The sequence below is a fragment of the Actinacidiphila polyblastidii genome, from assembly GCF_036353415.1.
Lineage (GTDB): Bacteria > Actinomycetota > Actinomycetes > Streptomycetales > Streptomycetaceae > Actinacidiphila > Actinacidiphila polyblastidii.
Genome location: NZ_JAZEWV010000003.1, coordinates 1 through 230686, shown reverse-complemented (window position 1 = coordinate 230686; position 230686 = coordinate 1). Strand labels below are relative to the sequence as shown.

The 230686-nt window shown below is 73.1% G+C and carries 192 protein-coding genes, 1 tRNA gene and 1 riboswitch (1 of these 194 cut by a window edge); of the genes, 117 read left to right on the top strand and 76 right to left on the bottom strand.

Annotation, left to right across the window (positions count from 1 at the left end; genetic code table 11):
• Positions 1 to 1974, top strand: partial view of a golvesin C-terminal-like domain-containing protein gene (locus V2S66_RS06125; protein ID WP_330793446.1) — the end only. The gene continues 2043 nt to the left of window position 1, outside the view; 1974 of the gene's 4017 nt are visible here — the last part of the coding sequence; its start codon lies beyond the left edge, outside the window; it ends in the stop codon at positions 1972 to 1974.
• 8 nt (positions 1975 to 1982) lie between these two features.
• Positions 1983 to 2453: a hypothetical protein gene (locus V2S66_RS06120; protein ID WP_330793445.1), complete on the top strand. Its 471-nt coding sequence runs from the start codon at positions 1983 to 1985 to the stop codon at positions 2451 to 2453.
• 24 nt (positions 2454 to 2477) lie between these two features.
• Here the strand turns inward: V2S66_RS06120 and V2S66_RS06115 are convergent, their stop codons facing one another.
• Both V2S66_RS06115 and V2S66_RS06110 read right to left on the bottom strand, forming a co-directional pair.
• Positions 2478 to 3110 (bottom strand): TIGR03085 family metal-binding protein, encoded by a 633-nt coding sequence (locus V2S66_RS06115; RefSeq protein ID WP_330793444.1) that lies wholly within the window; start codon positions 3108 to 3110, stop codon positions 2478 to 2480.
• Between the two features lie 57 nt (positions 3111 to 3167).
• Positions 3168 to 4112, bottom strand: coding sequence for a hypothetical protein (locus V2S66_RS06110; protein ID WP_330793443.1), 945 nt, complete (start codon positions 4110 to 4112; stop codon positions 3168 to 3170).
• A gap of 128 nt (positions 4113 to 4240) precedes the next feature.
• Between V2S66_RS06110 and hisI the strand changes: the two genes are divergently transcribed.
• Both hisI and V2S66_RS06100 read left to right on the top strand, forming a co-directional pair.
• A complete protein-coding gene (gene hisI, locus V2S66_RS06105) occupies positions 4241 to 4609 on the top strand; it encodes a phosphoribosyl-AMP cyclohydrolase (RefSeq protein ID WP_413966309.1) in 369 nt (122 codons plus the stop codon).
• 11 nt (positions 4610 to 4620) lie between these two features.
• Complete coding sequence (locus tag V2S66_RS06100) at positions 4621 to 6150, top strand: anthranilate synthase component I (protein ID WP_330793441.1); 1530 nt, start codon at positions 4621 to 4623, stop codon at positions 6148 to 6150.
• A gap of 76 nt (positions 6151 to 6226) precedes the next feature.
• On the opposite strand, the gene V2S66_RS06095 is transcribed toward V2S66_RS06100, so the two are convergent.
• A complete protein-coding gene (locus tag V2S66_RS06095; RefSeq protein ID WP_330793440.1) occupies positions 6227 to 7480 on the bottom strand; it encodes a S53 family peptidase in 1254 nt (417 codons plus the stop codon).
• Positions 7481 to 7793: 313 nt separating this feature from the next.
• On the opposite strand from V2S66_RS06095, the gene V2S66_RS06090 reads away from it, so the two are divergent.
• The 12 genes from V2S66_RS06090 (at position 7794) to V2S66_RS06040 (ending at position 22385) form a co-directional block, all read left to right on the top strand.
• Complete coding sequence (locus tag V2S66_RS06090; protein WP_413966308.1) at positions 7794 to 8510, top strand: TIGR02234 family membrane protein; 717 nt, start codon at positions 7794 to 7796, stop codon at positions 8508 to 8510.
• Positions 8511 to 8728: 218 nt separating this feature from the next.
• Positions 8729 to 8989 carry an HGxxPAAW family protein gene (locus V2S66_RS06085; RefSeq protein WP_330793439.1) on the top strand — a complete coding sequence of 87 codons (261 nt, stop codon included), beginning with the start codon at positions 8729 to 8731 and terminating at the stop codon, positions 8987 to 8989.
• Positions 8990 to 9079: 90 nt separating this feature from the next.
• Complete coding sequence (locus V2S66_RS06080) at positions 9080 to 9604, top strand: DUF2752 domain-containing protein (RefSeq protein WP_413966319.1); 525 nt, start codon at positions 9080 to 9082, stop codon at positions 9602 to 9604.
• Positions 9605 to 9764: 160 nt separating this feature from the next.
• Positions 9765 to 10574 (top strand): indole-3-glycerol phosphate synthase TrpC, encoded by an 810-nt coding sequence (gene trpC / locus V2S66_RS06075; RefSeq protein ID WP_330793438.1) that lies wholly within the window; start codon positions 9765 to 9767, stop codon positions 10572 to 10574.
• 52 nt (positions 10575 to 10626) lie between these two features.
• The gene (gene trpM, locus V2S66_RS34495; protein ID WP_413966307.1) at positions 10627 to 10770 is read left to right on the top strand and encodes a tryptophan biosynthesis modulator TrpM; all 144 of its coding nucleotides are present in this window, start codon (positions 10627 to 10629) and stop codon (positions 10768 to 10770) included.
• A gap of 156 nt (positions 10771 to 10926) precedes the next feature.
• Positions 10927 to 12213, top strand: a complete 1287-nt coding sequence (trpB, locus tag V2S66_RS06070) for a tryptophan synthase subunit beta (RefSeq protein WP_330793437.1) — start codon at positions 10927 to 10929, stop codon at positions 12211 to 12213.
• The gene (gene trpA, locus V2S66_RS06065; protein ID WP_330793436.1) at positions 12210 to 13028 is read left to right on the top strand and encodes a tryptophan synthase subunit alpha; all 819 of its coding nucleotides are present in this window, start codon (positions 12210 to 12212) and stop codon (positions 13026 to 13028) included. The genes trpB and trpA overlap by 4 nt, the downstream gene beginning before the upstream one ends.
• Before the next feature lie 93 nt (positions 13029 to 13121).
• Positions 13122 to 13940, top strand: coding sequence for a DsbA family protein (locus V2S66_RS06060; RefSeq protein ID WP_330793435.1), 819 nt, complete (start codon positions 13122 to 13124; stop codon positions 13938 to 13940).
• 99 nt (positions 13941 to 14039) lie between these two features.
• The gene (lgt, locus tag V2S66_RS06055; protein ID WP_330793434.1) at positions 14040 to 15077 is read left to right on the top strand and encodes a prolipoprotein diacylglyceryl transferase; all 1038 of its coding nucleotides are present in this window, start codon (positions 14040 to 14042) and stop codon (positions 15075 to 15077) included.
• A gap of 181 nt (positions 15078 to 15258) precedes the next feature.
• The gene (locus tag V2S66_RS06050; RefSeq protein WP_330793432.1) at positions 15259 to 15993 is read left to right on the top strand and encodes a VIT1/CCC1 transporter family protein; all 735 of its coding nucleotides are present in this window, start codon (positions 15259 to 15261) and stop codon (positions 15991 to 15993) included.
• Positions 15994 to 16339: 346 nt separating this feature from the next.
• A complete protein-coding gene (gene gltB / locus V2S66_RS06045; RefSeq protein WP_330793430.1) occupies positions 16340 to 20929 on the top strand; it encodes a glutamate synthase large subunit in 4590 nt (1529 codons plus the stop codon).
• Positions 20922 to 22385, top strand: a complete 1464-nt coding sequence (locus V2S66_RS06040; RefSeq protein ID WP_330793428.1) for a glutamate synthase subunit beta — start codon at positions 20922 to 20924, stop codon at positions 22383 to 22385. Before gltB ends, V2S66_RS06040 begins: the two co-directional genes overlap by 8 nt.
• Before the next feature lie 455 nt (positions 22386 to 22840).
• On the opposite strand, the gene V2S66_RS06035 is transcribed toward V2S66_RS06040, so the two are convergent.
• Both V2S66_RS06035 and V2S66_RS06030 read right to left on the bottom strand, forming a co-directional pair.
• Complete coding sequence (locus V2S66_RS06035; RefSeq protein ID WP_330793426.1) at positions 22841 to 23764, bottom strand: hypothetical protein; 924 nt, start codon at positions 23762 to 23764, stop codon at positions 22841 to 22843.
• Positions 23765 to 23825: 61 nt separating this feature from the next.
• A complete protein-coding gene (locus tag V2S66_RS06030; RefSeq protein WP_330793425.1) occupies positions 23826 to 24923 on the bottom strand; it encodes a serpin family protein in 1098 nt (365 codons plus the stop codon).
• 106 nt (positions 24924 to 25029) lie between these two features.
• Between V2S66_RS06030 and pepN the strand changes: the two genes are divergently transcribed.
• The 3 genes from pepN (at position 25030) to V2S66_RS06015 (ending at position 31121) form a co-directional block, all read left to right on the top strand.
• Positions 25030 to 27528: an aminopeptidase N gene (pepN, locus tag V2S66_RS06025; protein ID WP_330793423.1), complete on the top strand. Its 2499-nt coding sequence runs from the start codon at positions 25030 to 25032 to the stop codon at positions 27526 to 27528.
• 675 nt (positions 27529 to 28203) lie between these two features.
• Complete coding sequence (locus V2S66_RS06020) at positions 28204 to 29598, top strand: pyridoxal phosphate-dependent decarboxylase family protein (RefSeq protein ID WP_330793422.1); 1395 nt, start codon at positions 28204 to 28206, stop codon at positions 29596 to 29598.
• Positions 29595 to 31121: a lysine N(6)-hydroxylase/L-ornithine N(5)-oxygenase family protein gene (locus V2S66_RS06015; RefSeq protein ID WP_330793420.1), complete on the top strand. Its 1527-nt coding sequence runs from the start codon at positions 29595 to 29597 to the stop codon at positions 31119 to 31121. The genes V2S66_RS06020 and V2S66_RS06015 overlap by 4 nt, the downstream gene beginning before the upstream one ends.
• Here V2S66_RS06015 and V2S66_RS06010 read toward each other — a convergent pair.
• Positions 31090 to 32922, bottom strand: coding sequence for a bifunctional metallophosphatase/5'-nucleotidase (locus tag V2S66_RS06010; RefSeq protein ID WP_330793419.1), 1833 nt, complete (start codon positions 32920 to 32922; stop codon positions 31090 to 31092). The two genes, V2S66_RS06015 and V2S66_RS06010, sit on opposite strands and share 32 nt — an antisense overlap.
• A gap of 275 nt (positions 32923 to 33197) precedes the next feature.
• Between V2S66_RS06010 and pyk the strand changes: the two genes are divergently transcribed.
• The 6 genes from pyk to V2S66_RS05980 all read left to right on the top strand — a co-directional run bounded on the left by pyk (position 33198) and on the right by V2S66_RS05980 (position 40940).
• On the top strand, positions 33198 to 34634 hold the full coding sequence (gene pyk, locus V2S66_RS06005) for a pyruvate kinase (RefSeq protein ID WP_330793418.1): 1437 nt from the start codon (positions 33198 to 33200) through the stop codon (positions 34632 to 34634).
• Between the two features lie 536 nt (positions 34635 to 35170).
• A complete protein-coding gene (locus V2S66_RS06000) occupies positions 35171 to 36415 on the top strand; it encodes a branched-chain amino acid ABC transporter substrate-binding protein (protein WP_330793417.1) in 1245 nt (414 codons plus the stop codon).
• Positions 36416 to 36546: 131 nt separating this feature from the next.
• Entirely contained in the window at positions 36547 to 37476 is a 930-nt protein-coding gene (locus tag V2S66_RS05995; RefSeq protein WP_330793415.1) for a branched-chain amino acid ABC transporter permease, read from the top strand.
• A 7-nt stretch (positions 37477 to 37483) separates the two neighbouring features.
• Entirely contained in the window at positions 37484 to 39367 is a 1884-nt protein-coding gene (locus V2S66_RS05990; protein ID WP_413966306.1) for a branched-chain amino acid ABC transporter permease, read from the top strand.
• Between the two features lie 8 nt (positions 39368 to 39375).
• Complete coding sequence (locus V2S66_RS05985) at positions 39376 to 40227, top strand: ABC transporter ATP-binding protein (protein ID WP_330793414.1); 852 nt, start codon at positions 39376 to 39378, stop codon at positions 40225 to 40227.
• The gene (locus V2S66_RS05980) at positions 40224 to 40940 is read left to right on the top strand and encodes an ABC transporter ATP-binding protein (RefSeq protein WP_330793413.1); all 717 of its coding nucleotides are present in this window, start codon (positions 40224 to 40226) and stop codon (positions 40938 to 40940) included. The genes V2S66_RS05985 and V2S66_RS05980 overlap by 4 nt, the downstream gene beginning before the upstream one ends.
• 75 nt (positions 40941 to 41015) lie before the next feature.
• Here V2S66_RS05980 and V2S66_RS05975 read toward each other — a convergent pair whose 3' ends face one another.
• Positions 41016 to 41663 carry an ANTAR domain-containing response regulator gene (locus V2S66_RS05975; RefSeq protein WP_413966305.1) on the bottom strand — a complete coding sequence of 216 codons (648 nt, stop codon included), beginning with the start codon at positions 41661 to 41663 and terminating at the stop codon, positions 41016 to 41018.
• Positions 41664 to 41760: 97 nt separating this feature from the next.
• On the opposite strand from V2S66_RS05975, the gene V2S66_RS05970 reads away from it, so the two are divergent.
• Positions 41761 to 41835 (top strand) — tRNA-Leu (locus V2S66_RS05970).
• A gap of 69 nt (positions 41836 to 41904) precedes the next feature.
• Here V2S66_RS05970 and V2S66_RS05965 read toward each other — a convergent pair.
• Together V2S66_RS05965 and V2S66_RS05960 are read right to left on the bottom strand one after the other, a co-directional pair.
• Positions 41905 to 42393: a PaaI family thioesterase gene (locus V2S66_RS05965; protein ID WP_330793576.1), complete on the bottom strand. Its 489-nt coding sequence runs from the start codon at positions 42391 to 42393 to the stop codon at positions 41905 to 41907.
• 29 nt (positions 42394 to 42422) lie between these two features.
• Complete coding sequence (locus V2S66_RS05960) at positions 42423 to 44699, bottom strand: FdhF/YdeP family oxidoreductase (protein ID WP_330793412.1); 2277 nt, start codon at positions 44697 to 44699, stop codon at positions 42423 to 42425.
• Between the two features lie 154 nt (positions 44700 to 44853).
• Here V2S66_RS05960 and polA point away from each other — a divergent pair, with 154 nt between their 5' ends.
• Both polA and V2S66_RS05950 read left to right on the top strand, forming a co-directional pair.
• Positions 44854 to 47520 (top strand): DNA polymerase I, encoded by a 2667-nt coding sequence (gene polA, locus V2S66_RS05955; RefSeq protein WP_330793575.1) that lies wholly within the window; start codon positions 44854 to 44856, stop codon positions 47518 to 47520.
• Between the two features lie 260 nt (positions 47521 to 47780).
• The gene (locus V2S66_RS05950) at positions 47781 to 49091 is read left to right on the top strand and encodes a lytic transglycosylase domain-containing protein (RefSeq protein WP_330793411.1); all 1311 of its coding nucleotides are present in this window, start codon (positions 47781 to 47783) and stop codon (positions 49089 to 49091) included.
• An 85-nt stretch (positions 49092 to 49176) separates the two neighbouring features.
• Here V2S66_RS05950 and hrpB read toward each other — a convergent pair whose 3' ends face one another.
• A complete protein-coding gene (gene hrpB / locus V2S66_RS05945; RefSeq protein WP_413966318.1) occupies positions 49177 to 51669 on the bottom strand; it encodes an ATP-dependent helicase HrpB in 2493 nt (830 codons plus the stop codon).
• Between the two features lie 235 nt (positions 51670 to 51904).
• Positions 51905 to 52738, bottom strand: a complete 834-nt coding sequence (locus tag V2S66_RS05940) for a class I SAM-dependent methyltransferase (protein WP_330793410.1) — start codon at positions 52736 to 52738, stop codon at positions 51905 to 51907.
• 310 nt (positions 52739 to 53048) lie between these two features.
• Here V2S66_RS05940 and rpsA point away from each other — a divergent pair, with 310 nt between their 5' ends.
• Complete coding sequence (gene rpsA / locus V2S66_RS05935; RefSeq protein ID WP_330793409.1) at positions 53049 to 54551, top strand: 30S ribosomal protein S1; 1503 nt, start codon at positions 53049 to 53051, stop codon at positions 54549 to 54551.
• Between the two features lie 238 nt (positions 54552 to 54789).
• A complete protein-coding gene (locus V2S66_RS05930) occupies positions 54790 to 55725 on the top strand; it encodes a proteasome assembly chaperone family protein (protein ID WP_330793408.1) in 936 nt (311 codons plus the stop codon).
• Positions 55726 to 55809: 84 nt separating this feature from the next.
• Here the strand turns inward: V2S66_RS05930 and coaE are convergent, their stop codons facing one another.
• A complete protein-coding gene (gene coaE, locus V2S66_RS05925; RefSeq protein ID WP_330793406.1) occupies positions 55810 to 56415 on the bottom strand; it encodes a dephospho-CoA kinase in 606 nt (201 codons plus the stop codon).
• Between the two features lie 154 nt (positions 56416 to 56569).
• Between coaE and V2S66_RS05920 the strand changes: the two genes are divergently transcribed.
• Positions 56570 to 56935, top strand: a complete 366-nt coding sequence (locus tag V2S66_RS05920) for a tetratricopeptide repeat protein (protein ID WP_330793405.1) — start codon at positions 56570 to 56572, stop codon at positions 56933 to 56935.
• A gap of 78 nt (positions 56936 to 57013) precedes the next feature.
• Complete coding sequence (locus tag V2S66_RS05915; RefSeq protein WP_330793404.1) at positions 57014 to 57967, top strand: slipin family protein; 954 nt, start codon at positions 57014 to 57016, stop codon at positions 57965 to 57967.
• Between the two features lie 69 nt (positions 57968 to 58036).
• Here V2S66_RS05915 and V2S66_RS05910 read toward each other — a convergent pair whose 3' ends face one another.
• Positions 58037 to 58564 carry a methylated-DNA--[protein]-cysteine S-methyltransferase gene (locus V2S66_RS05910; RefSeq protein WP_330793402.1) on the bottom strand — a complete coding sequence of 176 codons (528 nt, stop codon included), beginning with the start codon at positions 58562 to 58564 and terminating at the stop codon, positions 58037 to 58039.
• A gap of 154 nt (positions 58565 to 58718) precedes the next feature.
• Between V2S66_RS05910 and uvrB the strand changes: the two genes are divergently transcribed.
• The 6 genes from uvrB (at position 58719) to V2S66_RS05880 (ending at position 66255) form a co-directional block, all read left to right on the top strand.
• Positions 58719 to 60815 carry an excinuclease ABC subunit UvrB gene (gene uvrB, locus V2S66_RS05905; RefSeq protein WP_330793401.1) on the top strand — a complete coding sequence of 699 codons (2097 nt, stop codon included), beginning with the start codon at positions 58719 to 58721 and terminating at the stop codon, positions 60813 to 60815.
• A 168-nt stretch (positions 60816 to 60983) separates the two neighbouring features.
• Positions 60984 to 61562: a TerD family protein gene (locus V2S66_RS05900; protein WP_330793399.1), complete on the top strand. Its 579-nt coding sequence runs from the start codon at positions 60984 to 60986 to the stop codon at positions 61560 to 61562.
• A gap of 66 nt (positions 61563 to 61628) precedes the next feature.
• Positions 61629 to 63503 carry a TerD family protein gene (locus V2S66_RS05895; RefSeq protein WP_330793398.1) on the top strand — a complete coding sequence of 625 codons (1875 nt, stop codon included), beginning with the start codon at positions 61629 to 61631 and terminating at the stop codon, positions 63501 to 63503.
• Positions 63504 to 63592: 89 nt separating this feature from the next.
• Complete coding sequence (locus tag V2S66_RS05890; RefSeq protein ID WP_330793397.1) at positions 63593 to 64603, top strand: TerC family protein; 1011 nt, start codon at positions 63593 to 63595, stop codon at positions 64601 to 64603.
• A gap of 115 nt (positions 64604 to 64718) precedes the next feature.
• The gene (locus V2S66_RS05885) at positions 64719 to 65759 is read left to right on the top strand and encodes a cytochrome c oxidase assembly protein (RefSeq protein WP_330793395.1); all 1041 of its coding nucleotides are present in this window, start codon (positions 64719 to 64721) and stop codon (positions 65757 to 65759) included.
• Positions 65760 to 65892: 133 nt separating this feature from the next.
• Complete coding sequence (locus tag V2S66_RS05880; protein WP_330793394.1) at positions 65893 to 66255, top strand: hypothetical protein; 363 nt, start codon at positions 65893 to 65895, stop codon at positions 66253 to 66255.
• Positions 66256 to 66286: 31 nt separating this feature from the next.
• Here V2S66_RS05880 and V2S66_RS05875 read toward each other — a convergent pair whose 3' ends face one another.
• Together V2S66_RS05875 and V2S66_RS05870 are read right to left on the bottom strand one after the other, a co-directional pair.
• Positions 66287 to 66943: an MBL fold metallo-hydrolase gene (locus V2S66_RS05875; protein WP_330793393.1), complete on the bottom strand. Its 657-nt coding sequence runs from the start codon at positions 66941 to 66943 to the stop codon at positions 66287 to 66289.
• Positions 66944 to 66947: 4 nt separating this feature from the next.
• Positions 66948 to 67679 (bottom strand): maleylpyruvate isomerase family mycothiol-dependent enzyme, encoded by a 732-nt coding sequence (locus V2S66_RS05870; protein ID WP_330793392.1) that lies wholly within the window; start codon positions 67677 to 67679, stop codon positions 66948 to 66950.
• A 300-nt stretch (positions 67680 to 67979) separates the two neighbouring features.
• On the opposite strand from V2S66_RS05870, the gene uvrA reads away from it, so the two are divergent.
• The 11 genes from uvrA to V2S66_RS05815 all read left to right on the top strand — a co-directional run bounded on the left by uvrA (position 67980) and on the right by V2S66_RS05815 (position 81013).
• Positions 67980 to 71015 (top strand): excinuclease ABC subunit UvrA, encoded by a 3036-nt coding sequence (gene uvrA, locus V2S66_RS05865; protein ID WP_330793391.1) that lies wholly within the window; start codon positions 67980 to 67982, stop codon positions 71013 to 71015.
• Positions 71016 to 71180: 165 nt separating this feature from the next.
• Entirely contained in the window at positions 71181 to 71603 is a 423-nt protein-coding gene (locus V2S66_RS05860) for a Rieske (2Fe-2S) protein (protein ID WP_330793390.1), read from the top strand.
• 93 nt (positions 71604 to 71696) lie between these two features.
• Positions 71697 to 73817, top strand: coding sequence for an excinuclease ABC subunit UvrC (gene uvrC / locus V2S66_RS05855; protein ID WP_330793389.1), 2121 nt, complete (start codon positions 71697 to 71699; stop codon positions 73815 to 73817).
• Positions 73814 to 74740, top strand: coding sequence for an RNase adapter RapZ (gene rapZ / locus V2S66_RS05850; RefSeq protein WP_413966304.1), 927 nt, complete (start codon positions 73814 to 73816; stop codon positions 74738 to 74740). The genes uvrC and rapZ overlap by 4 nt, the downstream gene beginning before the upstream one ends.
• Positions 74741 to 74742: 2 nt before the next feature.
• Positions 74743 to 75759 carry a gluconeogenesis factor YvcK family protein gene (locus tag V2S66_RS05845; protein WP_330793572.1) on the top strand — a complete coding sequence of 339 codons (1017 nt, stop codon included), beginning with the start codon at positions 74743 to 74745 and terminating at the stop codon, positions 75757 to 75759.
• The gene (whiA, locus tag V2S66_RS05840; RefSeq protein ID WP_330793387.1) at positions 75750 to 76727 is read left to right on the top strand and encodes a DNA-binding protein WhiA; all 978 of its coding nucleotides are present in this window, start codon (positions 75750 to 75752) and stop codon (positions 76725 to 76727) included. Before V2S66_RS05845 ends, whiA begins: the two co-directional genes overlap by 10 nt.
• Positions 76728 to 76968: 241 nt before the next feature.
• Positions 76969 to 77973, top strand: coding sequence for a type I glyceraldehyde-3-phosphate dehydrogenase (gene gap / locus V2S66_RS05835; RefSeq protein WP_330793386.1), 1005 nt, complete (start codon positions 76969 to 76971; stop codon positions 77971 to 77973).
• Positions 77974 to 78114: 141 nt separating this feature from the next.
• Positions 78115 to 79329 (top strand): phosphoglycerate kinase, encoded by a 1215-nt coding sequence (locus V2S66_RS05830; RefSeq protein ID WP_330793385.1) that lies wholly within the window; start codon positions 78115 to 78117, stop codon positions 79327 to 79329.
• Positions 79330 to 79337: 8 nt separating this feature from the next.
• A complete protein-coding gene (gene tpiA / locus V2S66_RS05825; RefSeq protein ID WP_330793383.1) occupies positions 79338 to 80120 on the top strand; it encodes a triose-phosphate isomerase in 783 nt (260 codons plus the stop codon).
• 113 nt (positions 80121 to 80233) lie between these two features.
• Positions 80234 to 80470, top strand: a complete 237-nt coding sequence (secG, locus tag V2S66_RS05820; protein ID WP_330793381.1) for a preprotein translocase subunit SecG — start codon at positions 80234 to 80236, stop codon at positions 80468 to 80470.
• 207 nt (positions 80471 to 80677) lie between these two features.
• The gene (locus tag V2S66_RS05815) at positions 80678 to 81013 is read left to right on the top strand and encodes an RNA polymerase-binding protein RbpA (RefSeq protein WP_073497103.1); all 336 of its coding nucleotides are present in this window, start codon (positions 80678 to 80680) and stop codon (positions 81011 to 81013) included.
• Between the two features lie 114 nt (positions 81014 to 81127).
• On the opposite strand, the gene V2S66_RS05810 is transcribed toward V2S66_RS05815, so the two are convergent.
• Positions 81128 to 81997: a MurR/RpiR family transcriptional regulator gene (locus V2S66_RS05810; RefSeq protein ID WP_330793376.1), complete on the bottom strand. Its 870-nt coding sequence runs from the start codon at positions 81995 to 81997 to the stop codon at positions 81128 to 81130.
• A gap of 71 nt (positions 81998 to 82068) precedes the next feature.
• Here V2S66_RS05810 and V2S66_RS05805 point away from each other — a divergent pair, with 71 nt between their 5' ends.
• The 3 genes from V2S66_RS05805 to pgi all read left to right on the top strand — a co-directional run bounded on the left by V2S66_RS05805 (position 82069) and on the right by pgi (position 85677).
• Positions 82069 to 83052 carry an N-acetylglucosamine kinase gene (locus V2S66_RS05805; RefSeq protein WP_330793375.1) on the top strand — a complete coding sequence of 328 codons (984 nt, stop codon included), beginning with the start codon at positions 82069 to 82071 and terminating at the stop codon, positions 83050 to 83052.
• A gap of 128 nt (positions 83053 to 83180) precedes the next feature.
• Positions 83181 to 83945, top strand: a complete 765-nt coding sequence (locus V2S66_RS05800; protein WP_330793374.1) for an SIS domain-containing protein — start codon at positions 83181 to 83183, stop codon at positions 83943 to 83945.
• Between the two features lie 73 nt (positions 83946 to 84018).
• Positions 84019 to 85677, top strand: coding sequence for a glucose-6-phosphate isomerase (gene pgi, locus V2S66_RS05795; protein WP_330793373.1), 1659 nt, complete (start codon positions 84019 to 84021; stop codon positions 85675 to 85677).
• 84 nt (positions 85678 to 85761) lie between these two features.
• On the opposite strand, the gene pgl is transcribed toward pgi, so the two are convergent.
• The 5 genes from pgl to tkt are packed head-to-tail and all read right to left on the bottom strand — an operon-like array spanning position 85762 to position 92350.
• Positions 85762 to 86502 (bottom strand): 6-phosphogluconolactonase, encoded by a 741-nt coding sequence (gene pgl / locus V2S66_RS05790; protein WP_413966317.1) that lies wholly within the window; start codon positions 86500 to 86502, stop codon positions 85762 to 85764.
• A 38-nt stretch (positions 86503 to 86540) separates the two neighbouring features.
• Positions 86541 to 87569, bottom strand: coding sequence for a glucose-6-phosphate dehydrogenase assembly protein OpcA (opcA, locus tag V2S66_RS05785; RefSeq protein ID WP_330793371.1), 1029 nt, complete (start codon positions 87567 to 87569; stop codon positions 86541 to 86543).
• A complete protein-coding gene (zwf, locus tag V2S66_RS05780; protein WP_330793369.1) occupies positions 87566 to 89107 on the bottom strand; it encodes a glucose-6-phosphate dehydrogenase in 1542 nt (513 codons plus the stop codon). Before zwf ends, opcA begins: the two co-directional genes overlap by 4 nt.
• Position 89108: 1 nt before the next feature.
• Positions 89109 to 90227, bottom strand: coding sequence for a transaldolase (gene tal / locus V2S66_RS05775; protein WP_330793368.1), 1119 nt, complete (start codon positions 90225 to 90227; stop codon positions 89109 to 89111).
• A gap of 35 nt (positions 90228 to 90262) precedes the next feature.
• Positions 90263 to 92350, bottom strand: a complete 2088-nt coding sequence (gene tkt / locus V2S66_RS05770; RefSeq protein WP_330793367.1) for a transketolase — start codon at positions 92348 to 92350, stop codon at positions 90263 to 90265.
• Positions 92351 to 92670: 320 nt separating this feature from the next.
• Between tkt and V2S66_RS05765 the strand changes: the two genes are divergently transcribed.
• The 3 genes from V2S66_RS05765 (at position 92671) to V2S66_RS05755 (ending at position 95426) form a co-directional block, all read left to right on the top strand.
• On the top strand, positions 92671 to 93615 hold the full coding sequence (locus V2S66_RS05765; protein ID WP_330793366.1) for a heme o synthase: 945 nt from the start codon (positions 92671 to 92673) through the stop codon (positions 93613 to 93615).
• A gap of 175 nt (positions 93616 to 93790) precedes the next feature.
• Positions 93791 to 94141, top strand: coding sequence for a hypothetical protein (locus V2S66_RS05760; RefSeq protein ID WP_330793365.1), 351 nt, complete (start codon positions 93791 to 93793; stop codon positions 94139 to 94141).
• A 61-nt stretch (positions 94142 to 94202) separates the two neighbouring features.
• Positions 94203 to 95426 carry an amidohydrolase gene (locus V2S66_RS05755; protein ID WP_330793364.1) on the top strand — a complete coding sequence of 408 codons (1224 nt, stop codon included), beginning with the start codon at positions 94203 to 94205 and terminating at the stop codon, positions 95424 to 95426.
• Between the two features lie 59 nt (positions 95427 to 95485).
• Here V2S66_RS05755 and V2S66_RS05750 read toward each other — a convergent pair whose 3' ends face one another.
• The 3 genes from V2S66_RS05750 to V2S66_RS05740 form a co-directional block, all read right to left on the bottom strand.
• A complete protein-coding gene (locus V2S66_RS05750) occupies positions 95486 to 96514 on the bottom strand; it encodes a COX15/CtaA family protein (protein ID WP_330793362.1) in 1029 nt (342 codons plus the stop codon).
• Between the two features lie 85 nt (positions 96515 to 96599).
• Entirely contained in the window at positions 96600 to 97409 is an 810-nt protein-coding gene (locus tag V2S66_RS05745) for an ABC transporter permease (protein ID WP_330793361.1), read from the bottom strand.
• Entirely contained in the window at positions 97406 to 98332 is a 927-nt protein-coding gene (locus V2S66_RS05740; protein ID WP_330793360.1) for an ABC transporter ATP-binding protein, read from the bottom strand. The genes V2S66_RS05745 and V2S66_RS05740 overlap by 4 nt, the downstream gene beginning before the upstream one ends.
• Before the next feature lie 137 nt (positions 98333 to 98469).
• Here V2S66_RS05740 and V2S66_RS05735 point away from each other — a divergent pair, with 137 nt between their 5' ends.
• Genes V2S66_RS05735 through V2S66_RS05700 form a run of 8 tightly spaced genes read left to right on the top strand, consistent with a single transcriptional unit; the run spans position 98470 to position 105153 of the window.
• Positions 98470 to 99288 (top strand): helix-turn-helix transcriptional regulator, encoded by an 819-nt coding sequence (locus V2S66_RS05735; RefSeq protein WP_330793359.1) that lies wholly within the window; start codon positions 98470 to 98472, stop codon positions 99286 to 99288.
• On the top strand, positions 99285 to 100706 hold the full coding sequence (gene sufB, locus V2S66_RS05730) for a Fe-S cluster assembly protein SufB (protein ID WP_330793357.1): 1422 nt from the start codon (positions 99285 to 99287) through the stop codon (positions 100704 to 100706). Before V2S66_RS05735 ends, sufB begins: the two co-directional genes overlap by 4 nt.
• 59 nt (positions 100707 to 100765) lie before the next feature.
• Positions 100766 to 101935 (top strand): Fe-S cluster assembly protein SufD, encoded by a 1170-nt coding sequence (gene sufD, locus V2S66_RS05725; RefSeq protein WP_330793356.1) that lies wholly within the window; start codon positions 100766 to 100768, stop codon positions 101933 to 101935.
• The gene (locus V2S66_RS05720) at positions 101932 to 102285 is read left to right on the top strand and encodes a non-heme iron oxygenase ferredoxin subunit (protein ID WP_330793355.1); all 354 of its coding nucleotides are present in this window, start codon (positions 101932 to 101934) and stop codon (positions 102283 to 102285) included. The genes sufD and V2S66_RS05720 overlap by 4 nt, the downstream gene beginning before the upstream one ends.
• Positions 102286 to 102292: 7 nt before the next feature.
• Positions 102293 to 103057, top strand: coding sequence for a Fe-S cluster assembly ATPase SufC (sufC, locus tag V2S66_RS05715; RefSeq protein ID WP_330793354.1), 765 nt, complete (start codon positions 102293 to 102295; stop codon positions 103055 to 103057).
• A gap of 26 nt (positions 103058 to 103083) precedes the next feature.
• The gene (locus V2S66_RS05710; protein WP_330793571.1) at positions 103084 to 104331 is read left to right on the top strand and encodes a cysteine desulfurase; all 1248 of its coding nucleotides are present in this window, start codon (positions 103084 to 103086) and stop codon (positions 104329 to 104331) included.
• 13 nt (positions 104332 to 104344) lie between these two features.
• Entirely contained in the window at positions 104345 to 104818 is a 474-nt protein-coding gene (gene sufU, locus V2S66_RS05705; protein ID WP_330793352.1) for a Fe-S cluster assembly sulfur transfer protein SufU, read from the top strand.
• A complete protein-coding gene (locus V2S66_RS05700; RefSeq protein ID WP_330793351.1) occupies positions 104815 to 105153 on the top strand; it encodes a metal-sulfur cluster assembly factor in 339 nt (112 codons plus the stop codon). The genes sufU and V2S66_RS05700 overlap by 4 nt, the downstream gene beginning before the upstream one ends.
• Before the next feature lie 76 nt (positions 105154 to 105229).
• Here the strand turns inward: V2S66_RS05700 and V2S66_RS05695 are convergent, their stop codons facing one another.
• Genes V2S66_RS05695 through V2S66_RS05685 form a run of 3 tightly spaced genes read right to left on the bottom strand, consistent with a single transcriptional unit; the run spans position 105230 to position 107951 of the window.
• Positions 105230 to 106270 carry a hypothetical protein gene (locus V2S66_RS05695; protein WP_330793349.1) on the bottom strand — a complete coding sequence of 347 codons (1041 nt, stop codon included), beginning with the start codon at positions 106268 to 106270 and terminating at the stop codon, positions 105230 to 105232.
• Positions 106260 to 107231, bottom strand: coding sequence for an SRPBCC family protein (locus V2S66_RS05690; protein ID WP_330793348.1), 972 nt, complete (start codon positions 107229 to 107231; stop codon positions 106260 to 106262). Before V2S66_RS05690 ends, V2S66_RS05695 begins: the two co-directional genes overlap by 11 nt.
• Positions 107232 to 107237: 6 nt before the next feature.
• Positions 107238 to 107951, bottom strand: coding sequence for a hypothetical protein (locus tag V2S66_RS05685; protein ID WP_330793347.1), 714 nt, complete (start codon positions 107949 to 107951; stop codon positions 107238 to 107240).
• A gap of 401 nt (positions 107952 to 108352) precedes the next feature.
• On the opposite strand from V2S66_RS05685, the gene V2S66_RS05680 reads away from it, so the two are divergent.
• Positions 108353 to 110185 (top strand): DUF2264 domain-containing protein, encoded by a 1833-nt coding sequence (locus V2S66_RS05680; protein WP_330793346.1) that lies wholly within the window; start codon positions 108353 to 108355, stop codon positions 110183 to 110185.
• Between the two features lie 76 nt (positions 110186 to 110261).
• Complete coding sequence (gene dapD, locus V2S66_RS05675; RefSeq protein ID WP_330793345.1) at positions 110262 to 111242, top strand: 2,3,4,5-tetrahydropyridine-2,6-dicarboxylate N-succinyltransferase; 981 nt, start codon at positions 110262 to 110264, stop codon at positions 111240 to 111242.
• A 385-nt stretch (positions 111243 to 111627) separates the two neighbouring features.
• Here the strand turns inward: dapD and V2S66_RS05670 are convergent, their stop codons facing one another.
• Positions 111628 to 112914 (bottom strand): hypothetical protein, encoded by a 1287-nt coding sequence (locus V2S66_RS05670; protein ID WP_330793343.1) that lies wholly within the window; start codon positions 112912 to 112914, stop codon positions 111628 to 111630.
• Positions 112915 to 113218: 304 nt separating this feature from the next.
• Between V2S66_RS05670 and V2S66_RS05665 the strand changes: the two genes are divergently transcribed.
• Together V2S66_RS05665 and V2S66_RS05660 are read left to right on the top strand one after the other, a co-directional pair.
• Positions 113219 to 114724: a hypothetical protein gene (locus V2S66_RS05665; protein WP_330793342.1), complete on the top strand. Its 1506-nt coding sequence runs from the start codon at positions 113219 to 113221 to the stop codon at positions 114722 to 114724.
• A gap of 137 nt (positions 114725 to 114861) precedes the next feature.
• On the top strand, positions 114862 to 116268 hold the full coding sequence (locus V2S66_RS05660; protein ID WP_413966302.1) for an alkaline phosphatase PhoX: 1407 nt from the start codon (positions 114862 to 114864) through the stop codon (positions 116266 to 116268).
• A gap of 62 nt (positions 116269 to 116330) precedes the next feature.
• On the opposite strand, the gene V2S66_RS05655 is transcribed toward V2S66_RS05660, so the two are convergent.
• The 4 genes from V2S66_RS05655 to V2S66_RS05640 all read right to left on the bottom strand — a co-directional run bounded on the left by V2S66_RS05655 (position 116331) and on the right by V2S66_RS05640 (position 120054).
• A complete protein-coding gene (locus tag V2S66_RS05655) occupies positions 116331 to 116975 on the bottom strand; it encodes an HNH endonuclease family protein (protein WP_330793341.1) in 645 nt (214 codons plus the stop codon).
• A gap of 226 nt (positions 116976 to 117201) precedes the next feature.
• The gene (locus V2S66_RS05650; RefSeq protein WP_330793339.1) at positions 117202 to 118425 is read right to left on the bottom strand and encodes a TerD family protein; all 1224 of its coding nucleotides are present in this window, start codon (positions 118423 to 118425) and stop codon (positions 117202 to 117204) included.
• Between the two features lie 44 nt (positions 118426 to 118469).
• Entirely contained in the window at positions 118470 to 119174 is a 705-nt protein-coding gene (locus V2S66_RS05645; RefSeq protein ID WP_330793338.1) for an alpha/beta fold hydrolase, read from the bottom strand.
• Between the two features lie 61 nt (positions 119175 to 119235).
• Entirely contained in the window at positions 119236 to 120054 is an 819-nt protein-coding gene (locus tag V2S66_RS05640; protein WP_330793337.1) for an NAD-dependent epimerase/dehydratase family protein, read from the bottom strand.
• A 201-nt stretch (positions 120055 to 120255) separates the two neighbouring features.
• Between V2S66_RS05640 and V2S66_RS05635 the strand changes: the two genes are divergently transcribed.
• Complete coding sequence (locus tag V2S66_RS05635; RefSeq protein WP_330793336.1) at positions 120256 to 121188, top strand: 5-dehydro-4-deoxyglucarate dehydratase; 933 nt, start codon at positions 120256 to 120258, stop codon at positions 121186 to 121188.
• A 17-nt stretch (positions 121189 to 121205) separates the two neighbouring features.
• Positions 121206 to 122408 (top strand): hypothetical protein, encoded by a 1203-nt coding sequence (locus V2S66_RS05630; protein ID WP_330793334.1) that lies wholly within the window; start codon positions 121206 to 121208, stop codon positions 122406 to 122408.
• 288 nt (positions 122409 to 122696) lie between these two features.
• Here V2S66_RS05630 and V2S66_RS05625 read toward each other — a convergent pair whose 3' ends face one another.
• The 4 genes from V2S66_RS05625 to V2S66_RS05610 form a co-directional block, all read right to left on the bottom strand.
• Positions 122697 to 123584 (bottom strand): hypothetical protein, encoded by an 888-nt coding sequence (locus V2S66_RS05625; RefSeq protein WP_330793333.1) that lies wholly within the window; start codon positions 123582 to 123584, stop codon positions 122697 to 122699.
• Positions 123584 to 124201: a SigE family RNA polymerase sigma factor gene (locus V2S66_RS05620; RefSeq protein ID WP_330793331.1), complete on the bottom strand. Its 618-nt coding sequence runs from the start codon at positions 124199 to 124201 to the stop codon at positions 123584 to 123586. The genes V2S66_RS05625 and V2S66_RS05620 overlap by 1 nt, the downstream gene beginning before the upstream one ends.
• Before the next feature lie 201 nt (positions 124202 to 124402).
• Positions 124403 to 125305, bottom strand: coding sequence for a class I SAM-dependent methyltransferase (locus tag V2S66_RS05615; protein WP_330793330.1), 903 nt, complete (start codon positions 125303 to 125305; stop codon positions 124403 to 124405).
• 30 nt (positions 125306 to 125335) lie between these two features.
• On the bottom strand, positions 125336 to 126106 hold the full coding sequence (locus tag V2S66_RS05610; protein ID WP_330793329.1) for an IclR family transcriptional regulator: 771 nt from the start codon (positions 126104 to 126106) through the stop codon (positions 125336 to 125338).
• 147 nt (positions 126107 to 126253) lie between these two features.
• On the opposite strand from V2S66_RS05610, the gene V2S66_RS05605 reads away from it, so the two are divergent.
• Positions 126254 to 127804 carry an aldehyde dehydrogenase (NADP(+)) gene (locus V2S66_RS05605; protein ID WP_330793328.1) on the top strand — a complete coding sequence of 517 codons (1551 nt, stop codon included), beginning with the start codon at positions 126254 to 126256 and terminating at the stop codon, positions 127802 to 127804.
• Between the two features lie 29 nt (positions 127805 to 127833).
• Here V2S66_RS05605 and V2S66_RS05600 read toward each other — a convergent pair whose 3' ends face one another.
• Both V2S66_RS05600 and V2S66_RS05595 read right to left on the bottom strand, forming a co-directional pair.
• Positions 127834 to 128184, bottom strand: coding sequence for a DUF488 domain-containing protein (locus tag V2S66_RS05600; RefSeq protein ID WP_330793327.1), 351 nt, complete (start codon positions 128182 to 128184; stop codon positions 127834 to 127836).
• 119 nt (positions 128185 to 128303) lie between these two features.
• Entirely contained in the window at positions 128304 to 129398 is a 1095-nt protein-coding gene (locus V2S66_RS05595) for an amidohydrolase family protein (RefSeq protein WP_330793569.1), read from the bottom strand.
• A 143-nt stretch (positions 129399 to 129541) separates the two neighbouring features.
• Between V2S66_RS05595 and V2S66_RS05590 the strand changes: the two genes are divergently transcribed.
• The 4 genes from V2S66_RS05590 to V2S66_RS05575 all read left to right on the top strand — a co-directional run bounded on the left by V2S66_RS05590 (position 129542) and on the right by V2S66_RS05575 (position 135328).
• Complete coding sequence (locus V2S66_RS05590; RefSeq protein ID WP_330793568.1) at positions 129542 to 130624, top strand: pyridoxal-phosphate-dependent aminotransferase family protein; 1083 nt, start codon at positions 129542 to 129544, stop codon at positions 130622 to 130624.
• 268 nt (positions 130625 to 130892) lie between these two features.
• Entirely contained in the window at positions 130893 to 132080 is a 1188-nt protein-coding gene (locus tag V2S66_RS05585; protein ID WP_330793325.1) for an SCO1860 family LAETG-anchored protein, read from the top strand.
• 135 nt (positions 132081 to 132215) lie between these two features.
• Positions 132216 to 134342: a protein kinase domain-containing protein gene (locus V2S66_RS05580; RefSeq protein WP_330793324.1), complete on the top strand. Its 2127-nt coding sequence runs from the start codon at positions 132216 to 132218 to the stop codon at positions 134340 to 134342.
• Positions 134291 to 135328 (top strand): ABC transporter substrate-binding protein, encoded by a 1038-nt coding sequence (locus V2S66_RS05575; protein WP_330793323.1) that lies wholly within the window; start codon positions 134291 to 134293, stop codon positions 135326 to 135328. Before V2S66_RS05580 ends, V2S66_RS05575 begins: the two co-directional genes overlap by 52 nt.
• On the opposite strand, the gene cobC is transcribed toward V2S66_RS05575, so the two are convergent.
• From cobC to V2S66_RS05500, 15 genes are all read right to left on the bottom strand, one after another.
• On the bottom strand, positions 135318 to 136373 hold the full coding sequence (cobC, locus tag V2S66_RS05570; protein WP_330793567.1) for an Rv2231c family pyridoxal phosphate-dependent protein CobC: 1056 nt from the start codon (positions 136371 to 136373) through the stop codon (positions 135318 to 135320). The two genes, V2S66_RS05575 and cobC, sit on opposite strands and share 11 nt — an antisense overlap.
• 82 nt (positions 136374 to 136455) lie before the next feature.
• Positions 136456 to 137364: a sirohydrochlorin chelatase gene (locus V2S66_RS05565; RefSeq protein ID WP_330793322.1), complete on the bottom strand. Its 909-nt coding sequence runs from the start codon at positions 137362 to 137364 to the stop codon at positions 136456 to 136458.
• Positions 137361 to 137966: a precorrin-8X methylmutase gene (locus V2S66_RS05560; RefSeq protein ID WP_413966301.1), complete on the bottom strand. Its 606-nt coding sequence runs from the start codon at positions 137964 to 137966 to the stop codon at positions 137361 to 137363. The genes V2S66_RS05565 and V2S66_RS05560 overlap by 4 nt, the downstream gene beginning before the upstream one ends.
• 14 nt (positions 137967 to 137980) lie before the next feature.
• Positions 137981 to 139765 carry a precorrin-3B C(17)-methyltransferase gene (gene cobJ, locus V2S66_RS05555; RefSeq protein WP_330793320.1) on the bottom strand — a complete coding sequence of 595 codons (1785 nt, stop codon included), beginning with the start codon at positions 139763 to 139765 and terminating at the stop codon, positions 137981 to 137983.
• Complete coding sequence (gene cbiE / locus V2S66_RS05550) at positions 139762 to 141093, bottom strand: precorrin-6y C5,15-methyltransferase (decarboxylating) subunit CbiE (RefSeq protein ID WP_330793319.1); 1332 nt, start codon at positions 141091 to 141093, stop codon at positions 139762 to 139764. The genes cobJ and cbiE overlap by 4 nt, the downstream gene beginning before the upstream one ends.
• Before the next feature lie 5 nt (positions 141094 to 141098).
• Complete coding sequence (gene cobM / locus V2S66_RS05545) at positions 141099 to 141980, bottom strand: precorrin-4 C(11)-methyltransferase (protein ID WP_330793318.1); 882 nt, start codon at positions 141978 to 141980, stop codon at positions 141099 to 141101.
• Positions 141977 to 142783 carry a precorrin-2 C(20)-methyltransferase gene (cobI, locus tag V2S66_RS05540; protein ID WP_330793317.1) on the bottom strand — a complete coding sequence of 269 codons (807 nt, stop codon included), beginning with the start codon at positions 142781 to 142783 and terminating at the stop codon, positions 141977 to 141979. The genes cobM and cobI overlap by 4 nt, the downstream gene beginning before the upstream one ends.
• Positions 142780 to 144129, bottom strand: coding sequence for a cobyrinate a,c-diamide synthase (locus V2S66_RS05535; protein ID WP_330793316.1), 1350 nt, complete (start codon positions 144127 to 144129; stop codon positions 142780 to 142782). Before V2S66_RS05535 ends, cobI begins: the two co-directional genes overlap by 4 nt.
• A gap of 305 nt (positions 144130 to 144434) precedes the next feature.
• A complete protein-coding gene (gene cobO / locus V2S66_RS05530; protein WP_330793315.1) occupies positions 144435 to 145031 on the bottom strand; it encodes a cob(I)yrinic acid a,c-diamide adenosyltransferase in 597 nt (198 codons plus the stop codon).
• Positions 145031 to 147151 carry a putative cobaltochelatase gene (locus tag V2S66_RS05525; RefSeq protein WP_330793314.1) on the bottom strand — a complete coding sequence of 707 codons (2121 nt, stop codon included), beginning with the start codon at positions 147149 to 147151 and terminating at the stop codon, positions 145031 to 145033. Before V2S66_RS05525 ends, cobO begins: the two co-directional genes overlap by 1 nt.
• Complete coding sequence (cobN, locus tag V2S66_RS05520; RefSeq protein ID WP_330793313.1) at positions 147148 to 150840, bottom strand: cobaltochelatase subunit CobN; 3693 nt, start codon at positions 150838 to 150840, stop codon at positions 147148 to 147150. The genes V2S66_RS05525 and cobN overlap by 4 nt, the downstream gene beginning before the upstream one ends.
• Positions 150837 to 152357: a cobyric acid synthase gene (locus V2S66_RS05515; RefSeq protein WP_330793566.1), complete on the bottom strand. Its 1521-nt coding sequence runs from the start codon at positions 152355 to 152357 to the stop codon at positions 150837 to 150839. The genes cobN and V2S66_RS05515 overlap by 4 nt, the downstream gene beginning before the upstream one ends.
• 8 nt (positions 152358 to 152365) lie before the next feature.
• A complete protein-coding gene (locus V2S66_RS05510; protein ID WP_330793312.1) occupies positions 152366 to 153355 on the bottom strand; it encodes a cobalamin biosynthesis protein in 990 nt (329 codons plus the stop codon).
• 143 nt (positions 153356 to 153498) lie between these two features.
• A riboswitch (cobalamin riboswitch) is annotated at positions 153499 to 153625 on the bottom strand.
• Between the two features lie 637 nt (positions 153626 to 154262).
• The gene (locus tag V2S66_RS05505) at positions 154263 to 154481 is read right to left on the bottom strand and encodes a hypothetical protein (RefSeq protein ID WP_330793311.1); all 219 of its coding nucleotides are present in this window, start codon (positions 154479 to 154481) and stop codon (positions 154263 to 154265) included.
• A gap of 14 nt (positions 154482 to 154495) precedes the next feature.
• The gene (locus V2S66_RS05500) at positions 154496 to 155731 is read right to left on the bottom strand and encodes an inorganic phosphate transporter (protein ID WP_330793310.1); all 1236 of its coding nucleotides are present in this window, start codon (positions 155729 to 155731) and stop codon (positions 154496 to 154498) included.
• A gap of 117 nt (positions 155732 to 155848) precedes the next feature.
• On the opposite strand from V2S66_RS05500, the gene V2S66_RS05495 reads away from it, so the two are divergent.
• The 6 genes from V2S66_RS05495 to V2S66_RS05470 all read left to right on the top strand — a co-directional run bounded on the left by V2S66_RS05495 (position 155849) and on the right by V2S66_RS05470 (position 162666).
• Positions 155849 to 156526 carry a class II aldolase/adducin family protein gene (locus V2S66_RS05495; RefSeq protein WP_330793309.1) on the top strand — a complete coding sequence of 226 codons (678 nt, stop codon included), beginning with the start codon at positions 155849 to 155851 and terminating at the stop codon, positions 156524 to 156526.
• Between the two features lie 218 nt (positions 156527 to 156744).
• Positions 156745 to 157866, top strand: a complete 1122-nt coding sequence (locus tag V2S66_RS05490) for an alpha/beta hydrolase family protein (RefSeq protein WP_330793308.1) — start codon at positions 156745 to 156747, stop codon at positions 157864 to 157866.
• 65 nt (positions 157867 to 157931) lie between these two features.
• Entirely contained in the window at positions 157932 to 159314 is a 1383-nt protein-coding gene (locus V2S66_RS05485; protein ID WP_330793306.1) for a hypothetical protein, read from the top strand.
• A 200-nt stretch (positions 159315 to 159514) separates the two neighbouring features.
• On the top strand, positions 159515 to 161113 hold the full coding sequence (locus V2S66_RS05480) for an ABC-F family ATP-binding cassette domain-containing protein (protein WP_330793305.1): 1599 nt from the start codon (positions 159515 to 159517) through the stop codon (positions 161111 to 161113).
• Positions 161114 to 161572: 459 nt separating this feature from the next.
• A complete protein-coding gene (locus tag V2S66_RS05475; protein WP_326448456.1) occupies positions 161573 to 161794 on the top strand; it encodes a helix-turn-helix domain-containing protein in 222 nt (73 codons plus the stop codon).
• Between the two features lie 80 nt (positions 161795 to 161874).
• The gene (locus tag V2S66_RS05470; protein ID WP_330793304.1) at positions 161875 to 162666 is read left to right on the top strand and encodes an enoyl-CoA hydratase/isomerase family protein; all 792 of its coding nucleotides are present in this window, start codon (positions 161875 to 161877) and stop codon (positions 162664 to 162666) included.
• Positions 162667 to 162733: 67 nt separating this feature from the next.
• Here the strand turns inward: V2S66_RS05470 and V2S66_RS05465 are convergent, their stop codons facing one another.
• On the bottom strand, positions 162734 to 163462 hold the full coding sequence (locus V2S66_RS05465; protein WP_330793303.1) for a hypothetical protein: 729 nt from the start codon (positions 163460 to 163462) through the stop codon (positions 162734 to 162736).
• 146 nt (positions 163463 to 163608) lie between these two features.
• Here V2S66_RS05465 and V2S66_RS05460 point away from each other — a divergent pair, with 146 nt between their 5' ends.
• From V2S66_RS05460 to amaP, 5 genes are all read left to right on the top strand, one after another.
• A complete protein-coding gene (locus V2S66_RS05460; protein WP_330793302.1) occupies positions 163609 to 164115 on the top strand; it encodes an Asp23/Gls24 family envelope stress response protein in 507 nt (168 codons plus the stop codon).
• A gap of 90 nt (positions 164116 to 164205) precedes the next feature.
• Complete coding sequence (locus V2S66_RS05455) at positions 164206 to 164394, top strand: hypothetical protein (protein WP_330793301.1); 189 nt, start codon at positions 164206 to 164208, stop codon at positions 164392 to 164394.
• A complete protein-coding gene (locus V2S66_RS05450; RefSeq protein ID WP_330793300.1) occupies positions 164394 to 164762 on the top strand; it encodes an Asp23/Gls24 family envelope stress response protein in 369 nt (122 codons plus the stop codon). Before V2S66_RS05455 ends, V2S66_RS05450 begins: the two co-directional genes overlap by 1 nt.
• Positions 164763 to 164839: 77 nt before the next feature.
• Complete coding sequence (locus V2S66_RS05445; RefSeq protein ID WP_413966316.1) at positions 164840 to 165541, top strand: DUF6286 domain-containing protein; 702 nt, start codon at positions 164840 to 164842, stop codon at positions 165539 to 165541.
• A 59-nt stretch (positions 165542 to 165600) separates the two neighbouring features.
• The gene (gene amaP / locus V2S66_RS05440; RefSeq protein ID WP_330793298.1) at positions 165601 to 166197 is read left to right on the top strand and encodes an alkaline shock response membrane anchor protein AmaP; all 597 of its coding nucleotides are present in this window, start codon (positions 165601 to 165603) and stop codon (positions 166195 to 166197) included.
• Between the two features lie 24 nt (positions 166198 to 166221).
• On the opposite strand, the gene V2S66_RS05435 is transcribed toward amaP, so the two are convergent.
• The 5 genes from V2S66_RS05435 to V2S66_RS05415 form a co-directional block, all read right to left on the bottom strand.
• A complete protein-coding gene (locus V2S66_RS05435; protein WP_330793297.1) occupies positions 166222 to 166983 on the bottom strand; it encodes an SDR family oxidoreductase in 762 nt (253 codons plus the stop codon).
• 6 nt (positions 166984 to 166989) lie between these two features.
• Positions 166990 to 168777 (bottom strand): glycoside hydrolase family 15 protein, encoded by a 1788-nt coding sequence (locus V2S66_RS05430; RefSeq protein WP_330793296.1) that lies wholly within the window; start codon positions 168775 to 168777, stop codon positions 166990 to 166992.
• A gap of 97 nt (positions 168778 to 168874) precedes the next feature.
• Entirely contained in the window at positions 168875 to 169822 is a 948-nt protein-coding gene (locus V2S66_RS05425; RefSeq protein WP_330793295.1) for an SURF1 family cytochrome oxidase biogenesis protein, read from the bottom strand.
• A gap of 100 nt (positions 169823 to 169922) precedes the next feature.
• The gene (locus tag V2S66_RS05420) at positions 169923 to 170174 is read right to left on the bottom strand and encodes a hypothetical protein (protein WP_330793294.1); all 252 of its coding nucleotides are present in this window, start codon (positions 170172 to 170174) and stop codon (positions 169923 to 169925) included.
• 136 nt (positions 170175 to 170310) lie between these two features.
• Entirely contained in the window at positions 170311 to 171312 is a 1002-nt protein-coding gene (locus V2S66_RS05415) for a DEDDh family exonuclease (RefSeq protein WP_330793293.1), read from the bottom strand.
• A gap of 110 nt (positions 171313 to 171422) precedes the next feature.
• On the opposite strand from V2S66_RS05415, the gene V2S66_RS05410 reads away from it, so the two are divergent.
• The 4 genes from V2S66_RS05410 to moaA all read left to right on the top strand — a co-directional run bounded on the left by V2S66_RS05410 (position 171423) and on the right by moaA (position 175878).
• Complete coding sequence (locus tag V2S66_RS05410) at positions 171423 to 172307, top strand: sterol desaturase family protein (RefSeq protein ID WP_330793292.1); 885 nt, start codon at positions 171423 to 171425, stop codon at positions 172305 to 172307.
• 245 nt (positions 172308 to 172552) lie between these two features.
• Positions 172553 to 173218: a lysoplasmalogenase gene (locus tag V2S66_RS05405; RefSeq protein WP_330793291.1), complete on the top strand. Its 666-nt coding sequence runs from the start codon at positions 172553 to 172555 to the stop codon at positions 173216 to 173218.
• A 60-nt stretch (positions 173219 to 173278) separates the two neighbouring features.
• Positions 173279 to 174334, top strand: coding sequence for a zinc-dependent alcohol dehydrogenase family protein (locus V2S66_RS05400; protein WP_330793290.1), 1056 nt, complete (start codon positions 173279 to 173281; stop codon positions 174332 to 174334).
• A 545-nt stretch (positions 174335 to 174879) separates the two neighbouring features.
• A complete protein-coding gene (gene moaA / locus V2S66_RS05395; RefSeq protein ID WP_330793289.1) occupies positions 174880 to 175878 on the top strand; it encodes a GTP 3',8-cyclase MoaA in 999 nt (332 codons plus the stop codon).
• Here moaA and V2S66_RS05390 read toward each other — a convergent pair.
• Both V2S66_RS05390 and V2S66_RS05385 read right to left on the bottom strand, forming a co-directional pair.
• Positions 175861 to 176139 carry a hypothetical protein gene (locus V2S66_RS05390; RefSeq protein WP_330793288.1) on the bottom strand — a complete coding sequence of 93 codons (279 nt, stop codon included), beginning with the start codon at positions 176137 to 176139 and terminating at the stop codon, positions 175861 to 175863. The two genes, moaA and V2S66_RS05390, sit on opposite strands and share 18 nt — an antisense overlap.
• Before the next feature lie 235 nt (positions 176140 to 176374).
• The gene (locus V2S66_RS05385; RefSeq protein ID WP_330793287.1) at positions 176375 to 176899 is read right to left on the bottom strand and encodes a DUF3099 domain-containing protein; all 525 of its coding nucleotides are present in this window, start codon (positions 176897 to 176899) and stop codon (positions 176375 to 176377) included.
• Positions 176900 to 177142: 243 nt separating this feature from the next.
• Here V2S66_RS05385 and V2S66_RS05380 point away from each other — a divergent pair, with 243 nt between their 5' ends.
• Positions 177143 to 177448 (top strand): GlsB/YeaQ/YmgE family stress response membrane protein, encoded by a 306-nt coding sequence (locus tag V2S66_RS05380; RefSeq protein WP_330793286.1) that lies wholly within the window; start codon positions 177143 to 177145, stop codon positions 177446 to 177448.
• 69 nt (positions 177449 to 177517) lie between these two features.
• Here V2S66_RS05380 and V2S66_RS05375 read toward each other — a convergent pair whose 3' ends face one another.
• From V2S66_RS05375 to V2S66_RS05365, 3 genes are all read right to left on the bottom strand, one after another.
• Entirely contained in the window at positions 177518 to 178072 is a 555-nt protein-coding gene (locus tag V2S66_RS05375; RefSeq protein WP_330793285.1) for an RNA 2'-phosphotransferase, read from the bottom strand.
• A gap of 40 nt (positions 178073 to 178112) precedes the next feature.
• Positions 178113 to 179504 (bottom strand): metallopeptidase TldD-related protein, encoded by a 1392-nt coding sequence (locus tag V2S66_RS05370; RefSeq protein WP_330793284.1) that lies wholly within the window; start codon positions 179502 to 179504, stop codon positions 178113 to 178115.
• 192 nt (positions 179505 to 179696) lie between these two features.
• Positions 179697 to 180245 (bottom strand): GNAT family N-acetyltransferase, encoded by a 549-nt coding sequence (locus V2S66_RS05365; RefSeq protein WP_330793283.1) that lies wholly within the window; start codon positions 180243 to 180245, stop codon positions 179697 to 179699.
• A 450-nt stretch (positions 180246 to 180695) separates the two neighbouring features.
• Between V2S66_RS05365 and V2S66_RS05360 the strand changes: the two genes are divergently transcribed.
• Complete coding sequence (locus V2S66_RS05360; protein WP_413966300.1) at positions 180696 to 181157, top strand: phosphotransferase family protein; 462 nt, start codon at positions 180696 to 180698, stop codon at positions 181155 to 181157.
• Positions 181158 to 181187: 30 nt separating this feature from the next.
• Here V2S66_RS05360 and V2S66_RS05355 read toward each other — a convergent pair whose 3' ends face one another.
• Positions 181188 to 182003, bottom strand: coding sequence for a hypothetical protein (locus V2S66_RS05355; RefSeq protein WP_330793282.1), 816 nt, complete (start codon positions 182001 to 182003; stop codon positions 181188 to 181190).
• A gap of 382 nt (positions 182004 to 182385) precedes the next feature.
• Between V2S66_RS05355 and V2S66_RS05350 the strand changes: the two genes are divergently transcribed.
• From V2S66_RS05350 to V2S66_RS05345, 3 genes are all read left to right on the top strand, one after another.
• Positions 182386 to 182589, top strand: coding sequence for a hypothetical protein (locus V2S66_RS05350; RefSeq protein ID WP_330793281.1), 204 nt, complete (start codon positions 182386 to 182388; stop codon positions 182587 to 182589).
• Positions 182579 to 182734, top strand: coding sequence for a DUF6959 family protein (locus V2S66_RS34490; RefSeq protein WP_413966299.1), 156 nt, complete (start codon positions 182579 to 182581; stop codon positions 182732 to 182734). Before V2S66_RS05350 ends, V2S66_RS34490 begins: the two co-directional genes overlap by 11 nt.
• A gap of 577 nt (positions 182735 to 183311) precedes the next feature.
• Entirely contained in the window at positions 183312 to 185042 is a 1731-nt protein-coding gene (locus V2S66_RS05345) for an AIPR family protein (protein ID WP_330793280.1), read from the top strand.
• Between the two features lie 315 nt (positions 185043 to 185357).
• On the opposite strand, the gene V2S66_RS05340 is transcribed toward V2S66_RS05345, so the two are convergent.
• Complete coding sequence (locus V2S66_RS05340) at positions 185358 to 185654, bottom strand: hypothetical protein (RefSeq protein WP_330793279.1); 297 nt, start codon at positions 185652 to 185654, stop codon at positions 185358 to 185360.
• A gap of 162 nt (positions 185655 to 185816) precedes the next feature.
• Positions 185817 to 187361: a TldD/PmbA family protein gene (locus V2S66_RS05335; protein WP_330793278.1), complete on the bottom strand. Its 1545-nt coding sequence runs from the start codon at positions 187359 to 187361 to the stop codon at positions 185817 to 185819.
• 171 nt (positions 187362 to 187532) lie between these two features.
• Between V2S66_RS05335 and V2S66_RS05330 the strand changes: the two genes are divergently transcribed.
• The 10 genes from V2S66_RS05330 (at position 187533) to fabI (ending at position 209078) form a co-directional block, all read left to right on the top strand.
• Entirely contained in the window at positions 187533 to 192812 is a 5280-nt protein-coding gene (locus tag V2S66_RS05330; protein ID WP_330793277.1) for a DEAD/DEAH box helicase, read from the top strand.
• Positions 192809 to 195868 (top strand): helicase-related protein, encoded by a 3060-nt coding sequence (locus V2S66_RS05325; RefSeq protein ID WP_330793276.1) that lies wholly within the window; start codon positions 192809 to 192811, stop codon positions 195866 to 195868. Before V2S66_RS05330 ends, V2S66_RS05325 begins: the two co-directional genes overlap by 4 nt.
• The gene (locus V2S66_RS05320) at positions 195865 to 200202 is read left to right on the top strand and encodes an Eco57I restriction-modification methylase domain-containing protein (protein ID WP_330793275.1); all 4338 of its coding nucleotides are present in this window, start codon (positions 195865 to 195867) and stop codon (positions 200200 to 200202) included. The genes V2S66_RS05325 and V2S66_RS05320 overlap by 4 nt, the downstream gene beginning before the upstream one ends.
• 257 nt (positions 200203 to 200459) lie before the next feature.
• Complete coding sequence (locus tag V2S66_RS05315) at positions 200460 to 201323, top strand: inositol monophosphatase family protein (RefSeq protein WP_330793274.1); 864 nt, start codon at positions 200460 to 200462, stop codon at positions 201321 to 201323.
• Positions 201320 to 202591, top strand: a complete 1272-nt coding sequence (locus V2S66_RS05310; protein WP_330793273.1) for a hypothetical protein — start codon at positions 201320 to 201322, stop codon at positions 202589 to 202591. The genes V2S66_RS05315 and V2S66_RS05310 overlap by 4 nt, the downstream gene beginning before the upstream one ends.
• Before the next feature lie 318 nt (positions 202592 to 202909).
• The gene (locus V2S66_RS05305) at positions 202910 to 205135 is read left to right on the top strand and encodes an McrB family protein (RefSeq protein WP_330793272.1); all 2226 of its coding nucleotides are present in this window, start codon (positions 202910 to 202912) and stop codon (positions 205133 to 205135) included.
• A complete protein-coding gene (locus tag V2S66_RS05300) occupies positions 205132 to 206349 on the top strand; it encodes an McrC family protein (protein WP_330793271.1) in 1218 nt (405 codons plus the stop codon). The genes V2S66_RS05305 and V2S66_RS05300 overlap by 4 nt, the downstream gene beginning before the upstream one ends.
• A gap of 174 nt (positions 206350 to 206523) precedes the next feature.
• Positions 206524 to 207417: a lytic polysaccharide monooxygenase auxiliary activity family 9 protein gene (locus V2S66_RS05295; RefSeq protein WP_330793270.1), complete on the top strand. Its 894-nt coding sequence runs from the start codon at positions 206524 to 206526 to the stop codon at positions 207415 to 207417.
• Between the two features lie 168 nt (positions 207418 to 207585).
• Positions 207586 to 208305 carry a 3-oxoacyl-[acyl-carrier-protein] reductase gene (gene fabG, locus V2S66_RS05290; protein ID WP_330793269.1) on the top strand — a complete coding sequence of 240 codons (720 nt, stop codon included), beginning with the start codon at positions 207586 to 207588 and terminating at the stop codon, positions 208303 to 208305.
• A gap of 5 nt (positions 208306 to 208310) precedes the next feature.
• Positions 208311 to 209078: an enoyl-ACP reductase FabI gene (gene fabI / locus V2S66_RS05285; RefSeq protein ID WP_330793268.1), complete on the top strand. Its 768-nt coding sequence runs from the start codon at positions 208311 to 208313 to the stop codon at positions 209076 to 209078.
• A 50-nt stretch (positions 209079 to 209128) separates the two neighbouring features.
• On the opposite strand, the gene V2S66_RS05280 is transcribed toward fabI, so the two are convergent.
• Entirely contained in the window at positions 209129 to 209815 is a 687-nt protein-coding gene (locus tag V2S66_RS05280) for a FadR/GntR family transcriptional regulator (RefSeq protein WP_330793267.1), read from the bottom strand.
• A 22-nt stretch (positions 209816 to 209837) separates the two neighbouring features.
• On the opposite strand from V2S66_RS05280, the gene V2S66_RS05275 reads away from it, so the two are divergent.
• The 4 genes from V2S66_RS05275 (at position 209838) to V2S66_RS05260 (ending at position 212521) form a co-directional block, all read left to right on the top strand.
• Complete coding sequence (locus tag V2S66_RS05275; protein WP_330793266.1) at positions 209838 to 211247, top strand: CynX/NimT family MFS transporter; 1410 nt, start codon at positions 209838 to 209840, stop codon at positions 211245 to 211247.
• A gap of 42 nt (positions 211248 to 211289) precedes the next feature.
• The gene (locus V2S66_RS05270) at positions 211290 to 211412 is read left to right on the top strand and encodes an SGM_5486 family transporter-associated protein (RefSeq protein WP_330793265.1); all 123 of its coding nucleotides are present in this window, start codon (positions 211290 to 211292) and stop codon (positions 211410 to 211412) included.
• A 198-nt stretch (positions 211413 to 211610) separates the two neighbouring features.
• Positions 211611 to 211862 carry a hypothetical protein gene (locus V2S66_RS05265; protein WP_330793591.1) on the top strand — a complete coding sequence of 84 codons (252 nt, stop codon included), beginning with the start codon at positions 211611 to 211613 and terminating at the stop codon, positions 211860 to 211862.
• Positions 211863 to 211999: 137 nt separating this feature from the next.
• A complete protein-coding gene (locus V2S66_RS05260; RefSeq protein ID WP_330793264.1) occupies positions 212000 to 212521 on the top strand; it encodes a SixA phosphatase family protein in 522 nt (173 codons plus the stop codon).
• 80 nt (positions 212522 to 212601) lie between these two features.
• On the opposite strand, the gene serB is transcribed toward V2S66_RS05260, so the two are convergent.
• Positions 212602 to 213825 (bottom strand): phosphoserine phosphatase SerB, encoded by a 1224-nt coding sequence (gene serB, locus V2S66_RS05255; RefSeq protein WP_330793263.1) that lies wholly within the window; start codon positions 213823 to 213825, stop codon positions 212602 to 212604.
• Between the two features lie 228 nt (positions 213826 to 214053).
• On the opposite strand from serB, the gene V2S66_RS05250 reads away from it, so the two are divergent.
• Positions 214054 to 216621: an FHA domain-containing protein gene (locus V2S66_RS05250; RefSeq protein WP_330793262.1), complete on the top strand. Its 2568-nt coding sequence runs from the start codon at positions 214054 to 214056 to the stop codon at positions 216619 to 216621.
• A gap of 135 nt (positions 216622 to 216756) precedes the next feature.
• On the opposite strand, the gene V2S66_RS05245 is transcribed toward V2S66_RS05250, so the two are convergent.
• From V2S66_RS05245 to V2S66_RS05235, 3 genes are all read right to left on the bottom strand, one after another.
• Positions 216757 to 217584: a transglycosylase SLT domain-containing protein gene (locus V2S66_RS05245; protein WP_330793261.1), complete on the bottom strand. Its 828-nt coding sequence runs from the start codon at positions 217582 to 217584 to the stop codon at positions 216757 to 216759.
• Between the two features lie 290 nt (positions 217585 to 217874).
• Entirely contained in the window at positions 217875 to 218966 is a 1092-nt protein-coding gene (locus V2S66_RS05240; RefSeq protein WP_413966298.1) for an S-adenosylmethionine:tRNA ribosyltransferase-isomerase, read from the bottom strand.
• Entirely contained in the window at positions 218963 to 219727 is a 765-nt protein-coding gene (locus tag V2S66_RS05235) for an SDR family oxidoreductase (protein ID WP_330793260.1), read from the bottom strand. Before V2S66_RS05235 ends, V2S66_RS05240 begins: the two co-directional genes overlap by 4 nt.
• Positions 219728 to 219930: 203 nt before the next feature.
• Here V2S66_RS05235 and V2S66_RS05230 point away from each other — a divergent pair, with 203 nt between their 5' ends.
• Together V2S66_RS05230 and V2S66_RS05225 are read left to right on the top strand one after the other, a co-directional pair.
• Entirely contained in the window at positions 219931 to 221082 is a 1152-nt protein-coding gene (locus V2S66_RS05230; RefSeq protein ID WP_330793259.1) for a GAF domain-containing sensor histidine kinase, read from the top strand.
• On the top strand, positions 221075 to 221719 hold the full coding sequence (locus V2S66_RS05225) for a response regulator transcription factor (protein ID WP_330793258.1): 645 nt from the start codon (positions 221075 to 221077) through the stop codon (positions 221717 to 221719). Before V2S66_RS05230 ends, V2S66_RS05225 begins: the two co-directional genes overlap by 8 nt.
• A 92-nt stretch (positions 221720 to 221811) precedes the next feature.
• On the opposite strand, the gene V2S66_RS05220 is transcribed toward V2S66_RS05225, so the two are convergent.
• Positions 221812 to 222600 carry a hypothetical protein gene (locus tag V2S66_RS05220; protein ID WP_330793257.1) on the bottom strand — a complete coding sequence of 263 codons (789 nt, stop codon included), beginning with the start codon at positions 222598 to 222600 and terminating at the stop codon, positions 221812 to 221814.
• A gap of 123 nt (positions 222601 to 222723) precedes the next feature.
• Here V2S66_RS05220 and V2S66_RS05215 point away from each other — a divergent pair, with 123 nt between their 5' ends.
• The 4 genes from V2S66_RS05215 (at position 222724) to V2S66_RS05200 (ending at position 226119) form a co-directional block, all read left to right on the top strand.
• Positions 222724 to 223515, top strand: a complete 792-nt coding sequence (locus V2S66_RS05215; protein WP_330793256.1) for an ABC transporter ATP-binding protein — start codon at positions 222724 to 222726, stop codon at positions 223513 to 223515.
• 216 nt (positions 223516 to 223731) lie between these two features.
• Positions 223732 to 224163, top strand: a complete 432-nt coding sequence (locus V2S66_RS05210) for an NfeD family protein (protein ID WP_330793563.1) — start codon at positions 223732 to 223734, stop codon at positions 224161 to 224163.
• 125 nt (positions 224164 to 224288) lie between these two features.
• Positions 224289 to 225254: an SPFH domain-containing protein gene (locus V2S66_RS05205; protein WP_330793255.1), complete on the top strand. Its 966-nt coding sequence runs from the start codon at positions 224289 to 224291 to the stop codon at positions 225252 to 225254.
• Positions 225255 to 225351: 97 nt separating this feature from the next.
• Complete coding sequence (locus V2S66_RS05200) at positions 225352 to 226119, top strand: sulfite exporter TauE/SafE family protein (protein ID WP_330793254.1); 768 nt, start codon at positions 225352 to 225354, stop codon at positions 226117 to 226119.
• Positions 226120 to 226232: 113 nt separating this feature from the next.
• Here V2S66_RS05200 and V2S66_RS05195 read toward each other — a convergent pair whose 3' ends face one another.
• From V2S66_RS05195 to V2S66_RS05185, 3 genes are all read right to left on the bottom strand, one after another.
• Positions 226233 to 226736 (bottom strand): HNH endonuclease, encoded by a 504-nt coding sequence (locus V2S66_RS05195; RefSeq protein ID WP_330793253.1) that lies wholly within the window; start codon positions 226734 to 226736, stop codon positions 226233 to 226235.
• A 182-nt stretch (positions 226737 to 226918) separates the two neighbouring features.
• A complete protein-coding gene (locus V2S66_RS05190) occupies positions 226919 to 227458 on the bottom strand; it encodes a YbhB/YbcL family Raf kinase inhibitor-like protein (RefSeq protein ID WP_330793252.1) in 540 nt (179 codons plus the stop codon).
• A gap of 57 nt (positions 227459 to 227515) precedes the next feature.
• Positions 227516 to 228313: a sporulation protein gene (locus tag V2S66_RS05185; protein WP_330793251.1), complete on the bottom strand. Its 798-nt coding sequence runs from the start codon at positions 228311 to 228313 to the stop codon at positions 227516 to 227518.
• 146 nt (positions 228314 to 228459) lie between these two features.
• Between V2S66_RS05185 and V2S66_RS05180 the strand changes: the two genes are divergently transcribed.
• Together V2S66_RS05180 and tyrS are read left to right on the top strand one after the other, a co-directional pair.
• Positions 228460 to 229095 carry a DNA-3-methyladenine glycosylase gene (locus V2S66_RS05180; protein WP_330793250.1) on the top strand — a complete coding sequence of 212 codons (636 nt, stop codon included), beginning with the start codon at positions 228460 to 228462 and terminating at the stop codon, positions 229093 to 229095.
• A gap of 83 nt (positions 229096 to 229178) precedes the next feature.
• Complete coding sequence (tyrS, locus tag V2S66_RS05175) at positions 229179 to 230453, top strand: tyrosine--tRNA ligase (RefSeq protein WP_330793249.1); 1275 nt, start codon at positions 229179 to 229181, stop codon at positions 230451 to 230453.
• The last annotated feature ends 233 nt before the right edge of the window (positions 230454 to 230686 follow it).

Below are 230686 nucleotides of genomic sequence, written 5' to 3'. Positions count from 1 at the left end.
CCCAAGTACCCCAAGGACCGCTTCGCCTTCCTCGACACCGGCTACGCGGACGCCGCGCACCCGCAGAACTGGCCGTACGAGGAGAAGGTGATGGGCTGGGCCGCGTACCCGATCGACACCGGCCGCTCCTACAGCGACAGCGGGGTGCAGGACAGCGGCAACACGCACGGCTACCAGGCGGCCTGGTGGTCCGACGCGAGCGCGCGCACCCGGGTCAAGCCGGCCCTGAGCACCTTCTGCAACAGCAACAACGGCTGCGACTCGGGCAATCCCCCGGACTGCGGCACCGCGGCCTGCTACACCCCGTACTGGTACCACTCGGACGCCTCCTGGAAGACCTGCTCCCTGGAGTGCGGCCACGAGACGCTCACGTACAAGACGCTGCGCGTCGAACCCGGCCGGGGCAACAGCGAGACGCCCGACTGCACCACCAGCGGCCTGCCGTCGAACGCGCTGGTGATCGACGACGTTGCCACCTCCGTCCCGACGATGCGCACCGACTGCGGCAAGTCCTGGACCGACTCCGGCTCCCTGACCTGGCAGTTCGAGCCCACCGCGGGAACGCCCACCACCTATGAGGGCAAGGAGGACTTCCACCAGGTCGGCGGCGGCTTCGGCGGGCACTTCTGGTTCAGCCACACCCGCAACCCGAGCGGGCAGTTCATGCCGCAGATGAAGGTCACCGGCACCTGGACGCTGAGCCAGACCGTCAACGGGTGGGCCCGCGTCATGGTCCACCTGCCGTCCACCGGCGCGGAGACCCAGCAGGCGCACTACCGGATCTACGGCATCAGCGGCGGCCCGGCCGGCGGCTTCGACCGGTACGTCAACCAGAGCAGGAACAGCAACGCCTGGGTCTCGCTCGGCGTCTACCACTTCGCCGGCACGCCGAAGGTCAGCCTCAGCAACGAGACGTACGACGGCAGCGCCGACGACGACGTCGCCTGGGACGCGCTGGCGGTGCAGCCGCTGCCCGGCAAGCCGCAGCACATCGTCGCCTCGCTCGGCGACTCCTACTCCTCGGGAGAGGGCGCAGGGAACTACTTCCCGGAGAGCGACCAGGACCACGGCACCAGCACCTGGAACGCGTGCTCGCGCAGCAAGGACGCCTGGCCCCGCAAGCTCGTGCTGCCCGGTGAGACGGCGTCGCTCGGCTCGCTCAGCGACTCCTGGAGCACCGGCGCGGAACTCGGCTTCGTCGCCTGCTCCGGGGCCAAGACCTGGAACGTCGAGCAGTTCTCGGACAGCAACGGCGAGGGCAGCCACCCCATCGACTGGGACGACAGGACCGCGAACAGCCCGGCCGACGGGCAGTTCCACGAGATGAACCAGATCGACTCGGGCGTCCTGGACGGCGACACCACGCTGGTGACGCTGTCCATCGGCGGCAACGACGACAACGCCTTCACCGACGCGGTGATGGCCTGCGCGATCCCGCCCACCGACTGCGGCGGCGACGACTTCCTGGCCACCTACGAGGGGAAGATCGACGCCGACCAGGTCAACATCAAGAAGACCATGCAGCAGATCAGGGCGAAGGCGCCGCACGCCCGGATCATGCTGGTGGTGTACCCGCGGCCGCTGAGCCTCTCCCTGACCTGCGACGCCGCCGTGGGCGCGATCGGCTCCGACCCGGACACGCTCGCCCAACTCGCCGACTACATGGACGGCCAGGACCAGGACACCGTCAACACCCTGGCCATCGACACCAACGACTCCAAGATGCAGGAGGTCAGCCCGATCAGCTTCTTCGCGGACCACGGGGTGTGCGACAGTGACGCCTGGATCAAGGGGCTGAGCATCGGCCCGAACAGCCAGGGCGACTTCCACGCGGGCGACCCCAACGCGTCGTGCGTGTGGAAGTTCGACACCTGCGTGAGCCGGGAGTCCTTCCACCCCAACGGCTCCGGCACCAGCGGCTACGCCGTCGTGGTGGAGGAGGCCCTCAACCAGGACGGCTACACAGGAGGATGACCCGCACCATGTCCGACGCCCCCACGCCCGGCCGCTCACCGCGGCCGGTCGTGTGGGGCGTCGCCCTGCTCGCCGCGCTGATCGCGGTGATCGGGGTGTGGCTCTGGACCAGCCTCCTGCACGGCGTCTCGCCCCACGACGGCGCGCCGGACGACCCCGCCGCCCGGCCGGCCGTGCGGGCGGCGGAGCACACCGCGGACGCCCTGTCCGACGCCTACGGCGACGGGCGGCTGACCGAGCGGGAGGTCAGGTCCGCCGTCGCGGGCGGCGGCGTGCTGACCGGGCTGCAGCAGTCCGGCGACTGGACCAGCCTCACGGTGGCCTTTCCCTACCGGGTCACGCCCGCCGGGCAGGCCACCGCCCGCCTCACGTACCTGGTGGTGGACTACTTCGCCCGCCCGCGCACCTCGGCCGAGCCGCGCTACCGCGCCTCACGCCCCGGCAGCCCGGTCCCGTGGACCAGCAGGCCGCCCGGGTAGCGGACGCCGTCCCCGGCGGCCGCCTCAGATGCCGAGCTTGGCGGCGTACGCCTTCGCCACCGCGTCCTCGTCGCCCTGGGTCTCGACCTTCGCGGCCTGCTGGCGGCCGAAGGCGAAGAGCGTCAGCTCGCCGGGCTCGCCGGTGACGGTGACGACGGGGGAGCCCTTGTGGGCGACCACGGTCTGGCCGTCGGGGCGCCGCAGCACCAGGCCGACGGGGGAGCGGCGGCCGAGCACGCGGGCGGCGCGCTCCAGCCGGCTCCACAGGGCGTCGGCGAAGACCGGGTCGAGCGCGCGCGGCGTCCAGTCGCCCGCGGCGCGCCGGACGTCCTCGCCGTGGACGTAGAACTCCACGGTGTTGGACGCCTCGTCCAGCTGCTTGAGGGCGAACGGCGACAGGCGCGGCGGACCGGTCCTGATCAACTGCACGAGTTCCTCGTACGGCTTGGCCGCGTACTCCTTGCTGACGCGGGCGAGCCGGTCGGCGAGCCGCGGGATGAGCTGCCCGGCGGCCGCGTCGCCGCGGCGCTCGCGCACCACGACGTGGGCGGCCAGGTCGCGGGTGGTCCAGCCGGCGCACAGGGTCGGCGCGTCAGGACCGGAACTCTCCAGCAGGTCCGCGAGGAGCAGACGTTCACGCTGCGCATGGGTCGTCATACCGTCAGCCTAGGCCGTTTCCCGCCGTTCATGCCTGCTCCCGGCCGCCCACCGCGGTCAGCCGAGCCTGCTGTAGAGCTTCTTGCCGCTGGTGCCGTTGTTCTTCGTCAGCGAGCAGGTGACCGTCTTGCGGCCCTGCAGCTGGTAGGTGACCAGCTTCGGGAAGAGCGCATACGGGTAGTACAGCTCGCCGTCGGCCGGCAGGTGCTTCTTGGCGTCCGTCGTGCACAGGTCGAGCGCCTTCTGCTGGATCTGCGCGTCGGAGGAGAACGAGCCGGAGAGCGTCTCGTTCGCCACCACCTGCGCGTCGTGCGCGGAGCTGCACGAGCGGGTCGTCACCTTGTCCACCGAGGGCGTCAGCGTGGGCGCGTCGAAGCACTTGCCGGGCGAGAGCACCACGTACGGCACCAGCTTCTCGGTCGGCGTCGGGTCCACGGTGAAGCTGGGCATGTCGGTCGGCAGGGTCAGCGACGGCTCGTCCGAGGGCAGCGCGTCGCCGGTTGTCGGCAGGTCGGTCGGCAGGCCGGTCGGCAGGTCCGTGGGGAGGCCGGTCGGCAGGCCGGAGGGCAGCCCGCTGACGGTGTTCTGCGGCTTGGCGTCGTCGTCCTTCTTGTCGCCGCCGGCCACCACCACACCGGCGATGACGGCGCCGGCGACCACGATCACGCCGACCGCTATCCAGGCGTTCCGCTTGTTCTTGTTGCCGGGCGGCGGGGGCGGCGGGTAGCCGCCGGGGGCGCCGCCGTAGCCGTACGGATGCGGCGGCACCGGAGGTCCGGGGGGTCCCGGCGGGCCGTAGCCGCCCTGCCCCTGCGGATATCCGTACGCGTCACCGCCGCCGGCCTGCGGGTACCCGTAGCCGCCGGGCGGCGGGGGCGAACCGTAGCCGCCGCCGGGCGGCGGAGGCGGCGGGGGCGGGCCGAAACCCTGCGGGGGGCCGAAGCCACCGCCCTGGTCAGGGGGCGGCGTCGGTCCGTTCGGCGGCGGTGGAGGAAAACCCATGGAGGCAGGATGCCCCATACGGGTGACATCGGCGAGCGAACACCGGATGACGGACGCCGACCGGCAACTGCCCTGTCCTGTTCGCCGGTTATCGATGCCTTTCCGGTCGCCGGGCGCGGCGCGGCAGAATGGGGGCCATGTCCGCGACCTCGCTCGACCCCGCCATCGCCGCCCGCCTCAAGCGCAACGCCGACGGCCTGCTGCCCGCCATCGCCCAGCAGTACGACACCGGGGAGGTGCTGATGCTCGGCTGGATGGACGCCGAGGCGCTGCACCGCACCCTGACCACCGGGCGCTGCACGTACTGGAGCCGCAGCCGCGGCGAGTACTGGGTCAAGGGCGACACCTCAGGTCACGTCCAGCACGTCAAGTCGGTCGCTCTGGACTGCGACGGGGACACCGTGCTGGTGCGGGTCGACCAGCTCGGCGCGGCCTGCCACACCGGCGACCGCACCTGCTTCGACGCGGACGTCCTGCTGCCGGCGGCCGGCCAGTAAGGTCTGCGCCCATGGACCTCGATACCTTCCGCAAACTCGCGGTCGACCGGCGCGTCATCCCGGTCAGCCGCCGTCTCCTCGCGGACGGCGACACCCCTGTCGGCCTCTACCGCAAGCTGGCGGGCGAGCGGCCGGGCACCTTCCTGCTGGAGAGCGCGGAGAACTCCAAGTCCTGGTCCCGGTACTCCTTCGTCGGTGTCCGCTCCGCCGCGACGCTCACCGTCCGCGACGGGCAGGCGCACTGGCTGGGCGTGCCGCCGGTGGGCGTGCCGGTGGACGGCGACCCGCTCGCCGCGCTGCGGGCCACCGTCGAGACCCTGCACACCCCGCGCGACCTGACCGCGGGCATGCCGCCCTTCACCGGCGGCATGGTCGGCTACCTCGGCTACGACATCGTCCGCCGGCTGGAGCGCATCGGGGACAGCACCCGGGACGCCCTGCGGCTGCCGGAGCTGACGATGCTGCTCACCTCCGACCTCGCGGTGCTCGACCACTGGGACGGCAGCGTCCTGCTGATCGCCAACGCGATCAACCACAACGACCGCGACAGCGGCGTCGACGAGGCGTACGCGGACGCGGTGGCCCGGCTCGACGCGATGCAGGCCGACCTGGCCAGGCCCGCGCCGACGGTGCCGGCCGCGCTGCCCGAGTCGGTGGACTTCGGCTTCAGCACGGCCTGGGGCGGCGAGCAGTTCATGGCCGCGGTGGAGGACGTCAAGGAGCGGATCAGGGCGGGCGAGGCGTTCCAGGTGGTGCCGTCCCAGCGTTTCGAGGCGCCCTGCACGGCGAGCGCGCTGGACGTCTACCGGGTCCTGCGGGCCACCAACCCCAGCCCGTACATGTACCTGCTGCGCTTCCCCGGCGAGGACGGCGACGCGCAGGGCGGCTTCGACATCGTCGGGTCGAGCCCGGAGGCGCTGGTCAAGGTCGAGGACGGGCACGCGATGCTGCACCCGATCGCCGGCACCCGGCCGCGCGGCGCCACCCCGCAGGCCGACGCGGCGCTCGCCGAGGAGCTGATGGCCGACCCCAAGGAGCGCGCCGAGCACCTGATGCTCGTCGACCTCGGCCGCAACGACCTGGGCCGGGTCTGCGAGCCGGGCAGCGTCGAGGTGGTCGACTTCATGTCGGTCGAGCGCTACTCGCACGTGATGCACATCGTGTCGACGGTCACCGGCCGGGTGGCGGCCGGCCGGACCGCCTTCGACGTGCTCACCGCCTGCTTCCCGGCCGGCACCCTGTCCGGGGCGCCCAAGCCGCGCGCGATGCAGATCATCGAGGAGCTGGAGCCGACCCGGCGCGGCCTGTACGGCGGCTGCGTCGGCTATCTGGACTTCGCCGGCGACGCCGACACCGCGATCGCCATCCGCACCGCGCTGCTGCGCGACGGCACCGCCTACGTGCAGGCCGGCGCGGGCATCGTCGCGGACTCCGACCCGCAGGCCGAGGACACCGAGTGCCGCAACAAGGCGGCCGCCGTGCTGCGCGCCGTCGCCGCGGCGAACGAGCTGCGCCCCGCCCGCGCGGACGACGGGGCCTGACCCGACGCCAGGGCCCGACACGACGGCAGGGCCGCCCGGGAGGACGGCCCTGCCGCGTGCGGTGCGGTGTCGCGCGTCAGCCCTTGAAGGCCGCCGTGCCGTTGGGGGTGCCGAGGCCGGTCGGCCCGTCGTAGCCCGTCTTGGCGGTGCACAGGTAGGAGCCCGAGCACGAGCCGTTGGAGCCGCTCACCACGTCGTTGAGCGAACCGGTGTGGGCGTACGGGAAGGACGCCGGGGTCGATCCTGCCGACGGGGTGCCGGCCAGCGCGTAGACCGAGGCGATGATCGGCGAGGAGGCGCTGGTGCCGCCGAACACCTCCCAGCCGTTGTCCGAGCTGTAGGTGTCGTAGACCGCCACGCCGGTGGCCGGGTCGGCGACCGCGGAGACGTCCGCGATCGTGCGGCGCGAGCAGCCGGTGTCCTTCTGCCAGCTGGGCTTGGCGTCGTAGGCGGAGCAGCCGGAGCCGGTGCCGCTCCACACCGTGTCGGTCCAGCCGCGGGTGGTGGAGGTCTTCTTCAGCGAGGTGCCGCCCACCGCGGTGACGTAGCGGGAGGCGGCCGGGTACTCCGCACCGTAGCCGCTGTCGCCGGCGCTGACGGTGATCGCCACGCCCGGGTGGTTGAAGTACGAGCTGTCGTAGGAGGTGTCCGCGGAGGACTCACCGCCGCCGTAGCTGTTGGAGACGTACTTCGCGCCGAGCGAGACCGCGGTGTTCACGGACTTGCCCAGGTTCGCCATCGAGGCGGAGGAGGCCTCGACGAGCAGGATGTGGCACTGCGGGCAGGTGGCGCTGACCATGTCCAGGTCGAGGGAGATCTCCTCGGCCCAGCCGGCGTTGGCGCTCGGCAGCGACGAGGTGCCGCTCTGGCCGACCTTCTTGAAGCAGCCGTTCGCGGTGGTGCACGCCGCCAGGCCGTACGTCGAGCGGTACGTCGCCAGGTCCGCCTCGGCGGTCGGGTCGTCGTAGGCGTCCACGATGGCGACCGTGGCGCCGGAACCGCCGGTCGACGGCAGGGCGTAGGCGCTGTGCAGGTCGGCCGGGCCGTAGCCCGACGGGGTTGCCGCCGGGTTCACCGAACGGGCGGACGCGGCCAGCGAGTTGGCGCCGCTGGTCACCTTCAGGGCCTTACACGCCATGACGCCGGGGCGCGTGCTCACGGCGCAGGAGCGGGCGGTGGTCAGGGAGTGCGCGGCGCCTGCCGCGGTGGACCGCGCGACGGTGGCCGCACCGGCGCTGGGGGACAGCGCGAAGCCGGCCGCGGCCACTGCCGCCGCTGCCGTGAGGGCGAGTCCGGCGCGTATCGCGCCCGGGGAGAGGGTCGATCGCAAGCTGATGCCTCCTGTGTGGGGTAACGGCAAGGGCGTGCGGGCTTGGTGATGTCCCTGCTGCGTAGGGTGAACAGAGGGATGCGGGCGAAGGTATTGTGACGGGGTCACGTCAACAAGTCGGAGGCGGTAATCTATACCTCCGCTTTACCTGGAGGTGGGGCGAGCCGGGCATTTCCCACCCATGGGTCGACGCAGGAAGACGCGTGTAGATGAGGGCTGCATCCGATCGGCCGCGGACCCGGTGACGGATTCCGCACCGCGCGCCGGGCACCCCGGGGGCGGGGACGCGGTGACGGCAGGCGATAGTGGTGGGGTGAGTGCAGTCCCCCCGCCGCGCACAGACCCGGCAACAGTCCCGTCGGCCGCCGAGCCGCCGGCGGACGGAACGCCAGAGCAGGACCCCGGCGCCGCCGCGCCGCGCCCGCGGCCGCGCGCCGCGATGCGGGCGCTCGCCGCCGCGCTGCTGCTCGGCGTGCTCGGGTCGAGCCTGGTGCTGCTCGCGGCCGGCAAGACCTGGAGCCGCGGCACCGCCGCCTTCGGCCAGGCCGGGCTGCCGGTGCACGCCGACGGCGGCCAGACCACCGCGCTGCCCGGCGCGCTCGCCCTCGTCGGCCTCGCCTCCCTGGTCGCGGTGTTCGCGGTGCGCAGGATCGGCCGGGTGCTGGTCTCGGCGCTGCTCGCGCTCAGCGGCCTCGGCGTCGCGGTCGTCGTGCCGGCCCGCAGCGGCGGCCACGGCGCCCTCGACGCCGCCGCGGCCAGGGCCACCGGCCTCACCACGGTGGGCGCCAGCGGCGTGAGCACCACCTCATGGCCCGCGGTCGCCGTCGCGGGCGGCGTCCTGCTGCTACTCGCCGGGCTGCTGGCACTGCGGTACGGCCGCCACTGGCCGGCCATGTCCGGCACCGGCAGGTACGACAGGACCGGTGGCCGGACCGCCGGGCCGCGCCGCGCCGCGCCCGCGCCGGTCGACCCGGACCGGGCCGAGGACCTCTGGAAGGCGCTCGACCGCGGCGAGGACCCCACCCGCTGAGCGGCCCGCGCCGCGCCGCCCCCGAAGCGCCGCCCGCGGGCCGCCGTACAGGCACCCGCCCAGCCACCGGCCCAGGCGTCCGCACGCGCATCCGCACAGCCCCCCGTACAGGCACCCCCCGTGCGCGCGCCGCGCGCCCCGCGCGCAACAATGGGGGAGGAAGCGGACGGCACACGCCGCGACCGCGGAACTCCGACCGAGAACCTCAGGGAGCACTCATGGCGGCCCACCACGACCACGGACACACGCCTGCCGCCTGGACCGGCGTGATCATCGCCTTCATCGGATTCCTCGTGAGCGGCGCCTTCATGGTCGCCGCATCGCCGGTGGGCTTCTGGGTGGGCATCGGCGTCATCCTGCTCGGCGCGGTCGTGGGCGGCGTGATGCACCTGCTGGGCATGGGCAAGAAGCCGGAGCCGCTGGTGCGCACCTCCGACCTGGCCGCGAAGGACGAGGCGCGGGTGCACGCCGGCGCCTGACCGCCACCCGTACAGCGGGCGCAGCCGCAGGACCCTCCCGTCCGCGCGCTGCGCCTTCGCACGTCCGGGGCCAGAATCGGTTCCGTGAGCATCCCCCACGACGCCCGCGAGACCCTTGACACCTCCGGCGCTCCCGGCGTCCGCGACCCGGCCGGTCCCCGCGGCCCGGCCGGTCCCCTCCGCCCGGCCGGTTCCCGTGGCGCCGGTGCGCCCGGCGGCTCGGCCCTGCGCCGCGTCGCGGTGCCGCTGGGCGTGCTCGGCGGGGTGGTGGGCGCGTTCGGCTGGGTCGCCGCGGTCGACCCCAACACACCCGGCCACTACCCGGTCTGCCCCCTGCTGCACTACACCGGCCTCTACTGCCCCGGCTGCGGCGGCCTGCGCAGCGCGTACGCGGTCGCGCACGGCCACCTGCGCACCGCGCTCGGCTGCAACGCGCTCGCGGTCGCGGCCTACGTGCTCTTCGCCGTGGTGTGGGCCGTGTGGTGCGGCCGGTCGCTGCGCGGCCGGCCCTTCGCGCCGCAGCTCGGGCGGAGCCACCGCTGGGCCCTGTGGGCGGCGCTGATCGGCTTCGGGGTTGTCCGGAATCTGCCCTTCGGCGCGGCGCTCGCACCGTGAACCCGCGCGATCACCCGCCGGCGTTCGTCCAGGTGGTGAGAGCGCGGTCGGCCGGATTCGGGGACTGGGAGCCGCGCCCGATACCATCGGGAGTGTCGGCGCCCAGCGCCGGTGGCTTGATCATTTCGCTCTGCCCGACCCGGACAAGGGGAGTTCTCGCGTGAGTGTGCTCGACGAGATCATCGACGGAGTCCGAGCTGACCTCGCCGAGCGACAGGCACGCGTCTCCCTCGACGCGCTCAAGGAGCGCGCGGCAAGGGCGCGCGACGCCAAGGACGGCGTGTCCGCGCTGCGCGGCGAGGGCGTCACGGTGATCTGCGAGGTCAAGCGGTCCAGCCCGTCCAAGGGCGCGCTCGCCGCGATCGCCGACCCGGCCGGCCTCGCCGCCGACTACGAGGCGGGCGGCGCGGCCGTGATCAGCGTGCTCACCGAGCAGCGCCGCTTCGGCGGCTCGCTCGCCGACCTGGAGGCGGTCCGCGCCAAGGTCGACATCCCGGTGCTGCGCAAGGACTTCATCGTCACCGCCTACCAGCTGTGGGAGGCCAGGGCCTACGGCGCCGACCTCGCGCTGCTGATCGTCGCGGCGCTCGACCAGCCCGCCCTGGTGTCGCTGATCGAGCGGGCCGAGTCCATCGGGCTCACCCCGCTCGTCGAGGTGCACGACGAGGAGGAGGCCGAGCGCGCGGTCGACGCGGGCGCCCGGGTGATCGGCGTCAACGCGCGGAACCTCAAGACCCTCGAAGTGGACCGCGGCACCTTCGCCCGGGTCGCGCCGGAGATCCCCGGCCACATCGTCAAGGTCGCCGAGTCCGGGGTGCGCGGGCCGCACGACCTGATCGCGTACGCCCACGACGGCGCGGACGCGGTGCTGGTCGGCGAGTCGCTGGTGACCGGCAAGGACCCGCGCACCGCCGTCGCCGACCTCGTCGCCGCTGGCACCCACCCGGCGCTGCGCAACGGCCGGGACTGAGAGCCGCCGGCGGCGGCGCGAGGCGGGCGCGCGGTTGGATACACTCGGCCGCATGCCCGTTGCCTCGCGCCTCGCCCCCGGCTGCCGCCCCCGCGGCTGCCGCGCGCCCGCGCGCCGCATCCTGGGCCGCCGCGTGCGCTACGTGATCGGATGCGAGCCCGGACAGGTGAACGGCAGGCGATGGCGCCGCGGCTGACCCCGCGCCCACCCTCCGCGTACCGGCCCACCGCCCACCGGCCCACCTCGGGCCGGCCGTCCGCACGGCGGCCCGCCGACGGCACCGCCCGTCGACGTCCGCCCGGCCGGCGCGGTGGACCCGTCGTTCGACCCACCCACCTGCCAGGGGACACCCATGTCGGAGAAACCCGAGTTCTTCCTTCCTGATCCGGAAGGCGCCATCCCCAGCCCCGAGGGCTACTTCGGCGCGTTCGGCGGCAAGTTCATCCCGGAGGCGCTGGTCGCCGCCGTGGACGAGGTCGCCGCCGAGTACGAGAAGGCGAAGGCCGACCCGGCCTTCGCCGCCGAGCTGAACGACCTGATGGCCAACTACACCGGCCGGCCCAGCGCGCTGACCGAGGTGCCGAGGTTCGCCGCGGAAGCGGGCGGCGCCCGCATCTTCCTCAAGCGCGAGGACCTCAACCACACCGGCTCGCACAAGATCAACAACGTGCTGGGCCAGGCGCTGCTGACCCGCCGGATGGGCAAGACCCGCGTCATCGCCGAGACCGGCGCCGGCCAGCACGGCGTGGCCACCGCCACCGCCTGCGCGCTGTTCGGCCTGGAGTGCACCATCTACATGGGGGAGGTCGACACCCGGCGGCAGGCCCTCAACGTGGCCAGGATGCGCATGCTCGGCGCCGAGGTGGTGGCCGTCACCTCCGGCAGCCGCACCCTGAAGGACGCCATCAACGAGGCGTTCCGCGACTGGGTCGCCAACGTCGACCGCACCCACTACCTCTTCGGCACCGTCGCGGGACCGCACCCCTTCCCCGCGCTGGTCCGCGACTTCCACCGGGTGATCGGCGTCGAGGCGCGCCGGCAGATCCTGGAGCGCGCCGGACGGCTGCCGGACGCCGCGGTGGCCTGCGTCGGCGGCGGCTCCAACGCGATGGGCCTCTTCCACGCCCTGCTGCCCGACACCGGCGTCCGGCTGGTCGGCTGCGAGCCGGCCGGCCGCGGCGTGGCGACCGGCGAGCACGCCGCGACCCTGACCGCGGGCGAGCCCGGCATCCTGCACGGCTCGCGCTCGTACGTGCTGCAGGACGACGAGGGCCAGATCACCGAGCCGTACTCGATCTCGGCCGGTCTCGACTACCCGGGCGTCGGCCCCGAGCACTCCTACCTCAAGGACAGCGGCCGCGCCGAGTACCGGGCGGTCACCGACGACGACGCGATGCAGGCGCTGCTCCTGCTCTCCCGCACCGAGGGCATCATTCCCGCCATCGAGAGCGCGCACGCGCTGGCCGGCGCGCTTCAGATCGGCCGCGAGCTCGGCCCCGAGGGCCTGCTGCTGGTCAACCTCTCCGGGCGCGGTGACAAGGACATGGACACGGCGGCCCGCTACTTCGGGCTGTACGACGCGACGGCCACCGTGGACGAGAGCCACGAGCCGGCGATCGAGGCGGGAGCGGCGCAGTGAGCGGGAACATCAGCCTTCTGAACCAGGTCCTCGCGGCCGCCAGGGCCGAGCACAGGGCCGCGCTCATCGCCTACCTGCCGGCCGGCTTCCCGACCGTGGACGGCGGCATCGAGGCGGTCAAGGCGGTGCTCGACGGCGGCGCCGACATCGTCGAGATCGGCCTGCCGCACAGCGACCCGGTGCTGGACGGCCCGGTCATCCAGACCGCCGACGACATCGCGCTGAAGAACGGCGTGCGGATCGCCGACGTGCTGCGCACGGTCCGCGAGGCGCACGCCGCGACCGGCAAGCCGGTGCTCGTCATGACGTACTGGAACCCGGTCGACCGGTACGGCGCCGAGCGGTTCGCGGCCGAGCTGGCCGCGGCGGGCGGGGCCGGCTGCATCCTGCCCGACCTGCCGGTGGAGGAGTCCGAGGGGTGGCGCAAGGCCGCCGACCAGCAGGGCCTGGCCACCGTCTTCGTGGTGGCGCCCTCCAGCCGCGACGAGCGGCTCGCCCGGATCACCGCGGCCGGCAGCGGGTTCGTCTACGCGGCCTCGCTGATGGGGGTCACCGGCACCCGCGTCAGCGTCGGCGACCAGGCCGCCGACCTGGTGCGCAGGACCAGGGCCGGCACCGAGCTGCCGGTCTGCGTCGGGCTCGGAGTGTCCAACGCGGCGCAGGCCGCCGAGGTGGCCTCCTTCGCCGACGGCGTCATCGTCGGCTCGGCCTTCGTCAAGCTGCTGCTGGACCACGGCGGCGACCCGGCGGCGGGCCTCGCCGCGGTGCGCGCGCTCGCCGCCGAACTGGCCGAGGGCGTCCGCAAGCGCGGCTGATCCGTCACCCGGGGGACGGATTCTTGTCACCCCGGAGGGCGAAAAACGGTGCGGGGCGGCGCTGAGCGCCGCCCCGCACCGTTGTCCCCGGGCGTGAGCGAGAAGAACCGTGACGGTAAGCACAGCGCCCGCGAGGCGCTCAGGGAACAGCGTGCGAAGGAGGAGGCCCGCCATCGGCGGCGGCGGACCGCGATCGTGGCCGGCGGCGTGGTCGCCGTGCTGGCGGTCGCGGCGGTGATCAGCGTGGTGGTGGCCGACCACGACAGCGGCGGCGGCAGCAGCGACTCGTCGGCCCCGGTGGCCGCACCCAAGGGCGCCGTCGGCAAGGACAACCTGGTCATCCCGGTGGGCGCCGCCGACGCGCCGTCCACGCTGACCGTCTGGGAGGACTTCCGCTGCCCGGCGTGCGACGCCTTCGAGAAGGCATTCACCCCGACCATCCACCAGCTGGAGGACAGCGGCCAGGTGCGCTCGGAGTACCGGCTGGTGCTGCTGATCGACGGCAACCTCGGCGGCACCGGCTCGCTGAACGCCGCCAACGCCGCGGCCTGCGCCCAGGACGCGGGCAGGTTCCGCGCCTACCACGACGTGCTGTACGACAACCAGCCCGAGGAGCAGGACGACAAGTTCGCCGACAAGAGCACCCTGCTCACGCTCGCGGACAAGGTGCCCGGCCTGAAGACCGCGGCGTTCACCGCCTGTGTGAACGACGGCACCCACGACAACTGGGTGAAGAAGTCCAACGACGCCTTCGGCGCCTCCGGCTTCAACTCCACCCCGACCATCCTGCTCAACGGCAAGAGCGTCTACGGGGCGAACAGCAACCTGACGCCCGCCTCGCTCACCCAGATGGTCAAGGACGCGAACAAGGGCAAGCCCGCCGGGAAGGTCACCGCGACCCCGGCCTCCTGACCCCGGCGGGGGAGGGGCCGGGCGGGCGCGCGACGTTATTCATACGTAGCCGGGCGGGTTACCCCATCCCCCGCCCGGCAGGGTAGCGTCGGTGATGCCATGGACATCGCATACATCCCCAGCCCCTCGCACGGTGTCGTCCACCTCGGACCGATCCCGCTGCGCGGCTACGCCTTCTGCATCATCATCGGTGTCTTCGTAGCCGTCTGGCTCGGAAACAAGCGCTGGATCGCCCGTGGCGGCAGGTCCGGCACGGTCGCGGACATCGCGGTGTGGGCGGTGCCCTTCGGCCTGGTCGGCGGTCGCCTGTACCACGTGATCACCGACTACGAGCTGTACTTCACCAACGGCAAGGACTGGGTCGACGCCTTCAAGGTGTGGCAGGGCGGCCTCGGCATCTGGGGCGCCATCGCCATGGGCGCCCTCGGCGCGTGGATCGGCTGCCGGCGCCGCGGCATCGCGCTTCCCGCGTACGCCGACGCCATCGCGCCCGGCATCGCCTTCGCCCAGGCCATCGGCCGCTGGGGCAACTGGTTCAACCAGGAGCTGTACGGCAACCCGACGAAGCTCCCGTGGGGCCTGAAGATCACCAGCGACGGGGGCGACCGGGTCCCGGGGATCTACCAGCCGACGTTCCTCTACGAGTCCCTGTGGTGCGTCGGTGTCGCGCTGCTGGTGATCTGGGCGGACCGCCGCTTCCGGCTGGGCCACGGCCGCGCCTTCGCCCTGTACGTGGCCGCGTACTGCGTCGGCCGCGGCTGGATCGAGCACATGCGGTCGGACTTCGCGCACCACATCCTGGGCCTGCGGCTCAACGACTGGACGGCGATCATCGTCTTCCTGGCCGCCGTCGCCTACTTCGTGCTCAGCTCCCGCCTGCGGCCCGGCCGCGAGGAGACCGTCGAGCCGGCCGCCGAGCCGACCGCCGGCCAGGACGCCGCCGAGCCCGGCGCGAGCGCGGACCCGGAAGGCGCCAGGAGCGCTGACGCCCAGGCCGGCGAGGCCCAGCCCGGCGACGTCCAGGACGGCGAGGCGCAGGCCGACGAGGCCCGCACCGTCCGGGCCGACGGGGCCGCGGGCTCCGGGAACGACGGCGCGGAGCCGCAGCAGTCCCCGACCGCCGCCAAGCCCGGCTGACCCACCCCGCTTCCGCCGCTGCCCTCGGGCAGCCGCCCCCTGGCCGCCGTCCCAGGGACGTATCCCCAGCTCAGGGCAGCCTTTCCTTGCTGGCGGCCGGCCGGAATCCCGGTTACCTTCGGAGCGTTCCACGGGAAGGGCGGGCCGCCGCACGGGCGGGCGCCGGGGAGGGGTGCGCATCATGTCGACCGTCGTCGAGGACACCGCGCCGGCGAAGCCGTACCACGTCCCGCACCACACGCACCGCGACGTCAGCGGCGGGTGGCTGCGGCCGGCCGTCTTCGGCGCGATGGACGGCCTGGTCTCCAACCTGGCGCTGATGACCGGTGTGGCCGGCGGCGACGCCGGCTCCCGCACCCTGGTGGTCACCGGTCTCGCGGGCCTCGCCGCGGGCGCCTTCTCGATGGCGGCGGGCGAGTACACCTCCGTGGCCTCCCAGCGGGAGCTGGTCGAGGCCGAGCTGGCCGTCGAGCGCATCGAGCTGGACCGGCATCCCGAGGAGGAGCTGCGCGAGCTGGCCGCGCTGTACGTGGCCCGCGGCGTGCAGCCGGGGCTGGCGTACGAGGTGGCCAGGCAGCTGTCCGTCGACCCCGAGCAGGCGCTGGAGATCCACGCCCGCGAGGAGCTGGGCGTCGACCCGGGCGACCTGCCGTCACCGGTGGTCGCCGCGGCCTCGTCGTTCGTCGCCTTCGCGCTGGGCGCGCTGCTGCCGGTGCTGCCGTATCTGCTGGGCGGCACCTCGCTGTGGCCGGCGCTGCTGCTGGCCCTCGCCGGGCTGTTCGGCTGCGGCGCGGCTGTGGCGCGGGTCACCGCCCGCTCGTGGTGGTTCAGCGGGCTGCGGCAGCTGCTGCTGGGCGGCGCCGCCGCGGCGGTGACCTTCGGTATCGGCGCTCTGATCGGTACCGCCGTAAACTGAACGCGGAGGTTCCGTGCAGGGACCGGAAACATGTGTTTCCCGCTCGTTTCAGCCCCGCCCGCACGGGGCATCACTCGGTAACCGCGTCGGCAGAGCCGCCTGATCGCGACCCTCCGTGCACCGACTCGCACAGATCCCGAGACCGCCTGCGAGACCCAGCTCGATGCTGGCCTGAACCGATCGCTCCACCCCTCCCGAGTGTCCAGATGGTGGAATCACATATCCACCTCTTGAGCATTCGGCCATGATGTAACCTGCACGAAATCGCAGAGGGCCAACGTCGTCCCACTCGCGCATGCCTATGACAGGCGATGCATATCAGCCAAAAGACGACGACGGGAGAGCCATGCGTTCGCGTTCCGCGTTCATGGACGGGCGCCCCGCCCGGCAGGGGATGTACGACCCCCGCAATGAGCACGACGCCTGCGGTGTCGGCTTTGTCGCCACCCTCACCGGCGAGGCGAGCCACGGCCTGGTGCAGCAGGCGCTCACCGTCCTGCGCAACCTGGAGCACCGCGGCGCCACCGGCGCCGAGCCCGACTCGGGCGACGGCGCAGGCATCCTGCTTCAGGTCCCGGACGCCTTCCTGCGCGCGAACACGGCCTTCGACCTCCCCGAGGCCGGCCACTACGCGGTCGGCGTCGCCTTCCTGCCGGTCGACCAGGAGGACCGCACCAAGGCCGTCGACGCCATCGAGCGGATCGCCGTCGAGGAGGGCCTGACCGTCCTCGGCTGGCGCGAGGTCCCGGTCGGCCCCGACCTGCTGGGCGCCACCTCCCGCTCGACCATGCCGTACTTCTCCCAGCTGTTCGTCGCCGACCACGCCGGCCAGGCGTCCGGCATCGCGCTGGACCGGCCCGCCTTCGTGCTGCGCAAGCGCGCCGAGCGCGAGGCCGACGTGTACTTCCCTTCGCTGTCCGCGCGGACCATCGTCTACAAGGGCATGCTCACCACCGGCCAGCTGGAGCCGTTCTTCCCCGACCTGTCCGACGAGCGCTTCGCCACCGCCATCGCGCTGGTCCACTCCCGCTTCTCGACCAACACCTTCCCGAGCTGGCCGCTCGCACACCCGTACCGCTTCGTCGCCCACAACGGTGAGATCAACACCGTCAAGGGCAACCGCAACTGGATGCGCGCCCGCGAGTCCCAGCTGGCCAGCGGCCTGTTCGGGCCGGCCGGCGGCGCGGGAGCCGAGGCCGCGCAGGGCGCCGGCGGCGAGCTGGAGCGGATCTTCCCGATCTGCACGCCCGACGCCTCGGACACCGCGTCCTTCGACGAGGTCCTCGAACTGCTGCACCTCGGCGGCCGCTCGCTGCCGCACAGCGTGCTGATGATGATCCCCGAGGCGTGGGAGAACCACGCCTCCATGGACCCGGCCCGGCGCGCCTTCTACCAGTACCACTCCACGCTGATGGAGCCCTGGGACGGCCCGGCCTGCGTGACCTTCACCGACGGCTCGGTGGTCGGCGCGGTGCTGGACCGCAACGGTCTGCGCCCCGGCCGCTACTGGGTCACCGACGACGGCCTGGTGGTGCTCGCCTCGGAGTCGGGCGTGCTGCACGACATCGCCCCGGAGCGGATCGTCCGCAAGGGGCGGCTGCAGCCCGGCCGGATGTTCCTGGTCGACACCGTCTCGCACCGGATCGTCGAGGACGACGAGATCAAGGCCGAGATCGCGGCGCAGAACCCGTACGCCGACTGGCTGGAGGCCGGCCTGATCGACCTGGCCGACCTGCCGGAGCGCGAGCACATCGTGCACACCCACGCCTCGGTCACCCGCCGCCAGCAGACCTTCGGGTACACCGAGGAGGAGCTGCGGGTCATCCTCGCGCCGATGGCGCGCACCGGCGGCGAGCCGCTCGGCTCGATGGGCACCGACTCGCCGATCGCGGCGCTGTCCGAGCGGCCCCGGCTGCTCTTCGACTACTTCACCCAGCTGTTCGCGCAGGTCACCAACCCGCCGCTGGACGCCATCCGCGAGGAGCTCGTCACCTCGCTGATCTCCACCATCGGCCCCTCCGGCAACCTGCTGGAGCCCAGCCCGGCGTCCTGTCGCAACATCACCCTGCCGTTCCCGGTCATCGACAACGACGAGCTGGCCAAGCTCATCCACGTCAACGCCGACGGCGACATGCCGGGCCTGAAGGCCGCCACGCTCTCCGGGCTGTACCGGGTCACCGGCGGCGGCGACGCGCTCGCCGCCCGGATCGCCGAGATCTGCGCCGAGGCCGACGCCGCCATAGAGGACGGCGCCCGCCTCATCGTGCTCTCCGACCGGCACTCCGACGCCGAGCACGCGCCCATCCCGTCGCTGCTGCTGACCTCCGCCGTGCACCACCACCTGATCCGCACCAAGCAGCGCACCCAGGTCGGCCTGCTCGTCGAGGCCGGCGACGTGCGCGAGGTGCACCACGTGGCGCTGCTCATCGGCTACGGCGCCGCCGCGGTCAACCCGTACCTGGCGATGGAGTCCGTCGAGGACCTGGTCCGCGAGGGCACCTTCCTGCCGGGCCTGGACGCCGAGCACGCGATCGGGAACCTGATCAAGGCGCTCGGCAAGGGCGTGCTGAAGGTGATGTCCAAGATGGGCATCTCCACCGTCGCGTCGTACCGCGGCGCGCAGGTCTTCGAGGCCATCGGCCTGGACACCGACTTCGTCGACACCTACTTCCACCTCACCGACACCAAGATCGGCGGGGCGGGCATCGACGTCATCGCCCAGGAGGTCGCCGCCCGGCACGCCAAGGCGTACCCGGCCTCCGGCATCCCGGCCGCGCACCGCCGGCTGGAGATCGGCGGCGAGTACCAGTGGCGCCGTGAGGGCGAGCCGCACCTGTTCGACCCGGACACGGTCTTCCGGCTGCAGCACGCCACCCGCACCCGCCGCTACGACATCTTCAAGCAGTACACGCACCGGGTGAACGAGCAGTCCGAGCGGCTGATGACGCTGCGCGGCCTGTTCGCGCTGGCCTCCGAGCGCCCCGCTGTGCCGCTGGACGAGGTCGAGCCGGTCAGCGAGATCGTCAAGCGGTTCTCCACCGGCGCCATGTCGTACGGCTCGATCTCCCGCGAGGCGCACGAGACGCTGGCCATCGCGATGAACCAGCTCGGCGGCAAGTCCAACACCGGCGAGGGCGGCGAGGACCCCGACCGGCTCTACGACCCGGCCCGGCGCAGCGCCATCAAGCAGGTCGCCTCCGGCCGCTTCGGCGTCACCAGCGAGTACCTCGTCAACGCCGACGACATCCAGATCAAGATGGCCCAGGGCGCCAAGCCCGGCGAGGGCGGCCAGCTGCCCGGCCACAAGGTCTACCCGTGGGTCGCCGGCACCCGGCACTCCACCCCCGGCGTCGGCCTGATCTCGCCGCCGCCGCACCACGACATCTACTCCATCGAGGACCTCGCCCAGCTGATCCACGACCTGAAGAACGCCAACCCCAAGGCGCGGGTCCACGTCAAGCTGGTCTCCGAGGTCGGCGTCGGCACCGTCGCCGCGGGCGTCTCCAAGGCGCACGCCGACGTGGTGCTGATCTCCGGCCACGACGGCGGCACCGGCGCCTCGCCGCTGACCTCCCTCAAGCACGCCGGCGGCCCCTGGGAGCTCGGTCTGGCCGAGACCCAGCAGACGCTGCTGCTCAACGGCCTGCGCGACCGGATCGTCGTGCAGACCGACGGCCAGCTGAAGACCGGCCGCGACGTGGTCATCGCCGCGCTCCTCGGCGCCGAGGAGTTCGGCTTCGCCACCGCGCCGCTGGTCGTCTCCGGCTGCGTGATGATGCGCGTCTGCCACCTGGACACCTGCCCGGTCGGCGTCGCCACCCAGAACCCGGTGCTGCGCGACCGCTTCACCGGCAAGCCCGAGTTCGTGGTGAACTTCTTCGAGTTCATCGCGGAGGAGGTCCGCGAACTCCTCGCCGACCTGGGCTTCCGCACCATCGAGGAGGCCGTCGGCCACGCCGAGCTGATCGACGCCGGCCGCGCCGTCGACCACTGGAAGGCGCAGGGCCTCGACCTGGCCCCGCTGCTGTACGTGCCGGAGCTGCCCGAGGGCGCCTCGCTGCACCGCACCACCGACCAGGACCACGGCCTGGACAAGGCGCTCGACAACGAGCTGATCCGGCTGGCCGCCGAGGCGCTGGACTCCGGCGCGCCGGTCCGCGTCCAGCTGCCGGTCCGCAACGTCAACCGCACCGTCGGCACCATGCTCGGCCACGAGGTGACCAAGAAGTACGGCGGCGCCGGCCTGCCCGCGGACACCGTCGACATCACCCTCACCGGCTCGGCCGGCCAGTCCTTCGGCGCGTTCCTGCCCCGCGGCATCACGCTGCGGCTGGAGGGCGACGCCAACGACTACGTCGGCAAGGGCCTGTCCGGTGGCCGGATCGTGGTGCGCCCCGACCGCGCCGCGGACCACCTCGACGAGAACTCCACCATCGCGGGCAACACCATCGCCTACGGCGCCACCGGCGGCGAGCTGTTCCTGCGCGGCCGCACCGGCGAGCGCTTCTGCGTCCGCAACTCCGGTGCCACGGTGGTCTCCGAAGGCGTCGGCGACCACGGCTGCGAGTACATGACCGGTGGCCGCGCCGTGGTGCTCGGCAGCACCGGGCGCAACTTCGCGGCCGGCATGTCCGGCGGCATCGCGTACGTCCTCGACCTCGTCGCGGACAACGTCAACACCGGCATGGTCGGGGTCGAGGCGCTCGACGCCGACGACATCACGTGGCTGCACGACGTCGTGCGCCGCCACAGCGAGGAGACCGGCTCCACCGTCGCGGCCCGGCTGCTCGCCGACTGGGGCAACGCCCTCACCCGCTTCGGCAAGGTCATGCCGAGGGACTACAAGGCAGTGCTCGCCGCCAAGAACGCCGCCGAGCAGGCCGGACTCTCCGAGTCCGAGACCACCGCGAAGATGATGGAGGCGGCAAATGGCTGACCCCAAGGGCTTCCTCACCACCGGCCGCGAGACCGCCCCGACCCGCCCGGTCGAGGAGCGCAGGCAGGACTGGAACGAGGTCTACGTCCCCGGCGGCCTGCTGCCGCTGATCAGCAAGCAGGCCGGCCGCTGCATGGACTGCGGCATCCCCTTCTGCCACAACGGCTGTCCGCTCGGGAACCTCATCCCCGAGTGGAACGACTACGCCTACCGCGAGGACTGGCAGGCCGCCTCCGAGCGGCTGCACGCCACCAACAACTTCCCGGAGTTCACCGGGCGGCTGTGCCCGGCGCCCTGCGAGTCCGCGTGCGTGCTCGGCATCAACCAGCCCGCCGTGACCATCAAGAACGTCGAAGTCACCATCATCGACAAGGCGTGGGACAGCGGCGACGTCACCCCGCAGCCGCCGGAGCGGCTGTCCGGCAAGACCGTCGCGGTGATCGGCTCGGGCCCGGCCGGACTGGCCGCCGCCCAGCAGCTCACCCGGGCCGGCCACACCGTCGCCGTCTACGAGCGGGCCGACCGCATCGGCGGGCTGCTGCGGTACGGCATCCCCGAGTTCAAGATGGAGAAGCGGCACATCAACCGCCGCATCGAGCAGATGCGCGCGGAGGGCACCAAGTTCCGCACCGGCGTGCAGATCGGCACCGACCTGGACGGTGCGAAGCTCGCCAAGCGCTACGACGCGGTGGTCATCGCGGCAGGCGCCACCCAGTGGCGCGACCTGCCGGTCGAGGGCCGCGAACTCAAGGGCGTCCACCAGGCGATGGAGTACCTGCCGCTCGCCAACAAGGTGCAGGAGGGCGACTTCGTGGCGCCCCCGATCACCGCCGAGGGCAAGCACGTCGTCGTCATCGGCGGCGGCGACACCGGCGCGGACTGCGTCGGCACCGCCCACCGGCAGGGCGCGCTGTCCGTCACCCAGCTGGAGATCATGCCGCGGCCCTCCGAGTCGCGGCCGCTGCACCAGCCGTGGCCGACCATGCCGATGGTGTACAAGGTCACCTCCGCGCACGAGGAGGGCGGCGAGCGGGTCTACGCCGTCAACACCGTGCGGTTCACCGGTGACGAGAACGGCCATGTCCGCGAACTCCACCTGGTCGAGGTGGTGTTCGAGAACGGGACGTTCGTGCCGCAGGAGGGCACCGAGCGGATCGTGCCGGCCGACCTGGTGACCCTGGCGATGGGCTTCACCGGCACCGACCAGGAGAACGGCATGGTCGAGCAGCTCGGCCTGGAGCTGGACGCGCGCGGCAACATCGTCCGCGACGCTTCGTACGCGACCAACGTCGACGGCGTCTTCGTCGCCGGCGACGCGGGCCGCGGCCAGTCGCTCATCGTCTGGGCGATCGCCGAGGGCCGCTCCGCGGCGAAGTCCGTCGACGCGTACCTCACCGGGGTGCCGTCGGCGCTGCACGCCCCGATCCGTCCGACAGACCGTCCGCTGACCGTCTGACGGGACCACGTTCCGCACACCGGCGTGCGGAACGCGCAACACCCGCGGCGCCCGCCACTCCCCGACCAAGGAGGCGGGCGCTTCGGCGTCCCCCTCCCCGCGCCGGGCGTTGCGCCCGAACCGCCGGGCTGGCGCCCGGATTGCGGTGGGCGTTGTGCCCGAACCGCCGGCCTGGCGCCCGGATTGCGCTGGGCGTTGCGCCAACCCAGGGGCGCGGGGAACTGCGCGAGCAACCGGCCACCGGCCGGTGGCCCGGTCTGCGACCGCAACAGCCCCTTGGGGCCGGTGACGACGTGCAGCCCTCGTCGTGGCTGTTCGCGCAGTTCCCCGCGCCCCTGACAAAACGGCTGAGCGCCCAGCGCACGGCTCGCGCAGCGGAAGACGGGCCGGCGTCCGGCGAAACGGCTGGGCGCCGAGCGCCGGGCTCGCGTGGACAAAGGGGGGGCGGACGCCCGCTACGTGTCGCAGTCGAGAAGGGTGTGGCAGAGGGTGCAGCGGGCGCGGACGCGCCCCCGGCAGGGGAGACGTATCCGCTGGTGGCACGTGGGGCACGGGAACGACACGCGCAGTGCGGACGGCGGACCGTCGAAGGCGTAGTCGGGGCCGGAGGCCACCGCGCGACGGTCCTTGGCGTAGCGGCGGCGCGCCGCCCAGCCCGCCGCGGCCAGCGGCGGCCGCCGCAGGTCGAGCTGCGCCCGGGCTAGCCCCGCCCGGTACGCGTCCCGCGCCTGCGCACTGCGAAACCACGGCTCGATGTCGTCGCCGAACGCGAGCGCCCGCTTGGCGATCACGTACCCGAACTCCTCCGGGGTGAGATACCCCAGCTTGTACGCCGACATCATCAGCCGCTCGCCGCGGATCGCGGCCTCCTCCCGGTACGCGTCCAGCAGCAGCCACCCCGCCCCCAGATACGTCGCGGCGGTGTCCGTGAGGATCTCGTTGTCGCGGGTGCCGGGGAACTCCAGGCCCAGCCGGTGCAGCCACACGTGCATGACCTCGTGCGCGAGCGCCGCGCCCACGTCCCGGCGGTCGGTCCTGAACCGGGCGTGCAGCTCGATGAAGTACTCGGGCCCGGCGGCCAGTTCGACGTTCCCCGCGTGCACCATGTCGCGGAAGCCGACGACCATCCGCGCCTCCGGCAGCCGGAAGTGCTGCACCATCACCCGGGCCACCCGCTGCGCGCCGAGGTAGAGGTCCTCGTCGTCGGGGAAGTCCACCAGCTCGGGGTGCACGCTCGCGGCGAACCGCTCCACGCCGTCCGCCGACAGCCGCCGGTAGAGCGCGGTCAGCGCGGCCCGTACGGTCTCCAGGTGCGGGAACCCGTGCACGATCGGCCCGCCGTCGGCGGCGGCGACCCCGGGTTCGACAGGCTCGGCCATGAACACCTCCCCGTGGAGGCCGAGCCTACGCGTCGCAGCCGGCCGTTGTCGCCGTCCCCGGTCAGGCGGGCGGCTGCGGCCCGGCGGGCGCGGCAGCCTGCCAGGCGGTGAGCAGCGGCGCCTCGCCGGCGCCGGACAGCAGCACGATGCCGAAGGGGCGGTCGAAGGCGATCCGCAGGGGCTGCCGGGTCACCGCCGTCGCCCGCATCGTCACCGCGGTGACCGCGGCGGCCTCCACGCCCAGCTCGGCGACGTTCAGCAGGCACTCCTGCACCGCCGCGTCGACGTACAGCGGCCGGTCGGCCAGCGCGGAGAAGTCCGCACCGGGGGACAGCGCCGCGGTCAGGCCGAGCGCGCGCAGCGGCCCGGTCAGGTCCGTCCTGGCGCGCAGGCTCAGCCGCGGCACCGCGACGCCGACCCGGTCCGCCTCGACCGGCCGCCGCCGGTCCGACCAGGCCGCGGGCAGCACCGCCGCGGGCGGCGCGCCCGGCTCGCCCAGCACCAGGCGCACCCGGGCGCCGGGTGTGCCGTCCGCCGCGGCCGCGCACCCCAGCTCCACGACGGTGACGCCGCCGGGCACCGTCCACACCTCGGAGCGGGACAGCCGCCGGTGCATCGTCGGCACCCGGTGCACGACGCCCGCCGCGTCGGTGAAGTCCCGCGCCGCGGTCTCCGCCGCGGCGAACGGCACCGCCCAACGTGCCTTCAGTGCAGGGGCGTTGACCAACACCAGCCGGGTCGCGGCGGTGACCCGCAGCGGCAGCTCGCGGATCAGGCCGCCGGTCGCGTCGCGTACCCACGCGTCGATCTCCGCCTGCTCGCGCAGCGGGCCGAACCCCACGTCGGGCAGCGCCGCGCGGAAGGTGTCGCGCAGCGGCTCCGTGCTCCACACGCCGGTCGCCACCGCGAGGCTGTCGGTCGCCGCCAGTGCGCGGGCCGCGCTGGTCACCGCCCGCGCCGCGCCCGGCCCCGACACGCCGAGCAGCTGCCCGAACCGCGCCGCGGTCGGGCCGGCCGCCCCGGCCGCGAGCGCCCCGAACGCCAGCCACACCCCGGCCGGCGACACCACGAAGTCCTCCGCCGGCCGCCGCCCCGCGCCGGGCGCGGCGACCTCCAGCCAGCGCGAGGCCAGCGTGCGCACCGCCTCCTCGTACTCCACCGTCCGCCCCTCTCCAGGCCGCACAGGACGCCGGACAGCCTACGCGCCGGCGGCGCGCGGATGATCTCCCTACCGTCGCGCGGGCGCGTGCGGCAGCATGTGTCGCATGTCTGTTCTGACCCGCACCGAAGCCGAGACCCGCGCTCGCGACCTGTCCGTACAGCAGTACGCCATCGACCTCGACCTCACGAGGGGAGAGGACGTCTTCGGGTCGACCACCGTGATCCGCTTCACCGCGACCCGCGCCTGCGACACCTTCGTCGAGCTGAAGCCCGCGGCGCTGCACCGGGCGGTGCTCGACGGCGTCGCGCTCGACCCCGCCCTGCTGGACGGCAACCGGCTGCCGCTCAGCAACCTGGCCGAGGGCGCGCACGAGCTGCGGGTCGAGGCGGACATGCGCTACTCGCGGACCGGCGAGGGCATGCACCGCTTCACCGACCCCGCGGACGGTGAGACGTATGTCTACACCCAGCTGTTCATGGACGACGTGCAGCGTGTCGCCGCGGCCTTCGACCAGCCGGACCTCAAGGCCGTCTTCGACGTCGAGGTGACCGCGCCGCAGGACTGGACGGTGCTCGGCAACGCGATCGCCACCCGCACCGCGCCCGGCCGCTGGCGGATGGCCCGCACCGCGCCGCTGGCCACCTACTTCCTCGCGGTGGCCGCGGGGCCCTACCACTCGGTGCGCACCGAGCACGCGGGACTGCCCTTCGGCCTGCACTGCCGCCGCTCGCTCGCCCCCTACCTGGAGCGCGACGCGGCCGACCTCTTCGACCTGACCAGGCGCTGCTTCGACCGCTACCACGAACTCTTCGAGGAGCCCTACCCGTTCGACTCCTACGACCAGGTGTTCGTGCCGGAGTTCAACGCCGGCGCGATGGAGAACCCCGGACTGGTCGTGCTGCGCGACGAGTACGTGTTCCGGTCCGCGGTCACGCCCACCGAGGCGCAGTTCCGCGCCGTCGTCATGGCCCACGAGATGGCCCACATGTGGTTCGGCGACCTGGTGACGCTGCGCTGGTGGGACGACATCTGGCTGAACGAGTCCTTCGCCGAGTACATGGGCTACCAGGTGATCGGCGAGGTCACGCGCTACACCGGCGCCTGGAACGACTTCGCGGTGGCCCGCAAGGCCTGGGGGAGCGACGCCGACCAGCGGCCCTCCACCCACCCGGTCGCGCCGGACCCGGACGCCGTGCCCGACACCGCCTCGGCGCTGAACAACTTCGACGGCATCTCCTACGCCAAGGGGGCGTCCGCGCTGCGGCAGCTCGTCGCCTGGCTCGGCCACCACGACTTCCTGGCCGGGGTCAACGAGCACTTCGCCCGGCACCGCTTCGGCAACGCCGCCCTCGCCGACTTCATCGACTCGCTGGCCGGCGCCACCGCGCGCGACGTGCCCGCCTGGGCCGAGGCGTGGCTGCGCACCAGCGGCCTCGACACCCTGGTGCCGGCCGCCTCGCCCGCCCCCAGCGGCTGGCAGCTGGCCGTCACCCACACCGGCAGCCGCCCGCACCGCATCTCCGTCGGGCTCTACGACCGTGCGGTCGCCGCGCCGGACCGGCTGGTGCCGCGCGACCGGATCACCGTGGACATCACCGCCACCTCCGTGGTCGACCGGCGTGAGCTGCCCGGCCCGCGGCCCGACCTGATCCTGCTCAACGACGGCGACCAGACCTTCGCCAAGGTCCGCTTCGACGAGCACTCGTGGGAGACCCTCGCCGACACGCTGAGCAGCCTGCCGGACGCGCTCAGCCGCGCGGTGGCCTGGAACGCCGCGCGCGACCTGGTGCGCGACGGGCGGATCGCGCCCGCCGCCTACCTCGACCTGGCCGGCCGCCATCTGCCCGCCGAGACCGACCCGTTCCTGGTCGAAGGGGTGCTCGGCTTCGCCCGCGGGGCCGTCGCCGACCGGCTGCTCGACCCGGCGCTGCGGCCCGCCGCGCTCGCCGGCCTCGCCGAGGTCGGCCGTGCGCTGCTCGCCGACGGCCCGGAGGAGACCCGGCTGAGCGCGGTGCGCACGGTCATCGGCTGCGCGGCCACCGAGCAGGACGCGGCGACGCTGCGCGGCTGGTACGAGCGGGGGGCGATCCCCGGCGCGCCCGCGCTCGACCCGGAGCTGCGCTGGCGGTTGCTGCTGCGGCTCACCGTGCTCGGTGCGGCCGGGCCCGCGGACATCGACGCGGAGCTGGCCGGCGACACCAGTGCGAAGGGCCGCGAAGGGGCGGCCCGTTGCCGCGCCGCGCTGCCCGACCAGGCCGCCAAGGAAGCGGCCTGGCAGGCCGTCTTCCACGACGACTCGCTCTCCAACTACCTGTTCATCGCCACCGCCCAGGGCTTCTGGCACCCTGAGCAGCTCGCGCTGGTCGGCGGGTTCGTGCCGCGCTTCTACGGGGACGCGCCGCCGCTCGCCGAGCGCCGCGGCGCGGCCATCGCGGAGGCGCTCTGCCGCCACGGGTTCCCGGCGGTCGCCGTCGACGCGGAGCACCTGGCGGTGGGCCGGAAGGCGCTCACCGACCCCGCCCTCATCCCCGCCCTCCACCGCGGCCTCACCGACCAACTCGACGACCTCGCCCGCGCACTCCGCGTCCGCCCCCACCCCTAGCCCACGACCTGCAGTCGGCCACCGGCCCGCTGGGGCGGTTGCTGTCGTCCCCGGCCCACCGGCCGGTGGTGGGTTGCTCGCACCGTTCCCCGCGCCCCCTGGTGGGGCGCACCGGCGGGCGCGGCCCGGAAGTGCGTGGCCTGCGGTCGGCCACCGGCCCGGAGGGGCGGTTGCTGTCGTCTCCGGTCCACCGGCCGGTGGTGGGTTGCTCGCGCCGTTCCCCGCGCCCTTGGTGGGGCGCACCGGCGGGCGCGGCCCGGAAGTGCGTGGCCTGCGGTCGGCCACCGGCCCGGAGGGGCGGTTGCTGTCGTCCCCGGTCCACCGGCCGGTGGTGGGTTGCTCGCGCCGTTCCCCGCGCCCCCTGGTGGGGAGCACCGGCGGGCGCGGCCCGGAAGTGCGTGGCCTGCGGTCGGCCACCGGCCTGCTGGGGCGGTTGCTGTCGTCCCCGGTCCACCGGCCGGTGGTGGGTTGCTCGCGCCGTTCCCCGCGCCCCCTGGTGGGGCGCACCGGCGGGCGCGGCCCGTTGTCCCGGGGGCGGGACGCGCGGCGCGAGGCGGGACACGGGGAAGCGGGCCGCAGGCCGCCTCGTACCCATTCGGCCGACGCTTCGTTGAGCAGGGCGAGCCGCCCGCCGGCTTGACCGAGCCGCTCGAACGCCCAGCGAAGGACCCGCAGATGACCGTGCCAGGACTCGCCGGCGGACGTCATGGCGTACAGGAGCTGCAGCCGCTGCTGGAGACGGTGTGCGCGGCGCTCGCGGACGGCGCGCGGGCGCGGGCGGGGGCGGTCGCGGCGGGCGGGCCCGAGGCCGTGGCGGCCGCCGTCGCCGCGGCGGTGGGCGAGGCGATGCCGAGGTCCGGCACCGGGGAGCGCGAAGCGCTCTACGCGCTGGTGCGCGCGCTGGCCGCGGGCGCTGCCGACCCCGCGGAGCCGTACTGCGCCGCGCACCTGCACTGCCCGCCGCTGGCGGTGTCCGCGGCGGCGGACCTCGCGGCCTCCGCCCTGAACCCCTCGCTGGACTCCTGGGACCAGGCCCCGGCCGCCAGCGAGCTGGAGGCGCGGGTGACGGCGGCGCTCGCCGAGCTGGTCTACCCCGACCTGCCCGCGCCGGACGCCCTGGTCACCACCGGCGGCACCGAGTCGAACCAGCTCGCGCTGCTGCTCGCCAGGGAGCGGGCGGCGGGTGGCCCGCGGGTGCAGATCGTCTGCGGGGCGAACGCCCACCACAGCGTGCTGCGCGGCGCGTGGCTGCTGGGCCTGCCCCGGCCGGTGGTGCTGGACACGCCCGCCGGGCTGCTCGACCCGGCCGCGGTGGACGCCGCGCTGGACGAACTCCCCGGCCGCCCAGTGGTGGTGGCGACCGCCGGCACCACCGACACCGGCGCGATCGATCCGCTGCCGGGGATCGGCAGGGCCGTCGCGCGGCACGGCGCCGAGCTGCACGTCGACGCGGCCTACGGCGGCCCGCTGCTGTTCAGCAGCCGGGAGGCGGTCAAGCTCGACGGCCTGCAGTCGGCGGTGTCGGTCTCGCTCGACCTGCACAAGCTCGGCTGGCAGCCGGTCGCCGCGGGCCTGCTCGCGGTGTCCGACCGTGCCGCGCTGCGCCCGCTGGCGCACCGCGCCGACTACCTCAACGCCGAGGACGACAGTGAGGCGGGCCTGCCGGACCTGCTCGGCCGTTCGCTGCGCACCAGCCGCCGCCCGGACGTGCTGAAGATCGCGGTCACACTGCGGGCGCTGGGCCGCGAGGGCATGGCCGCGCTGGTGGACGCGGTCTGCGACCACGCCGCGGACCTGGCGGCCAGGATCGGCCGGCACCCCGGTCTGACCCTGTACGCGCCGCCGGTGATCAGCACGGTGCTGTTCCGCCCCTCCGACGCCAGCGACGAGCAGGTCGCCGAGCTGCGCCGGCGGCTGATGCACGAGGGGCGCGCGGTCCTCGGCCGGGCCCGGGCGGGCGGCCGGCTCTGGCTGAAGGCGACGCTGCTGAACCCGTACGTCCGCCCCGAGGAGCTGGACGCGCTCCTGCAGTTCACCGCACCAGACACGGAAGGCACCACCGCGCCATGACCGCCGCCCAGGAACCCGCCGCAGCCGACCCCGTACCGCCCGCGGCCGCGCCGCCGCCCGTACCGCCGGAACCGCCCGTACCGCCTGAGCCGCCGGAACCGCTCGCGCCGCCCGCCGCGGAGGCGCCCGCACCGGCCGGCGGCGAGCCGCTGGACCTGCTCGGCATCGGCATCGGCCCGTTCAACCTGTCGCTGGCCGCGCTCGCCGACGGCGTCCCCGGGCTGCGCGCCGCCTTCTACGACCAGCGGCCCGACTTCCAGTGGCACCCGGGCCTGCTGATCGAGGGCGCGACCCTCCAGGTGCCGTTCCTGGCCGACCTGGTGACCCTGGCCGACCCGGCCAGCCGCTGGTCGTTCCTGAACCACCTCAAGGTCCGCGAGCGGCTCTTCCCGTTCTACTTCGCCGAGCGCTTCCACGTGCACCGCGCGGAGTACGACGCCTACTGCCGGTGGGTCGCCGAGTCGCTGCCGAGCACGTACTTCGGCCAGCAGGTCGACACCGTGCGCTGGGACCCGGTGCGGGCCCGGTTCGAGGTCGACCACACGCAGCTCGACGCGCACGGCGAGGCCGAGGCGCTCGCCCGCACCCACGCCCGGCACCTGGTGCTGGGCGTCGGCACCGAGCCGTACGTGCCGGAGCCGCTGCGGCCGCTCGCGCAGGCGCCGACGGTGCCGGTGGTGCACTCCGCGCGCTACCTCGACGAGCGGGCCAGGCTGCTGGCCGCCGACCACATCACGGTGATCGGCTCGGGCCAGTCGGGCGCGGAGGTCTTCCTCGACCTGCTGCGCCACCGCCCGGCGGGCCGGGAGCGGCTCACCTGGCTGGCCCGCACCCCGGCCTTCGCGCCGATGGAGTACAGCAAGCTCGGCCTGGAGCACTTCACCCCCGACTACACGCGCTACTTCCACGGCCTCGCCGAGCCGGTGCGCGACCGGCTGGTGCCGCGGCAGTGGCAACTGCACAAGGGCATCGACGCGGACACCATCACCGCGATCCACGACGAGCTGTACCGGCGGACCCTGGACGGCGGCTGGCCGGACGCGGTGCTCACCCCGGGCGTCGCGGTGCGCACCGCGGGCCGGCTCGGCACCCGCGACATCGAACTGCACCTGGAGCACGCCGAGCAGGGCACCCGCACCCGGCTGATCACCAGCGCGGTGGTGCTCGCCACCGGCTACCGGGAGCGCCCGCTGGACCGGCTGCTGGAGCCACTGGAGCCGTACCTGCACACGGACGCCGCCGGGCGGCCGCGGGTCGACGCGCTGCACCGGCTCGAACTGGACCGCTCGGTCGGCGGGCGGGTCTACGTGCAGAACGCCGAACGCCACACGCACGGCGTCGGCGCCCCGGACCTCGGGCTCGCGGCCTGGCGGTCCGCGGTCATCCTCAACGACCTGACCGGGCTGCTGACCGGCGAGGAGCACTACCCCCTGCCGGCCAGGACCGCCTTCACCACCTTCGGTCTCGACGGCGCCGCCGCCTGCGACGTCCCTACGAGAACAGCGGCACTCCGGCGCGGGTGAGGCGCCACTCGTCGCCGCCGAAGGTCGACGGGTCGATCGTGCCGTGGGCCTTCACCCAGGCGATGATCGTGTTGCGGATCTCGTCGGAGTTCGACCACACCGACTGCGCGGCGGCCACGTGCGGGTAGTTGCTGCCGCCGCCGGAGCGGTAGTTGTTCACCGCGAGCACGAACCGCGCGGCCGGGTCGACCGGCTGCCCGCCGTGCGTGAGGTTGACGATCCGCGACCCGGTCGGCTGCGCGATGTCGATGTCGTACGACACGCCGCTGAGCACGTCGTAGCTGTAGTCGGGGGTGTTGTTGGCGTTGGTGATCTTCGTGACGTCGAGCGGCGCGTCCGGCGCGGTCTGCACGAAGTAGCGGGCGGACCACTCCAGGTAGTCCTTGACCTGGGCGCCGGTGAGGATCTTGGCGTCCAGGGTGTTCTCGTAGACGTACAGCCCCGCCACGTCGCGCAGCGACACCTGGCCGGCCGGGATGGCCGCGGTGCGGGAGAAGGGCGACGCCTCGGAGAGCACCGGCAGGTCCGCGTACGCGGTGCCGGCCAGCGCCGCCTTCACCGTGTCCGACTGCACCAGGTTGAGGAAGTCGATGATGGGGGTGTCCCGGTACGTGGACTGCGCCGCCGACATCGCCTCGGTGCAGGTGCCAACGATCTGGTTGACGTAGGTGACGACCTTCTGGTGCTCGTCGCGCACCAGCTTCGCCATCGCCGGGTCCTCCGCGACGGTGTTGGCGTTGCGCACCTCGGCGGTCACCGAGGAGACGTGCCAGCGGCCGCGGTCGAAGGTCAGGTCGATGTCGAAGACGCTCAGCCGCATGCCCCACATGAGCGGCTCGGAGAGCACCACGGTCCTGCCGGTCTGCTCGTTCACCACCAGCGTCTGGGGCCGCTCGACGTGGGTGTGGCCGACCAGGATCGCGTCGATGCCGGGCACCTGCGCGGCGACCAGCGAGGACGCGTTCTCCGGGTAGGGGACCGCGTCGCCGTAGGAGGTGCTGCCGTCCAGGCCGGAGTGGTCGGTGCAGATCACCACGTCGCAGCCGAGCGCGCGCAGCTTCGGCACGTACACCTTCGCCTGCTCGACCAGGCCGGGGAAGGCCATTCTGCCCTGCACGTTGGCCTTGTCCCAGACCGCGATGCCCGGGTTGGTCAGGCCGAGGATGCCGACCTTGACCGGCGGGCCGCCGTGCACCTTGATCTCCTTGACCAGGTACGGCGGGAAGGCGGGCCGCAGCGTGGTGGCGTCCACCGCGTTGGCGGCGAGCAGCGGGAAGTCGCACTGGTCCTGGAAGGCGCGCAGCAGCGGGATGCCGTAGTTGAACTCGTGGTTGCCGAGCGCGGCGGCGTCGTAGCGCAGGTGGTTCATGGCCAGCGCCATCGGGTGGCGGGGGCCGGAGCGGCGGCCGGTGATCGGCTCGACGCGGGCGTAGTAGTACGACAGCTGGGTGCCCTGGATGATGTCGCCCGCGTCGATCAGCAGGGTGCGGTCGTGGCCCTTCTCGGTGCGCGCGGCCTCGACGAGGGTGGCGATCTTGGCCAGGCCGACGTCGTTGTGGGTGGCGTCGTCGTACTCGGCGTTGGTGAAGTAGTCCCAGTTCAGCGCGTGGCCGTGCAGGTCGGTGGTGCCGAGCACACGCAGCGAGAAGGTCTTCGAGCAGTCCTTGCCGTGCCCGTCGCCGTGCCGGTCCTCGGCCGCCTGGGCGCCGGGCGCCGCCACCGCGCCGGCCGCGCCGGCCAGCGCCACACCCGCGCCGGTGGCCGCCGAGCGGTTGATGAAGTCCCTGCGATTGAGCGGCATCTGGTGTCTCCCTGGGTCCCGTGGCGCCTGAACGACGCGCGTAGATTCTGGACCACGAGGCCGGTGCGGCGACACCCCCCACGCGTAACCGGCAGATGTCCTGGGGGTGTCGGGCCGCCACGGCACGCCACGGGTGGCCACCGAGCGTGACCGGTATGCTCATCCGAGCGGACCCCTGCACAGTTCGATACTTGTCAACAACCTTTAATCCAGACGTCGTTGGACAGTCGCCGTCGACGCGTTACCTACCAACGAGTAGGTCATACGCTCGACACATGCGCCGAGCCAAGATTGTCTGCACCCTGGGCCCCGCCACCGACTCCTACGACCAGATCAAGGCACTGGTCGAGGCCGGCATGGACGTGGCACGCCTGAACCTGAGCCACGGCACGTACGCCGAGCACGAGGACCGCTACCGAAGGGTCCGCAAGGCGTCCGACGAGACCGGCCGCAGCGTCGGCATCCTGGCCGACCTTCAGGGCCCGAAGATCAGGCTCGGACGCTTCGCCGAGGGCCCGGTACTCCTTGAACGCGGCGACGAGTTCACCATCACCGCCGACGACATCGAGGGTGACCAGCAGATCTGCGGCACCACGTACAAGGGGCTGCCCGCCGACGTGGCGCGCGGCGAGCGGATCCTGGTCGACGACGGCCGGGTCACCCTGGAGGTCACCGACGTCGAGGGGCCGCGCGTGCACACCATGTGCATCGAGGGCGGCATGATCTCCGACCACAAGGGCCTCAACCTGCCGGGCGTCGCGGTCTCGGTCCCCGCGCTGTCCGAGAAGGACATGCGCGACCTGCGCTGGGCGCTGCGCATCGGCGCGGACGTGGTCGCGCTGTCCTTCGTCCGCTCCGGGCGCGACGTCGAGGACGTGCTGCGGATCATGGCCGAGGAGGGCCGGCGGGTCCCGGTCATCGCCAAGATCGAGAAGCCGCAGGCGGTGGAGAACCTCGAGGACATCGTCGACGCCTTCGACGGGATCATGGTGGCCCGCGGCGACCTGGGCGTCGAGATGCCGCTGGAGGCCGTGCCGCTGGTCCAGAAGCGCGCGGTGAAACTCGCCAAGCGCAACGCCAAGCCGGTCATCGTGGCCACCCAGATGCTGGACTCGATGATCGACAACTCCCGGCCCACCCGCGCCGAGGCCAGCGACGTGGCCAACGCGGTGATCGACGGCACCGACGCGGTGATGCTCTCCGGCGAGACCAGCGTCGGCAAGTACCCGATCGAGACCGTCAAGGTGATGTCCCGGATCGTGGTCGCCGCCGAGGCCGACATCCTCGCCGCCGGACTGCCGCCGCTCACCGAGCGCAACAAGCCGCGCACCCAGGGCGGCGCGGTGGCCCGCGCGGCCGCCGAGATGGGCGACTTCCTCGGCGCCCGCTTCCTGGTCGCCTTCACCCAGTCCGGCGACACCGTGCGGCGGCTCTCCCGCTACCGCTCGCCGATCCCGGTGCTGGCCTTCACCCCCGAGCCGTCCACCCGCTCGCAGCTCGCCCTCACCTGGGGCGTGGAGACCTTCCTCGGCCCCACCGTGCAGACCACCGACGAGATGGTGCAGCAGGTCGACGAGGAGCTGCTGCGGATCGGCCGCTGCAAGAAGGGCGACGTCGTGGTCATCACCGCGGGCTCGCCGCCCGGGATGCCCGGCACGACCAACATGGTCCGGGTCCACCACATCGGCGAGGACGACGCCCCCAAGGCGTGACCGGCGGCCGCGCGCCGCATCGGGGGAAAAGTCATCAGCATGGCGAATGACACTCCTGACAACGCACCTCCGGCGGAACGCACCCCCGCCCGGCGACCGCCGGGCGGGGGTGTTGTTTCGGTAAAGGTCCCTTCCCCAATTAACCCTGTGTAACGCACGCGCAATAATTCATAGGCCGACGGCCCGGAGAGCGCCCGCGGCCGCCCACCGGGGTATTCACGGCGCTCGGCGGCCTCCTGACGGCTCGTGGCGGCCGCCCACGCCACGAGGCCCGAACGCCTTACCGGAAGTGCGCGTTCTCATCATGCGGACGCGGGAGCAAAACACCCAAACACCGCAGCCAACCTCAGCGGAAGCTCAAGAGTTTCCGATTGGCATAACAAGACAGTCACACTCTTCCCCACACCTCTGCCTGACTCCCCGAACCCCGCCTAGAGTCACGGCCAGTCACCGCGCCACCGGATTTCTCAGTTCGGCACCAAGCGCGCGACTCGGCCTCTCATCAGAGACGGCCGCGCCAGGGGAAAGGACTGATCGTGCGACACCGTTCCTTGCTGATGCTGACCTCCGTGCTTGCCACCGGAGCCCTCACCCTCACTGCTTGCGGCTCGCGTAGCGACGACAGCAAGAAAAACGACGGGGGCAGCACCAGCGGCTCCAAGACGACGGTGGTCATCGGCGTCGACGCCCCCCTCACCGGCCCCAACTCGGCCACCGGCCTGGGCATCCAGTACGGCGTGAAGATCGCCGTCGACGACGCCAACGCCAAGAACCTCGTCCCCGGAGTGACGTTCAAGATCAAGGCGCTGGACGACAAGGCGCAGCCCGCCACCGGCCAGCAGAACGCCACCGCGCTGGTCCAGGAGAGCGACGTCATCGCCACCGTCGGCCCGCTGAACTCGGGCGTCGCCCAGTCGATGCAGCAGGTCTTCCAGACCGCCAGCATGGTCGAGATCTCGCCGTCCAACACCAACCCGGCCCTGACCCAGGGCAAGGACTGGGCGACCGGCACCAAGACCCGCGCGTTCTCGACCTACTTCCGCACCGCCACCACGGACGCCAACCAGGGCAACTTCGCCGCGGACTACGCGGTCAACACCCTGAAGAAGAAGGCCGCCTACGTCGTCGACGACAAGCAGACCTACGGCGCCGGCCTCGCGGGCATCTTCCAGGGCAAGTTCAAGGGCCTCGGCGGCAAGATCGCCGGCACCGACCACGTCAACACCGGTGACACCGACTACTCCGCCCTCGTCACCAAGATCAAGAACGCGCACGCCGACCTGCTCTACTACGGCGGCCAGTACGACGAGGCGGAGCTGATCACCAAGCAGCTCAAGGCGGCCGGCGTCACCATCCCGCTCATGGGCGGCGACGGCATGTACTCCGACACCTACATCAAGACCGCCGGCAAGGCCGCCGAGGGCGACCTGGCCACCTCCGTCGGCGTCCCGGTCAGCACGCTGCCCGCGGCCACCGCGTTCATCAACACCTACAAGTCCAAGGGCTACCCCGGCGACTACGGCACCTACGGCGGCTACTCCTACGACGCGGCCACCGCGATCATCAAGGGCGTCAAGACCGTGATGGACGCCAACGGCGGCAAGCTGCCGTCCGACGCCCGCGCCAAGCTCGTCGAGGCCGTCCAGAAGACCGACTTCGACGGCATCGCCGGCCACGTCGCCTTCGACCAGTACGGCGACACCACCAACAAGCAGCTCACCGTGTACCAGGTCAAGAACGGCACCTGGACCGCCGTGAAGACCGGCGTCTACAACGGCTGACCCCACCCAGCAGGACCGAGGGCCGCGCGGCTGGTCACCACCGACCGCGCGGCCCTCCGGCTAAGCCCCACCCCGACACCCCGCTCACGTCCCCCGCTCCCCACTGCTCCCAGCGACATGGAGGCCATGCGGTGCACACCCTGCCGCAACAGCTGGCCAACGGGCTGTTCCTCGGCTCGATGTACGGGCTCATCGCCATCGGCTACACGATGGTGTACGGCATCGTCCAGCTCATCAACTTCGCCCACGGCGAGATCTACATGACCGGCGCCTTCGGTGCGCTCGCGGTCTACACGAACCTCCCGAGCGGCATGTCCATCTGGCTCGCCCTGCCCCTCATGCTCCTCGGCGGCGTCCTGGTGTCCGTGCTGATCGCCGTCGGCGCCGAACGGCTCGCCTACCGGCCACTGCGCAACGCACCACGGCTGGCGCCCCTCATCACCGCCATCGGCCTCTCCCTCGCTCTGCAGCAGGCGGTCTTCAACTGGTACCCCGACGCGAAGAGCGGAAAGCCGTTCCCGCAGCTCCCGGGCGGCCCCTTCCACCTCGGGTCGATCGACATCCAGAGCGGTGACATCTTCCTGCTCGCCGCGGCCATCGTGTGCATGGTCGCGCTCGCCGCCTTCGTCCGCACCAGCCGCACCGGCCGCGCCATGCAGGCCACCGCGCAGGACCCGGACACCGCGCAGCTCATGGGCGTCGACACCAACCGGATCATCATCATCGCCTTCGCGATCGGCGGACTCTTCGCCGCCGTCGCCGGCCTCGCCTCCGGCCTGAAGTACGGCCAGATCCAGTACAACATGGGCTTCCAGGCCGGCCTCAAGGCGTTCACCGCCGCCGTCCTCGGCGGCATCGGCAACATATACGGCGCCATGCTCGGCGGCCTCGTCCTCGGCATCGCCGAAGCCTGCGCCTCCGCGTACATCGCCAACATCCCGGGTATGCAGCAACTCGGCGGCGGCGGCTGGGCCAACGTGTGGGCCTTCGTGCTCCTCATCGTCGTCCTGCTCGTCCGGCCCCAGGGCCTGCTCGGCGAGCGTGTCGCGGACAGGGCGTGATGACGAGATGACCGACCTTCCCATCGCCGCAGCGGAAGAAGCCGCCACCAGGACCGACACCGGCCGGCGCACCGCCCCCTTCGTCCCGATGCCGCCCGCCGCCGCGCGGGCCGCCACGCTCGCCGGCGCCGTGATCACCGTCGCGTCCACCTTCATGTCGTGGACCTACACCACCGACTTCCCCGGCGACCTCACCGTCAGCGGCTACCCCGGCGGCCTCCAGGTCCTCACCCTGATCAGCGCCCTCCTCACCGGCGTCATCGCCCTCGGCGCCTTCCAGGTCCGGGGCCTGAGCTGGCTCAACCCCAGCCGCTCGAACAACTCCGTGCTGCTGCTCGCCCTGGCGACCCTCGGCACCACCTGGTACACGGTCATCGACATCACCGCCAAGCTGGGCGGCCTCGCCAACCTCGACCCCGGCGCCTTCGTCGCCTTCGTCGGCGCGCTGGTGCTGTTCACCGGAGCGCTCGCGCTGCCGATCGACCGGCACCCCGAGGAAGCCCCCGACGCCGAGCACTACGAGCTCGGCTGGGCCGAGCGGTTCCCGGTGGCCGTCCGCAGCTACGTCTGGCTGCGCGAGGCGCGACTGCACCACAGCGAGCTGCGCGTCTCCGACGCCCGCAAGCTCAACCCCTGGCTGCAGCGCCTGGCCATCGTCGTCGTCTACGCGCTCGGCCTGAAGATCCTGACCTACGGCCTCGCGACCGACTACAGCGACATCTTCATCGGCTACCTCATCGTGGTGGCCGTCGGCTTCTGGGGACTCGGCGCCGGCGGGCTGCTCCAGCAGTTCCAGCAGCTCACCCGGCGCAACAAGCGGTTCTCCGCCACCGTCGGCGTCATCGCCGCGGTCGCCTACCCCTTCGCGCAGAACAACGAGCACTGGGCCAACCTCGGCGTCAGCGTCCTCATCGTCGGCACCGTCGCCCTCGGCCTCAACATCGTCGTCGGCCTCACCGGCCTGCTCGACCTCGGCTACGTCGCCTTCCTCGGCGTCGGCGCCTACACCGCGGCACTGATCTCGGGCTCCCAGTTCTCCATCTGGTCGGGCGTCCAGTTCCCGTTCTGGGCCGCCGCCCTCACCGGCATGGCCGCGGCCTGCGTGTTCGGCGTCCTCATCGGCGCCCCCACGCTGCGGCTGCGCGGCGACTACCTGGCCATCGTCACGCTCGGTTTCGGAGAGATCTTCCGCATCGTCGTCAGGAACCTCGACGGCGTCAGCGGCCCCAAGATCACCAACGGCCCGAACGGCATCGCCCAGATCCCCGACCTGTCGGTGTTCGGCTACAACCTCGGCGCCAACCACTCCGTCGGGTCGTTCACCCTCGGCCGGTTCGCCAACTACTACCTGCTGATGCTCGTCATCACCGTCATCGTGGTGCTGGTCTTCACCCGCGCCAGCGACTCCCGCATCGGCCGCTCCTGGATCGCCATCCGCGAGGACGAGACGGCCGCCACCGCCATGGGCATCAACGGCTTCCGGGTCAAGCTCGTCGCCTTCGCGCTCGGCGCCTCCCTGGCCGGCCTCGCCGGCACCGTCTTCGCCCACGTCACCAACAGCGTCGTGCCCGACCCGTACGTCTTCTCCGGGCCGGTCCCGCCCAACTCCGCGTTCCTGCTCGCCGCGGTCGTCCTCGGCGGCATGGGCACGGTCAGCGGCCCCATCCTCGGCGCGGCACTGCTCTACGTGATCCCGGAGAAGCTGGACTTCCTGTCCAAGTACGAGCTCTTCGCGTTCGGCATCGCGCTCATCCTCATCATGCGCTTCCGGCCCGAAGGCATCATCCCCAACCGGCGCCGCCAGTTGGAGTTCCACGAGGACGAGGCGCAGGCACCCGGCAACCGTCCGATGGGCGACGACACCGTCCCCGCCGCCACGGCAGGGGCGTGAGGCACACCATGACCACCACCATCCCCCAGCAGCCCGGCCCCGCGGCCGCGCAGCCCCCGCAGGCACTGCTCGAGGCCAGCGGCGTCATCATGCGGTTCGGCGGACTCACCGCCGTCCGCGACGTCTCCCTGACCGTCAACAGCGGTGAGATCGTCGGACTCATCGGCCCCAACGGCGCCGGCAAGACCACCTTCTTCAACTGCCTCACCGGGCTGTACGTGCCCACCGAGGGCACCGTCCGCTACCGCGGCGCCGTCCTGCCGCCCAAGCCGCACCTGGTCACCCAGGCCGGCATCGCCCGCACCTTCCAGAACATCCGGCTCTTCGCCAACATGACCGTGCTGGAGAACGTGCTGGTCGGGCGGCACACCCGGACCAAGGAGGGCCTCTTCTCGGCCATCATCCGCGGCCCCGGCTTCCACAAGGCGGAGCGCGCTTCCCGCGAACGCGCCATGGAGCTGCTGGAGTTCACCGGACTCGCCGAGAAGGCCGAGCACCTGGCCCGCAACCTCCCCTACGGCGAGCAGCGCAAGCTGGAGATCGCCCGCGCGCTGGCCAGCGAGCCGGGACTGCTGCTCCTCGACGAGCCCACCGCGGGCATGAACCCCCAGGAGACCCGGGCCACCGAGGAACTCGTCTTCGCCATCCGCGACCAGGGCATCGCCGTCCTCGTCATCGAGCACGACATGCGGTTCATCTTCAACCTCTGCGACCGCGTCGCCGTCCTGGTCCAGGGCGAGATGCTCGTCGAGGGCACCTCCGAGGTCGTCCAGAGCGACGAACGGGTCATCGCGGCCTACCTGGGCGAACCCTTCGAGGGCGCGACCCAGGCCGAGCACGAGCAGGAGAACGACGCATGACCGCACTGCTCGAAGTCGAGGACCTCCGGGTCGCCTACGGCAAGATCGAGGCCGTCAAGGGCATCTCCTTCTCCGTCGAGGCCGGCCAGGTCGTCACCCTCATCGGCACCAACGGCGCCGGCAAGACGACCACCCTGCGCACCCTGTCCGGGCTCCTCAAGCCCATCGGCGGCCGCGTCCGCTTCGACGGCAAGGTGCTCAGCCGGGTCCCCGCCCACAAGATCGTGTCGCTGGGCCTCGCCCACTCGCCGGAGGGCCGGCACATCTTCCCCCGGCTCACCATCGAGCAGAACCTCCAGCTCGGTGCGTACCTGCGCAAGGACTCCGCCGGCATCGCCAAGGACATCCAGCGCGCCTACGACCTGTTCCCGATCCTCGGCGAACGGCGCAGGCAGGCCGCGGGCACCCTGTCCGGCGGTGAGCAGCAGATGCTCGCCATGGGCCGCGCCCTGATGTCCCAGCCCAAACTGCTCATGCTCGACGAACCCTCCATGGGGCTCTCGCCGATCATGATGCAGAAGATCATGTCCACCATCGTGGAGCTGAAGGCCCAGGGCACCACCATCCTGCTCGTCGAGCAGAACGCGCAGGCCGCGCTCTCGCTCGCCGACCAGGCCCACGTGATGGAGATCGGCACGATCAAGCTCTCCGGCACCGGCCAGGACCTGCTCCACGACGAGGGCGTCCGCAAGACGTACCTCGGCGAGGACTGAGCCCGGCGCGACCGCACACCAAGGGGGCCGGACCGCTGCGCGCGGTCCGGCCCCCTGGTGTACGCGGTGCGGAGGCTACTCCGCGACCTCGTCGATGACCGCCTGCGCCACCGCCTGCATCGACATCCGCCGGTCCATCGACGTCTTCTGGATCCAGCGGAACGCCGCCGGCTCGCTGAGCCCGTACTTCGTCTGCAGCACGCTCTTCGCCCGGTCCACCAGCTTGCGCGTCTCCAGCCGCAGCGACAGGTCCGCGATCTCCGCCTCCAGCGCGCGCAGCTCCTGGAAGCGGCTCACCGCCATCTCGATCGCCGGCACCAGGTCGGTCTTGCTGAACGGCTTCACCAGGTACGCCATCGCACCCGCGTCCCTGGCCCGCTCCACCAGCTCGCGCTGCGAGAACGCGGTCAGCATCAGCACCGGGGCCAGCTTCTGCCCGGCGATCCGCTCCGCCGCCGAGATGCCGTCGAGCACCGGCATCTTCACGTCCAGGATCACCAGGTCGGGACGCGACTCCTCGGCGAGCTTCACCGCCGTCTCGCCGTCCCCGGCCTCCCCGACGACGGAGTAGCCCTCCTCCTCCAGCATCTCCTTCAGGTCCAGCCGGATCAGCGCCTCGTCCTCCGCGATGACGACCCGGGTCGTCATCGGCGGCACATGCGGCTGCTCGTCCTGGCCGGCCTGCTCGCTGTGCGAACCGGTGGGCTCTTCGGGGGCGCTCACGGTGCTCCTCGTGCTGGGGCGGGGTAGTGCCCCCCGAGCCTACCCAGCTCCGGTAGAGTTTGAGTACCGGAACGGTAGGCTATCCTCTGTTTCGAAGGCCCCGGTAGCCCAACTGGCAGCAGGCAATGGATTCAAAACCCATACAGTGTCGGTTCGAATCCGACCCGGGGCACTTTGCCTTCTTATCGAAGGTAGGGGTTCTTTCCCCCACTCCTGTGCGGGACGCCCGGCCGGGCCGGCGTCAGCCGGCCGTGGCGGTGGCGGTCGTCGCGGTGGCCGGACGGAGCATGCACGTCAGCCGGGCGGTGCAGACCCGCTTGCCGGTGGCGTCGTCGGTGATCGCGATCTCGTAGGTGGCCGAGGAACGGCCGCGGTGCACCGGGACGGCGGTGCCCGTGACGGTGCCGTTGCGGACGCCGCGGTGGTGCGTGGCGTTGAGGTCCACGCCGACCGCGATCTTGCCGGGACCGCCGTGCAGCATCGCGCCGACCGAGCCGAGCGTCTCCGCCAGCACCGCGGAGGCGCCGCCGTGCAGCAGGCCGTACGGCTGGGTGTTGCCCTCGACGGGCATGGTGCCGACCACCTTCTCCGGCGCCGCCTCCACGATGTGGATGCCCATCCGCTCGCCCAGATGGCCTGCGGAGAACAGGGCGCGCAGGTCGACGCCGAGCCCGGCGTACTGCTCGAGGATCTCCGGCGGGAAGCGGGTGGCGGTCTGCTGCTCGCCCATGCGGGTCTGCTCCGTTTCGTTCAGGTGCGTCATGCGGTGCTCGGCTCCAGGCGGATCACCACGGACTTGGCGGCGGGGGTGTTGCTGGTGTCCGCGGTGTGGTCCAGCGGTATCAGCACGTTGGTCTCGGGGTAGTAGGCGGCGGCGCAGCCGCGCGGCGTGGGGTAGTGGACGACCCGGAAGCCGTCGGCGCGCCGCTGCGAGCCGTCGGTCCACTCGCTGACCAGGTCCGCGCGGTCGCCGTCGCGCAGGCCGGCCGCCTCGGCGTCCTCGGGGTGCACCAGCACCACACGGCGGCCGCCCTTGATGCCGCGGTAGCGGTCGTCGAGGCCGTAGACGGTGGTGTTGTACTGGTCGTGCGAGCGCAGCGTCTGGAGCAGCAGCCGTCCTTCGGGCACCCGGGGGTACTCGACCGGCGCGGCGGTGAAGTTGGCCTTGCCGGTGGCGGTGGGGAAGGTCCGGCTGTCGCGGGGGCCGTGCGGCAGGGTGAAGCCGCCGGGGCGCCGCACCCGGGCGTTGAAGTCGCCGAAGCCGGGGACGACGCGGGCTATGCGGTCGCGTATCCGGTCGTAGTCGTGCTCGAACTCCGCCCAGGGGACCCGGCTGCGGTCGCCGAGCACCGCGCGGGCCAGCCGGCTGACGATGGCCGGCTCGGAGAGCAGCTGCGGGGAGGCGGGGGCCAGCCCGCCGCGGGAGGCGTGCACCATGCCCATCGAGTCCTCGACGGTCACGAACTGCTCGCCGCCGGCCTGCCGGTCCCGCTCGGTGCGGCCGAGGGTGGGCAGGATGAGGGCGCGCGCGCCGGTGACGACGTGGGAGCGGTTGAGCTTGGTGGAGACGTGCACGGTCAGCCGGGCGCGCCGCACCGCGGCCTCGGTGACGTCGGTGTCGGGTGTGGCGGCGACGAAGTTGCCGCCCATGGCGAAGAAGACCTTGGCGTCGCCGTCGCGCAGCGCGCGGACGGCGCGGACCACGTCGAGGCCGTGCTCGCGCGGCGGCTCGAAGCCGAACTCGTCGCGCAGCGCGTCGAGGAAGGCGGCCGGGGGGCGCTCGAAGATGCCCATCGTCCGGTCGCCCTGGACGTTGGAGTGGCCGCGGACCGGGCAGACGCCCGCGCCGGGCCGGCCGACGTTGCCCTGCAGCAGCAGGAGGTTGACCACCTCGCGGATCGTGGCGACGGCGTGCTTGTGCTGGGTGAGGCCCATCGCCCAGCAGACGACGGTGCTCCCGGCGCCCCGCACGTGGCCGGCGAGCCGCTCGATCTCGTCGCGGGTGAGCCCGGTGGCGCGCAGCGTCTCGTCCCAGTCCGCGGCGAGCGCGGCGTCGCGGAACTCCTGGTAGCCGTGGGTGTGCTCGGCGATGAAGTCGTGGTCCAGGGCGTCGGCCTCGATCAGCAGCCGGCCGAGGGCGCGGAAGAGCGCCTGGTCGCCGCCGAGCCTGATGGGCAGGTGCAGGTCGGCGAGGCGGGTGCCGGGGCCGGCCAGGCCCGCGGCGGTCTGCGGGTTCCGGAAGCGCTCCAGGCCCGCCTCGGGCAGCGGGTTGACGCTCACGATGGTGGCGCCGCCGCGCTTGGCCTTCTCCAGCGCGGAGAGCATCCGCGGGTGGTTGGTGCCGGGGTTCTGGCCGGCGACGATGATCAGGTCGGCCTGGTACAGGTCCTCGAGCAGCACGCTGCCCTTGCCGACGCCGAGGGTCTCGGTGAGCGCGGAGCCGGAGGACTCGTGGCACATGTTCGAGCAGTCCGGCAGGTTGTTGGTGCCGAACTCGCGGGCGAACAGCTGGAAGAGGAAGGCCGCCTCGTTGCTGGTGCGGCCCGAGGTGTAGAAGACCGCCTCGTCCGGGGAGGCGAGGGCGCCCAGCTCGTCGGCGATGAGCGCGAAGGCCCGCTCCCACGGCACCGCCCGGTAGTGGTCGGCGCCGTCGGCGAGGTACATCGGCTGGGTGATGCGGCCCTGCTGGCCGAGCCAGTAGCCGCTGCGGCCGGCCAGGTCCGCGACCGGATGGGCGGCGAAGAAGTCGGGCGTCACCCGGCGCAGCGTCGCCTCCTCCGCGACGGCCTTGGCGCCGTTCTCGCAGAACTCGAAGGTGTGCCGGCGGTCGCCCTCGGGCCATGCGCAGCCGGGGCAGTCGAAGCCGTTCTTCTGGTTGACCCGGAGCAGGGTCAGCGCGGTGCGCCGCGCTCCCATCTGGGCGGTGGCCGCCCTCATGGTGTGCCCGACCGCGGGCAGGCCCGCGGCGGCGTGCCGCGGGGCGCCGACGTCCGGTGCGTCCTGTACGGGGTCATCCGAAGGGGGCTTCTTCGCCATACACCGATCCTGCCACTCTTTCGCCGTCCGCCTCCCTCCGGGTTCCATCCGACCGCGGGTGAGCGTGGCCGCGTTGTCGTAGGCGCGTGGGAGGATCGGGGACGTGGCAGAGAAAGCATCCGCATCGAAGACGACGACCGACCGACCGCGGCTGATGCTGCTGGACGGGCACTCGCTGGCGTACCGGGCGTTCTACGCGCTGCCCGTGGAGAACTTCAACACCGTCACGGGCCAGCCGACGAACGCCGTGTACGGCTTCACCTCCATGCTGTCGAACACGCTGCGTGACGAGGCGCCGACGCATCTGGCGGTGGCGTTCGACGTCTCGCGCAAGACGTGGCGGTTCGACGAGTACCCCGAGTACAAGGCGACCCGGTCCAAGACCCCGGACGAGTTCCGCAGCCAGGTCGAGCTGATCGGCGAGATGCTGGACGCGATGGCGGTGCGCCGGTTCGCCGTGGACGGCTTCGAGGCGGACGACGTGATCGCCACGCTGGCCACCCAGGCCGAGGCGCTGGGGTACGAGGTGCTGATCGTCACCGGCGACCGGGACGCCTTCCAGCTGGTGTCGGACCACGTCACGGTGCTCTATCCGACGAAGGGCGTCTCGGAGCTGACCCGCTTCACCCCGGACAAGGTCGTCGAGAAGTACGGCCTGTCGCCGCGGCAGTATCCGGACTTCGCGGCGCTGCGCGGCGACCCGTCGGACAACCTGCCGGGGATCCCCGGCGTCGGCGAGAAGACCGCCGCCAAGTGGATCCTGCAGTTCGGGTCGTTCGCGGAGCTGTGCGAGCGGGCCGACGAGGTGAAGGGCAAGGCCGGCGAGAACCTGCGCGCCCATCTGGACGCGGTGAAGCTGAACCGGCGGCTGACCGAGATGGTCAAGGACGTGACGCTGGACGCGGGTCCCGAGCAGCTGGCGCGCGGCCCGTACGACCGTGACGCGCTGTCGACGGTGCTGGACACGCTGGAGTTCCGCAATCCGAACTTCCGGGAGCGGCTGTTCGCCGCGGACCCGGGCGCCGAGCAGGAGGAGGCGGCGGTCGCCGAGGGCGTCGCGGTGGACGGCACCGTGCTGGCCCCGGGCGAACTGCCGGGCTGGCTGGCCGAGCACGCCGCCGGGCCGCTGGGCCTGGCCAGCGTCGACACCTGGACGCTGGGCAGCGGCAGCGTCACACAGGTCGCGCTGGCCGCGGCGGAGGACGCCGTCTGGTTCGACCCGGCGGCCCTGGACGCGGCCGACGAGAAGGCGTTCGCCGACTGGCTGGCCGACGCGGCCCGCCCGAAGGTGCTGCACAACGCGAAGAATGTGGAGCGGGTCTTCGCCGAGCACGGCTGGCGGATCGCCGGCATCAGCATGTGCACGGCGCTGGCCGCCTATCTGATCAAGCCGGGCCGCCGGTCCTTCGCGCTCGACGTGCTGTCGGTGGAGTACCTGGCCCGTGAGCTGGCCCCGGCCGAGGGCGGCAACGGGCAGCTGGCCTTCGGCGAGGAGGACGACGGCGAGGCGGCCGCGGCCGAGGCGCTGATGGTGCAGGCGCGCACCGTGCTCGACCTGGGCGAGGTGTTCGCCGAGCGGCTGCCCGAGGTGGGCGCCGCCGGCCTGCTGCACGACGTGGAGCTGCCGATCTCCGCGCTGCTCGCCCGGATGGAGCGGGCCGGCATCGCCGCGGACCGGCCGCATCTGGAGGGCCTGGAGCAGCAGTTCGCGGCCGCCGTGCAGCACGCCGTCGGGGAGGCGCACGCCTCGGTGGGCCACGAGTTCAACCTGGGCTCGCCCAAGCAGCTCCAGGAGGTCCTCTTCGGCGAGCTGGGCCTGCCCAAGACGAAGAAGACCAAGACCGGTTACACCACGGACGCCGACGCCCTGGCCTCGCTGGCCGCGCAGACCGACCACGAGCTGCCGGTGATCATGCTCCGCCACCGCGAGCAGGCCAAGCTGCGGGTCACCGTGGAGGGCCTGGTCAAGACGGTCGCCCCGGACGGGCGGATCCACACCACCTTCAGCCAGACCGTCGCGGCGACCGGACGGCTGTCGTCCACCGACCCCAATCTGCAGAACGTGCCGGTCCGCACCGACGAGGGCCGGGCGATCCGCCGCGGCTTCGTCGTCGGCGCGGGGTACGACTCGCTGCTCACCGCGGACTACAGCCAGATCGAACTGCGGGTGATGGCGCACCTGTCCGAGGACGAGGGCCTGATCGCGGCCTTCGCCTCCGGCGAGGACCTGCACACCACCGTCGGCTCGCACGTCTTCTCGGTGTCCCGCGAGAACGTCGACGCGGAGATGCGCCGCAAGATCAAGGCGATGTCGTACGGCCTGGCGTACGGGCTGTCCGCGTTCGGCCTCTCCCAGCAGCTGGGGATCGAGGCGGCCGAGGCGCGCGGCCTGATGGAGACGTACTTCGAGCGCTTCGGCGGGGTCCGCGACTACCTGCACCGGGCGGTGGAGGAGGCCCGCGTCACCGGGTACACCGAGACGCTGCTGGGCCGCCGCCGCTACCTGCCCGACCTGACCAGCGACAACCGGCAGCGCCGCGAGATGGCCGAGCGGATGGCGCTCAACGCGCCGATCCAGGGCTCGGCCGCGGACATCGTGAAGATCGCGATGCTGCGGGTCGACGAGGCGCTGACACGCGACGGGCTGCGCACCCGGATGCTGCTCCAGGTGCACGACGAGATCGTGCTCGAAGTGGCCCCGGGCGAGCGGGAGAAGGTCGAGGAGCTGGTGCGCCGGGAGATGGCCGGCGCGTACCCGCTGCGGGCGCCGCTGGACGTGTCGGTCGGCGACGGAGCGGACTGGGAGTCCGCCGCGCACTGACCCGCGCCGCGCAGCGGCGGCCCCGCGGCGTCTCACCCGCCCGGCGCGGAAGGTTGTACGGCGGCGGGTGAAAGGTCTGCGACGGCTTCGCGTCCCCTCGGTGAAAGCCTGCCGAGGGGAGCGAACCGCCGGTGGAATAGGGCGATTCGCACCCTGTGTATCGCCCGGTACCTGTGGTCCCGGGACTGAAGTTGCCGTAGGGTCAACCGGGTTGCGGCGCTGGGACGGCGCGCATCTCGCACGTGGGAGGGGACCGCGATATGGCAGCGCGGCGGTACGGCCGGAGGCTTCGCAGGACAGCGGCGGGTACGGCGGTGGCCGCCGCGGCGATGGCGGCGCTCAGCGCCTCCCAGGCGTCCGGTTTCCTGCCCATCGCGCACGCCGCCGCACAGGAGGCCCCGCGGACCGCGGCCCCGTCGGCCGGCGAGCCCATCGACGGCGGCTCCCCGTACATCACCGACCTGCCGCCGCTGAACACCCCGACCGCGCCGCTCGCCCCGACCACCGGGCCCGGCTCCGACCCGGTGGTGACCGTGCCGACCGGCGGCGCGACCCTGCCCACCACCGTGCTGGACGCCTACCAGCGCGCCCAGGCCGCCCTCGCGCAGAGCGAGCCCGGCTGCCATCTGCCGTGGCAACTCCTCGCCGCGATAGGCCAGGTGGAGTCCGGGCAGGCGCGCGGCGGCGAGGTCGACGCGAACGGCACCACCATCCGGCCGATCCTCGGGCCGGTGCTCAACGGCAACGGCTTCGCGAACATCAGCGACACCGACGGCGGCGCCTACGACGGCGACGCGATCCACGACCGTGCCGTCGGGCCGATGCAGTTCATCCCGTCCACATGGCGCACCTGGGGCGCGGACGGCAACGGCGACGGGGTGAAGAACCCCAACAACGTGTACGACGCCGCGCTCGCCGCCGCCGGCTACCTGTGCGCCGACGGCCGCGACCTCGCCGTGCCGCACGACATGGACCGGGCGATCCTCGGCTACAACCACTCGCAGGCGTACCTCGACCTCGTCACGTCGTGGTACCGGCACTTCCGCCAGGGCGGCCCGGTGAGCGTGCCCGACCGCGGCGGCGCCCCCGGCCCCGGGATCGTCCCGCCGCCCGCGCCGGCCGGCACCCCGACGCCGGGCTCGTCCCCTTCGGCGACGCCCACGCCGACCCCGACGGGCAGCGGCACCGTGTCGCCGCCGCCGGGCGGGACGCCGAGCCCGACCACCAGTCCGACCGGCTCGCCGACCACCGGCCCCACCGGCGGCCCGACCACGGTCCCGAGCCGGCCGCCCACCAGCGGCGCCCCCTCGACCGGGCCCACCACCCCGCCGACGACCCCGCCGACGACCCCGCCGACGACCCCGCCGACCACGCCCGGCTGCACGGACACCCCGACGCCGACGCCCACCGGCAGCGGCACGGTCAGCCCCTCGCCGACCGACACCCCGACCCCCGACCCGACGGCGACGCCCGACCCGTGCGCCACCGACCCCGGCTCGGGCTCCGACGGCGGGACGGCCACGCCGTCGCCGAGCGACACGGCGGGCGCGGCCACCGGCGCGGCGCTCTGAACCCGGCTGCCGGCTGAGCGCACCGAATCCGCCGAACGCGGCGGACGCGACGACCGACGGGCGTGATCACCTCTCCGCGAGGGGGTCACGCCCGTCGCGTGTTGGTACGGCGGGTGGCCGTGGCCGTCGAGGGGTCCTCGGGCCACGGGTGGCGCGGATAGCGGCCGCGCAACTCCGCCCGGACCGCGCGGTAGCCCTCCCGCCAGAAGGACGCCAGGTCGGCGGTGACCGCCGCGGGACGCCCCGCGGGCGACAGCAGATGGATGAGCACCGGCACGCCCGCCACCCGCGGCGTCTCGGTCAGTCCGAACAACTCCTGGAGCTTCACCGCGAGCACCGGCTGCTCGCCGCCGTAGTCGAGCCGGACGCGTGAGCCGGTGGGCACCTCCAGGCGCTCCGGGGCCAGCTCGGCGAAGCGCGCCGCCTCGCCGGTCGCCCAGGGCAGCAGCCGCGGCAGCGCGCCGCCCGCCTCGACGCGTCCGAGGTCGGCTCTCCTGCGGGCGCGCGACAGCTCCGGGCCGAGCCACTCCTCGGCCCGCGCCAGCAGCGCCTGCTCCGAGACGTCAGGCCAGGGCTCGCCCCGCACCCGGTGCAGGAACGCGAGGCGCTGCCGGGTCTCGCGCGCCTCACGCGACCAGCGCAGCAGCCCGGTGCCCTCGGCCCGCAGGCCGTCGAGCAGTGCGGCGCGCACCGCCTGCGGATCGGGCGAGCGCAGTGGCGCGGCGCTCAGCTCGACCGCGCCCAGCCGCTCCACCCGCCGCGCGACCACGTCGCCCCGCGCCCAGCGCACCTCCTCGTACGCGGTGAGCAGGCCGCCCGCGGCGAGCCGCGCGGTGTCCTCGTCCACCACCGCGGCCAGCCGGACGCGCGCCTCGGTGGCCGTCGCGGCGCGGTCGGCGACCGCCACCGCGATCCACTCGGCCCCGCCGAACCCCTCGCCGGCCTGCGCCGCCGTCCCGCCGGCCATCAGGTACTCACCGTCCGCGGAGGCCGCGCGCCGCCGCGCCACCCGCTCGGGGAACGCCAGCGCCGCCACCAGCCCCGCCGCCGCGTCGTCGCCCCGCCCGGCGCCGCCCGCGGCGGGCGGCGCCGGCTCCAGCGCGCCCCGCAGCCGCTGCGCCTCGGCGCGCCAGCGGCCGGCGTACGGGTCGCCGCCGCGGCGTGCGGCCCGCCACGCCGCGGCCAGGTCGCGGCCGTAGGAGGCCGGCGGCTCCTCGCTGAGCAGCGCGGTGACCTCGGCGGCGCGGACCGGGCCGATCAGCGGGGCGGCGTCCAGCAGCGCGCGGGCCAGCCGCGGATGCAGGCCGAGCAGCGCGAGCCGGCGGCCGCGCGGCAGGACCCGCCCGGAACCGTCGGCGGCGCCGAGGTCGCGCAGCGTCGCGCGGGCCGCGGCGAGCGCGCCCGGGGGAGGGGCGTCGAGCAGGCCGAGCCCGGTCGCGCCGGGGTCGCCCCAGCAGGCCGCCTGGAGGGCGAAGCCGGTCAGGTCGGCCTGGACGATCTCCGGCGCGGGCCGCCGCGGCAGCCGGGCGTGGTCGGCCTCGGTCCAGCAGCGGTAGACGGTTCCCGGCGCCTCCCGGCCGGCCCGCCCGGCCCGCTGCTCGGCGGCGGCGCGCGAGACCCGTACGGTCGTCAGCGCGCCGAGCCCGCGCGCGTGGTCCATCCGCGGTTCGCGGGCGAGCCCCGCGTCCACCACGACCCGTACGCCCGGCACGGTCAGGCTCGACTCCGCGACGGAGGTGGCGAGCAGCACCCGGCGGCGCTCGCTCGGCCGCAGCGCGGCGTCCTGCACCTCGGCCGGCGCCCTGCCGTGCAGGTGCAGCACCTCCGCGCCGTCGGGCGCGCCCAGCATCCCGGCGACCCGGGCGATCTCCCCGACGCCGGGCAGGAAGCACAGCACGTCGCCCTCGCCGTCGCGCAGCGCCCGCCGCACCGTCGCCGCGACGTGGTCGAGCAGCGCGGGGTCCACCCGCATCCCGTGCGGCGGCCAGACCGGCCGGGGCGGCGGCGCCCACCGCACGGCCACCGGGTGCAGGATGCCCGCGGCCTCGACCACCGGGCCGCCGAGCAGCGCCGCCCACGCCGCGGTGTCGGTCGTCGCCGACGCCGCCACGAGGCGCAGCTCCGGCCGCAGCAGGGCCCGCACGTCCAGCAGGAAGGCCATCGCGGTGTCCGCGTCGAGATGCCGCTCGTGGCACTCGTCGAGCATCACCGTGCCGACGCCGGGCAGTTCCTGGTCGCGTTGCAGCCGTTGCAGCAGTACGCCGGTGGTGACCACCTCCACGACGGTGCGGGCCGATACGCGGCGCTCGCCGCGCACCGTGAAGCCGACGCTCTCGCCGACCCGCTCGCCCAGCAGCCACGCCATCCGGCGGGCCGCGGCGCGCGCCGCCATCCGCCGCGGCTCGGCGACCAGCACGGTGCCGCCGGGTTCCGCGGCCAGCAGCAGGGGGACGAGGGTGGTCTTGCCCGTGCCGGGCGGCGCGGCCAGCACCGCGCACCCCGGCCCGCGCAGCGCCGCCAGCAGCTCCGGCACCACCGCGCCGACCGGCAGACCCCGCCCCTCCTCCCTGACCCGCAGCCCACTCACCGCGCCGACCCCGCCGCCCGACCGGCACCCGATCCCGTGCCGGGGCCCGCCACCGGGCCTTCGCCCGGACCCGCCTCCCGGCCTTCGGCCGGACCCGTCCCCATGCCTGTGCCTGCCCAGGGCCCTTCGCCGGGGCCAGACACGCTGCCTGGGCCCGCCACCGGCCTTTCGCCCGGACCCGCCGCCGGGGCCGGTCGTGCGACCCGGCCCTCGGCCGGGCCGGCGGTCATGCCGCCACGCAGACGAAGATCGCCGTGCCCGGCAGCAGCCGGCCGCGCAGCGGGGACCAGCCGCCCCACTCCTGGTCGTTCCACTCCGGCCACTCGGGTTCGACGAGGTCGACCAGGCGGAGCCCGGCCGCGGCGATCTCCCGGACCCGGTCGCCGACCGTCCGGTGGTGCTCGACGTAGACGGCCAGGCCCCGCTCGTCCTGCTCCACGTAGGGGGTGCGGTCGAAGTAGGAGGCGACCGCGGTCAGCCCGTCGGGGCCCGGCTCGTCGGGGAAGGCCCAGCGGAGCGGGTGGGTGACCGAGAAGACCCAGCGGCCGCCGGGCCGCAGCACCCGGCGCACCTCGCGCTGCACGGCCGCGCTGTCCGCGACGAACGGCAGCGCGCCGTACGCGGAGCAGGCCATGTCGAAGGAGGCGTCGGCGAACGGCAGCACCCCCGCGTCGGCCTGCACCAGCCGGGTGCCGCCGGCCTCGTACGCGTCCTGGTCGATCCGCCGGGCGTGCTGCAGCTGCCGGTGGGACAGGTCGAGGGCCACCGGGCGGGCGCCCTGGGCGGCCAGCCAGCGCGAGCACTGGGCGGCGCCCGCGCCGATCTCCAGCACGTCGAGGTCCTTCAGGCCGGCCGCCGGCCCGAGCAGGCCGGCCTGCTCCTCGTCCAGGCCCTCGGGCCCCCACACGAACCGGGCGTCACCGAGGAAGCCGCCGTGCTCCAGCTGGTACTCGTCGGCGTTCCGGTCCCACCAGCGGCGACTGGCGCGGGCGCTCTCCGCGACGCCGGCCCTGCGGCGCGTGGCCTCCGGTTCCTGGGGGTCTTCGGGTCCTTGGATCATCGCGGCTGTCGTCGTACTCTCTGAGAAGACCTGCGGAAGGGTGGCTTGCGCCGGTTTGGTTCGTTACGCGCGTCGTGCGCTCTTCGTGCATTGACCCTGCCCGGCTGCCCCCGTATGCTACAAGTTGCGCTGCGAGCCTGCGCGCCTCAGACGGAGCAGGCCACGCTCGACCTCGTCGCAGAGTTCTTGGCCCCGCGGTTTCCGGCTTCCGGAAGCCGGCCCCCGGAATCCAAGGACAGCGGCAGGACGAAAAAGGTTCCCGGCGTAGCAGTACCTACGACTTACTGTCCGTACCGGAGTCCTTTCCCTAATGACGAGCAGCACCGAGGCCCCTCGTACCACCCCGCAGGTGGCGGTCAACGACATCGGCAACGAGGAAGCCTTCCTCGCCGCGATCGACGAGACGATCAAGTACTTCAACGACGGCGACATCGTCGACGGCGTCATCGTGAAGGTCGACCGGGACGAGGTCCTGCTCGACATCGGTTACAAGACCGAAGGCGTCATCCCCTCCCGCGAACTCTCCATCAAGCACGATGTCGACCCAAACGAGGTCGTCAAGGTGGGCGATGAGATCGAGGCGCTGGTCCTCCAGAAGGAGGACAAGGAGGGCCGCCTGATCCTCTCGAAGAAGCGTGCGCAGTACGAGCGCGCGTGGGGCACGATCGAGAAGATCAAGGAAGAGGACGGCATCGTCACCGGTACCGTCATCGAGGTCGTCAAGGGTGGCCTCATCCTCGACATCGGCCTCCGCGGCTTCCTGCCGGCGTCGCTCGTCGAGATGCGCCGGGTGCGCGACCTCCAGCCGTACGTCGGCAAGGAGCTCGAGGCGAAGATCATCGAGCTGGACAAGAACCGCAACAACGTGGTCCTGTCCCGCCGCGCCTGGCTGGAGCAGACCCAGAGCGAGGTCCGCCAGACCTTCCTCACCACCCTGCAGAAGGGCCAGGTGCGCTCCGGCGTCGTCTCCTCCATCGTCAACTTCGGTGCGTTCGTGGACCTCGGCGGCGTCGACGGTCTGGTGCACGTCTCCGAGCTGTCCTGGAAGCACATCGACCACCCCTCCGAGGTCGTCGAGGTCGGCCAGGAGGTCACGGTCGAGGTCCTGGACGTCGACATGGACCGCGAGCGCGTGTCCCTGTCGCTGAAGGCGACCCAGGAAGACCCGTGGCAGCAGTTCGCCCGGACCCACCAGATCGGGCAGGTCGTTCCCGGCAAGGTCACCAAGCTCGTTCCGTTCGGTGCGTTCGTCCGCGTGGACGAGGGCATCGAGGGCCTGGTGCACATCTCCGAGCTGGCCGAGCGCCACGTGGAGATCCCGGAGCAGGTCGTCCAGGTCAACGACGAGATCTTCGTCAAGGTCATCGACATCGACCTGGAGCGCCGCCGCATCTCGCTGTCGCTCAAGCAGGCCAACGAGTCCTTCGGCGCCGACCCGGCCTCGGTCGAGTTCGACCCGACGCTCTACGGCATGGCCGCGTCGTACGACGACCAGGGGAACTACATCTACCCCGAGGGCTTCGACCCCGAGACCAACGACTGGCTCGAGGGCTACGACAAGCAGCGCGAGGAGTGGGAGGGCCAGTACGCCACGGCCCAGACCCGCTTCGAGCAGCACCAGGCGCAGGTCATCAAGTCCCGCGAGGCCGACGAGCAGGCGGCCGCCGAGGCCGGCAGCGCGACGCCGTCCGCGGGTGGCGCCGGAGCCGGCGGCGGCTCCTACTCGTCCGAGTCCGAGGACACCTCCGGTGCCCTGGCCTCCGACGAGGCGCTGGCCGCGCTCCGCGAGAAGCTCGCGGGCGGCCAGAGCTGATCGCTCGCCGCTGAGGCGACGACCGGTACGGCAAGCACGGCGGTGGGCCCGCCTTCCCTAGGGGAGGCGGGCCCACCGCCTTTGCGTGCTCGCGGGCGCCCGCCGACGGACCGTCACCGCGGGCGGCGGCGCGGAACCGGTCACCGGTTCGGGTGGCGCCGGTGGGAATTGCCGCCGATGGGAATGGCGGGCCGTTTCCGTTCGTTGAGGACCACAGAGAGCGAGGAGGACGATCACCGTGCTGGATCCCCAGGGACTGTACGCGTACGTGCCGGGCGGGGCCGAGGCCGTCGACGAGGCGGTCGGTGACGCCGGACCCGTGCTGCTCTACCACTTCGAGGGGTTCATGGACGCCGGCGAGACCGGCGCCCAGATCTCCCAGCAGCTGCTCGACCGGCTCGACAACCAGCTCGTCGCGCGCTTCGACGCGGACCGGCTGGTCGACTACCGGGCCCGCCGCCCGCTGATGACCTTCGAGCGCGACCACTGGACGTCGTACGAGGCGCCCGAGATCGACCTCTACCTGGTCCGGGACACCACCGGAACTCCGTTCCTGCTGCTCACCGGGCAGGAGCCGGACGTGGAGTGGGAGCGCTTCAGCAGCGCCGTGCTGCAGGTGATCGAGCGCCTCGGCGTCCGGCTCGCCATCAACTTCCACGGCATCCCGATGGGTGTGCCGCACACCCGGCCGGTCGGGCTGACCCCGCACGGCAACCGGGTGGACCTGATCCCCGGCCACCGCGCCTGGTTCGAGGAGGCGCAGGTCCCGGGCAGCGCGGCGTCGCTGATCGAGCTGCGGCTCGCCGAGTCCGGCCGGGACACGCTGGGCATCGCCGCCCATGTGCCGCACTACCTGGCGCGCTCCCCGTACCCGGACGCGGCGCTCGCCGTGCTGGAGGCCGTCACCTCCACCACCGGCCTGGTGCTCCCCGAGATCGCCCACGCGCTGCGGAACGAGGCGCACACCGTCCGGGTGGAGATCGACCGTCAGGTCGCCGACGGCGACGGCGAGTTGGTCTCCGTGGTCCGCGGTCTGGAGAGCCAGTACGACGCGGTGGCCGGCGCGCAGAGCCGGGAGAACCTCATCGCCGAGCCCGTCGACCTGCCCTCGGCCGACGACCTCGCCGCGGAGTTCGAGCGGTTCCTCGCCGACCGCGAGGAGGACGGCCGCTAGCGCCGTACCCGGCCCGGACGCCGTGCACCGGTGCGCGGGCGTACCGGCCTCTGGCGCACCGGCGCGCGGGCCGGCCGCGCGCGGTCAGTCGCGGGCGGCGACCCGCTCGGTGAGCTTCTGCCAGACCTTCCGCACCTGCGGCTCCAGCTCCTCCAGCGGCCCGTCGTTGTCGATCACCAGGTCGGCCGCGGCGAGCCGCTGCCGCCTGGTGGCCTGCGCGTCCATCCGCGCACGCGCCTCGTCCTCGCTCATCCCGCGCAGCCGCACCAGCCGGTCCAGCCGGGTGGCGGTGGACGCGTCGACCACGACCACCAGGTCGTACAGCGGCGCGAGCCCGTTCTCGGTGAGCAGCGGCACGTCGTGCACCACGATCGCGTCCGGCCCCGCGGCCTCCTGCAACCGCGCGGAGCGGCGGCCCACCAGCGGGTGGACGATCGCGTTCAGCGCCGTGCGGCGCTCGCCGTCGGCGAAGACGATCGCGCCGAGCTTCGGCCGGTCCAGGCTGCCGTCCGCGGCCAGCACCCCGGGTCCGAACTCCGCGACCACCGCGGCCAGTCCCTCGGTCCCCGGCTCGACCACCTCCCGGGCGATCCGGTCGGCGTCCACCAGCACCGCGCCGTAGGACACCAGCAGCCGCGACACCTCGCTCTTGCCGGCCCCGATACCACCGGTCAGCCCCACTGTCAGCATGCCCTCACCCTAGGGCCTGTCGATCGGACCCGAGGGACTTCCCCCCGCCGGCGCCGGTGCGCCTCGGCGGGGGGAATGGTGTCGCTCCGGCCCGCGTTGGGTATGTCTGACCGGACGACCCGTCGTCACCCGTGCCCCATCTCAGGGAGGCGGCATGCACGAGCGCACACCCGAGACGCATGTCATCGACTTCCGCGCGGCGGAGCAGCTGCTCGCCGCGCGCGACCCGCGCGGCGCGGTCAAGCTGCTCGACCCGGTGATCGCCGCCCACCCGGAGAACACCGCGGCCCGCCTGCTGCGCGCCCGCGCGTTCTTCCTGGCCGCGCAGCTGCGCCCGGCCGAGCTGGAGTTCCAGATCGTGCTGGAACGCGAACCCGACAACGCCTTCGCGCACTTCGCCCTCGCCCGTACGCTGGAACGGGCCAACCGGCCCGGTGAGGCCCAGCGTCACTTCCGGCTGGCCGCCGCACTCGACCCGCGCCCCGACTACCTCGCCGCGGCCCGCTTCGACGCGCCCTGACCGGGAACCGGCGGGGCACCGCCGGGCGTCGGACCTCTGTCAAGGAACTGTCCTTGCTGTCGAAGGGGGACCGGGGACATGGAAGTCGTCGTCGTACTGCTGGTCGTTCTGGCCGTACTCACGGTGATCGTGCTGCCCAGCAGCATGCGGGTCATCAAGCAGTACGAGCGCGGGGTCGTCTACCGCTTCGGCCGGGTCAACCGGCTGCCCAAGGAGCCCGGCCCGCGGCTGCTGCTGCCCTTCGTCGACAGGATGACGAAGGTCAACATGCAGGTGGTCACGATGCCCGTGCCCTCCCAGGAGGGCATCACGAAGGACAACGTCTCGGTCCGCGTCGACGCGGTGCTCTACTTCCGGGTCATCGACCCGATCCGGGCCACCGTGGACGTGCAGAACTACCAGTTCGCGATGTTGCAGGTGGCGCAGACCTCGCTGCGCTCCATCATCGGCAAGAGCGAGCTGGACGACCTGCTGTCCGGGCGGGAGAAGCTGCACGAGGGACTGGAGCTGATGCTGGCCACCCCGGCCACCGGCTGGGGCGTGCACATCGACCGGGTGGAGATCAAGGACGTGGCGCTGCCGGAGTCGATGAAGCGGTCGATGGCCCGGCAGGCGGAGGCCGACCGCGAGCGGCGGGCCCGGATCATCACCGCGGACGGTGAGCTCCAGGCGTCGCACAAGCTGTCGGAGGCGGCGCGGGCGATGGACGCCAACCCCGCCGCGCTGCAGCTGCGCATGCTGCAGACGGTGGTCGAGGTCGCCGCCGAGAAGAACTCCACGCTGGTGCTGCCCTTCCCGGTGGAGCTGCTGCGGTTCTTCGACCGGGCGGCGGCCGGCCGCCAGGACCCGCCGGCCGGCGGCCCCGCCCAGGCGCCGCCGCAGCCGGCTCCGCCGGCCGAGGCGGCCGACTCCGCGGGCTCGCCCGAGGTCGCCGCCGCCGACCGCCACGAGGGCATCGAGAGCGCCGAACGGGCCGAGCTGCCGCAGGCCGCCACGCCACAGATACCGGAACCCCGGACACCCGAGGAGTGAGCGCGCAGTGAGCGCGGGGTCCTGAGCGGCCAGAGGCCCCGGGCCCGCCGGGAGCATCAGGGGCGGCGGTCAGAACAGCGGCGCCGGCAGCACGCCCTCCAGGGCGAGCAGCCGGCGCTTGATCTCCAGGCCGCCGCCGAAGCCGCCTATGCCGCCGTCGCTCTCGATCACCCGGTGGCAGGGCACCACCACCGGAAGCGGGTTCGCGCCCATCGCGACGCCGACCGCGCGGGCCGCGCCCGGCTCGCCCACCCGGTCCGCCAGGTCCTGGTAGCCGACGACGCTGCCGTACCGCACCCCGGCGGCCAGCTCGCGCAGCACCCGCCGGGAGAAGCCGGTGATCAGCGACCAGTCGAGCGGCAGGTCGAAGGCGCGCAGCCCGCCGGCGAAGTAGGCGTCGAGCTGCCGGGTGACCGGGGCGAGCCGGTCGGCGTCCTCCACCGGCTCGCAGCCCAGCCGCCGCCCGAGCGACGCCACCGCGCGCGCCGCGGTGCCCGGATCGGCCCGGAAGGCCACCAGGGCGAGCCCCTCGCCGGTGGCCGCCACCAGCAGCGGCCCGATCGGGGTGTCCGTCACCGTCCATGCAGCGTTCGTCACGGCGCCCACGCTAGACGAGGGGTGTGACAGCGGGCCCCGGGCGGCCCGGACCGCGGCGTACGGCCACCGCGTCAGGCCGCCGCGGCGGGGACGGCGGGGCCCGCGATTCCCGGTCTGCGGCCGATTGTCGGTGGCGGGTCGTACCGTTGTCGTCATGCGGCCCGTATCTGACATCGAACGCACTGTGGCGCCCTTCGAGGTCGTCAGCCCCTTCCAGCCGAGCGGCGACCAGCCGACGGCCATCGACGACCTCGAGCGGCGTATCCGTGCGGACGAGCAGGACGTGGTGCTGCTCGGCGCGACCGGCACCGGCAAGTCCGCCACCACCGCCTGGATGATCGAGCGGCTCCAGCGCCCCACCCTGGTGATGGCGCCGAACAAGACGCTGGCCGCACAGCTCGCCAACGAGTTCCGCGAGCTGCTGCCCAACAACGCGGTCGAGTACTTCGTGTCGTACTACGACTACTACCAGCCGGAGGCGTACGTCCCGCAGACGGACACCTACATCGAGAAGGACTCCTCGATCAACGAGGAGGTGGAGCGGCTGCGCCACTCCGCGACCAACTCGCTGCTCACCCGGCGGGACGTCGTGGTGGTCGCCTCGGTCTCCTGCATCTACGGCCTGGGCACCCCGCAGGAGTACATCGACCGGATGGTCAGGCTCAAGGTCGGCGACGTCATCGACCGCGACCAGCTGCTGCGCAAGTTCGTCGAGATCCAGTACACCCGCAACGACGTGGCCTTCTCCCGCGGCACCTTCCGGGTCCGCGGCGACACCGTGGAGATCTTCCCGGTGTACGAGGAGCTGGCGGTCCGCATCGAGATGTTCGGCGACGAGATCGAGGCGCTCTACACCCTGCACCCGCTCACCGGCGAGGTGATCACCGAGGACGAGCAGATCTACGTCTTCCCCGCCACCCACTACGTCGCCGGGCCCGAGCGCATGGAGCGCGCCATCGCCGGCATCGAGAAGGAGCTGGAGGGGCAGCTCGCGCTGATGGAGAAGCAGGGCAAGCTGCTGGAGGCCCAGCGGCTGCGGATGCGCACCACCTACGACATCGAGATGATGCGCCAGATCGGCACCTGCTCCGGCATCGAGAACTACTCGCGGCACATCGACGGCCGCGAGCAGGGCTCCGCGCCCGACACCCTGATCGACTACTTCCCCGAGGACTTCCTGCTGGTCATCGACGAGTCCCACGTCACCGTCCCGCAGATCGGCGCGATGTACGAGGGCGACGCGTCCCGCAAGCGCACCCTGGTCGACCACGGCTTCCGGCTGCCGTCGGCGCTGGACAACCGCCCGCTGAAGTGGGAGGAGTTCCTGAAGCGGGTCGGCCAGACGGTGTACCTGTCGGCGACCCCCGGCCCGTACGAGCTGTCCCGCGGCGACGGGCAGGTCGAGCAGATCATCCGCCCGACCGGCCTGATCGACCCCGAGGTGGTCGTCAAGCCCACCGAGGGCCAGATCGACGACCTGGTGCACGAGATCCGTCTGCGCACCGAGCGGGACGAGCGGGTCCTGGTCACCACCCTGACCAAGAAGATGTCCGAGGACCTCACCGACTACCTGCTCGAACTGGGCATCAGGGTCCGCTACCTGCACAGCGACATCGACACCCTGCGCCGCGTCGAGCTGCTGCAGGAGCTGCGGGCCGGCGAGTACGACGTGCTGGTCGGCATCAACCTGCTCCGCGAGGGCCTGGACCTGCCCGAGGTGTCGCTGGTCGCGATCCTGGACGCCGACAAGGAGGGCTTCCTGCGCTCCGGCACCTCGCTGATCCAGACCATCGGCCGCGCCGCCCGGAACGTCTCGGGCCAGGTGCACATGTACGCGGACCGGGTCACCCCGGCGATGGAGAAGGCCATCGACGAGACCAACCGCCGCCGCGTCAAGCAGGTCGCCTACAACACCGAGCGCGGCATCGACCCGCAGCCGCTGCGCAAGAAGATCGCCGGCATCCTCGACTACATCGCCCGCGAGGACGCCGACACCGAGGAGCTGCTCGGCTCCGGCCGGCAGCGCTCGCGCGGCAAGGCGCCGGTGCCCGGCCTGTCCGCGAAGGCCGGCGGCAAGCGGGCGTCGGGCGGGCTGCCCGCCGAGGAGCTGGCCGAGCTGATCGCCCAGCTCACCGAGCAGATGCACACCGCCGCCGCCGAGCTGCAGTTCGAGGTCGCGGCCCGGCTGCGGGACGAACTGGGCGACCTCAAGAAGGAGCTGCGCCAGATGCGTGAGGCAGGGGTGGCCTAGGCCCGCTCCTGAGGCTCCCCGCGGCGCCCACCGGGGCCGCGGAAAAGGGAACCTCGCGGATATCAGCCGGAATCTCCCGCTGACGAACCGGGATGCGCATCCCTCGCGTCTTGTTAGGGTGCGGGACACACCACCGCACACGAAGTGACGGGTGAGAGGGGACAGCGCGTGACGGTCAACATGACCAAGGGTCAGAAGATCAGCCTGAGCAAGGCGGACGGGGGATCGCTGACCGCGGTCAGGATGGGCCTCGGCTGGCAGGCCGCGCCTCGCCGCGGGCTCTTCGGCAGCCGCACCCGCGAGATCGACCTGGACGCCTCGGCGGTGCTCTTCGCCGACAAGCAGCCGGTGGACGTGGTCTTCTTCCGCCACCTCACCAGCGACGACGGCTCCGTCCGGCACACCGGCGACAACCTGGTCGGCGGCGCCGGCCAGGGCGGCGACGACGAGTCGATCCTCGTCGACCTCCAGCGGGTCCCGGTGCACGTCGACCAGATCGTCTTCACCGTCAACTCCTTCACCGGACAGACCTTCGCCGAGGTGCAGAACGCCTTCTGCCGGCTGGTCGACGAGACCAACGGCCAGGAGCTGGCCCGCTACACGCTCACCGGAGGCGGCACCTACACCGCGCAGATCATGGCGAAGGTGCAGCGCGGCCAGGGCGGCTGGTCGATGACGGCGATCGGCACACCCGCCAACGGGCGCACCTTCCAGGACCTGATCCCGGCCATCCTGCCCGCCCTGTAGCGGACCGGCCCGGTGCGCCAGGCACCACGAGAACCACCGAGGACGACGGGAACGGGGGCGGCGGGCATGTCAGCCGAACTGGTCCGCGGACAGAACCATCCACTGCCGGGCAACCGGCTGGAGATACGGGTGTCGGCCGGCACCCCCGTGGTCGCCGCGGTCACCCTCGGCGACGAGCAGGGCCGGGTCGCCGCCGACGGCGACGCGTCCGCGCAGCCCGGGGAGGGCTGGCTGGCCCACCCCGGCGCGCCGCGGCTGCCCGGCGTCGAGGTGCCGCGGCAGGCCGCCGCCGACCACCGGCTGGCCCTCGACCTCGGCGCGCTGCCGGACACCGTGCACCGCGTCCACGTGCTGCTGGCGCTGCCGGCGGACTGCCCGGACGGCCCCGCGGTCTTCGGCGCCGCCCCCGCCCCGCATCTGACGGTCACCACGCCCGACGGCGCCGAGGCCGCCGGGTTCACCATCACCGGGCTGAGCGCGGAGACCGCGCTCCTCGCGGTGGAGCTGTACCGGCGGCAGGGCACGTGGAAGGTGCGCGCGGTCGGCCAGGGCTACGAGGGCGGCCTGTCCGCGCTCCTCGCCGACCAGGGCGCCGCCCGCCCCGCGGCGACCGCGCGGCTGATCGACCAGGCGGTGGCCCGCGCGCAGTCCCGCTCGGTGGACGGCCCGGCCGACACCGGCGCCGCCGCGAGCGCCGACCGCACCGCCGACCCGGCCGCCGCGTCGGGCACCGTCTCGGACGCGGCGGCGCCGGACGCGGCAGGCGTCGACTACCGGCACCCGCGGCGCGGCGCCGCGCCCCCGCCGCCGCTGCCCCCGCCGCCCGCTCCGCCGGCGCCCGTCGCGGGGGACGCGAGCGGCTGGACGATGGAGGAGCGGCTGCACAACCAGATCTGGGGCATGTTCGAGGACCTGACCCGCAGCGTCGCCGCCTACCGCAGCGCGGAGGACTTCGCCGCGTCCCGCTACGAGCAGGAGCTCGACCGGCTGCTGGCCGACCCGCGCACCCGCGGCGGCCCGGAGGCCGACGCCGCGCGCGACCAGGCACAGCTCAAGCAGATGGCACTGGTCGACCAGGCCCGCGCGGTGCTGGACCGCGACCTGGCCCAGCTCACCGCGGAGGCGGAGGTCGTCGAGCCGGCGCTGCCGCCGCCCTTCGCCGGCTGGGACAACCCGTGCTGGCACGCCTACCAGGTGCCGGCCGAGCGCCCGCTGGCGGTCCGGCTCGGCTCGCTGAACCTGCCCGAGGCGCCCGAGCTGCGCATTCCGCTGCTGGCCCGGCTGCCGCTGGAGCGCGGTCTGTGGGTCGACGCCGCCGAGGACCGGCGGCTCGCCCTGGACACCGCGGTGGCGATCGCCGCCCGGCTGCTGGCGTCCCACCCCGCGGGCGGCTTCGCCCTGAGCGCGCTGGACCCGGCGGGCTCGGGCGCCGCCGCGCTCGCGCCGCTGCACACCGGAGGGGCGCTGGCGCTGCCGCCGGCGACGATGGGCGCGGCCGGCGTCAGCGAGGTGCTGAACCGGCTGACCGAGCGGGTCGACCTGCTGCAGATGGCGATGCGCGGCGGCGCCGCCGACGCGCTGCCGCCCGGCTTCGACACCGCCGAGCAGCTGCTGATCGTCAACGAGTTCCCGTACGGCTTCGACGACCGGGCGGTCAACCAGCTGCGGTATCTCGCCGACGAGGGGCCGGCCGCCGGCGTCCACCTGCTGCTGGTCGCGGACCGCGAGGACGCGGCCGCGTACGGGCCGGTGCTCGACCCGCTGTGGCGGTCGATGCTGCGGCTGACCCCGCTGCCCAGCGACCACCTGGCCGATCCGTGGGTGGGCCACGCCTGGACGTACGAGCCGTCCCCGGTGCCGACGGGCAGCCAGGTGCTCGCGCAGGTGCTGCGGCAGCTCGCCGCCGCCGGGCCCGCCGAGCAGGGCAGGCCGTTCCCCTAGGGTCGTGAGCTGGGCTTTTGGGTTGGCCTTTACCGTTCCTTGGTGATTCGTGTACCGTTTGTGGACGTACCGAATCAGCCGGAGGATCTGTGGACGTCTCCCTCTCCCTCTGGGCGCTCACCATCGCAGGACTGTGTGCCCTGATCGCCGCCGACTTCGTCATCGGCCGCACCCCGCACGACGTGTCCGTGCGGGAGGCCGGGATCTGGACCGTGGTCTGGGTCGTGCTGGCCGGGCTCTTCGGCCTCGGCCTGCTCTTCTTCTCCGGTGGCAAGCCCGCCGGGGAGTTCTTCGCCGGATACGTCACGGAGAAGTCGCTCAGCGTCGACAACCTCTTCGTCTTCGTGCTGATCATGGGCAAGTTCGCCGTTCCCAGCCGGTACCAGCAGCGCGTCCTGCTGGTCGGCGTGCTCATCGCGCTGGTGCTGCGGGCGGTCTTCATCGCGGCCGGCGCGACCGTCCTCGCCGCCTTCTCCTGGGTCTTCTTCCTCTTCGGCGCCTTCCTGATCTGGACCGCCTGGAAGCTGATCAAGGAGGCGCGCTCCGACGAGCAGGAGACCGACTACGAGGAGAACCGGCTGCTCAAGGCGGTCGAGCGGCGGGTGCCGTCCACCGACCGCTACCACGGCACCCGGCTGTTCGTCCGGGAGAACGGCAAGCGGCTGATGACGCCGATGCTCGTGGTGATGCTCGCCATCGGCACCACCGACGTGCTCTTCGCGCTCGACTCGATCCCGGCGATCTTCGGCCTCACCCAGGACCCCTACATCGTCTTCACCGCGAACGCCTTCGCGCTGATGGGCCTGCGGCAGCTGTACTTCCTCATCGGCGGCCTGCTGAAGAAGCTGGTCCACCTCTCCTACGGCCTCTCGGTGATCCTCGGGTTCATCGGCGTGAAGCTGGTGCTGCACGCGCTCCACGAGTCCGGCGTGCACGTCCCGGAGATCTCCATCCCGGTCTCCCTCGGGGTGATCGTGGCCGTCCTCGCGGTGACCACCGCGACCAGCCTCGTCGCCGCCCGCCGCGCCCCCGCCGCACCCGAGGCGGAGGAGCGCGCGCAGGAGCCGAAGGACGCGCCGACCTCCGACACCCGCGTCTGACACCCGCGCCCGACGCCCGCATCCGACACCGCGCCGCAACCCTGCGCGCAGGCCGCGCCCGCCGAGGGGCTAGCGTGGCCCCCGAAGCGGACGGTTCACGTGGAAAGGCGCGGATGTGGCGAGCCCCCTGGCCCTGCCCGAGCTGACCGGCTCCCGGTTCTTCGACTCCTGGCGGCTCGACGCTCCCGCGCTCGCCGTGATCGTGCTGCTCGGCGCCCTCTACGCGTACGGGGTGCGGCGCAGATCGCGCGCGGGCGAGCGGTGGCCGCTGTGGCGGACGGCGGCCTTCTCCCTGCTCGGCCTCGGCACCCTGGTGGTCGCCACGATGTCCTCGCTCGCGGTGTACGACAAGGTGCTCTTCTGGCCGGCCGCCGTGCAGAACATCCTGCTCGACCTGTTCGCGCCGCTCGGCCTCGCCCTCGGCGACCCGCTCGCGCTCGCCGCCCCGGACGGGCGGCTGCGCCGCGCCTTCGGCTCCCGCGCGGTGCGCGCCCTGACGTACCCGCTGGTCAGCTCGGTGCTGGTGCTCGCCTCCGAGCTGACCATCTACTTCACGCCGTACTTCGCGACCGCGCTCGGCAACGGCTTCGTCCTCCAGCTGATGCACCTGCAACTGCTGCTGACCGGCTGCCTGTTCGTGCTGCCGATGCTCAGCCGCCAGGAACTGCTGCCGTCCTGGTGCAGCCATCCGGTGCGGGCCGCGCTGGTCTTCTTCGACGGGCTCTTCGACTCGGTGCCCGGCCTGGTCGTGATGACCAGCGGCACCCTGGTCGCGGGCCACTGGTACACCGGGCACCCGCGGACCTGGGGACCGTCGGTCCGCCACGACCAGATGCTCGGCGGCGGGCTGATGCTGATGCTCGCCGAGCTGGTCGCGCTGCCCTTCCTGCTGCTGGTGTTCCTGGAGTGGGCCCGCGCCGAACGGGCCAGGACCGCGGCGCTCGACGCCCAGCTCGACCGCGAGGAGGCGTCCCGGTCCTTCGCGCCTCCCACGTCCGCGTCCCCGGCCGCAGCCGCAGCCGCGTCCGTGCCGGCTGCCGCGGCCGCACCCGAGGCCGCGCCAGCGGGCGCCCGGCCCGAGCCGCCGGAGATGACCCGCCCCTGGTGGGAGACCGATCAGGGCGAGGTCGGCATGCGCATGCGCGGCCGGAAGTGAGGCGTCACTCGTCCGAGTGATTCCGTAGCGGCGGTCCCTGGCCCGGCGGGTCTCCCGCGCTCCTGCACCGTGCCGTCACGGATGGTGCGCGGCGTCGCGGTACTTTGCCCGGAATGCCCATAAATTGGCCCGCATGCAGAACGTGAACCCTCCCAGCGAGCGCCTGTACGGCGTGATGCAGGCGCTGCTCGCCGCGTACGCGCAGAAGGCCCCCGCCCCCTCCGCGGAGCCCCGCGGCGTCGTCGAGGAGCAGGACGCCCTCGACGCCGTGATGAACCTGGCCGCCGTCCTCGACAAGAACCTGCGGGACGGCAGGCTCTCGGAGAACAACGCCGCCCACATGGCGGCGCTGCTCATGCTGATCCGCGACCACCTCCGTCCGCTGCCGGCGGGCCCGCCCGCGGAGGACGCCGGCGCCGACCGGGTGACGGCGGACCTGCGCGAGTTCGTGGACGGCCTCAGGGCGGCCCGCGCCGAGACGGGGATGCGCGGCTAGCTCGCCCCGCCCCGAGCGCGTCGGCGGCCGGCTACCAGCCGCGCTCGCGCCACTCCGCCAGGTGCGGGCGCTCGGCGCCCAGCGTGGTGTCGTTGCCGTGGCCCGGGTAGACCCACGTCTCGTCCGGCAGCACGTCGAAGAGCTTCGTGGTGACGCCGCCCAGCAGCGCGGCGAAGGCGGCCGGGTCGCCGCCGGTGTTGCCGACGCCGCCGGGGAACAGGCAGTCCCCGGTGAAGACGTGCGGGTGGCCGTGCGGGTCGTCGTAGACCAGCGCGATGCTCCCCGGCGTGTGGCCGACCAGGTGGCGGGCGGTCAGCCGCACCCGGCCGACCTGGACGGTGTCGCCGTCGCCGAGGGGCACGTCGGTGGCCACCGGGATGCCCTCCGCGTCGTCGCGGCCCGCGTGGGTGCGCGCGCCGGTCGCGTCGACCACCGCGCGCAGCGCCTGCCAGTGGTCGCCGTGCCGGTGGGTGGTCACCACCGCGACCAGGCCGTCGCCGCCGACCACCTCCAGCAGGGTGGCCGGTTCCGCGGCCGCGTCGATCAGCAGCTGCTCGTCCGTGGCGCGGCAGCGCAGCACGTACGCGTTGTTGTCCATCGCGCCGACCGCCACCTTGGTGATGATCAGATCCGGCAGTTCGTGCACGTCGGGCGTGCCGCCGACGGAGACCTCTCCCGTGTACCCCATGCCGTCAGCCTAGCGGCGGCAGCACCGGCAGCGGCCCCGGCGGGTCGGCCGTCAGGCCCTCGCCCGCACTGCGCCCGGTCACCCACGCGACCAGCGCCGCGGTGTCGCCGGCCACCGTCACCTCGGGCTCCGCCGCCGCCCCCGCGGTCCACTTCTCGCCGCTGGAGGTGTCGTGCAGCCGCACCGCCGCGACGCCCTCGTGGCCGCACAGCCCGTCCAGCACCCAGGCCAGCTCGCGGGCCGCGAAGTCCGCGGGCAGGTCGGCGCAGCCGACCCCGGCGTCCAGGTCCACGGTGTGCAGCCGCAGCTCGATCAGCCGCCGCCAGGGGATCTCGGCGGCGGCGACGACCCGCCCGCCGCGCAGCGCCACCTGCGCCGCCCACGCCGACGGCGGCAGCGCCGCGACCGCCTGCGCCAGCCGGTCGGCGGCCGCCCGCAGGTCGGCGAGCTGCTCCTCCCGCGGCCTGCCCGCGCCCTGCTCGATGGCGCGGTCGCGGGCGCCCGCCTCGCCGTACATCGGCGTCTCGTCGCCGGTGCGGGCCCAGGTGAGAAGGTTCACGAAGCCGTCGGCGTTGCGGGCCAGGTGGGTGAGGACGTGGCCGCGGGTCCAGCCGGGCAGCAGGGAGGGGCCGGCGAGCGCGCCCTCGGGCAGCGCGGCGACCGTGTCGATGGCGTGCGCGGTGGCTTCGGCCACCGCGGCGGTGTCGTGGACCGGATCGGGTCGTTGGACGGTCACAGGGCCTCCCGCGCTGGCCGCAGAACGGATGGAGCACCGGATGGGTGCCGATGGATGCTGGTGGGTGCCGGTGGGGATGGTCGCAGGTGATCCCCACCGACGCTAGCGCGCGGCACACGATCGGGTGAACATGGCGGCGCGAGTCCGTTAATCGAAAGCGCGTGCTATACGCTCGACCGTGCTGCCGCAGTACGACCGCCCTCGCCGGGCCGGACGGCAGCGGGAACCGCAAGTGGAAGAAATGCCGACGCCACCCCGTTTAGGCTGACTGGGGGGTGCCGTCCCCCACTCCTATGAAAGGTGCGCACTGGCGTGGCCGATCGACTCACCGTCCGTGGCGCTCGCGAGCACAATCTGAAGAACGTGTCGCTCGACCTGCCCCGGGACTCGCTCATCGTGTTCACCGGCCTGTCCGGTTCCGGCAAGTCCTCGCTGGCGTTCGACACGATCTTCGCCGAGGGCCAGCGCCGCTACGTGGAGTCACTGTCCTCGTACGCCCGGCAGTTCCTCGGGCAGATGGACAAGCCCGACGTCGACTTCATCGAGGGCCTGTCGCCGGCCGTCTCGATCGACCAGAAGTCCACCTCGCGCAACCCGCGCTCCACGGTCGGCACCATCACCGAGGTCTACGACTACCTCCGGCTGCTCTTCGCCCGCATCGGCAAGCCGCACTGCCCGGAGTGCGGCCGGCCGATCGCCCGGCAGTCGCCCCAGGCGATCGTGGACCGGGTGCTGGAGCTGGAGGAGGGCAGCCGCTTCCAGGTGCTGTCCCCGCTGGTCCGCGAGCGCAAGGGCGAGTTCGTCGACCTCTTCGCCGACCTGCAGACCAAGGGCTACAGCAGGGCCCGGGTGGACGGCGCGACCGTACAGCTCACCGACCCGCCGAAGCTGAAGAAGCAGGAGAAGCACACCATCGAGGTGGTCATCGACCGCCTCACCGTCAAGGAGAGCGCCAAGCGCCGGCTCACCGACTCGGTGGAGACCGCGCTCGGCCTGTCCGGCGGCATGGTCATCCTGGACTTCGTCGACCTGGCGGAGGACGACCCGCAGCGCGAGCGGATGTTCTCCGAGCACCTGTACTGCCCGTACGACGACCTGTCGTTCGAGGAGCTGGAGCCGCGCTCCTTCTCCTTCAACTCGCCCTTCGGCGCCTGCCCCGACTGCACCGGCATCGGCTCCCGCATGGAGGTCGACCCCGAGCTGATCGTGCCGGACGAGGAGAAGTCGCTCGACGAGGGCGCCATCGCGCCGTGGACCGGCGGCATGTCCAAGGGCTACTTCGACCGCCTGGTGGACGGCCTCGCCACCGAGCTGGGCTTCCGCACCGACATCCCCTTCGCCGGGCTGCCCGCCCGCGCCAGGAAGGCCCTGCTCTACGGCCACAAGTCCGAGGTCAGGGTCGCGTACAAGAACCGGTACGGCCGCGAGCGGGTCTACAACGCCCAGTTCGAGGGCGCGATCCCGTTCGTCAAGCGGCGCCACCAGGACTCCGAGAGCGACTCCAGCCGGGAGCGCTTCGAGGGGTACATGCGCGAGGTGCCCTGCCCGACGTGCCACGGCAGCCGGCTCAAGCCGATCGTGCTGGCCGTCACGGTGATGGACCGCTCGATCGCCGACATCTCCGCGATGTCGATCAGCGACTGCGCGGAGTTCCTGGGCGCCATGAAGCTGGACGCCCGCGACAAGAAGATCGCCGAGCGGGTGCTCAAGGAGGTCAACGAGCGGCTGCGGTTCCTGGTCGACGTGGGCCTGGACTACCTCTCGCTGAACCGCGCCGCGGGCACCCTGTCCGGCGGCGAGGCCCAGCGCATCCGGCTGGCCACCCAGATCGGCTCCGGCCTGGTCGGCGTCCTGTACGTGCTGGACGAGCCCTCCATCGGCCTGCACCAGCGCGACAACCACCGGCTGATCGAGACCCTGGTCCGGCTGCGCGACCTCGGCAACACGCTGATCGTCGTCGAGCACGACGAGGACACCATCAAGACCGCCGACTGGGTGGTGGACATCGGCCCCGGCGCCGGCGAGCACGGCGGCAAGGTCGTCCACTCCGGCTCGCTCAAGGAGCTGCTGGTCAACGAGGAGTCCCTGACCGGCCAGTACCTGGCCGGCAAGCGGTCCATCCCCACCCCCGAGCTGCGCCGGCCGATCGACCGCAAGCGGCGGCTGACCGTGCACGGCGCCCGCGAGCACAACCTGCAGGACATCGACGTGGCCTTCCCGCTCGGTGTGCTCACCGCGGTCACCGGCGTCTCCGGCTCCGGCAAGTCCACGCTGGTCAACGACATCCTCTACACCCACCTGGCCCGCGAGCTGAACGGCGCGCGCGCCGTCCCCGGCCGGCACACCCGGGTCGACGGCGACGACCTGGTGGACAAGGTCGTGCACGTCGACCAGTCGCCGATCGGCCGCACCCCGCGGTCCAACCCGGCCACCTACACCGGTGTCTTCGACCACGTCCGGCGGCTGTTCGCCGAGACGATGGAGGCCAAGGTCCGCGGCTACCTGCCCGGCCGGTTCTCCTTCAACGTCAAGGGCGGCCGCTGCGAGAACTGCGCGGGCGACGGCACCATCAAGATCGAGATGAACTTCCTCCCGGACGTCTACGTCCCGTGCGAGGTGTGCCACGGCGCCCGGTACAACCGGGAGACGCTGGAGGTGCACTACAAGGGCAAGTCCATCGCCGAGGTGCTGGACATGCCCATCGAGGAGGCGCTCGACTTCTTCGAGGCGGTCCCGACCATCGCCCGCCACCTGCGCACCCTGCACGAGGTCGGGCTCGGGTACGTCCGGCTCGGCCAGTCCGCGCCGACGCTGTCCGGCGGCGAGGCGCAGCGCGTCAAGCTCGCCTCCGAGCTGCAGAAGCGCTCCACCGGCCGGACCGTCTACGTGCTGGACGAACCGACCACAGGTCTGCACTTCGAGGACATCAGCAAGCTCATCAGGGTGCTGTCCGGGCTGGTCGACAAGGGCAACACGGTGGTCGTCATCGAGCACAACCTCGACGTCATCAAGACCGCCGACTGGGTGATCGACATGGGCCCCGAGGGCGGCGGCGGCGGCGGTCTCGTGGTCGCCGAGGGCACCCCGGAGCAGATCGCCGGCGTCCCGGCCAGCCACACCGGCAAGTTCCTGCGGGACATCCTGAGCCCCGACGCGGTCAGTGACGCGGCGGTGCCCGCGCCCCGCAAGCGGGCGACCACGGCCAAGACCGCGACCGGCAAGGCGGCGGCCGCGAAGGCCGCGACGGCCAGGACCACGGCCGCCAAGGCCGCGACCGCCAAGTCGGCGAAGAAGACCGCGGCGCCCAGGAAGCGGGCGGCCGGCAAGGCGTCATGACCGCCGGACGGCGGCCGCCGGGCACCATGGTGGCCGCCGCACCGGCCGGCCCTTCGCCGGCCGCGGGCGGGTGGGGCTCCGAGGGGACCGGCAGGGTCGGCGCATAGAGTCGGGGGGCAAGATCCGGGCGGCTCCGCCGCCCGCCCCGTACCTCCTGGAGTGCACATGTCCACCGAACTCCCCGCCCGCCGCCGGACCGTCCTGCGCGGCGCCGCCCTCGCCTCGGTCGCCGGCGCCGCCGGCGCCGGTCTCACCGCCTGCGGCGCCAAGAAGAGCGGATCGTCGGACGGTCCGACCGCGGCCACCGACCTCGGCGCGGCGACGCAGGTCCCGGTCGGCGGCGCCCGGATCTTCCGTGAGGACAAGGTCGTGGTGTCGCAGCCGACGCAGGGCAGCTTCAAGGCGTTCAGCGCGGTCTGCACCCACCAGGGCTGCGTGCTGGACTCGGTGGACGGCACCACCGTCTCCTGCCCCTGCCACGGCAGCCAGTTCGACGCCGAGACCGGCGCGGTGGTCCAGGGCCCGGCGACCAGGGCGCTGCCCACCGTGAAGGTGGCCGAGGCGGGCGGCCGGCTGACCGCGGGCTGACCCGGGCCGCGCACCGCCGGGCGACCCCGACGTACCCCTGGGCGACCGGCGGCGGGACCGGAGATGTCGCGCCTCGCCAGTAGGGTGGGAGACATGGCAGACCCCAGCACGTACCGACCGAAGCCGGGCCAGATCCCCGACTCTCCCGGGGTCTACAAGTTCCGGGACGAGCACCGCCGGGTGATCTACGTGGGCAAGGCGAAGAGCCTGCGCGCGCGGCTGTCCTCGTACTTCCAGGACATCGCCAACCTGCACCAGCGGACCGCCACGATGGTCACCACCGCGGCCTCCGTGGAGTGGACGGTGGTCTCCACCGAGGTCGAGGCGCTGCAGCTGGAGTACTCCTGGATCAAGGAGTTCGACCCGCGGTTCAACGTCAAGTACCGCGACGACAAGAGCTATCCGTCGCTGGCCGTGACGATGAACGAGGAGTTCCCGCGGGTCCAGGTGATGCGCGGCCCCAAGCGCAAGGGCGTCCGCTACTTCGGCCCCTACGCGCACGCGTGGGCCATCCGGGAGACGGTCGACCTGCTGCTGCGCGTCTTCCCGGTCCGCACCTGTTCCGCCGGGGTGTTCAAGCGCTCCGCGCAGATCGGCCGCCCCTGCCTGCTCGGCTACATCGGCAAGTGCTCGGCGCCCTGCGTCGGCCGGGTCAGCCCCGAGGAGCACCGTGAACTCGCCGAGGAGTTCAGCGACTTCATGGCCGGCCACGCCGGCACGTACCTGCGCCGGCTGGAACAGCGGATGAAGGACGCGGCCGCCGCCATGGAGTACGAGCAGGCGGCGCGGCTGCGCGACGACCTGGAGGCGCTGCGCCGCGCCATGGAGAAGAACGCGGTGGTGCTCGCCGACGCCACCGACGCCGACCTGATCGCGGTCGCCGAGGACGAACTCGAAGCGGCCGTGCAGATCTTCCACGTCCGCGGCGGCCGGGTGCGCGGCCAGCGCGGCTGGGTCACCGACAAGGTCGAGGCGGTCGACACCGCGGGCCTGGTCGAGCACGCCGTCCAGCAGCTCTACGGCGACGAGAGCGGCGACGCCGAGCAGTCCGGCGGCAGTGGCGGCGTGCCCCGCGAGGTGCTGGTCCCGGCGCTGCCCGAGCCGGTCGAGCCGCTCGCCCAGTGGCTCTCCGAGCGGCGCGGCTCGCAGGTCAGCCTGCGGGTGCCGCAACGCGGCGACAAGAAGGACCTGATGGCCACCGTGCAGCGCAACGCGCAGCAGGCGCTCGCGCTGCACAAGACCAAGCGCGCCTCCGACCTCACCACGCGCTCGCGCGCGCTGGAGGAGATCGCCGCGGCCCTGGACCTGGACACCGCGCCGCTGCGCATCGAGTGCTACGACATCAGCCATCTGCAGGGCGACGACGTGGTGGCCTCGATGGTCGTCTTCGAGGACGGGCTGTCCCGCAAGAGCGAGTACCGGCGCTTCCAGATCAAGTCGTTCGCCGGCCAGGACGACGTCCGGTCCATGCACGAGGTGATCTCCCGCCGCTTCCGCCGCTACCTCCAGGAGAAGCAGCGGACCAGCGAGTGGGAGCAGCAGCCCGCGGCGACCGGCGAGGTCGCGGCGAACGGTGCGCCCGCGGCGGACCGGGAGGCCGCGCCGAGCGGCGAGGCCGTGGAGGCGGTGGGCGGGCCCATCGACCCGGACACCGGCCGGCCGCGCAAGTTCGCCTACCCGCCGCAGCTCGTGGTGGTCGACGGCGGGCAGCCGCAGGTCGCCGCGGCACGCCGGGCGCTGGAGGAGCTGGGCATAGACGACGTCGCCGTCTGCGGCCTGGCCAAGCGCCTGGAGGAGGTCTGGGTGCCCGGCGAGGACGACCCGGTGATCCTGCCCCGCACCAGCGAGGGCCTGTACCTGCTGCAGCGGGTGCGGGACGAGGCCCACCGCTTCGCCATCTCCTACCAGCGCAGCAAGCGCTCCAAGTCGATGAAGGCCGGCGCGCTGGACGCGGTGCCCGGACTCGGCGACACCCGCAGGCAGGCCCTGCTCAAGCACTTCGGCTCGCTCAAGCGGCTGCGCGCGGCGACCGTCGAGGAGATCTGCCAGGTCCCCGGGATCGGCCGCCACACGGCGGAGACGGTCGCCGCGGCCCTGGCGTCCGCGGCTCCGGCCGCACCCGCGGTGAACACCGCGACCGGCGAGATCATCGAGGACAGCGACGGGGCGACCCCCACGGCGACCCCGTCCGACCATCGGGGGAACAGCACATGAGCGAGCAGGACGAACAGGACGTCACCCATATGACCGGCGGAGGAGCGGGCGAGGCCGCGGAGGCCATCCCCGAACTGGTGATCATCTCCGGCATGTCCGGAGCCGGCCGCAGCACCGCGGCGAAGTGCCTGGAGGACCTCGGCTGGTTCGTGGTCGACAACCTCCCGCCGGCGCTCATTCCCACCATGGTCGACCTCGGCGCCCGCTCGCAGGGCAACGTGGCGCGGATCGCGGTGGTCGTGGACGTCCGCGGCCGGCAGTTCTTCGACAACCTCCGCGAGTCCCTCGCGGACCTGGCGACCCGCAGCGTCAAGCGGCGGGTGATCTTCCTCGAGGCGTCCGACGACGCGCTGGTCCGCCGGTTCGAGTCGGTCCGCCGCCCGCACCCGCTGCAGGGCTCGGGCCGGATCGTGGACGGCATCGCCGCCGAGCGCGACCTGCTGCGCGAACTGCGCGGCGACGCCGACCTGGTGATCGACACCTCCAGCCTCAACGTGCACGAGCTGCGGGCCAAGCTCGACGCGCAGTTCGCCGGCGAGGAGGAGCCGGAACTCCGGGCCACCGTGATGTCGTTCGGATTCAAGTACGGGCTGCCCGTCGACGCCGACCTGGTGGTGGACTGCCGCTTCCTGCCCAACCCGCACTGGGTGCCGGAGCTGCGCCCCTTCACCGGGCTCAACGACGAGGTCGCCACGTACGTGTTCAACCAGCCCGGCGCCAAGGAGTTCCTGGACCGGTACGCCGAGCTGCTGCACATCATCGCGGCGGGCTACCGTCGCGAGGGCAAGCGGTACGTGACCATCGCGGTCGGCTGTACCGGCGGCAAGCACCGCAGCGTGGCCATGTCGGAACGGCTCTCGGCGCGGCTGGCGGCGGACGGAGTGGAGACGGTGACGGTGCACAGGGACATGGGGCGCGAGTGATCATGACGGGTCGGCGGCGGCGCCGTACGGGACGTACCGGTACGGGCCGCCGCGCCGGGGTGCCGCCGAAGGTGGTCGCCCTCGGCGGCGGCCACGGCCTCGCCGCCTCGCTCGCCGCGCTGCGCCGGATCACCGGCGACCTGACCGCGGTGGTCACGGTGGCCGACGACGGCGGCTCCAGCGGGCGGCTGCGCACCGAGATGGGGGTGCTGCCGCCCGGCGACCTGCGCAAGGCGCTGGCCGCGCTGTGCGGCGACGACGAGTGGGGCCGCACCTGGGCCAAGGTCGTCCAGCACCGCTTCGTCAGCGGCGGCGACCTGCACGGCCACGCGGTCGGCAACCTGCTCATCGTCGCCCTGTGGGAACAGCTCAACGACGAGGTGGCCGCGCTGGAGTGGGTCGGCCGGCTGCTCGGCGCGCACGGCCGGGTGCTGCCGATGTCCGCGGTGCCGCTGGACCTGCACGCCATCGTCCGCGGCCACGACCCGGCCGACCCCGACGCCGTCTCGACGGTGCGCGGCCAGGCGACGGTCGCGCTGACCCCCGGCGAGGTGCAGGAGGTCCAGTTGGTGCCGGCCGACCCGCCGGCGGTGCCGGAGGCCGTCCAGGCGGTGCTGGACGCCGACTGGGTGGTGCTCGGCCCCGGCTCCTGGTTCTCCTCGGTCATCCCGCACCTGCTGGTCCCGGAGTTGGCCGACGCGCTGATGACGACCAGGGCGCGCCGGGTGCTCACGCTGAACCTCGCGCCGCAACCCGGCGAGACCGAAGGATTTTCTCCGCAGCGTCACTTGGAGGTTTTGGGCCGACACGCCCCTAAACTCACCATCGACGTGGTTCTCGCCGACGAGGCCGCCGTACCCGACCGATCCAGCCTCGAAGAGGCCGCGGAGCGGTTGGGCGCCACGGTCGAGCTCGCGCCGGTCGCCGCCCCCGACGGGCCGCGGCACGACCCGGAGTCGTTGGCCGCCGCGTATGACCGGATTTTTCGTATGCGTGGAAGGATCGGCCCATGGCGATGACGGCAGCGGTGAAGGACGAGATCTCCCGGCTTCCCGTCACCCGGACCTGCTGCCGCAAGGCGGAGGTCTCGTCGATCCTGCGCTTCGCGGGCGGCCTCCACCTGGTGAGCGGCCGGATCGTGATCGAGGCGGAGCTGGACACCGGGATCGCGGCGCGACGGCTGCGCAAGGACATCCTGGAGATCTTCGGCCACGCCTCGGACCTGGTGGTGATGGCCCCCGGCGGGCTGCGCCGCGGCAGCCGGTACGTGGTCAGGGTCGTCGCGGGCGGCGACCAGCTGGCCCGGCAGACCGGCCTGGTGGACGGCCGCGGCCGCCCGATCCGCGGGCTGCCCCCGCAGGTGGTCTCCGGCGCGACGTGCGACGCGGAGGCGGCCTGGCGCGGCGCCTTCCTCGCCCACGGCTCGCTGACCGAGCCCGGCCGCTCGTCGTCGCTCGAGGTGACCTGCCCCGGCCCTGAGGCGGCGCTGGCGCTGGTCGGCGCGGCCCGCAGGCTGCAGATCCCGGCCAAGGCCCGCGAGGTGCGCAACGTGGACCGGGTGGTGGTCAGGGACGGCGACGCGATCGGCGCGCTGCTCACCCGGCTCGGCGCCCACGACTCGGTGCTGGCCTGGGAGGAGCGGCGGATGCGCCGCGAGGTGCGGGCCACCGCGAACCGGCTGGCCAACTTCGACGACGCGAACCTGCGCCGCTCCGCGCGCGCCGCGGTCGCCGCGGGCGCCCGGGTACAGCGCGCGCTGGAGATCCTCGGCGAGGAGGTGCCCGAGCACCTCGCGGCGGCCGGCCGGCTGCGGATGGACCACAAGCAGGCGTCGCTGGAGGAGTTGGGCTCCCTCGCGGAGCCGCCGCTGACCAAGGACGCGGTGGCCGGCCGGATCAGGCGGCTGCTCGCGATGGCCGACAAGCGGGCCTCCGACCTCGGGATGCCGGGCACCGAGGCGAGCCTCACCGAGGAGATGGTGGGCTGACCGCCCCCCTGCGACCCCCGCGCCCCCCTGCGGCCCGCACCGCACCGCAGCGACGCCGCGCCGCCCCCGGTCGCCCGCGGCCTCGGGGCCCGGTCCCGGACCGGGCCGCCGGCGCCGCCCGGGGGGTGGCCGGCCGATGTCACCCCGCGCACCTCGGCGAGGTAGGGTCAGCAGTGGTCGGGGACATCCCATATTTCGCAGCCGGAGAGGGACTCCGGCGAATGAGCGAGGAGATCGGTTCGTGACGATCCGGGTAGGCATCAACGGCTTCGGCCGCATCGGGCGTAACTTCTTCCGCGCCATCCTGGAGCAGGGTGCGGACATCGAGATCGTGGCGGTCAACGACCTGGGTGACACCGCGACCACGGCGCACCTGCTGAAGTACGACACCATCCTGGGGCGCCTCAAGGCCGAGGTCACCCACACCGCCGACACCATCACCGTCGACGGCCGCACCATCAAGGTGCTGGCCGAGCGCGACCCCGCCGCCATCAAGTGGGGCGAGCTGGGCGTCGACGTGGTGATCGAGTCGACGGGCATCTTCACCAAGGCCGCCGACGCCGGCAAGCACCTCGCCGGCGGCGCGAAGAAGGTCATCATCTCGGCGCCCGCCACCGACGAGGACATCACCATCGTCATGGGCGTCAACCAGGACAAGTACGAACCCGCCAAGCACAACATCATCTCCAACGCCTCCTGCACCACGAACTGCGTGGCGCCGATGGCGAAGGTGCTGCTGGAGAACTTCGGCATCGTCAAGGGCCTGATGACGACGGTCCACGCGTACACGAACGACCAGCGGATCCTGGACTTCCCGCACAAGGACCTGCGCCGCGCCCGCGCCGCCGCGGAGAACATCATCCCGACCACCACGGGAGCCGCGAAGGCCACCGCGCTGGTCATCCCCGAGCTCCAGGGCAAGCTCGACGGCATGGCCATGCGGGTGCCGGTGCCGACCGGCTCGGTCACCGACCTGGTGGTCGACCTCGAGCGCGAGGTCACCAAGGACGAGGTCAACGCGGCCTTCCAGAAGGCGGCCGAGGGCCAGCTCAAGGGCCTGCTGGAGTACACCGAGGACGCCATCGTCTCCTCGGACATCGTCAACACCCCGGCGTCGTGCACCTTCGACTCCTCCCTGACCATGGTCCAGGGCAAGACCGTGAAGGTCATCGGCTGGTACGACAACGAGTGGGGCTACTCCAACCGCCTCGTGGACCTCGCGGTCTACGTCGGCGGTCAGCTCTGATCGCGCGGCACCGCAGCAGACACCGCACAGCGAGGTGAGTGACAGGGTCCGGACCGGGCGCGAGGGCGCGCCCACCGGGCCCTGTTCGCATGCCGCGTCCGCACACCCCAGTCGTACCCGCATCCACAGGAGACCGTGAAGATGAAGACGATCGACGACCTGATCGCGCAGGGGCAGGTCGAAGGCCGGCGGGTGTTCGTCCGCGCCGACCTGAACGTGCCGCTGTCGGGCGGCGAGATCACCGACGACGGGCGCATCCGCGCCGCCGTCCCCACCATCACCCGGCTCGCCGAGGCCGGCGCGAAGGTGATCGTCGCCTCCCACCTGGGCCGCCCCAAGGGCGAGCCCGACCCGCAGTTCTCGCTCGCGCCGGTCGCCGCACGCCTCGGCGAACTGCTCGGCGCCGAGGTCGCCTTCGCCGCCGACACCGTGGGCGACAGCGCCCGCGCGACGGTCGACGCGCTGCCCGCGGGGCGGGTCGCGCTGCTGGAGAACCTGCGCTTCAACGCCGGGGAGACCGCCAAGGACGACGCCGAGCGCGGCGCCTTCGCCGACGAACTGGCCGCGCTCGCCGACACCTACGTCGGCGACGGCTTCGGCGCGGTGCACCGCAAGCACGCCTCCGTCTACGACCTCCCGGCCCGGCTCCCGCACGCCGCGGGCGGTCTGATCGCGACCGAGGTCGGGGTGCTGAAGAAGCTCACCGAGGACGTCGCCCGGCCGTACGCCGTGGTGCTCGGCGGCTCGAAGGTCTCCGACAAGCTCGGCGTCATCGACCACCTGCTGGAGAAGGCCGACCGCATCCTGGTCGGCGGCGGCATGGTCTTCACCTTCCTCAAGGCGCAGGGCCACGAGGTCGGCAAGAGCCTGCTCCAGGAGGACCAGCTGCCGGCCGTCCGCGAGTACCTGGAGCGGGCGAAGGCCAAGGGCGTGGAGTTCGTGCTGCCGGTCGACGTGATCGGCGCCACGGAGTTCCCCGACCTGAAGACCAAGGCGCCCTCCTCGCCGGTCACCGCGGCCGCGGACGCCATCCCGGCGGACCTGATCGGCCTGGACATCGGCCCGCGGTCGCGCACGCTCTTCGCCGAGAAGCTGGCCGACGCCGCCACCGTGTTCTGGAACGGCCCGATGGGCGTCTTCGAGCACCCCGACTTCGCCGACGGCACCCGCGCGGTCGCGCAGGCGCTGATCGACAGCCCCGGCTTCACCGTGGTCGGCGGCGGCGACTCCGCCGCGGCGGTGCGCATCCTCGGCTTCGACGAGAACGCTTTCGGCCATATTTCCACCGGCGGCGGCGCCAGCCTGGAATACCTCGAAGGCAAGACCCTGCCCGGTCTCGCCGCACTGGAGAAGTGACAGCAGCCATGACTGAGAGCACCCGCACCCCGCTGATGGCGGGCAACTGGAAGATGAACCTCAACCACCTCGAGGCCATCGCACACGTCCAGAAGCTCGCCTTCGCGCTCACCGACAAGGACTTCGCCGAGGTCGAGGTGGCCGTCCTGACGCCCTTCACCGACCTGCGGTCCGTGCAGACCCTCGTCGACGGCGACAGGCTGAAGATCAAGTACGGCGCGCAGGACATCTCCGCGCACGACTCCGGCGCCTACACCGGTGAGACCTCCGGCCCGATGCTGGCCAAGCTGAAGTGCGCGTACGTCGCCGTCGGGCACTCCGAGCGGCGCCAGTACCACGCCGAGGACGACGCCGTCGTCAACGCCAAGGTGAAGGCGGCCTTCAAGCACGGCCTGACCCCGATCCTGTGCGTCGGCGAGGGCCTGGACGTGCGCAAGGCCGGCCAGCAGGTCCCCTACACCCTCGCCCAGCTCGACGGCGCCCTCAAGGGCGTGGCCGCCGAGCAGGCCGCGACCGTCGTGGTCGCCTACGAGCCGGTCTGGGCGATCGGCACCGGCGAGGTCGCCACCCCCGAGGACGCCCAGGAGGTCTGCGGGGCGATCCGCGGCCGGCTGGCCGAGCTGTACGACCAGGCGCTGGCCGACGGCGTTCGCATCCAGTACGGCGGCTCGGTCAAGGCCGGCAACGTGGCCGCGATCATGGCCCAGCCGGACGTGGACGGCGCCCTGGTGGGCGGGGCCGCGCTGGACGCCGAGGAGTTCGTCAAGATCGTCCGCTTCCGCGACCAGTGAACTCCGCCGGACAGTGAAGTACCCTGGCGGGGCCGGACGGCGTCACCGTGCCGCCCGGCCCCGTGCCGTATCCGTGTAGTGCCGTCCTTGCAGTCGAGAGAGTTGGTCCAGCCGTGGTCATCGGGTTCTCCATCGCCCTCATCGTTTTCAGCCTGCTGCTCCTGCTGCTCGTGCTCATGCACAAGGGGAAGGGCGGCGGCCTCTCGGACATGTTCGGCGGTGGCATGCAGTCCTCCGTCGGCGGCTCCTCGGTGGCCGAGCGCAACCTCGACCGCATCACGGTGGTCATCGGGCTGCTCTGGTTCGCCTGCATCATCACGCTCGGCCTGGTGATGAAGTTCCAGAAGTAGGCGGGAGCGTGCTGCGCGCGAGGTCCGATTCCCGCCCTTTCGGGGAGAATTGACGCCCCGTCGTGAACGCGACTTATCCAGGACTTATCATGGAAGCGCGTCTTGGGATACCGTGCCCTTTCCCCGCTTCGCGCGGGGGGTACGAACGGTCTCCGTAGGGGCGACCTCGCAGCACGACGCAGCACCATCACGCAGGGAGTTACGACCGTGGCAAGTGGCAACGCGATCCGAGGCAGTCGGGTCGGAGCGGGGCCGATGGGAGAGGCCGAGCGCGGCGAGTCCGCGCCGCGGCTGCGCATCTCCTTCTGGTGCTCCAACGGGCATGAGACCCAGCCCAGCTTCGCCAGCGACGCGCAGATCCCGGAGACCTGGGACTGCCCCCGCTGCGGCTTCCCGGCCGGGCAGGACGAGGAGAACCCGCCGGCGCCGCCGCGGACCGAGCCCTACAAGACGCACCTGGCGTACGTACGGGAGCGCCGCTCGGCCGCCGACGGCGAGGCGATCCTCGCCGAGGCGCTCGCCAAGCTCCGCGGCGAGATCTAGCGACCGACGGCCGGCAGCCGCGCCCTTCCGCGCGGACGCCGGCCTTTTCGGCTTCCACGGGCCGCACGGGTCGCCGGTCGGCCGCCGAAGGGTCGCCGGAGCCGGTCCGGCGGCTCAGCGCCGGCGGGGGCGGGCCGCGTGGCCGTCGGCGATGTGGGACGTCAACGCGATGGACGCGGTCGCGCGCTCGTAGGTGAGCTGGGCCACGCGCGCGTACAGGCAGTCCACGATGAGCAGCACCGAGTGCCGGGTGCCGAAGTTGCCCCGCCGGAAGCTCGTCTCGCCGGAGAAGGACGTCAGCCTCACGTCCGCGGCCTGGGCGACGGGCGAGCGCAGGTCGCCGGTGACGGCCACGGTCGCGGCGCCGCGCTCCGCGGCCAGCAGCAGCGGCTCCAGGACCTCGCGGGTGGCGCCGGAGTGGGAGACCGCCACGACCGCGTCCGAGGGCGTCAGCAGCGCCGCTGAGGTCTCCGCGGCGTGCACCTCGGTCCAGGCGTGGGCGGCGCAGCCGATGCCGAAGAGCCGGGCCTGCATCTCGTGGGCGACGATCCCCGAGCCGCCCACCCCGTACACGTCGATCCTGCGGGCCCTGGCCAGCGCCTGGGCGGCCCGTTCCAGCGCCTCCCGGTCGAGCAGCTCCGCGGTGTGCCGCAGCGCCCGCAGATCGGCCTCCGCGACCACGCCGATGACCTGGTCGAGAGCGTCGTCGGGGCCGATCTGCGGGCCGAGCGCGGCGCTCGGCGGCTCCTCCGCCTCGGCCCTGCCCTGCTCCTGCGCCAGCTCGATCAGCAGCTGCTGGTAGGACTCCAGGCCCAGCGCGCGGCAGAACCGGGTCACGGTGGCCTGCGAGGTGCCGGTGCGGCGGCCCAGCTCGGCCGCCGAGCCGTGGGTGGCCGCGGCCGGGTCGGCGAGCACCAGCTCGCCCACCTTGCGCAGCGACCCGGACATCCGGGGCAGCTCGGAGCGGATCCGGGCGGTGATCATGACGGCTCGTCTCCTCGGGTGGTCCCGTTCGGGCTTGTGCGCGGTGAATACTTCAACCACCATGCGGGGTGATGAGTGAAATCTACAACCGGCCGCTGGTGATCGGCATCGACGCGGGCGGCACCAGCAGCCGGGCCTGCCTGGCCGAGGCGCGGATCGGCGGCGCGGTGCTCGGCCGCGGCGCCGGCGGCCCCGGGAACGCGCTGACCGTCGGCCGCGCCGACCTGACCCGGCATCTGACCGACGCGGTCGCCGGCGCGGTGCCGCCCGGCCTTCGCGGCCAAGTGGCGGCGGTCTTCGGCGGCTTCGCCGGCGCCGCCGAGGGCCTGGGCGGTGAGCGCGGCCACGGGCTCGCGGTGTCCTGCCTGCGCGACGCGCTCGCCGCGAACGGCATCACCGGCGCGGCCGTCGGCGTCGGCGGCGACACCGAGGTCGCGCTGGCCTCCGCGCCCGGCGCGCCGGCGGACGGGCTGGTGCTGATCGCCGGCACCGGGGCGATCAGCACCCGGCTGACGGGCGGCCGTCGGGCCGCCGTGGTCGACGGCCACGGCTGGCTGCTCGGCGACGAGGGCAGCGGCTACTGGCTGGGCGGCCACGCGGTGCGCCGCGCGCTGGAGGCGCTCGACGGGCGCGGGCCGTGGACCGCGCTGGTCGGCCTGGTCGCCGCGCACTACCTGGGGGAGCAGGCCGCGGGCGTCGGTCCCGCCGCCGGCTTCGAGCGCCGCCACGAACTGGGCGAGGGCATCGTCACCCGGGCCTACGGCGAGCCGCCGGCCGCCCTCGCGCGGCTCAGCCGGGCGGCCGTCACAGCGGCCGGGCAGGGCGACGAAGCCGCGCTGCGGCTGCTCGACGAGGCGGCCGGGCTGCTGGCCGGCACGGTCGCCGCGCTGGGCCCGCGGGCCGGCGAGCCGCTGGTGCTGACCGGCGGCCTGCTCGGCCCGGAGGGCCCGCTGCTCTCGCGCGTCACCGCCCGGCTGGCCGGACACGCGCTGCACCTGCATCCGACCTCCGACGGCACCACGGGCGCCGCCGCACTCGCCTGCCGGCTGCGCTGACCGCCGGCGACCGCCGGCGGCCGGCCCGCCAGCCTCCTTGACGTCCAGCGTTGGTTCGATGTTTCATCGACATGTCATACGGTTGGTTCAATCAACCGAAGATCACCACTTTCGCAGAGGGGCCGGCCATGGCCGACGTACAGATCAGCGCCGCCGCGTTCGCCGACGAGGGCCGGGCGGCCGTCGAGCGGGCGATCGGGGCGAACAAGGACGCGGTGGCCGCGGCCGGCCGACTCTTCGCCGACAGCGTGGCCGCCGACGGCGTGATCCACGGCTTCGGCACGGGCCACTCGCAGGCCACCGTGCTGGAGATCGTCGGCCGGGCCGGCGGCTTCATCCCGACCAACCGGATCGGCCTGTCCGACCTGGTGCTGCGCGGCGGCGAGGACCGCTCGGTGCTGGGCGACCCGCTGCTGGAGCGCTCACCCGGGCTGGCCCGGCGGCTGTACGAGCTGGCCGAGCCGCGCCCGCAGGACGTCTTCGTGATCGTGTCGAACTCCGGCGTCAACAACTCGATCGTCGACATGGCGCTGCACGTCAAGGAGGCCGGGCACCCGCTGGTCGCGCTCACCTCGCTCACCCACACCCGCGCGGTGCCCGCGCTGCACCCCAGCGGCCGGCGGCTGGCCGACATCGCCGACGCGGTGCTCGACAACTGCGCCCCGGCCGGCGACGCGCTGCTGCCGCTGCCCGACGGGAACGCGCTGTGCGGGGTGTCCACCATCACCTCCGCGCTGCTGGTGCAGATGGTCGTCGCCGAGGCGGTCGGCCTGCTCGTCGCCGAGGGCAAGGACGCGCCCGTCTACGTCTCGGCGAACCTGCCCGGCGGCCACGAGCGCAACGTGGTGCTGGAGGAGCACTACGCCGGGCGGCTGCACCGCGGGGGCTTCTGATCTCCCCGCGTCTCGTCCTGGCGCCTCATCAATTAGCGTGGGAACCGCAGCGAGGACGAGGAGAAGTGGACTGATGTCCGATACGAACGCGCAGGGCACCCCCAGGCTCGACCGGCGCCCCGAGTGGCACGCGCTCGCCAAGCACCGCGAGGAGCTGGCGGACGCCCATCTGCGGGAGCTGTTCGACCGCGACCCCGAGCGGGGCAGCCGCTACACGCTCCAGGTGGGCGACCTCCACCTGGACTACTCCAAGCAGCTCGTCACCGACGAGACGCTGCGGCTGCTGCGCGAACTGGCCGCCGCGACGGGGGTGTCCGAGCTTCGGGACGCGATGTTCCGCGGCGACCGGATCAACGTCACGGAGGACCGCGCGGTGCTGCACACCGCGCTGCGCGCCCCGCAGTCGTCGACCGTCGAACTCGACGGCCGGAACGTCGTGCCGGCCGTGCACGCGGTGCTCTACAAGATGACGCAGTTCACCGACCGGGTCCGGTCCGGCGAGTGGACCGGCCACACCGGCAAGCGGATCAGGAACGTCGTCAACATCGGCATCGGCGGCTCCGACCTCGGGCCGGCGATGGCCTACGAGGTGCTGCGGCCGTACACCGACCGCGGCCTGACGGTCCGGTTCGTCTCCAACGTGGACGGCGCGGACCTGCACGAGGCGGTCCGCGACCTGGACGCCGCCGAGACGCTCTTCATCGTGGCGTCCAAGACGTTCACCACCATCGAGACCATCACCAACGCCACCTCGGCCCGCCAGTGGCTGCTCGGGCAGCTCGGCGCCGGCGACGAAGCGGTGGCCAAGCACTTCGTGGCGCTGTCCACCAACGCCGAGAAGGTCGCCGACTTCGGCATCGACACCCAGAACATGTTCGAGTTCTGGGACTGGGTCGGCGGCCGCTACTCCTACGACTCGGCGATCGGCCTGTCGCTGATGCTGGCCATCGGCCCGGAGGCGTTCCGCGACATGCTCGCCGGATTCCACCTGGTCGACGAGCACTTCAGGACCGCGCCGCCCGAGCAGAACGTGCCGCTGCTGCTCGGCCTGCTCGGCGTCTGGTACGGCGGCTTCCACGACGCGCAGTCGCACGCGGTGCTGCCCTACAGCCACTACCTGAGCCGCTTCACCGCCTACCTCCAGCAGCTCGACATGGAGTCCAACGGCAAGTCGGTGGACCGCGACGGCAACCCGGTGGACTGGCAGACCGGCCCGGTGGTGTGGGGCACGCCCGGCACCAACGGCCAGCACGCGTACTACCAGTTGCTGCACCAGGGCACCAAGCTCATCCCGGCGGACTTCATCGGCTTCGCCCGGCCGATCGCCGAACTCGGGCCGCTGGCCGGCCAGCACGACCTGCTGATGGCGAACTTCTTCGCCCAGACCCAGGCGCTGGCCTTCGGCAAGACCCCGGACGAGGTACGGGCCGAGGGCGTCGCCGAGGAACTGGTCCCGCACAAGACCTTCCGCGGCAACCACCCCACCACGACGATCCTCGCCACCGAGCTGACCCCGTCGGTGCTGGGCCAGCTGGTCGCGCTCTACGAGCACAAGGTCTTCGTGCAGGGCGCGATCTGGAACATCGACTCCTTCGACCAGTGGGGCGTCGAGCTGGGCAAGGTGCTCGCCAAGCGCGTCGAGCCCGCGCTGAGCGAGGGCGCCGACGTGCCGGGCCTGGACCCGAGCACCGTCGCGCTGGTCGCCAAGTACCGCGAGCTGCGCGGCCGCTGACGGCAGCGGCCGGCGGCGGAACGCCGAAGGGGGGCGCGGTGACCCGCGCCCCCCTTCGGCATGGCGGTACAACGGCGGCGTGTCCTACGACGAGGCCGCCGGATACAGGTCGGCCGGCAGCTTCGAGGCCGCCGCCCGGTCCAGCAGCCACAGCGTGCGGGAGCGTCCGTACGCCCCCGACGCCGGTGCCTGCACCTCGCCGGGGGAGGACAGGGCCAGGGCGACCGCCCCCGCCTTGTCCTCGCCGCCCGCGAGCAGCCACACCTCGCGGGCCGCGCGGATCGCCGGGAAGGTCAGCGAGATCCGCAGCGGCGGCGGCTTCGGCGAGCCGTGCACGCCCACCACCGTCAGCACCGACTCCCGCGCCGCGGGGTGCTCCGGGAAGAGCGACGCGACATGCGTGTCGGGGCCGACACCGAGCATCAGCACGTCGAACGCCGGCACCCTGGCGTGGTCCTCCGGCCCGGCCGCCGCCGCCAGCTCCGTCGCGTAGGCCGCCGCGGCGGCCTCCACGTCCGAGCCGTAGGCGCCGTCCGAGGCGGGCATCGCGTGCACCCGCGCCGGGTCCAGCGGCACCGCGTCCAGCAGCGCCTCGCGGGCCTGGGTGAGGTTGCGCTCCGCGTCGCCTTCGGGGAGGAACCGCTCGTCGCCCCACCACAGGTCCAGGTGCGCCCAGTCCACCGCGTCCCGCGCGGGGGACCCGGCGAGCGCGGCGAGCAGCCCGTTGCCGTTGCGGCCGCCGGTCAGCACGATCGACGCGGACCCCCTGGCCGACTGGGCGTCCACGATCTTCGTGATCAGCCGCGCCGCCGCGGCCTCGGCCATCAGCTCCTTGTCGCGGTGCACGACCACCTGCGGCGTGCTCACTTCGCCTGCGCCTTCTGCGCGTCCGCCGGCTTCGCCGCGGTCTTCTTCGCCGGAGACGCCTTCTTCGCGGCCGGCTCCGGCCCGCTGCCGGGGTTCTCGGGGTGGCTCAGGTGCTTGACCCCGAACTGGACCGTGGCGCGGTATATGTCGTCCGGGTCCAGCCGGCGCAGCTCCTCCGAGATCAGCTCGGCGGTCTCCCGCCGCTTCAGCGCCACGTGCCGGTCCGGCTGGCCGGGCATCGCCAGCTCGGCGAGCGCCCCGTCCGCGCGGTCCAGGCAGATCTCGCCGTCCGCGGTGGTCAGCCGGGCCGCGGTGATGCCGGGGCCGTCGGAGACCCGCCGCTCCACCGGCACCCCGAGCCGGTCCGCCAGCCACAGGGCCAGCAGCTCGGTGCTCGGGTTGTACGCCTCGCCCTCCACGACCGCCGAGGCGATCGCGGTGTGCTTCTGGTCCAGCGCCGCGGCCAGCATCGAGCGCCAACCGGTGATCCGGGTCCAGGCCAGGTCGGTGTCGCCGGGGGCGTAGGTGTCCGCCCGCACGCCCAGCGCCCTGACCGGGTCCTCCGACGCGGCGGCGTCGGTGATCCGCCGCTGGCCGAGCCGGCCCAGCGGGTCGGCCGACGGGTTCTCCGGGCCGTCCTCGGGCCACCACAGCACCACCGGCGCGTCCGGCAGCAGCAGCGGCAGCACCACCGACTCGGCGTGGCCGGCCAGCTCGCCGTGCATCCGCAGCACGACGGTCTCGCCGGTGCCCGCCTCCGAGCCGACCAGCACCTCCGCGTCCAGCCGGGTCAGCGCCCGGTCGCGCGGCGAGCGGCCGGGCCGCTTGATGACCACCAGGATGCGGGACGGGTGCTCCTTGGACGCCTCGGTGGCGGCCCGCAGCGCGTCGTAGGCGCTGCCCTCGTCGGTGACGATGACCAGGGTCAGCACCATGCCGACCGCGGGCGTGCCGATCGCCCGCCGGGCGTGGATCAGCCCGGCGTTGATCTTCGAGGAGTTCGTGTCCGTCAGGTCGATCTTCATGGCCGGCGCCAGCTCCTGCCGTCTCGTGCGAGCATCTCGTCCGCCTCGGCCGGCCCCCACGTGCCCGAGGCGTACTGCGCGGGCTTGCCGTGCTTGTCCCAGTACGCCTCGATCGGGTCGAGGATGTTCCAGGACAGCTCGACCTCCTGGTGGCGCGGGAAGAGGTTGGCGTCGCCGAGCAGCACATCCAGGATGAGCCGCTCGTACGCCTCGGGGCTGGACTCGGTGAACGACTCGCCGTAGGCGAAGTCCATCGACACGTCCCGGACCTCGGTGGAGGTGCCCGGCACCTTGGAGCCGAACCTGACCGTCACGCCCTCGTCCGGCTGCACCCGGATGACCAGCGCGTTCTCGCCCAGCTCCTCGGTGGCGCCGGACTCGAACGGCAGGTACGGGGCCCGCTTGAAGACCACCGCGATCTCGGTGACCCGGCGGCCCAGCCGCTTGCCGGTGCGCAGGTAGAACGGCACTCCCGCCCAGCGGCGGTTGTTGATCTCCAGCTTGATCGCCGCGTAGGTGTCGGTCTTGGACTTGGGGTCGATGCCCTCTTCCTCCAGGTAGCCGAGCACCTCCTGGCCGCCCTGCCAGGCGTGCGCGTACTGGCCGCGCACGGTGTGCTCGCCCAGGTCCCCCGGGAGCACGACCGCGCCCAGCACCTTGAGCTTCTCCGCGGTGAGCGCCTTGGGGTGGAAGGAGCCGGGCTCCTCCATCGCGGTCAGCGCCAGCAGCTGCAGCAGGTGGTTCTGGATGACGTCGCGGGCCGCGCCGATGCCGTCGTAGTACCCGGCCCGGCCGCCGATGCCGATGTCCTCGGCCATGGTGATCTGCACGTGGTCCACGTAGGACCGGTTCCAGATCGGCTCGTACATCGTGTTGGCGAACCGCAGCGCCAGGATGTTCTGGACGGTCTCCTTGCCCAGGTAGTGGTCGATCCTGAAGACCTCGTTGGGCGGGAAGACGTCGTGCACGATCTTGTTGAGCTGCTGGGCGCTGGCCAGGTCGTGGCCGAACGGCTTCTCGATGACGGCGCGCCGCCACGACTCGCCGCTGCCCTGCGACAGCCCGTGCTTCTTCAGCTGCTGCACCACGTTGGGGAAGAACTTCGGCGGCACGGACAGGTAGAACGCGAAGTTGCCGCCGGTCCCGCGGGCCTTGTCCAGGTCCTCGATGGTCGACTTCAGCTGCTCGAACGCCTTGTCGTCGTCGAAGTCGCCCTGCACGAAGCGGCAGCCCTCGGCGAGCTGCTGCCACACCTCCTCGCGGAAGGGCGTGCGGGCGTGCTCCTTGACCGCGTCGTGCACCTCCTGGGCGAAGTCCTCGTTCTCCCAGGAGCGGCGGGCGAAGCCGACCAGCGCGAAGCCGGGCGGCAGCAGGCCGCGGTTGGCCAGGTCGTACACCGCGGGCATCAGCTTCTTGCGCGACAGATCGCCGGTCACACCGAAGATGACCAGGCCCGAGGGGCCCGCGATCCGCGGCAGCCGCCGGTCCAGCGGGTCCCTCAGCGGATTTCCGGCAGCGGCCGGAACGTCGGTGGTCAACTCACACCTCCGAGGGAGCGAGCCGTTCGAGTTCCGCCTTGGTCGAGTCGAGCAGCTCGTTCCACGCGCCCTCGAACTTCTCGACGCCCTCGTCCTCGAGCACCTGCACCACGTCGTCGTACGACACGCCGACCGCCTCAAGGGCGTCCAGCTCGGCGCGCGCCTGCTCGTAGGTGCCGTGCACCCGGTCGCCGGCGATCCGGTCCTGCTGCTCGGTGGCCTCCATGGTGGCCTCCGGCATGGTGTTCACCGTGTTCGGCGCGACCAGCTCGTAGACGTACAGGTCGGCCGGGTAGGCCGGGTCCTTCACGCCGGTGGAGGCCCACAGCGGGCGCTGCTTGTTCGCGCCGGCCTTCTCCAGGGCGGCCCAGCGGTCGGAGGAGAAGACCTCCTCGTACGCCTGGTAGGCCAGCCGCGCGTTGGCGACGGCGGCCTTGCCCTTGAGCGCCTTGGCCTCGTCGCCGCCGATCTTCTCCAGCCGCTTGTCGATCTCGGTGTCCACCCGGGAGACGAAGAACGACGCGACGGAGTGGATCTCCTCCAGGTCCAGGCCGGCCGCCTTGGCCTTCTCCAGACCGGTCAGGTAGGCGTCCATCACCTCGCGGTAGCGCTCCAGCGAGAAGATCAGCGTGACGTTGACGCTGATGCCCAGGCCGATCGTCTCGGCGATGGCGGGGATGCCCGCGCGCGTCGCCGGGATCTTGATCAGCGTGTTCGGGCGGTCCACCAGCCAGGCCAGCTGCTTGGCCTCGGCGACGGTCGCCCGTGTCTCGTGCGCCAGCCGCGGGTCGACCTCGATGGAGACCCGGCCGTCCTGGTGGCCGCTGGCCTCCCAGACCGGCCGCAGGATGTCCGCGGCGTCGCGGACGTCGGCGGTGGTGATCATCCGGATGGCCTCCTCGACGGTCAGCCGGCGGGCCGCGAGGTCCTTCAACTGGCCGTCGTAGCCGTCGCCCTGGGAGATCGCCTTCTGGAAGATCGACGGGTTGGTGGTCACACCGACCACGTGCTGCTGGTCGATCAGCTCCGCCAGGTTGCCGGACGTGATCCGCTTGCGCGACAGGTCGTCCAGCCAGATCGCGACGCCTTCGTCGGAGAGGCGCTTGAGTGCGTCTGTCATGGGAATTGCATCTCCTGAATAGTCGTGTACCAGCGTCAGCGATCGACGGCGGCGAGAGATTCCCTGGCCGCGGCGGCCACCGCTTCGGGGGTGAAACCGAACTCGCGGAACAGCACCTTCGCGTCCGCGGAGGCACCGAAGTGCTCCAGGCTGACGATCCGTCCGGCGTCGCCCACGTAGCGGTACCAGGTGAGCCCGATGCCGGCCTCGACCGCCACCCGGGCCCGCACCGACGGCGTCAGCACGCTGTCCTTGTACGCCTGGTCCTGCTCCTCGAACCACTCGACCGACGGCATCGACACCACCCGGGTCGGGACGCCCGCGGCCTGCAGCTCGTCCCGGGCGGCCACGGCCACCTGGACCTCCGAACCGGTGCCGATCAGGATCACCTGCGCCGGGCCGCCCTCGGCCTCGAACAGCACGTACCCGCCGCGCGCCGCGTCCTCGTTGCGGTCGTACACCGGCAGGCCCTGGCGGGAGAGCGCCAGGCCGTGCGGGGCGCCCTTGCCGTACACCTTCGTCCAGCGGCGGAGGATCTCCCGCCAGGCGATCACCGTCTCGTTGGCGTCCGCCGGGCGCACGACGTTCAGCCCGGGGATCGCGCGCAGCGAGGCCAGGTGCTCCACCGGCTGGTGGGTCGGGCCGTCCTCGCCGAGGCCGATCGAGTCGTGCGTCCAGACGTACGTCACCGGCAGGTGCATCAGCGCGGAGAGCCGCACCGCGTTGCGCATGTAGTCGGAGAAGACGAGGAACGTGCCGCCGTAGGCACGGGTGTTGCCGTGCAGCGTGATGCCGTTCAGCTCGGCGCCCATCGAGTGCTCGCGGATGCCGAAGTGGATGGTGCGGCCGTACGGGTCGGCGCCCGGCAGCGGGTTGCCCGCCGGCAGGAACGACGAGGTCTTGTCGATCGTGGTGTTGTTGGAGCCCGCCAGGTCCGCGGAGCCGCCCCACAGCTCGGGGATGACCGCGCCCAGCGCCTCCAGCACCTTGCCGGAAGCGGCGCGGGTGGCCAGGGACTTGCCGGTCTCGAAGGCCGGCAGGTGCGCCTCCCAGCCCTCGGGCAGCTCGGCGGCGTCGATCCGGTCGAAGAGCGCGGCGCGCTGCGGGTTGGCGGTCCGCCACTGCGCGTACGACTTCTCCCAGGAGGTCCGCGCCTCACGGCCGCGCTCGCCGACCGCGCGGGTGTGCGCGATGACCTCGTCGGCCACCGCGAAGTGCGCGTCCGGGTCGAAGCCGAGCACCTCCTTGGTGGCCCGCACCTCGTCCTCGCCGAGCGCGGAGCCGTGCGCCGCCTCGGTGTTCTGCGCGTGCGGGGCCGGCCAGGCGATGATCGAGCGGGCGGCGATGAAGGACGGCCGGTCGGTGACCGCCTTCGCGGCCTGCAGCGCGGCGAAGAGCGCCTGCGGGTCCAGGTCGCCGTTCTCCTTGGGCTGCACGCGCTGGACGTGCCAGCCGTACGCCTCGTACCGCTTGAGGGTGTCCTCGGAGACGGCGGTCTCGGTGTCGCCCTCGATGGAGATGTGGTTGTCGTCCCACAGCAGCACGAGGTTGCCGAGCTTCTGGTGCCCCGCCATCGAGGACGCCTCCGCGGAGATGCCCTCCTGCAGGCAGCCGTCGCCGGCGACGGCCCAGATCATGTGGTCGAACGGCGAGGTGCCGGGCGCCGCGTCCGGGTCGAACAGGCCGCGCTCGTAGCGGGCGGCCATGGCCATGCCGACGGCGTTGGCGACACCCTGGCCGAGCGGGCCGGTCGTGGTCTCCACGCCGGTGGTGTGGCCGTACTCCGGGTGGCCCGGGGTCTTGCTGCCCCAGGTCCTGAAGCCCTCCAGGTCCGTCAGCTCCAGGCCGTACCCGGCCAGGTAGAGCTGGGTGTAGAGGGTCAGGCTCGAATGGCCCGCGGAGAGCACGAAGCGGTCCCGGCCGGTCCAGTCGGCGTCCGCCGGGTCGTGCCGCATCACCTTCTGGAACAGCAGGTACGCCGCGGGGGCCAGGCTCATCGCCGTGCCGGGATGGCCGTTGCCGACCTTCTGCACGGCATCCATGGCGAGGACTCGGGCGGTGTCGACCGCACGCGCGTCCAGTTCGCTCCACTCAAGGTCTGTGGTGGTCGGCTGCTTGCTCACCCTGGGTCAGGGCTCCTCTCCACATGTCGTAAAGCGCCGGTGACGTGGTGCCTACCCGACGCTGACGAGCCTACCGCCGCAGGGCGCTCGCCTTTTCGATCCTGCCCCCGCAGCGCCGCGATCGCCTCTCGAACGCGGTGAACGGCCGGTTAACCCCGGCACGGGCAGGTCGGCGGGGCCGGACGGGGACACGTCCACCCCCCGGCGGAAGCCGGGTATTCCCTACCTCTAGAGTGGCGTGGTACGCGCAAGCCTCACTGGGTCCCGCCGATTCCGCCGGTGGCCGGGTGCTTGCTGACTCATCTTGTCTTGGGGTGTTCGTGACGGCCGTCGAATCCCGACCCGCCGGGGTCATCGGGACTGGCTCCAGTCACCGGCCGTTCGGAGCCCGCGCGATGGGGTTCGTGGCGCTGACGAAGCCGCGCATCATCGAGTTGCTGCTCATCACGACGGTTCCGGTGATGTTCCTGGCCGCCGGGGGTGTGCCCGACCTGTGGCTGGTGCTCGCCACGGTGGTCGGCGGATACCTGTCCGCGGGCGGCGCCAACGCGCTGAACATGTACATCGACCGCGACATCGACGCGCTGATGCACAGGACCGAGCAGCGTCCGCTGGTCACCGGGCTGGTCTCGCCGACCGAGGGGCTGGTCTTCGGCGTGGTCCTCTCGGCGGTCTCCACCGTGTGGTTCGCGCTGCTGGTCAACCCGCTGTCGGCGGCGCTGTCGCTGACCGCGATCCTCTACTACGTCTTCGTCTACACCCTGTGGCTCAAGCGCCGCACCGCGCAGAACATCGTGTGGGGCGGCGTCGCGGGCTGCCTCCAGGTGTTCATCGGCTGGTCGGCGGTGCGCGACGAGCTGGCGTGGGCGCCCTTCGTGCTCTTCCTCGTCCTCTTCTTCTGGACGCCGCCGCACTACTGGCCGCTGTCGATGAAGGTCAAGGACGACTACGCGCGGGTGGGCGTGCCGATGCTGCCGGTGGTGGCGGGCAACCAGGTCGTGGCCAGGCAGATCGTCCTCTACAGCTGGGTGATGGTGCTGACGTCGCTGGCGCTGTGGTGGCCGCTCGGGGTGACGTCCTGGTTCTATCCGCTGGTCGCGGTGGCGCTCGGGGCGTTCTGGCTCAAGGAGGCGCACGGGCTGCACGCCCGTGCGAAGGCCGGGGTCACCGGGGCGAAGCTCAAGGAGATGCGGCTCTTCCACTGGTCGATCACCTACGCCACCCTCCTGTTCGTCGCCGTGGCGATCGACCCCTTCCTCCACTGAGCGCCGTCCCGGCGCGGCTTTCCCCTCTCGCCTGACGCGAGCCCGTTTTCCCTGAGGCGCGGGGTACCGCGCGGCGCGCACGTCGTCAGCGGCCCGGTGGGGCGATTGCTGCCGCCGACGGACCGCCGGCCGGCGGTGGGTGTGCGGCGGGGTTACTGGTGGGTAGAGTGGGCGCATGGGTGATGAGACGACTGAGGCCGAGGCCCCGCGCGCGGACGCGCGGGAGGAGCGGCGGGTGGCGCGGCTGGCCCGCCGCATCGGCGCCTTCGCCAAGGCGCACGACGGCGCCGAGGCGAACGTCGCGTACATCGGCGCCCGAGGCGCCCGCATCGTACTGGTCGGCGAGGACGGCGCCTGGGGCGACCTGGTCGCCCCGACCTACGCCACGGCCACCGCCGCCACCGCCCGCGCGGGCGTCACCGTGCACGACACCTTCGACGGCGGCTTCGCCGCCAAGATCAGGACGGGCCCGTACGAGTGGTCCCGGATGGCCGGCATCCAGATCGGCGGCCCCGCCAACACCTGACACCGCCCTCGCGCGTTAGTCCCCGTGGAGAACGGAGACCGACGGGACGGGAGCACGGCGGATGGCCGGGGCGCAGGGACACCTCGTGGACGCGTACTGCCACGGTGTGCTCCAAGGCGACCTCGGCCTCGGCGCGTTCGAGGCCAGGCTGCCGGGCGCGGCGGCGCCCGGCACCACCCTCTTCGACAGCCCGACCGGCTTCGCGCTGCGCCGCTGGTGCCCGCCGCTGCTGGGCCTGGAACCGCACTGCCCGCCCGCCCGCTACCTGGCCCGCCGCCGCCAGCTGGGCGCGTACGAGACGGCCCGGCGGCTGCTGCGCGGCACCGGCATCACCGGCTACCTGGTCGACTCCGCGGAACCCGGCGACCTGACCGCGCCCAAGGAGCTGGGCGCGGCCGGCGCCGCGCCCGCGTACGAGGTCGTCCGGCTGGAACCGCTCGCCCAGCAGGTCGCCGACACCTCCGGCACGGTGGACTGCTTCCTGGCCAATCTCGCCGAGTCCGTGCACGGCGCCGCGCAGGAGGCGGTCGGCTTCGCCTGCGGCGACGGCACCGCCCCGGCCGGCGGCGGCCGGCACGCCCGGCGCGGCGCCGAGCGGCTGGGCCGGCCGTACGGGGAGCAGGCCGCCGCCGGCCGGCACGCGGGCCCCTGGCCGCCGGGCGACACGGCGGGCGATCCGGCGCCGGGACCGGCCGACGGCGGGTGCGACCTGCGGCCGCCGAGCCCGCCCGAGGTGCGGCGGGCCGCCGCCCGGTGGCTGGCCGACCGGCGGATCGGCAGCCGCCCGACCGACCCGGTGCTGCTCCGCCACCTGCGCTGGCACGCGGTGGCCGCCGGCCTTCCGCTGGTGCTGCGGTACGGCCCCGCGGGCAGCGGCCCGCGCGGCGCGGAGTCCTTCCTGCGGGCCACCGCCGGGCTGGGCGTGGAGATCGTGCTGCTGCCGGGGCCCGCGCACGAGCCGGCCGCCGCGGACCTGGCCGCGGCGCTCCCGCACGTCTACGTGGCGCTGGGCGGCGACCCGGCGGCGGTGCTGGCCCGCACGCCCTTCGGCAAGGTGCTGTTCGCCAGCGGCGCGGTGGGCCTGCCGGAGCTGTACGTCACCGGGGCCCGGCAGTTCCTGGCGGGTCTGCGGCGCACGGTCGGCGAGCGGGTCGCCGCGGGGGAGTGGTCGCAGGCCGACGGGGAGCGGGTCGCCGCGCTGGTCGGCGAGGGCAACGCCCGCCGGGTGCACCGGCTGCCGGCGACCGCGGCCGGCCGGCTGCCGCACCCGCGGCCGGTGTGGTGACCGCAGGGGTCCGCGGTGGCCCGGGTGCCCCCGGTCCGAGGGCGGCGCACCCTACGCGCCTAGCGGACCCCGGCGCCTTCCGCCGCCGCTGACGCGGCGCCCGCAGCGGGCAGCGGCACCGCGGCCGCGTCCGCCGTGCCGGGCTCGGCCAGCGGCCGCTCACGGAAGGACAGCAGCACCCGCAGCACCGCGATCCACACCAGGCAGGCGCCGAACATGTGCAGGTCGACCAGGGCGGCCGGCAGATGGGTGAAGTACTGGACGTAGCCGATCACGCCCTGGCCCATCAGCACCAGGAACAGGTCGCGGGTGCGGCGCTGCGGGCCGACCGGCGCGTCCACCGCGCGCAGCACGAACCACAGTGCGGCGGTCAGGCCGACCACCACCCACGCGACGTCGGCGTGCAGCTGCGCGACGGTCTTCCAGTCGACGCCGATGCGCTGCACCTTGTACCTGCCGCTGGACTCACCCGGGTGCGGCCCGGCCCCACTGACCAGCGTGCCCACCACGATCAGCGCCGCGGCCGCCGCCGTCAGCAGCTGCCCGAGCTGCCGTACCGGCTTGCCGACCAGCGGGCGCGGCGAGGCGTCGCCCTCGGCGACGCGCTGCCAGGTCAGCACCGCGACGGTGACCAGCGCGGCGGAGAGCAGGAAGTGGAAGGACACCACGTAGGGGTTGAGCTTGGTCAGCACCGTGATGCCGCCCCACACCGCGTTCGCGACGACCACCCAGAACTGCGCCCAGGCCAGCCGGTACAGGCCGGTGCGGCGGGGCTCCATGGCCCGTACCGCGACGATCGCCCAGCCGACGGCGGCGCACAGCACGTAGGTCAGCATGCGGTTGCTGATCTCGATGGTGTGGTGGATGCCCATCTCGCGGGTGCCGAGCAGGCTGTCGCCGCTGCACGTGGGCCAGGTGGGGCAGCCGAGCCCGGAGGCGGTCAGCCGGACCGCGCCGCCGGTGACGACGATGACCACCGACATGACCAGGGCGGCGAGCGTCGCCCTGCGGACCGCGGCCGGGGACGGTGTCCACCGGGCGGCGACGAGAGCGAGCGGGTTCGGCACGATGTCGGGCAGTTGCGGCACGGGAACATGGTAGGCGCCCGCCTTGTGCACGCTTTCACGAGGGGGGCGCCGCGCCGGCGGTGAAGGCCGCGCCGGGCCCCGCCGGTCACTCCCAGCGGAACCAGCGGGCCGCCGCGGCCAGGCCGAGGACCGCCCAGACGGCGAGGACGCCCAGCTCGCCCCACGGCACGCCCGCGCCGTGCTGGAGCACGTCCCGCAGCCCGGCGGAGAGCGCGGAGATCGGCAGCAGCTCCAGCACCGCGCGCACGCCGTGCCCGTACTTGTCCATCGGCACGATCACGCCGCCGCCGACCAGCAGCAGCAGGAAGACCAGGTTCGCGGCCGCCAGCGTCGCCTCCGCCCTGAGGGTGCCCGCCATCAGCAGCCCGAGGCCGGAGAAGGCCGCGGTGCCGGCGAGCAGCAGCAGCGCCACGGCGAACGGGTTGCCCTGCGGCGACCAGCCGAGCGCCAGCGCGATCACCGTGAGCAGGGCGACCTGGAGCACCTCGGTGACCAGCACCGAGCAGGTCTTGGCGGCCATCAGCCCCCAGCGCGGCAGCGGGGAGACGGCGAGCCGCTTGAGCACCCCGTAGCGCCGCTCGAAGCCGGTGGCGATGGCCTGGCCGGTGAAGGCGGTGGACAGCACGGCGAGCGCCAGGACGCCGGGGGCGAGGAAGTCCACCGAGCTGCCGCGTCCGGTGTCCACGATGTCGACCGAGCTGAACAGCACCAGCAGCAGCGCCGGGATGATCACGGTCAGCAGCAGCTGCTCGCCGTTGCGCAGCAGCATCACGGTCTCCAGCCGGGCCTGCACGGCGATCATCCGCAGCGTCGGTGCGGCGCCCGGCCGCGGCGCGAACACCCCGGTGGCGTACGCGGCGTCCGCGTCGGCGTCCGTGCTCGTGATGGCGCTCATCCGCGCAGCTCCTTGCCGGTCATGTCGAGGAAGACGTCCTCCAGGGTGCGGCGCTCCACCGCGAGCCGGTCGGGCATGACGCCGTGCTGGGCGCACCAGGAGGTGACGGTGGCCAGCAGCTGGGGGTCGACGGTGCCCTCGATCCGGTAGCTGCCCGGCGTCAGCTCGGCGGCGAGGGAGCCCGCGGGCAGCGCGTTGAGCAGCGAGACCAGGTCGAGGCCGGGCCGGCCGGAGAACCGCAGGGTGTTCTCGGCGCCGCCGCGGCACAGCTCCTCGGGGGTGCCGCGGGCGATGGCGCGGCCGCCGTCGATGATCACCACGTCGTCGGCGAGCTGCTCGGCCTCGTCCATGAAGTGGGTGGTGAGCACCACCGTCACCCCGTCGGCGCGCAGCTCCCGCACCAGGTCCCAGGTGGCGTGCCGGGCCTGCGGGTCCAGGCCCGCGGTCGGCTCGTCGAGGAAGACCAGCTCGGGCCGGCCGACCACGGCCATGGCCAGCGCGAGCCGCTGCTGCTGGCCGCCGGACAGCCGGCGGTACGGAGTGCGGCCGCACGACTCCAGTCCGAGCCGCTCGATCAGCAGTGCCGGGTCCACCGGGTGGGCGTGCAGCGCCGCGGTGTGCCGGAGCATCTCCACCGCGTGGGCGCCCGGGTAGACGCCGCCGGACTGCAGCATCACCCCGATCCTCGGGCGCAGCCGGGCCGCGTCGGTCACCGGGTCGAGGCCCAGCACCCGGGCGGAGCCGCCGTCGGGGCGCCGGTAGCCCTCGCACATCTCGACGGTGGTGGTCTTGCCCGCGCCGTTGGGGCCCAGTACGGCGGTCACACCGCCGCGGGGCACCGACAGGTCGAGGCCGTCGACCGCGGCCCTGGTCCCGTACCGCTTGACCAGACCGGTCGCCTCGACCGCGGGCTCGTTTCGCATGGCGTCGAGTCTAGGGTCTGCCGTCCGGGCCGCCGTGGGTGGGAGCGGGGAGTGAGGTGACCCTAAGTGATGCAGCCCACCACCCCCGCGACGGGTGTCGCTTGCCGCTCCGCGATGAATTACGCAACAATGGTCTTGTGAAAAACGTCGGTGGTGCCGCTCAGGGGGCGGCGGAGGAGCAGACGACCGGGGAGCGGCGCACCCGCAACCGGGTCGCCCGGTCCATCCTGGACCACGGGCCCTCCACCGCCGCCGACCTCGCGCAGCGCCTCGGCCTGACCCAGGCCGCCGTGCGCCGCCACCTGGACGCCCTCGCCGCGGAGACCATGGTGGAGCCCCGCGACCAGCGGGTCTACGGCCACCGCGGCCGCGGGCGGCCCGCCAAGGTCTTCGCGCTCACCGACTGCGGCCGCGATGCCTTCGACCAGTCCTACGACCAGCTCGCCGCGGACGCGCTGCGCTGGATCGCCCAGTCCGCCGGCGGCGGCGGCGAGGGCGAGGCCGCGGTCTCCGCGTTCGCCCGCGCCCGGGTCGCCGCGCAGGCCGAGCGGTACCGTGCCATCGTGGACGCGGCGGCCCCCGAGGACCGCGCCAAGGCCCTGGCCCGTGCGCTGTCCGCGGACGGGTACGCTGCTACCGCGCGCAGCGCCGCCGGGCCCTCAGGCCCGGCCGGGGAGCAGCTCTGCCAGCACCACTGTCCGGTGGCGCACACCGCGGAGCAGTTCCCGCAGCTGTGCGAGGCGGAGGCCGAGGTCTTCTCCCGCCTGCTCGGGACCCACGTCCAGCGGCTGGCCACCATCGCCCACGGCGACGGGGTGTGCACCACCTTCATCCCGCAGGCCAGCCTGACCGTACCGCCGGCACCGGAGCCGCCCGCCGGCGGCGCCGACACCGGCACGCCCCACACCGACCCTGTTCCAGCACCTGTCAGCACGTCCGGGAGGAACCCCGCATGACTGCTCCCACCGAGACCACTCACCCGGAGCTCGAGGGCATCGGCACCTACGAGTACGGCTGGGCCGACTCCGACCTCGCCGGAGCCGCCGCCAAGCGCGGGCTCTCCGAGGACGTCGTCCGCGACATCTCCGGGAAGAAGTCGGAACCGGACTGGATGCTGAACATGCGGCTGAAGGGCCTTCGGCTGTTCGGCAAGAAGCCCATGCCGACCTGGGGCTCCGACCTCTCCGGCATCGACTTCGACAACATCAAGTACTTCGTGCGGTCCACCGAGAAGCAGGCCGAGTCCTGGGAGGACCTGCCGGAGGACATCAAGAACACGTACGACAAGCTCGGCATCCCCGAGGCGGAGAAGCAGCGCCTGGTCGCCGGTGTCGCCGCGCAGTACGAGTCCGAGGTCGTCTACCACCAGATCCGCGAGGACCTGGAGGAGCAGGGCGTCATCTTCCTCGACACCGACACCGCGCTCAAGCAGCACCCCGAACTGTTCCAGGAGTACTTCGGGACCGTCATCCCGGCCGGCGACAACAAGTTCGCCTCGCTGAACACGGCGGTCTGGTCCGGCGGCTCCTTCATCTACGTGCCGAAGGGCGTGCACGTGGAGATCCCGCTGCAGGCCTACTTCCGGATCAACACCGAGAACATGGGCCAGTTCGAGCGGACCCTGATCATCGTCGACGAGGACGCCTACGTCCACTACGTCGAGGGCTGCACCGCGCCGATCTACAAGTCGGACTCGCTGCACTCCGCGGTGGTCGAGATCATCGTGAAGAAGGGCGGCCGCTGCCGCTACACGACCATCCAGAACTGGTCGAACAACGTCTACAACCTGGTCACCAAGCGCGCCGTCGCCTACGAGGGCGCGACCATGGAGTGGGTCGACGGCAACATCGGCTCCAAGGTCACCATGAAGTACCCGGCCGTGTACCTGATGGGCGAGCACGCCAAGGGCGAGACGCTGTCCATCGCGTTCGCCGGCGAGGGCCAGCACCAGGACGCCGGCGCGAAGATGGTCCACATGGCGCCGAACACGTCGTCGAACATCGTCTCCAAGTCCGTGGCGCGCGGCGGCGGCCGCACCTCCTACCGCGGCCTGATCGAGATCGGCGAGGGCTCGCCCGGTTCGAAGTCCAACGTGCTGTGCGACGCGCTGCTCGTCGACACCATCTCCCGCTCCGACACCTACCCCTACGTGGACGTCCGCGAGGACGACGTCTCGATGGGCCACGAGGCGACCGTCTCCAAGGTCTCGGACGACCAGCTCTTCTACCTGATGAGCCGCGGCATGACCGAGTTCGAGGCGATGGCGATGATCGTCCGCGGCTTCGTCGAGCCGATCGCCAAGGAGCTGCCGATGGAGTACGCCCTGGAGCTCAACCGGCTGATCGAGCTGCAGATGGAAGGCGCGGTCGGCTAGCCGGCCGCCACGCCACCCACCACGACGACGGACCGACCAGAAAGCAGCTACGACAAGCGATGGCAGACAACACGCCCGCCGGCGCCACCACCGAGGGCGCCATCACGGTGGGGCATCCCACCGACGCCCGGGTCAGCGCGGCCCCGTCCTACGACGTGGCCGACTTCCCGGTGCCGCACGGCCGCGAGGAGGAGTGGCGGTTCACTCCGCTGGAGCGGCTGCGCGGTCTGCACGACGGCACCGCAGAGGCCAACGGGGCGCTGCGCGTCGAGGTGACCGCCCCCGAGGGCGTGACCGTCTCGACCGTGGACCGCGCCGACTCCCGGGTCGGCTCCGCGGGCAAGCCGGTGGACCGGGTCGCCGCGCAGGCGTTCAGCGCCTTCGAGAAGGCGTCCGTGATCAGCGTGCCCAAGGACACCGTGCTCAGCGAGCCGGTGCGGATCGCCGTGCACGGCGAGGGCGGCACCGTCTACGCCCACCAGGTCGTGGAGCTGGGCGCCTTCGCCGAGGCCGTGGTCGTCATCGACCACACCGGCGACGCCACGCTCGCCGGCAACGTGGAGTACGTGCTCGGCGACGGCGCCAAGCTCACCGTGGTCTCGGTCCAGGACTGGGACGACACCGCGGTGCACGTCGCCCAGCACACCGCGCTGATCGGCCGGGACGCCAGCTTCAAGTCCGTGATCGTCACCTTCGGCGGCGACCTGGTCCGGCTGCACCCGCGGGTCGTCTACGGCGGCCCCGGCGGCGAGGCCGAGCTGTTCGGCCTGTACTTCACCGACCGCGGCCAGCACCAGGAGCACCGGCTCTTCATCGACCACGACACCCCGCACTGCCGGTCCAACGTCGCCTACAAGGGCGCGCTGCAGGGCCAGGACGCGCACGCGGTGTGGATCGGCGACGTGCTCATCCGCGCGGCGGCCGAGGGCACCGACACCTACGAGCTGAACCGCAACCTCGTCCTCACCGACGGCGCGCGGGTCGACTCGGTGCCGAACCTGGAGATCGAGACCGGCGAGATCGTCGGCGCGGGACACGCCTCGGCGACCGGCCGCTTCGACGACGAGCAGCTGTTCTACTTGCAGTCCCGCGGCATCAGCGCCGACGACGCACGTCGGCTGGTGGTGCGCGGCTTCTTCGGCGAGCTGGTCCAGCAGATCGGCCTGCCCGACCTCGAGGAGCGCCTGATGGCGAAGATCGGAGCGGAACTGGAGGCGTCCGTCGGATGACACTCTCCGAAGAGGGCGCCGGGAGCGTGGCCGCCGGCTTCCTGCGCGCCTGCGCGCTGAGCGAGCTGGCCGACGACGCGCCGCACCGGGTCGAGCTGGACGGCGTCCCGGTGTCGCTGGTCCGCACCCAGGGCGAGGTGTTCGCGATCAGCGACGTCTGCTCGCACGCCAACGTGTCGCTGTCCGAGGGCGAGGTGGAGAACTGCCAGATCGAGTGCTGGCTGCACGGCTCCAGCTTCGACCTGCGCACCGGCAAGCCGTCCGGACTGCCCGCCACGCGGCCGGTCGCCGTGTACCCCGTCAAGATCGTTGGGGACGACGTGCTCGTCTCCGTCACCCAGGAGTCCTGAGTCACCCATGGCCACGCTTGAAATCCACGACCTGCACGTCACCGTCGAGGCGGACAACGCCACGAAGGAGATCCTCCGGGGCGTCGACCTGACCGTGAAGCAGGGCGAGACGCACGCCATCATGGGCCCCAACGGCTCCGGCAAGTCCACTCTCGCCTACTCGCTCGCCGGTCACCCCAAGTACACCGTCACCGGCGGCACCGTCACCCTCGACGGCGAGGACGTCCTCGCGATGACCGTCGACGAGCGGGCCAGGGCCGGCCTCTTCCTCGCCATGCAGTACCCGGTCGAGATCCCCGGCGTCTCCGTCTCCAACTTCCTGCGCACCTCCGCCACCGCCGTCCGCGGCGAGGCGCCGAAGCTGCGCACCTGGGTGAAGGAGGTCAAGGAGACGATGCAGCAGCTCCAGATGGACCCCTCCTTCGCGGAGCGGAACGTCAACGAGGGCTTCTCCGGCGGCGAGAAGAAGCGCCACGAGATCCTCCAGCTGGAACTGCTCAAGCCGCGGATCGCGATCCTCGACGAGACCGACTCCGGTCTGGACGTCGACGCGCTGCGCGTCGTCTCCGAGGGCGTCAACCGGGTCCGCGGGACCGGCGAGGTCGGCACCCTGCTGATCACCCACTACACGCGCATCCTGCGCTACATCAAGCCCGACTTCGTGCATGTCTTCGCGGCCGGCCGGATCGCCGAGTCCGGTGGCGCCGAACTGGCGGACAAGCTGGAGGAGGAGGGCTACGAGTCCTACGTGAAGGGTGGGGCGTCCGCGTGAAAGAACCCTCGTCCACCGGCCGGGCGCTGACCGGCCTCCTCGACACCGAGGCGATCCGCAAGGACTTCCCCGTCCTGGACCGCCTGGTCCACGACGACCGGAAACTGGTGTACCTGGACAACGCGGCGACCTCGCAGAAGCCGCGCCAGGTCCTCGACGTGCTGAACGCGTACTACGAGCGGCACAACGCCAACGTCCACCGCGGCGTGCACGTCCTCGCCGAGGAGGCCACCGCGTTGTACGAGGGCGCCCGCGACAAGGTCGCCGCCTTCATCAACGCGCCCAGCCGTGACGAGGTGATCTTCACCAAGAACGCCTCCGAGTCGCTGAACCTGGTGGCGAACATGCTCGGCTGGGCCGACGAGCCCTACCGGGTGGACCGCGACACCGAGATCGTCATCACCGAGATGGAGCACCACTCCAACATCGTGCCGTGGCAGCTGCTCTCGCAGCGCACCGGCGCCAAGCTGAAGTGGTTCGGCCTCACCGACGACGGCAGGCTCGACCTGTCCGACATCGAGCAGGTCATCACCGAGAAGACGAAGATCGTCTCCTTCGTGCTGGTCTCCAACATCCTCGGCACCGTCAACCCGGTCGAGGCCATCGTGCGCCGCGCCCAGGACGTCGGCGCGCTGGTGCTCATCGACGCCTCGCAGGCCGCGCCGCACATGGCGCTGGACGTGCAGGCGCTCGGCGCCGACTTCGTCGCCTTCACCGGCCACAAGATGCTCGGTCCGACCGGCATCGGCGTGCTGTGGGGCCGCCAGGAGCTGCTGGAGGACCTGCCGCCCTTCCTCGGCGGCGGCGAGATGATCGAGACCGTGTCGATGCACTCCTCCACGTACGCGCCCGCTCCGCACAAGTTCGAGGCGGGCACCCCGCCGATCGCCCAGGCGGTCGGCCTCGGCGCGGCCGTGGACTACCTGTCGGCGATCGGCATGGACAAGATCGCCGCGCACGAGCACGCGATCACCGCGTACGCGCTGGAGCGCCTGCTGAACGTCCCCGACCTGCGGATCGTCGGCCCCACCACGGTCGAGGACCGCGGTGCGGCGATCTCCTTCACGCTCGGCGACATCCATCCCCACGACGTGGGGCAGGTGCTCGACGAGCAGGGCATCGCGGTGCGGGTGGGCCACCACTGCGCCCGCCCGGTGTGCCTGCGCTACGGAATTCCTGCGACCACGCGGGCGTCGTTCTATCTGTACTCCACCCCCGCCGAGGTCGACGCCCTGGTCGAGGGTCTGGAGCAGGTCCGGAACTTCTTCGGTTGATGGTGGTGCTGCTGTGAAGCTCGACTCGATGTACCAGGACGTGATCCTGGACCACTACAAGCACCCCCACGGGCGCGGCCTGCGGGACGGCCAGGCCGAGGTGCACCACACCAACCCCACCTGCGGCGACGAGATCACGCTGCGGGTGCGGATGGACGGCCAGGTGATCGGCGACGTGTCGTACGAGGGCCAGGGCTGCTCGATCAGCCAGGCCAGCGCGTCGGTGCTCAACGACCTGCTGGTCGGCAAGGACGTCGCGCAGGCGCGCAAGATCCAGGAGACCTTCCTGGAGCTGATGCAGTCCAAGGGCCGTATCGAGCCGGACGACGCCATGGAGGAGGTGCTGGAGGACGCGGTGGCGTTCGCCGGCGTCTCGAAGTACCCGGCGCGCGTGAAGTGCGCGCTGCTCAGCTGGATGGCGTGGAAGGACGCGACGGCGCAGGCACTGGCCGGCGACGACGCCCCCGCAGGTAAGGAGACCGCATGACCGACAACACCGAGGTCGCCCTCAAGCCGGCCTCCGAGGAAGAGATCAGGGAAGCCCTGTACGACGTGGTCGACCCTGAGCTGGGCATCGACGTGGTCAACCTGGGCCTGATCTACGGCGTCCACGTCGACGAATCCAACGTCGCCACCCTGGACATGACGCTGACCTCGGCCGCGTGCCCGCTCACCGACGTGATCGAGGAGCAGGCCAGGACCGCCACCGAGGGCATCGTCACCGACCTGAAGATCAACTGGGTCTGGATGCCGCCGTGGGGCCCGGACAAGATCACCGACGACGGCCGCGAGCAGCTGCGCGCGCTGGGCTTCAACGTCTGACCGCACCACCGGTACGACCCCGCACCTCCGACGGCCGCCGCGCACCCGCGCTGCGGCCGTCAGCGCGTCGGGGCGGCTAGGTCGCCTTCTCGCGGCGGGTGTGGCGGCGGGCCGCGGCCCGCCGGTGGGCGGAGTCCTGGTCCCGGGCGCCGCGACGAGGTGACCGCGCGGTGGCGGCACCGGACCGCGTCCCGGCCCGGCCGGCGTTCCTGCGCCCGCCGCGCGGGACGCCTTCCGCCGCGCGGGGCGCGGCCGGGCCGTCCGCCGGCTCGCCCGCCTCGGCCTCGTCGGTCGTCGCGGACGCCTCGGCGCTGATGTCGTCGACCGCGCCGCCCGCGTCATCCGAGCCGCTGACGACGCCACCGGCGGCATCCCCGGCGGCGTCCCCGACCGCGCCCTGGGCGGCGGACCCGGCGTCCTGAACAGTCTTCCCCGCCTCCCGCCCCACGTCCTCGACCGCGCTGCCCGCGCTCGACCCGGTCTGCTCCACGGTCTTTCCGGCGCTGCCCCCGACGTCCTCCACCGCCTCGCCGGCGCCTCGGCCGACCTGCTCGGTGGCGTGGCCTGCGCCGGACCCGACCTCCTGGACCGCGTCTCCCGCGCCGGACCCGACCTCCTGGACCGCGTCTCCCGCGCCGGACCCCACGTCCTCGACCGCGCGCCCCGCGCCGGACCCGACCTCCTGGACCGCGTCTCCCGCGCCTCGGCCGAGTTCGCCGACCGCGCGGCCGGCGCCCTCTCCCGCCGCCTGCACGGCGGCGCCCGCGGGAGCGGTGATCTGCTCCAGGATCTGCGGGTTGTCGTCGATCGTCTGCAGCACTCCGCGCACGATGTCCGCGACGTTGTCCAGGCGCACTTTCAGCAGCGCTTGCGCCTCGACGCCGGTGACGTCGAGCTTGACGCGGCCGAGGACGAGGTCCACCCCGACGTCGAGCTTCAGCAGGTCGAGCACCTCGGTGTGCAGCGCCACCCGGGCCCGCAGGTCCTCGACCTCCAAGTCGATCTCGTCGACCTTGAGTTCGGGGACGTCCAGGTAGACGTCGGGTTCCCCGGACGGATTGCCCCGCGTCACCGGCTGCCGCAGTGCGTCGTCGCCCTGATCGCCGTCAGCGCTCATCCTCGTCCGTCTCCTCGTCTTCGTCCTCGTCCTCGTACTCGTCCGTCTCCTCGTCCGGCTCCTCGTCCTCGTCGTCCGGGTCGGCCTCTTCCTCTTCCTCCTCCTCGGCCATGGCGTCCTCGTGGGTCTTGACGACCTCGCCGTCGCGGACCTCGCCGCGCCAGCCCTCGGCCTCGTCCTCCGCGAAGGTCACGTACCGCTGGAAGTTCTTGAAGTCCAGCCGGGCCCGGCGGCCCTGGGCGCGCCAGATGTTTCCGGTCTTCTCCACGATGCCGGTCGGGTAGTAGACCAGCACCAGGATGATCCGGGTGAGCGTCGGCGTGATCTCGTGGAAGCTGACCGCCCCCTGGGTGGTGCCCAGCGAGCCCTCGGAGGTCCACACGACGCGGTCGTCGGGGATCTGCTCCTGGATGGTCGCCTTCCACGTCCGGGTCGACGGCCCGATCTTGACCGTCCACTCGCTGGTCGCCTCCTCACCGCGCTCGGCCACCTGGACGCCCTTGGTGAAGTCGCTGAAGTTCTCGTACTCGGTCCAGTGGTCGTAGGCGGTGCGCAGCGGCACCCCGACGTCGATCATCTCGACGATGTTCGTCGACTTGCTGTCGGTGGCGTCGTCGTCCTTGCCGCTCTTGCCGCTCTTGCCGCCGCTGCCCGGGAGCCCGCCGGCCACCGCGTCCTTGACGCCCTTGGCCTTGTCGGTCACCCCGCTCTTGATGTCCTTGGCCTTCTCCTCCGCGATGGCCTTCGCGGGGTTCTCGCCGTGCAGGACGCGCGCGCCGATCTTGGGGATGGTGCCGCTGTCCTCATCGACCGGGATGAGCCGATCGGTGGCGTCCGACAGGCGACTGCCCGCCTTGCGGGCGACGTTCATCACGCGCGCGCTGACGTACTGGCCGAGTTCGTGCTTGAGCAGGGCCATCGGCGTCTGGTCGGGTGCCGTGCTCTTCTGGTCGGTTGCCATGACTGGTCACCTGTCCCGTTGGGGCCGTGTGGCCGGCTTCTTCGCCGTCCGGCTCTTCGGTGCTGCCTTCTTCGCCGTGCTCGCGCGGCCCGGGGCGGACTTCCGCGCCGGGCGCGTGGAGCCGTCCGCCGCCTTCCGGGCCGTCTTACGGGCCGCGGGCTGCTTCTTGGCCGCGGGCTTCGCGTCGGCCGGGGCGCGCTTCTTCGGCGCGGCCTTCTTGGCGGCTGGCTTCGAGGGCTTCGCAGGCTCCTCGGGCTCCGCGTCCGCGCCCGCGTCCTCGGTCTCGACGTCGTCGCTGTCGTCGGCGTCCTCGTCGGCGTCCTCGTCGGCGTCCTCCGCGTCGCCGGCGTCGTCCGGCCCCTCCGTCAGGCGGCGTGTGCGTTCGTGCAGGGCGCCTGTGAGCGCGGTCAGCCCCTTGGTGCCCACGGCGGTGGCGGTATGCCGGGCGGCGCGGCTCAGGCGGCCGTGCTCGTCCTTGCCCCCGCCCTCGTCGCCCTCGCCGGCCTCCGTTTCCGCGTCGCTTTCCGTGTCCCCGGCGCCGTGGCCGGACGGCACCCCCGGAATCCGGCGCACACCTCCCGCCACCAGCCCGCGTGGACTCAGCCCCCGGCCGGCCAGCACCGCCGCGGCGGCGAGGGCCATCTGCGCCTTCTTGTTCCGGCCGAGCAGATAGCCGCCGGCCACGGCCGCGGCCATGCCGAGGTTCTTCTGTTCGCTCATCTGGCTCGCCTTCTCACTGTCGAGTGAGCGTGCTCCGAACGAGGTGACGCCGCGTCCCCACCCCGCGGCGGCCGCGGAGGGCACACGACACGACCCCGCACGGGGGCGCGAGTCGACGTTCGACGCGTCCTCGCTCCATGTCCCAGTTTCGTCGCCTTTGCGCGAAGCGCATCCTGGCGGCGCTCCCGAGGCCGCGGAGCGGGTACCCGGAGGGGCGAGCCGAAGCCGCGCGCACCCGCCTCCCGTACGGCAGGGCGGCGGGTGACGGCAGCCGGCACGGGCGGTCCGTTGACGGGCCCGGCCGATGTTGCGAAAGTTGTCGCAACATCGGCCGCGCGACAACTGCGGCCAGTCGGACGACCGGTCGGACGGCACACCGGACAGCGAGGGGGCGGCCACCCATGGCCCAGGGCGCGCAGGGACGGCAGGGCACGCAGGGACCCCAGGAGGGAGCCCAGGAGGGACCGCACGGACCGAGTGGCCCGACGGCCCGCGAGGAGCTCCAGGCGTGGGTGCGCGCCCTCGCGGAGCCCCTGGTGCGGTACGCGTCCCCCGGCGGCGCGCGCATCCGGCTCGGCGTCAACATCGCCCACCACGACGACACCGCCGCCGACCTGGAGGGCTACGCCCGGCCGCTGTGGGGCCTCGCCCCGCTCGGCGCGGGCGGCGGCGACTTCGCGCACTGGGACGTGTGGGCCCGCGGCCTCGCCCACGGCACCGACCCCGACCACCCCGAGTTCTGGGGCGAGCCCACCGACGTCGACCAGCGCCTGGTCGAGATGGCCGCCATCGGCTTCGCGCTCGCGCTGGTCCCGGAACGCCTGTGGGACCCGCTCGACGGCGCGCAGCGCGACCGTGCGGGCGCCTGGCTGGCCGCCTGCCTGGACCGGGTGACGCCCGCCAACAACTGGAACTTCTTCCCGGTGATGGTGAGCCTGGGCCTGGACCGCGTCGGGTACGCCCACGACCGCGAGGCCCGCCGCGCCCGGCTGGACCGCCTGGAGACGTACGCGCTCGGCGGCGGCTGGTACGCCGACGGCGCGACCGCCCAGCGCGACTACTACATCCCCTGGGCCATGCACTACTACGGCCTGATCCACGCGGCCCTGGCCGGCCCCGAGGAACCGGCCCGCGCGGCCCGCTTCCGGGACCGCGCGGCCGAGTTCGCGACCGGCTTCCGGCACTGGTTCGCCGACGACGGCTCCGCCGTCCCGTACGGCCGCAGCCTCACCTACCGCTTCGCCCAGGGCGCGTTCTGGGGCGCGCTGCCCTACGGCGGGGTGGACGCGCTGCCGCCCGGTGAGGTCAAGGGGCTGCTGCTGCGGCACCTGCGGTGGTGGCGGGCGCGCGAGGCGCGGACCTCGCCCGGCGGGCTGCTCAGCATCGGCTACGGCTACCCGCAGCCGGCCGTCGCCGAGCAGTACAACGGGCCCGCGTCGCCGTACTGGGCGATGAAGGCGTTCCTGCCGCTGGCGCTGCCCGCCGGCGACCCGTTCTGGACCGCGCCCGAGGAGCCGCCCGCCGCGCTGCCCGAGACCCTCGTGCAGCCGCACCCCGGCGCGGTGCTGATGCGCTCCGGCGGCGACGTGACGCTGCTCAGCGGGCGCCAGCACAACACCTGGGCGCGCGGCGGGCCGGCGAAGTACGCCAAGTTCGCGTACTCCACCCGCTTCGGCTTCAGCCTGCCGGCCGGCGAAACCGGGGCGGCGCACGGCGCGCACGACTCGGTGCTCGCCCTCAGCGACGACCCGGACGAGCCGGTGCACTTCCGCGTCCGCGAGACCTGCGAGGACCCGCACACCAGCGACGACGGCACGATCAGCAGCACCTGGCGCCCCTGGCCCGACGTGGAGATCACCACCTGGCTGAGCGCCGCCGCGCCCTGGCACCTGCGCACCCACCGCGTCCGCACGGGGCGAGCCCTGCACGCGTACGAGGGCGGCTTCGCGGTCGACCGCGACGGCGGCCTCGCCCGCCGAGAGGAGGCCGACGCCGCCGCGGCCGCCGTCTCCCCGGCCGGCGACCTCAGCGGCCTGCGCGATCTCGACGGCGCGCGCACCGGCCGCGTCCTCGACCTCCTCCCCGGCACCAACGTGCTCGCCCGCCGCACCGCCCTCCCGCTCCTCACCGCCCGGCTGGCCCCGGGCGAGCACTGGCTGCGCTGCGCCGTCCTCGGCGCGTCGGCGGCGCGGGCGGCCGCCTGGGAGGAACCGGCCCCGGCGCCGCGGCACTGACGCGGTTCCAGCCGCGCCGGCAGCGCGCGGGGAGGCGATTCCTTGCAGCCGCGCCGGAGGCGTTAGCGTGCTGTCCATGACTGAGAACCGCGCTATCGGTGCCGTCGGCGCCGGCCTCGCCACCATTGCCGAAGACGGCACCGTCCTCGACACCTGGTACCCCGCCCCGCAGCTCACCGAGGAGCCGGGGCCCGCGGGGACCTCGCGGCTCTCCGCGGAGGAGGCCGCGCAGGAGCTGGGCAGCGCGGCCCCCAAGGCGCTCGGCCCCGACCCGCGGCGCGGCGTCGAGATCGTCGCCGTCCGCACGGCGATCGCCTCCACCGACGACAAGCCGCTCGACACGCACGACGTGTACCTGCGGCTGCACCTGCTCAGCCACCGCCTGGTGCGGCCCAACGCCCAGAACCTCGACGGCGTCTTCAGCCTGCTGGCGAACGTCGCCTGGACCTCGCTCGGCCCGGTCGCCGTCCCGCAGCTGGAGGCCGCCCGGCTGGCCGCCCGCGCCGACGGCCTGCACCTCGCGGTGTACGGCGTCGACAAGTTCCCCCGGATGACCGACTACGTGGCCCCGGCCGGCGTCCGCATCGCCGACGCCGACCGGGTCCGCCTCGGCGCGCACCTCGCCTCCGGCACGACCGTCATGCACGAGGGCTTCTGCAACTTCAACGCCGGCACGCTCGGCACCTCCATGGTCGAGGGCCGCATCTCCCAGGGCGTCGTGATCGGCGACGGCTCCGACGTCGGCGGCGGCGCGTCCATCATGGGCACGCTGTCCGGCGGCGGCACGCAGACCGTCTCGGTCGGGCAGCGCTGCCTGCTCGGCGCGGAGTCGGGCCTCGGCATCGCCCTCGGCGACGACTGCGTGATCGAGGCGGGCCTCTACGTCACCGCCGGCACCCGGGTCACCCTGCCGGACGGGCGGATCGTCAAGGCGCTCGAGCTGTCCGGCGCGGACAACCTCCTCTTCCGCCGCAACTCCACCACCGGCAAGGTCGAGGTGCTCCAGCGCACCGGCTCCTGGGGCGGCCTCAACGCGGTGCTCCACAGCCACAACTGACGGCGCGGTGCGGTGCGGCCTTCGGCCGCGGGTTGTGCCTGCCTGTGCCGGTGCGGGCTGGTGCGGGCTGGTGGGGTCGGTGCCGGTCCGGGAGCGTCTCCTCGGACTGCGAACGTCTCCGTCGCGTCGGCTGGCTTTCCGCCGGTGTTGCGTTCGCAGTCCTGCGGGGACCCTCCTTCCCCGTCCCCTGCGGTCGACCGGGCCTCTGGTCCAGCTCGCTGCCCGTCCGGGGTGTGCGGGGTCGGGGTGTGCGGGTCGGGTGTACGGCGGGGTGGTCGGGGGACCGGCGGCCCCGTCGGGGGCAGAGGCGGGGAACACCCCCGGGAGCGGTGCGGGTGCGTGCCGTGTGCGCGGCCCGGGGGGCCGCTCAGCCGTGGAGGGCCGCTCAGCCGCGGAGGGAGCCGATGACGAGGCGTCCGTAGCGGGTGAGCAGCGCCGCTCCGGCGGTGGCGAGGGCGGCGGTGAGGGCCAGCACGAGATCCCGGGGCGCGGTGTCGCCGAGGACCTGGAGGATGCCGAGCGCGGTGGAGACCGGCAGGCCGAGGATGGTGAGCAGCCCGAGCGCCGCAGCGATCTGCTGGCTCTCCTGGGTCTGCGCGAGGCGCGCGTAGTCCGCGGCCTCGGCGAGGATCTGGGCGAAGCGCTCGGGGAGGCGGTGCCTGGCCTGGAAGGCGAGGAGCACCTCGTTGGCCGGGCCGTGCGCGTCGAGGTGCTGGCGCCAGTAGGCGCTGCGGAAGACCGCGATGCGCCGCTCCAGCGCGCCGACCCGGCGGGTCAGCGTCACGCCGGGGCCGGTGAAGACCTCCGACAGGTCGTCGGTCAGCTCCTCGATCAGGTCGCGCTGGACCGTGCCCAGGAGGATCGCGTCGAGGTGGACGCCGCGGGCGCCGACCGCGGCGTGGTCGTAGAAGTCGCCGGGCCCGGTGTCCGGCCGGTGGCCGAGGAAGGCGGCGCCCTGGCGCAGCACGAGCGCGCTCCAGTCGGCCGACATCCGGACCGCGCCGGACCGCAGGCCGGCCAGCCGCTCGGCGGGCAGCGGGATGTCGGCGGGCGTCGCGCGCGAGGCCAAGGAGCGCAGCAACAGGTCCGCGGACGCGGGGAGTTCGCCGCCCATCGGACCGTCGTCGCGCAGGGCGGCGCCAGTCGCGGCGTCGGGCGCGAGGAAGGCCACGGTGTACGGGCGGGCCGGCGCGAACGGCGAGGCCGGCGGATCGGTCGAGGCGACGCCCGACAGCAGCGCGGCCGGTTCGAGCGCTCCGGTCAGCGGGTCCGCGCCCGCCGAGCCGGCGCGGCCGCTGATCGCGCGCAAGGCCGGCAGCAGCGGCGTCCCGGAGACGGTGAAGTGCAGCACCGCCAGCGCCCGGTGGGGCGATCGGGCGCTCGGGGTGCGCAGCAGTTCCATCGCGTCGAGCCGCCAGCCGTCCCGCTCGGCGGCGCCGCGGGTGTGCCACCGCTGCCCGTACAGCGCCCGCGCGCTGGCCGGGGTGAACAGCCGTGACCGGGCGGCCGTGTCCGCGACCCCGTCGGTCACCGGGAACGGGAACGGCCCCGGTGTCCACGGCGGTTCCGCGGCCAGTCGCACCGGCAGCAGGACCGCCACGGTCTGCCGGCTGCCGACCGCCGCCATGAAGCTCCGCGACAACTCCCCGGTGTCCTGCGCCGATCCGCCCATCCGGCCACCCTGCCGCCCGCCGCTCCCGCGCGCAACGGCTCCCGGTCGGGCGGCCGTACGAGCCGCCGCCCGCACCCGCGCCGGCGTGTGTCCGGATGCGCGGGCGCGCGGGCGGGGGGTGAGGATACTCCCGGCAACCCGTGCTGTCCGGTGCGCCACCGGCGGGGGCCGCACAGGCAATACCCTGATTCCGCGCGGCGGGTACGTCCTCGCGGCGTCGCGGGCACAGCCGTGCCCCGGCGCGCCCCGGGTGTGCCACAGCGCGTTTCCAACCCCGATGAGACGCCGAATGGGAGCACTCCCGATGTCCGCAAGTCCTCTCGTCCTGCCGCCCGTGCGGCTGCTTCCCGTGGACGACCTGGCCCGGCTCGCGCTGGCCGTACCGCTGCTCGACCGGGCGCTGCGGCTGACCAGATGGGCCGCGCCGTACCGGGACGTCGACGCGATGGGCGAGCTGACCGGAGACGCGCTCGCCGCCGCGGTGTCCGAACTCGGCCTGGACGGGCAGGAGGACGGCCTCGCCGACACCGCGCAGGCGTGGGGCGCGGCGGTGGACACCGGCCTGCTCGCGGTGGAGATCGACGAGCAGGCGGGCGAGTCCACACAGGCAGGCGAGCCGGCCGGACGCGCGCTGCCCGGCGAGACGTTCGGCCGCGTCGAGAAGGGCGATCCGCGCGAGATCCTCGAACTGTGGCTCTCCGTCGCGGAGTCGGCGCTCGCCGAGGCCGCCTCGCCGGACTACGAGTCGCTGCGCGGCGTGCTCGACGACGGCGACCACATGATGCTGGACGAGCTGGACTGGGACCCCGAGGAGGAGGCGGACTTCCTGGACGCCGCGCTCGCCAACCTCTACGCGCTGACCGCGATGGACGGCGGCCCCGAGCAGCGCCCGCGGGGCGCGGCGGTCCCGCTGCCGGTGCTGGCCGCCTCGCTGGTGGTGCCGGACGAGATGGAGCAGCCGAGCGACGCGGTGCTCGAAGAGGTCACCGAGGTGATGATGCGGCTCGACGACCACTTCCGGCTGCTCGCGCCGACCGGCCTGCTGGACTACGAGCCGGTGGACGAGGCGCTGATCGAGGAGGACGGCGAGCCCGACGGGGTGGCGTCCGGTGCGGACGACCTCGACCCGGAGGAGATCTCCCGCTACGGCATGGTCAGGCTGACCCCGCTCGGAGTGCACGGGATGCGGGAACGGCTCACCGAGGCGGGGGCGTTCGCGCCCGCGCTCGGCGACCTCGCGGGGCGGCCCGGCGCGGAGCTGCTCGCCGCGCTCGCCAACTTTCCGGACCACGCGGCCCGGGAGGAGGCGGAGTTGTGGCTGCAGGGTCGTGAACCCGTGGACGCCGCACGGGAGTTGCTGGCCGCCTCGCGCGGCGACGACGAGGGCGGGCCGGGCCGCCGGCTGATGTGCCAGCAGTCGATCGCCCTGCTCGGCGGCGACGCGGAACCGGCACTGCGCGAGGTGTTGGACGACCGGCAGCTCGGCGGGCTGGCCCGGGTGTGGCTCACCGAGCGCGGCGCGGCCGACGTGCCCGCGCCCGACTCCGCGATGGTCTACTGGCTCACCGTCGACACCCTCGCCGCGCAGCTCGCGGCCGACGACGACCCCGGGCTGCTGACCGAGCTGGTCCGCGACCTGGTCGCACGGCACGACGGCTTCTTCGACGCGGCCTGGCGCGTCGACCACCCGGCCACCGCGGACGTGCTGGAGGCCATCGGCCGCCTCCACCCGGACCGCAAGGCCGCGAAGGAAGCCCGCAAGTCCGCCTTCAAGGCCCGCTCCCGCGCCGGCTCCACCCCTCCGGCCTGACCCGGCCTCCCTCGCCCGGCCGCCGCCGGGACCCGGTGGAGGCGTGTCCCTCGATCCGTCCCTCGGCGTTCACCGGGAGTTGGCCCGCGGGCGGGACCGTGGTGGGCGGGAACAGCCGCGCGTCAGAAGGAGCCCCCGTGCCGCCCAGCGACAGAGACCTCGTCCCGCGTTCCGCGGCCGGCGGCGCGGGCGTCGCCCTGGTCGGCGAGCGGCAGGAGCCGGAGCCGGGGGAGTGGCGCGACGGTGACGCCGGACCCGGGTACGGCCCGCTGGTCGACGACCCCGCGGGCCTGCTCGCGCTGCCCGCGGGGTTCTCCTACCGGGTGGTCGCCCGCGCCGCCGTGACCACGCCGGAGCCCGGCGGGCCCACCCCGCCGCACCCCGCCGCCGCCTTCCCCGGCGAGCACGGGGCGACGCTGCTGGTCGCCGGCCACGCGCCGGGTGGCCCGCGCTCCGACCGGCCGTACCCGGCGGCGGTCGCCGACCTGGTGTACGACGCCGCCGCGGCCGGCGGCTGCACGGTCGTCGAGGTGCCGCACGACGGGCAGGACCGGCACGACGGGCAGCCCGGCGAGGGCGTCCGCGAGTGGGTCGCCCTCGCCGGCGCCTCCGCCAACCGCGGGGGCGGCGCGACGCCTTGGGGCACCTGGCTGGCCGGTGAGGAGACCGAGGACCTGGCCGGCGTCCGCGGCATGACCAGGGACCACGGCTACGTCTTCGAGGTGGACCCGCACGACCGGCTGACCAACCGCCACCCCAAGCCCTTGAAGGCGCTGGGCCGTTACGCCCATGCGGCCGTCGTGGTCGACCCCGGGCGCGGCCACCTCTACCTGACCGAGGACGCGTCCGCCCCCGACGGCCTGCTCTACCGCTGGACTGCGCCCGAGGGTTTCGCGCACGGCCGCGGCCGGCTGGCCGCGCTGGACGACACCGCGGGCGCGCTCCAGGCGTTCCGCTGCTTCGACTCCGGCGGCCGCTTCGTGGCCGACCTGTCGCGCGCCGCCAGGATCGGCACCGTCTACGGCGTGGACTGGGTCGACGTGCCGGACCGCGACGCGCGGAGCACCTCGGTGCGCCGGCAGTTCCCCGAGGGCCGGGTGACGCGGGCGCGCACGCAGGCGTCCATGTGGTGGGCGGACGGCGGCGCGTACGTCGTGGCGTCGCACGGCCGCGGGGAGAGCCCCGGAGGGCACGGCGGCGCGGTGTGGTTCTACAACCCCTCGCGCCGCACCCTGACGCTGAAGGTGCTGCTGGACGTCGGCACGGGGGCGGAGCAGGACCTCGGCGCCGTCACCGTCTCGCCCTTCGGCGGCCTGATCGCGGCGGGGGACGTCGGCGGCGTCCCGCACCTGCTCGGTGTGCTGGACGACGGCCGGACGCATCCGCTGGCCCGCAGCCGGCTCGACGCCCGCGCCGCGCGGCGGCCGGAGCACGGCGCGTTCACCGGGCTGGCCTTCTCGCCCGACGGGGAGACGCTGTTCGCCGGCATCCGGACCCCCGGCGTCGTGCTCGCGATCACCGGACCGTGGCGGCGGCGGGGCTGAGCCCGACGCGTCCGGCCAGGTTCCGGCCGCCCCGGAGCGTGCCACGGGGCGGCCGGAACGATTCAGCAGCCGTTCAGGATCGACGACAGCGCCGACTTCTCCGCGCTGTCCACCGTCAGGCCGTAGTAGTGCTTGACCTGCACCCAGGCGCGCGCGTAGGTGCACTGGAAGGATGTCTGCGGCAGCCACTCCGCCGGGTCGTCGTCGCCCTTGGAGCGGTTGGCGGACGCCGAGACCGCGATCAGCTGCGGGCGGGTGGTGTCGTTGGCGAAGCCCTGGCGCTGCGCGGTGGTCCAGGCCCAGGCGCCGGAGTCCCATGCCTCGGAGAGCGGCACCAGGTGGTCGATGTCGAAGGTCGACGGGTTGGTGGTGGTCGCGTTGTCGTACGCGCTCGTCCAGTGGCCCGAGGTGGCCTTGCACGCGCTGTCGGTCACCACGCTGGTCCCGTCGCGCCTGATCACGTACTCCCGGGTGTCGCAGGTGCCGGAGATGGTGATCCAGGTCGGGAACAGGTCGCGGTCGTAGGTCGAGGCGTGCGTCTCGGCGGTGGCGGTCATGCCGGCGAGGTAGCTGCGGGCGGTGGACGCCGCGACGGGGGTGGGCAGCGCGGCCTGCGCGGTGCCGCTGCCGACGAGCAGCGCCGTCATCGCGAGCAGGGCCGAGCCGGCGACCGCGGACAGGCGGCGGAGGAGACGGTTTCTGGGCATGACTGAGCGCTCCCGAGGCTAGGGGTCCGGGCGGTACGTGTGGTGCCAGGACAGCGTCCCGCTCCGGGATCTATGCGGGTAGACAGTCAGCGGTAAAGGTTAGGTGAACATGACATTCCAGGAGGCCGCGCGCGTGAAGCGCACACCTGGGCACGCCGACGGCCCGGCCCCACAAGGGGGTCGGGCCGTCGGTCGGTACGGGCGCGGCAGCGCCCGGGAGGCTGTCTCAGAGCGCGGCGGCGCCGGGCTTCTCCATGCCGCGCGCGGTCCGCGAGTCCACGAACGTGCCGAGCGCCGTCATCTCCCACTCGCCGGAGAACTGCTTGACCATCTTCGCCATCAGCACACCGGTGCGGGCCTCGCCCTTCGTCAGGTCGAACCGGACCAGCTCCTCGCCGGTTCCGGCGTCCAGCAGCCGGCAGTACGCCTTGGCGACCTTGTTGAACTTCTGCCCGGAGTAGGAGTTCACCGTGAAGACCAGCCCGGTCACCTCGGCGGGCAGCCCGCCCAGGTGCACGGTGATGGCCTCGTCGTCGCCCGAGCCCTTGCCGGTCAGGTTGTCCCCGGAGTGCTGGATCGCGCCGTCCAGCACCATCAGCTTGCCGAAGTAGCAGGTGGCGAGCGGCTCGCGCTGCGGGCCGTAGGCGATGACCGAGGCGTCCAGGTCGATGTTCCGACCGCCGAAGGCGGGCTCCCAGCCCAGGCCCATCCGGACCGAGGACATCAGCGGCTTGCCGCCCTTGACCAGCGAGACCGTCTCGTTCTTGCGGAGGTTGACCCGGCCCTTGTCCAGGTTGATCCGGCCGGGCGCGGCGGCCGGCGCGGGCGGCGCGGCGGGCTGCGCCGGCGGGACCGGCGGCGGCAGGTGCGTGGCGGCCGGGCCCGAGGGCGGCGGCGCGGAGGGCGGCGCCGGGGCGGCCGGGGGAGCGGCGCGGGTGGCCGGGGCGGCGGGCGCGGCCGGCTCGTCCACGGCCACCCCGAAGTCGGTGGCGATGCCGGCCAGGCCGTCGGCGTACCCCTGGCCGACGGCGCGCACCTTCCAGGCGCCGCCGCGGCGGTAGACCTCGACGACGATCAGCGCGGTCTCCGGGCCGAGCCCGGCCGGCGCGAAGGTGGCGATCTCCGCGCCGTCGTCAGCGCCGCGGACGGTCGCGGTCGGCACCGTGCCGGCGAACGCGGCGCCGCCGTCGATGCTCGCGGTCACCACGATCTTCTCGATCTCCGCCGGCACCGCCGCGGTGTCGACGGTGATCGCGTCCGGGCCCGCCCCGCCGCCCGAGCGGTGCGCCACCCCCGGGCCCTGCGGCTGGTTGTAGAAGACGAAGTCGTCGTCCGAGCGCACCTTGCCGTCGGCGGTGAGGAGCAGGCCCGAGACGTCCAGCCGCACGGGCGCGGCGACCTCCACCGTCACCCGGGGCACGGAAAGAGGCACATTCGAGCCAGGCGTCATTGCGGTCATGCCCCCGTAACGAGCGACCGCGCTTTGCGGTTCCATTACCCGGGCGGAAGAGTGAGGCCGTCCGCCGAGGCCGCCGGCAGCGCGAAGGACTGCGCGGCGCCGGACGGCAGCGGGGCGAATCCGAGCAGGCCGCAGACGGCGCGGGCGGTCAGCCGGTGCCAGCGCGCGGCCCCGCGCAGCATGGCGTGGTCGCCGCGGGGGAACTCGTAGCGGGCCACCTGCGCGCCGGCCGCGCGGGCCCGTCCGGCCATCGCCAGCGACGCGGCGGGAGACGTGATCCGGTCGCCCCGCGCGTGCACGAAGACCAGCCGCGCGCCGCCGAGATGGGCCACCGGCTCGTCCGGCGGGCACCAGGCGGCGAGGGCGACCACGCCGGCCACCGTCGGCGTCCCCGCGGTCCGCAGGGCGGCCCTGGCCCCCATCGAGTGGCCGACCATCACGACCGGGGCGCCGCCGGTCAGCGCGGCCAACTCCTCCAGTGCCCGCGCGGCGTCGCGGGCGGTGTCGGCGCGCTCGCCGTTCCAGCCGCGGTGCCGGTAGCGCGCCTCCGCGACCACCAGGTCCCGGTCGCGCGCGGCGCCCGCGATCGCCCGTATGAAGGGGTGCATGCGCCGGGCCGGCGGGTTCAGCCGTCCGGGGCGGGCGATCCCGTGCTCGTACCCGCCGTGCAGGACGAGCACCGCCGCGGCGGCCTGTCCCGTGGCCGGCACCCGCACGGCCACTCCTCTGTACGCGTCCACCGCCCCTTCCTACACCCACCGGGGCCATCGCGGCGCCGCGGTGGGTGTGCGGGCGGGCCGGTCAGTGCGGCCAGATCGGGGGAGTGGTGCAGAAGGCGCCGCCGAGGTTCGCGTGCGCCGGGTCGGCGGGGTCCAGTTCGCCCTGCTCGGCGACGAGACGGGCCGCGAAGGCCTCGGAGTCGTCGCGCGGCTCGTAGCCCAGCGCCCTCGCGGTGGAGAGGTCCCACCACAGGCGGGTGTTGGCGGAGGAGCCGTAGACGACGGTGTGCCCGGTGACGTCCGCGGACAGCGCCGCGTGGAAGAGCCGGGCGCCGTCGGCCGGGCTCATCCAGACCGACAGCATGCGCACGGTGGTCGGTTCGGGGAAGCAGGAGCCGAGCCGCACCGAGACGGTGTCGATGCCGTGCAGGTCCGCGTAGAGCTGCGCGAGGTCCTCGCCGAAGCACTTGGACAGGCCGTAGAAGGTGTCGGGGCGGCGGGGCGTGGTGATCGGGATGAGCGGGTCGTCGCCCTGAGGCCGCGGGGTGAAGCCGACGGCGTGGTTGCTGGAGGCGAAGACCACCCGGCGCACGCCCTCCTCGCGGACCGCCTCGTACAGGTGGTGGGTGCCCTCGATGTTGGCGCGCAGGATCTTGTCGAAGGTGGACTCCAGCGAGATGCCGGCGAGGTGCAGCACCGCGTCGACGCCGCGGACCGCCTCGCGCAGCGCCGCCCGGTCGGCGAGGTCCGCGGTGATCACCTCGGCGCCACCGGTGTCGCCGGTGACCGGCTTGACGTCGAGGAGCCGCAGGTCGTAGCCGTAGGGCGGGAGCAGGTCGCGCATCAGGGTGCCGACGCCGCCGGCTGCGCCGGTGAGCAGGACGGTGCGGGGAGCTGGCATGGCGGGGCCTCCTCGGGAGCGGATGACCCGAGGGAGTATATCCATGGCTGGGGTTCATGTACGTGGACGGTGGTGGCAGGGTCGACAGGGCTGTTGACCTGGCCCGTCGGCTTGACCCGCGCCGGGAGTCTCGCCTAGCGTGGCAGCGTTCATGAATATGGACGTGAATCAGATGAGCGCACACCCTCTGGGGGGACCCCGATGACCTCACCCGCCCTCGCCGAGCGTCTCGACGGCCTGCTGTTCTTCCCCGTGACCGCCTTCGGCCCGGACGGCGGCCTCGACCTCGACGCCTTCCGCGCCCACGTGCGCGCGGGAGTGGACGCCGGGGCGGCGGCCGTCTTCGCCTGCTGCGGCACGGGTGAGTTCCACGCGCTGTCCCCCGAGGAGTTCGGCGCGTGCGTGGCCGCCGCCGTCGAGGAGAGCGCCGGCCGGGTCCCGGTCGTGGCGGGCGCGGGCTACGGGACCGCGCTCGCCCTGCGGTACGCGAGGATCGCCGAGGACGCCGGCGCCGACGGCCTGCTGGCGATGCCGCCGTACCTCGTGGTCGCCGACCAGGAGGGCCTGCTCCGGCACTACACCGCGCTCGCCGAGGGCACCGCCCTCGACGTCATCGTCTACCAGCGCGACAACGCGGTGTTCGCCCCGGAGACCGTCGTCCAACTCGCCCAGGTGCCCAACATCATCGGCCTCAAGGACGGCCTCGGCGACCTCGACCTGATGCAGCGCATCATCAGCACGGTCCGCTCCGAACTGCCCGGCAGCGACTTCCTGTACTTCAACGGCCTGCCCACCGCCGAACTCACCGGCCTCGCCTACCGGGGCATCGGCGTCACCCTCTACTCCTCCGCCGTCTTCGCCTTCTCGCCCGAGATTGCGCTCGCCTTCCACGCCGCGCTCGCCTCGGGCGACGACGCGACGGTCGGCCGGCTGCTCGACGGCTTCTACCGCCCGCTGGTCAACCTCCGCAACCAGGGCCGCGGTTACGCCGTCTCGCTGGTCAAGGCGGGGGTGCGGCTGCGCGGCCTGGACGTCGGCGAGGTGCGGCCGCCGCTGTCGGAGCCGGCCTCCGCGCACGTCAAGGAGCTGTCCGAGCTGATCGAGCACGGCCTCGCCCTGCTCGGCGACAACTGACCGGGCGGACACCGACGATGAGGACCTCCGCCTTCCTCTACCCGTGGGACGTCGTCGGCGACCCGGCCGCCGCCGAGCGCGTCGCCGCCCTCGGCGTCCAGCAGGTCACCCTCGCCTCCGCCTACCACTCCACCCGGGCGCTGACCCCCCGCCACCCCGGGCACCGGATCGTCACCGCGCAGTACGCCGCCGTGCTCTACCCGCCGGACGAACAGCGCTGGCGGGGGCGGGTGTTGCGGCCGCACCCAGCCGGCGCCTGGGCGGCCGGCGACGCCTGGGCCGAGGCCGCCGGCGCGCTCGCCGCAGCCGGGCTCGACGTGCACACCTGGGTGGTGCTCGCGCACAACTCCCGGCTGGGCGCGGAGCATCCGGACACCAGCGTCGTCAACGCCTACGGCGACCGCTACCCGTGGGCGCCCTGCATCGCCCAGCCCGCGGTCCGCGGATACCTGCTGGAGCTGGCCGCGGAGGCCGCCGCCCGGCCCGGCGCCGGCGGCGCGGAGCTGGAGTCGCTCGGCTGGTACGGGCTGGCCCACCTGCACGCGCACGACAAGATCGGCGGGATCGCGCTCGGCGACGCCGCCCAGTACCTGATGTCGCTGTGCTTCTGCCCGCACTGCCGGGAGGGGTACGCGGCCCACGGCGCCGACCCGGACGGCCTGGCCGCCGCCGTCCGCCGCGCACTGCGCGGCACCTGGTCCGAGGGCGCCGGGCAGGACGGCGACCCGGCGCAGCCGACCGGCGAGGCAGCGATCGCCGCGCTGCTCGGCGACCCGGCGTCGGCCGCGGCCACCCTGAACTGGCGGCGTGAGCAGTCCGGTTCGCTCCAGGAGCAGGCGGTGGCCGCGGTACGGGCGGCCGCCGCGCCCGGCTTCCAGGTGCTGCTGCACGCCGATCCGGTCGCGTACCGCTGCGGGGCCAACGCCGGGGTGGACCCCGCGCACATCCTCGGTGTCGCCGACGGCCTGGTGCTGCCCTGCACCGGAGGCCCGCAGGCGCGCGCCGCGATGCTCGGGCCGGCCGCCCCGCACGCCCGCGAGCACACCGTGCTGGCCGCGAACCTCACCGTCGTCGCCGGTATGGGCGGCAGCCCCGGCACGCTCGCCGAGGACGCCGCCCACGCCGTCTCGCTCGGCGCGACGGAACTGCGGCTGTACCACGCGGGACTCGCCTCGGACGCCGACCTGAACCTGGTCCGCGCGGCGCTGGCGGCGCTCTGACCGGGGTACGCCCGGTGATCTGAGCGCGATGCGCGCGGGGCCGCCGGGGGGCGGCTGCCGCGGGTGGTTCCCGGAGCGCGGCGATCATGGGGGTACCGCCGCGCTCCGGAGCTGCGCCCGCCGTGAGGCGGGAGGGTCGTGCACACCCAAGTCGCCACCGGGGCGCAGGAGGTTGCCGTGATGACGCGAATATTTCCGGGAGGTGACCTGCGGGGTCCATACCCCGGACGCCACCGGATCTCAGGACCGGCGTGCGCGGCTGCCGGCGGCCCGTTCGCGGCCCCGCGTTCAGTACCGTCCGGCGACCGCCGCCGCGCCGCCAGGACCGTCGGCGGCGACCGTGTAGCCGTCGCCGCCGGCGTCCCGGTCGCCGCCGTCGTGCTGGAACTGCCCGGCGAAGACGTACGTGCCGGCTGCCAGCGTCTGACCCGGGTTCAGCGCCCAGCGGTAGACCAGGAAGTCGCCCTGCACGGTGATCGCCACGGTGGTCTGCCCGGACACCGAGTCGTACGAGCCGGTGCTCGCCACCCCGGGCGTCCTGGCCACCCGCAGCTCCACCGCGAGCGAGGTCAGCGACCGGTCGGTGGTCAGCGTCACGTCGCTCTGCGTCCAGAACTGGTTGCTGCTGCCGTCCACGGTGCCCGTCGCGGACACGCCGTTGTCCCGCTCCGTGCCGTCGGGCGGCGGCGCGCCGGGGGCGGTGCCCTGCGCCGAGCCGGTCGGCGTCGCGACCGCGGTGGAACCGCCGGCCGGGGGCGCCGAACGTTGCGTCGGCGCGGCGCGGTGGCCGGGCCGGGTGGTGCGCGGCGATCCGGTCGCCGGGGACCGGCTGCTGCCGTCGCCCGAGGTGCCGCCGCCCGAAGTCCCCGGCGCCCGGCCGGAGTCGGGCGCCCGGGACGGGCTGGGCGCGCTGCTGCTGCCCGCCGTCACCGCGCCGGGGCCCGGCGCGGCGCCGCCGGTGACCGCGCCGACGGCCAGGCCGCCCAGGCCGATCGCGCCGGCCACCGCGGCGGTTACCGCCGCCACCCGCATCCAGGGCGCGGGCGCGTCCGCGCGGCGCCGCCCGGCGGGCGTGGCCGGCGCGGCCATCGCGCGCTCCACCCGGGCGAGGATGCGGTCCCGGTCCGGCCGGTGCGCGTCGGCCGCCTCGTGCAGCCGCTCCGGCAGTTCGGCCATCACACTCCCCGTCCGGTACGAGTACGGGCGCGCGCCGGGGGAGCGGGCGAGCCCAGGATGCGCGCCGGACCGGCCTGATCCGGGTCGGGCCCCGCCGGAGCCGTGCCGGCTCCCGCGGGGCGCGGCGCGAGCAGCCGTTCGAGTTCGGCGACTCCGCGCGACGTCTGGCTCTTCACCGTACCCACCGAGATGCCGAGCGCCGCGGCGGTGTCCCGTTCCGACAGGTCGAAGGCGTGCCGCAGCACCACGCAGGCCCGCTTGCGGAACGGCAGCCGCTGCAGCGCCTCGCGCAGGTCGAGCACCGCGGGCACGTCCGGGTCCTCGACCCGCTCGCTGCGCTGGGACCAGAACAGCGCCACCCGCCGCCGCTCGCGCACCGCGCTGCGGATCCTGGAGCGCGCCAGGTTGGCCACCACCCCGCGTGCGTAGGCGACGGGGTGCTCCGCGGCGCGCACCCGGTCCCAGCGGCGCCACATCGCCACCAGCGCGTCCGCCGCGAGGTCGTCCGCCGCGTCCGCCTCTCCGGTCAACAAGGCCGCGAGGCGGGCCAGTTCGTCGTAGTGCCGTTCGAAGAACGCGTGGAACGCGGCGGCATCGTCGTCGACGGCTGTCCCCACGGTCACCTCTTCCTGCCCGGTCTCCGGCCACGGCGCGGCGCGAGCGTAGCAGCGCCGTGAACCCATGGGCAGAGGTCGGGAGCGGGTGAATCCGGGAGCCGTCCCACGGGCTGTCACCTGCGGTGACCGCGGCGCCGCGGGCCCGTACCAGTGGCATGGGCCCGCGGCACGGCTCCGGCGCGAGCGGCGCCGGACGGGGTGTCAGCCGGGTCGGCCGGCGGTGCGCACGCAGCGCTGGACGCGGGTGACGAGGCGGAGGTCGAAGGGGCCGTGCGAGGTCTCGGGGCGCGACTCCAGCAGCGCGCGGACCCGGCCGAGGACCTCGTCGCGGTCGGCCGGCTCCCGCACCAGCAGGCGGGAGTGCGTGGCGACGGTCGCCACCAGGGAGTCCACGGTGCGCGGCTGGGCGTGCGGGAAGTCCTCGGTCGCCACCGGGGAGAAGCAGGGGTGCGCCCTGACGCCCCTGGTGTCCGACCAGTCGCGGTACGACACCCGGCTGCCCGACACCCGGCCCAGCTCGGCGATCCACTCCACCCGGTCGTCGTCGCTGTTCCACAGCGCGCCCAGCACGCCGCCGGGCCGCAGCACCCGGGCGATCTCCGGCAGCGCCAGGTCCTGGTCGAACCAGTGGAACGCCTGCCCGACGACCACCGCGTCCACCGAGGCGTCCGGCAGCGGAATCCGCTCGGCGCCGCCCGCCAGGGCGGTCGCCGCGGGGAACCGCGCGCGCAGTTGGGCCAGCATCGCCGGTTCCGGCTCGACCGCGGTCACCCGGTGGCCGAGCGCCAGCACACCCTCGGTGAGCTTGCCGGTGCCCGCGCCGAGGTCCAGCACGTCCAGCACGGCCGCGCCCGCGGTGGCCTGACCTCCGGTGCGCGCGGGCGCCAGCGCCCACTCCAGTGCGGCCCGCGGGTAGTCGGGGCGGTGCTCGGCGTACGCGGCCGCCTGCGCGCCGAAGGAGGCGGCCCGCCTGGCGTGCAGGTCCCGGCTGTCAGGTCCCGCGGGGTGGGCCTCCCGCTCGGGGTGGGCCTCCCGCTCGGGGTGGGCCTCCCGCTCGGGGTGGTCGGGCCGGTCGGTCGCGCGGTGCTCGTCGGAGGTCGCCATACCGGCGACCCTACGCAGCGCGGCGTACCGCTACAGCCGCCGGGTGGCGAGCAGCATGCGGTCCCGCGCGTCGAACAGCGTGTCCTTGATCATCTGCTCGTGGCCCGGGGTGAGCCGGGCCACCGGCACCGAGCAGCTCACCGCGTCGCGGGCCGGCGTGCGGTAGGGGATCGCGATGCCGAAGCAGCGCAGCCCCAGCGTGTTCTCCTCGCGGTCCACCGCGTAGCCCTGCTCGCGGATCTGGGCCAGCTCCTCGATCAGCTTCTCGCGGTCGGTGTGGGTGTGCTCGGTCAGCGGCTCCAGCGTCTCCGGCAGCAGCTTGCGCACCTGCTCGTCGGTGTACGTGGCCAGCAGCGCCTTGCCGAGCGAGGTGGAGTGCGCGGGCAGCCGGCGGCCGACCCGGGTGAAGGGCCGCAGGTAGTGCTGCGACTGCCGGGTGGCGAGGTAGACCACGCTGGTGCCGTCGAGGCGGGCCAGGTGGATGGTCTCGCTGGTGTCGTCCGAGAGCCGGTCCAGGGTGGGCCGGGCGGCGGCCACCACCTCGTCGCCGTCGATGTACGAGGTGCCGACCAGCAGCGCGCGCACGCCGATGCCGTACCGGGTGCCGGTCGCGTCGGTCTCGATCCAGCCCAGCTCGACCAGGGTGCGCAGCAGCATGTACAGGCTGGACTTGGGGTAGCCGACGGACTCCTGGACGGTGGCCAGGCTGTGCATGCCGGGGCTGTTCGCGAAGAACTCCAGCAGTTCCACCGTGCGCACCGCGGACTTGACCTGGGAACCTGCTCCCTCGGCAGCAGCCATCGCGTGAGACCCCTCTTGTTCGGCCGGGAGGCGTGGACGTAGGCTCCCCGACATAGATTCACATGTGAAGACGCCGTTCAGTATATAGAACCCCGGTCCGGGACACCCAGGCCCGGCGGCGGAAACTGCGGCGTGCGGTACGGATTGATGGAGGTTCTTCCGGTGGCAGTACCAGTCTGGAGCGTCGACCCCCGAACCGGGAAGCAGCGGGCGGAGGTCGGCACCGAGACCACGGCCGGGGAGGTCGACGCCGCGGTCCGCGCCGCGGCGGCCGCGCTCCCCGCGCTCGCCGACCGCAGCGTACGCTCCCGGCTGCTGCGCGGCGCCGCCGGGTTGCTGGAAGACTCCGCCGCCGAGGTGATCGCCGCCGCCGACGCGGAGACCGCCCTCGGCGTGCCCCGGCTGACCGGCGAGCTGGCCCGTACCGCCTACCAGTTGCGGGCCTTCGCCGACGTCGTCGACGAGGGCGGCTTCCTCGACGTGATCATCGACCACGCCGACCCCGCCGCGCAGCCGATCCCCCGCCCCGACCTGCGCCGCTACAAGATCCCGCTGGGCGTCGTCGCGGTCTACGCGGCGAGCAACTTCCCGCTGGCCTTCTCGGTGCCCGGCGGCGACACCGCCAGCGCGCTCGCCGCGGGCTGCCCTGTCGTCGTCAAGGCGCACCCCGACCACCCGGCCACCTCCGCGCTCTGCGCCGAACTGCTGCGCCGCGCCGCCGTCGAGGCGGGACTGCCCGCCGACACGGTGGTGCTCGTGCACGGCTTCGAGGCCGGCGTCGCCCTGGTCTCCCACCCGCTGGTGGCCGCGGCCGGGTTCACCGGCTCGATCCCCGGCGGCCGGGCGCTGTTCGACGCGGCCGCCGCCCGCCCCCGCCCGATCCCCTTCCACGGCGAGCTGGGCAGCCTCAACCCGGTCGTCGTCACGGCGGCCGCCGCCGCCGAGCGGGCCGAGCAGATCGGCGCCGGGCTCGCCGGGTCCTTCACCCTCGGCAACGGCCAGTTCTGCACCAAGCCCGGTCTGGTGCTCGCCCCGGCCGGGGACGACGGCGACCGGCTCGTCGCCGCGCTCACCGGCGCGGCCGCCGAGGCGCGGCCCGGCGTGCTGCTCGACGGCCGCATGCGCGAGAACTTCCTCAAGGGCGTCGCGGCCCGCGCCGCACTGCCCGGTGTCAGCGTCCCGGTCGGCCCCGGCGAGGGCGACGACGAGGCCGGCCGCACGGTCCGCCCCGGCTACCTGGTCGCCGAGGCCCGCGACCTCGCCGGCGCCGGCGCCTACGACCTGCTGCTGGAGGAGTGCTTCGGCCCGCTCACCGTGGTCGTGCGCTACGCGGGCGACGCCGAGCTGGCCGCCGTCCTCGACCGGCTGCCCGGCAACCTCACCGCGACCGCGCACCTCGGCGCGGACGAGGCCGCGCAGGACGGCGGCACGGCCGCCGCGCTCCTCACCCGGCTCAGCGCGCTCGCCGGCCGGGTCCTGGTCAACGGCTGGCCCACCGGCGTCGCGGTCGCCCCCGCCCAGCACCACGGCGGCCCCTACCCGGCCACCACCTCCACGTCCACCTCGGTCGGCGCCACCGCCATCGAGCGCTGGCTGCGCCCGGTCGCCTACCAGGACACCCCGCAGGCGCTGCTCCCCCTCGAACTGCGCGACGCCAACCCGCTCGGCGTCCCCCGCCGGGTGGACGGCGTGCGGTAGGGCCCACGCGGCGCGGGCTCGGGAGGGACTCAGGCCGACAGCCGGCCCAGCAGCACCGGCACATGGCTGCGGTCCGGGTCCTTCACCGCGGTCAGCAGCGTGACCGTGCGGTGCGCGGCGAGACCGCGCAGGCGCCGGAGCGGCTCCGCCAGCTCCGGCGCCGCCAGCTCGGCGCGGTACCGGCGCTCGAACTCCCCGTGCTCCTCCGGATGCGCGTGGAACCACGTCCGCAGCTCCCCGCTGGGGGTCAGCTCCTTCGGCCACTCGTCCACCGCGGCGCGCGCCTTCGCCAGCCCGCGCGGCCACAGCCGATCCACCAGCACGCGCACCCCGTCCGCCTCCTGCGCCGCCTCGTACACCCGCCGCACCTGGAATCCCATCCGCCCACCCTGCCATCGCGCCGCGGTCCCCACCCGGTCACCGGGCCCGCAGGGGTGGTGCCTCGTTCAGGCTGCGGGGTCTGGCGACGAGGACGGATCGGCGGGTCAGGCGGCGGGCTTCAGGCGACGATCGTGCCGCGCAGCACGATGCGGCGGGGCGCGGCCAGGACGCGGACGTCCTCGCGGGGGTCGGCGTCGTAGAGCACGAGGTCGGCCGGGGCGCCCTCGGTGAGTCCTTCGCGGCCGAGCCAGCGCCGGGCGTCCCAGGTGGCCGCCGAGAGCGCCGCGCCGACCGGCAGCCCGGCCCGCACCAGCTCCTCGACCTCGGCGGCGATCAGGCCGTGCGCGAGGCCGCCGCCCGCGTCCGTGCCCGCGTAGACCGCGATGCCGGCGTCGTAAGCGTCGCGGACGGTGGCGTGGCGGCGGGCGTGCAGCCGCCGCAGATGGTCGGCCCAGCGCGGGAACCGGGCCTCGCCGCCGGCCGCCAGCCGCGGGAAGGTCGCGATGTTGACGAGCGTCGGCACGATGGCCACGCCGTGCTCGACGAAGAGCGGGATGGTCTCCTCGGTCAGCCCGGTGGCGTGCTCGACGCAGTCGATGCCGGCCAGCACCAGGTCGGCGAGCGAGTCCTCGGCGAAGCAGTGCGCGGTGACCCGGGCGCCCTCCTGGTGCGCCGCGGCGATCGCCTCGGCCACGGCGTCCCGCGGCCAGCAGGGTGCCAGGTCGCCGGCCTCGCGGTCGATCCAGTCGCCGACCAGCTTCACCCAGCCGTCGCCCCTGCGGGCCTCCTGCCGCACGTAGGCGGTGAGATCGCCGGGCTCGATCTCGTACGCGTAGTTGCGGATGTAGCGGCGGGTGCGGGCGATGTGGCGGCCGGCCCTGATGATCTTCGGCAGGTCGGCCCGGTCGTCGATCCAGCGGGTGTCGCTGGGCGAGCCCGCGTCGCGCGCCAGCAGGGTGCCGGCGTCGCGGTCGGTCAGCGCCTGCCGCTCCGCGGTGTCCCGGTCGACCGCGCCGTGCGCGTCCAGGCCCACGTGGCAGTGGGCGTCGACCAGGCCCGGCAGCACCCAGCCGGTCAGCGTCGTGGCGGCGGCCGCGGCAGGCCGGGTGAACGTGATCCGGCCGCCGACGACCCACAGCTCGTCGGTCACGTCCGCCTCGCCGGGCCCGCCCAGCATCCGTCCCCTGATGTGCAGCACGTCCTGCTTCGCCATGCGTCGAGCCCCGCGTTCCGCCTCGCGTTCAGCCATGCACGGAACTGTACGAGGCGGCGGCTACGCTCGGCCCGTACGGTCCTGATCTTCCGCGAGGAGCGCTGCACGTGTCAGCCGAGCCTGCCCGGCCCGCCGGGTCCCGCCTGCCGGAGCCGTCCGATCCGTCGGCCCCGTACCCGCCGTCGGCGGGACCGCACCCGCTGCTCGACCTGCCGCCGCTGACCGCCGCGCGGTTCGCGGCGATCGAGCGCCGGGTGGCCGCCCTGCTGTCCACGCGGCACGACGTGGTGATCGCCCAGGGCGAGGCGCTGCTGCCGCTGGAGGGCTGCATCCGCGCCGCGGCACGGCCCGGCCGCGCCGCGCTGAACGTCGTGACCGGCCCGTACGGAAGCACCTTCGGCGGCTGGCTGCGCGACGCCGGGGCCGAGGTGGTCGACCTCACCGTGCCGTTCGACTCGGCGGTCGGCGCGGAGCAGGTCGCCCAGGCGCTCGCGGAGCACCCCGAGATCGACTTCGTGTCCCTGGTGCACGCCGAGGCGGCGACCGGCAACACCAACCCGGTCGCCGAGATCGGCGAGGTCGTCGCCGCGCACGGCGCGCTCTTCATGCTCGACGCGGTGGCGTCCGTGGGCGCGGAACCGCTGCTGCCGGACGCCTGGGGCGTCGACCTGTGCGTCATCGGCGCGCAGAAGGCGATGGGCGGGCCGGCGGGGGTCTCCGCGGTCGCGGTGAGCGAGCGGGCGTGGCAGCGCATCGCGGGCAACCCGGCGGCGCCGCGCCGCTCGTACCTCTCGCTGCTGGACTGGAAGGAACGCTGGATCGACGCGGGGCGGCAGGCGCTGCCGCACGCGCCCGCCCAGCTGGAGATGCTGGCGCTGGACGCCTGCCTGGCACGGATCGAGGCGCAGGGGGCTGCGGCGGTCGCCGCGCGGCATGCGGCCGCGGCGGCGGCATCCCGCGAGGGCGTCCTCGATCTCGGGCTCACGCCGTACGTGCTGGAGGCGCGGTGGGCCGCGCCGGTCGCCACCACCGTCCGCACTCCCGCGGGGCTGCACGCGGGCGAGCTGGTGTCGGCCGCGCTCGCGGCCGACCCCGGCGCCCCGCTCGCCCCGGGCGGCGGCGCCCTCGCCGCGGAGATGCTCCGCATCAACCACTACGGGCCCGCGGCCTCCCCGGACGCCGTCCACCGCGCGCTCAGCGCGCTCGGCGCCGCGCTGCACCGCTGACCACCCCGCCGGCCGGTGGCCGGCCGCGCCCACCCGACCCCGCGCGCAGCGCCGGGCGCCGGGCGCCGAGCGCGGGCCGCGTCGGGGGAACGGCCGTGCGAAGCCATTCGAACCCGGGGGCGGAAACCACGCTTACGGGTGAACTAGCGCCGTGTAGCCGCTACTTCACCCACAGTGCGTAAATATGGCCGGGTCCAGGTCCCTGGCGGCTGTCCCCAGATCAGCGCGCGCCGGGGACGCCATGCCATCCCCAGGGGTGTTCCCAACCGTGTACCGCACTCTCAACTCCCTTGTCAGCGCGCATCGTTCGGCCATCGCGATCGGCGCCGGCGTCGCCCTCGCGGCGGGCGCCGCGACGGTCGCGCCGATCGCCCAGGCGACCCCCGCCGCGCCGGCGCACACCTCCGGCGCGGGCGCCGCCACGGCGACGGTGCTGCGCGCCGGGCTCGACGTCTCCGTGCTGAACAGGACCGTCGACGTCCCCGTCGACGCGTCGCTGAACGACGTGCGGGCGCCCGCCTCCGCACGGGAGACCGCGCTCACCGTGACCGTCGGCCACGGCGTCGAGGGGGGCCGCCCGGTCAACCTGCTGCGGGCCGCCGTCGCCACCGCGAACGCCACCGCGGACCGGGACGCGGCCGAGGGGTACGCGGACGTCGCCGACGCCCGGCTGCACCTGCCGGGCTTGCCGCTGCTGTCCCTGGTCACGCTCGACGCGATCTCCTCGCGCGCCACCTGCCGGGTGGGGCGCAAGCCCACCGCCTTCTCGCAGGTGGCGGGCGTCACGGTGCTCGGGCGGCGGGTGGCGCTCTCCGCCGTCGGCACCACGCAGATCGACGTGCCCGGCGTCGGCAGGGTCGGGCTGGACCTCACGCACACCGTGCTGACCTCCGACACCGCCGCGGCGACCGCGCTCCACCTCACGGTGCACGTCAACCCGCTGAGCCTGGGGGTGGCCGAGGTCGGCGGGGACGTGACGCTCGCGCAGGCCACCTGCCGCACCCCGCGCAGGAGCGGCGGTTCGACCGGCGGTTCGACGGGCGGTTCGACCGGCGGCTCGGGCGGCTCGGGCGGCTCGGGCGGCGGTTCGACGAGCGGGTCGGCTTCGGGCGGCTCCAACGGAGGCGCCACCAGCGGCGGCCCCGGCGGCGGTTCGGCATCCGGGGGCGGCAACGGAGGCTCCGGCAGCGGTGGTTCCACCTCGGGCGGCGGCAACGGCGGGTCCGGCTCAGTTGGTTCCGCCGCGTCCGGCGGCTCGGCCGCGTCCGGCGGCTCCGGCGGTGGCGGCGACACCCACGCCCAGACCGTCGGCGACACCGGCAACCTCGCCGAGACCGGGGCGAGTTCGTCCACGCCCTACCTCGCGGGCGGCGCGGCGGCCCTCGTCGCGGCCGGCGTGGGCGTCTTCCTGGTGGCCGACCGCCGCAGGCGCGCCGGCGCCGCCGCACGTGACTGAACGGTCGTGATCGACACAAGCGGGTAACAGCCCGAGGGGGGCGGCGCGACCGTGGCGCCGTCCCCCTTAACCTGGTGCGGACGTGCGGGGGAACGCGCTGGGGACGACGCGCCTGGGCGCGGGGACGGGCGGGGAATGAGCGAGGGTCTGTTCGCGGGTCGGTACCAGGTGCTCGGGCTGCTCGGCCACGGCGGAATGGCCCGCGTGCACCGGGCCCGCGACACCCGGATGGGCCGCGTCGTCGCGGTCAAGACGCTGCTGCCCGAGCTGGCCGACAACCCCGACGCGCGGCGCAGGTTCGCCCGCGAGGCACAGGCGGCGGGCGCCCTGAACCACCCCGGCATCGTCACCGTCCACGACCAGGACGAGGTGCGCGACGGCGACACGGTCGTGCCGTACCTGGTGATGGAGTACGTGCCCGGCACCACGCTGGCCCAACTCGTGCGGGAGCACGCCCCGCTGGAGCCCGCGCAGGCGGTGCGCATCGTCTGCGACATCCTCGACGCGCTGGCCCACGCGCACAGCCGCGGCACCGTGCACCGCGACGTGAAGCCCGCCAACGTGCTGATCACCACCGAAGGCGCGGTCAAGGTCGCCGACTTCGGCATCGCGCGGGTGCTCGACGCCGACCAGCGGCTGACCGCCACCGGCTCGGCGATCGGCACGCCCAGCTACATGTCGCCCGAGCAGATCAACGGCCACGACGTGGACGCCCGCAGCGACGTGTACGCGGTGGGCTGCGTGCTGGTCGAACTCCTCACCGGCAAGCCGCCGTTCACCGACGGCAACCCGATCAACCTGATGTACTGGCACGTCCACACCCCGCCGCCCGAGCCGTCGTCGCGCAATGCCAGGGTCGGCAAGGAGCTGGACGCCCTGACCCTCCACGCGCTCGCCAAGGACCCCGCGGACCGGCCCGCGGACGCCGCGGTCTTCCGCAACCGGCTGCGCGGCTGGCTGGCCGCGGCAGGCGCGGGCGCGTTCGCCGACCCCGCCGTCCCGCCCGCCGCGCTCCCGCCGCCGCCTCCCGCGGTTTCCGGGGACCCCGCGACCCCTGCGACGCCCGCGCAGGGTGCGGGCCCCCAGGTCCCCGGCCCGCGGCCCAGCGACCCGCGGGCCACGTACGGTGTCGGCGCGCGGCTGCCGGTCCTGCCCGGCGCGGACTCGGCGGCCGGCCCCGGCGCTGCCGCCCCCGCCGTACCGCGGGACGCGTCCCCGGCTCCCGCCGTGGCCGCCCCGCCGCCGGCCGCGGCCGAGCACCCCGCGTACTCCCGCACCCCGCAGGTGCCGCTGCCGCCGCCGTATCTGCCGGGCACCCCGCCGCCGCACGACAACCACCCGCCCAGCCCGCCGGCGCAGGACCCGGCCGCGCACCCCGCCCCCACGGCCGACCCGCCCGCCGGCACCGGGGACCTCGCCCGCCGGCGGCGCAGGCGCCGCTGGACCGCGGCCGCGGCCGGCGTGGCCGTGGTGGCCGTCGGCGTCACCGTGGCGCTGGCCTTCGGACCGCTGGGCGGGAGCGCGGGACCGACACCCACGCACCGGTCGGGCCCGACCGGCAGCACCGTCCAGGACGCCGCGCTGCGGTTGCACGGCGGCAAGCGCGGCAGTGGCTACGGCGGCGGCCTCGACGGCGTCGTCCGCCCCTCCACGGCCAAGGGCGGCACCCTGCGTCTCGTCGCCACCGACCCGCCGCTGAACCTCCTGGACCCGGCGGCCACCTACGAGCAGCCCGCCTGGAACGTGCAGCGCCTCTTCCTGCGCAAGCTGGTCGACTACGTGCCCGCGCCGGGCGCGGCCGGCCGCACCGTCGTCCCCGACCTGGCCACCGACACGGGCAAGGTCAGCTCCGACGGGCTGACCTGGACCTTCCACCTCAAGCCCGGGGTGAAGTACCAGGACGGCTCGCCGATCACGTCGATGGACGTCAAATACGGGGTCGAGCGGACCTTCGCCCGTGACGTCTTCCCCGGCGGCCCCTCCTACTTCCCCGAACTCCTCGACGAGGGCCAGCACTACCCGGGCCCGTACGAGGACGGCGACCCCACCGAGCTGGGCCTGAAGTCGGTGGCCACACCGGACGCCGCCACCATCTCCTTCACCCTCGCCAAGCCCTTCGCGGACTTCCGCTACGTGCTGGCGCTGTCCGTCGGCGCGCCCGTGCCGCGGCTGGCCGACAGCGGGGCGGCAAGACGTACGAGCAGCACCCGATGGCCAGCGGCCCGTACGAGGTGGCCTCCTACGACCAGGGCAAGAGCCTGAAACTGGTCCGCAACCCCGAGTGGGACCCGGCCACCGACACCGTGCACTCCGCGCTGCCCGACACGATCGACCTGACGTACCTGGCCGACCGCAACGCCGTCGAGGCCGCGCTGCTCGACGGCAGCGCCGACCTGGACATCGACGCGGCCACCCTCTCCGACGCCACCGAGACGAAGATCCTCGGCAGCCCCACGCTGAAGGCTGACACCGACCTCGCCTACAACGGCGCCACCCGCTTCCTCAGCCTGCAGACCGGTGTCGCCCCCTTCGGCGACTACCGGTGCCGCTGGGCGGTGCAGTACGCGGTGGACCGGGCCTCGGTGCGGGCCGTCTTCGGCGGGCAGTACAACGGCGGCGACGTGGCGACCACCATGCTGCCGCCCACCAGCGACGGCCACGACCCGGCCGCCACGCCCTTCGGCACCAGCCTCGGCGTGTCCTTCCCGGACGAGGCGAAGAAGCAACTGGCCGCCTGCGGCCGGCCGAACGGCTTCCCGGTCACCCTGGCCGGAGCCGACTCCGGCGCGAGCGCCGAAGCGATGCAGTCGATCAAGACGTCCCTGGCCGCGGTCGGCATCACCGCACACGTGGTGACCGAGCCGACGGAGACCTTCTACCAGGACCTGCTGTCGCCGGCCCGGCTCAAGGCCAAGAAGTGGGGCATGGTGCTGACCAGTTGGGCCGCCGACTGGCCGACCGGGGGCGGCTTCCTGCGCACCCTGATCGAGCCCGGCAGCTCCACGAACTACTCCGGTCTCGACGACAGCGAGATCAACGCCCTGGTGGACACCGCGGACGCCCAGTCCGACCCGGCCGAGGCCGCGTCGGACTGGGCGGGGATCGACGCGAAGGTGATGAGCGAGTCCACCATGGTCCCGCTCGTCTACGTCCGCCATCTGATCTACCGCGGGCCGCGGTTGACCAACGTCTACGAGCAACAGGTGCTCGGCGGCGTCGACCTGACCGCGCTGGGGGTCAAGCCATAGCGGTGGCGAGGGCGTTGGCGAAGCCGTCGGCCGTACGGCGGTCCCTGACCGCGATCCGCAGCCAGTCCGGCCCGAGCCCGGGGAAGGTGTCGGCGCGGCGCACCGCGTACCCCAGGTCGCGCAGCCGCAGCCGCACCCCGGCCGCGTCCGGCAGGCGCAGCAGCAGGAACGGCGCGGCCGGGGTGTCGCCCGCGACCTCCAGTCCGGTGGCCGCCAGCCCGCGCAGCCGTTCGACCAGGTACGCCCGCTCCGCGGTCACCGTCCTGGCCGCCTCGGCGGCTTCGGCCAGCGCCCGCGGCGACATGCACGCCTCCACCGCGGCGAGCGCGGGCGTGGAGACCGCCCACAGCGGCTGGGCCCGTTCCAGCGCCGCCACCGTCGGCGGCTCCGCCAGCACGTAGCCCACCCGCAGCCCGGCGAGCCCCCAGGTCTTGGTGAGGCTGCGCAGCACCACCAGGCCCGGCACGTCCGCCGCTGCGGCCAGCGACTCGCGCTCGCCCGGCACCGCGTCCATGAACGCCTCGTCGACCACCAGCGTGCGCCCCGGGCGGGCCAACTCCCGAACCGCCGCCGCCGGATGGAGCACCGAGGTGGGGTTCGTCGGATTGCCGAGCAGCACCAGGTCCGCGTCCTGCGGGACCCGCGCGGGGTCCAGCCGGAAGCCGTCGGCCGCGCGCAGCACGACGCGCTCCACCGGGTGACCCGCGGCGCGCAGCGCCGCCTCGGGCTCGGTGAACTGCGGGTGCACCACGGCCACGCGCCGCGGCCGCAGCGCCCGCGCGAGCAGCACGAACGCCTCGGCGGCGCCCGCCGTCAGCAGCACCTCGGCGTCCGGCCTGCCGTGCCGGGCGGCCACCGCGCGCCGGGCGGTCCGGCCGTCGGGGTAGCCGGCGAGTCCGGCAAGCGAGCCGGCGATCCGCTGCGCGAGCCACGAAGGGGGCGTGCCGGCGCGGACGTTGACCGCGAGGTCGACGAGTCCCTCGCCGACCTCCGCGTCCCCGTGGTGCCGCAGGTCGTAGCCGTCCGGGTCCGCCGGGTCCGTCATGCCCGCCGGGTCCGCGGTGTTCGTCGTGTCCGCGGGGGCCGCCGGGCCTGCGCCGGCCGGCGTGCCCGGTCCGGCGGCGGGCTCAGTGGGAGTGCGCATGGTGACCGCTGTGCGCGTGGCCGTGGCCGTGGTCGTGTCCCGGGTCGTCCGGGTGGTGGTGCGGCTGCTGCGGCGCGCCCACCCGGTCCTCGAAGCCGGGCAGCTTGACCCGGTACACGCAACTGTCGCAGTTCATCCGCAGGTCGCCCCCGAGCGTCTCGTGGTAGCGCTCCATGACCAGCGCGGCCAGCTCCGGCTCGGGGCCGATCACGTCCGCACAGCGCACGTCCACGCCCGGCGCGTCCCGCGCCCAGCCGTGGGCCTGCTCCCGTACCCGGTCCGGCAGCACCCCGGGGAAGAGGAAGTACGGCAGCACCACCACGCGGGTCGCGCCCAGCCGGCGGCAGCGCTCAAGACCGGCCGGCACCGACGGATCGGCCAGCGACACGAACGCCGTCTCGACGCCCGCCAGTCCGCGGCCCTCCCACAGCAGCCTGGCCGCCTTGAACACCTCGGCGTTGGCGTCCGGGTCGGTCGAACCGCGGCCCACCAGCAGCACCGTGGTCGCCGCCCGGTCCGCGCCGGCCACCGCCTCGTCGAGCCGCCGCTCCAGGACGGCCAGCAACCCCGGGTGCGGGCCCAGCGGGCGGCCGTACGCGAACGACGTGCCCGGATGGCGCTGCTTCTCGCGGGCCAGGGCCGCCGGGATGTCGCCCTTGGCGTGGCCGGCGGACACCAGCACCAGCGGCACCGCGGCGAACTCCCGTACGCCGTCCGCAGCCATCGCCGCGACGGAGTCGGCCAGCGGCGGCGGCGACAGTTCGATGAACCCGCCGCCCACCGGCAGTTCGGGGTGGGCGGCGGCCAGTTGGGCGACGAAGGCACGGAAGGTCTCGGCGCCGGCCTCGTCGCGGGTGCCGTGGCCGACGAGGAGCAGGGCGGGGGCGGTCACTGGTCGTTCTCCTTGCCTGGGGACTGCGGGTACGGCGTGTAGAGCAGGGCGTTGAGCGCGGCGGCGGCCACCGCGGAGCCGCCCTTCTCGGAGATGTTGCTGACCGCGGGCAGCCCCGACGCGCGCAGGTGCGCCTTGCTCTGCGCGGCGCCCACGAAGCCGACCGGCATGCCGATCACCAGCGCGGGCGCGGCGTGCAGCGCGATCAGCTCCTCCAGCGCGGTCGGGGCGCAGCCGATCACCCACACCGCGCCGGGGCCGACCTCCCCGTACGCCAGGCGCATCGCGTGCGCGCTGCGGGTCAGGCCGGTGCTGGAGACGGCGTCCGCCAGCCGGCACACCGCGCGCCGCGCGGTGACGCCCGCGGCGACCATCTCGACGTCCGCGACGACCGGCGCGCCCGAGTGCAACGCCGCGTGTGCGGCGCGCAGTTCGGCCTCGTCCGCGACCAGGTCGGTGGCGTAGCCGAGGTCGGCGCTGGAGTGGATCACCCGCTCGAGCACCGCCCGCCGCAGCGGCGGCAGATCGGAGGTGTCCAGCCGGGACCGCAGGATGCGGAAGGACTCCTGCTCGATGGGGTGGACCGTACGGGTACGGATCACGGTGCTCCTTGAGGTCATGACTGCCACCGGTAGCCACGGGGGGTGACCATGCGGCCGGCGACGACACGGGTCGCGGTGTTGCCCACGGTCACCACCGTCACCATGTCCACGGTGGTCACGTCGAAAGCGGCGAGCGTGCTGATCGCGGTCCGCTCGTCCGGGCGGGAAGCGGCGTGCACGATGCCCACCGGGGTGTCGGGCGCGCGGTGCCCGGCCAGGATCGACAGCGCCTTCGGCAGCTGCCAGTCGCGGCCGCGGCTGCGCGGGTTGTAGAAGGTGACCACCAGGTCCGACTCGGCCGCGGCCCGCACCCGGCGCTCGATCACGTCCCACGGGGTGTGCAGGTCGGACAGGCTGATCGACACGTGGTCGTGGCCCAGCGGCGCGCCCAGCAGCGCGGCGGCGGCCAGCGCCGCGGTGACCCCGGGCACCCCCACCACGTCGATGTCGTCGGCGGCCTCGGCCAGCGCGGGGGAGGCCATCGCGTACACGCCGGCGTCGCCGCTGCCGATCAGGGCGACCGCGTGGCCCGCACGGGCCTGCGCGACGGCCGTGCGGGCGCGCTCCTCCTCGGCGCCGAGCCCCGACTCCAGCACCCGGGTGCCGGGCGGGAGCAGATCGCGGATCTGCGCGACGTACTGGTCGAGGCCGACGACCACCGACGCCCGGCGCAGCTCCGCCGCGGCCCGCGGGGTCAGCAGGTCGCGGGCGCCCGGCCCGAGGCCGACCACGGCGAGCCGGCCGCGCGCCCTGCGGCGGGCGACGGCGGCGGTCGCCATCGCCGACTTGCGCTTCTCGACGGCGAGTTCACCGCCCGGCCCGGCGCCGAGCAGGGCGGCCGCCTCGGCCACCGACGGTGTGCCCACGGCGGCCAGCGGCGCCGCGGAGGGATTCGGCACCGGCACGGCGGCGAGCGCCTGCGCGGGGTACGTCAGCAGCGGAACGCCCAGCCGCGCGGCCGCTCCCACGATCCCGGGCTCGTCCTTCTTCGCGTCCACGGTCGCCAGTGCGGCGACGCTTAGCCGGGCGAGCCCGGCGCCGTCCAGCGCGGCGTGCACCAGCTCCACGACCTCCTGCTCACCGACGCCGCGGCTGGCGCCGACGCCGACCACCAGCGACGGCGGCCGTACGAACACGATCCGCCCCGTCCCGGCCCCGGCCCCGGTCCCGTTCTCGGCCCCGGCCCCAGTTCCGTCGGCGGTCCCAGTCTCCTGGGCGGTCGCGTCCGCGGCGGGTCGCACCACGCGGTCGGTCACCCACACGGCGGCCGGCGTCGAGGCCGGGGGCGCCGTCCCGGGGGCCGGCGCGTGATCGAGGGGGAGCGGAGGCAGCGGCCAGGGCGTGTCGGCGTACAGCGGCACCCGCTCACCGTCCAGGACCGCCCGGGTGACCGCGGCGATCGGCCCCTGCGCCGGATACGGCAGCGTGTCCAGCGCGGTGATCGCCACCGCGTCCGTGGCCGTGGTGACGACGGGTGCCGCGCCGAGCACCTCCCCGACCGCGGCGGCGAGCGCGTTGGCGCCGCCCGCGTGACCGCCCAGCAGCGCCACCGCGTGGCGGTGCGCCTCGTCCACGGTGACCACGCCCGGGTCGTCCCGCTTGGCCGACAGCAGCGGCGCGACCAGCCGCACCACGGCGCCCGCCGCGAGGAAGGCGACCACCTGCTCGCACTCCCCGAACGCCGCCGCCAACGCCTCCTTCACCGGCCCCTGGTAGGTCCGCGTGCGCCCCGGCCAGGCCGCGGCCAGCCGCTCGCACCCCTGCCGGCCGGCAACCGTCGCCGCCACAAGCCCGATCACGTCAACGTCCTCTCCGCAAAACCCGGTTCGCGGACCGGAACCGGCCCCGCGACCGCCTCGGGGCGGATGCCCCACACCACGAACACCGGGTTGACCGCGGCGAGCCGCGACACCTCGCCCGGCAGCGGCGCCAGCCGCGACGCCTGCAGCAGCACGCCGTCCGTCACGAGCCCGGCCGCGCGCAGCGCGCCGCGCACCGCGGCCACCCGGTCCACCGCCGCCAGCGTCACGACCACCGACCGGCGGGCGCGCTCCGCGCACCGCGCCACGATCGCGGGCAGCCGGGCGCCGCCGCCGCCGATGAACACCGCGTCCGGCTCGGGGAGCCGTCCGAGCACGCCGGGCGCGGCGCCGTGCACCGCCTCGACGTCCACGCCGTGCGCCGCCGCGTTGGCCCGGATGCGCGCCACGCCGTCCGCGTCGCGCTCCACGGCGACCACCGCGGCGCCGAACCGCGCGCACTCCACCGCCACCGAACCGGACCCGGCGCCGACGTCCCACACCAGATCGCCGGTGCGCGGGCCGAGGCGCGCCAGCACCAGCGCCCGCACCTCGGCCTTGGTCACCATCGAGTCGCGGTGCGCGAACTCCTCCTCCGGCAGCGCCCATCGGGCGGGCGCGGCGGGCGGTCCCGCGACCGTGCGCGCCTGGGCCGCCGGCAGTGAGGCGCCCGGCCCCAGGCACAGCACGACCGACCCGGCCGCGGGCCACGGACGGCCCGCCGCCTGCGCGGGGGAGACCCGTACGACGGATTCCTCGGCCGTGCCGAGCGCCGAGGCCACCACCAGTGTCCTGGCGGCCCCGGCCCCTTGCTCGACCTCTTGCCCGGCCCCTTCCCCGGCGGCGGCCAGCGCCGCACCCAGCTCCGCGGGGCCGGCGCCCGGCCCGGTGAGCACCGCGACCTTGCGGTGCGCCCGGCAGACGTTCACCGCGGTCCGCAGCGCCCTGCCGTGCGCGCTCACCACGACCGCGTCGTCCCAGCTCAGCCCGAGCCGGGCGAAGGCCGTCGCGATCGAGGGCGCGGCGGGCCGCACGTCCAGCGCGGCCGGCCCGAACCGCTCGCCGAGCGCCCGGACGATCCCGAAGAAGCCCGGGTCGCCAGAGGCCAGCACGGTCACCGGCCGCTCCTCGCGCACGTACCGCGCGACGACGTCGAGGGCGGGCGCGAGCGGTCCCAGCTCCAGGCGGCGGGCGTGCGGCGGCAGTTGCGCCGCGTCCAGGTGCCGTGCCGCGCCGACCACCAGGTCGGCGGCGCCCAGCGCGAGCGGCCCCGCGGCCGCACCGGTCCCTGTGCCCGCGCCCGTACCTGTGCCGATCACCGTGATCATGCCGCTCAGCTCCTGGCTTCGCGGGGCCGGTCGGTCTCGCGGGCCGCGCGGGCCTCGCGCAGGGCGCGGCGGGCCGCCGGGTCGGCGCGGCGGAAACCGTGGAAGTGGCCCGGGTGGTACAGGTGCGAGCGGGTGCCGGTCGCCGCCAGCGCCGGGCCGACCAGGAAGAGCGTGTGCTTCCACAACCTGTGGGCCTTCACGGTCTCCTCCAGGGTGCCGACGGTGCAGTGCACCAGCAGCTCCTCGGGCCAGCTGACCTGATGGGCGATCACCACCGGGGTGTCGGTGCGGTATCCGCCCTCCAGCAGCTCCGCGGCGAGCTGCCCGGACCGGGCGGCGGAGAGGAAGACCGCCATCGTGGTGCCGTGCCGGGCGAACTCCCGTACCTCCTCGCCCGGCGGCATGGGCGTCTTGCCGCCGCCCAGCCGGGTCAGGATCACCGACTGCGCGACCTCCGGGATCGTCAACTCCCGCCCGGCCAGCGCCGCGACGGCCGAGAACGAGGACACCCCCGGCACGATCTCCACCTCGATGCCGAGCTCCGCGCACCGGTCGACCTGCTCCTGCGTGCCCCCCCACAGCGCCGGATCCCCGGAGTGGACGCGCGCGACCCTCAGGCCCTCGCGGTGCGCCCGCGCGTACACCGCGACGACGTCCTCCAGCGGCATGCCCGCCGAGTCCAGGATCTCCGCGTCGTCCCTGGCGTGCTGCAGGACCTCCACCTGGACGAGGCTGGCCGCCCAGATCACCACGTCGGCCTCGGCGATGGCGCGGGCGGCGCGGAAGGTCAGCAGGTCGGCGGCGCCGGGTCCGGCGCCCACGATGGTGACCTTGCCCGGCTGCGCCGGCGCGACCGGCCCGTCCGTACGTGCGGCCTCGGCGTTCACAGTTTTCCTCCCCGGCTGCCGTCCCGCGGAGCGGGCGCGATCAGCGTCGACAGATACGGCAGCGGAGCGTCGAGCAGTTCGGCCGCGGGCCGGATCGACTCGGCGGGCAGCCCCAGCGAACTGCCCCACACCGCGCCCTCGGTGCGCCCGGTGGCGTGCAGTGCCGCGGCGACCTCGGCGGCCAGCCGGCCGAACTTGTAGGCCACGACCGTGCCGGGCCCCTCCAGCGCGTCCTTCAGCACCGCGGCGCCCGCGGTCACCGGCACCAGCGTCAACGGCTCGGTGCCCTCGGCGAGTACGGCGCCGCTGCGCGCGGCCAGGTCCTGCATCGCGGTGATGCCCGGCACGCTCTCCACCACCGTGCCGGGCAGCAGGGCCCGTACGGTGTGCGCGAGGTACGTGAACGTCGAGTACACGTTGGGGTCGCCGATGGTCGCGAACGCCACCGTGCCGTGCGTGCGCAGGAGTTCGGCGACGCGCTCGCCCGCGGCGTCCCACGCGGCCTCGCGCCGGGCGCGGTCGGTGCGCTCGTTGAGCGCGAAGACGACACGGACGATCCTGGCGGGGTCGGCGTAGTGCCGTACGGTCGCCTCGGCGCGGCCCAACTCGCCGCTGTCCAGCACCGGGACGACGATCGCTGCCGCGTCCCGCAGCGCGTTGACGCCCTTGACGGTGACCAGTTCCGGGTCGCCGGGCCCGACGCCGACGCCGATCAGCCGCGCGGGCGCGGCCGGGTTGGGACCGTCGACCGGGTGCGGGTTCGACCGCGGGTCCGGCTGCGCGGCCGGGGTGGGGAGGGTCATGCGCTGCACCTCTCGACGAAGCGCCGGGCCAGCGAGGGTTCGCCGGCCCAGTGGACATGCAGGTAGGAGGCGTGCACCTGGCCCTGGACGAATCCCTCGCGGCGGACGGCCGGCTGGGTGAAGCCCCAGGCGGGCTCGGGGCCGCAGGCGGGGTCGACCGCGGTGCGGTGGAACTCGTGCCCGCGCAGCCGGGTGCCGGGCGCGGCCAGCACCCCGTCGCCGAGGGCGACGGCCTGGCGGTAGCCGAGCGTGAGGCGGTCGGTCATCGTCGCGGTGGCGTCCAGCACCCCGCACATCGGGCGTCCGTCGAGCGAGCGCAGCAGGTACAGCAGCCCCGCGCACTCCGCGGCCAGCGGGCCGCCGAAGGCGGCGACGGCCCTGCGCAGCGGCTCGTTGGCGGACAGCTCCGCGGCGTGCACCTCGGGGAAGCCGCCGCCGAGCAGCAGGCCGCGGGCGCCCTCGGGCAGTGCCTCGTCCTGGAGCGGGTCGAAGGGCACGACCTGCGCGCCGGCCGCCTCCAGCAGTTCCGCGTGCTCGGCGTACGAGAAGCTGAACGCGGCGCCGCGGGCCACCGCCACGACCGGCCGCGGCCCGGCCACGCTCCCGCCCGGCAGGCCCACCTCGGCTGCCGCGTCCCAGGGCGCGGCGGTCAGCGGCGGCGCCGAACGGGCCAGCGCCCACAGCGCGTCGAGGTCGCAGGACGCCGCCACGCGCTCGGTCAGCGCGCCGATCCAGGCCCGCGCCTCAGCGCCGCGCTCCGCCGCCGGCACCAGGCCGAGGTGCCGCGACGGCACCCGCAGCTCGTCGGCGCGCCGCAGCGCCCCCAGCACCGGCACGCCCGCCTCGTCCAGCGCCTCGCGCAGCACCTGCTCGTGCCGGTCGGAGCCGACCCGGTTCAGCACCACGCCGCCGAGCCGCACCTGCGGGTCCCAGGACGCGAAGCCGTGCACCAGCGCCGCCACCGAGCGGGCCTGCGACGACGCGTCGACCACGAGCACCACCGGGGCCTGCAGCAGCTTGGCGACCTGCGCCGTCGAGCCCAGCCCGCCGTGGCCCGAGGCGCCGTCGAACAGGCCCATCACCCCTTCGACCACGGCGAGTTCGCACCCGGCCGCGCCGTGCAGGAACAGCGGTGCGATCCGCTCCTCCCCGCACAGGAAGGGGTCCAGATTGCGACCGGGGCGACCCGTCGCGAGCGCGTGGTACCCCGGATCGATGTAGTCCGGGCCGACCTTGTGCGGCGAGACCGCGAGCCCTCGCGCGGCGAACGCCGCCATCAGGCCGGTCGCCACCGTCGTCTTCCCACTCCCGGACGCCGGCGCCCCCACCACCAACCGCGGCAGCACCCCCGGCCCCCCACCGTGCGCCCCGGCGGGTCGCGGCTTCCGTGCCCTCGCGGGCCCGGTCGCCGCGCGGATGCTCCGTGCCTGCGCCTGCGCCTGCGCGGGTGCGGTTGCCGCGCTGCGCGCGTCCGGCGTCGCTCGGCGGTCTCCGCTCGCCGGGGAGGCGGGCCCGGGCGCGGCCGTGAGGCCGGGTCGGGGTGCACGCGCAGCCGCGGGGTCCAGGACGGGGCCTCGGGCGCGGCCTGCGGCGGCGTGAGCCGCCGGTCCCCGGGGCGGACCGGTTGCCGCACCCCGGGCGGAGCCCACCTCTACCATTCGATGCCTCGCTGACCTTTCTGGCCCGCGTCCATGGGGTGCTTCACCTTGGTCATGTCGGTGACGAGGTCGGCGGCGTCGAGGAGAGCGGGGGGAGCGTTCCTGCCGGTGATGACGACGTGTTGAGCGCCGGGGCGGGCGTTCAGGACGGAGACGACCTCGGCGGTGTCGACCCAGCCCCAGTGCATCGGGTAGGCGAACTCGTCGAGCACGTAGAGCCGGTAGGTCTCGGCGGCAAGGTCGCGGCGGACCTGGGCCCAGCCCTCGCGGGCGGCCTCCTCGTTGGACTCGGGGGAGCGCTGCACCCAGGACCAGCCCTCGCCCATCTTGTGCCAGGCGACCGTGCCGCCCTCGCCGGAGTCGCCGAGGACGCGCAGGGCGCGCTCCTCGCCGACCTTCCACTTGGCCGACTTGACGAACTGGAACACCCCGACCGGCCACCCCTGGTTCCACGCCCGCAGCGCGAGCCCGAAGGCGGCGGTCGACTTGCCCTTGCCGGTGCCCGTGTGGACGATCGTCAGCGGCCGGTTGCGCCGCTGACGGGTCGTCAGGCCGTCGTCCGGCACCACGCTCGGCTGTCCCTGCGGCATCAGGCGGCCCTCCGTACGTCCTTGACCAGGGCGGACACCGTGTCCGCCCGCAACTCGCCCGGTGTCACCGCGACACCGCCCAACTCCTCGGCGAGCGCGGCCGCGAGGCCGAGCCGTACCGGGCCCGACTCGCAGTCCACGACCACCGCGGCGGTCCCCGCGGCGGCCAGCAGCCGCGCGGCGCGGGCCGCGAGCGCGACCGGTTCCGCGCCGCCGGTCGCGCGGCCGTCGGTCACCACGACCAGCAGCGGCCGCCGCGCCGGGTCCCGCAGCCGCTCCACCCGCAGCACCTCGTGCGCCTTGAGCAGGCCGGCGGCCAGGGGCGTACGGCCGCCCGTCGGCAGGGACGCCAGCCGCGCGGCGCCGGTGTCCACCGACGACGTGGGTGGCAGCGCCAGTTCGGCCGTGGCGCCCCGGAAGGTGATCAGCCCGACCTTGTCGCGCCGCTGGTAGGCGTCGAGCAGCAGCGACAGCACCGCGCCCTTGACCGCGCCCATGCGCTGCCGCGCGGCCATCGACCCCGATGCGTCGACCACGAAGAGCACCAGATTGCCCTCGCGGCCCTCGCGTACGGCCTGCCGCAGGTCGTCCCTGCGCACCACGAGGCCCGGTCCGCTGCGGCCGCGCGCCCGCTGGTGGGGGGCCGCCGCCCGGATCGTCGCGGTCAGGTGCAGCGCCGTCAGGGCGCCCTCGGGCCGCCGGTCGCCGGTCGTCCTGCCGTGCGCGGTCCTGGCCCGCGACCTGCGCCCTGCCGCGCCCTCGCCGAGACCGGGCACGCTCAGCGCGCGGGTCCGGTAGGGCTCCGTGGCGGCCGCCGCGGGCCGCTCGCCGCCGGCCGGCCCGCCCTCCGGGCCGCCGGGGGAGTCCTGGCCGGGCGCCGGCGCGGGTCCGGAGCCGGGTCCCGCGCCGGGGTGCGCGGCGTCGCCGGAACGGTCGTCGCCGCCGTCCGCGCCGTCCGCGCCGTCCTGCCCCGGTCCTGCGTCCTGCGGCGGCGCGCCACCGCCGCCCGGCCCGTCCGGGTCCGGGTCCTCCTCGCCGTCGTCCCCTTCACGGCCCCCGCCCCCTTCACCGCCCTCGTCGCCCTCGTCCGAGCCGGCCTCGCGCTCCAGCGTCTCGTCGAGGCGGTCCTCGTCCAGGCCCGGCGCGTCGAAGGGGTTGCGGCGCCGCCGGTGGGGCAGCGCCAGCAGCGCGGCCTGCCGTACGTCCTCGGCGAGTACGACGGTGCGGCCCGCCCACGCGGCGAGGGCGGTCGCGGTGCGCGCCATGACGATGTCCGCGCGCATCCCGTCGACCTCGAACGCCGCGCAGGTCGCGGCGATCTGCCGCAGCGCGGCGTCTCCGAGCCGCACGTCCGGCAGCAACCGCCGGGCAGCCGCGATGCGTTGGCGCAGCGCCTCCTCCTCGCCGGCCCAACGCGCGGTGAACGCGGCCGGATCGGCGTCGTAGGCCAGCCTGCGGCGGACCACCTCGACGCGCTCGTCGGTCTCGCGGGAGGCGGCGACCTCGACGGTCAACCCGAAGCGGTCGAGCAACTGCGGGCGCAGCTCGCCCTCTTCCGGGTTCATCGTGCCGACGAGCAGGAAACGCGCCGCGTGGCGCACGGAGACGCCCTCGCGCTCCACGTAACTCGCGCCCATCGCCGCCGCGTCCAGCAGCAGGTCGACGAGGTGGTCGTGCAGCAGGTTGACCTCGTCGACGTACAGGACGCCGCGGTGCGCGTCGGCGAGCAGGCCCGGCTCGAACGCCTTCACCCCGTCGGCCAGGGCCCGTTCGATGTCCAGGGCGCCCACCAGCCGGTCCTCCGAGGCGCCCACCGGCAGTTCCACCAGGCGGGCCGGCCGGGACGCCGCGGACTCCCCCGCGCCGTGCGCGCCAACGGGGTGCGGGCCGTCCGGGCAGGCCGGGTCGGGCGCGGCCGGGTCGCAGCTGAAACGGCAGCCGGGCACCACGGCGACCTCGGGGAGCAGCGCGGAAAGGGCGCGCACCGCAGTGGACTTGGCGGTGCCCTTCTCGCCGCGCACCAGGACGCCGCCCACGGCGGGGCTCACGGCGTTCAGCGCGAGCGCCAGCCGCAGCTCCTCCTGGCCCACCAGTGCGCTGAACGGATACGGGATGCTCATGCGTCGCCCTCCAGGTCGCCTTCGAGGGCGAGGTACGTCTCACGGAGCCGGGCCAGGGTCCCGGGGTCGGGCGCGGCCCACAGGCCGCGGTCGGCTGCTTCGAGCAGCCGCTCGGTGATCCCGCGCAGCGCCCAGGGGTTGGACTTCCTCATGAAGTCCGCGTTCTCCGGGTCGAAGACGTACTCGGCGGACAACCGCTCGTACATCCAGTCGTCGACGACGCCGGCGGTGGCGTCGTAGCCGAAGAGGTAGTCGACGGTGGCGGCCATCTCGAAGGCCCCCTTGTAGCCGTGCCGCCGCATCGCCGCCATCCAGCGGGGGTTGACCACCCGGGCCCGGAAGACGCGGTGCGTCTCCTCGCCGAGGGTGCGGGTCCTGACCTGGTCGGTGACGGCGCTGTCGCCGACGTACGCCTGCGGGGACGCGCCGGTGAGATGGCGGACCATCGCCACCATGCCGCCGTGGTACTGGAAGTAGTCGTCCGCGTCGACCAGGTCGTGCTCGCGGGTGTCGACGTTCTTCGCGGCGACCTGGATGCGGCGGAAGGCGGCCTCCATGTCGCCGCGGGCGGCCCGGCCGTCGAGCCCGCGGCCGTAGGCGTAGCCGCCCCACACCGCGTACACCTCCGCGAGGTCCGCGTCCGAGCGCCAGTTGCGGGCGTCGATCAGCGGCAGCAGGCCCGCGCCGTAGGCGCCGGGCTTGGAGCCGAAGACGCGGGCGGTGGCGCGCCGCCGGTCGCCGTGCAGCGCGGTGTCCTCGTCGGCGTGCGCCCGCACGTGGTTGACGTCCGCGGGCTCGTCCAGCTCGGCGACCGCCCGTACCGCGTCGTCGACCAGGGCGACCACGTGCGGGAAGGCGTCGCGGAAGAAGCCGGAGATGCGGACCGTGACATCGATCCTGGGCCGCCCCAACTCGGCCGCGTCCACCACCTCGAAGCCGGTGACGCGGCGCGACGCGTCGTCCCACACCGGCCGGCAGCCCAGCAGCGCGAGGATCTCCGCGATGTCGTCGCCCTGCGTGCGCATGCACGAGGTGCCCCACACGGTGAGCCCCACCGACGCCGGATAGGCGCCGGTGTCGGCGACATGGCGCTCCAGCAGCGAGTCGGCGAGCGCCGAACCGACGTCCCAGGCCAGCCGGGACGGGATCGCCTTGGGGTCGACGGAGTAGAAGTTGCGCCCGGTCGGCAGCACGTTGACCAGGCCCCGGGTCGGCGACCCGGAGGGCCCGGCGGGGACGTAACCGCCGCGCAGCGCCCGCAGGATGTGGGTGATCTCGTCACCGGTACGGGCCAGCCGAGGCGCGACCTCGGCGGCGGCGAACTCCAGGACCCGTACGACGTCGGGGACGTCGCGGCCGCGCAGCGCCTCGTGCACGACGTCCTCGGCCGCCCCCGGCGCCCAGCCGCACGCCTCCATGGCCTCCGCGAGTTGCCGGGCGAGCCGCTCCAGCAGGTCCACCGCGTCGGAGGCGGTACGGGCCGGGCCGTCCACGAGCGCGGTCAGCCCGGCGGGCACGTCCGCGGGCGCGCCGGGCGTCGCCAGCAACTCCTTCTCGACCAAACCGAAGTACCCGGCGAGCGCCGCCCGCAGACCCGGCAGCGCGGCGCCCACGCCACCCCAGACCTGGGCCGAACGCAGCACCGCCAGCAGCAGGTTGACCCGCGCCTCGCCGACCGGGCCGCCGCCGAGGATGTGCAGGCCGTCCCGGATCTGGACGTCCTTGATCTCGCACAGCCAGCCGTCCACGTGCAGCACGAAGTCGTCGAAGCCGTCCTCGTCTGGCTGTTCGTCCACGTGCAGGTCGTGGTGGAGCTCCGCGGCCCGCACCAGCTCCCAGATCCGGCCGCGGACCGCCGGCGCCTTCGTCGGGTCCAGGTCCTTCACCAGGGCGTACTCGTCGAGGAGTTGCTCCAGCCTGGCCAGGTCGCCGTACGAGTCGGCGCGGGCCATCGGCGGCACCAGGTGGTCCACGACGGTGGCGTGCCCGCGCCGCTTGGCCTGGGTGCCCTCGCCGGGGTCGTTGACGATGAACGGGTAGACCAGCGGGAGTTCGCCGAGCACCGCGTCCGGCGCGCACCCCGCGGACAGCCCGAGGCCCTTGCCGGGCAGCCACTCCATGGTGCCGTGCTTGCCCAGGTGCACGATCGCGTCGGCGCCGAAGGTGCGGTCCAGCCAGCGGTAGGCGGCCACGTAGTGGTGCGAGGGCGGCATGTCCGGGTCGTGGTAGATCGCGATCGGGTTCTCGCCGAAGCCGCGCGGCGGCTGGATCATGATCACCACGTTGCCGAACCGCAGCGAGGCCAGCACGATGTCCGCCCGCTCGCCCTCGCCGTCCACGTACAGCGAGCCCGGCGGCTCACCCCAGTGGCGCAGCATCCCGGCACGCAACTCCTCGTCCAGGGTGGCGAACCAGCTCCGGTAGTCCGCCAGCGGCACCCTGGCCGGCGCGGCGGCGAGCTGCTCCTCGGTCAGCCACTCCACGTCGTGGCCGCCGGCCGCGATCAGCCGGTGGATCAACTCGTCGCCGTCGTCGGGGAAGTCGCCGGTGGCGTAACCCGCCTCGCGCAGCGCGTGCAGCAGCCGGACGGCCGACGCGGGGGTATCCAGGCCGACCGCGTTGCCGACCCGGGAGTGCTTGGTCGGGTAGGCGGTGAAGACCAGGGCGATCTTCTTGTCCTCGTTCGGCGTGTGGCGCAGCGCCGCGTGCCGCACCGCGATCCCGGCCACCCGCGCCGCCCGCTCCGGATCGGCCACGTACACCGGCACGTCGCCCTCGCCGCTCTCCTTGAAGGAGAACGGCACGGTGATCAGGCGGCCGTCGAACTCCGGGATCGCCACCTGCATCGCGGCGTCCATCGGGGACAGCGCCGCGTCGGACTCCTGCCACGCCTTGCGCGAGGAGGTCAGGCACAGGCCCTGGAGCACCGGCACGTCCAGCTCGGCGAGCGCCCCCACGTCCCACGTCTCGTCCTCGCCGCCCGCGCTCGCCTGCGACGCCACGGTGCCGCCGGACGCCAGCACCGTCGCCACGATCGCGTCGGCGCGGCCCAGCAGGTCGTACAGCCCCTGGTCGGCGCCCCGCAGCGAACCGCAGTACAGCGCGAGGGCGTTGGCCCCCTTGGCCTCGATCGCCTCGCACAGGGTGTCCACGAAGGCGGTGTTCCCGGAGAGCTGGTGGGCGCGGTAGAAGAGCACCGCGACCGTCGGGCGGCCCGGGACGTGCCGGTCCGCGTACCCGCCGTGCAGCCCGAACTCCGGCATCGCGTGCGGCGGTTCGAAGCCCTCGCCGCTCATCAGCACGGTGTCGCAGAGGAACCGGGCGAGTTGCGCGAGGTTGCCGGGGCCGCCCTCGACCAGGTAGCGCAGCGCCTGCGCGACGACCCCGGCCGGCGCCGACGACATCGCCATCAGCTCGGCGTCCGGCACCGACTCGCCGCCGAGCAGCACCGTCGGCACCCCGGACGCGGCGAGCACGTCGAGCCCCCGCTCCCAGGCGCGCCGGCCGCCGAGCAGCCGGACGACCGCCAGGTCCGCGCCGTCCAGCAGCGCGGGCAGGTCGGCGTCGGGATCGACCCGCGCCGGGTTGCCGATGCGGTAGGACACGGTGCCCGGCGCGGCCTCGGCGGAGGCGGCGCGGGCCGCCAGCAGGTCGGTGTCGGCGGTGGACAGCAGCAGAACGGTGCTCATGGTGCCCCCGGTGCGAGGAAGGGGAGGCCGGCGGGCGCGCCGTCCTCGATGAGCCGCAACAGGGCGGCGGTGTCCAGGTGTTCGTCGACCAGGTCGGCGAGGCGGTCGAGCTGGGCCTCGCGCAGCGCGGCGAAGTCGGTGTCCGGCGTGGGCACGAAGCGGCGCCCGGCCGCGGCGGCCACCCGCCGCAGGAACTCCCGGCGGAACGCGTCGCTCTCCAGCGAGCCGTGCCAGTGCGTGCCCCACACCGCGTCGACCCGGCAGCCGTCGAGGAACGGCTCGTCGAACCCGGCGTCCGCGCCGTGGAGTTCGGCCGCTCCGCGCGCCGGCCCGGTGAAGTGGGCGACGCCGTGGTGGATCTCGTACCCCTCCACCGGCGCCCCGTAGGCGGTGCCCGACGGGCGGGCCAACGTCTTGGCGGCGGCGAAGGAGATCCGCACCGGCAGCAGTCCGAGGCCCGGGACCGTACCGGCCCGCGACTCGACGTCGTCGTCGATGCGTTCGCCGAGCATCTGGAAGCCGCCGCAGATCCCCAGCACCGGGCGGCCCTGCGCGGCCCGCCGCAGGACGGCGGCGGCGAGGCCGCGGTCGCGCAGCCACTGCAGGGCGCGCACGGTGCCGCGGGTGCCGGGCAGCACCACCAGGTCGGCGTCCTCCATCTCCTCCGGCCGGTCCACGAAGCGGACCACGACGCCGGGTTCCGCGGCCAGCGCGTCCAGGTCGGTGAAGTTCGACATCAGCGGCACGGCCGCGACCGCCACCCGCAGCACGTCCTCGCCCAGCGGCGGCGCGGTCGCCTTCGACTCGCGGGCGCGCAGCCCGTCCTCCTCGTCGATGCCCAGGCCCGGCGCGTACGGCAGCACGCCCAGGGTCGGGCGGCCGGTGAGCTTGGCGAGCATGTCCAGGCCCGGTTGCAGCAGCGTGACGTCGCCGCGGAACTTGTTCACCAGGTAGCCGCTGATCAGCGACTGGTCGGCCGCGTCCAGCAGCGCGGTGGTGCCGTAGAACGACGCGAACACCCCGCCGCGGTCGATGTCGCCGAGCACCAGCACCGGGAGCCGGCCGCGCCGGGCCACCGCCATGTTGACGATGTCGGTCCGCCGCAGGTTGATCTCGGCCGGGCTGCCGGCGCCCTCGCAGACCACCGCGTCGTGGGTACGGCCGAGTTCGGCCAGGCAGTCCGCCACCGTGTCCAGCAACTCGGCCTGCCGGCCGCCGTGGTAGCCGCGCGCGCTCAACTCGCCGACCGGACGGCCCAGCACGATCACCTGGCTGCTGCGGTCGCTGCCGGGCTTGAGCAGCACGGGGTTCATCAGCGCCGACGGTTCGAGCCCGGCGGCCTGCGCCTGCATCGCCTGCGCCCGGCCGATCTCCGCGCCGTCGCGGGTGACGAAGCTGTTCAGCGACATGTTCTGGCCCTTGAAGGGGGCGACGCGCACGCCCTGCCGCCGCAGCCACCGGCACAGTCCGGCGACGACCACGCTCTTGCCGACGTCCGAGCCGGTCCCGGCGATCATCAGGCCCTTCACGGCGCCACCTCCCGTGCCGCGGGGGCGGGTTGCGCGCGGTGGCGCGGCCGGCCGGTGGCGCCGCGGGCCAGCGACAGGGCGGCCGACGCGGCCAGGGCGAGCGCGCCGACACGCCGGGAGAGCAGTACCGCGCGGTCGATGTCGGCGGGGCGCGGCGCGGCGAACTCCGCGCCCAGCACGGGGCGGTGCTCCACGCGGCCGCCGTACGACAGGCTGCCGCCCAGGCGCAGCCGCAGCGCGCCGGCGAACGCGGCCTCCACCGGGCCCGCGTTGGGGCTCGGGTGCGCCGCGGCGTCGCGACGCCAGGTGCGCAGCGCCGCCGCCGGGTACGGGCCGGCCAGCACCGCGAGCGCCGCGGTCAGCCGCGCCCCGGGGTAGCCGGCCGCGTCGTCCAGCCGGGCGGCCGCCCAGCCGAACCGCAGGTACCGCGGCGAGCGGTGGCCGACCATGGCGTCCAGGGTGTTCACCGCGCGGAAGCCGACGAGTCCGGGGACGCCCGCCGCGCCGCCCCACAGCAGGGCGCCCACCACCGCGTCCGAGGTGTTCTCCGCGACGGACTCCACTACCGCGCGGGCGATCCCCTCGGCGTCCAGCGCGTGCGGGTCGCGGCCGCACAGATGCGGCAGCCGCGCCCGCGCGGCCGCCAGGTCGCCCGCCTCCAGCGCCGCCCCGACCAGCCGGGCCTCCCCGGCCAGCGAGGCGCCGCCCAGTACCGACCAGGCGGCCAGCCCGGTCAGCGCGACGGACAGCGCGGGCCGGGAGCGCGCCGCGCGCCGGGCCAGCACGGCGACGCCCACGGCGCCGCCCGCGCACAGCGCGGTGTGCGCGGCGCCGGCGCCGCGGTGGTCACGCCACAGGCGGCGTTCCAGGGCCCCCGCCGCGCGTCCGAACGCCGCGACCGGATGGCCGCGGCGCGGATCGCCCGCGACGAGATCGCCGAGGAAGCCGAGAGCGGCGCCGTACGCGAACTCGCGGTCGGCACGCATCGGTTCAGCCGGCCGTCGCGCTCCGGAAGGGCACCGGCGGCGCGTCCGGCCGCCGGAGGTCGGGCCTGGGATGTGCGGTGCCGCGCATGTCTGAAGTCCTCACTCAGGGTCCGCGCCCTGGTTTCGACGTGACCGGCGGTGAGAGTCTCCTGGCTCCCGGATCCACGCGCTCCCCGCCTTCCGGCCGGCGAGCCGGTCGTGACGTACGGGTCGGGAGCGCACTCCCCGGTGACAGTGGCGGGACCGCGCCGGATTCGCACCGGACTTCCTCTCCTGCCGCCGTATGGCTCCGGGCAGTTCACCACGCGCGCGAAACCCCGTCAACCTCGCGTTGACCTGCGGGGACGAAAGTGTGGCGCGCTCCACACGGGGGCGGCCTCCGGCCGCCCGATTCCCCCCGGCGCGCGCCCGGCGCACTTCGCCTGCGGCGCGCCGCCGCGCGCTCCGCGCCGGGGACGGGGCCTGGTCGCCCAGGGCCGTGTGCGTCACCGGGTGACCCGGAGCCGGGGGCGGCGCAACGGTGGACGTTCAGCCGCGGATGCGGCGGGCACGCCGACGGGGTGGCCTTGCGCGCCGAGGACGGCGCCTGCTCGCCCGGGGCCGGTGCGGGGGCGCTGGCCGGCCGGCGATGTGCGTACGCGGGTGGCTTGCGCGGCGCGTCGCCGGGCGTGTCGTGGCGGTCCGGTCGGCGTCCCGGCAGCGGGCCGCGTGGGTGAGCGGGCCGCCCGGGGCCGGGGGCGCGCAACGGTGGGTGTTGCGCGCCGAGGACGGTGCGCGCGGTGGACGCCGCGCGTGCGGCGGGCGCTGGGCGGCAGGCCGCGTGCGTCAGCGACCGGCCCCGGGCGGGCCCGGTCGCGCAGGGCGCGGACTGCGCGTGCCTGGGCGGCCCCCACCCCGCAGGGGGCGGCTACTTCGAGACGATGAGGTAGATGCCGTACCCGACTGCCGCCGCGCACGCGGCAAAGCACGTGTACGCGGCCCCGCTGCGCGCCGCGGTCTGCGCGCCGCCGCGGCCCTGGGGGCGGGACAGCCCCACGACGCCGAGGGTGAAGACGCCGACCAGGCCGACGGTCGAGACGAGGGCGACGACGAGGACCGTGCCGAGGGCGTGCCAGTCGATGCTCATGAGCGTACGTCCTTTCAGGCGGCGGGCGCGGCGGGCGCCACGGTGGGGGCCGGGCCGGCGGTGGGGCCGGCCGGCGGCGGGGTGACGGCGGCGATCGCGGCGGTCACCGCGCCCTGCGGCTCGGCCGGGGCGAGGGGGCCGTCCAGGGCGGGGTCGTTGACGTTCGCGTGCGTGACCGGCTTGCGCCGGGCCGCCGCCCACATCGCGCCGCACGCCCCGATGCCGAGCACCGCGACCGCGGCGACGCCGACGCCGCCCTGGTCGGCCAGCAGCGCCGCGCCGGCGGCGACCAGCCCGGCCGCGGGCAGGGTCAGCACCCACGCGGCGACCATGCGGCCCGCGGTGCCCCATTGCACCACCGCGCCGCGGCGGCCGAGCCCGGCGCCCAGCACGGACCCGGAGCAGACGTGCGTGGTGGACAGCGCGAACCCGATGTGCGAGGACGCCAGGATGGTGGCGGCCGCGCCGGTCTGCGCGGCGAAGCCCTGCTGCGGCTCGATGTCGGTCAGGCCGCGCCCGAGGGTGCGGATGATCCGCCAGCCGCCCAGGTAGGTGCCGAGCGCGATGGCCGCGCCCGCCGAGACGATGACCCACAGCGGCGGGTTGGAGCCGAGGGCGATCACGTTCCCGGTGATCAGGGCGAGCGTGATGACGCCCATGGTCTTCTGCGCGTCGTTGGTGCCGTGCGCCAGCGAGACCAGGCCTGCGGAGGCGACCTGCCCGGCCCGGTAGCCGCGCGCGGTGGCGTCCGCGTCGGCCCGCCGGCCGATCCGGTAGGTCAGCCGGGTCGCCAGCGTCGCCGCGACGCCCGCCACGATCGGCGCGGCCACCGCGGGGATGAGCACCTTCATGACGACCGCGTCGCCGTGCACGCCGTGCATGCCGACCGAGGCGAGCGTCGCGCCGATGAGGCCGCCGAACAGGGCGTGCGAGGAGCTGGACGGCAGCCCTGCCAGCCAGCTGAGCATGTTCCACACGATGGCGCCGACCAGACCGGCGAAGATCACCTCGGGTCTGATCCCGGCGGACTCGTCCACGATCCCGCCGGAGATCGTCTTGGCGACCTCCACCGACAGGAAGGCGCCGACGAGGTTGAGCGCGGCGGCCATGGCCACCGCCGTCTTGGGCTTGAGCGCGCCGGTCGAGATGGTGGTCGCCATCGCGTTGGCGGTGTCGTGGAATCCGTTCGTGAAGTCGAACACGAGAGCGGTGACGATGACGATTCCGATCAGGAGCGTCATGTGTTCCATGGACCCAGGCAATCGTTTGATCGGACAGTGGCGAGCCGACCGTACGGATCATTGGTGAACGGAAGATGAACTGGCGGCGGACTCGTGGTGCCGACATGAAGCGGAGGAGAACGCGTGATGGACGGGTCGCTGGAGCAGGCGTGGTCCGATGTCGTACGAACCGCCCGCAGAACCGTCGACGACGGCCTCGTCGTCGGCACCTCGGGCAACGTCTCGGCGCGCGTCGGCGACGTGGTGATCGTCACGCCCACCGGCGTGCCGTACGACCGGCTCGGCCCCGCCGACCTGGTGGCGGTCGACCTCGCCACCGGCCGCCAGGTGCGCGGCTCGCTGCGGCCCACCAGCGAGCTGCCGACCCACCTGGCCGTCTACCGCGCCACCGCGGCCCGCGCCGTCGTGCACACCCACGCGCCGCACGCCACCGCCGTGTCCACGCTCGTCGACCTGCTGCCGAACGTCCACTACGCGGCCGCCGCGATGGGCGCCCCGATCCTCGTCGCCGGCTACGAGCTGTACGGCACCGAGGAACTGGGCGCGGCGGTGCTCGGCGCGCTGCGCGAGGGCCGCAGCGCCTGCCTGATGCGCAACCACGGCACCCTCGTGCACGCCGCCACCCTGGACCGGGCGTACGAGCACACCGCCCAGCTGGAGTGGATGTGCCGGGTGTGGCTGCTGGCCGCCTCCGCCGCCTCCGCCGCGGGCGGCTCCCCGCACACCCTCGGCGACGACGAGATGGCCCGGGTCGCCGAGAAGCTCCGCGGATACGGCCAGCCCCCGCCGCCCGACCGGGCGTAGCCCGCCACACCCGCCGCCCGCGCGGGCCCCCGCGCCCCGCGCGGGCGGCCCCGCCGATGCGGGGAATGGGCCCGGGATCGGCGGGCAGCCGCAAGAGGGGAACCCGGCGGCCGGCGCGGCCGCCGGCCCCGCGGAAAACCGGGCCCGCGGGGCCCGTCGTCACCCGTGCGCCGCCGCCACGTGGCCCGGCGCCCGTCCGCCCCCGACACTGGAGGACGATGCGCCTTCGATCTGCGGCGGCCATGGCCGCCACGAGCGTGGTGGGTGCCGGGACGGCCGCACTGGCGGCCGGCCGGTACGGCTCCGGCCTGGTCCTGCGGCCCGCGGTCGCGGGACCCGCGCCGTGGCCCGCGGTCAAGGTCAGGGCCGTCTCCGCCGACGAGGTCGTACTGGCCCGCAGCGACGCCTCCCTGCTGCCCGGGGTGTACGGGCTCACCGGCCACGGCGTGCACGCCGTGGTCGGACCGGTCACCTCGCGCGACGACGACGGCACCTCGGTCGCCCGCCGGCTGCTGCGCGTCGACCGCGGCGTCCTGCGGCCGGGCGACCGGGTCCGGGTCACCCCGCGCGTCTACACCGGCGACCCGCGCAGCGCGCTCGGCCTGGACTTCACCGACGTCCGGATCGCGGGCGACCTCGGGCCGCTGCCCGCGTGGCTGGTGCCTGCCGACCGCGGCACCTGGGTCGTCGCGGCGCACGGCGTCGGCGAGGACCGCACCCAGGCGCTGCCGATCGTGCCGGTGCTGCACCGCTTCCGCCTGCCGCAGCTCGTCATCGCCTACCGCAACGACCCCGGCGCCCCCGCGTCGCCCGACGGGATAGGGCATCTCGGCGAGACCGAGTGGCACGACCTGGACGCCGCGATGCGCCACGCGGTGCGCGAGGGCGCGCGGCGGCTGGTCCTCTACGGCTGGGGCACCGGCGCGACCATGGCGCTGCTGGCGCTGACCCACTCCCCGGTGAGCGACCGGGTCGGCGGCCTGGTGCTGGACTCCCCGGTGCTGGACTGGCGGGCCACCGTGCGCGCCGCGGTCAGCTCCCGCGGCCTGCCCGCCGCGCTGATCCCGCTGGCGCTGCGCGCCGCCGAGGGCCGCACCGGGCTGCACACCGCGCGCCACGCCCAGGCGCTGTCGGCCGGCGGGCTGACGGTGCCCACCCTGATCGCGCACGGCCCCGGCGACACCTTCGCGTCCTGGCCCGCCAGCCGGGCGCTGGCCGAGCGGCGCCCCGACACGGTCGCCCTGCACACCGTGCCGGACGCGCCCCACGGGGCGATGTGGAACGCCGACCCGCAGGCCTACGAGGAGACCCTCCGGCGATTCCTGACCCCGCTCATGTGAGCGGCCTGCGGTCCGGCGAGCGGGCGGGTTTGGGAATCCGGGCACTGAGCGGCGAGACTGATCCGGTGACGTCCCGTATCCCGCGAGACACTCCGCTCCGCCTCGTCCCCCGCCGGCCGCTCACCGCCGCCCGCAGGACCGCCACGACGCGCAGGTCGAGACCTCCGCGCCCCCCCGAGGGCACGCCCTCGGTACCCGAACTCGCCCGCCTGGCACGCACCGAACTCGCCGACGCGGCCCGCCTGGCCCGCTGGGCCGGCACCGGCCCCGGCACCGCGGGGCCGACCGGCATACTGCCCGGCCCCGTCGTCGAACAGGCCGCCACCGGACTGAGTCTGACGCCCCGTCAGGTCCGCACCGCGTGGGACCGGGCCCGGCTCTCCGGGCTGATCGAGCTGCACGGCGGCACCGCGCGCCCCGGCTGGCGGCTGCGCGCCTGGGACACCGACGACACCGCGGTGCTGCGCGGCTGGGTCGCGCTCTTCGACGCCTGGTCGCTCGCCCACCCCTTCCTGCCCGGCGGGACCCCCGGCGGGACCTCCGGCCCCGACCCCGCGCTGGTCGCCGAAGTCGTCGAGGCCGCACCGCAGTTGCTCTCCTTCCTGCACCTGTCCAACGGGCCGGTGCCGATCGACGCCCTGCTCGACCTGCTCCGCCAGCGCGTCGCCGAACTGCGCACCGAACGCCACGAGCCGCCGGCCGGCGGCGCCAGCGACCCGCTGCCCGCGCTGCTCGACTGGACGCTGGACGCCGCCGCCCTGGTCGGCGCGCTGCGCCCGCGCGACCCGCAGCGCCCCGACGAGGTCACCCTCACCGCACTGGGCAGTTGGGCGGTCTGGGTCAAGCTGGAGCAGATCTGCGTCGCCGCCCAGGGCCCGGCCGGGCACATGGAGCAGTCCGCCGCGACCATGCTGCGCGGCTGCGCCGGCCTGTCGCCCGGCCCCGCCCGCGCCGAGTACAAGGCGTGGCTCGCCGCCCGTCCGGTCGGCCCGGCGGTCGCCGAACTGCTGGAGACCGCGCGCGGTGACGACGCCCTGCTGCGCGGGCTGGCCTTCGAGGCGCTGCGGGTGGTGGGCGCCGCCGCGGAGCCGGCGGTCCGCGCGATCGTCGACGAGCCGGGCCTGCGCCCGTACGCCGTGCTGTGGCTCGCCGAGTTGGAGGGCGACGACCCGGACGCGGCGACCGCGCTGCTCAGCCGCGAGGAGGCCACCTGGCTGTGGGTGGACACCGCCGCTGCGGTCGCCGACCACGGCGAGGACCACCTGCTGGTCAGCCATCTGGAGACGGCCGTGCAGGGCTCGGTGCGCGGACTGCTCCAGGAGGTCCGTGATGTCGGCCACCCCCGTACCGTCCAGGTCCTGGTGGCGCTGGCCGCCGCGCACCCCGACCCGGCGCTGGCCAAGGCGATGCGCAGGGCCGCGTTCCAGGTGCACACCGGAGAGGTCTGAGCGGTCCGCCGCCGCCCGCCTCCGGACGGGAGCCCGCGCCGCCCGGCCGGCGGCCGGGCAGACCGATGGCCGCGCCCCCGTAGAATGGGGTCATGGCAGCCTTCCTCCTCGACTAGCCCCGGCGTAGGACCTCGACGCCCATCCGACCGTCGTCCGCGGACCGGCATGCCCGCCGTCCGCTCCCGCCTGGAGCTTTTTCCGTGATCACTGCCACCGGCATCGAACTGCGCGCCGGCGCGCGCGTCCTGATCGAGTCCGCCTCCTTCCGTGTCGCCAAGGGCGACCGCATCGGCCTGGTCGGCCGCAACGGCGCGGGCAAGACCACCCTGACCAAGGTGCTGGCCGGCGAGGGCCAGCCCGCCGCCGGGACCGTCACCAGGTCCGGCGAGGTGGGCTACCTGCCGCAGGACCCGCGCACCGGCGACCTGGAGACCCTCGCCCGCGACCGCATCCTGTCCGCCCGCGACCTGGACACCGTGCTGCGCAAGATGCGCGAGAACGAGGAGCGGATGGCGAACGGGAAGGGCGCCACCCGCGACAACGCGATGAAGAAGTACGCGCGCCTGGAGACCGAGTTCCTCACCAAGGGCGGTTACGCCGCCGAGGCCGAGGCCGCCACCATCGCCGCCGCGCTCGGCCTGCCCGACCGCATCCTCGGCCAGCAGCTGCACACCCTGTCCGGCGGTCAGCGCCGCCGCGTGGAGCTGGCCAGGATCCTCTTCTCCGACGCCGACACCCTGCTCCTCGACGAGCCGACCAACCACCTCGACGCGGACTCCATCACCTGGCTGCGCGACTACCTCAAGTCCTACCGCGGCGGATTCATCGTCATCTCCCACGATGTGACCCTCATCGAGACCGTGGTCAACAAGGTCTTCTATCTCGACGCCAACCGCTCCCAGATCGATGTGTACAACATGGGCTGGAAGCTCTACCAGCAGCAGCGCGAAGCCGACGAGAAGCGGCGCAAGCGCGAGCGGGCGAACGCGGAGAAGAAAGCCGCCGCGCTCAATTCGCAGGCCGACAAGATGCGCGCGAAGGCCACCAAGACGGTCGCCGCGCAGAACATGGCCCGCCGCGCCGAGAAGCTGCTGTCGGGCCTGGACGCGGTCCGGCAGTCCGACAAGGTCGCCAAGCTGCGCTTCCCCGACCCCGCGCCCTGCGGCAAGACGCCGCTGATGGCCTCGGCGCTCTCCAAGTCGTACGGCTCGCTGGAGATCTTCACCGACGTCGACCTGGCGATCGACCGCGGCTCCCGGGTGGTCATCCTCGGCCTCAACGGCGCCGGCAAGACGACCCTGCTGCGACTGCTCGCCGGGGTGGAGAAGCCCGACACCGGCGAGGTCACCCCCGGCCACGGGCTCAAGCTCGGCTACTACGCGCAGGAGCACGAGACCCTCGACCCCGAGCGCACCGTGCTGGAGAACATGCGCTCGGCCGCGCCGGACACCGACCTGGTGGAGATCCGGAAGATCCTCGGCTCCTTCCTCTTCTCCGGCGACGACGTCGACAAGCCGGCCGGGGTGCTCTCCGGCGGTGAGAAGACCCGTCTCGCGCTCGCCTCGCTGGTGGTCTCCAGCGCCAACGTGCTGCTGCTCGACGAGCCCACCAACAACCTCGACCCGGCCAGCCGTGAGGAGATCCTCGGCGCGCTGCACACCTTCACCGGCGCGGTGGTGCTGGTGACCCACGACGAGGGCGCCGTGCACGCGCTGCAGCCGGAGCGGATCATCCTGCTGCCGGACGGCGTCGAGGACCTGTGGGGCCAGGACTACGTGGACCTGGTGGCGCTGGCCTGACCCGGCCGGCGGCGTCCCGGGCCGCCGCCGGGGCGCTGTCGCGGTGCTTCCGCGGTGCGTCTGCGGCGCGTCCTCAGCGCCTCCGGCCGCCGCCGGGGCGCCGCGGGCCGGCCGGGGCGACCGGAATGGATCATTCGGCCCATCGTTGATCCTTCATCTGAGTGAGTCCGGCTCATCCCGCGGCCCGTCCCCTGGCGCGGCGGCCGGTTCGGCCGCGATCAGTGGCGTGACCTCGGCATACTCCTTACCGACCGGCGCTGACCTGCCGGTCTTCGGCGCGAGCGGATGCCGGGCCCGAACGCGCCGGCCGCAAATGGTCGCCGGAGCGCCTTCCCCCGGCCCTACCACCGCATTCACGATGCGAATGTCCCGCGACGGACCTTGTCGAATGGGTGGCCAGGAAGGCGCTGAGGGGTGATCATGAGAGTTCCATAGCGCACTTCCCTAGAGGAGGCACGGGTGGCCGAGACTCTGAAGAAGGGCAGCCGGGTAACCGGCCCGGCGCGCGAGAAGCTCGCGGCAGACCTGAAGAAGAAGTACGACTCCGGTGCGAGCATCCGGGCGCTGGCCGAGGAGACCGGCCGCTCCTACGGATTCGTGCACCGGATGCTCAGCGAGTCCGGCGTGACCCTGCGCGGGCGCGGCGGCGCGACAAGGGGCAAGAAGGCCGCGGCGGCCTGATCCCCAGGGCCGGGCGCCCTCCGCGGCCACGAGTGGTTACTCTTCGGTAATCAAGTCCGTGGTCCGCTCGGAGGTGCCCGATGCCCGAAGACAACACCCTGCTCGACCGCGACGGAGTCCGGCTCACGCTCGACGGCCCCGTCGCTCATGTCACCCTGTGCAACGCGGCGAAGCGCAACGCCCAGTCGCCCGCCCTGTGGCGGGCGCTGACCGAGGCGGGCCGGCTGGTGCCGGGGCAGGTGCGGGTCGTGGTGCTCGGCTCCGAAGGCGTGTCGTTCTCGGCCGGCCTCGACCGGCAGGCGTTCACGCCCGAGGGCTTCGACGGCGAGCCGTCGTTCCTGGATCTGGCGCGCGGCTCGGAGAAGGAGCTCGACGCGGTCATCGCCGAGTACCAGGAGGCGTTCACCTGGTGGCGGCGCACCGACCTGATCACGGTCGCCGCCGTCCAGGGCCACGCGATCGGCGCCGGGTTCCAGCTCGCGCTCGCCTGCGACCTGCGGGTGTGCGCCGACGACGCCCAGTTCGCCATGCGCGAGACCAGCCTCGGCCTGGTGCCCGACCTGACCGGCACCAAGCCGCTGGTGGGCCTGGTCGGATACGGCCGCGCGCTGGAGATCTGCGCCACCGGCCGCTTCGTCCACGCCGACGAGGCGGAACGCATCGGCCTGGCCAACCTCGTGGTGCCCGCGGCCGACCTCGACGCGGCCGTCGCCGACCTGGTGGCCGCCCTGCTCGCACCTCCGCGCGACGCCGTCAACGAGACGAAGGGGCTGCTGCGCTCGGCCGTCCACAGCACCGACGCCGAGCAGCGGTCCGCCGAACGCGCCGCCCAGGGCCGCCGCCTCCGCGACCTCGCCGGCCTGGGGGACTAGGGCCCAACGGGCCCCGTACGTCCGCCCGTTCGTACACGGGCGGCGCGCGGCGTCCTGGGCTGCGGGCTCAGCCCGCGTCGGTGACGACGACCGCGACGCTCAGCGGCCCCGGAGCCACCGCGGCGGCCGCCGACGCCGCGGCCGCCGCGGCCGCACGGGCGACCGCGAGCGGGACCCGCCCGGCGGCGACGGCGATCTGGACCTGTACCCGGCGGCCGCCGGGTACGGCGGGGTCGTCGGTGATCCGGACGCCGCCGCCGAGAGCGGTCAGCCGGTCGGTGAGCCGCGGCACGCCCGGCACGGCCAGCACGGCCGTGGCGACCGCCTCGACCGCGGGCGTCGCGGACCGGACAGGGCCGGGCGGCGCGTCAGGCGCGTCCGGCTCAGCCGGCTCCTCCTCGACGCCGGAAGCCCCTGGGTCGACCTCCAGCAGCCCGGTCACCTCCAGGTCCACCGCGGCCACGGTCAGACCGACGGCGTCCCGCGCGGCGGTCCACAACCGCTCGCGCAGCAGCTCGGCGCTCAGCGGCAGCGGCTGCGCCACCGACGCCTCGAAGTCCGCCTCGATCAGCAGCGGCACATGCGGCAGCGCGCCCACCGGCGCGGCGCTCGGCACTTCGCCTGCGCCCTCCTGCGCGGCGAGCGACGTCGCGCCGAGGCGTACCCCGGGCACCCGCGCGGCCGCCTGCCGGAGCAGCGCGACGGCCGCCCGCTCGGTGATCCAGGCCGCATCACCCGGTCGGCCCAGCGGCAGAAGCCGTCCGAGCGCGACCTGTTGGCGTACCGTTCGCGTCAACCGGTCCATCCCGTGCGCCGCCTTCCCCGCGCCGATCACCCGATCGGGGGCACCGGCGGTCCCCGCTCGCCGCATCCCCGCAGCGCGACCGGGCATGCGCACTTAGTGTGGGGCACGGAGCAGCCCAGACGAAGGGACGACTCGCGATGAGTGACACCGCGCAGCAGGGCAGGCCCGAGCCGGACGGCTCGTCGCACCTGACCGAGGGCAGGACGCTGGACAAGGGCAGTGCGGGGGGAGCGGGACGCAGGGCGCTGGGCGATCCCGCGACCCGCGGCCGCACCACCATCGCCGACGGCGTGGTGGAGAAGATCGCCGGACTCGCCGCCCGCGACGTCGTCGGCGTGCACGCGATGGGCACCGGCCTGTCCCGTACCTTCGGCGCGGTGCGGGACCGGGTGCCGGGCGGCAAGAGCTCGGTCAGCCGCGGCGTCAAGGCCGAGGTGGGCGAGGTGCAGACGGCCCTGGACCTGGACATCGTGGTCGACTACGGCGTCTCCATCGTGGACGTCGCCCGCGCCGTGCGGGAGAACGTGATCGCCGCCGTCGAGCGGATGACCGGCCTGGAGGTCGTCGAGGTCAACGTCGCGGTCGGCGACGTGAAGCTGCCCGACGAAGAGGACGAGGACGAGCGTGAGCAGCGCGTGCAGTAGCCGGCTCGCCGCGGCGGGCCGCGGCTGCGGGCCGCGAGCGGCCGGCGGCATGACGGCGACGGCGATCGGTGAGGGGACGGAGAGCGCAGCATGAGCATGGCGGTGGTCGGACTGATCGTCGGGATGGCGCTCGCATTCGCGGGCTACTTCGGCGGGTTCGGGGCTTTCCTGCTGGTCGCCGCGCTCGGCGCGGTGGGCTTCGTGGTGGGCAAGTTCCTCGACGGCGACATCGAGCCCGGTGAGTTCTTCCGGTCGCGCGACCGTGACCGGCGGCGTTGATGGGGGCAGCCCGCCCCGCACTGCTGCCCGCCGGCGAGCGCGGCAGCCTGCGCGTCTCCGACCGGGTGATCGCCAAGATCGCCGCGCAGGCGGCAGGTGAGGTACTGGTCGAGTCGCCGGGCGCGGAGTTGGTGCCCAAGGACGCCACCCCGCACGCCTCGGTGGCGGTCCGCAGGAACCACGCCCGGCTCCGGCTGACCCTCGAACTCGGCTATCCGGTGGACATCGGGGCGGTGTGCGGCCGGGTCCGCCGCCATGTCACCAGCAGGGTCGAGGCGTTGACGGGCATGGTGGTGCCCGAGGTCGCCGTCGAGGTCGAGCGGCTGCACACGGCGGCCGGCCGCAGGGACGAGGTGAGGGTGCAGTGAGCGAGGACAGCCGCCCCGCCGCGGAAGGCGACGGCCCCGGTGCCGCGGACGCGTCCGAGCCGGCGCCGACCGTGCGGCTGCCCTCGGTGGCCGGCCCGGACCCGGCGGACACCGCCCCCGGCGGCCCGGACGAGCCGAGCGGCGGCGAGCGGGGCAGCGGTGGTGAGCCGGGTGGCGGTGAGCCGTCCGGCGCCCTGCGCTACGCCCCCGCGGCCGACGAGCCCGGCTCGTTCCGCGCCAAGCGCTTCTGGTCCTCGCGCCGGGTGCCCGCCGCGATCACCGCCGCGATCACCTTCGGCCTGGCCGGCCTGTTCCTCTACGACGTCGCGTCCGTGCGCAGCGGCCGCGAGGGGATGCACTGGCGCCGCAAGCTCGCCGACGAACTCGCCACCCGCCACCTGGACGACGTGTGGGTCATCCTCGGGGCCGCGGTCTGCGCGGCGCTCGGGCTGTGGCTGCTCGTGCTGGCCCTCACCCCCGGCGAGCGCCAGGTGCTGCCGATGGCCCGCCGCGGCCCCGAAGGGGTCAGGGCGGGGCTGGACCGGCACGCCGCCGAACTGGTTTTGCGGGACCGGGCGATGGAGGTCTCCGGCATCCGCTGGGCGCGGGTCGTGGTGGGCCGGCGCCGGGTCAGGGCCAAGGTGGCCTCGCACTTCCGCGACCTCGACGACGTACGGCGGGACGTGAGCGCGGCGCTGGACGACGCGGTGGGGCAACTCGGCCTGGCCAAGGCGCCGTCGCTGCGCGTGCACGTCCAGCGCGCCGAGAAGAAGGCGTGACGGCGGTATGACGGTACGACGGTACGGCGACGCGATGAGGACGGCATGAGGAGCAGCCGATGCGCACGACGGTGAACCGGGTCCTGCTCGCCCTGATCGGCCTGGTGCTGCTGGCCCTCGGCGTGTCCGTGCTGATCGGCAGCCTGGACCTGCAGCGCCACTGGGGCTTCACGATGCCCTCGTCCTGGCCGTTCAGCGGGCCCAAGGACGTGCTGCTGAGCGCCCACGACCGTACCCGCTACCGCCACGACGACTGGTGGTGGCCGGTGGTGATCGCCGCACTGGGCGTGCTGTTCGTGGCCGCCCTGTGGTGGCTGCTCGCCCAGGCCCGCACCCGCAGGCTCCGCCAGGTCGTGGTGGACAGCGGCGACGGCCAGGGCGCGCTGCTGCGCGGCCGGGCGCTGGAGAGCGTGCTGACCTCGGAGTCCGAGGCGTACGAGGGGGTGGGATGGGCCGGCGCCGCCCTGGTCGGCCGCCGCGGTGTCCCGCGCGCCCGGCTGGTGCTCGGCCTGGCCCCGCACGCCACCCCCGCCGACGTGGTCACGGCCCTCGACTCCTCGGTGCTGGAACGGGCCCGCACCTCGGCCGGATTCGCCGCGCTGCCCGCCGAGGCCCGGCTGCGGGCGGTCCGGCACCGGGCCCGCCGCGTCACCTGACCGGGACCGGCCGCCCGCGGCGCCTCACAGCGCGTGCAGCGCGCCGCCGTCCACCGGCAGCATGATCCCGGTCAGGTACGACGCGGCCGGCGACAGCAGGAACGCGGCGGCGCGGCCGAACTCCTCCGGGGTCCCGTAGCGGCGCAGCGGGATCGTCGCCTCGGCGCGGGCACGGGCGGCGTCCGGGTCACCGCCCAGCGCGTCGAGCGCGCGGACCCGGTCGGTGTCGATCCTGGCCGGCAGCAGGCCCACCACGCGGACGCCGCGCGGGCCCAGCTCGGCGGCGAGGGTCTTGGCGAAGCCGGCGAGACCGGGACGCAGCCCGTTGGAGACCGCGAGCCCGGCGATCGGCTCGTACACCGAACCCGACAGCACGAAACCGATCACGCCGCCCTCGCCCAGCGCCGCGGCCGCCTCCCTGGCCAGCCGCACCGCGCCGAGGAACACCGACTCGAACCCGGCCTGCCACTGCTCGTCGGTGATGTCCGCGGCGGCGCCCGCGGGCGGCCCGCCGACGCTGATCAGCACGCCGTCCAGCCGGCCGAAGGCGCCGGCGGCCGCGTCCAGCAGCCGCCGCGCCGACCGGGGGTCCGCGTTGTCCGCGACGACGCCCGCGGCCCTGCCGGGCCCGCCGAGCGCGGCCGCGGCGGCGTTCACGCCGTCCTCGTCGCGCCCGGAGACCACCAGCCGGGCGCCCTCGGCGGCCAGTTCCCTGGCGGCCGCGAGGCCCAGCCCCCGGCTCGCCCCGGTGACGACGTACACCTTGTCCCGCAGCCCGAGGTCCACGATCCGTCAGTACCTTCCGCTCTGGGCGCCGGACAGCGTCAGCGCCGTGTTGACCAGCCCGATGTGGCTGAACGCCTGCGGGTAGTTGCCGAGCAGCCGGCCCGCCACCGGGTCCCACTCCTCGGCGAGCAGCCCCACGTCGTTGCGCAGGCCCAGCAGCTTCTCGAAGAGCGTGCCGGCCTCCTCGGTCCGCCCGGTGGTGTACAGCGCGTCGGCCATCCAGAACGAGCAGGCCAGGAAGGCGCCCTCACCGCCGGGCAGCCCGTCGACCGCGCCGGAGTCCGGCGTGTAGCGGCGTACGAAGCCGCCGTGGTCCAGCTCGCGCCGCACCGCGTCCACCGTGCCGACCACCCGGGGGTCGGTCGGCGGCAGGAAGCCCACCTGCGGGATCAGCAGCGTCGCCGCGTCCAGCTCGGTGGAGCCGTAGGACTGGGTGAAGGTGTTGCGCGCGGCGTCGTAGCCCTTCTCGCAGACCTCGGCGTGCACCTGCGCGCGCATCGACCGCCAGCGGGCCGCGTCGCCCTTCAGCCGCGGCTGCGCCTCGACGGTGCGCACCGCGCGGTCGGCGGCGACCCACGCCATCACCTTCGAGTGCACGAACTGCCGGCGCGGCCCGCGCACCTCCCACAGGCCCTCGTCCGGCTCCCGCCACGTGGACTCCAGGAAGTCCATCAGCGCGCGCTGCAGGTTCCAGGCGTGCGTCTCGTCGCCGAGGCCGCGCTCGCGTGCCAGGAACAGCGAGTCGAGCACCTCGCCGTAGACGTCCAGCTGGAGCTGCCCGGCCGCGGCGTTGCCGACCCGGACCGGCGCCGAGCCCTCGTAGCCCTTCAGCCAGGGAACCTCGTACTCGGGCAGGCGGCGCTCGCCCGCGATGCCGTACATGATCTGCAGGTCCGCCGGGTCGCCGGCCACCGCGCGCAGCAGCCAGTCACGCCAGGCCCGCGCCTCGTCGAGATAGCCGCCGGCGACCAGCGCGTTGAGCGTGAGCGCGGCGTCGCGCAGCCAGCAGAAGCGGTAGTCCCAGTTGCGCACCCCGCCGATCTCCTCGGGCAGCGAGGTCGTCGCGGCCGCCACGATGCCGCCGCTCGGCGCGTAGGTGAGCGCCTTCAGGGTGATCATCGAGCGCAGCACCGCGGCCCGCCAGGGCCCCTGGTAGCGGCACCTGGCCGACCACTCGTTCCAGTCCGCGAGCGTCTGCTCCAGCGCCTCGAACGGCCGCACCCGGCGCGGCTGCCGCTCGTGCGAGGGGTGCCAGGTCATCACGAACGCGACCCTGTCGCCGGCGCGGACGGTGAAGTCCGCGTAGGTGCGCATGTCCCGGCCGTACATCGGCACCGGCGGCTCGCTGCGCAGCCACACCGCGTCCGGTCCCGCGATCGCCACCCGGTGGTGGTCGGTGCGGCGCACCCACGGCACGACGCTGCCGTAGTCGAAGCGCAGCGTCGTCTCGCTGCGCATCGCGACCTCGCCGGAGACGCCCTCCACCACCCGGACGACGTCGGGCGCGCGGTCGCGCTGCGGCATGAAGTCGGTGACCTTCACGGTGCCGGTCGGCGTCTCCCAGACGGTGTCCAGGACCAGCGTGTCGCCGCGGTAGGCGCGGCTGCTGCATTCGGCGCCGTCGACCGGGGCGAGCCGCCAGCGGCCGTTGTCGCGGTCGCCGAGCAGCGCCGCGAAGACCGCGGCGGAGTCGAACCGGGGCAGGCACAGCCAGTCGATGGCGCCGTCCCTGCCCACCAGCGCCGCGGTCTGCAGATCGCCTATGAGGGCGTAGTCCTCGATGCGTCCTGACACGTTCCTGCTCCCCGTCGTCGCCCGGTCGTCCCGGATGGATGGTGGCCGCGCGGCCCCGGCGGCCGCGGGTTCCGGCGGCCTCGGCCCCCGGAGCCGGTCAGACGGAGACCGTGGCGCTGTCCGCCGTCGTGTCCCCGCGGGTATCGCCGCGGGTGTCGCCCGAGCCGTCGCCTTCGCCGTCTCCGGAACCGTCCGCGCCGGTGCCGTCACCGTCGCCGGTGCCGTCTCCGCCGGGGCCGGGCGCCGCGCCGCTCCGGGCCGCCCGCGCGGCGAGGATCTCCGCGCGCTCGCGGCGCAGCAGCACCACCCAGCCGACCGGCACCATCGAGGAGAACAGCCACCACTGGATCGCGTACGCGAGGTGCGGGCCGATGTCGCTGTGGTTGGGCTCGGGGATCAGCGCGGGCGAGGAGGGTTTGCCGCCGGGGGAGAGCGAGACCATCTCCAGGTAGCCGCCGACCAGCTGCTCGGGCATGTACCGGCTCATCATCGTGCTGTTGATCAGCATGATCTGACGCGGCGGCAGGCCCTTGGGGTTGCGGATGCCGGTGGCGGACGTCGTCTCGTCGGGGCGCAGCCGTCCGAAGACGGTGACCTCGCCGGACGGCGGGGCCGGGATCTTCGGGAAGGCCGTCGGGTCGTCGGGGCCCTCGATCCAGCCCCGGTTCACCAGCACCGCCCGGCCGTCGTCCAGCACGAAGGGGGTGATCACGTGGTAGCCGATCTGCTGGCCGCCGGCGTCGTCGCCGGTCCCCGCGTTGCCCGCGGTACGGTGCCGGGCCACCACCTCGTGCGCGGTGTCGAAGTGGCCGCGCGCGGACACCGCCTCGTACAGGTCCTCGTGCGGCACCTCGAAGCCCGGCCGGGTGACCGACTCCACCGGCACCGGGGGGGCCTTCAGGGCGGCCGCGATGATCTTGTTGTTCGCCACCTTGTGCTCGTGGCGGTGCAGCTGCCAGAAGCCCAGCCTGATCATCACCGGGATCAGCACCAGGCCGAGCAGGGTGAGGAACACCCACTGGCGGGACAACAGGAAGCGGTACACCCCATGACCGTACAACTCGCCCGCGCGGCGTCGGCGGGGAGGGGTCGCAAGCCGGCCCGCGCCTCCGGCCGCGGCGCGGCGGCGGTGGCCGGGCTCGCGGTTACGCGCCGGCCGCGGAGCCGACGCGGTCCACGATGCCGGGGTCGCCCTCCGCCTTGGCGCAGTGCGCGCAGCAGTAGAAGCGACCGTCGACCTCCACGCCGTGGCCGACGATCTGCACCCGGCAGTGCTCGCAGATCGGGGCCATCCGGTGGATCGCGCACTCGAAGCTGTCGAAGACGTGCACCGCGCCCTGGGCGTGCACCTCGAAGCTCATCGCGTAGTCGTTTCCGCACACCTCGCATAGGGCCATGACGCACAGGCTGCGCTGTCGGGCGGCCACGGGCAACGCGCCGCCCTGGAAGGCCGCCCCGCGGCCACCCGGACGGCCGTGCCGCCGTCCCTCCGGCCGGGCCTGGCCGCCCGTCGCGCCGCCGTGCCGCCGCGCCTCAGCCGTGCACGCCCGAGGCGGGCTGGACGGCCTTCAGCAGCTCGGCGAAGGTGCGTTCGTCGACCACCGGGGTGCCCACCTCGCGCGCCTTGACGGCCTTGCCGGTGAAACCCTCCGGGTCGTTGGTGACCAGCAGACTGGTCAGCCTGCTGACCGAACCCGCCACGTGCAGCCCCGCGTCGGTCGCGCGGTCCTCCAGCAGCTCCCGGTCGATCCCGGTGTCCCCGGAGAAGGCCACCCGCATGCCCTGGACGAGCGGCCCGCCCGGCGCCAGCCGGCCCGGATTGGGGTACGGGCACGCCGGCCGCTTGCGGGCCGGGCGCCAGCCGCCGCGTCCGTAGCCGGAGCCGTGGAGCCGGCCGTGGCGCGGCGCGGGGACCGCCGCGGGGACCTGCGACCACTCGGTCAGCGGGCGGCAGGCGTGCAGCGGCAGCGGCAGCTCCGCGGCGGCCGCCAGGTGCAGGCTGGGCCGGAACGCCTCGGCCAGCACCCGCGCGTCGTCCAGCGCGTGGTGCGCGCGCCGCTGGACCACCCCGTAGTGAGCGGCGAGCGTCTCCAGCTTGTGGTTGGCCAGCGGCAGCCGCAGCTCCTTGGCCAGCACGATCGTGCACAGCCGGTGCTCCACCGGGGCGGTGGACCGCGCACGGGCGTACTCGCGGGCCAGCATCGACCAGTCGAAGACCGCGTTGTGCGCCACCAGCACGCGGCCCGCGAGGCGTTCGGCGAGGGTGGGGGCGATCTCGGCGAAGAGCGGGGCGTCGGCGAGCATCGCGCCGGTCAGCCCGTGGATCCACACCGGGCCGGGGTCGCGCTGCGGGTTCACCGGCGAGTACCAGTGGTCCTCGACCCGGCCGCGGGCGTCCAGCCGGTAGACCGCGGCGGACACTATGCGGTCGTCCCTGCCGAGTCCCGTCGTCTCCACGTCGACCACGGCGTACCCCTCGGGGTATCCCGTCGGCCACGGGGTCGCGGGCGGGAACTCGGTCACGTTGTCCGGCATGGTCACTGAGGATAAGGGGCGACACCGACACCTTTCGGCCACCCCCACCCTCCGTACCTGTCGGTAACAACCTCTAGCCGAGGGCGGTTAGCCGCCCCTATGGTGCGGGCATGCCAGAACTGCCCGATGTCGTGCTGTGGTCGGTCCCCGCCTTCGTGCTGCTCACGGTCGTCGAGATGATCAGCTACCGGATCCATCCGGACGACGACTCCGAGGGGTACGCGGGCAAGGACACCGCGGCCAGCCTGTCGATGGGACTCGGCAGCCTGGCCACCGACGCGCTCTGGAAGATCCCCGTCGTCGCGATCTACACGGGGGTCTACGCGTTGACGCCGCTGCGGGTCCCGGTGCACTGGTGGACGGTCCTGCTGATGCTGCTCGCGCAGGACTTCCTGTACTACTGGTCGCACCGCGGCCACCACGTGATCAGGATCCTGTGGGCCTGCCACGTGGTGCACCACTCCAGCCGGAGGTTCAACCTCTCCACGGCGCTGCGCCAGCCCTGGACGAGCCTCACGTCCTGGCCGTTCTACCTGCCGATGATCGCGCTCGGCGTGCACCCGGCGGCGCTGGCCTTCTGCTCCTCGGTCAACCTCGTCTACCAGTTCTGGATCCACACCGAGCGGGTCGACCGGCTGCCCGGGCCGCTGGAGTTCCTGCTCAACACCCCCTCGCACCACCGCGTCCACCACGCCTCCCAGGGCGGCTACCTGGACCGCAACTTCGGCGGAATCCTGATCGTCTGGGACCGGCTCTTCGGCTCCTTCACCCCGGAGACCGAACGCCCGGTCTACGGCCTGACGAAGAACATCGCCACGTACAACCCGCTCCGCGTCGCCACCCACGAGTACGCGGCCATCGCCCGCGACGTCGCCGCGGCCGCCACTTGGCGCGACAGGCTCCGCCACCTCGTCCTCAACCCCGGCTGGACCCCGCCCCCCGCCGCCCCCCTCACCCCGCCCTCGCCCACCCTCACCACCGAGCCCGCCGCATGACCCCGCCCGAAGAGAACGCCCCCCAGGGGCGCGAGCAGCCCGTTCCCGTGTCGGAGCGTTCCGGCGTCGCCCCCCAGGGGCGCGGGGAGGGGCGCGAGCAGACCCCCACCGGGCGGCAGCCCGGAGACGGCCTCGCGCCGCAACGGCGCATCCCGGCACCCGTACCCGCGCCGGCGCCCGAGCCGGCTTCGTCAACGGCGCACCGCGTCGAAAACGCCAAGGCCGCGGCGGCGGCAAGCGCGTTCGTGGTCGCGACCGCCACCCATCTGGCCGCCCTCGCGGCCGGCCCGCACGGGTTCGCCCACGCCACCGCCCTGGCGACGAAACCCCTGCTGATGCCGCTCCTGGCGGCATGGGCGGCGGCCCGCCGCACGCCCCGCACCGCACGCGCGCCGCGCGGCCTGATCGCCGCGCTGCTGTGCGGGTGGGCCGGCGACGTCCTGCTGGAAGTCGGCGGCACCGCCGCCTTCATGGCCGGGATGGGCTGCTTCGCCGCCGGCCACGTCTGCTACCTGCGGCTGTTCGCCGCGCGCGGCGCCTTCCGGGGAACGCGCCGCGCGCTGTCCGCCCGGTACGCCGGCTACGCGCTGCTGTGGGCGGTGATGATCGCCCTGCTCTGGCCGGGGCTCGACCCCGGCATGCGCGTCCCGGTGGCCCTCTACAGCCTGCTGCTCACCGCGATGGCCGCGGGCGCCTCCGGCCTCGGCCGCGCCGTCGCGGCCGGCGGCGCGCTGTTCCTGCTGTCGGACACGCTGATCGCCACCGGCATCGCGGACTGGCCGCAGCTGCCCCGGCACCAGGTCGCGATCATGCTCACCTACGCGGTGGCGCAGGCGCTGCTGGCCGCGGGCATACCGGCCGCCGCGGTGCGGACGGCCCCGCCCCGCGCGGCTGCCGAGGCGGCGGCGTAACGTGAAAGGGCCCGGTCCACCGGCCGCGGCGCCCCCTTTCCCCCCACGGAGTGACCCCGCATGCGCGCGACCCTCATCCACGCCCCGCACGACATCCGGGTGGAGGAGGTGCCGGACGCCCGGGTGCGCAACCCCGGTGACGCGGTGGTCCGGGTGGTCCGCGCCTGCATCTGCGGCAGCGACCTGTGGGCGTACCGCGGCGAGTCCGCGCGCACGCCGGGCCAGCGGATCGGCCACGAGTTCCTCGGCGTCGTCGAGGAGACCGGCTCCGAGGTGTCCGGGCTGCGGCCGGGCGACCTGGTGGTCGCGCCCTTCGTCTGGTCGGACGGCAGCTGCGAGTTCTGCGCCGAGGGCCTGACCACCTCCTGCCTGAACGGCGGCTTCTGGGGCTCGATCGGCGCGGACGGCCCGTCCGACGGCGGCCAGGGCGAGGCCGTCCGGGTGCCGTACGCGGACGCCACCCTGGTGAAGCTGCCGGCCGCCGCGCTCTCCGACGACCGCCTGCTCACCGGCCTGCTGGCGCTGTCCGACGTGCTCGGCACCGGTCACCACGCGGCGCTCGGCGCCGGCGTGCGGCCGGGCGGCACGGTCGCGGTGGTCGGCGACGGCGCTGTCGGCCTGTGCGGGGTGCTGGCCGCCCGACGGCTCGGCGCCGAGCGGATCATCGCACTGGGCCGCCACCAGGTCCGTACCGACATCGCCAGGGCCTTCGGGGCCACCGACGTCGTCGCCGTGCGCGGCGAGGAGGCGGTCGCGGCGGTCCGCGAACTGACCGGCGGCCGGGGCGCGCACGCGGTGATCGAGGCGGTCGGCACCGAGCAGTCGATGCGCACCGCGGTCGGCATCACCCGCGACGGCGGCGCGATCGGCTACGTCGGGGTGCCGCACGGCAGCGGCACCGGTCTCGACCTCGGCGACATGTTCGACCGCAACATCGCGCTGCGCGGCGGCGTCGCGCCGGTCCGCTCGTACATCGAGGAGCTGCTGCCGGACGTGCTGGACGGCAGCGTGGACCCGGCGCCGGTCTTCGACCTGACGGTCGGGCTGGAGGGAGTGCCCGACGGCTACCGCGCGATGGACGACCGCACCGCGTTGAAGGTGCTGGTCGCGCTCTGATCGCGGGCGCCGGCCGGAGCACTAGTGGTCACGGCCCCCGCCGGCGCGGCGGGCGGCTCGCAGCGAGGCGATGCTCAGCAGCGGGAACCAGGCGCGGGCGGGCGGTCCGCCCGCCGCCCGTGCCGCGCGCGCAGCGGCGGCCGGCCCGGCCGGCCCGGGCAGCGGCGGCAGCGGGCGGGGGAGCGTGACGCTCCCGTACGGCCGGCGGCCGGGCGCGGCCGGCGGCGGGGGCGGTCCATCCTGCGGTGACGGGTTCACGGCGGCGGTCCTCGGACGTGCGCGGCGGATAGCTGATGTCCTGCTCAACGATCCGGCGGGCCCGCGGTGTCGCCCGCCGCACCGCGTCAGAGGGAGCGCCGGAGGTCCGGGCGGCGACCGACCGCGCTTCAACAAACTGTTGCAATCAGTCGTCCATCGCGTACGCTGCGGCGGGTACGGCCGGTCGTAGGCTGTATGCAATCCGGTCGGCCCGCACGCCGTTCGTCCGCGCCGGGTCCTAGGGTGGAGATCTACGTGCTCCGCGCACGAGGAGGGAGGCCGCACCGATGACGTCCGCGCTCATCGACACCTACGACCGGGTGGCCACCGATCTCCGGGTCTCCCTCACCGACCGGTGCAACCTGCGCTGCACGTACTGCATGCCCGAGGAGGGCCTGCAGTGGCTGGCCAAGCCCGATCTGCTCACCGACGACGAGATCGTCCGGATGGTGCGGATAGCCGTCACCGAACTCGGCGTCAGGGAGGTCCGGTTCACCGGCGGCGAGCCGCTGCTGCGACCCGGCCTGGTCGGCATCGTCGAGCGCTGCGCCGCGCTGCTGCCGCGCCCCCGGCTCTCGCTGACCACCAACGGCATCGGCCTGCGCCGCACCGCGGCCGCCCTGCGCGACGCCGGACTCGACCGGGTCAACGTCTCGCTCGACACCCTGCGCCCCGAGGTCTTCCACACCCTGACCCGGCGCGACCGCCACCACGACGTCATCGCCGGGCTGGACGCCGCCGCGGCGGCCGGCCTGACCCCGGTGAAGATCAACACCGTGCTGATGCGCGGGGTCAACGACGACGAGGCCCCCGACCTGCTCCGCTGGGCCCTGGACCACGGCTACGAGCTGCGCTTCATCGAGCAGATGCCGCTCGACGCCCAGCACGGCTGGCAGCGCACCGACATGGTGACCGCCGAGGAGATCCTCACCACGCTGAGCGCCCGCTTCTCCCTCACCCCGGAGAGCGAGGGCTCCCGCGGCTCGGCGCCGGCCGAGCGCTGGCTGGTGGACGGCGGCCCGGCCCGGGTGGGCGTGATCGCCTCGGTCACCCGGCCGTTCTGCCGGGCCTGCGACCGCACCCGGCTCACCGCCGACGGCCAGGTGCGCAACTGCCTGTTCGCCCGCGAGGAGTCCGACCTGCGCGGCGCGCTGCGCTCCGGCGCCGCCGACGCGGAGGTCGCCGCGCTGTGGCGGACCGCGATGTGGGGGAAGAAGGCCGGATCCGGCTTGGACGACCCGGCCTTCCTGCAGCCCGAGCGGCCGATGTCAGCGATCGGCGGCTGACCCGTCGGCGGCTGACCCGGAGGGTCCCGTGGGTCCCTCTTCCGCCGCGGCGGAACGGCGCTCCCACTCCTCCAGCGCGACCACGTCCTTGAGGAAGCCTCGCAGGTCCAGGAAGTGGGAGAGGTGCTCGCGGTGGTCGTCGCACGCCAGCCAGGTCTTGCGCCGCTCGGGCGTGTGCAGTTTCGGGTTGTTCCAGGCCAGCACCCACAGAGCGGGGGCGCGGCAGTCCTTGGCCGAGCAGATCGGCGTTTCCTCGTTCACCGCTCCAGTAAACCGAACGCGAACATGGCGACGCCGGGCAGCCACGGGGGGAGCCGCCCGGCGTCGGTCCGTCGCTCCGACGGGGGATGCGGAGCGCGTACGAAGTATGTCACGCGCTCCGCGCGCCGTGGAGGGGGAAGCCCATGATTGATCTGAGGTTTTCTTGAGGTTTCCGGACCGACTTTCAAAGGTCTAGACCAGTTCCGCGTACCTGCGAACTCCGGGCGTACGCCGGTCACCCGGCGTTCGGCTGCTCCACCCGGGGCTCGGCCGCCGGGTGCTCCCGGGACGCCCCCGGTTCCGCTTGCGGCTCCGCTTCCGCCTCCGGTCCCGCCGTGCTGTGGAACGCGCGATCGGAGGCGCTGTGCGCCGCGCCGCCGGACGCGTCCCGGTCCTCGGGCGCCGCCGCGTCCTGCGCGGGGAGCGCCCCCTCCTCGCGCTCGGCGGCCGACTGCACCGACGTCGGCTCCAGCGCGCGGCGGGCCGGCGGCGGGATGTAGGTCGACGTCGGCAGCGTCGGGGTGTTCTCCCGGCCTGCGTTCGCGTAGACCACCGCCACATACGGCAGCAGCGCCCCCAGCACCAGCGTCGCCCAGGCGAGCGGCCGCTCCACGTTCCAGAGCACCACCGTCAGGATCACCGAGAGTGTGCGGACGGCCATCGAGATCACGTATCGGCGCTGGCGGCCGCGCACGTCCTCGGCCAGCCCGGTCCGCGCCCCCGTGATCCGGAAGACCTCCCGGCCGCCCTTCTTCCGCATCCCGTTCCCACCGCCTGCTCGACTCCGCCGGACCCTGCTGACCACCGGCCACACCATGCCGTCCCGGTCCCTCCCCACGGTACGCCGCACAGCGCGCCGGGAGCAGGGTGGGGCACCCCGTGTCACGCCGTCGGGAGTGCGCCGTACGGCGTACGGTGCGCCCGGCGTGCGGCGTAGCCCGATCGGCCGCAGACTGGCGGGACGAAGATCGGGTCGCACCCCGGTCAGGAGGAGGCGAACGGCATGGGCTGGTTGTGGGCGATCATCGTCGGACTGGTGCTCGGGCTCATCGCCAAGGCGATCCTGCCGGGCAAGCAGACGCTGCCGCTGTGGCTCACCGTGCTCGCCGGCATCGGCGGCGGTGTCCTCGGCAACGGCGTGTCCAGCTGGCTGGGCGTGCGCGACACCAAGGGCTTCGACTGGACCCGGCACGCACTCCAGCTCGTCGGCGCCATCGTGCTCGTCGCGATCTGCGACGCGGCGTGGCGGGCGTACAAGAGCCGCAAGTCGTCCGGCCGCGCGACTTCCACCACCTCCTCGCACCGGTGACCCGGGGCCGTCACCCGGCCCCTTGACCACCCGGCCCCTTGACCAGGCGGCCGCGAGGCGGGGCGCGCCTTACGGGTGCAGCTGCCGCAGCCGCTCCGGCGGCACCGCGTCGGTCAGCCACACCCCGTTGGCGCTGACCCGGAACTCGTGGCCCGCGGCGGCCAGCGCGGCCGCCTCCACCACCAGCACCACGGGCCGGCCGTGCCGCGAGCCCACCCGCACCGCCGTCTCGACGTCCGCCGACAGGTGGACGTCCTGCCGGGACATCGGCCGCAGTCCGTCCCGAAGGATCAGCGGCAGGGTGGCCGAGGCGGTGCCGTGGTAGAGCACCTCCGGAGGCGGCGCCGCCGCCAGCCCCAGCTCGACGGCGACCGAGTGGCCCTGGCTGGCGCGTATCCGGCGGCCGTCGGGAGAGTAGGCGAACCTCTTCTTGTTGTTGTTCGCCACCACGTGGTCCAGGTCCGCCCGCGAGAAGCGCCGGCCCCGGGCGGCGCACGCCGCGATCAGCTCGTCCACCTCCACCCAGCCGCCCTCGTCCAGCACCAGGCCGGCCGCCTCCGGCTGGTGCCGCAGCAGCATCGACAGGTACTTCGAGATCCTGACGGTGCCCTTCTCGTCGAGCATGTCCCCCTCCTCGTGCACCCCGCGGGCGATCGGACCCGGTTCAGACCCCGCGGCTGACCGAGCTCATGTTGAAGTCCGGGACGCGCAGCGCCGGCGCCGCGGCCCGGGTGAACCAGTCGCTCCACTCGCGCGGCAGCGTCCGCTCGGTGCGGCCGGCCTCGACCGCCCGGCCGAGCAGGTCCACCGGCGACTCGTTGAACCGGAAGTTGTTGACCTCGCCGGTCACCTCGCCGTCCTCCACCAGGTAGACGCCGTCCCGGGTCAGCCCGGTGAGCAGCAGGGTGGCCGGGTCGACCTCGCGGATGTACCACAGGCAGGTCAGCAGCAGGCCGCGCCGGGTGCCGGCCACCATCTCCTCCAGCGAGCTGCCGCCACCGCCGTCCAGCACCAGATTGCCGCCGCTCGGCGCAACCGGAAGGCCGGTGAGGCCGGCCGTGTGCCGGCTGGTGACCAGCTGGTTGAGCACGCCCTCGCGCATCCACTCGACCGGACCGGTCGGCGCGCCGTTGTCGAACACCGAGCGGTCGTCGCCCGAGGCGTGGGCGATCACGAACGGTGCCGACTCCAGGCCCGGCTCTGCCGGGTCGCTGCGCAGCGTCAGCGGCAGCGAGGTGAGCTTGTCGCCCACCCGGGTGCGGCCGCCGGGCTTGCTGAAGACGGTGCGGCCCTCGGCGGCGTCCCGCGCTCCCGAGGACCACAGCTGGTAGATCATCAGGTCGGAGACCGCGCTGGGCGGCAGCAGCGTCTCGTACCGCCCCGCGGGCAGCTCCACCTTGCGCTCGGCCCAGGCCAGCCGACGGGCCAGGTCGGCGTCCATCGCCAGCGGGTCGACGTCGCGGAAGTCCCGCGTCGAGGCGCCCGCCCAGGCCGACCTGGCGAGGTCGGGGGACTTGGCGTTGACCTCCAGGGTGCCGGTCGGCTGGTCGTGCCGCAGCCGCAGCCCGGCCGAGGTGCCCAGATAGGTGGACGTCACCGAGTGGTAGGCGAAGCCGTACAGCTCGCGGCCCCCGGCCCTGGCGGTGGCGAAGGCCTCGCCCAGCGCGGGCGCGAACCGCGCGAACACGTCGGGTCCGGTCTCCGCGGGCGGCTCGGTGAAGGCGGCGCTGCCCGGCACGTCGCCCACCAGCGGCTGCGCGTCCTCGGCGGGATCGGCCGCGCGGGCCGCCGCCTCGGCCGCCCGCACCAGCGGTTCGAGGTCCTCGGCGGTCACCGCGGCGCGCGAGACCACACCCGAGGCGGTGCCCTCGGCGCCGCCCACGGTGGCGATCACGGTGAGGGTGCGGCCGCGTGTCACCCCGTTGGTGGTCAGCGCGTTCCCCGCCCAGCGCAGGTTGGCGCTGGAGTCCTCGTCGGCGATCACCACACAGCCGTCCGCCCGGGACAGCGCCAGCGCGCGCTCGACGATCTCGTGCGGCTTGGTGCGGCTCGTCATCGGCCCGCCTCCTGCGTGGTGTTGAGAATGCTGACCGCTGCCTCGGGGCCCCGGGAGGTCCCGGCAGGGTCAGGGGGCGTTTCTCGGGTCCGTCGATCACTGCTGAGACTACCCACGGGCGCGCGGCAGGGGGCGTGAATTACCGCTGGTGCGATGGACGGGACGTGTGCCCGCCGCGCGGCTCCGTGCGGCTCAGACCTCGGGAAGGGACGGATCAGGTGTCCAGGGATGGGGCGCGGTGATGGCCCAGCGTTCGTGGTCCCGCCAGGCCCCGGCGATGTAGAGATAGCCGGGCGACACCCCTTCGTAGGTGAAGCCCAGCCGCTGGACCAGGGCCAAGGACGGCTTGTTCGACGGCTGGATGCTGGCCTCCAGCCGGTGGAGCCGCAGGTCGTCGAAGGCGTGCCGGAGGGTGGCGGCGACCCCTTCGGTCATGTACCCGTGCCCCGTGGAAGGGGCGAAGGCCGCGTATCCGAGGGACGCGCCCTGGTAGCGCCCCCGGATGATGGAGTTGATGTTGACCGTGCCGGCCGCCTCGCCGGTCTCCCGGACACGGACCAGGAAGCCCTGGTTGGTGCCGTCGTCGAAGCGCCGCATCCAGACGTGGAAGGACTCCGCGGTCGCGGGCAACTGCATCCATGGCAGGTGCAGCTCGGAGCTGGCCTGCACCAGAGTGCAGAACTCCTCTCGGTCGGAGAGGGTGAGCGGGTGTAGTTCGACCCGTGACGACATCTTCAGCATGGACCCACGCTAGAACGCGTGAGGAGGAGGTCACCTCCGTGGTCCGCCAGGCGCCGCCCGAGCCCGGCGCCGCGGGTGCGGACGAAGCGGGGTCGACCGTCGAAACGGCGGTCGTCGCGACTATCGTCGTGCCCGGTGCGCGTCACGTGTGACCGGTGCTCGCGCGACGGTAGAGCGAGCACGATGGGGGAACGCGGTCCGCCATGGCGTCTGATTCTGACCTCGGTTCAGGTGCGGGATTCACGTCGGCTGCTGCGGCCAGGGTGATGGCATCTGCCTGCCGTATGGCGGGCCTGGACGACCAGGGCGCGGAACAGCTCCGGTTCGGGGAGAACGCGCTCTACCGGCTGGCATCAGCATCAGTCGTGGTCCGGGTGGCCCGCGGGCTCACCGGCTCATCTGGATCTGCCTGCCTTCGACGCCTTCGGACGCGCTGACCGTCGTATCGAGGTGGCCGAGGGGATATCGGACGACGACCGGGTGTTCCTCCGCAAGCGCCGACGGGAGCTGGCCGACCGATTGGCCTCGCTGGACTTCGACTCGGCCAGGGGACCGGTGCACGGGGATGCCCACACGGACAACCTGATGGTCGACCAGCAGGGAGGACTGCACCTGATCGACCTGGAGAACTTCTCCCTCGACCGCCCCGAATGGGATCTCGTGGTGTCCGCCCACGAATACGACCGGCTGGGCTGGGTGAGCGGGGAGGAGTACCGCGAGTTCGTCAGCTGCTACGGCCGGGACCTGCGCGACTGGCCGGGCTTCGGAGTCCTGGCCGCCATCCAGGAATTCAAGACGACCACGTGGCTCATGCAGAACACCGCTGAAGGCCCGCACATTGCCGAAGAGGTACGAGTACGACTCGCCTCACTGCGCGACGACGACGCGCCGCGGAACTGGCAGCCGTACTGATCCGCGTCGTCCGTACCGAGCAGAGCGAAGTCAGCTGAAGGTGAGACGACGCCCCCATTCGTTGCTCCAGCCGCCTCGCCAGACGGCCAGTCCGGTATAGGTGAAGATGCAGCCGACGCCGACACCCCATTCGTCGCCCTCGTAGCGGACGGCGGGGTCGGCGAGGGCAGTGCGAAGCTCGTCGGAGGCAATCACTGTGAAGGCGTCGCTGTGCGCGTCGGGGTAGTGCTGAACCTCGATCCATCCTTGGCGGACGAAGGGCAACAGGGGGGCGAGTTGCTCTCCCACCCAGGTGAGGCGCTGAGTCGGGCTCAGGCCGGCGGGTGGGTCCTCCCAGATGCCGAACGGGCCTGTCAGCATTCCGCTGGTCTCGGCTGCGCAGACCAGGACTTCGCGTTCCTCGACGGTCAGTTCGTACCACGTGGGGAGCCCATTGGTGTCGGCGGTCGGATGTGCGTCATCGAGCCAGTGCTCGCGAGCGGACTCCGAAGCCCTGAAACAGAGGTGACGCCTGGGACGAGCGCTCCGCAGCCAGTTGGCCGGATCAGTCAGCACGTCGTGGAACTGCGCTCCGGTGAGGAGGGTGGGGGCGACGGGGCGGTGGCCCTCCCCCTCGCAGAGGGTCAGCAGACCGCGTTCGCCGAGGTCGAGGGCCGCAGCCGCCAGGCCCGCGATCAAAGCGCGTTGTTCGTCGTCGGTGTAGCTGCGCGGGGGCGGGGCTTCCTCGGCCCCGGCCCAGCGCAGGGCCACACCGTAGTTCTGAACCACCCCGGCCAGAGAGTCTTCCGATAGAGCGCGACGCATGATGGTCTGTTCGGCGATGGTCAGGGAGTCCCAGGAGCGCATGACGTGCATGCTCTCATCGGTCCCTGGTCGATCGTGCTGCTCCCAGTTGGCGGAGCGGCCCGTGCGGTCGCTCACCCTCGCGCTGAAAGTCCTCGACGTACCGGAGGCAGCGCGCGGGCAGCCACCTGAGCCCCGGTCAAGCTCAGGCAGACAGGCGGCCTCCCGGCCCTTCCTCCAGCCGCGAGGCCGTCGCCACAACGACCGGAAAACCGCGTACGCAAGACCGGACCACCCCTCCGCCAGCCAGCTTGCCGGATGGTCCGGCGTAGGGGTCACCTGGGGCCCCGGTGCCGGATGGTACCGGGGCACCTGCCATGCCTAGGCCAACGCGCCACACCACGCCCACAGTCCAGCCACCGCGTGGAAAGAGTGACATGGCCCGATGCCTCCCACCGACCAACTCGGCAACGCAGGTGACGACTTCGACCCGGCCGCGATGCTCTGGGCTCCCGGCATTGACTACATCCGGGCCTGGCGCGAGGCGACCGACGCAGCCGCCGACCTCCTCGACGCGCTGACGGCCACCGGCATCGACGTCACAACGATTTCTGGTCCGGGGCGACGCACTGAGCACGTTGCGAGCTGACAGGTCCGAACTGGTCGGCCTCTGTACCGCCGGCGAACTGGAAGAGGCCAAGGTGGCGGCAGCCCCGCTCCTGGCCGATATGCACACCCTCTTGGAGTGGTACACCGCAGCTCTGAGGGCCCACGGAATACAGCCGCCCTTCTGATCCGTAGCGCTACAGAGATCGGTCAACGACGGTCATCCAGGTCGCGCGTCGGCCCAGGGGGGAGCTACGGGTTGAGGCCAGTTGCTGTGATTGTTGTATCCGGCTGCTTACAGCAGGATCCTGGTGGCGGGGTGGAGCGGGAACGACTCGACCAGCTGCTGGTCGGCGACGACGAGGACTCCGTGGCCGCTCTGGCTGCGCTCCGCTGCGGCGGTTCCCGCGTGGCCCAGGCGAACCGGCCGCTGATGCGGCCGAGCAGCTCCACGGTGTGTAACAGGTTGTTGGTCTCGATGCCCGTGGTTCCCCATACGACCTAGCACGGTTATGGCACGCACGACGCAGCGCTCAGCATGCTTCGCCGTCGCGCTGGTGTCTGCCGTTCCGGCAGTTGCCAGCACGGTCGGGCGCATGTCTGACGTCGGCCCCGCGTGCTCTGGTCGCGTGTGCCGACCGAGTGCCGCCGCCGAAGGACGAGTTGACGCAACTCAGAGAGACTCCGACGAACCTGCTCTACCCTTTGACCGTGAAGGTTGCGCTAGGTTGCGCAGGGCACTCCCTAAGCTAGGAGACTCCGAATATGCCGGCTCCCCAAACTAATGCCCGCACTCTGCTCACGCGGATCTTTGAAAGCTGGCATCAAGAAAATGTGCCGCAATCTTCGGGGGACACGGCGTTCGAGATCTTCGCCTCTGAGCTGTCTCTGCGACCTTACGGGCTCGGCCTGGAGAATATTCAAGACGGAATTGTGGGCTCCGGCCAAGATGGCGGAATCGACTCGATCTTCACCTTCTGGGACGACAATCTCTTGGATGAAGATTCTGACCTGTTCTCAGAACATCGCAGGCCAAGCGATTTCTCACAAGAGCGGCTCCTTGAGCTGTGGGTAATTCAAGCCAAACGCAGTGCATCTTTCGAGGAAGCTGCACTTGATAAGCTGGAAAACACCCTTCGGAGAATCCTGGATCTGAATCAAGATCTTGATGGGCTGCGAGGACTTTATAACGAAAGCCTGCTGTCACGGGTGGATCTATTTAGGCGAGCCTGGGAAAAACTTCTCGTTCGCAGGCCGAAGATTTCCGTCAATATTGTGTATGCTACGCCGGGGGATGTGCAGGGAGTAGCTCCGCAAGTGCTGGTAAAGAAGGGCATGCTTCGTCAAGCTCTGCTCGATCTTTTTCCACCGGGGGCAGCCGTACAGTGTGATTTGCTTGGAGATCGTGAGCTTCTCGCACGTTACAACGAGAAGCCTTCTTATGCTCTACCGATGAAGTTTCAGGAGAACGCCACCAGCGGGAACTCCCACGTAGCCCTGGTGCGTCTGGCTGACTACTTCGACTTGATTACGGACGAACACGGAAAGCTGCGCCGGTACTTGTTCGACTGGAATGTGCGCGACTACCAAGGGCCGGTTACCGTAAATCAAGAAATTCGACGGACGCTTGAGAATCCCGATAGTCCCGAGTTCTGGTGGCTGAATAACGGGGTCACAATCATCTGTAGCGATGCGACCACCGGAGGGAAGACGTACACCCTGACGGATATTCAGATCGTAAATGGTTTGCAGACGAGTCATACCATCTACGAAGTTCTGAGAGGGGGCAGAGAAGCTCCGATTGGAGATCGTATGCTCCTGGTTCGCATTATCTCTACTACCGACCGAAAGACGCGCGATCAGGTAATCAGGGCCACCAACAGGCAGACTCCCGTAAATGATGCCTCGCTTCGGGCTACCGATGAGATTCAGCGAAACATCGAAGACTACTTTTTCGTCAACGGCTGGTACTATGATCGCCGTAAAAACTTCTACAAGAATGAGGGCAAGGATCCAGCGAAGATCATCGGAATTCCCTTGCTTGGGCAAGCTTTGACAGCTATGGGGCTGTGTCGACCCGACAAGGCGCGAGGAAAGCCTTCCTCGCTACTCAAGAATGATGACGATTATCTGCAGGTGTTCAACCCGAAGGTTGACCTCAGTGTATTTCTCTGGGCAGCTCAGACGCAGCGAAAGGTGGATGTATTCCTGCACTCCGAGCTTGCGAATGCTACTCAAGGCGAGCGAAACAATCTGAAGTTTCACTTGTCGATGTTGGTAGTGGTTGAGCTTGCAGGTGGGACGATTTACGACCCTCAGCAGTTGAAGGGTGTGGTAGGCGCCGACGCACAGCTCGACCCACAATTTCTTGAGAAGCGTCTAGATGTTCTCAAAGAACTGACCAGGTCCTACTTGCAGAGCGGTAACACGACACTTGAAAAGGCGGCAAAAAGCCAACAGTTCACAAATTTCATTTTGGGTCGCCTCGGCACCTGAGTTGAGAGAGCGCCAGCAGGATTTGTCGAGGTCGGTGGAGCGGCTTCGGGGTGGCACTGCCTTGGCACGAGTGATCACGGCCTCGCAAGCTTGCGGCGCGTCGGGCAGTCTGTGGACCTGCCTGGTAAAGCACGACGTTGGGGCCATGATCTTCGAGGCGTGCTCCTTCTGTGGCGCCAGGTAGCTGATCGCCTTGAGCGCGGCATGGCACTGGTCGGGCCGAGCGGGCGGTGACAGGAGTTGGGCCCCAGGCCGCAGCCGGGAGCCTTGAGTAAGTGGAGACGGGTTTCGACACCGCCTGGGCGGCGGGCTGTGTCAGGTGCGGACGGCGCGGAGCTTGCGGGTGGGCTCCGGGGTGATGCGGTAGGCGAGTTGGGCTCGATCGACGCTCATCTTCAGGATTTCGAGGATGAGGGGCCGGTCCTCGGTGCCGTGGGTGACGCGCAGCGTTTCCAGGGTGATGAATGGGATGAGCGTCTGGTACAGCAACCGCGTACCGATGTCCGCGTCGGCCAAGAGCCGGTCGACTCCGAAGAGGGCTTCATCCTCGTCGAGGTCCAGCTTGGGACCGCTGACGGTGGTCTTGGTTCGGTAGACCTGCGGTTCTTCCACAGCTTGGACAAGCCGTTGGAGGGCCTCGTCGTCCCGCCGTCACTGACCCCCCTCGGAGGGGTGACAGCGATGGCAGGGACGACGTGGCGTAGGTGGTTCGGTGTGTTCCGGTGTCGACCTCGTGCAGACTTCGGCGCGCGGGGGACACGATCGAAGAGTCCGTCAGGAGCGGCCGGATTCGCTTGTGGTGTTGAGAATGCTGACGCCGCGGAAGAGCGCGGACGGGCAGCCGTGCGAGACGGCGGCGACCTGGCCCGGTTGGGCCTTTCCGCAGTTGAAGGCGCCGCCGAGGACGTAGGTGTCGGGGCCGCCGACCGCGGCCATGGAACCCCAGAAGTCGGTGGTGGTGGCCTGGTAGGCGAAGTCCTTCACCTGTCCGTCGAGCTGCCCGTTGCGGATCGCGTAGGCGCGCTGGCCGGTGAACTGGAAGTTGTACCGCTGCATGTCGATCGACCAGGAGCGGTCGCCGACGATGTAGATGCCGCGGTCCACGCCGGCGATCAGCTCCTCGGTGGAGGGGCCGTCGGCGGCGGGCCGCAGCGAGACGTTCGCCATCCGCTGCACCGGGACGTTGCCGGGGGAGTCGGCGAAGGAGCAGCCGTTGGAGCGCTCGAAGCCAGTGAGCCGGGCGATCCTGCGGTCGAGCTGGTAGCCGACCAGGACGCCCTCCTTGACCAGGTCCCAGGACTGGCCGGCCACGCCCTCGTCGTCGTAGCCGACGGTGGCCAGGCCGTGCTCGGCGGTGCGGTCGCCGGTGACGTGCATGACGGGGGAGCCGTAGCGCAGGGTGCCGAGCTGGTCGAAGGTGGCGAAGGAGGTGCCGGCGTACGCCGCCTCGTATCCCAGCGCGCGGTCCAGTTCGGTGGCGTGGCCGATCGACTCGTGGATGGTCAGCCACAGGTTCGAGGGGTCCACCACCAGGTCGTAACTGCCCGCCTGCACCGAGGGGGCGCGCAGCTTCTCGGCGAGCAGTTCGGGGATGCGGGCCAGCTCGCCCTCCCAGTCCCAGCGGCCCTCGCCGCCGGTGTCCGCGAGGTACTCCCAGCCGCGCCCGACCGGCGGGGCGAGGGTGCGCATCGAGTCGAACTCGCCGGTGGCCGGGTCGACCGAGACGGCGGTCAGCTGGGACTGCAGGCGCACCCGCTGCTGCGTGGTCGTGGTGCCGGAGGTGTCGGCATAGAACTTGTTCTCCTGCACGGTGAGCAGCGAGGCGTCGGCGTGCGAGACGCCGTCGGCGGCCAGCAGCCCCGCGCTCCACTCGGCGAGCAGCCCGGTCTTCTCCGTGTCGGGCACGTCGAACGGGTTCACCTCGTACGCCGAGACCCAGGTGCGGTCGGCGTGCACCGGCTCGGGCGCCAGCTCGACCCGCGCACTGCCGTCCCCGCCCGCGGCCGCGATGACCTGCGCCGACAGCTTGGCCATCGCCACCGCCTGGGAGGCGACCTTCGCGGCGGCGTCCATCGTCAGGTCCACGCCGGAGGCGAAGCCCCAGGCGCCGCCGTGCACCACGCGCACCGCGAAGCCCAGGTCGGTGCTGTCGGAACTGCCTGCGGGCCTGGCGTCGCGCAGGCGCCAGGACGCGCTGCGGACCCGCTCCAGCCGGAAGTCGGCATGCTCGGCTCCCAGCGCCCGCGCCCTGGCCAGCGCGGCATCGGCGAGCGCCCGCAGCGGCAACGCCTGGAATGACTGATCGACCTCGTGACGCACGACGAACTTCCCTTCGCTCTTCGTGTCTGGCAGTGAATCATGTCGTGTGTGCCTCGGGTTCGGCCACGGCATTGCCGCGACGCCGGTAGGGTGGCGGATGCCGGTCGCCGCGGGGCCGGGACGACGCGGCCGGAGTCATTGGGGCGCGCGCAAGGGGAGTCGGCCTTCACCATGGATGTTTTCGGGGTCCATCAACAGCTCATCGCCGACTACGACGCTTTCACCAGCTCTCTGGTAGGGGTCAGGGATCCCGATATTCAGCGGCACCTTGAGGAAGAGCGGGCCCGCAAGGCGCGCTGGCCCGATCCGCGGATCTCCCTGAACCCGAACTTCCGCAAAGGGGGTACGGTCGCTCAGCTCACCGAGGAGCTGGTTCTGCAGGCCGAATGTGGTGAGTACTTCCGTCGTAAGGAGCACGAAGACGATCCCGGCGGCCGGACGCTCTCCCTGCACAGCCACCAGCGTCAGGCGCTCGACGCAGCCGCTTCTGGTGACTCTTTCGTCCTGACGACCGGTACCGGGTCAGGCAAAAGCCTCGGCTACATCCTGCCGATCGTGAACGGCGTGCTGAAGGAGCCGAACCCCGACGGGATCTCCGCGATCGTCGTCTATCCGATGAACGCCCTGGCCAACAGCCAGATGCACGAACTGCGGCGCTACCTGGAATGGGGAATTCGGGAAAGTCGGCGCCGGGTGACTTTCGCCCGGTACACCGGTCAGGAGAAAGCGGACCAGAAAAGTGCAGTGCTGCGGTCCAAGCCCGACATCCTGCTGACCAACTACGTCATGCTCGAATACCTCCTCACCCGCCCCGAAGAACGTCATGAGCTCATCGGTGCCGCCCGTGGACTGCGCTACCTTGCCCTCGACGAGCTGCACACCTACCGCGGCCGTCAGGGCGCGGACGTGGCCCTGCTCGTGCGCAGGCTGCGCGACGCATGCGAGTCGCCCGCACTGCAGTGCATCGGCACCTCCGCGACGATGGCCACGGCCCGGACCTTCGGGGAGACCCAGCACGCCGTCTCGGACGTCGCCACACGCATCTTCGGAACCCAGGTGCCCCCGGATCGGGTGATCGGCGAGACCCTCGAACGGGCCACCGACCCTGGCCCTGGACTGCCCCCCGAGGAGCGCCGGCGACGCCTCGGTGGGGCCGTACGCCGCGCCTGCGCGGAGCCGCCGGACCTCTCCGACGATTACCGGACCCTTTCCGCCGATCCGCTGGCCGTGTGGGTCGAGGATGCATTCGGCCTCACTCGCGAGCCTGGTACCGGCCGCTTGGTCCGGCGCGCCCCCATCACCGTCCGGCAGGCAGCGGCCGCGCTCCGTGGTGAGACCGGCATTCCCGAACAGGACTGCGTCTCCGCCATCGAGGCGATCCTCAGGGCAGGCGCCAGCGTGGCCCATCCCGACCATGGCGGACCGCTCTTCGCCTTCCGGCTGCACCAGTTCCTGTCCAAGGGCGACACGGTGTACGTGAGCTTCGACCCGCCCGGCCAGGGACGCCACCTGACCAGTCAGTACCAGGTGAGCGTGCCCAGGGCGCCCGGAAAGCCGCTTATTCCGCTCGCCTTCTGCCGCGACTGCGGCCACGAGTACATGGTCGTCACGCGGGAACGGGGGGCTGGTGGTGACGTCTTCACCGCGCGTCGGGATCCGGACGCACCGGCCGAGGTTGGCGACGGCTACCTCTACGTCAGCCAGGAGCGCCCTTGGCCGGCCGACGCGGAAGAGATCCTCGCTCGGCTGCCCGACAGCTGGGTCGAGATCGGGAAGGAAGGCCGGCAGGTCGTCAAAGCCCGCGCCAATGATCTTCCCCAAGAGGTCAAGGTGGCGGCGGACGGACGTGTCCTGGACGGCAAGGCCACCGACGGATTGCGGGCCTGGTGGGTTCCCGCGCCCTTCCGCTTCTGTCTACGCTGCCGCGTCTCCTACGAGCAGCTGCGGGTCAGCGATTTCGCGAAGCTTGCGACCTTCTCGGCTGAAGGCCGCAGCTCCGCCGTCTCGCTGATCAGCGCCAGCATCGTGCGCTCCCTGCGGGGCGACAAGACCCTCGACGACCGGGCAAGGAAGCTGCTCACCTTCGTCGACAACAGGCAGGACGCCAGCCTCCAAGCCGGGCATTTCAACGACTTCGCCCAGGTCACTCAGGTACGGGGCGCGCTCTACCGGGCCCTTGAGCAGGCCGGGCCCGGTGGACTGCGCCACGAAGTGCTCCCCGAAGCCGTCGCGAACGCCCTGGGCCTGCCGATGGAGGCATTCGCGCGCAATCCGGATGCCCGGCATCTGCAACGCGAACTGGCCCATGCCGCCCTGCGGTCGGTCCTGGCCTACCGGGTCTACGGCGACCTGGAGCGAGGCTGGCGCATCACCATGCCCAATCTGTCCCAGACCGGTCTGCTGCGGTTCGACTACACATCCCTCGACGAGATCGCCGCCGACCAGCAGTGCTGGCAGGACGCACACTGGGCGCTGGCCGACGATGCCGCGCCGCACCGCGCGGAGCTCGCCCGCACCCTGCTGGACGAACTACGCCGCTCCCTGGCGGTGGACGAGCCGCTGCTCACCGTGGACGGTTTCGAGGACCTGGTACGGAGATCCGACGCCCATCTGATCGGCGTGTGGGCCCTTCCGCCGCGAGAGCCCCGCGTGGCCTCACGGGTAGTGTTCGCCGGCCCCGGCCCCAAGGGCGCGCGGTCGCAGGATGAATCCGTGCACCTCAGCGGCCTCGGGGCGTACGGACGCTACCTGCGCCGGCCCGGCCAGTTCGCTTTTCTGCCGAGGCTCGCCGGGAAACGCATGGACGTCACCGACGCGGACGCGGTCATCCGGAGTCTGCTCAAGGTCCTCGAAACAGAGGGACTGGTGCGTGCCGCCCGCGAGGAGCGCGATGGCTCACTCGGCTACCAGGTGAGTACGGCGGCCCTGTGCTGGTTCGCTGGCGAGGGGATCCGCGCCGAACCGGATCCGCTGCGCAAGGTCAGCGATCCCGGCGCCGAACCACGAGTCAACTCCTACTTCCGTGACCTGTACCGAGTCACGGCTTCCGGGCTCAGTGGACTCGTAGCCCGTGAGCACACCGCACAGGTTCCCGCCGACCTGCGGGAGCAGCGAGAGACGGCGTTCCGCACCGGTGAACTCCAGCTCATGTACTGCTCGCCCACCATGGAACTCGGCGTGGACATCGCCACGCTCAACGCGGTCGGCATGCGCAACGTGCCACCGACGCCCGCCAACTACGCGCAGCGGTCGGGGCGGGCCGGCCGCTCCGGGCAGCCGGCGTTGGTCACCACCTACTGTTCGACCGGCAGCGCCCACGACCAGTACTACTTCCGGCGCCCTGAACTCATGGTCGCCGGGAGCGTCACCCCGCCACGGCTCGACCTCGGCAACGAGGAGCTGCTCGGTTCGCACGTTCGCGCCATCTGGCTCGCCGAGACCGGTGTCGCGCTCGGCTCGACGCTGACCGAACTCATCGACGCCGAAGCACCGGCCTCCCGGTCCGGCGATCCCGCCCCCCTGCCGTTGGCCGCCGCGATGCGGGCGGATCTCGACGACGAGGGCGCCCAGCGACGGGCGATCCTCCGCGCTGCCGACGTACTGGCGCCACTTGTCCCGGAGCTGTCCGAACGCACCAACTGGTGGCATGAGAGCTGGATCGAGCAGACCGTGCGCGGCGCCCTCAGCCGCCTCGACCGGGCGTGCGACCGCTGGCGCAGGCTCTACCGCGCCGCTCAGGCCGAGGCGGAGCAGCAGCACCGCATCGTCAACGACCTGTCGGTGGACCGTAAGAAGCGCAGCAGGGCCGCTGCCCGGCGTGCCGAGGCCGAGAACCAGCAGGCGCTGCTGCGCAACGAGGAGAGCGGCGAGGACACATTCAGCGACTTCTACTCCTATCGCTACCTGGCGTCTGAGGGTTTCCTGCCCGGCTACTCCTTTCCCCGTCTTCCGCTGGCCGCCTACATCCCGGGGCAGCGGACCGAGGGCAGGCTCGGCCAGAAGAACGGCAGCTACATCCAGCGGCCTCGGTTCATCGCCATCGGTGAGTTCGGCCCCGGCGCCCTCATCTACCACGAGGGCCACCGCTACGCCGTCGATCGGGTGCAGGTCCCCTACGGGGCCTCTCCGGGCCAGGTCGCGACGAGCGACGTCAAGGTGTGCGACAGCTGTGGGTACTGGCACGACCGCAAGAACGGCGCCGACCTTTGCGACGGCTGCGGGGCTCCGCTGCACCGCGTCCTCAGCAGGCTCATGCACCTGAGCACCGTCTACGCCTCACCCCGTCGACGTATCTCCTCCGACGAGGAGGAGCGGCTGAGGTCCGGCTTCGAACTGCGCACCTTCTACCGCTTCGGCGGCTCCGGCCACCGTCCCGGCGAACTCGGAGCGACCGCTGTGGGCGTCTCCGGACCGGTGGCCCGCGTCACCTACGGCGATGCCGCGGCCGTCCGGGTCGTCAACCTCGGCTACCGCAAGCGCAAGCAGCGCGCGGACAACGGCTTCTGGCTCAACCCGGCCGACGGCAAGTGGTTGGGTACGGGCAAGGCCGAGGCCCTCACGGAAGCGGCGACCGAGGACGAGGGGCTCAGCCCGTTCTCCAGCGCGGACCGTCCTATGCAGGTCATTCCCTATGTCGAGGACCACAAGAACATCGCGGTCCTGCGCCTGTCGGAGCCAGTCGACGAAGCCACCGCGGTAACTGTCCGCTACGCCCTGGAACGTGGCATAGAGGCCCATTACCAACTGGAGGACTCAGAGCTGGGCAGCGAAGACCTGCCCGACGACGAAAGCCGCGCGCGGATGCTCTTTGTCGAGGGTGCCGAGGGTGGAGCCGGCGTGCTCAGGCTCCTCCACGACGACGAGGACGCGCTGGCAGCGGTCGCACAAGCCGCACTGAAGATCATTCACTACGACCTGGAGACGGGTGAGGACAGGGACAGGGCCGACGGAGCCCACGAGCGCTGCGAACTCGGCTGCTACGACTGCCTGCTTTCCTATACCAACCAGCGCTACCACACGCGCATCGACCGCCACGCCGCCGTCGGGGTCCTGATGGCCCTTGCCCGCTCCCGTACCCGTTCGGACCAGCCGCCGGCCACCGATCAGGGGGAAGCCGCGGCCGACCTCGCGGCGCAGGCCGCGGACCCCGTGGGCCGCGCGTTCGTCGAGTGGCTGCGCGACAGCGGGCACCGATTGCCGGACCTCGCCTCGGTCGAAGCAGCTGACACCGGCGTGGTGCCGGACTTCATCTACTATCTGCCGGGTGCGGAGGCGGCAGTTTTCCTGCCGGCTCCGGGGGAGTCCGGGCAGCGGCACGATGAGCGGGCGGCCTACCGCCTGATGAACGCCGGCTGGCTCGTGATCACCCTTGCAGGCGACAGCGAAGAGGACTGGAACGAGACCGTGCGCAGCCATCCGGACGTCTTCGGCACCGGGCGTGACGCCCAATGACCTCTCCTGCCAGCGGTTCCCTCGCCTCGCGCGCCCCCGGCACCCTTGTCTCGGCTCGCGGCCGTGACTGGGTCGTGCTCCCGGGTGGCTCCGAGGACCTGCTGATCGCCCGCCCCTTGGACGGCGACATCGAGTTCACCGCGGCCCTCTTCCCGGACGAAGTGTGCGAACCTGGCTTCGGCCTTCCCGTCCTGGGCCAGGACGAGATCGGCGACCACACCTCCGCGGGCCTGCTCCGTACCGCTCTGCGGATCGCCAGCGCCTCGTCGGCCGGCCCCTTCCGCAGCCTCGCAGGGATCGCCGTCCAGCCCCGCCAGTACCAGCTGGTGCCGCTGATGATGGCACTGCGGATGGACACGGTACGGCTGCTGGTCGCTGACGATGTCGGCATCGGCAAGACCGTCGAAGCGGCTCTGATCGCGAAGGAACTGCTCGAGCAGGGTTCGGCCGCGCGCATGGCGGTGCTGTGTTCCCCGGCACTGGCCGACCAGTGGCAGCGTGAACTGCGCGAGAAGTTCGGTCTGGAAGCGGAACTGGTCCTGCCCTCCACCGCGGACCGGCTGCAGAAGAGCGTCGGCAGTGACGAGCACACCATTTTCGACCACTACCCGTGCACGGTTGTCTCCACTGACTTCATCAAGCAGCGTGACCGCCGCGAGGCATTCCTCCGCACCTGCCCGGAGCTACTCCTCGTCGACGAAGCCCATACCTGTGTGGGCGCCGGTTCGGGGCACCAGCTGCGCTACGACCTGTTGTCGCAGTTGGCCGCCGATCCGCAGCGGCACCTGATCCTGGTCACCGCCACCCCGCACAGCGGAGATCCTGCCGCTTTCGCGAAGCTCACCGGCCTCCTCGCCCCTGAGCTGGGCAGTCTCGACCCGACGGTGCCGGCCCACCGCGACATCCTGGCCCGTCACATGGTGCAGCGGCGCCGTGGCGACATCAGGTCCTTCTTCGGTCAGGACACGCCGTTCCCCCGTGACCGCAAGCTCGGCGACACTCCGTACCGGCTCGACGAGGAGTACGCCCGCTTCGTCGCGGACATCCTGGCCTACTCCCGCGAGCAGGTCCGCCGCCCGGGCGGCGCCCTACGGCAGCGGATGAGTTGGTGGTCGGTCCTGGCGCTGCTGCGCTGCGTGCTGTCCTCCCCGAAGGCTGCGGCGGCGACCCTCGTTGTCAGGGCCGGGATCATGGCCGCCACATCCAAGGAGGAAGCTGACCGGCTCGGCCGCGAGTCCGTCCTGGAACTCACCGATGGTGAGGCCCAGGAGGGCTTGGACACCATCCCAGGCACCCGACTCGACGAGGTCGGCGACACTGCCGAGGACGGCTCCGGCACTGGACGTTCGTCCGTCGGCCACCGCGACGTCCGCCGCCTCAAGGGCTTCGCCGAACGCGCGGAGGCGCTGTGCGGCCCTGAGCACGACGCAAAGCTGCGAGCCCTCACCGACCAGGTGAAGGCCCTCCTCGTCGACGGTTACGACCCGATCGTCTTCTGCCGCTATATCCCCACTGCCGAATACGTGGCCGCACACCTCATCGAGGAGCTTGACCGTTACGCCCATGTGGCCGCGGTCACCGGCAACCTGCACCCGGAAGCCCGCCAGGACGAGATCGACAGGCTCGTCGCCAAGCGGGGACGCCACGTCCTGGTCGCCACCGACTGCCTGTCGGAAGGGGTGAACCTGCAGGAACATTTCGGCGGCGTCGTCCACTACGACCTGTCCTGGAACCCCACCCGCCACGAGCAGCGCGAGGGTCGCGTCGACCGGTTCGGCCAGTCCCGTGACACCGTCCGGGCAGTCACACTCTTCGACACCGACACCGGCATCGACGGTCTGGTCCTGGAAGTCCTCATCCGCAAGTACCGGGACATCGCCGACCAGACCGGCGTGGTCGTGCCACTCCCCAGGGCCGGCGAGGACGTGCTGCAAGCGCTCGCCAGCAGCGTGCTCCTGCGCGGCCGCGACACCGCTGTGCCTCAGCAGCTTTCCCTCGACCTGGACCTCGGCGGCGACGCGGCCATCGGCAGCGCGCGGGACAAGCTCCACAAGCAGTGGGAGAGCGCCGCCGAACGGGAGTCTCGAGTCGTCACCAAGTTCGCCCAGTCCGGCATGCGCCCCGAGGAAGTCGAGCGGGAACTGGCCGAACTTCGCCAGGCGCTCGGCGATCCCGGCGACGTGGCCGCCTTCGCCCGGGAAGCAGTCCGCGCCCTCGGCTCGTCCGTGCGCCCCGACACACGCAGCGGTGGCTTCACCTCGCCTGCCGAACCCCTGCCCAAGGGTCTGCAGCACGCCTTGGGCGTCTTCGAGGACGATGAGCAGGCCGCCGTCCCCGGGGCAGGCCAGCGCTCGGCCCGCACGGTGAAGTCCAAGACCCGCAAGGCCGCGGCACCCCGGCAGCTCGTCTTCCGCGCCGACCTGCCGGTGGCCGCCGGCGAACACGCCCTATCCCGCACCGACCCCGCAGTGCGCGCCATCGCCCGGCATATCCTTGACACCACTCTCGACCCCACCGTGCCTGAACGCGACCGCCCCGCGCACCGCCTCGGAGTCGTCAGCACCAGGGCGGTGACCGCGCGCACAGTGCTGCTCCTGGCCCGCTACCGGATGCAGCTCAGCATCCCTGGCCGGGCCGGCAGGCCGTCTCTCGACCTGGTCGCCGAAGACGCCCGTTTCCTGGCCTGGCGCACCGATCCCACAGACGGCACGCGCAGCCGGCTCACCGACGAGCAGATCGCCGACGTGCTCGGCGCCGACTCCGACCGCAACACCCTGCCCGCGCTGCGCACCCAGCAAGTAGCGCTCGCCCTCAGCGAGTTCCCGGACTTGGACGGCGAGATCCGGGCTTACGGAAACGAATTGGCCGACCGGCTCGCCGCGGCCCATCAGCGCGTCCGGCAGCACGCCGGGGAGCGCGGGCGGTCCGCCGGCGCAGCGGCCGCGCGCCGTATCACCGTCACCCCCGCCGGGCCGCCCGATCGCCCGGACCGTCCTGATCTTCCCGACGTGCTCGGCCTGTACGTTTATCTCCCAGTCCGCGGAGCCGCACAGTGACCGCCCTGACCCCCGAGGGCCTCCCGGCCGGCGCCGCCGTACGGATCGAAGGCGGCCTGCTCTCCGCGGCACTGATCGGTGCCATCCGCAAGGGCGACCGCGAACTCCCGGCGATCGCCCCCGCTGCCTACGGCCTGCCCCGAGGTGAGCGCCTCACCGACGCCGCCAGCCGCAGGTGGAACTACCTCAAGGTCGTCCACGCGAACTTCCGGGAGCAGCTCGCAGCCCATCCCGAGAACACGTCCACTGCCCGGCTCACCCGCGAACAGTGGCTCTTCGTTCTGCTCGACCAGCTCGGCTACGGCCAGCGCCTGCCCGCCGCTCCCCGCGGCGGGATCGCCGTGCCCGGACGTCAGCAGCCCTACCGTGTGAGCCACGAGTGGCAGCCGCACCTGCCCGTCCACCTCCTTGCCTGGGACACCCCACTGGACCGGGCCACAGGAAAGGACCGGGCCCCCCAGTCGCTGGTTCAGGAGCTGCTGAACGTGTCCAGCGGGCGCCTGTGGGGTCTGCTCTCCAACGGCCGGGTGCTCAGGGTCCTGCGCGACTCCACGGCCATCACCGGCTCCTCCTACGTGGAGTTCGACCTCGACGGCATCTTCGAACGGGACCTGTTCCCGGATTTCCTGCTGCTTTTCACGATGCTGCACGCCTCCCGCTTCACGCTCGCCCCCAAGCCGGACAGGCGCCGCAGGTCGGCCGACACGCAGGCGCCGACAGGTGACAACGCCGCGGAAGACGCAGCCGAGGACGACGAGGCGGAAGACGTCGCGCCCGACCTCGGCCCCGCCGATTGTCCGCTCGAATGGTGGCGGCAGCACGGCATCGAGACCGGCACCCGCGCCCGGGACCGCCTACGGGACCAGGTCAAGGAAGCCCTCAGGATCCTGGGCACCGGCTTCCTCACCGCGAATCCGGCCCTGCGCGAGGCCCTGGCCCGACACGGCAAACCCGCGCTGGACGACCTCCACCACGAACTGTTGCGCCTCGCCTACCAGCTGATCTTCCTCTTCGTCGCGGAGGACCGCGGCGCTCTGCTCGACCCGGACGCGCCAAAGAAAGCCCGCGATCTCTACACCACGTACTTCTCCACCGCCCGCCTGCGCCGGATCGCCGCCCGCAGGAAGGGCGACAGGAACACAGACCTGTGGACCGCCCTCGTCCGAGTCCTGGACGCCCTAGGCCAGGACGGCGGTGTTCCCGCCCTCGCCCTCCCGGGCCTCGGCGGCCTGTACTTCCGCGCCACGGCCGACGACCCCGGCACGGCCGTTGTCCGACTCGGCGACCCGGAGCCGCTCCGCGCTTCCCTGCTCTGCAACGAGCACCTGCTGGACGCCGTCAACCTGCTCTCCCGGGTCCGCGACGACCAGGGTCGCGCCACCCGCGTCGACTACCGGCACCTCGGCGCCGACGAACTCGGCAGCGTCTACGAGTCCCTGCTCGAACTCGTCCCCCGGCACAACGCCGACGGCGGCTTCTGGCTTCAGGAGCGCGTGGCGGGCAACAAGCGAAAGACCACTGGCTCCTACTACACCCCAGGCGTCCTCGTCGAGAAGCTCCTCGACAACGCCCTTGACCCGGTCATCGCCCGCCACGCCTCCTCGAAGGTCCCCGACGATCTTCTGAAGATCCGTGTCGTCGACCCCTCCTGCGGCTCCGGCCACATGATCGTCGCGGCTGCCCGCCGAATCGCGCTGAAGTACGCGGTCATGTACACCGGCGACGACGAGCCGTCACCGGACGCGATCCGGGCCGCCATGGCCAAGGTCGTTCGCGCTTGCGTCCACGGCGTCGATATCAACCCGCTCGCCGCCGAGATCGCCAAGGTCTCGCTGTGGCTCGAGTCGCTGCGCCCCGGCGAGCCGTTGGCCTTCCTCGACGACCGCATCAAGGTCGGCAATGCCCTGCTGGGCACCACCCCGACGCTGCTGGAGGGCGGCCTGCCGGACGGCGCCTTCAAGAAGCTCGCGGGCGACGACCCTGAGGTCCTGCGGCGGGCCAAAGCCGACAACAAGAAGGAGCGTCCTGACGCGAAGAAGGGCTCCCAGCACGTCCTGACCGAGCCGCTGGTTCTCACCAGCACCGCGGGGCTGCGCGTCAAGGCGGAGAAGCTGGCCCGCCTGCCCGGCATTTCCCTCGCCGACATCCGCGAACAGGCCCGCCAGAACCGGGAGTTCGAGCGCGACTCGGAACTTCAGGGCCTCAAGCGGGTCGCCGACGCATGGTGCGCCGCCTTCCTCTGGCGCAAGCATGAGGAGGCGCCGCCGCCGATCACCAGCGGCACCCTGCACGACCTCCAGGAGGGGGTACGGCTGGACCCGGAAGCGGCCGAGGAGTTGAGGGAGATCGCCTCCCGCAATGGCTTCTTCCATTGGCACCTGGAATTTCCCCGCATCTTCCGGGTCGAGGACCGCGATGCCGCTGACACCAACCCGGTCACCGGATGGCAGGGCGGCTTCGACGCGGTGCTCGGCAACCCGCCGTGGGAGCGGGTGAAGATCCAGGAGAAGGAGTGGTTCACGGCGGCCGGCGACGACGCCATCGCTGACGCCGACAACGCCAGCGTGCGCAAACGGCTGATCGCAGCGCTTCTGGCGAGCACGGACGAGCACGGCAACGCGGTCGAGGGTGACCGCGAACTGCACCGTGAGTTCCAGACAGCGCTCCGCGAGGCTGCCGGGACCACAAACATGCTGCGGGATTCGGGGATCTTCCCGATGACGGGAACCGGTGACGTCAACACCTACGCGGTCTTCGCCGAGAAGGCGCGGCATTTGCTTGCTCCGGAGGGGATGTCGGGGCTGGTGTTGCCGACGGGCATTGCGACGGATAAGACGACGTCGGCCTTCTTTGCGGATGTGGTGAAGAAGCGACACTTGGTGACGGTGCTGGATTTCGAGAACGAGGAGAAGCTGTTCGCGGACGTGCACCACGCATACCGCTTCTGTCTTTTTACGGTCGGAGGCTCGGCTTTGTCGTTCGAGCGCGCGCGCCTGGCTTTCCAGGCGCGCCGACCCGAGGAATTGGACGGGCGGGAGTTCATGCTGGACGCGGAGGGATTCCGGCGGATCAACCCCAACACTTTGACGGCACCGATTTGTGAAGGAAATGATCAACTGCGGGTGTTGGAGAATATCCACGCAGTTCCGGTTCTGTGGGATCGGTCTGGCGGCGGAGCTGGCGCAAACCCATGGGGATTGAGACTCGTTCGCATGTTTCATATGGCGGATGACTCCAGTCTCTTCGAGACCGCAGATGAGTTGGCTAGCAGCGGCTGGGAGCTTCGCGGGAACGTGCATGTAAAAGGTGACGTGCGGGCGTTGCCATTGTATGAGGGCAAGCTCGTCCATCAATACGACGCGCGCTTCAGTACCTATGAAGGCGCGACTGAGGCGGAGTTGAAGAGAAACACGCTTCCCCGCCTCGCGCTTTCGCAGCATAGGGATCCAACGTGTGTGCCGCTGCCTCGATACTGGGTTGATGAACGTTACCTGGAGAAATGGATGCAAGGCGAGCCAGGGGAGGCGCGAACGAAGTGGCCCCACGACTGGGTGATCGGTTGGCGTGACATCTGCCGGGCCGCCGATGTGCGCACGGTGATTGCCTCTTTGCTGCCACGCACGCCGCTCGGTAACACCGAGCCGATGTTGCTCCCGAAGGACACATCGATCCCATTGTTTGGACTTCTAGCGAACCTCTCCTGCTTTGTGTTGGATTTCTCCGCCCGTCAGAAGATCTCCGGCGCCCATCTGACATACGCCTATCTCGAACAGCTCCCCGTCCTCGCCCCCGACGCCTACGACGTCCCCGTCGCCTGGCTCGGCGACCGCCCACCCTCCGCCTGGATTCGCGACCGCGTCCTGGAGCTGACCTACACCTCGTACGAGATGGGTCCCTGGGCGCAGTACCTCGGCGACGACGGAGCCCCCTTCGTGTGGGACGAAGATCGCCGGTTCGTAATGCGGGCCGAGTTGGATGCCGCGTACTTTCACCTCTACGGGATCGCGCGGGAGGATCTGCCGCTCATCCTCGACAGCTTCCGGGCGTTCAAGAACAAGACGCCGGAGCTCTTCCACGCCACCACTGCAGAGATCACCCGGGTGTACGACGCGATGGCCAAGGGTGCCTACTCGACGGAGCTGACGCCGCCGCCTGCGCAGGGCCCCCGTCACCCGCCCGGCACGAGCCCGCTCACGCGGCCGGACCGCCCCGAGCCCGCACCGCCGGCCCCGGACGAGTCGGCTGAGGTGGCGTCCGGCGAGCCCACCTCGGCCGACGCCCTGTTCGGCGTCCGCGAGATCGGGCAGGATGAGCAGCTCGGCTTCTGGGGCTGACCCGCGACGAGGGCCGCCTGCCCATGGGGAGGCGGCCGTGTCCGTGTTGCCCGCCAAGGTCAGAGCCCTCCGGCTGTCTCTCTGGCGGAAGGGGAAGACCGCCCACTCGGCGGCGACCTGCGCAGAGCCCCTACTTCGCGCCCGCACGGCCTTGAGTGCGAGGCATCCCCGGGGCGAGGCGTACTGTCGAAGGGTTTGGATTCCTGCCAGACTGATCGTCAGTTTGCTTCAGGGCGCGACGTGGAGGCCAGTACGGCATGTCGTCCATCTCATCGCTGTGGTCCACGTTGGAAGAGCAGTTGCTTCCGGTCTTCGCTGACTACAGGTCGCGGCTGGCGGACCTGCCCGTCGAGGTCAAAGCCGACCGCACGCTCCTCACCGAGGCCGACGTCGCGGTGCAGGAGTTGGTCCTGGCGGCCATCCGCGAGTTCGACGGGCCCGATGCGGTCGTGATCGCCGAGGAAGACGAGCGCGCCGAGACTCGCGAGGAGGTGGTCGCTTCGGGGGGACGGCTGTGGGTGGTGGATCCCATCGACGGCACCGCGGAATTCGTTCGAGGCGAGAGCGTGGAATTCTGCTCGGTCGTCTGCCTCTTGGAGGACTGGAAGCCCAGCGCCGCCTTCGTCCTGGCCCCCGAACTGGGAAGCGGGCGCGCTCCCATGACGGTCTCCGCTGACGCCCGAACGCACCAGTTGCGACTCGACGGCCGGGCAGTCTCGCCCACGAGCCAGGACGAGATCAGCAGGCACCTGTCGGCCACCCGCAGCAGGGGCGAGGATCGTCCTGCGTTCGACGCGGCAGCGGTCGAGGCCGGTTTCACGGTGAAGACGCGGACCACCTCACAGAGCCTCGACATGCTGCGCACGGCCCTGGACGTCAGCAACCTCACAGCACCCGCGCTGCCGCCCTTCGACTTGTTCTGGCGAAGAGGGCAGAAGCTGTGGGACGGCGCGGCCGGCCTGTGCCTGGCGGCGGCCGCCGGGCTGCGCAGTTGCGGCGAGGACGGCGAGCCGCTGACGTTGAAGCCCGACTTCCTCTCGGCTCCCACTCCCACGTTCGCCGCCAATGTGACCGGGCGGCCCGAGACCGTCGCCTGGTTCCTGGAAACGGCCTGCGTATGAGGTCGCAGCAGGCGAACACCGACGTCCTTGTCGACGTGACGTCGCTCATCAGCGCCGAGGAGTTCTTACTCTCGCAGAATCGGCGGGGAACACCCGAGGACCCCTTCGCCCGCCAGTGCTTCGTGGAGGTCGTCCAGTCACTGATCTTCATGTCGCGGGTCTACGTCGCTCACCCCGTCCTGCACACCCCGAGTCCGCAGGACTTCGGTGGCCGCCCTCACCTGCTCCGCGTGCTGATCGATTCAGGTCTGCTGCGGCCGTTACGCCTCGATCCCGCTCAGCAGCACGCCGCGGCTGATCTGGAAGCCTCCGCTGTCCACGACTTGCAGACCGTGCACGGCCTCACCAGTATGGCCCGCTTCGTCGAGCAGGCCTTCGTATGCGACACCGCAAGCGCGGGCGGTCAGCCGGCCCTGTCGTCGCGGATACGTGACTGGAGCGCCTTTCAGGAGCAGCAGGTCCGCCGCGTCGCAGGTCACCACGGCGAGCGGATAGCGACGAGTGACGGCGTGGAGGAGGACGCCTTCGGTGAGTGGGCGCGAGCTGCGGCGGTCCTGCTGGGCGAGGCTCTCAAGGAGATCGCTGCGCCTACCCAGGGCAATTACCTCATGGCCACTCTCGCCCGCGGCATGAAGTACCGGGCCAGGGGCGAGGCGGCGGCTGTTCCCTACCAGTCCCACCCGATGCGCCGGGACTTCTCCCTGACCTTCGACATGACCCGCCAGGGAGCGGACGAGGCCCGGGTCCTGGACCTCATCCGGTCGGTGCGCGGCATCCACACCACCCTCAGTGAGGCCGCCGGCCAGGACGACGCCCACCGGCTCCAACTACTGCAACTCGAATTGCCGCTGCTGGGCGGACGCCTGTGGACAGCGGACGAGATAGGCAACCTCGGCGACCAGGACTGGACCAAGCTGGTGGTCTCCCGTATCCGCCAGTACCGCGACCGCGCCGCCGATCTTCGTGCCGCGGTCGAGCGCTGCGTCACCGACGAGGACTACGTGCGCCTGGCCAGAGACATCGATGGTGTCAAGCGCCAGCTCCTCGAGCGCCTCGGATTGCGCCGGGTGGAGCTGTCCGCGACGGAACGTGAACTGGTCGGTACGGTGGCCTCGGTGGCAGGCGCCGCCCCCGGCGTGCCGAAGGTCAGTGGACTGTGGTTCGGCGCGCGCACGCTCGGCAAGCAGTTCGCCTTCACCGGCGCGCAACCCTTCCAGCGCTTTCTCTACCGTGAATTCGTCGACGCGTGGAAGCGCTCAGGCCGCTGAGGAAGCGCGCTGCGGCGCGGCTGGAGGCCCGCGCGGCGGCGCCCGGGATCGCCGAGCTGCCGGAAGAGGGTCGCCGCGAGGTGCTCGGGTGAGCGGGTGGACCGGGAGTACCTGCCAACGCCGAAGGCGTCGTCGGGGGACTGGACACGGAGATCGTCATCCACGTCGAGCAGCTCCCCGTCGCGCCACGGATGTTGGTGGTCAGGGCGCGGGTGTCGTATCCCGGCGATATCCTCGCGGGCACGTGGGGGCAGTCTCGTGCCGGAGCGCCGGAGGGTGGCGGCTGCCCGCCGCCGCCCCGGCTGCCGGAAGGAAACCGTGCCGACTCCGTTCCAGGTCAGTGCCCGTGCCGTACAGCTCGCGGCCTTCGTCCTCTCCGCGAGCCAGCCCGACGGGCTGCCGTGGCGCAAACTCTGGCCGCGCCTGCTGGAGTTGGATCCGGCGCTGGAGTACGACTGGCGTGAGGCCGCACCCGACGCGACGAGTGGGCTGGACACCAACCTCAGCCACAACGGCACAACCCTCGTCAAGGCGGGATGGTTGCGCCGAACCGGTCGGGTCTGGCGGCTGACCGGACTCGGGGCGCAAGCTCTCACGGATTATCCCGATTCGGAGGACTTCTTCCGCGAGGCGGTGGCTCGCTATCTCGCCTGGCGCAGGGACCGGCCCGGTTTCGACGCGGCAGCCGGGTTGCTCTCTGAGCTGCCCGACGGTCGCTGGGTGCGCATCGGTGAACTGGCGGCGGAGTTCGAACTCGATGCCGACGCCCTGGCCGCCTGCTTCCAGGGAACCCGGCCCAACGGCTGGCATCTGGCGCTCGGGTACGAAGGTGACGTGTGGCCCGAACTCCGACTCCAGGCCGAGGAGTTGGCTGAGTGGAAGGGGCTGCTGGTACGGGACGACCTCTTTGACCAGGAACGATCCGGTGGCGACGCCGTCCGCGTGAAGCCCGAGGCGCGGCTGGCCGCGGAAGAGATCACCGCCCTGGTGCTGGGGGAGTCCTCCGAGGTGGGGACGGTCCCCGAGCAGCCCCGCAGAGTGTGGATCGTGCGTGGCACGGACGAGGCGGGGGTCAACCTGATCCGCACCCTGTGGCGGGAGGCGGGCGTGGTGACGCTGCCCGCGGAGCGGCTGCCGGTACTTGGTGAAGGGGCCGGCCGCGAGCGGGTCCGTACCGTCATCGACCAGGCGTACTCCAGCGCGCCTCCGGCCCGCCGGGAGCGGCTCACCGGGGAACTGCACACGTTCCTGTCCCGCATCAGCGAGCGCGACATCGTGGTGTGCACGGACGGTTCGCTGACGTATCTCGGAGAGGTTCGAGGACAGGCCCGTTTCGGCACGCCCGAGAGCGGCCGGGCCGTCGTCCAGCGCGCGGTGGTCTGGCGCAATCTGGATGCGCCTCTGGACTTCTTCAAGGACCTGCCAGCAGGTATGTCGGGCCGGCTCGCGGACGCCGACGCACGACTGGTGGAGGCGAGCGAGTACGCGGGAGATCTGGAGGCACTCCTGGGGAAAGAGCCCGAGCAGGCGCCCTCTGCTCCGGCCGTAGCACCTGAACTGCCCGACGCGACGCCCGTACTGGCCGCGGAGCTCACCATCCGTGACGAGGACACGGCGGGCGCGGAGTGGCTCCAGGAGTGCGTCGAACTGCTCCGGGAGAAGCGGCAGCTGATCTTTCACGGGCCGCCCGGCACGGGAAAGACGCATACTGCCCTCGCGCTGGCGCGACACCTGACCGGCGGCAGTCCGACCAACACCCGGCTGGTCCAGTTCCACCCCGCTTACTCCTACGAGGACTTCTTCGAGGGATTCCGGCCGCGTGCCGTCGACGCCGGACCCGCTTCGGGCGGGCTGGGGCAGAAGGAGGCGGCGCCTGCCGCCGCGACGGCGTCTTCGGGCATCGTCTTCGACCTCGTCAAAGGTCCGTTGCGCAGACTCGCCGATTCCGCCGACGAACGGCCGGCCGAGATCTTCGTCCTGGTCATCGACGAGATCAACCGGGGGAACATCGCCAAGGTCTTCGGCGAGCTGTACTTCCTCCTCGAATACCGCCACCAGTTCGTCCACCTGCTCTACGGCTCCGACGAGGGCCGCGGATTCCGGCTGCCGCCCAACCTCTACCTCATCGGCACGATGAACACGGTCGATCGCAGTGTGGCGCTCATGGACGCCGCCATGCGCCGCCGGTTCTCGTTCGTGGAGCTGCACCCGGACACCCTTCCCACCTCCGGTGTGCTCACCTCCTGGCTGGCGGCCAACGGGTTCCCGGACGACACCGCCCGGCTCCTCGACGAGCTCAACCATCGCATCGGCGAAGGCCCCGACCGGGACCGCGAGTTCCGCGTGGGGCCCTCCTACTTCATGCGTCCGACCGTGCACAGCTCACCGAAGGCACTTGCGCGGCTCTGGCGCGCGGAGATACTGCCGCTGCTGACCGAGTACCACTGGGGGGACGGCACTGACGTCCCCGGCACCTACGGACTCGAGGTCCTCCGCGGCCACCTGGGCCTCGGCGACGGCACGGACGCCGGCGCCGCGTCGTGATCGGCGGTCTCCCGGTCCGGTTGAAGGAGGGTGGCGGCTGGACGCAGTGGAAGCTCACCCACGAACAGGCGCGGACGATCGGTGAGTCCGAGCTCGTCGACGTGGCCCCGGGGCCCGCTGACGTCTGGAAGCTCAGGGCGCGCAGTGCTAAGGGAGTGGTCGGGGCGGTGCGGCTGGGGCGCGGGCCGGGGACCGTGCAGCTGTCCATCATCCCCAAGATCCCCGTCGACCGGCTCCTCTACCTGCTCGGGTACGCGTCCGGCGAGGTGAAGTGGTTCGACGAACCCGTCAGCGCCGCGGTACGCCCGGACCTGCTGCCGGCCGTCGCCGGCACCTTCGCCAGATCAGCAGGTCGGGCTCTGCGCCCGGGCGTCCTGCTTGGCTACCGGGATGTCGAGGACACCCTGCCGCTGCTGCGCGGACGGCTTCGGGCGGCCGCCCAGTTGCGCCGAAGGCCCGGTCTGGCCCTTCCGCTGGAGGTCTCTTACGACGACCACACCGTCGACATTGCAGAGAACCAGATCCTGCTGGGCGCGATACGCAGCCTTTTGCGGACTCCAGGGGTCACGCCGGCCTCCCGAGCGGCCCTGCGCGGCCTGGAGGCCGGCTTGGACGGCGTCACGGCGCCCGTACCCGGCGCGCCTCTTCCGCGGTGGACAGCCACTCGCCTCAATCGGCGTTACCAGCAGGCCCTCGGCCTGGCAGCCCTCGTCCTGAGTGGCGGCTCCTACGAGCTGGAGGACGGCCGCAATGTGAGTGTCGACGGTTTGCTTGTGACCATGTGGCGCGTCTATGAGAGCTTTCTCGGCCAGGCGCTCGGCGAAGCGTTGCGGCAGCGTATCGGCGGTCGGGCGGAGACCCAGGACCTCGCTCACTACCTGGACCTGGGACGGCAGCATCGGCTGAAGCCAGACCTCGTCCACTACCTGTCGAGCCCGGTTGTCGTCGCCGACGCGAAGTACAAACCGGAGCGCGATCGCGGTGATCTCTACCAGATGCTCGCATACTGCCTGCGCCTGGGCCTGTCCGAAGGCCACCTTGTTTACGTGAGCGGTAGCGAGGACATCGTCCACATTCCAGTGGGACGGGAAACGGTGAGTGTGCACCGGCATGTGCTGGATCTCACCCTCCCTTACGAGGACCTGCGCCTCCGGATCGCCGAACTCGCCGACCGGCTCCTGCGGGTACGCCCTGCCGGATGCGCCACGGGTTGACTTCGGTCGTCGTCATGCCCGCCCGTGGGGGCGAGCGGCTGCGCGTCGCTCCGCGGCCCCGACGGGCAATACCGCAGGCCCTCTTGAGCTTGGTCCAGACCAATCCGTATGCTCATGACAACCGCCCTCTCCTGTCCGCAGAGCACGACGCACGCACGACAAGGAGCCCCCCACATGTCAGCACGTCGCAAGGCCGCCGCGGTCGGCGCGGCCGGCGCCGTCGCACTCGCGATCGGCGCCCTCACCCCTGGTCAGGCCAGCGCCCACGGCGCGCTCAACACGCCGGTCAGCCGGGTCTTCGCCTGCTACGCGGAAGGCCCGGAACACCCGGTGTCGCAGGTGTGCAAGGACCTCGTGGCCGACAGCGGCACCCAGCCGCTGTACGACTGGAACGAGGTCAACATCGCCGACGCCAACGGGCAGAGCCGGCAGATCATCCCCGACGGCCACCTCTGCTCGGCCAACCGCGACAAGTACCGCGCGCTGGACTGGGCCAGGACCGACTGGCCCGCGACCCCGGTGACCGCCGGGCAGACCAGCGTCCAGTTCAAGGTCACCGCGCCGCACCGCGGCGTGATGACCCTCTACATCACCAAGCAGGGCTACAACCCGACCACGCCGCTGAAGTGGTCCGACCTGGACACCACGCCCATCGCCACTTACACCACCGCCGCCAGCTCGCCCGGCGCCTACACCTTCAACGCGACGCTGCCCGCCAGGACCGGCCGGCAGCTGATCTACCAGGTCTGGCAGCGCAGCGACAGCCCCGAGGCGTTCTACGGCTGCGCCGACGTCGTCTACGGCCAGACCGCCCAGGCCGCCAGGGCCGCCACCGCCGACATCGCCAAGGCGCCGACCGACGCGCAGATCGAGGCCGGCGCCGCCAGGTCCACCGTCAGCCACCACGGCCACGGCGGCACCGAGCCGATCGCCGCGACCCCGGTGGCCGCCAGCCGCCCGGCCGGCACCCTGACCGAAGCGCTGTCCGGCAGCGCGGTGCTCGCCTCCGGAGCCGTCGGACTGCTGTTCTGGAGCCGGCGCCGGGCCGCCGTACGCGCCAGGAGCTGACCGCCGCGGGCGCCCCCCGCCACGACAGCAGGGCAGGTGGGCCCGGGTGGGTCCCTGTAGGAAACCGACAGGGACCCACCGGGCAGCCTGTCGATGCCGATTCCCCGGAAAGGCGTCGGGACCGATAGCTTTTCGTAGGTCCAGACGTCTAAGGGGAAGGGTGATCCGTTGAGCCGCTCGGTTCTCGTCACCGGAGGAAACCGGGGCATCGGCCTCGCCATCGCCCGGGTGTTCGCCGACGCAGGCGACAAGGTCGCCGTCACCTACCGTTCCGGTGAGCCCCCCGCCGAGCTGGCCGCGCTCGGCGTGCTCGCCGTGCGGTGCGACATCACCGACGCCGAACAGGTGGAGCAGGCGTACAAGGAGATCGAGGCGGCGCACGGCGTCGTCGAGGTGCTGGTCGCCAATGCCGGCATCACCCGCGACCAGCTGCTGATGCGCATGTCCGAGGAGGACTTCACCTCCGTCCTCGACACCAACCTCACCGGCACCTACCGGGTCGTCAAGCGCGCCAACCGCGGCATGCTGCGCGCCAAGAAGGGCCGCGTGGTGCTGATCTCCTCCGTCGTGGGGCTGCTCGGCTCCGCGGGGCAGGCCAACTACGCGGCGTCCAAGGCGGGCCTGATCGGCTTCGCCCGCTCCCTCGCGCGCGAACTGGGCTCCCGCAACATCACCTTCAACGTCGTCGCGCCCGGGTTCGTGGACACCGACATGACGCGCGCGCTCAGCGAAGAGCAGCGCGCCGGCATCGTCGCGCAGGTGCCGCTCGGCCGTTACGCCAGGACCGAGGAGATCGCCGCGGCGGTGCGCTTCCTCGCCTCCGACGACGCCTCGTACATCACTGGAGCCGTCATCCCGGTTGACGGCGGATTGGGCATGGGTCACTGATCACCATGAGCGGAATCCTCGACGGCAAGCGCGTCCTCATCACGGGCGTGCTGATGGAGTCCTCGATCGCCTTCCACACCGCCAGGCTGGCGCAGGAACAGGGCGCCGAGATCATCCTGACCGCCTTCCCCCGGCCCACCCTGACCGAGCGCATCGCCAGGAAGCTGCCGAAGCCGGTCAAGGTGATCGAGCTGGACGTCACCAACACCGAGCACCTGGCCGGCGTGCAGCAGATCGTCCGCGACGAGCTGGGCGGCCTCGACGGCGTCGTGCACTCCATCGGCTTCGCCCCGCAGGACGCACTCGGCGGCAACTTCCTGAACACGCCGTTCGAGTCCGTCGCCACCGCGATGCACGTCTCGGCGTACTCCCTGAAGTCGCTGACCATGGCGTGCCTGCCGCTGATGGACAACGGCGGCGCGGTCGTCGGCCTCACCTTCGACGCGCAGTTCGCCTGGCCGCAGTACGACTGGATGGGCCCGGCGAAGGCCGCGCTGGAGGCCACCTCCCGCTACCTGGCGCGCGACCTGGGCAAGCAGAACGTGCGCTGCAACCTCGTCTCGGCCGGCCCGATCGGCTCCATGGCCGCGAAGTCCATCCCCGGCTTCACCGAGCTGGCCGACGTCTGGAACCACCGCTCCCCGCTGGAGTGGGACATGTCCGACCCCGAGCCGGCCGGCCGCGGCGTCGTCGCCCTGCTCTCCGACTGGTTCCCCAAGACCACCGGCGAGATCGTGCACGTCGACGGCGGCGTGCACGCGATCGGCGCGTAGCGCCTCCCCCGCGGGGCCGCGCCGGGTCTCCGGCCGGCCCCGCGCGGCCGTCAGCGGTCCGTCACGCGCGAGAAGCGGCAGTAGAAGGCGTGCTCGCGGGCCTCGGCGGCGGCGCGGTCGGGTTCCGCGGCGCGGATCGCCGCGACCAGCCGGGCGTGGTCGAGATGGTCCTCCGCGCGCAGTTCGGTGCCGACGTCGGCCCGCAGGTAGTCGCGCAGCACATGGCCGAGGTCGGCGTAGAGCGCGGTGAGCACGTCGTTGTGCGAGGCGGCCACGACCGCCAGGTGCAAGGTCGCGTCGGCCTCCACGAAGGACTCCGCGTCGCCGGAGTCCCACGCCCGCTCCCGGCGCTCCAGCAGCGCGTCGAGCTGCCGCAGGTCCGCGTCGGTACGGCGCTCGGCGGCGAGCGAGGCGGCGGTCGCCTCCAGCGCGCCGCGCAGCTCCGCGACGTGCAGCGGCTCGGCGTCCGCGAAGCGCCGCTGCATCACCACGGCCAGTTCGCTGGTGGCCACCACATAGGTGCCCGAGCCCTGCCGGATGTCCAGCAGGCCGTTGTGCGCCAGCGCCCGCACCGCCTCGCGGACGGTGTTGCGCGCCACGCCCAGCTGCTCGACCAGCTCCGGCTCGGTGGGGATGCGGCTGCCCACCGGCCAGGATCCTGAGGTGATCTCCGCCCGCAGCCGGGCGATCACCCGGTCGGCCAGGGCGGCGGGGCGGGGCATGGGTCCGAGATTCATCCCATCATTCTATGATGGTGTGATGCGCGACGACGAATCCCTCACCCTCGACCCCGCCACCGGGCCCGCCCGCACCCCCGGCGCAGCCCCTGTGACCAGCGCCGACACCGCCGGCGCGAGGATCTCCCCGGCGCGTCCCGCGCCCTGGGTGGGCCGGCTCGTGATCGTCGCGCTCGTCCTCGCCGCGGTGAACCTGCGGCCGGCCATCACCAGCCTCGGCGCACTGCTCAATGAGGTGCGCGGCGGCCTCGGGATGAGCGGCGCCACCGCCGGGCTGCTCACCTCGGTGCCCGCGGCGTGCTTCGCGCTCTTCGGATTCGCCGCGCCGCGCCTGGCCCGCCGCCACGGCCCCGGCGCCGTGGTCTGCGCCGGCATGGTGCTGCTCACCGCGGGGCTCGCGGTGCGGCCCTTCGCCGGCGGCACCGCGGTCTTCCTGGCCGCCAGCGCCCTGGCCCTGGCCGGCATCGCGGTGTCCAACGTGCTCATGCCGGTCATCGTCAAGCGCTACTTCCCCGACCGGGTCGGGACCGTGACCGGCGTCTACTCGATGGCCCTGTCGCTCGGCACGGCGGTGGCCGCAGCCGTCACGGTCCCGCTCACCGACGCCATGGGCGGCAGCTGGCGGCTCGGCCTCGGCGTGTGGGCGGCGCTCGCCGCCGTCGCCGTAGCGCCCTGGACCCTGCTGGTCCGCGACCGCTCGCGGACCGCCGGCGCCCCGCTCACCCGTCCGGCCGCCACCCGCCGCCGGCGGGGCGCTGCTGCCGCCGGGCCGGCCGCCCGCTCGGCCGCGGGGCAGGCAGCGGGTCCGGCAGCGAATCAGGGCGCGGGTCCGGGCGTCGCCGCGGGCGAGCACGGGCGGATCGTCCGCAGCCGCACCGCCTGGATGCTGGCCTGCTTCTTCGGCCTCCAGGGCACCGCCGCCTACGTGACGATGGGCTGGATGCCGCAGATCTTCCGCGACGCCGGGCTCTCCGCGGACCGGGCGGGAGTGCTGCTCGCCGTCACCATGGTGATGGGCGTGCCGGTGTCGTTCCTGCTGCCGCCGCTCGCCGCCAGGATGCGCTCCCAGGGCCCGATCGCGGTGGTGCTCGGCCTCTTCCAGCTGGCCGGGTTCGCGGGGCTGTGGGCCGCGCCCGCCGCGGCGCCCTTCCTGTGGGCGGTGCTGCTCGGCGTCGCCAACTGCGCCTTCCCGCTGGTGCTGACGATGATCGGGATGCGTTCGCGGACCGGGCCGGGCGTGGTCAGGCTGTCGGCCTTCGCGCAGAGCACCGGCTATCTGATCTCGATCCCGGGGCCGATCCTGGTCGGCGCCCTCAACCAGTCCAGCGGCGGCTGGGGCCTGCCCATCGCGCTGATGATGGCCCTGGTGGTGCCGCAGGTGGCCTGCGGGGTGCTGGCCGGCCGCAACCGGCACATCGAGGACGAACTGTGACCCCGCTGCCGGCCGCCGCCCGCCCGGTGCGAGACTGAGCGCATGCCCGTACTCGAACCGAATCCCCCGCGGAGCCAGCGCCGCCTGCTGATCATCTTCGGACTGATGATGGGGGTGCCCGCGATCGTCGCGGTGGTGGCCACCATCGCCGCCCGGATGGGCTGAGCGCACAGCCGCCCCGAAGACCCGGGCGCCGACCCCGAGGCGGGGGTGGGGACAACCCCACCATCCCTAGGGGGTCAGGGTCAGGGTCGAGTGGGTGGACGACCGGATGGGACCGTCCGCACCGCACCCGTAGCGTCGAACCGCACCTGGAAGAGCAGGAACACGCAGTCCGACGGTTCACTCACGGAGGCGGTCACCGTGACCACGCAGTCCCCGCACCTCTACGCCCGGCAGCAGCAGGCCGCGCCCCGCACCGAGCCCGCGCGGAAGGCGGCCGGCGTGCAGACGCGGCTGCCGTGGTGGGCGGTGGCTCTGCCCGCGGCGGCCTTCGCCGCGCTCCTCACGCTGATCAGCGCGGGGTCGGCGGGCGCGGCCGCGCCCTCCGCCGGCGGCGACGCCTTCGGCGGGATCGCCTCCGTCATCGGCGCCCTGCTGCACCATCTGCTGTGACCTCGGGTCCGCTGTGACCGCGTTGCCGGCGCCGACCGCGGGCCCGCTGTGACGCGAGCTGCCGGGTGCGGCGCGGTTGTCCACAGGGCCTGGGCCATCCCGCGCCCGACCGCCGGGTTTCTGGAAAGCTGAAGGGCATGACCGTCGACTCCGCCCGCACCATCGTCCTGCTCAGGCACGCCAAGGCCGACTGGCCCGAGGTTCCGGACCACGAGCGGCCACTGGCCGACCGCGGCCGGCAGGACGCGCCCGCCGCCGGCCGCCGCTTCACCGACGACGGCATCACCCTCGACCTGGCCCTGTGCTCCACCGCCGCCCGCACCCGCGAGACCTGGAAGCTCGTCGCCCACGAGCTGCCGCACCGCCCCCGGACGGTCTACGAGGAGCGGCTGTACGAGGCCACTCTCGGCGACCTCATCGCGCTGCTCGGCGAGACCCCCGACGACGTCGGCTCGCTGCTGCTGGTCGGGCACAACCCCGGGGTGCACGCGCTGGCCGACGCGCTGGCCGGCTCGGCGGACGCGGACGCGCTGGCCCGGATGAAGCGCGCCGGATTCCCGACCGCGGCCTTCGCCGTGATCACCTTCTCCGGCTCCTGGAAGACCGTCGAGCACGGCGTCGGCCGGCTGACCGGATTCTGGGCGCCGCACGAGGCGTGAGGTCCATGCCCCCCACCGCGGCCGCCGCAGCCGGTGACGCCACCGCCGCCGCCCCCGGCGGCGCGGCGGTGGCACCCCGGTCAGGAGGTCGGCATGCCGTCCATCGCGTCGGCCGCCTCGATCTCCTCCCGGGTGATCCCCAGCAGGTAGAGCACGGTGTCGAGGAACGGCACGTTGACGGCGGTGTCCGCGGCCTGCCGTACCAGCGGCTTGGCGTTGAAGGCCACGCCGAGTCCGGCCGCGTTCAGCATGTCCAGGTCGTTGGCGCCGTCGCCGATCGCCACGGTCTGGCTCAGCGGCACCCCGGCCTGCGCGGCGAACTCCCGCAGCAGCCGCGCCTTGCCCGCGCGGTCCACGATCGGCCCGGTGACCTTGCCGGTCAGCTGCCCGTCCCGCACCTCCAGGGTGTTGGCGGCGGCGAAGTCCAGTCCGAGCCGCTCCTTCAGGTCGTCGGTGACCTGGGTGAAGCCGCCGGAGACCACGCCCACCTGGTAGCCGAGCCGCTTGAGCGTACGGATCAGGGTGCGGGCCCCGGGGGTCAGCCGCACCTCGGCGCGCACCTTGTCCACCACCGACGCGTCGAGCCCTTCGAGCAGCGCCACCCTGGCGTGCAGCGACTGCTCGAAGTCCAGCTCGCCGCGCATCGCCGCGGCCGTCACCTCGGCGACCTGCTCCTCGCACCCGGCGTGCGCGGCGAAGAGCTCGATCACCTCGTCCTGGATGACGGTGGAGTCCACGTCCATCACCACCAGGCGCTGGGCCCTGCGCTGCAGCCCGGACGGGACGACCGCGATGTCCACGTCGTGCACGGCGGCCGCCGGTGACAGCACCGAGCGCAGCACTCCCGGCTCGGCGCCCGAGACGGCGAACTCCACGGCGGTGACGGGGTACTTCGCCAGCCGGAAGACACGGTCGATGTTGCCGCCCGCGCCGGTGATCAGTGCCGCTATGGCCGCGGTGGACCGGGCGGTCAGCGGGCTGCCGAGCACCGTCACATGCGAACGGCCCTCACCGCGCGGCCGGTTGTCGCCGGTGCCGGAGATGATCTCGGCCTGGAGCTTCCGCTCCTCGGCCCAGCTGTGCACGGTGGAGCGCAGCGCACCCTCGGCGCCGCGCCCGGCGGGCGCGGTCACCAGCGCGCACAGCACGATCCTGCCGCGCGTCACGACCTGCTCGATGTCCACCACGTCCACCGTGAAGGCGGCCAGCACGTCGAAGAGGCCGGCGGTGATGCCGGGGCGGTCCTTGCCGAAGATCTTGACCAGGAGCGTGCGCGCGTCGGGCGCGGGCTCGGGGGGGCTCATGCGCTGCGGGGCGTCTTGCCGGGCGTCTTCCATGGTCCTCCCACGTTAACCGGCGTGCCGCGCGCGATCATCTCCGTCCCGCCCTCCGGACAGCGGGTCTGTCGCAGGGCCGGCACGGAACCCGCACACGAGGGTGCGTTCTGTTACCCGACCGGGGCCTGCGATAGTTCCCCCCGATGTTCGCTATACCTAGACTCCCCTCCATGGGGGACTACCGGGGGACGACCAATGGGGCTTGGGGTGCCTGAACTCGTACTTGAACTGAACGGACGAACCTGGCCGCTTGACGGATCACGGTCATACAGCCTGGGGCGGGACCCGCAGGGCGACCTGGTCCTGGAAGACCCGCGAGTGTCCTGGCGGCACGCCACCATCCGCTGCGGCGACCGCGGTTGGGTGATCGAGGACCTCGGCAGCACGAACGGCACCTTCGCGCAGGGACGGCGGGTCCAGCAGACCGAGCTGGGGGCCGGTTCCGCGGTCTACCTCGGCAACGCCACGGACGGTCCCCGGCTGCACTTCACCGCGGCGCGGACGGCGCCCGCCGCCACGCCGCCGCAGCAGCCCGCGTACCAGCAGCCGGCGCCGCAGCCCGTGCCCGCGCAGCAGGCGTACGCGCCGGCCCCGGCCCACCAGCCGCAGGCGTACGCGCACCAGGCCGCCGCTCCCGCCCAGGCCCAGGCCGCGGCCCCGGTGGCGCCGCCGCAGCAGCCCGCCGCCGGCTGGGGGCAGCCGCCGCAGCCGTCCGCCCAGCAGCCCGGCGCCGGCGCGCCCGGCTACGGCGACCGCAGCCCGACCACCTTCCACCAGCTCGCGCTCGGCCGGGTGATGCGGATCGGCCGCGCGCGGGAGAACGAACTGGTCGTCTCCGACCTCCAGGTCTCGCGCTACCACGCCGAGTTCAGGGCGCACCCCGACGGCCGCTACGAGATCGTCGACCTCGGCAGCCACAACGGCACGTACGTCAACGGCCAGGCGATCCAGCGGCACCTGCTGGGACCGAACGACATCGTCGGCGTCGGCCACTCGACCTTCCGGCTGGTCGGCGACCGGCTGGAGGAGTTCGTCGACACCGGCGACGTCTCCTTCTCGGCCCGCCGGCTGTCGGTCACCGTGCCGCACGGCAAGGGCACCAAGCAGATCCTCAGGGATGTCTCCTTCGGCGTCCCGGAGAAGTCGCTGATCGGCGTGATCGGCCCGTCGGGCTCCGGCAAGTCCACGCTGCTGCGCGCGCTGACCGGATACCGCCCGGCCGACCAGGGCGAGGTGCTGTACGACAACCGCGACCTGTACAAGCAGTTCGCCGAGCTGCGCCAGCGCATCGGCCTGGTCCCGCAGGACGACATCCTGCACAAGGAGCTGCACGTCAGGACCGCGCTGCGGTACGCGGCCAAGCTCCGGTTCCCCGGTGACACCGCGACCGCCGAGCGCGAGGCGCGGATCAACGAGGTGCTCCGCGAGCTGAAGCTCGACATCCACGCGGACAAGCGGATCACCTCGCTGTCCGGCGGCCAGCGCAAGCGCGTGTCGGTCGCGCTCGAACTGCTCACCAAGCCGTCGCTGATCTTCCTGGACGAGCCGACCTCCGGCCTCGACCCGGGCATGGACCGCGACGTGATGAAGCTGCTGCGCGGACTGGCCGACGACGGACGCACCGTGCTGGTCGTCACGCACTCCGTCGCCGAACTGGCGCTGTGCGACAAGCTGCTGGTCATGGCACCCGGCGGCGCCGTCGCGTACTTCGGGCCGCCGGACGAGGCGCTCGCCTTCTTCGGCTACGAGACCTGGGCGGACGTCTTCTCCGCGTTCGAGAACTACCGCGACTACGACTGGTCGGGCCGCTGGCGCGGTTCGCAGCACTACCAGACGTACGCGGCCGAGCTGGACGCGGCGGGCCCGCAGCAGGCGCACTACATCCCGCAGCAGGCCGCGCGGCCGACGAAGCCGCAGAGCTGGGGCTCCCAGCTGTTCACCCTGGTCCGCCGCTACCTGTCGGTGATCATCTCGGACAAGGGCTTCATCGGCCTGATGGTGATCCTGCCCGCGGTCCTCGGCATCGTCTCGGTGCTGATCCCGGCGGACAGCGGCCTCGGCTACGGCCCGGTCAAGAACCACCTGCAGAACAAGGACGCGGGAACGATCCTGCTGATCCTGGCGGTCGGCGCGTGCTTCGCGGGCGCCGCGAACTCGGTCCGCGAGCTGATCAAGGAGCGGGTGATCTACGAGCGGGAACGCGCGGTGGGCCTGTCCCGCTCCGCGTACCTGATGTCCAAGATCATCGTGCTGGGCCTGATCACCGCGCTGCAGGGCGCCATCATCAGCGGCATCGGCTTCGCGCCGCGCAAGATGCCTCCCGAGGGCGTGGTGCTGACCGCGCACCCCGGGGTCGAGATGGCGCTGGTGATCATGGCGCTGGGATTCACCTCGATGATGGTCGGCCTGATCATCTCGGCGCTGGTGAAGACCGCCGAGAAGACCATGCCGCTGCTGGTCATGTTCGCCATCGTGCAGGTGGTCTTCACCGGTGTGCTCTTCCAGCTGTACAGCAAGCCCGGAGTCGAGCAGCTCGCCTGGCTGATGCCCTCGCGCTGGGCGGTCGCCGGGGCCGGCACCACCGCCGACCTGAACACGCTGCTGCCCTGGGACCCCACCCACCAGTCGGTCGACCCGCTGTGGAAGCACACCGCGACCGCCTGGACGCTCGACATGGTGGTGCTGCTGGTGATCGGCGTGCTGTGCGGCTTCGTGGTCGCGCGGCTGCTGCGCCGGCACGAGCCGGAGGTCATGCGCAAGTAGCGCCGCGCGGCGGTGCGTTCCGGCCGCCGCCGGGACGGCGCGACGCGGGACGGCGGAATTCCGCGGACGGGAAAGGGCGGTGGGACTTCACGAGTCCCACCGCCCTTTCCCGTCGGCTCCGTTGCCGCGGGTGCGTCAGTACGCGGAGTACACGTTGTCCATGGTTCCGTAGACGTGGTACGCGTAGTTGCACGCGGCGGTGATGTTCGCGACCGGGTCGTAGATGTTCCACGACGTGCCGTCGACGTGGTAGGTCTGGAAGGTCGGGTTGATCACCTGGAGGAGTCCCTTGGAGGGGATTCCGTTCTGGGCGTTGATGTCCCACAGGTTGATGGCGTTCGGATTTCCGCTGGACTCACGGATGATGTTCCGGTAAATGCCGTTGTAGCTGCCGGGAATGTTGTGCTTGGCCATGACCGCCATGGACTCGCGGATCCAGCCGTCCAGGTTGTTCGCGTACGTGACGGTGGGCGCGGGGGCGGGCTTGGGGGTCGCGGCGGCGGCGCGGGCGCGGGCCAGCGCGGCGCGGTGCTCGGAGCGGTTCGCGGCCGCCCTCTCCCGGGCGCGCTCGGCGGCCGCCGCGGCCGCGCGCCTGTGCGCCGCCTGGGCGGCGGCCTTCCTCTTCGCGGCGGCCTCGGCGGCCGCCTTCTTCTTCGCCGCGGCCTGGGCGGCGGCCTTCTTCTTGGCGGCCACGGCGTCCGCGGCCTTCTTCTTCTGCGCGGCGATCTGGTCGGAGATCGCCTTCTGCGACGCCATGCCGGACTTCGCGTCCAGGCTCTTGACGTGGTCGCCGGTGGAGACCGAGTAGCCGGTCGGGTCGCCGACGGCGACCGCGGAGGACCCACCGGTCGCCTGCAGACCGGTGACCGTCAGGACGACAGCGGCCGCGGCGGCGGCACCGGCGGCGGTGATCTTGTGCTTCCTGGACAGTCGGCCGATCTTCGGGATCGTGGGGAGCTGCATGCGGATTTACCTCTTCCGTTTGCGGACCTGAGAATTCATAGAGGCTCCGAAAACGCGGGGTCAACGCGATGCCCTACGACCTTCCGTCGTAGATGAGCAGGAAAGCAGTGCCCGATGCGCCCTTTCCGTGGGCGGCGCCCGGATGCGATATCACTAAGCCCGTTAGTATGTGACGCACGTCCTATAGGTGAGGTCACACGGCCGCACCCCCCGGATCGCCGATGGTGATCAGAGGGGTGCTTTATGTGATGCTTATTCCCGGCGTCGCGGTGGCCCGGCCGCTGGCTTTCTCAGGGGAGCAGCAGATTGACGTCCCCGAACTCGTGCCACAGGTAGCGCCCGCGCAGCGCCTCGGCGTACACCGCCTCCAGCAGCCGGTCGCCGGACACTGCCCGCAGCATCAGCAGGTGCGAGGCCTCCGGCTCGTGCAGTCCTGTCAGCAGGCCGTCCACCGCCCGCACCCCGCGCCCGGGGGTGACCACCAGCTCGGTCCAGCCCCGCGCGGGCCGCACTCTGCCGTGCCGGTCCGCCGCCGACTCCAGCGCCCGCACCGCGGTGGTGCCCACCGCCACCACCCGCCCGCCGGCCGCCCGCGCCGCGTTCACCTGCCACGCGGTGGCAGCCGGCACCTCGTACGGCTCCGCGTACGGCGGCTCGTGCGCCTCGGCCGAGGCGACCCCGGTGTGCAGCACGATCGGCGCGATCTGCACCCCCCGGCTGACCAGCTCCGTCACCATCGCCGCGGTGAACGGCCGGGCCGCGCTCGGCATCTCCGCCGAGCCCGTCCCGTCGGGGGACGCCGTGGCGAAGACCGTCTGGTACGCCGCCAGCGGCTGGTCGCGCTCGGTGTAGGAGTAGCGGATCGGGCGGCCGTGGCGCGCCATCAGCGCCGGCGGATCGATCCCGTACGGGCGGGCGATCCACAGCCGGTCGCCGCGCGGGTCCAGCGGCTCCTCCAGCACCAGCCGGCCGCCCTCCGGCGTCGCCACCGCGCCGCCCTGCGGGCCGCCCGGCCTGCGCACCGTCGACCCGTGCCCGTCCGGGCGGCGGACCTCCACCACCCAGCGGCCGTCGTCCCTGCGGGTGGAGAAGTGCACGACGACGTCCTCGCCGGCCAGCCGCCCGTCGACCGCCGCGGGGAGGGTGCGCGAGGTGTTCACCACCAGCACGTCGCCGGCCCGCAGCAGGCGGGGCAGCTCGGTGAAGGCGTGGTGGGTGACCTCGTCCGCGGCCTGCCGGCCGACCAGCAGCCGGACCGCGTCGCGGCGGGGGGCCGGCGCTGCGGCCACCAGTTCCGGCGGCAGCCGCAGGCCGCCCAGACCTGCGGAACCCACCCTGGCGGCCTCGTCGTCGCAGGTGGGGCACGTGACCACCGCGCTCATCGGACCCCCGCCCGGTCCGCCGCCGCGGCAGCCGGAGACGCCACCTGAGCCGCAGCCGTCCGCGCGACGTAGCGCCCGCTCGGCGCCCGCTCGTCCAGCAGCCGCAGGAAGGACGGCGCGACCTCCTCGGGCAGCGCCCGCTCCCCGAAGTCGGGATCGTCGGGCACCGCCGCCGCGTACAGCCCGGTGCGCAGGTCGCCCGGGTCCACCCACCACACCCGGATGTCCGGCTCCTCCTCCGCGAGCACCGCCGACAACTGGTCGAGGGCCGCCTTGGCGGCGCCGTACCCTCCCCACGTGGGGTACGCCTCCACCGCCGCGTCCGAGCTGACGTTCAGCACCGCGCCGCCGGCCGCACGCAGCGCCGGCAGCACCGCGCGCACCAGGGCGAACGGCGCCGTCACGTTGGTCTCCAGCGCCTCGCGCAGCCCGGCCACCGGCAGCTCCGCCAGCGGCACGAGCGGTTCGGCGCCCAGCGCGCTCGCGTTGTTCACCAGCACGTCGACGCCGCCCAGCGCCAGCGCGGCCGCCACCAGCTCCTCCCGGTGCGCCGGGTCGGTGACGCTGCCCGGCACCGCTCTCACCCGCACCCCCGGCGCGCCCCGCTGCGACCGCGCGTCCCGCTCCAGTCGCGCCGCGGCCTCCCGCAGCGCCTCCGCGTCCCTGCCGTCGAGCACCAGGTCGTAACCCCGCCCGGCCAGCTCGGCGGCCAGCGCCCGGCCCAGACCGCGGGACGCCCCGGTGATGATCGCCACCGTCATGATCGGCTCTCCGTTCCACCGGCCCGGCACCCGTACCGGACCACCTGGCCCCACCGTAGGAACGGCCGCACCGGCGGCGCCTCGGCCGTGCGCCGCAGGCGGTGCGGGCACTTGGCCCTACGCCCGGTCGTAGGGCCGATGTCCGAGGACGGTCCGTCCGGCGCCGCATACGGGCCGTCACCCCTCCCCGGTACGGTGGGAGCATGTCCACCCGGGCGCCGCGAGGCGGAATCGAAGCGGTCAGCGCCGCGCTCCTGGCGATGAACCGCCGGCTGGAGGTGCGCGAGGTGCTCCAGACCATCGTGGCCTCCGCGCGTGAGCTGCTCGGCGCCGAGTACGCCGCGCTCGGCGTGCCGGACGACCACGGCGGCTTCGCCCAGTTCGTGGTCGACGGCGTCAGCGACGAGCAGTGGAAGGCCATCGGCCCGCTGCCGCGCCAGCACGGCGTACTGGCCGCGATGCTGCACGAGGCCACCCCGCAGCGCCTCGACGACGTCCGCGACTTCGAGAGCTTCGCGGGCTGGCCGCGCGCGCACCCGGTGATGAAGGACTTCATCGGCATGCCGGTCGCGGACGGCGAGGAGATCCTCGGCGCGGTCTTCCTGGCGAACAAGACCTGCGTGCGGCAGCCCGAGGGCGCCGGCGGCTTCACCCAGGAGGACGAGGACCTGCTGCGCATCCTCGCCGACCACGCCGCGATCGCCCTCACCAACGCCCGCCTCTACGAGCGCAGCCGGGAGCTGACCCTGGCCGGCGAGCGGGCCAGGATCGCCCACGAACTGCACGACGCGGTCTCCCAGAAGCTCTTCTCGCTCCGGCTGACCGCCCAGGCCGCGGGCGCCCTCGTCGACCAGCACCCGGAGCGCGCCAAGGAGGAGCTGCGGCAGGTCGCCGCGCTCGCCGCGGAGGCGGCCGACGAACTGCGGGCCGTCGTCGTCGAACTGCGGCCCGCCGCGCTCGACGAGGACGGCCTGATCGCCACCCTGCGCACCCAGGCCGAGGTGCTGGACCGGGCGCACTCCGCGGACGTCACCTTCCACGCCGTCCAGGTGCGCGCGCTGCCCGCCTCCCAGGAGGAGGCGGTGCTGCGGGTCGCCCAGGAGGCGATGCACAACGCCCTGCGGCACGCCCACGCGGGCACCGTCGCCGTCACCCTCGAAGGCCGCGGCAAGGCCGCCAGGCTGCGGGTGCGCGACGACGGCCGCGGCTTCGACCCGACCGCCGTCCGGCGCGCGGGCCGGCACCTCGGCCTGGTGTCCATGCGGGACAGGGCCGCAGGGGTGGGCGGCAGCCTCGCCGTGCAATCGGAGCCCGGCAAGGGCACCGTCATCGAGATGGAGGTCCCCGGTGGCTGAGCAAGTGATCCGCGTGCTGCTGGTCGACGACCACCAGGTGGTGCGCCGCGGCCTGCGGACGTTCCTTGAGGTGCAGGGCGACATCGAGGTCGTCGGTGAGGCCGCCGAAGGCGCGGAGGGCGTGCGGCTGGCCGAGGAGCTGCGGCCCGACGTGATCCTGATGGACGTCAAGATGCCCGGCACCGACGGCATCGAGGCGCTGCGGCTGCTGCGCGACGCGCAGAACCCGGCGCGGGTCCTCGTGGTGACCAGCTTCACCGAACAGCGCACCGTCGTGCCGGCGCTGCGGGCCGGCGCCGCCGGATACGTCTACAAGGACGTCGACCCGGTCGCGCTCGCCGACGCGATCCGCTCGGTGCACGCGGGGCACGTCCTGCTGCAGCCCGAGGTGGCGGACGTCCTGCTCGCACAGGAGCAGGACACCCACTCCACCGGCCGCGGCAACGCGCTCACCGACCGCGAGCGCGAGGTGCTGGCGCTCATCGCGGACGGCCGCTCCAACCGGGAGATCGCGCGGGCGCTGGTGCTGTCGGAGAAGACGGTGAAGACGCACGTCTCCAACATCCTGATGAAGCTCGACCTCGCCGACCGCACCCAGGCCGCACTGTGGGCGGTCCGCAACGGCGCCGCCTCCTGATCCCGAGTGGCCCGCGCCCCCTGATCCCCCAGTGACCCGGCCCACCGGCTCCGGCAGGGGCCGCCGCCGCGACCGTCGCCACCCGCGCACGCTCAGGGCCGCCCGCGCTCCCGCTCCTCCACGTAGGCGTTGTACGCCGCGACCTGCGCGCGGCGCGCGGTGCGCTCCACCGGGCGCAGCAGCTCCGCGCGGGCGGCGATCTGCGACGCGCTGACCGCGCCGCCGGGGCCGTCCGCCGCGATGTCCACGAGCGCGGCGACGCGCTGCGCCAGCGCCAGCACCCGCACCGCGCGCGGCGGATACCCCGGCGCGAGCACCTCGCGGCCGCGCTCGGTCCGCGCCCGGTACGCCTCCAGCGCCGCCTGCGCGGCCGGCCCCGCGCCCGCCACGTCCAGGCGCGCCAGCGCCTCGGTGGCGTCCCGCAGCGCCTCCGCGAGCTCCCGCTCCGCCTCGCCCAGCGAGGGGACGTCGGCCGGCGGCGCGTCCCGTACCGGCAGGCACTGCCACTCCACGTCGACGTGCACGTCACCGGCCGGGCCGGCCTCGTGCACCTCGGGCACCAGGCCGAGCGAGGCGTCTCCCACCGTGAGCACCGCCTGCCCGGCCGCCATCGCTAGGGCGTTGAACTCCGGCGGGCCGCTCAGCCCGAGCGGGTGCCCGGCCACCGGCAGCGCCAGCCGCAGCCCGGTCACCCCCAGCGCCCGCAGCCTGCCGAGTCCGAGCGTCAGACCCACCGGGGCGTGCTCGCCCGGCAGCCCCGAGATCCGGTGCACGGCGTCGTCCGCCGTGATCCGCTGCGCGACGTCGTCCGGTGAGACAAGTCCGGCAAGCAGCGCATTTCCCCATGCCACCAGCCGTCCTGAACGAGGTTCATCAAGCATGCCCCCAGCCTATGGACTGGACCCGTCGTGCGGTGGCGTAAGTTTTCCCCCGGGGTTCCTTCCGGCCCGTGCCGACCCCGGCGCACCGGACATGCCGAGACTGCAATGGGAGACAACGCGCTCATGAGCGATGTACTGGAGCTGGTGGCCGTATCCGTGGTCCGCGACGGACGCGCTCTGGTCGAGCAGGTCTCGTGGTCCGTCGCCGAGGGGGAGCGCTGGGTCATTCTCGGCCCCAACGGCGCCGGCAAGACCACCCTGCTCAACGTCGCCTCCAGCTACCTCTTCCCCACCACGGGCACCGTCCAGGTGCTCGGCGACAAGCTCGGCCAGGTCGACGTCTTCGACCTGCGCCCGCGCATCGGCATGGCAGGCGCCGCGATGGCCGAGAAGATGCCCCGCCGGCAGACCGTCCTGCAGACCGTGCTCACCGCCGCCTACGGCATGACGGCGACCTGGCGCGAGGACTACGAGCAGGTCGACGAGGACCGGGCGCGGGCCTTCCTCGACCGGCTCGGCATGAACGACTTCCTGGACCGCAGGTTCGGCACGCTCTCCGAGGGCGAGCGCAAGCGCACCCTGATCGCGCGCGCGATGATGTCCGACCCCGAGTTGCTGCTGCTCGACGAGCCCGCGGCCGGCCTCGACCTCGGCGGCCGCGAGGACCTGGTCCGCCGGCTCGGCCGGCTCGCCCGCGACCCCATCGCGCCCTCCATGATCATGGTCACCCACCATGTCGAGGAGATCGCCCCCGGCTTCACCCACGTCCTGATGATCCGCCAGGGCAGGGTCGTCGCCGCCGGCCCGATCGGCACTGAGCTGACCTCCCGCAACCTCTCGGTCTGCTTCGGCCTGCCGCTGGTGGTCGAGCGCCGCGGCGACCGCTGGACCGCCACCGGACTTCCGCTGTCCTGACCCGCGTTCCCGATCCGCGTCCCTCGTCCCCGTCGCGGGTCGCGCGGCCCGCGCCTTGAGCCCCGCGTCCTGAGCCCCGAACGCCGCCCGGCGTCCCGCGGCGCCGCCCGTGCGCCGCCCCGCGCCCCCGGCCGCCGCGCGCGTGCGCCCCCCGAACCCCCCGCGTTGTCCACAAGTCCGCTGTGGACTGCCGCAACCACCCCTGACACGCCTACGATTGACCACGTGGACGCATGGGTGTGGTGGCTGATAGCGGCAGTGGGACTCGGCATTCCCCTGGTGATCACGGCGATGCCCGAATTCGGGATGTTCGCCGTCGGAGCCGTGGCCGGCGCGGCCGCGGCCGGAATGGGCGGCGGCATCGTCGCCCAGGTCGTCACCTTCGTGGTGGTGTCGGTCGCGCTGCTGGTGTTCGTGCGGCCGCTCGCCTACCGCAACCGCCAGCGCCCCGAGCAGCGCAGCGGCGTCGACGCGCTCAAGGGCAAGCAGGCCGTGGTGCTGGAACGGGTCGACGGAGGCTCGGGCGGCCGGATCAAACTGGGCGGCGAGGTGTGGTCGGCCAGATCCCTGGAGAGCGGCCAGAGCTTCGACCCCGGACAGCAAGTCGACGTGGTGGAGATCGACGGGGCGACCGCGGTCGTCATGTAGGGAGCAGCCAACGGTCCGCCCGGGGCCGGGACTTCGCCGAACCCGCCCGCGGCGCACCTGCGGTCTGCGACAATTGATCATGTCCCGCAGGGGACACATCCGGATCGACCGGCGCGGGAGCGGCCATGCAGCCCATCATCATCGTCCTGATCATCCTGGTGGTGCTCGTCTTCATCGCGCTGATCAAGACGGTGCAGGTGATCCCGCAGGCCAGCGCAGCCATCGTCGAGCGCTTCGGCCGGTACACCAGGACCCTCAGCGCGGGACTGAACATCGTCGTCCCGTTCATCGACACCATCCGCAACCGGATCGACCTGCGCGAGCAGGTCGTCCCGTTCCCGCCGCAGCCGGTGATCACCCAGGACAACCTGGTCGTGAACATCGACACCGTCATCTACTACCAGGTGACCGACGCGCGGGCCGCGACCTACGAAGTCGCCTCCTACATCCAGGCGATCGAGCAGCTCACCGTCACCACGCTGCGCAACATCATCGGCGGCATGGACCTGGAACGCACCCTCACCTCCCGCGAGGAGATCAACGCGGCGCTGCGGGGCGTGCTGGACGAGGCCACCGGCAAGTGGGGCATCCGCGTCAACCGCGTCGAGCTGAAGGCGATCGAACCGCCCACCTCCATCCAGGACTCGATGGAGAAGCAGATGCGCGCCGACCGTGACAAGCGCGCCGCGATCCTCACCGCCGAGGGCATCAGGCAGTCCCAGATCCTCACCGCAGAGGGCGAGAAGCAGTCCTCGATCCTGCGCGCCGAGGGCGACGCCAAGGCCGCCGCGCTGCGCGCCGAGGGCGAGGCCCAGGCGATCCGCACCGTCTTCGAGTCGATCCACGCCGGCGACCCCGACCAGAAGCTGCTCGCGTACCAGTACCTGCAGATGCTGCCGAAGATCGCCGAGGGCGACGCCAACAAGCTCTGGATCATCCCGAGCGAGCTCAACGACGCGCTCAAGGGCCTCGGCGGCTTCGTCAACATACCGGGCGTCTCCGGCAACGGCGGCGGCAACGGCGGCGGCAACGGAGGCGGCGCCACCACCCCCGCGCCACGCCGCGAGTCCCCGCACTTCGACAAGGACTGAAGGCCCCCGCGGGCCCTGCTCCGGGCTGTGACATGATCGCTGCGCACCCCCCGACCCGACCGGCGGGGAGGATGCGCAGCGACCATGGAGATTCCCTATGTCCCCTGCAGAAGCCCTGGCCGTCTTCGCGGCCGGAGTCGGGGCGGGCACCATCAACACCATCGTCGGCTCGGGCACGCTGATCACCTTCCCCGTGCTGCTCGCCGTCGGCCTGCCGCCCGTCACCGCGAACGTGTCCAACTCGCTCGGGCTGGTCCCCGGCTCCGTGACCGGTGCGGTGGGCTACCGCCGTGAACTCGCCGGCCAGCGCCCCCGGCTCCTCCGCCTCGGCGCGGTCTGCCTGGTCGGCGGCGCCTGCGGAGCCGTCCTGCTGGTGACGCTGCCCTCCAAGGCGTTCGACGCGATCGTGCCCGCGCTGATCGCCGTCGCCCTCGTCCTCGTCGTGCTGCAGCCCCGGCTCTCCCGCGCCGTCCAGGCCCGCAGGGACCGCACCGGCGCCACCGCCCCCACCCACGGCGGCCCGGCGCTCATGGCCGGCATGTTCCTCGCCAGCATGTACGGGGGCTACTTCGGCGCCGCCCAGGGCGTCCTCTACCTCTCCCTGATGGGCCTGCTGCTCGACGACACCCTCCAGCGGATCAACGGGCTGAAGAACGTGCTGGCCGCGACGGTCAACGGCATCGCCGCGCTCTTCTTCGTCATCGTCGCCCACATGGACTGGGCGGCCGTCGCCCTGATCGCCTGCGGCGCGACCGTCGGCGGCCTGATCGGCGCCCGCGTCGGCCGCCGCCTGCCGCCTGCCGCCCTGCGCGGCCTTATCGTGGTCGTCGGGATCGCGGCCATCGTGCAACTCGTCCTCAGATGACGAAGGGACCGGCGGGGCGGGACCGATCGGCCCCGCCCCGCCGGTCCCACCGCTCTCCTCCGGTCCTGCCGTTCACGCCGTCCCACACCAGGTGAGGCCGTGCCACGCCGTCGTCACGCCGGGAGCGCCAGCCACTGCGGCAGCTCCGCCCGCTCCCGCACGCCCAGCGCCAGCAGCAGCGCGTCCGCCGGAGTCGGCTCGAACGGCCGCACCAGCAGCCGCATCCCCGCCTGCTCGGGCGTACGGTCGGCCTTGCGCTGGTTGTCCTCCGCGCACGCCGCCACCGTGTTCAGCCAGGTGTCGCCACCGCCCCGCGACCGCGGCTGCACATGGTCCACCGTCGTCGCCCTGCGCCCGCAGTACGCGCAGCGGTGCCGGTCGCGCACCAGCACACCGCGCCGCGACCACGGCGCCCGTTGTCGGAACGGCACCCGCACGTACCGGCACAGCCGGATCACCTGCGGCAGCGGGACGTCCACGTCCGCCGCACGGATCCGCAGCCCGGGATGCGCCTGCTCCACGACGGCCTTGTCCTGCATCACCAGGACCACCGCCCGCCGCAGCGACACCGTCGACAGCGGCTCGAAGCTCGCATTCAACACCAGCGTGTCCCGCATCTCCGCCCACCTCCCGGGCCCGGTCCGCCCCCCTCGGGCGAAGTGGCACCACTGTGCCCCCGGCCACCTTGGTGGACAACGGAATTTCCCCCGGAAGGCCGGCAGGTGAGCGCCGCCGGAGCAGACGGCGAAGGGCGGGCGAAGAACCGGAGCCGGCGCCGCGCCCGCCCTTCGCCGCCCGCTCAGCCCTCTGCGGGCGTCTCGTGGACGCCGATCAGCTGGGCGCGGGCCTGCGCGTGGAAGCGCAGGTTGAAGCCGACCACCGCGGGGGAGGTGTCCGCGTCCGCGTCCAGCTTCTCCACGTCCACCGCGTACACCGTGAAGACGTAGCGGTGCGGCCCGTCACCGGGAGGCGGCGCGGCGCCGCCGAAGTCACGCGTCCCGTAGTCGTTGCGGACCTGCACCGCGCCGGCCGGCAGCCCCGCGAAGTCCCCGGAGCCCGCACCGCGCGGCAGCTCCGTCACCGAGGCCGGGATGTCGAACACCGACCAGTGCCAGAAACCGCTGCCCGTCGGCGCGTCCGGGTCGTAGCAGGACACCGCGAAGCTCTTCGTCCCGGCGGGGAAGCCCTCCCAGCGCAGATGCGGCGAGAGGTTCCCGCCCGCGTACACCTGGTCGTCCTTCAGCGCCGCGCCCTCGGACACGTCGTCGCTCACCACAGTGAACGGCGGCACGGGCGGATGGAAGTCGTGGGGGAGCGGCCGCCGCGTCTGCTCGGACACCTCGGTACCTCGATCCTGATCGTCTTCGTGCTCTCTGATCACCCCGAGCCTAGAACCCTAGAACCAGTTCCGCCGACCGCCCACCTCGGCGAGCCACTGGTGCAGATACCCCGCCCAGTCGGTCTGGTCGAAGGTCCGCAGACCCACCGTGAACGAGCGGTACGTGTCGCTGCCCACGCTGAACAGACCCGGCTTCTTGTCCAGCTCCAGCACGACGTCCATCTCGTCGCCGTCCGCGACGAACGTCAGCTCGACCTGGCTCAGCCCCCGGTACAGACCCGGCGGCCGGAACTCGATCTCCTGGTAGAACGGCAGCCGCTGCCGGGTGTGGTGGATGGCGCCCTTCTCCAGATCGGCGCTGCGGAAGGCGAAGCCCAGCTGCCCGAAGGCGTCCAGCAGCGCCTGCTGGGCCGGCAGCGGATGGACGTGCACCGCGTCGAGATCCCCCTTGTCCACCGCACGGGCGATCTGCAGCTCCGTCGTCACCCCCACGTTCATCCCGGTCAGCTGCCGCCCCAGGAACATCGTCACCGGCGTCTCCCACGGCACCTGAAGCGTGAACGGCACGTCGTGCACCGCGCCCGCGGCGATCTCGAACGCCCCGCCCACCTGCTCGCGGTGGAACTCCACGTCCTGGTGGTACTCGGTCTCGTTGCCGTGCGCGTCCCTGCGCTCCACCTCGACCCGCGCCTGAAGCCCCACCGCCAGGCCCTCGATCCGCTGCTCGACGGAACCGCCCTGGATCCGCACCGAACCCTGGACCAATCCGCCCGGCGTCACATCGGTCTGCGCCAGCTCGGTCTCCACCGACGCCCCGCCGGCCCCCAGGCTCGCCAGCAGCTTCTTGAACCCCATCCGTCCACCCTTCCATGCCAGCCACACGCGACCGCGCTCAGCGAACTCTACGAACGCAGAGCGCAGCCGTCCGGTTCCACGCCGTGCGGTGCGGCGCCCTGCCGTCTCCCCGGCCGCGCGGAGCCGTTCCACTAGGCTCCCGCACTGTGATCACCGCACCCGAACGGAGCCCGCTCGCCCGCTCCTTCTTCGACCGGCCGGTCCTGCAGATCGCCCCCGACCTGCTCGGCCGCACCCTGGTGCGCGGCACCGCCCAGGGCCCGATCGACCTGCGGATCACCGAGGTCGAGGCGTACGACGGCCCCAACGACCCCGGCTCGCACGCCTACCGCGGGCGCACCGACCGCAACGCCGTCATGTTCGGCCCGCCCGGCCACATCTACGTCTACTTCACCTACGGCATGTGGCACTGCCTCAACCTGGTGTGCGGACCCGAGGGCCGGCCCAGCGGAATCCTGCTGCGAGGCGGCGAGATCACCGCCGGCGCCGACCTCGCCCGCGTCCACCGCCCCACCTCCCGCAAGGACAGCGACCTCGCCCAGGGCCCGGCGCGGCTGGCCACCGCGCTGTCGGTCACCCGCGAGCTCAACGGCGCCGACGCCTGCGCGGACGGCGGCCCGTTCCGCGTGCTCACCGGCGCCCCGCCCGCACCCGGCACGGTCCGCAGCGGGCCCCGCACCGGCGTCGGCGGCGAGGGCGCCGCCCATCCGTGGCGGTACTGGATCGACGGCGATCCGACCGTCAGCCCCTACCGCGCCCACGTGCCGCGCAAGCGCGGATAGCGAAGAATGCAGTGGCCGCGACCCCGTACCCTCGGACACGCTGCACCGAAGGCAGAAAGCCGACCCAAGGAGACACGGACACCGTGACGGACATCGTCGACGAGCTGCGGTGGCGGGGCGTCCTCGCCCAGACCACCGACGAGGAAGCCCTGCGCAAGGCGCTCGCGGACGGTCCCCTCACCCTCTATTGCGGCTTCGACCCGACCGCGAAGAGCCTCCACGTCGGCCACCTCACCCAGATCCTCGCGCTCCGCCGCTTCCAGCTCGCCGGCCACCGGCCGATCGCCCTCGTCGGCGGCGCCACCGGACTGATCGGCGACCCGAAGCCCAGCGCGGAACGGGTGCTCAACGACGTCGAGACCGTGCAGGCCTGGGTCAACGCGCTGCGCGGCCAGCTCGCCGCCTTCCTGGACTTCGACACCCCGGGCCCCACCCAGGCGGTGATGGCCGACAACTACGAGTGGACCCAGGGGCTGTCCGCTCTCGCGCTGCTCCGCGACATCGGCAAGCACTTCAGCGTCAACCAGATGCTCGCCAGGGACACGGTCAGGACCCGCCTCGACGGAGAGGGGATGAGCTACACCGAGTTCAGCTACGTCATCCTCCAGTCCCTGGACTTCCTGGAGCTGTACCGCTCGCACGGCTGCACCCTGCAGATCGGCGGCAGCGACCAGTGGGGCAACATCACCGCCGGCCTCGACCTGATCCGGCGCGTCGCGGGCAACCAGCCGCACGGCCCCGCGCACGCCCTCACCCAGAACCTCCTCACCAAGGCGGACGGCACCAAGTTCGGCAAGACCGAGGGCGGCGCCGTCTGGCTCGACCCCGAGCTGACCACGCCCTACGCCTTCTACCAGTTCTGGCTGAACGCCGACGACCGCGACATCCCGCGCTACCTGCGCACCTTCAGCTTCAAGAGCCGCGAGGAGATCGAGGAGCTGGAGCAGGCCACCGCGGAGCGCCCGCAGGCGCGGGCCGGCCAGCGGGCCCTCGCGGAGGAGCTCACCACGCTCGTCCACGGGGCCGGCCAGTGCGCCGCGGTCATCGCCGCGTCCAGGGCGCTTTTCGGCCAGGGGGAGCTGGCCGAGCTGGACGAGCAGACCCTGACCGCCGCGCTGAGCGAACTGCCCGTCGCGCAGGTCACCGAACTCGCCCCGATCGCCGACCTGCTGGCCCTGGTCGACCTGGTCCCGAGCAAGTCCGCCGCACGTCGCACCATCAAAGAGGGTGGCGCCTACCTCAACAACACCAAGGTCGAGAGCGAGGACGCGGTACCGACCGCCGGCGACCTGATCCACGGCCGCTGGCTGGTGCTGCGGCGCGGCAAGCGCAACCTGGGAGCAGTCCAACTGGCCTGAAACGGCTGGAAATTCACGTTTGAGCGGCGGCCGAGCTTGACTCGGCCGCCGCTCGTGCGTAATGTAGTCCGAGCCGCTGAAACGGTGGGACGTGATCACCACCACGAACCGCCGGCCGAGCGGCCACCCACTAGTCCACGTCTCCCGATCACCGGGTTGTTTTTTGGTGCGCCAAAATTCAATTCGATGAAGCCGATTATGAATCGGGCGGAAGAACGAGTACAGTGGGAAAC

What these genes read in the sequence shown, in the direction of transcription:
- polA (WP_330793575.1), top strand. Translation starts at nt 44,854, where the DNA reads ATGCTGCTGGACGGGCACTCGCTGGCGTACCGGGCGTTCTACGCGCTG.
- whiA (WP_330793387.1), top strand. Translation starts at nt 75,750, where the DNA reads ATGGCGATGACGGCAGCGGTGAAGGACGAGATCTCCCGGCTTCCCGTC.
- V2S66_RS05500 (WP_330793310.1), bottom strand. Translation starts at nt 155,731, where the DNA reads ATGGAACACATGACGCTCCTGATCGGAATCGTCATCGTCACCGCTCTC.
- V2S66_RS05950 (WP_330793411.1), top strand. Translation starts at nt 47,781, where the DNA reads ATGGCAGCGCGGCGGTACGGCCGGAGGCTTCGCAGGACAGCGGCGGGT.
- V2S66_RS05450 (WP_330793300.1), top strand. Translation starts at nt 164,394, where the DNA reads ATGGGGGCAGCCCGCCCCGCACTGCTGCCCGCCGGCGAGCGCGGCAGC.
- pgi (WP_330793373.1), top strand. Translation starts at nt 84,019, where the DNA reads ATGTCCGATACGAACGCGCAGGGCACCCCCAGGCTCGACCGGCGCCCC.
- V2S66_RS05230 (WP_330793259.1), top strand. Translation starts at nt 219,931, where the DNA reads ATGTCCACCCGGGCGCCGCGAGGCGGAATCGAAGCGGTCAGCGCCGCG.
- V2S66_RS06010 (WP_330793419.1), bottom strand. Translation starts at nt 32,922, where the DNA reads ATGCCGCTCAATCGCAGGGACTTCATCAACCGCTCGGCGGCCACCGGC.
- V2S66_RS05880 (WP_330793394.1), top strand. Translation starts at nt 65,893, where the DNA reads ATGCAGAACGTGAACCCTCCCAGCGAGCGCCTGTACGGCGTGATGCAG.
- V2S66_RS05610 (WP_330793329.1), bottom strand. Translation starts at nt 126,106, where the DNA reads ATGGCTGCTGCCGAGGGAGCAGGTTCCCAGGTCAAGTCCGCGGTGCGC.
- V2S66_RS05670 (WP_330793343.1), bottom strand. Translation starts at nt 112,914, where the DNA reads ATGGGCGGATCGGCGCAGGACACCGGGGAGTTGTCGCGGAGCTTCATG.
- V2S66_RS05515 (WP_330793566.1), bottom strand. Translation starts at nt 152,357, where the DNA reads ATGATCGCCGGGACCGGCTCGGACGTCGGCAAGAGCGTGGTCGTCGCC.
- V2S66_RS05665 (WP_330793342.1), top strand. Translation starts at nt 113,219, where the DNA reads ATGTCCGCAAGTCCTCTCGTCCTGCCGCCCGTGCGGCTGCTTCCCGTG.
- V2S66_RS05280 (WP_330793267.1), bottom strand. Translation starts at nt 209,815, where the DNA reads ATGAATCTCGGACCCATGCCCCGCCCCGCCGCCCTGGCCGACCGGGTG.
- V2S66_RS05635 (WP_330793336.1), top strand. Translation starts at nt 120,256, where the DNA reads ATGACCTCACCCGCCCTCGCCGAGCGTCTCGACGGCCTGCTGTTCTTC.
- V2S66_RS05215 (WP_330793256.1), top strand. Translation starts at nt 222,724, where the DNA reads ATGAGCGATGTACTGGAGCTGGTGGCCGTATCCGTGGTCCGCGACGGA.
- cobO (WP_330793315.1), bottom strand. Translation starts at nt 145,031, where the DNA reads ATGCCGCAGGGACAGCCGAGCGTGGTGCCGGACGACGGCCTGACGACC.
- V2S66_RS05345 (WP_330793280.1), top strand. Translation starts at nt 183,312, where the DNA reads ATGCCGGCTCCCCAAACTAATGCCCGCACTCTGCTCACGCGGATCTTT.
- V2S66_RS05745 (WP_330793361.1), bottom strand. Translation starts at nt 97,409, where the DNA reads ATGAGCGCCATCACGAGCACGGACGCCGACGCGGACGCCGCGTACGCC.
- V2S66_RS05915 (WP_330793404.1), top strand. Translation starts at nt 57,014, where the DNA reads ATGGAAGTCGTCGTCGTACTGCTGGTCGTTCTGGCCGTACTCACGGTG.
- V2S66_RS06020 (WP_330793422.1), top strand. Translation starts at nt 28,204, where the DNA reads ATGACCGTGCCAGGACTCGCCGGCGGACGTCATGGCGTACAGGAGCTG.
- tpiA (WP_330793383.1), top strand. Translation starts at nt 79,338, where the DNA reads ATGACTGAGAGCACCCGCACCCCGCTGATGGCGGGCAACTGGAAGATG.
- V2S66_RS05960 (WP_330793412.1), bottom strand. Translation starts at nt 44,699, where the DNA reads ATGGCGAAGAAGCCCCCTTCGGATGACCCCGTACAGGACGCACCGGAC.
- V2S66_RS05580 (WP_330793324.1), top strand. Translation starts at nt 132,216, where the DNA reads ATGAGCGAGGGTCTGTTCGCGGGTCGGTACCAGGTGCTCGGGCTGCTC.
- V2S66_RS05295 (WP_330793270.1), top strand. Translation starts at nt 206,524, where the DNA reads ATGTCAGCACGTCGCAAGGCCGCCGCGGTCGGCGCGGCCGGCGCCGTC.
- V2S66_RS05420 (WP_330793294.1), bottom strand. Translation starts at nt 170,174, where the DNA reads ATGGCCCTATGCGAGGTGTGCGGAAACGACTACGCGATGAGCTTCGAG.
- V2S66_RS05860 (WP_330793390.1), top strand. Translation starts at nt 71,181, where the DNA reads ATGTCCACCGAACTCCCCGCCCGCCGCCGGACCGTCCTGCGCGGCGCC.
- V2S66_RS05415 (WP_330793293.1), bottom strand. Translation starts at nt 171,312, where the DNA reads ATGCCGGACAACGTGACCGAGTTCCCGCCCGCGACCCCGTGGCCGACG.
- V2S66_RS05370 (WP_330793284.1), bottom strand. Translation starts at nt 179,504, where the DNA reads ATGACGAGCCGCACCAAGCCGCACGAGATCGTCGAGCGCGCGCTGGCG.
- V2S66_RS05350 (WP_330793281.1), top strand. Translation starts at nt 182,386, where the DNA reads ATGCCTCCCACCGACCAACTCGGCAACGCAGGTGACGACTTCGACCCG.
- V2S66_RS05510 (WP_330793312.1), bottom strand. Translation starts at nt 153,355, where the DNA reads ATGCGTGCCGACCGCGAGTTCGCGTACGGCGCCGCTCTCGGCTTCCTC.
- V2S66_RS05365 (WP_330793283.1), bottom strand. Translation starts at nt 180,245, where the DNA reads ATGCTGAAGATGTCGTCACGGGTCGAACTACACCCGCTCACCCTCTCC.
- rpsA (WP_330793409.1), top strand. Translation starts at nt 53,049, where the DNA reads ATGACGAGCAGCACCGAGGCCCCTCGTACCACCCCGCAGGTGGCGGTC.
- V2S66_RS05755 (WP_330793364.1), top strand. Translation starts at nt 94,203, where the DNA reads ATGGCCGGGGCGCAGGGACACCTCGTGGACGCGTACTGCCACGGTGTG.
- V2S66_RS05685 (WP_330793347.1), bottom strand. Translation starts at nt 107,951, where the DNA reads ATGAGCGAACAGAAGAACCTCGGCATGGCCGCGGCCGTGGCCGGCGGC.
- cbiE (WP_330793319.1), bottom strand. Translation starts at nt 141,093, where the DNA reads ATGATCACGGTGATCGGCACAGGTACGGGCGCGGGCACAGGGACCGGT.
- V2S66_RS06120 (WP_330793445.1), top strand. Translation starts at nt 1,983, where the DNA reads ATGTCCGACGCCCCCACGCCCGGCCGCTCACCGCGGCCGGTCGTGTGG.
- V2S66_RS06050 (WP_330793432.1), top strand. Translation starts at nt 15,259, where the DNA reads ATGTCGACCGTCGTCGAGGACACCGCGCCGGCGAAGCCGTACCACGTC.
- V2S66_RS05920 (WP_330793405.1), top strand. Translation starts at nt 56,570, where the DNA reads ATGCACGAGCGCACACCCGAGACGCATGTCATCGACTTCCGCGCGGCG.
- uvrB (WP_330793401.1), top strand. Translation starts at nt 58,719, where the DNA reads ATGCGGCCCGTATCTGACATCGAACGCACTGTGGCGCCCTTCGAGGTC.
- pyk (WP_330793418.1), top strand. Translation starts at nt 33,198, where the DNA reads ATGCGCCGAGCCAAGATTGTCTGCACCCTGGGCCCCGCCACCGACTCC.
- uvrC (WP_330793389.1), top strand. Translation starts at nt 71,697, where the DNA reads ATGGCAGACCCCAGCACGTACCGACCGAAGCCGGGCCAGATCCCCGAC.
- V2S66_RS05375 (WP_330793285.1), bottom strand. Translation starts at nt 178,072, where the DNA reads ATGCTCGACGAGAAGGGCACCGTCAGGATCTCGAAGTACCTGTCGATG.
- V2S66_RS05470 (WP_330793304.1), top strand. Translation starts at nt 161,875, where the DNA reads ATGCCCGAAGACAACACCCTGCTCGACCGCGACGGAGTCCGGCTCACG.
- V2S66_RS05985 (WP_330793414.1), top strand. Translation starts at nt 39,376, where the DNA reads ATGACCACCACCATCCCCCAGCAGCCCGGCCCCGCGGCCGCGCAGCCC.
- V2S66_RS05760 (WP_330793365.1), top strand. Translation starts at nt 93,791, where the DNA reads ATGGGTGATGAGACGACTGAGGCCGAGGCCCCGCGCGCGGACGCGCGG.
- cobN (WP_330793313.1), bottom strand. Translation starts at nt 150,840, where the DNA reads ATGAGCACCGTTCTGCTGCTGTCCACCGCCGACACCGACCTGCTGGCG.
- V2S66_RS05595 (WP_330793569.1), bottom strand. Translation starts at nt 129,398, where the DNA reads ATGGCGAAGCAGGACGTGCTGCACATCAGGGGACGGATGCTGGGCGGG.
- V2S66_RS05205 (WP_330793255.1), top strand. Translation starts at nt 224,289, where the DNA reads ATGCAGCCCATCATCATCGTCCTGATCATCCTGGTGGTGCTCGTCTTC.
- V2S66_RS05355 (WP_330793282.1), bottom strand. Translation starts at nt 182,003, where the DNA reads ATGCGCTCCTGGGACTCCCTGACCATCGCCGAACAGACCATCATGCGT.
- V2S66_RS05495 (WP_330793309.1), top strand. Translation starts at nt 155,849, where the DNA reads ATGGACGGGTCGCTGGAGCAGGCGTGGTCCGATGTCGTACGAACCGCC.
- V2S66_RS06100 (WP_330793441.1), top strand. Translation starts at nt 4,621, where the DNA reads ATGGACCTCGATACCTTCCGCAAACTCGCGGTCGACCGGCGCGTCATC.
- V2S66_RS05700 (WP_330793351.1), top strand. Translation starts at nt 104,815, where the DNA reads ATGACCGACAACACCGAGGTCGCCCTCAAGCCGGCCTCCGAGGAAGAG.
- tal (WP_330793368.1), bottom strand. Translation starts at nt 90,227, where the DNA reads ATGACAGACGCACTCAAGCGCCTCTCCGACGAAGGCGTCGCGATCTGG.
- V2S66_RS05680 (WP_330793346.1), top strand. Translation starts at nt 108,353, where the DNA reads ATGGCCCAGGGCGCGCAGGGACGGCAGGGCACGCAGGGACCCCAGGAG.
- V2S66_RS05940 (WP_330793410.1), bottom strand. Translation starts at nt 52,738, where the DNA reads ATGATCCAAGGACCCGAAGACCCCCAGGAACCGGAGGCCACGCGCCGC.
- fabI (WP_330793268.1), top strand. Translation starts at nt 208,311, where the DNA reads ATGAGCGGAATCCTCGACGGCAAGCGCGTCCTCATCACGGGCGTGCTG.
- V2S66_RS06085 (WP_330793439.1), top strand. Translation starts at nt 8,729, where the DNA reads ATGGCGGCCCACCACGACCACGGACACACGCCTGCCGCCTGGACCGGC.
- V2S66_RS05505 (WP_330793311.1), bottom strand. Translation starts at nt 154,481, where the DNA reads ATGAGCATCGACTGGCACGCCCTCGGCACGGTCCTCGTCGTCGCCCTC.
- V2S66_RS05235 (WP_330793260.1), bottom strand. Translation starts at nt 219,727, where the DNA reads ATGACGGTGGCGATCATCACCGGGGCGTCCCGCGGTCTGGGCCGGGCG.
- gltB (WP_330793430.1), top strand. Translation starts at nt 16,340, where the DNA reads ATGCGTTCGCGTTCCGCGTTCATGGACGGGCGCCCCGCCCGGCAGGGG.
- opcA (WP_330793371.1), bottom strand. Translation starts at nt 87,569, where the DNA reads ATGAAGATCGACCTGACGGACACGAACTCCTCGAAGATCAACGCCGGG.
- pgl (WP_413966317.1), bottom strand. Translation starts at nt 86,502, where the DNA reads ATGGCCGAGGCCGCGGCGGCGCGGCTGATCACGAAGATCGTGGACGCC.
- V2S66_RS05330 (WP_330793277.1), top strand. Translation starts at nt 187,533, where the DNA reads ATGGATGTTTTCGGGGTCCATCAACAGCTCATCGCCGACTACGACGCT.
- V2S66_RS06115 (WP_330793444.1), bottom strand. Translation starts at nt 3,110, where the DNA reads ATGACGACCCATGCGCAGCGTGAACGTCTGCTCCTCGCGGACCTGCTG.
- V2S66_RS05980 (WP_330793413.1), top strand. Translation starts at nt 40,224, where the DNA reads ATGACCGCACTGCTCGAAGTCGAGGACCTCCGGGTCGCCTACGGCAAG.
- sufC (WP_330793354.1), top strand. Translation starts at nt 102,293, where the DNA reads ATGGCCACGCTTGAAATCCACGACCTGCACGTCACCGTCGAGGCGGAC.
- V2S66_RS05990 (WP_413966306.1), top strand. Translation starts at nt 37,484, where the DNA reads ATGACCGACCTTCCCATCGCCGCAGCGGAAGAAGCCGCCACCAGGACC.
- amaP (WP_330793298.1), top strand. Translation starts at nt 165,601, where the DNA reads ATGCGCACGACGGTGAACCGGGTCCTGCTCGCCCTGATCGGCCTGGTG.
- V2S66_RS05805 (WP_330793375.1), top strand. Translation starts at nt 82,069, where the DNA reads ATGAGTGAAATCTACAACCGGCCGCTGGTGATCGGCATCGACGCGGGC.
- V2S66_RS05245 (WP_330793261.1), bottom strand. Translation starts at nt 217,584, where the DNA reads ATGCAGCTCCCCACGATCCCGAAGATCGGCCGACTGTCCAGGAAGCAC.
- V2S66_RS05410 (WP_330793292.1), top strand. Translation starts at nt 171,423, where the DNA reads ATGCCAGAACTGCCCGATGTCGTGCTGTGGTCGGTCCCCGCCTTCGTG.
- trpB (WP_330793437.1), top strand. Translation starts at nt 10,927, where the DNA reads ATGTCGGAGAAACCCGAGTTCTTCCTTCCTGATCCGGAAGGCGCCATC.
- V2S66_RS05630 (WP_330793334.1), top strand. Translation starts at nt 121,206, where the DNA reads ATGAGGACCTCCGCCTTCCTCTACCCGTGGGACGTCGTCGGCGACCCG.
- V2S66_RS05195 (WP_330793253.1), bottom strand. Translation starts at nt 226,736, where the DNA reads ATGCGGGACACGCTGGTGTTGAATGCGAGCTTCGAGCCGCTGTCGACG.
- V2S66_RS05690 (WP_330793348.1), bottom strand. Translation starts at nt 107,231, where the DNA reads ATGGCAACCGACCAGAAGAGCACGGCACCCGACCAGACGCCGATGGCC.
- pepN (WP_330793423.1), top strand. Translation starts at nt 25,030, where the DNA reads ATGTCTGTTCTGACCCGCACCGAAGCCGAGACCCGCGCTCGCGACCTG.
- V2S66_RS05275 (WP_330793266.1), top strand. Translation starts at nt 209,838, where the DNA reads ATGCGCGACGACGAATCCCTCACCCTCGACCCCGCCACCGGGCCCGCC.
- V2S66_RS05810 (WP_330793376.1), bottom strand. Translation starts at nt 81,997, where the DNA reads ATGATCACCGCCCGGATCCGCTCCGAGCTGCCCCGGATGTCCGGGTCG.
- V2S66_RS05185 (WP_330793251.1), bottom strand. Translation starts at nt 228,313, where the DNA reads ATGGGGTTCAAGAAGCTGCTGGCGAGCCTGGGGGCCGGCGGGGCGTCG.
- cobC (WP_330793567.1), bottom strand. Translation starts at nt 136,373, where the DNA reads ATGACGGACCCGGCGGACCCGGACGGCTACGACCTGCGGCACCACGGG.
- V2S66_RS05250 (WP_330793262.1), top strand. Translation starts at nt 214,054, where the DNA reads ATGGGGCTTGGGGTGCCTGAACTCGTACTTGAACTGAACGGACGAACC.
- V2S66_RS05640 (WP_330793337.1), bottom strand. Translation starts at nt 120,054, where the DNA reads ATGCCAGCTCCCCGCACCGTCCTGCTCACCGGCGCAGCCGGCGGCGTC.
- hisI (WP_413966309.1), top strand. Translation starts at nt 4,241, where the DNA reads ATGGGGGCCATGTCCGCGACCTCGCTCGACCCCGCCATCGCCGCCCGC.
- V2S66_RS05460 (WP_330793302.1), top strand. Translation starts at nt 163,609, where the DNA reads ATGAGTGACACCGCGCAGCAGGGCAGGCCCGAGCCGGACGGCTCGTCG.
- V2S66_RS05655 (WP_330793341.1), bottom strand. Translation starts at nt 116,975, where the DNA reads ATGCCCAGAAACCGTCTCCTCCGCCGCCTGTCCGCGGTCGCCGGCTCG.
- V2S66_RS05830 (WP_330793385.1), top strand. Translation starts at nt 78,115, where the DNA reads ATGAAGACGATCGACGACCTGATCGCGCAGGGGCAGGTCGAAGGCCGG.
- coaE (WP_330793406.1), bottom strand. Translation starts at nt 56,415, where the DNA reads ATGCTGACAGTGGGGCTGACCGGTGGTATCGGGGCCGGCAAGAGCGAG.
- V2S66_RS05455 (WP_330793301.1), top strand. Translation starts at nt 164,206, where the DNA reads ATGAGCATGGCGGTGGTCGGACTGATCGTCGGGATGGCGCTCGCATTC.
- serB (WP_330793263.1), bottom strand. Translation starts at nt 213,825, where the DNA reads ATGAGCCCCCCCGAGCCCGCGCCCGACGCGCGCACGCTCCTGGTCAAG.
- V2S66_RS06040 (WP_330793428.1), top strand. Translation starts at nt 20,922, where the DNA reads ATGGCTGACCCCAAGGGCTTCCTCACCACCGGCCGCGAGACCGCCCCG.
- V2S66_RS05800 (WP_330793374.1), top strand. Translation starts at nt 83,181, where the DNA reads ATGGCCGACGTACAGATCAGCGCCGCCGCGTTCGCCGACGAGGGCCGG.
- V2S66_RS05720 (WP_330793355.1), top strand. Translation starts at nt 101,932, where the DNA reads ATGACACTCTCCGAAGAGGGCGCCGGGAGCGTGGCCGCCGGCTTCCTG.
- V2S66_RS05260 (WP_330793264.1), top strand. Translation starts at nt 212,000, where the DNA reads ATGACCGTCGACTCCGCCCGCACCATCGTCCTGCTCAGGCACGCCAAG.
- V2S66_RS05575 (WP_330793323.1), top strand. Translation starts at nt 134,291, where the DNA reads ATGGCCAGCGGCCCGTACGAGGTGGCCTCCTACGACCAGGGCAAGAGC.
- V2S66_RS05525 (WP_330793314.1), bottom strand. Translation starts at nt 147,151, where the DNA reads ATGAGCATCCCGTATCCGTTCAGCGCACTGGTGGGCCAGGAGGAGCTG.
- V2S66_RS05380 (WP_330793286.1), top strand. Translation starts at nt 177,143, where the DNA reads ATGGGCTGGTTGTGGGCGATCATCGTCGGACTGGTGCTCGGGCTCATC.
- rapZ (WP_413966304.1), top strand. Translation starts at nt 73,814, where the DNA reads ATGAGCGAGCAGGACGAACAGGACGTCACCCATATGACCGGCGGAGGA.
- trpM (WP_413966307.1), top strand. Translation starts at nt 10,627, where the DNA reads ATGCCCGTTGCCTCGCGCCTCGCCCCCGGCTGCCGCCCCCGCGGCTGC.
- V2S66_RS06015 (WP_330793420.1), top strand. Translation starts at nt 29,595, where the DNA reads ATGACCGCCGCCCAGGAACCCGCCGCAGCCGACCCCGTACCGCCCGCG.
- V2S66_RS06110 (WP_330793443.1), bottom strand. Translation starts at nt 4,112, where the DNA reads ATGGGTTTTCCTCCACCGCCGCCGAACGGACCGACGCCGCCCCCTGAC.
- V2S66_RS05615 (WP_330793330.1), bottom strand. Translation starts at nt 125,305, where the DNA reads ATGGCGACCTCCGACGAGCACCGCGCGACCGACCGGCCCGACCACCCC.
- V2S66_RS05625 (WP_330793333.1), bottom strand. Translation starts at nt 123,584, where the DNA reads ATGGCCGAACTGCCGGAGCGGCTGCACGAGGCGGCCGACGCGCACCGG.
- V2S66_RS05740 (WP_330793360.1), bottom strand. Translation starts at nt 98,332, where the DNA reads ATGCGAAACGAGCCCGCGGTCGAGGCGACCGGTCTGGTCAAGCGGTAC.
- cobI (WP_330793317.1), bottom strand. Translation starts at nt 142,783, where the DNA reads ATGACCCTCCCCACCCCGGCCGCGCAGCCGGACCCGCGGTCGAACCCG.
- V2S66_RS05200 (WP_330793254.1), top strand. Translation starts at nt 225,352, where the DNA reads ATGTCCCCTGCAGAAGCCCTGGCCGTCTTCGCGGCCGGAGTCGGGGCG.
- sufD (WP_330793356.1), top strand. Translation starts at nt 100,766, where the DNA reads ATGGCAGACAACACGCCCGCCGGCGCCACCACCGAGGGCGCCATCACG.
- V2S66_RS05325 (WP_330793276.1), top strand. Translation starts at nt 192,809, where the DNA reads ATGACCTCTCCTGCCAGCGGTTCCCTCGCCTCGCGCGCCCCCGGCACC.
- V2S66_RS05965 (WP_330793576.1), bottom strand. Translation starts at nt 42,393, where the DNA reads ATGGGCGAGCAGCAGACCGCCACCCGCTTCCCGCCGGAGATCCTCGAG.
- moaA (WP_330793289.1), top strand. Translation starts at nt 174,880, where the DNA reads ATGACGTCCGCGCTCATCGACACCTACGACCGGGTGGCCACCGATCTC.
- V2S66_RS05400 (WP_330793290.1), top strand. Translation starts at nt 173,279, where the DNA reads ATGCGCGCGACCCTCATCCACGCCCCGCACGACATCCGGGTGGAGGAG.
- V2S66_RS05315 (WP_330793274.1), top strand. Translation starts at nt 200,460, where the DNA reads ATGTCGTCCATCTCATCGCTGTGGTCCACGTTGGAAGAGCAGTTGCTT.
- V2S66_RS05240 (WP_413966298.1), bottom strand. Translation starts at nt 218,966, where the DNA reads ATGAGCGCGGTGGTCACGTGCCCCACCTGCGACGACGAGGCCGCCAGG.
- V2S66_RS05600 (WP_330793327.1), bottom strand. Translation starts at nt 128,184, where the DNA reads ATGGGATTCCAGGTGCGGCGGGTGTACGAGGCGGCGCAGGAGGCGGAC.
- V2S66_RS05310 (WP_330793273.1), top strand. Translation starts at nt 201,320, where the DNA reads ATGAGGTCGCAGCAGGCGAACACCGACGTCCTTGTCGACGTGACGTCG.
- V2S66_RS05605 (WP_330793328.1), top strand. Translation starts at nt 126,254, where the DNA reads ATGGAGGTTCTTCCGGTGGCAGTACCAGTCTGGAGCGTCGACCCCCGA.
- V2S66_RS06035 (WP_330793426.1), bottom strand. Translation starts at nt 23,764, where the DNA reads ATGGCCGAGCCTGTCGAACCCGGGGTCGCCGCCGCCGACGGCGGGCCG.
- V2S66_RS05220 (WP_330793257.1), bottom strand. Translation starts at nt 222,600, where the DNA reads ATGCTTGATGAACCTCGTTCAGGACGGCTGGTGGCATGGGGAAATGCG.
- V2S66_RS05650 (WP_330793339.1), bottom strand. Translation starts at nt 118,425, where the DNA reads ATGACGCCTGGCTCGAATGTGCCTCTTTCCGTGCCCCGGGTGACGGTG.
- sufB (WP_330793357.1), top strand. Translation starts at nt 99,285, where the DNA reads ATGACTGCTCCCACCGAGACCACTCACCCGGAGCTCGAGGGCATCGGC.
- lgt (WP_330793434.1), top strand. Translation starts at nt 14,040, where the DNA reads ATGGACATCGCATACATCCCCAGCCCCTCGCACGGTGTCGTCCACCTC.
- V2S66_RS05490 (WP_330793308.1), top strand. Translation starts at nt 156,745, where the DNA reads ATGCGCCTTCGATCTGCGGCGGCCATGGCCGCCACGAGCGTGGTGGGT.
- V2S66_RS05270 (WP_330793265.1), top strand. Translation starts at nt 211,290, where the DNA reads ATGCCCGTACTCGAACCGAATCCCCCGCGGAGCCAGCGCCGCCTGCTG.
- V2S66_RS05845 (WP_330793572.1), top strand. Translation starts at nt 74,743, where the DNA reads ATGACGGGTCGGCGGCGGCGCCGTACGGGACGTACCGGTACGGGCCGC.
- dapD (WP_330793345.1), top strand. Translation starts at nt 110,262, where the DNA reads ATGACTGAGAACCGCGCTATCGGTGCCGTCGGCGCCGGCCTCGCCACC.
- V2S66_RS05385 (WP_330793287.1), bottom strand. Translation starts at nt 176,899, where the DNA reads ATGCGGAAGAAGGGCGGCCGGGAGGTCTTCCGGATCACGGGGGCGCGG.
- V2S66_RS05695 (WP_330793349.1), bottom strand. Translation starts at nt 106,270, where the DNA reads ATGAGCGCTGACGGCGATCAGGGCGACGACGCACTGCGGCAGCCGGTG.
- V2S66_RS05895 (WP_330793398.1), top strand. Translation starts at nt 61,629, where the DNA reads ATGTCAGCCGAACTGGTCCGCGGACAGAACCATCCACTGCCGGGCAAC.
- V2S66_RS05875 (WP_330793393.1), bottom strand. Translation starts at nt 66,943, where the DNA reads ATGGGGTACACGGGAGAGGTCTCCGTCGGCGGCACGCCCGACGTGCAC.